Source organism: Acetobacter musti (assembly GCF_011516835.1).
Taxonomy (GTDB): Bacteria; Pseudomonadota; Alphaproteobacteria; order Acetobacterales; family Acetobacteraceae; genus Acetobacter; species Acetobacter musti.
Genome location: NZ_WOTB01000002.1, coordinates 115,343 through 294,073, shown reverse-complemented (window position 1 = coordinate 294,073; position 178,731 = coordinate 115,343). Strand labels below are relative to the sequence as shown.

Here is a 178,731-nt window from a genome sequence, read left to right as displayed (position 1 = left end):
CCTCAATCAGCGGTTCCCAGATCGCCCATGTCTCATCAGTGAAAGTGCCTGTTCCGTCTCCTTCTTCAATCCATACAATATAGGAAGTATTTTAAGATCTAACAGGCCCTAGTGTCGTCGAACATGCCGGCCGTGCCGTTCCGCGCGATTTCGGCGAGGATGCGGTCGCGTGTCTCGATATCCTTTTGCGTTCGGGGCAGAAAGAAAGCCCCGTTGCCATCGGTCGCTAGTGCCTGGTTCGCCTCGACAAAGGGCCGCGTGAGACGTTCATAGGCGGCAAACGCATCTTCCGGATTGTCATGGGTGGCCAGTTCGCCTGCCAGCACATACGCGCCCACAAGCGCCAGGCTGGTGCCCTGGCCTGACCGGAAAGACGGTGCGAACGCGGCATCGCCGACCAGCGCCACGCGCCCTTTCGACCAGCGCGGCATCCGGATCTGGCTGACGGAATCGAAATACAGATCGTCGGCCGTTGCCATCGCGTCGAGCAGGCGCTGAACCTCCCAGCCCATGCCGGCGAAGGCTTCCCGCGTGCGCAGGATGTGCTTCTCCGCGTCACGACTGGCGGAAACAGGCGCTTCGTCCGTCGCGAAAGCGAGGAAGCCGAAGACCTTCGGGCTGTCCTGGACCGCCCAGATGCCGGCGGTGCGTCCCGCTTCGGCATGAACGATCCCGCCGTGTGACAGGCCCCTGTCGTTTGGCATGGAAAAGAGACTGAAGCAGAAACCGAGGGAATGAGTGAACTGTTCCTCGGGGCCGAAGACCAGGTGACGAGTCCGCGAGTGCAGCCCGTCTGCGCCGATGACGATGTCGTATCGTTCCTGCCGGCCGCTGGCGAATCCGATATCGACGCCCGCGCCATCGTCATGGAGCGTGTCGATTGAATCGCTGAAACGGTAATCGACGCCGCTGTTTCGTGTCGCGTCATAAAGCAGAGTCGCCAGAGTGCCGCGTGGCAGTTCGACATCGCGGCCGGTCTCACTGCCGATCGCCTCGTAGATCGGGATGCTGCCGATGACCGCGCCTGCTCCGTCCACGAAGGTCATCGCGCGGGACGCGATATGGGCCGCGCGGACCGGGGGCAGCAGACCCATCCGTTCGACCACGTCGATGGCGGTGCCGCGAACGTCGATCGGGTATCCGCCGGTCCGGATGGTCGGCGCCCGCTCGACCACTGTGACGTCGAACCCGTGACGGTCGAGCCAGAAGGCGAGCGCCGGACCCGCGATGCTGGCGCCGGAGATGAAGACGGACCGGCGACGTGCTGGAAGCGCTGCTTTGCTCATGGTATTCATCCGGAGATAAGATTCATCGCGCATCTTACAGAGCGCAGGCCGGGAGGCAATAAGATTCGCCATGCATCTTAAAGTCGGGTTATGAGCGTTTCGGGACGAACGCGGCGGCGCGGGGCGGCGCTGGAAGAGGCGATTCTTGAGGCGGCCTGGGCCGAAATTACGGAGCGCGGCTATGAGGAGCTGACGCTGGAAAACGTTGCTCGCCGTGCGGGAACCAGCCGGCCTGTGCTGCACCGGCGCTGGCCTGGCCGCACGGCGCTCGCGACGGCGGCGCTCGCACGGCAGTTCGCGCGGGCGAATATCGTCATCCCGGATCTGGGCAGTCTGCGGGAAGAACTTTGTCTTCTTCTCCGCTGCATGTCGGATCGCGCCGGGTCGCGGGATCTGCAACTGTTCTTTGACATGCAGAAGGATCTTGTCGCCGAACGGTCGAGCTTCGCCGATATACGGGCGCGCATTGTGGACGGGAGCCAGTTTCATGCCGTCCTTGGACGGGCCATCGAACGGGGTGAGATCGATCCGGCCCGTCTCACGCCCCGGATCGCATCGCTTCCGCTCGATCTGGCCCGGCACGAGATGCTGATGACGTTCCGGCCTCTGCCGGAGGACGCCATCCGCGAGATCGTCGATGATATCTTCCTGCCGCTGGTATGCCGGAGAGAACCTTCTTCCGGAGCGTGACGATGTTTCATGTGCCGGTGGCTCTCGTTTTCAGGCACGGGGTCCGGTCCGGCGGATTTCTTCCGGCTGCCTGAGGACGTCGGGTGGCGTGGTTTCTGCGTGTCGGAAAACCCGGCGTCACGGGAGCAGGCGATCGTCGCAAGGGGGCGGAGTGGCGTCCCGATATTTTGCCCGGTAACGCGGGTTTTTCCGATGGCGGTTTCGTGGCCGGTATCCCCGGCGGATGTTCCCGCCCTGTGTTTTGGCGGAATGGAGGCTGCTTCAGATCATTTCGAGCGGGACGGCGCGGGTTGGCGGGGCGAAGGCGTGGTCGAGTCTGGCGAGGTCTTCGTCTGAAAGTCTGATTTCCTGAGCGGCGACGTTTTCGCGCAGATGTCTGACCGATGAAGCTTTCGGGATGGCGATGAGGTTCGGCTGGCGCAGGACCCAGGCGAGCGCGATCTGGGCGGGGGTTGCGCCTCCGAGCGAGGTTTTGTGACGTCTGGCGATAGCGGCGAGGGCTTCGTTGCGCAGCAGGCCGCCGCCCTGGCCGATCGGGGAGTAAGCCATTGTCACGACGTCGCGTTTCCGGTCCTCGCCGAGCAGGTCGAATTCGACGCCGCGATGTTCGAGGCTGTAGAGGATCTGGTTGACGAGGCACTGATCGCCGCCCGGTGTGCTGTCGAGTTCTTTCATGTCCTCGACATCGAAGTTCGAGACGCCCCAGTTTCTGATGAGTCCGTCTTCGCGCAGGTGTTCGAAGGCTTCGAAGGTTTCGGCCAGAGGGACGGAGCCGCACCAGTGGAGCAGGTAAAGATCGACGTAATCCGTCTTCAGCCGCGCGAGGGAGTTGCGGCAGGCCTGAAGGACGCCTTTGCGGGAGGCGTTGGATGGCAGAACCTTGGTGACGAGAAAGACTTTATCACGAATACCGCTGATCGCTTCGCCGACGACGTGTTCCGAGCGGCCGTTTCCATACATTTCGGCGGTGTCGATGACGCGAAGGCCGAGCTCGATTCCGGCGCGCAGGCTTTCGAGTTCCTCGCTGCGGCTGGCGGCGTTGTCGCCCATGTTCCAGGTGCCCATGCCGAGCGCCGGTACGGCGACGCCGTTTCTGAATTTTACTGTGCAGGACATAATACAGCCTCCTTTTCATGCACAGCGCACCGGGCCGGGATTCGTTCCCTTTAACGAGACGCATGGCAGCTGTTTCGCAGGGCCGGGGCGCGGTGCTGCCGTCCTGAACGACCCTGTTTCAGGGACACGGATCGCGGCGGCGGGGCTGTGTGCGGGGAAGCGGAGCGGGAGCGGGCTGTTTTCCCTTTGACGCGGGGAGGACGACATCCGGCTTGATTCAGGAAACAGCATTGTCCGGTCATGAATTTTCTTCATTCTCCGGCGAGATCGGGACTCAGCGGGCGCGGGTCCAGCCTTTTGCTTCCTGGCGCCAGTAGGCCAGGGTGTGTCCCTGGGCTTTGAGGGCGGTCCAGCGGAGGCGCGCGGAGGCGACGGCGGCTTCGTCGCGGCCGTCGAAGAGATCGAAAACGCGCTCGAACGGATCGGCCTGCGGGGGTTCGGTGGCGCCGAGCAGAAAGAGGAAGGTGGCGCTGTTGGGCACGTCTTCTCCGGCGGTGATCCAGATCGGCTGCCGCTCCGGGTATTTGCCGCCGGTGGCGGCGTGAGGAAGCCAGACAGGGTCTGACACTTTCCACAGGGCGTCATCGAGGGCGCGGGTATCGGCGGGTGTGGCGCAGCGGATGACGGCGCGCTTTCCGCTGTCGAGCGTGCGCCCGAGCAGGACCGGCAGGGCTTCGTGCGCGCCGGTGCGGGTCAGATGATAGAAGCCGATTTCCGCCATGTTTGCGACTTTTTCCGTGGTCTCAGCCTGTTCCGGTCGGGAAGCCCTGTCGGGCTGTTTCCTGGGGGGTGTTGTTTAGCCGGTTTCAGTCTGGCCAGCTCTGGTTTCGGCGTTTGTATACTTTGCAGATACAGACGGGAGGGCTTTTCAGGGCTTTGCCCCGGACCCCACAAAGGGACACAGTCCCTTTGATCCCGGTTTGTTACATTAAAATGGGTGAAGGGCAGAGCCCTGTTTTTCTGACTGTCCCGTTTTCCGGCAGCCTGTTTCCTGTCAGATCCTGGTTTCCGCCAGAGCTTTTCCCGTCAGCCTGCCTCGTACTGACGGACGAGGCGGTCGAGCAGGCGGACGCCGAAAGCGGTGGCGCCTTTCGGGCTGCCCGGTTTTGCTTTCGAGGCCCAGGTGACGCCGGCGATGTCGAGATGCGCCCAGGGGGTGTCTCCGACGAAGCGCTGGAGGAACTGCGCGGCGGTGATGGAGCCGGCCGGGCGGCCGCCGATGTTTTTCATGTCGGCGATATCTGATTTCAGGAGCTGGTCGTATTCCTCGGCCAGCGGCATGCGCCACAGTTTTTCGCCGCTGATCTGTCCGGCGGCGGTGAGGTTTGCGGCGAGCGTGTCGTCATTCGAGAACAGGCCGGCATATTCGTGACCAAGGCCGACGATGATGGCGCCGGTCAGGGTGGCGAGATCGACCATGAAACGGGGTCTGAAGGTTTCGCGGGCGTACCAGATGACGTCGGCGAGGACGAGGCGGCCTTCGGCGTCCGTGTTGAGGACCTCGATGGTCTGGCCGGAGGCGCTGCGGACGACGTCTCCGGGGCGCTGGGCGTTGCCGGAGACCATGTTCTCGACGAGACCGAGGAGACCGACGACATTCACCTTCGCCTTGCGGCGGGCGAGAGCGGAGAGCAGGCCGGTGACGACGCCGGCGCCGCCCATGTCCCATTTCATGTCTTCCATACCGGCGGCGGGTTTGATGGAGATGCCGCCGGAATCGAAGGTGACGCCTTTGCCGACGAAGGCGAGCGGGGCGGAGTCGTCCCCTGCCCCGTTCCAGCGCAGCACGACCATGCGGGGTTCGTTACTGCTGCCCTGGGCGACGCCGAGCAGGGCGCCGAAGCCGAGTTTTTCCATGGCCGGGCGGTCGAACACCTCGACGGTCAGGCCGAGGTCGCGAAGTTCTTCGGCGCGGTTCGCGAAGGCGACGGGGGTGAGGATGTTGGCGGGCTCGGTGACCAGATTGCGGGTCAGGGTGACGCCGCGGGCGACGGCTTCCCAGCTGGTCCAGGCGGTGCGGGCGGTTTCGGGATTGCTGCTCAGGATGGTGAGCGCGGCGAGTTTCGGGCCGTCCTCGCGGTCGGTCGTGCGGTAACGGTCGAACCGGTAGAGGCCGAGCGACGCGCCGAGGGCGATGAGCGGGACGAGGGCGGCGTCGATGCCGTCGGTGGAGATGGCGGCTTCGCTGTGCATGGCCATGGCGAGGGCGGCGACGCCGCCGGCCCGTTCGGCGAGTGCTTCGGTGAGATCGCCTTTATTGCCGAGGCCGACGAGGACGACGCGGTCGAGGCCTGCGCCGGGCGCCAGAATGGTGCAGCTTGTGCCGGACCGGAAGCTGAAGGAGGCGGCTTCCGCGGCGCGGGCGATGGCGCCGCCGGTGGCTTCGTTGACGGCACTGAAGAGTCCGGAGCGGTCCGAGTCGGCGAATTCAGGGAGCGCGAGTGCGCCGCCGGCGGGGAGCGCCAGGCCGGAGAAGCTGATCTCCGTCGCGGGATCTCTCTGACTGTCTTTCTGGAGGTCTTTCACAGGGGAGCGCCTTTGTTCTTATGCGTGATGGCGACGGTCGCGGCGCGGGAGCGCGGTCCCTGCCTCCGCCGGAATGACGGTGACAGGCGTAGCTGAGGGGCCGCGTGCATGGCAAGCGGGCTCGTGTGGCGGGCGGGATGATGGCGGGCGGGCTCGCGCCGGGATGGGGGCCAGACGGGTTGGGTGGCGGGTGCGTGCCAGGAGCGTGTGAGAACAGGGATGCGTGAAAAAAGACAGGCGTGTGTGAAAAGCGGTTCAGCAGGGCTGCAATATCAATTGCGCGTTCACTCATGTGGAGTAAGACATCATCATGATGTCCGATAAACCCCTCCCCTCCGATGCCGATCTTCTTGCACTTGCGCTTCGCCTGGCGCGGGAGGCCGGCACTGTCATCAACGCCATTCGCGAGAAAGGTTTTGTGACGAAGACGAAGTCCGACCGGTCTCCGGTGACGGAGGCGGATCAGGCGGCGGAGACGCACATTCTGGCGGGTCTGCGGGCTGCGACGCCGCATATTCCGGTGATCGCCGAAGAGGAAGTGGCCGCCGGCATTCATGTCGCGGCGGGGGATGTGTACTGGCTGGTCGATCCGCTGGACGGGACGCGGGAATTCGCGGCGGGGCGCGATGATTTCACCGTGAATATCGGGCTGGTCCGGGGAGACAGGGCGGTTCTGGGCGCGATGGCGCTGCCGGCTTACGGGCAGTTTTACGCGGGGGGCGTCGGGCTTGGCGCGAAGCGGTTCGACAGCGATGGCGAACATGACATTCATGTCCGGGAGGCGCCGGAGGAAGGGATTGCAGTTCTGGCGTCCCGGCATCATGGCGATGCGCCGGAGCTGAAGCGGTTTCTGGACGGGCGGGTCATCGCGTCGATCGGCAATATCGGCTCGGCGGTGAAGTTCGTGCGCGTGGCGGAGGGGGTGGCGGATTTCTATCCGCGGCTCGGGCCGACGATGGAATGGGACACGGCGGCGCCTCAGGCGATTGTCGAGGCGGCGGGCGGGAGCGTGACTCTGCTGGACGGGTCGCCGCTGCGTTACAGCAAGGCCGGCTGGAAAAATCCGTCCTTTGTCTGTACCGGCCTTCTGTCTCTCCCGGCATGATGGTGGCTGTATGACGGCTTCTGGCTGATGGTCGGGGTTTTATGACGACAGGGATTTTGCGGCTTCTTTCCGGAAGATTGCCGCAGGGGCGTCCGGACGGGGAAAACCGGCGGTTCCGGGCTGGCGCTGACGCCTGTGCGGATGGCCGTTCGGGGGGCCTGGGGAATACTGGCGAGCCGGCGCTTTTCTGTGTTATGCGGGCGGTCTTTCCAGCAGGATCAGAATGACCGAACGCCTTGATGCAGCCCCAGCCGGCCTGTCCCGTGCCGCCGAGATTCTTCGCTCGGGCGGTCTGGTGGCGTTCGGCACCGAGACGGTTTACGGGCTTGGCGGCGATGCGACCGATCCGCTGGCGGTGGCGCGGATTTTCGCCGCGAAGAACCGTCCGCGGTTCAATCCGCTGATCAGTCATTTTGCCGATGCGGACAGCGCTTTTGAGCATGTTGTGGCGGATGACCGGGCGCGGGCGCTGGCGGCGCGGTTCTGGCCGGGGCCACTGACGCTGGTTCTGCCGCGCCGGGCGGATGGGCGGATCTGCGATCTGGCGGCGGCGGGGCTGACCACGGCGGCGGTGCGGGTTCCGGCGCAGGAGGCGGCGCTGGCGCTGCTCCGGGCGACGGGGCGGCCGGTTGCGGCGCCTTCGGCGAACCGGTCCGGGGCGGTGAGTCCGTCGGATGCGGATCATGTGCTGGACGGTCTGGACGGGCGGATCGCGGCGGTTCTGGATACCGGTCCGTGCCGGATCGGGGTGGAGAGCACGGTGCTGGATCTGTCGGGTCCGGATGCGGTGCTGCTGCGTCCGGGCGGGGTGACAACGGAGGAGATCGCGGCGGTTATCGGGTCTGTCGTCCGTCACAGTGCGGAGGGTGAGCCGGATGCGCCGGCCGGGCCGGGTATGCTGACCTCGCATTATGCGCCGGGGCTGCCGGTGCGTCTGGATGCGACGACTGTGGCGGCGGATGAGGCGTTGCTGGCGTTTGGCCCTGCCCTGCCGGGTGCGGGGCTGGTGTGGAATCTCAGTGAGTCGGGGCGGACGGATGAGGCGGCGGCGCGTCTTTTTGCCGGGCTTCGGGTTCTGGATCGTGAGGGGACGGCGCTGGGGCTGCGGGGCATCGCGGTGCAGCCGGTGCCGGACGGGGGGCTGGGGACGGCCATCCGGGACCGGCTTTCGCGCGCGGCGGCGCCGCGTCCCGGCGCACGGCGGGGTTCGGAAGAGGCCGGTTCGGGTGGCTCCGGTTCAGATGACGGGTCAGATTTTTCGGGCGGGCGGCAGGGTTCGTCCCATCTTCGGCGGAATGTTGCATGAGCGAGACTTTTGATCCGAAAGAGCTGAAGGTTCTTTCAGACATCCTTGCTCTGGTGCTGGAAGATCAGCCCGGACAGTCGGCCACCGCGCTGGAGGCGATCCGGTCGCGGGCGCGGCGCAACAACATCACGGGCGGCGCGCTGAAGAATCTGTTTACCGCGATCGCGCCCAATCCGCCGAAGCGGGCGGCGTCCTCGACGCGGAGCCGGGCATCGAAAACGGCGTCCGGAGATGTGCAGCAGGAGCGGGCGCGGGTTCGCGAGCTGACGGAGAGTGTGACGCGGCTGGATATGGAGCTGCGGACGGCGCGGGCGAACAATGCGCAGTTAAAGGCTGAACTGTTTCTGACCCAGCAGGCGCGGGCGGAGACGCAGAGTCAGCTTGTGGCGGTTCAGTCGACCAGTCATACGCGGTTCGGGCTGGTGGGGCTGGCGGTGATTGTCGGCTGTATTGCGGGTGTTGCCGGGACGGAGCTGTTTCATTCGCTGCGGCCGGCGCCGGTGCATACGCCGAACGCGGTTTATCTGCACTAGCGGCTGCCCGTGAAATCTTCCCGTCAGTTATGAAGACGTTTCTGGCGGAGCTTTTTGGAAAGCTTCAGGAAACGACGCCTTTTTGGAAAAAGGCGGCACCCAAAAACTTCTGTTTTTATCAGGGGCCTGGTCTGAGGGGGTCTTTGAGGCCGTCCGGGATGGGAATTAACGGGAATTGATCGGCGCGTGAGGCGTGGAGGGTGGCGTTCGCGCTGTTTGCGTGACAAACGGCGGGGATCGGGTGTGTTTTGCTCCGCTGTCCATGCGGGGCAGCGTGTTCCGGTTTTTTTCATGTCTGAGACGGATGCCATGACCAGCCCCTCCCCTGCCGCCCTTCCGGATACTCTGATCAGCGCGCTTGAGAAGATTCTCGGGCCGGGCGGGCTGCTGACGCAGGCGTCGGACATGGCGGGGTTTCTGACCGACTGGCGCGGGATGTTTCATGGCAGGGCGTGTGCCGTGGCGCGTCCGGCGAGCACGGAGGCCTGTGCGGAGACGGTGCGGCTGTGTGCGGCGCATGGGATTCCGGTGGTGCCGCAGGGTGGCAACACGAGCATGGTTGGCGGGGCGACGCCGGATGCGAGCGGCCGGGAGCTGGTGATTCTGACGAGCCGGATGAACCGGGTGCGTGAGATCGACCGGATCGACAATACGATGAGCATCGACGCCGGCGTGACGCTGAAAGCGGCGCAGGATGCGGCTTTCGATGCGGGGCTGATGCTGCCGCTGTCGATTTCGTCGGAGGGTTCGGCGGAGATTGGCGGCGTGCTGGCGACGAATGCGGGCGGCAACAACACGGTGCGGTATGGCAATGCGCGGGAGCTGGTTCTCGGGCTTGAGGCGGTGCTGCCGGACGGGCGGGTGCTGAACCTGATGCGGCGGCTGCGCAAGGACAATACGGGCTACGCGTTGCGGCAGCTTTTCATTGGCTCCGAGGGCACGCTTGCGATCATTACGGGTGCGATTCTGCAGTTGCAGCCGAAGCCGAAATCCATTGAGACGGCGCTGTGTGCCGTGGCTGATCCGAAAGCGGCGCTGGCGCTGTTCGCGGCGTTCCGCAATGCCGAGCCGAGTGCGATTCAGGCGTTCGAGTTCATGTCCGGGCCGAGCATGAAGCTCGTCAACACGCTGATTCCCGATGCGCCGCTGCCGCTGGCTGAGCCGTCTCCGGCCTATGTGCTGGTGGAGCTGGCCAGTCCGCGTGGTGGCGACACGCTGCGGGGGCTGATGGAGGAGGTGCTGGGCAAGGCTCTGGAGGACGGTCTGGTCAGCGACGCGGTGCTGGCGGAGAGCGAGGCACAGCGGCTGGCGTTCTGGAAGCTGCGTGAAGAGCATTCGGAAGCGCAGAAACGGGCCGGAACATCGGTGAAGAACGATGTGTCGGTGCCGCTTTCGGCGATTCCGGAGTTTATCGACCGGGCGACGGCGGCGTGTGAGAAACTGGTTCCGGGCATTCGGGTGGCGCCGTTCGGGCATATCGGTGACGGCAACATTCACTTCAATCTGGTGCAGCCTGAAGGGGCTGACGGCGCGGCGTTTCTCGCGCGCGATCATGAGATCATGGATGCGGTGACGGCGATTGTCCGTGATCTTGGCGGATCGTTTTCGGCTGAGCACGGGGTCGGGCAGCTCAAGGCGTATATGATGCCGGAATGGCGCGGCGGGGCTGAGCTGGATGTCATGCGGCGGATCAAGGCTGCGATCGATCCGCAGGGGATCATGAATCCTGGCAAGATGCTGCCTGACGCGGGCTGAGGCGGGGGATTCGGGAAATTCGGGCGGGTTTCGGGACGGACCGTGGGCAGGACAGGGTGTTCCGGAACTGACCGGGCGGGAGTGAGGAGCGTTTCTGCCGGTTCTGTGCGGGCGTTCTGAAACATCTTCAAATGACTGGCAGGATTTTCTGTTTTCGGAAGTCCTGTTACGCCGGGTCGGCCCGGTGAGGGGGTTCAGAGGCGTCCTTGTCCTGAAAAGACTTTCCCGGTCATTGGTGTTCTGACCTGCGGGATTGCCGGGGGGCGTCAGGGAGACGGGCCTCCGATGGCGGGGTGCCTGTTTCAGAGCCTGCTCGTGAAACTTCAGGTAAATTATAAAGAAGTTCTTGGTGAAGCTTTTTGAAAAAGGCGGCACCCGAAAACTTTTATTTTTTATCAGGGGCTTATCGTGATGTCTTCTTTGAATCTGGCTCAGGCGAACAGACAGCATCATCGGTCTGTTATGAAATTATTGTGCATTTAAGGCTTTTGAAACAGCGATTTATGTCTGTTGCGGGTGGCGCATTCCGCTCATATCGTTACCTGCTCAGTATCATTACCGGCATGAAAGTCGGCATGAAAGAAAGAGTTATGGTGCGTCAGGGCTTTTCGTCATGAAAGGGTCCGTGTCCGGTGGCGGCGTGGTCCGCGCGGAGCGTTTTGCCATTCGGATCGGATATGGGGATTTCTGTTACCATGCCGGTCTGAAGGGTGCCGGGGCGACCGGCGCGGGGCGGGTGGCATGACCGGTCCTGATCCGCGGCCTGGGCATCTTTCACCGATGATGACGCTGGTTTTCGCCGTGGTCTGCGGCGTGACGGTGGCCAATATCTATTACGCGCAGTCGCTTGCCGGGCCGATCGCGCGGGATCTTCGGGTGCCGCCGCAATGGGCGGGCGCGATCGTTACGCTGACGCAGCTCGGATATGGAGCGGGTCTGTTTTTTCTTGTGTCTCTGGGGGACATTATTGAAAACCGGCGTCTGACCCTGATGCTGACGGCCGGGCTGGTGCTGAGTCTGGCCGGTGTGCTGACGAGCACGTCGCCAGGCGTTTTTCTGCTGTCCTCCTTTGCCGTTGGCGTGTGCTCCGTCGGGTCTCAGGTGCTGGTGCCGCTTGCGACCTGGCTGTCGCCGCCGGCGATGCGCGGGCGGGTGATCGGCAACATCATGGGCGGGCTGATTACGGGGATCATGCTGGCGCGTCCGCTTGCGAGCTTTCTGGCAGGGCATTTCGGCTGGCGGGCGGTGTTTGCGGTTTCTGACGGGCTGATGATCGCGACATTCGCGTTGCTGTGGCGGGTTCTGCCGGTGCGGCATCCGCATCCGCGAATGGGGTACGGGCCCCTGCTTGTCTCGACGTTGCGACTTCTGGTGGTGTCGCGCACCCTGCGACGGCGGATGACGTATCAGGGTGTGCTGTTCGGTGTGTTCAACATGTTCTGGACGGGTGTTCCGCTGATGCTGCACGACCGGTTCGGACTGAGTCAGCAGGCCATCGCGGCCTTTGCTCTGGCTGGCGCGGGCGGGGCGTTGTCGGCGCCTTTTGCGGGGCGGCTCGCGGATCGGGGGCACACGCGTCTGGTGACGGGGATGGCGATGTGCGTTGCGATGCTGTCCTGGGCGGTGTCGGGATGGGCGGCTTCCGCCGGGGCGATGGGTGTTCTGGTGATCGCCGCGATTACGCTGGACACGGCGGTGCAGGCGAATCAGGTCGTCAGTCAGCGGGTTGTCTACAGTCTCAGCGACGATGCGCGCGGGCGGCTGAACGCGGCCTATATGACTGTGATATTCATGGGGGGCGCGGCGGGATCGACTCTTGGCGCCTGGACGTATTTTCACGGCGGCTGGGGGCTGACGAGCCTGACCGGAGCCGGCCTGGTTCTTGTGAGTCTGCTTCTTTACATGACGGAGCTGCGATCGTCCGGCATGGAACAGCCGAAGCGGATCTGACGGGCTGCCAGTGGCGGGCTGCCAGTAGTGGGCCGACTGTGGCGGCCTGGCTGCGGCGGGGCGGGTTTTGGAAGAGGGCTGACGGGGTCGCGCCGGGAACGGAGCGTGGCCGGTTCGGGAGCGACGCCGCATGGACGCTTTCCCTGTGCCTCTGTTATACCGCCTGACCACACGGCCCCCGCCCGTGGCGCGGGCGCAGGCAGCAGAGATCGGTACAGGCATGACGGACAGCACGAGAACGAACAGTCTGCGAAACGGACCGGACGCATCGGGTCATTTCGGGGACGGGCTTGGCGGGCGGTTTGTCGCCGAGACGCTGATGCCGCTGATCCTGGAGCTGGAAGCGGCTTACGAAGCGGCGAAAGCGGACCCGGCGTTTCACAAAGAGCTGGCGTTTTATCTGAAGGATTATGTCGGGCGCCCTTCCCCGCTGTGGTTTGCGCGGCGTCTGACGGAGCATTGCGGTGGCGCGAAGCTCTACATGAAGCGCGAGGAGCTGAACCACACCGGCTCGCACAAGCTGAACAACGTGATGGGGCAGATCCTGCTGGCGCGCCGGATGGGGCGGAAGCGGATCGTGGCGGAGACCGGCGCGGGGCAGCATGGCGTGGCGACGGCGACGGTGTGTGCGCTGTTCGGGATGCAGTGCGTGATCTACATGGGCGCGACCGATGTGGTGCGGCAGCAGCCGAATGTGTTCCGGATGAAGCTGCTGGGCGCCGAGGTGATTCCGGTGACGGCGGGCGCGGGCACGCTGAAGGATGCGATGAACGAGGCGATGCGGGACTGGGTGGCGAATGTTCACGACACCTATTTTCTGGTCGGGACGGTGGCGGGGCCGCATCCCTATCCTGCGATGGTGCGCGATTTTCAGAGCGTGATCGGCGATGAGACGAAAGCGCAGATGCGGGAGAAGGAAGGGCGTCTGCCGGATGTGATTGTCGCGGCGATTGGCGGCGGTTCCAATGCGATGGGGATTTTCCATCCGTTTCTCGATGATCCTTCGGTTCGGCTGATTGGTGTCGAGGCGGCCGGGCATGGGCTGGACAGCGGCAAAACGGCGGCCTCGATCGAGCGCGGGTCGCGGGGTGTGCTGCATGGCAACCGGACCTATCTGCTGCAGGATGAGAACGGGCAGATCGACGAGGCGCATTCGATCAGCGCGGGGCTGGATTATCCGGGGGTCGGGCCGGAACATTCCTGGCTGCATGAGATCGGCCGGGCGGAGTATGTCGGTGCGACGGATGATGAGGCGCTGGAGGCGTTTCAGCTCTGCACGCGGACGGAGGGCATTATCCCCGCGCTGGAATCCGCTCATGCCATTGCGTACGCGACGAAGATCGCGCCGGCGCTGAGTCCGGAGACGCTGCTGGTCATCAATATTTCCGGTCGGGGTGACAAGGACATCAACACGGTTGCCGATCATCTGGGAGTGACGTTGTGAGCCGCATTGCACGCCGTTTTGCGGCACTGAAGGAAGCCGGGCGCGGGGCGCTGATTCCGTATCTTGAGGCCTGCGATCCGGATTTCGAGACCTCGCTTGAGCTGTTTCGGGCGATGCCGGAAGCGGGAGCGGATCTGATTGAGATCGGCATGCCGTTTTCGGACCCCTCGGCGGACGGGCCGGTCATTCAGCAGGCGGCGCGTCGCGGACTGAAGGCGGGGGCGACGCTGCCGCGTCTGTTTGAGATGGTGCGGGCGTTTCGCAAGAATGATTCCGATACGCCGGTGATTCTGATGGGGTATCTCAATCCCATCGAGGTCTACGGGATGCTGCGGTTTTGCGAGGATGCGTCGCGGGCCGGGATCGACGGGCTGATTATTGTCGATATGCCACCGGAGGAAGGCAGCGTGATGCGCGCCTGCGCGGCGGAGAACGGGCTGGACATTATCCGTCTGGTTGCGCCGACGACGGATGACGAGCGACTGAAGCTGGTGCTGAGCCATGCCTCCGGGTTTGTTTATTATGTGAGTATCACGGGGATTACCGGCACGCGTTCGGCGAGCGTCGCTGATCTTGAGGCGGCTCTGCCCCGGCTGCGGGCGGCGACGGAACTGCCGGTTGCGATTGGCTTTGGCATTCGCACACCGGAGCAGGCGGCTGAGGCGTCACGGATTGCGGACGGGGCTGTGGTGGCGTCGGCGCTGCTGGCGACGCTGGCCGGGACGCTGGATGCGGAGGGGCACGCGACGGCGGAGACGGTGCCGGCGGTGCTGGCGCAGTTGCGGGGGCTGGCGAAGGCGGTTCGGCAGGGGGGCTGAGACGGACCTGGTGCCGGGACCCTGTTTTGGCGTTTATGTGTTTTGCGAATGCAGGCGGGGGTAGCTTTTCGGGGCTTTGCCCCGAGCCCCACAAAGGGACGCAGTCCCTTTGATCCCGATTTGTTAAATTAAAGAAATGAAGGGCGGAGCCCTGCTTTGTCTCCTGCTGGCAAATACATAAATGCCTTTGTTTTCGATGAGACGGGAAGCAGAGAGTCTGCGTTTGTTTTAAGTATTGCCGGAACATCCTGAGATGCCTCCGTCATCGGCAGCCTTGGGAAGTCGATGAAGATCGGAGCACGGCTTACCGGATTACGGACGATCAGGCCGTCAGGTCCGTAAAGAAGGCGGGCAGTTGCTGGCCGGATTCGAGTGTCTGGTTGATCAGGTCACAGGCGCTCAGGGCTTCGGAGACCGTCACGTCCATATCGAGATAACGATAGGTTCCGAGACGGCCGAGAAACGAGACGCCGGCTGTGGCGCGGGCCATGGAGAGGTACTCACCGAGCATTTTCTTCTCGTCGACGAGCCGGATCGGATAGTACGGAATATCGTTCCGGCCTGAAAGACGGCTGAATTCTTTAAAACAGACGGTTCTGCCGGATGTTATGTTTTCCCATGGCGCGAAATGTCTGTGCTCGGAGATGCGTGTCCAGGGCGTTGTCTCGTCGCAGTAATTCATGACTGCCGTGCCCTGGTAATCGCCCTCCCCTTCGAATCGTTCGAAATCCAGCGTCCGGTATCCGAGTCTTCCGTTGCGGAACCCGAAGAAGCGGTCGAGCGGGCCAGTATAGAAGACGTGAGCGAAAGGTTCTTCGATATCCTCGAAACGGGCTCCCAGGCGGATTTCAAGACCGGGGACGGACAGGATATTCCGGATGACCGCCGTGTAGCCGGCCTCGGGGATGCCCTGCCAGGGGTGGGTGAAATAATTGTCGTCGTAGCTGAAGCGGACGGGGAGCCTTTTCAGGATCGAGGCCGGGAGTTCGGCGGGCTCGATGCCCCATTGCTTGCGGGTGTAGCCGTAAAAGAAAGCCCGGTAGAGATCGGGACCGATCATGGACAGGGCCTGTTCCTCGAAATTACGGGGTTCCGTAATCGTGCGGTCGGCTTTTCCGGCGATGAACCGGCGGGCTTCGGCGGGTCCCATGGTGGTGCCGAAGAACTGGTTGATCGTGAGAAGACTGATCGGGAGCGTGTAGATTTTTCCCTGTGAGACCGCTTTCACGCGATTGATGTAGGGATGGAATGTTCCGAAGCGTCTGACGTAATCCCAGGCGCGGCGATCGGCCGTGTGGAAAATATGTGGTCCGTAGCGGTGGACCATGACGCCGGTGGACGCATCGCGCTCAGTGTGACAGTTGCCGCCCGGATGGGCGCGTTCGTCGATCAGGAGGACCTGGCGACCTTTTTCAGCGAGATGGCGTGCGACGATGGCGCCGCTGAACCCTCCCCCGACAACGCAGTATCTCATAATGGCCCCGCACCGGATTGACGTGTTCCGGTCTGGTTACGGGGTCAGTGTGAATTTTTTGCTTATAGGGTTTGTGAGGGTGATGGCGGGGCTGGTCAGATCGCGACGTCGGATCTTGCTTTGGAACGTCTTCCGGGCGCGGAGGCGAATTTCGGGCGCCATTCGCTTGCGACCACGCCGGCGATGATGAAGGCGCCGCCGAGCAGGGCCAGCGAGGGCAGGCTGTCGCCGGCGAGGCGGCCGACGATGCCGCCCCAGACCGGTTCGCCGGCGTAGATGATCGTTGCCCGGGTCGGGGAGACGACTTTCTGTGCCCAGTTCATGGTGAGCTGGATGATGACGCTCGCGACGCCGAGACCGATGGCGCAGGCTGCCCAGACGGGGGTGCAGGATGGCACTGCCTCGCCGGTGAGCGGCATGAACAGCAGGGAGAACAGGCCGGCGCAGAGCAGCTGCACGACGGTGACGCGGCGACTGTCGACCTGGGTTGCGAAACGGCCGATCAGGATGATTTCGGCGGCCATTGCGACCGTGCCGAGCAGGGTTGCGATCTCGCCCCGGCCCGGGCCTATGTGATGGGCGCCGGGTCCGGCGAGCAGCATGAGTCCCATGAAGGCGAGGCCGATTCCGCCCCAGGTCATGACATGCGGGGCTTTGCGGAGCACGAACCACTGCATCAGCGGGACGATGGGCACGTAGAGCGCGGTCAGGAAGGCTGACTGGCTGCTGGTGATGGTCTGCAGCCCGTAGCTCTGGAGGCCGCAGCCGAGGCAGATCGACAGGCCGATCGCGGCGCCGGCGATCAGTTCGCGCCGGGTGACGTCGCGCATAGTCTTCAGGAACAGCGCGAGAGTGATGGCGCCGGCCGTGAGAAAACGGACGCCCACAAAGAACAGAGGTCCGCTATACTGCATCCCTGTCTGCGTGATGAGAAACGACGCTCCCCACAGCATGGTGATGCCCACCAGTGCCATTTCCTGGCGGGTCGGTCTGAAGCCGTACTGCTTGCGATCAGGGGATGTGTGCAACATAATGCGCGGTATATATGAGCACTATAATGCACAATCAACCCCAGGGAGAGGGTGTTCTCTCTCATCTTGGCTGGAATCTGCGGCGTCTTCGCAAAGATGCGGGCATGAGTCAGGACGCGCTCGCGAAAGCGTCGGGGCTGAGTCGCCGTACGATTGTCAGTCTCGAAGGGGGCGACACCAATATCAGCCTTGCCAGCCTGGACCGGCTGGCGGAGGCGCTGGGCACGAATTTCGTGCAGATGGTTTCCGATCCGCAGGCGGAACCGCGCCGGATCAGGGCGCTGGCCTGGCGAGGCAGGGTGGCAGGGAGCGAGGGCGTGCTGCTGGGCAGCGTAGCGGCCCGTCGTGAAGCGCAGCTCTGGTTATGGTCGCTGGGGCCGGGTGATTCCTATCATGCCGAGCCCGATCCGCCGGGATGGCAGGAGATGACTTATGTGACCGAAGGGACGCTTCGCATCGATCTGGGGCCGGAGACGCTGACGGTTGCCGCCGGGGATTTCGCGATTTACAGCAGCGCGCAGGCTTACAGCTACGTCAATATCGGCGAGGATCTGGTCCGGTTCGTGCGGACCACGGTGGAATGACCGGTCTGACTGCTGATATTAATTTTCCGCCATCAGGAACCGGTGCGACGCAGTCCGGTTATTACGCAAAAAAGGCTGCTGTCCTGCGGGACGGCAGCCTTTTTTGTACTGGTTTTCTCGTATCTTCTGTCTCGTATTTGCTGGCAGGCCGGGCATGATGCCCGGCCTGCCAGCATCATCGTCCTGATGCGGCGCCTACGCCGATCAGCACGAACACGAACAGAATGATGCAGATGGCGATGGCGATGAAGAACAGGATCTTCGCCATTCCCGCCGCCGCGCTGGAGATGCCGCCAAAGCCGAACAGACCTGCGATGATCGAGATCACCAGGAAAAATAAAGCGAGCTTGAGCATCGCATCCTCCCGTTAAGATGGCGAAATGCCGTCGCTTTTATAAACAGATTGCCGGGGCGCGGGTTGCACCGCGCGCCGGGTCCGGGCGGATTATTTCCTGTACCGGATCGACAGCGAAATACGCGACGGCTCTGTTCAGCGTCGGGCGAAGGCCGCGCCGGTGACAAATCCGGCCAGGGCGGCGACGCCGAGCGCGACGAGCGGAATGTCGGCTGTGATGTCCCGGACGATGTCGAGACCGTCGGCGACGCAGTCACTGCAGCGCACCCAGGACGAGGGGCCGGATGAGGCGGCGCTGTAACCGGACTCGTCCTGCAGCCGGCCTACGCCCTCCTCAAGGGTGTAAGCTTTTTTGTCGTCTGCGGTGTCTGCCATGACGGTCTCCTCTGGTGATGTCCGGTTCGGTTTCTGATGCTGAATTCTGGTTCTGATTTCCGGCGGCACTGTGTGTCGAATGCGGTGGCCGGGTCAACGCCTGGCCTGTGTGACGGGCGCTGCGTTGCTGGCGGATGGCTGGCAGGCCGCTCAGATTTCCGCCGACTGCCAGTAAGCGGCGCCGCCGGGATCGGGTTCGCCGGCGATGAGGGCGCGGAGTCGGTCGGCGAGAGCCCGCATGGCCGTTGAGGATGGATCGCGCGGGCGTGGTCCGACAGGAAGATCGCCGCGGACCGATGCCGGTTTGCCGGCCAGCACGACGATTCTGTCCGCGAGAAGAATCGCCTCGTCGATGTCATGCGTTACGAACAGCACGGTCTTGCGGGTTTTCTCCCGGATCGTCAGCAGTTCGGCTTGCAGACCGGCGCGGGTGATGGCGTCCAGCGCGCCGAACGGTTCGTCCATGAGCAGGAGGTCGGGATTGACGGTCAGGGCGCGGGCGACGCCGACGCGCTGTCGCTGGCCGCCTGAGAGCTGACGTGGCCAGCGGCTCGCTTCGGCTGAGAGTCCGACGAGACGGAGGCTTTCTTCGGCGCGGGCGTGGCGGTCATTGCGGCTCAGGCCGAGACCTTCCAGGCCGAGTTCGACATTCCGCCGCACGCTGCGCCACGGCATGAGCCGCGCGTCCTGAAACACGAGCGCGGTGCGGCGTGATCCGACCTGCTGCGCCGATGGTGAGGGCGCCAGCGTGACCTGACCTTCGGTGGGTGGGATCAGGCCCATGACGACGCGGAGAAGCGTCGATTTCCCGACGCCGGACGGGCCGAGGACGGCGACGAATTCGCCGGTTCGGATCGTCAGATCGACGTGACGGAAGATGAAGTGTTTTCCGTCATGGGAGAGGCCCGTGTTTTCGAGCCTGACCAGAGATGTCATAGGATTCAGCCCTGCCAGCGCAACAGACGGTCACGCAGGAAGCCGAAGAGAAAATCGGTCAGTGCGTAAAGTGCTGCCATGGTGATCATGTAAACCACGACGATATCGGTCGCGAGCAGGCTGGAAGCCTGCATCATCCGGGCGCCGATACCGGGGACGCCGAAGAGTTCCGCCGCTACGACGGACATCCAGCCCTGCCCGAGTCCGGCGCGGAATCCCGAGAGCAGACCGGGGCAGGATGCGGGAAGAATCACGTAGCGCATGCGGGCCAGAACGCCGCCATGACCGAAGGCGGCGGCGACTTCGTAAAGTTCCGGGTCGACAGATTTTACGGCGCCCCAGGCGGCGTAGAAATTGATCCAGAAGACCGAGATGGCGATCACGAAGGTGGCACCGGCATTGTTCAGGCCGAACCAGAGAATTGCGAAGGGGACCCAGGCGAGGCCGGGGATCGGGCGCAGAAGACGGACGATTCCACTGGTGAGCGCGTCGGCCAGCGGTGCGGCGCCGCAGACGAGTCCGAGCGCGGCGCCGAGAACCGAACCGATAGCGAGACCGGCGCAGTAATGACCGAGACTGTCGCGGACGGCCTGCTGCCAGTAGCCGCCGCTCAGTTCGCTCTGCCAGGCGGGCCAGAGTTCGGAGGGGGCGGGAAGCAGGCCGGGCGGTACGACGCGATACTGCACGCAGGCCTGCCAGACGGCGAGAAGAGCGACGAGCCCGGCGATGCTCAGGGCCGCGCGCGTCCCGGTTCCCGGGCGCAGGACGATCATGATATCGAAATTTCCGGCGGCTTATGGCGCGGCCTGATGCCAGGTCTGGAGATCGAACAGCGTAGCGACCGGAACCGCCTTGCGCAGGAGACCCTGCGACACCTCGAAATCCTGGAGAGTTCCGACGCTCGCAGTGATGCGGCCGGGATCGGCGACGAAATCGGCCGCCGAGGCCCGGAGAGCGCTTTCGATCAGTGCGGGCTTCATCAGTCCGCCGCCGAGAGCCGTGGCGACGTACGGCGCGGCTTCATCGGGATGGGCGGAGACGAGGGCCGTGGCTTTGACAAACAGGGCGGTCAGTTTTCCTTTCCACGCGGCGCGGTCGGGATCGTCCGGGCGCAGGACGGCGAAGACGGAGCCGGGCTGATCGGGCATCAGATCGTGGCCGGTGGCCAGAATACGCGCTTCGGGCACGCGGGCGCGGATGATCGTCAGGGCGGGTTCCCGCAGGATCGCGGCGTCGACCGCACCGGCGAGGAAAGCCTGCTGGGCGGCGTCGATGTCGATTCCGACGATGTCGATGGAGTCCGGCGCCACACCGGCTTCTTCTTTCAGCCAGTATCGCAGCACCGTGTCGGGCACCGAGCCCTGCGGCTGTGCAGCGATTTTCGGCTTCCGGCCGGTGGCTGTGGCGAAATGCGACAGGCGCTCCGTCAGGGCGTCCCGCGTCAGATTGCCGGGCTTTGCGGGGTCCAAGCCTGCGGCGAGAGGGCCACGGGCCACGACGGAAAGTTCTTCGATGGCACCGGTCGCGAGGACTTTCACGTCCACACCATGACCGCGGGCCTGAAGGAGAGGCAATACGCCGGCGACGTAGGCGTCGATGCGTCCCGCCACCAGGGCCTGGATAGCCTGAGGACCGGAGGTAAAGCGCACGAGCTCCAGGTCAAGCCCGGCGTCCTTTGCCCAGCCTTTGCCGTCGATGACGAACAGGGCGGACGATCCGAGAACCGGGATATAACCGACCCGCACCGGGGTTGCCGCGAGGGCGGCTCCTGTTCCGGTCAGGAAAGCAAGGCAGGCTGCGGCGATAACGCGCAGGACGGACGTGCGGAAAAATCTTTTCTTCATCAGCGACGAGTCCTGCGCTTATTACCACGAAACATGAACGTAATAATAAGCCGTTTAGTCGGGATACACAATATCGGCCGTCAGTTTGATAATTTTACATTCTGCAAACAGTGAGGTGTTTATGTATTCGCAAACGCCAGACAAAAAAAGCCGGCCATGAAGGCCGGCTTTTTCTCTTCCGCTGAGCTACACTCAGGCGGCGAGGTCGTCCTGGGTCTCGTGCACCGGACGCGGGCCGCTGTCCTGGCCCTTTGCGGACACGTCCCGGTCGATCAGCTCGATGACGGCCATGTCAGCGGCATCGCCATAGCGGACGCCGGCTTTCAGGACACGGGCGTAACCGCCGGTGCGTGTCTTGTAACGCTCGGCGACGACTGAGAACAGCTTGCTGACGACGGCATCGTCACGCAGCTGTGCATAAGCCTGACGACGGGCGTGCAGATCGCCGCGCTTGCCAAGCGAGATCAGCTTCTCGACGACCGGACGAAGTTCTTTCGCTTTCGGCAGGGTTGTCGTGATCTGCTCGTGCTTGATCAGGGCGACGGCCATGTTGCGGAACATCGCCGCGCGATGGGTGGAGGTTACGCCGAGCTTCCGACCGGCAACACCGTGACGCATTGTTAAGTCTCCTTGTTGCGGATCAGAAGGGCTCGTCGAGCCGCTTCGCCAGATCCTCGATATTCTCCGGCGGCCATGCCGGAACATTCATGCCAAGCGAAAGCCCCATGGTGGTCAGGACTTCCTTGATTTCGTTCAGCGACTTCCGGCCGAAATTCGGCGTGCGCAGCATTTCCTGCTCAGTCTTCTGAACGAGATCACCGATATAGATGATGTTGTCGTTCTTCAGGCAGTTCGCGGAACGCACCGAAAGCTCCAGCTCGTCCACTTTCCGCAGCAGATTGCGGTTGAACGGCAGATCGTCTTCCGGCTCGGCCGGAACGACCGGACGCGGCTCATCGAAGTTGATGAACAGCTGCAGCTGATCCTGAAGAATACGGGCAGCCAGAGCGACCGCGTCTTCGGGCGTGACGGAACCGTTGGTCTCGACCGTGAGCAGCAGGCGGTCGTAATCGGTGACCTGTCCGACGCGGGTCGGCTCGACCTTGTAGGACACACGCTTGACCGGCGAGTAGATCGCATCGATGGGGATGAGCCCGATCGGCGCGTCTTCCGGACGGTTGGCGGCGGCGGGGACGTAGCCCTTACCGATATTGACCGTGAATTCCATGCCGAGCTTCACGCCGTCATCAAGCGTGCAGATTACCAGGTCCGGGTTCATGATCTCGATGCCATGTCCGGTCTGGATCTGGCCTGCGCGGACCTCGCCCGGTCCGGTGGCCGTCAGCATCATACGCTTCGGGCCTTCGCCGTGCATGTTCAGCGCGAGCTGCTTGATGTTCAGCACGATGTCGGTGACGTCCTCGCGCACACCCGGCACGGAGGAGAATTCGTGCAGCACACCGTCGATCTGGATCGCGGTGATGGCTGCGCCCTGCAGGGAAGACAGCAGGATACGACGCAGCGCGTTACCGAGCGTCAAGCCAAAGCCGCGCTCAAGCGGCTCCGCGACCACCGTCGCGACATGCGACGGGACGGTTCCGGGCTCGACTTCCAGCTTTTCCGGCTTGATCAGGGATTGCCAGTTTTTCTGGAGCACCAAGGTGTCGGCCTTTCAAAAAGGGACGCCGTAAAAACGGCGGACAGCCCCGGTGCATGACCGGGGCAGGTTCATTTCACGTCTCATCAGCGATGCGGGCGGCTGACCATTCATTCGCCGCCGCCCGAACCGGGATCAGACGCGGCGACGCTTCCGGGGGCGGCAGCCGTTGTGCGGCACCGGGGTGAGGTCGCGGATTGAGGCGATCTGGAAACCGACGGCCTGCAGGGCGCGCAGAGCGCTCTCACGCCCCGACCCCGGACCGGAGACTTCGATGTCCAGCGTTTCCATACCATGCTCACGTGCCTTGCGGCCCGCATCCTCGGCAGCGACCTGCGCTGCGTAAGGGGTGGATTTACGTGAGCCCTTGAAACCCTGAGCACCGGCCGACGACCAGGCGATGGCGTTGCCCTGTGCATCAGAGATGGTGATCATGGTGTTGTTGAACGTGGACAGCACATGCGCCACGCCCGAAATAATGTTCTTGCGCTCTTTCTTCCGGATACGCGGAGTGGCGGCCTTGCCCATATCTGATAGCCCTGTTCTTTAACTGCTCCGACAGAATGATATCTGCCAGAACGCCCCGGCGGATACCGTCCGGGACGTGAAGAATTCCAATATTGCCCGCCAGGCGGGCAACAGCTCAGCGTGTGACTTTCTTCTTACCCGCGATCGCCACGGCCTTACCCTTGCGGGTGCGGGCATTCGTGTGCGTGCGCTGACCGTGAACCGGCAGGCCGCGACGGTGACGGAGACCGCGGTAGCAGCCGAGGTCCATCAGACGCTTGATGTTCATCGCGGTCTCACGGCGGAGGTCGCCCTCGACGCGATAACCATTATCGATGGTCTCGCGGAGTTTCGCGATCTCGTCGTCGCTGAGTTCGTTCACCCGCTTGGCGTCGGGAAGGTCGAGGGCTTTGCAGATCTGCTTCGCCTTCGTCTCACCGATTCCGTAGATATACTGAAGTCCGATTACGACCCGCTTGTTGGTCGGGATATTAACGCCGGCAATACGCGCCACGCTGCACACTCCTGGTATCCGCCCGGCTGCGCGCCCGAGCGTTCATATAAAGAATCTTTGCCTCTGCAGAGCCGCAGAAGCGGCCGCACGGTCCAGAGCGCGCGCAATAGACCGACCGGCCTCCGAGAGTCAATGAAAACTGATCACTTTTGCGTGATCTGTTCGACTTCCTGCATGATGGTATCGATCTGAGAGCTCACGTCCTCAATCGGTGCCATTCCGTCGATGAACGCCACTTTCACCTTTTTCTCGTAATAAGGCAGAAGCGGCATGGTTTCCTTGCGGTAGGACGCGAGGCGCGAGGCCACCGTTTCCCGGTTGTCGTCGGCGCGGCGCACGAAGTCATGCGAGCCGCACACGTCACAGGTGTCAGGCACCTTCGTGGGCTTCGACACATCATTATAACTTGCGCCGCATTTCGCGCAGGAGAAGCGTCCGGCGATTCGATCCGCCAGCGCGTCTTCATCGACCTGCAGGACGAGCACCACATCGATCTGGCTTTTCAGCCGCGCCAGAACTTCGTCGAGCGCCTCGGCCTGGCCGACCGTGCGCGGGAAGCCGTCGAGAATGAAGCCTTTCGCGCAGTCCGGCTGCTGAATACGCTTTTCAAGCATGCTGACGATCATGGAATCCGGCACGAGCCTGCCGGCGTCCATCAGCGTTTTCGCCTCCTGCCCGATTTCCGAGCCGGCTTTCACCTCGGCGCGAAGCATATCGCCCGTGGAGATCTGGGCGATGCCGTACCGGGCTTCGAGACGTTTGGACTGGGTGCCCTTTCCCGCGCCCGGCGGGCCCAGAAAGATGATGTTCATTTCCGAATGATCCTTCGATTCATTCCGCCGCGCCGGCTGCGCTGGATGAGACCCTGATACTGATGAGCGACGAGGTGTGACTGGATCTGCGTGACCGTATCGATCGTGACCGACACGATGATGATCAGACTCGTGCCGCCAAAATAGAACGGCACATTATACCGGCTGATCAGAATCTGCGGCAGCAGACAGACCACTACCAGATACAACGCACCGATCGTCGTCAGTCGCGTCAGAATCCGGTCAAAATACGCGGAGGTCGCAGCACCCGGCTTGATACCGGGAATAAAGCCGCTCTGCTTGCGCAGGTTGTCCGCGGTTTCATCCGGGTTGAAGGTTACCGCGGCGTAGAAATACGAGAAAAAGATGATCATCGCCGCATACATCAGCATGTAGAGCGGCTGCCCCTGGCCGAGCTGCTGTCCCAGGAAGGAGAGCCAGCCGGGCATTCCCTTCCCGGCCATGAAGCCGGAGATCGTGACGGGGATCAGCAGCACCGATGAGGCGAAGATCGGAGGGATGACGCCCGCCGTGTTCACTTTCAGCGGCATATGCGTCGACTCGCCGCCGAACATGCGGTTGCCCATCTGCCGTTTCGGATACTGGATGACCACGCGGCGCTGGGCCTGTTCCATGAACACGATAAAGGTGATCGTGATTGCGGCCAGCACGAGGAAGATCAGCACGAAGATCGGCGAGAGTGCGCCGGTGTAGCCGAGCTGGAACAGGGTTTCGAGCGCATGTGGCAGGTTGGCGACGATACCGGCGAAGATGATCAGGGAGATGCCGTTTCCGACACCACGGGACGTGATCTGCTCACCCAGCCACATCAGGAACATCGTGCCACCCACGAGGGTGAACACGCAGGAGACGAGGAAGAACATGCCGGGATTCACGACGGCCGAACCGGCGTCCGAACTCATCCGCTCCAGCCCGACGGCGATTCCGTAGGCCTGGAAGAAGGCGATTGCGACGGTCAGATAGCGCGTGTACTGATTCAGGCGCTTCCGTCCCTGCTCCCCTTCTTTCTTGAGCGCCTCAAGCGAGGGAAGTGCTGTCGACATCAGCTGAACGATGATCGATGCCGAAATGTAAGGCATGATGTTCAGGGCGAAAACGGTCATGCGTCCGAGCGCGCCGCCCGAGAACATGTCGAACATGCCGAGGATGCCGCCCTGGTGCTTTGCGAGCAGCTGCCCCATCACCGTCGCGTCGATGCCGGGCACGGGGATGTATGTTCCCAGCCGGTAGACGATCAGGGCGCCAAGCGTAAACCAGATCCGTTTTTTGAGCTCGGTCGCCTTGTTGAACGAGCTGAGATTGAAACTGGCTGCAAGCTGTTCAGCCGCCGAGGCCATACGCCTGTCCTTTCACGAAAAACAGCGCCGCCGCAAAGCGGGACGCTGTTATGGCAGACGCCGGGGTCTGCAAAGCCACAGGGGAAACCGGACCGGTGCTTACCACCCCGGTCCGCTCCCGGATGTCACGACGACGCAGCTTCGGCTGTCTGCTTCGGCGCGACCGTGGTCTTCACCGAGCCACCGGCCTTTTCAACAGCGGCGATCGCGGAGGCGGAGGCCCCGGCAACCTCGACATTGATCGCGCGGGAGATCTCGCCACGCGCCAGAAGGCGGATACCTGCCACCTTGCCCGTGCCGACGAGACCCGCCTTGCGAAGAGATTCCTCGTTCACCACAGCGGAGCCGTCGAGCTTGCCGTCGGCGATCGCCTTGTCGACGGCGCCGAGGTTAACCGGCGCGTAGACCTTGCGGAAGATGTTCTTGAAGCCACGCTTCGGCATACGCCGGTAGAGCGGCAGCTGACCACCTTCGAAGCCGTTCAGGGACACGCCTTCACGTGCCTTCTGACCCTTGACACCCTTACCGGATGTTTTGCCCTTGCCGGAGCCGATACCGCGGCCGAGGCGCTTCTTGCGATAACGGGAACCCTCGTTATCGCGCAGTTCGTTCAGGTTCATTTCAATCCTCCACCCTGATCAGGTGGGCTACTTTCCGCAGCATGCCACGCACGGACGGCGTGTCCTGCAGTTCACGCGTACGGCCGATCTTGTTGAGACCGAGACCGATCAGCGTAGCCTGCTGGCCCGGCTTGCGTCCGTTACCGGACGCAATCTGGGTGACGCGGACTGTTGTCTTTGCCTCAGACATCAGCACCCTCCGCTGCATGCTCGCGCTTGCCCAGAATGTCGGCAACCTTCTTACCACGGCGGCTGGCCACGGAACGGGGGCTTGCGCAACGCTCAAGAGCAGCAAACGTGGCTTTCACCATGTTATGCGGGTTACGGGTTCCGAGCGACTTGGCAACGACGTCGTTGATGCCAAGACTTTCGAACACCGCGCGCATCGGGCCGCCTGCGATGATACCCGTTCCGGCGTCAGCCGAACGCAGGACCACTTTACCGGCGCCGAAATGTCCGGCGACGTCGTGGTGAAGGGTGCGACCCTCCTTCATCGGGACGCGGATCATGCCGCGTTTAGCGCGCTCGGTTGCCTTGCGGATCGCTTCCGGCACTTCACGGGCCTTACCCGCTCCGTAGCCGACGCGGCCTTTCTGGTCACCGACCACGACCAGAGCAGCAAAAGCGAAACGACGTCCGCCCTTCACCACTTTCGCCACACGGTTGATCGTGACGAGTTTGTCGATCAGATCGTCGCCCTCGCGGTCGCGATCACGCTCACGGCCTCTGCCGCCTTCTCTCGGTTCACGTGCCATTACGTGACCTCCCTCAGAACGAGAGACCGCCCTCGCGGGCAGCCTCCGCCAGCGCACGGACGCGCCCATGATACAGATAAGCGCCGCGGTCGAAGACGACCTGCTTCACGCCGGCGGCGACCGCGCGTTCCGCGATCAGCTTTCCGACGGTGGATGCGGCGTCGCGATTCGTGCCCTTCGTGCCCTGAGACCGGAATCCCTGCTCGAGCGATGACGCGGCTGCCAGCGTACGGCCGCCGGCGTCGTCGATCACCTGAGCATAGATGTTCTTGCCTGAGCGGAACACCGACAGGCGCGGACGCCCGCCGGCCTTGCGGCGGAGCTGGAACCGGAGGCGCTTGCTCCGCCGGTCCCGCAATTCCTGTTGCGTGCTCATTACTTCTTCTTGCCTTCCTTACGACGAATGGTCTCGGTCTCGTAACGGACACCCTTACCTTTGTAAGGCTCAGGCTTACGGAAACTCCGGATATCCAGGGCGACCTGACCAACCCGCTGCTTGTCGATCCCCTCGACGACGACGGCGGTCGGACGCGGCGTGGTGATCTTGATTCCCTGTGGGATCGGATAGACCACGTCGTGCGAATAACCGAGGTTCATGACTAGGTTCGAGCCCTGAACCGCAGCACGGTAACCCGTTCCGGTGATTTCCAGCGTCTTCGAATAGCCTTCGGAGACACCCTTCACCATGGAGGCGACCAGAGCGCGGGTCGTGCCCCACATCATCCGGGCCTGAGCAACGGCACCGAGCGGCTTAACCGAGACCTTACCGTCATCGATTGTCGTCTCGACATGCGAGGACAGCGGCAGCTTCAGCTCTCCGAGCTTTCCTTTCGCCGTGAGGATACCGTCGACGATCGAAACCGTAACGCCGGACGGAACCTCAACGGGATATTTGCCTACGCGCGACATTTATCCCTCCTCAGAAGACGCGGCAGAGCACTTCGCCGCCAACATTGGCAGCGCGCGCTTCTGCGTCGGAAAGGACGCCACGGGGCGTGGACAGGATGGAGACACCCAGCCCGGCATAAACCCGCGGCAGTTCCTTGATCTTCGAATAGACACGACGGCCGGGACGGGAAACACGATGGATTTCCTTAATGACCGGATCGCCATCCGTGTATTTCAGCTCGATGCGGATCTGGGAGATACCCTTGCGGATCTCTTCCACCGCGAAGCCACGGATGTAGCCTTCCCGCTTTAGCGCCTCGAGCACGCTGGCACGCAGTTTGGATGCCGGAGCAACACAGGCGGCATGACGCGCGCGCTGAGCGTTCCGGATACGGGTGAGCATATCACCCAATGGATCAGAAAGTGACATCGCCCGCCCTTACCAGCTTGCCTTCACGACACCGGGGATATGGCCGTTGGAGGCCAGATCGCGGAGCGCGATACGACAGAGTCTGAACTTACGGTAGTTACCGCGCGAACGGCCGGTGAGCTCGCAGCGCAGGCGCACGCGAACGCGCGAACCATTACGCGGCAGCTCCGCCAGCTTCAGGGACGCGTCAAACCGATCTTCCATCGGCAGCGAGCGATCCATCACGATGTTTTTGAGCGCCATACGCTTCGCTTTGTCGCGCTGCGCCATCCGGGCGCGCTTAGCGTTGCGATTGACGGCGGAAATCTTGGCCATGCCTGATTTACCCTCCGGAACCTGCCGGACCATTCCAGCGGTTTTCCAAAACCTTCAGCTTCGCACCCGGTTCTGCACCAGGATCGTGAAGCATAACAATACCCTGCAGCGTCTTTGTCGCCGCAGGGAACGAACAGTAGCGGAACGATTACCCGACGAAGGGCAGATCGAACGCCTTCAGCAGCGCCTTCGCTTCGGCATCTGTCTTCGCGGTCGTCACGAAGATGATGTCCATACCACGAACCTGGTCGACCTTGTCATATTCGATCTCAGGGAAGATGATCTGTTCCTTGAGACCCATGGCAAAGTTGCCGCGTCCGTCGAAGCCCTTGTTCGCCGGCAGACCGCGGAAGTCGCGAATACGCGGCATCGCGATGGTCACCAGACGATCGAGGAACTCGAACATACGGGCCTTGCGCAACGTGACCTTACAACCGATCGGCAGACCTTCGCGGATCTTGAAGCCGGCGATGGCTTTTTTCGCGACCGTCTTAACCGGACGCTGACCGGCGATGAGCATCATGTCGTTCAGCGCGGCGTCCAGTTTCTTCTGGTCACCGGCGGCTTCACCCACACCCATGTTGAGAACGATCTTCTCAAGGCGGGGGATTTCCATGACATTCTTATAACCGAACTGCTCGCGGAGCTGTCCGGTGAGTTCCGTCCGGTAGCGCTGCTGGAGGCGAGGCAGAACACCTGCGTTTGTGTTATCCGACATTGTCTGCCCCTCAGCCTTCAATCACTTCGCCCGTGGCTTTCGCCACACGGACTTTGCGACCATCATCGAGCACGCGGAAACCGACCTTCGTCGGCTTGTCGCTCTTCGGATCGATGAGCGCGAGATTGGACAGATGGACCGGCGCTTCACGCGCGATGATCCCGCCTTCCTCGCCCATACGCGTCGGCTTTTTGTGCCGCTTCGCGATGGCCACGCCGCGAACGACCGCTTTGTTAGCAGTCGGATTCACGGAAAGAACCTCACCGCGCGTTCCCTTTGAGGAACCCGTGGTGACGACGACGGTGTCGCCTTTTTTGATGCGCGCGGCCATTACAGCACCTCCGGCGCCAGCGAGATGATCTTCATGAACTTGCGCGCACGCAGTTCGCGGACCACCGGGCCAAAGATACGGGTGCCGATCGGCTCCTGCTGCTTGTTGATCAGAACTGCAGCATTCCGGTCGAAACGGATCGCACTGCCGTCGGCACGACGCACCGAGTAAGAGGTGCGAACGATGACGGCCTGATGGACGTCACCTTTCTTCACCTTTCCACGGGGAATCGCTTCCTTAACGGAAACGACGATCACGTCGCCGACCGAGGCGGACTTCCGCTTGGAGCCGCCCAGCACCTTAATGCACTGCACCTGACGGGCGCCGGAATTGTCGGCGACCTCAAGGTTGGTCTCGGGATGGATCATTTACCTTATACCCCTGTTACGCAACAGCGCCGGACGGAGCTGCGGCCACGGCTTCACCGTTGCGCGCAATGACCGTCCAGGTCTTGCGTTTAGAGATCGGCGTGCATTCCTCAATGCGCACCGCGTCTCCAATCCTGCACTGATTCTGTTCATCATGCGCCGCATACTTCTTTGAGCGACGAATGAACTTCTTATAGAGCGGGTGCATAACACGACGATCGACAAGGACGGTGACCGTCTTGTCCATCTTGTCGCTCGTTACGCGTCCGCTCAGAATGCGCTTCGGCATTAACGGCTCCCTCAGGCTTTCGCGGCAGAGGCGCCGGCCCCTGCTGCATTCTTCTTCGCGGCTTCAGCCACGATCGTCTTGATGCGGGCGATATCGCGACGCACAACGCGAACCCGCGACACACCTTCATTCTGACCGGTCGCCTGCTGGAACCGAAGATTGAACTGCTCGCGCTTCAGATCGAGAAGAAGCGCCTGCAGCTCATCAACGGATTTCGCACGCAGATCAGCCGGCTTTGTTGCCTTGCTCATCTTACGCCTCTCCGATTCGGGTCACGAATTTCGTCTTGATCGGAAGCTTCGCGGCGCCGAGAGCCAGCGCTTCACGCGCGACTTCCGGCGGAACGCCTTCGATCTCGAACAGGATACGACCCGGTTTCACACGGGCCACCCAGTATTCCGGAGATCCCTTGCCGGAGCCCATACGCACTTCGGCGGGCTTTGTCGAGACCGGAAGATCCGGAAAGATACGAATCCACACGCGACCGGCACGTTTCATCGCACGTGTGATGGCGCGACGGGAGGCTTCGATCTGGCGCGCCGTGATGCGCTCCGGCTGGAGCGCCTTCAGGCCGAACGTACCGAAGTTCAGCTGAGTGGCGCTTTTTGCCAGACCGTGAATGCGGCCCTTATGAGCCTTGCGGAATTTAGTCCGCTTCGGAGAAAGCATTGTTCTCTATCCCTCAGCGCTGCGGCGCCTGCTCGGCAGCGCGGCGATCCTGAGCCAGCGGATCGTGCGCCAGGATCTCACCCTTGAAGATCCAGACTTTCACGCCGCACGTCCCGTAGGTCGTCTTCGCCGTTGCAGTTCCATAATCGATATCGGCGCGGAGCGTGTGCAGCGGCACACGGCCTTCACGATACCATTCGATACGGGCGATTTCAGCGCCGCCCAGACGGCCGGAGCAGTTGATCCGGATGCCCTGTGCGCCGAGACGCATCGCGGACTGAACCGCGCGCTTCATCGCACGGCGGAACGCCACGCGACGCTCGAGCTGCTGAGCGATGTTCTCGGCAACCAGGGTCGCGTCGATTTCCGGCTTGCGGATCTCGACGATGTTCAGCGACACCTCGACGCCGGCCATCTTCGTCAGCTCCTTGCGGAGCGCGTCGATGTCCTGGCCCTTCTTGCCGATCACCACGCCCGGACGCGCCGCGTAGATGGTGATGCGCGGCTTCTTGGCCGGGCGCTCGATCACAACGCGGGACACGCCTGCGCCGGACAGCTTGCGACGCAGGAACGCGCGCAGCTTCAGATCATCATGCAGCAGACGGGAATAATCCGCGCCGGCGTACCAGCGGCTGTCCCATGTGCGGTTGATGCCGAGCCGAAGCCCGATCGGGTTGACTTTATGTCCCATCGTCAGGCCGCCTTCTCTTCCGTCTTTGCCTCAGGCTCCGGTGTCCGCTCGGCGACGACGATCTTCAGGTGGCTGAAGAACTTCTCGACACGAGCGGAACGGCCGCGGCCACGTGCATGGAAACGCCGCATAACGATAGACTTGCCAACGTCAGCGGTCTTGACCACCAGCTGATCGACATCGAGCTGGTGATTGTTTTCCGCGTTTGCGATCGCGCTTTCCAGCGTCTTCTTAACCTGCTGGGCAATGCGACGCTTCGAGAACGTCAGCGTCGCCACGGCCTGTGACGCGGGTTTGTTGCGGATCAGACCAGCCACGAGAGCCAGCTTGCGCGGGCTGATGCGGATGTTCCGCGTGATCGCCTGCGCTTCGGTCTCAGCCAGTGTGCGGGGATGCTTCGGTTTGCTCATCTCAGCCCCGCTTCGACTTCTTGTCAGCGCCGTGCCCATGGAACGTGCGGGTTGGCGAGAACTCGCCGAACTTATGTCCGACCATGTTCTCGCTTACCTGCACGGGCAGGAACTTGTGACCATTATAAACACCGAAGGTCAGCCCGACGAACTGCGGCAGGATCGTGGAGCGACGTGACCAGATCTTGATCACCTCGTTACGACCCGAAGCGCGCGATGCGTCGGCTTTGTTCAGCAGATACCCGTCCACGAACGGGCCTTTCCAGACGGAACGTGCCATCTCTTTTGCCCCTTACTTGCCGGTCTTCCGGCGACGGATAATCAGACTGTCCGTACGCTTGTTGACCCTCGTCTTATAACCTTTGGTCGGCTTGCCCCATGGCGTGACCGGATGACGGCCACCGGAGGTACGACCTTCACCACCACCATGCGGGTGATCGACCGGGTTCATGACCACACCGCGGTTATGCGGGCGGCGACCCAGCCAGCGGGAACGACCCGCCTTACCCATATGCTGGTTCATGTTGTCCGGGTTCGAGACCGCGCCGACGGTGGCGAAGCATTCGCCGCGAACGATGCGAAGCTCACCCGACTGCAGCTTGACCTGCGCGTAACCGGAATCCTTGCCAACGAGCTGGGCATAGGTGCCTGCGGAGCGAGACAGCTTGCCGCCGGCTCCCTGCTTCAGCTCGATGTTATGGATGATCGTTCCCACCGGAATGGCGGAAAGCGGCATCGCATTGCCCGGCTTGATGTCGACGCGCGCGCCGGCGATGACCTGATCGCCTGCCTTCACGCGCTGCGGCGCCAGGATATAGGCCAGTTCACCGTCCTCGTACTTCACCAGAGCGATGAAGGCCGTGCGGTTCGGGTCATATTCCAGACGCTCGATCGTGCCGGTGACGTCGAGCTTGCGACGCTTGAAATCGACGTAACGGTAAGACTGCTTGTGTCCGCCGCCACGGAAGCGCGATGTCGTGCGTCCGTGGTTGTTGCGGCCACCGCTTTTGTTCTTACCCTCGGTCAGCTGCTTGACCGGCTTGCCCTTCCAGAGCTCCGACCGGTCCACCAGCACCGTGCCGCGAAGGCTCGGCGTGACGGGATTAAAGTGCTTCAGTGCCATGTGTCGGTACCCCGCGTCACGCCAGTTTCGCGGTCAGGTCGATGGACTGACCTTCCGCGAGCTGCACGAACGCTTTCTTGATGTCGGAGCGCTGGCCAGGACGGCCCTTGAAGCGCTTCGCCTTCCCTTTCTGCACGAGCGTGTTGACGCCAAGCACCTTGACGCCGAACAGAGTCTCGACAGCAACTTTGATCTCCGGCTTGGTGGCGGACAGCGCGACCTTGAAGACCATCTGGTTCTTCTCGGACAGGGCCGTCGCCTTTTCCGTGATCAGCGGCGCGCGAACGATGTCGAACATCGCCTCACGAGACAGCCGCTCCGCCTTTTTGCGGATCGCGAGCACGTTTGTCATGCCAGCCGCTCCTTCAGCTTCTCGACGCCTTCGCGGGTGATCGCGAGAACGTCGTGGTTCAGAATATCGTAAACATTCGCGCCGACTGTCGGCAGAACGTCGATCTTCGGCAGGTTGCGCGCCGCGCGGACGAAGCCTTCATCCACCGCGCCATCAACGATCAGCGCCGATTTCCAGCCGAGAGCCTTCAGCTTCGTGGCCAGCTCGGAGGTCTTCGTCACGCCGGAGGCGGTATCGAGAACGATCAGCTTGCCGTCCTTCGCCTTCTGCGAAAGGGCTGAGATCAGGCCGAGACGACGGACTTTCTTCGGCAGGTCGTACCCGTGATCGCGAACGACCGGGCCATGAACGGCGCCACCGGTGCGGAACTGCGGCGCGCGCAGCGAGCCCTGACGGGCCGAGCCTGTGCCCTTCTGCTTGTAGGGCTTCTTCGTCGTTCCGGAGACCTCGCCCATGCCCTTCACCTTGTGGGTGCCGGCACGGCGTTTTGCGAGCTGCCAGTGAACGACGCGGGCCATGATGTCGGCGCGCGGCGCGACCGCGAAAATCTCGTCCGGAAGCGTCTGGGTTCCCGCGCTGCCGTTATCGAGGGTCTTGATATCGAGTTCCATGATCCTCAGCCTTCCGCCGTCGCGAGCGCTGCCGGATACGGCGCCTCGGCATGACGGGCCTTTTTGATAGCGTCACGGACCATGACCAGTCCGTTTTTCGCGCCCGGGATGGAACCACGAATCATGATCAGGTTCTTGTCCGGATCGACCGCTGCCACTTCAAGGTTCAGCGTTGTCACCCGCTCGTCACCAAGATGGCCAGCCATCTTCTTGTTCTTGAAGGTCTTGCCGGGATCCTGACGGTTACCGGTCGAACCATGGGAACGGTGAGAGATCGAAACACCGTGCGATGCCTCGAGGCCAGCAAAGTTCCAGCGCTTCATCGCGCCCGCGAACCCTTTACCCTTGCTGGTGCCGGTCACGTCCACCTTCTGCCCCACAACGAAGTGAGAGGCGAGAATACGGGTTCCCGGCGCGAGCACGGCGTCGGCGGCGACGCGGAATTCGCGCACGACCTTCTTCGGCTCGACCTGGACCCGGGCGAAATGGCCGCGGTTCGGCTTTGTGACGTTCTTTACCTTGGCTTTGCCGAGGCCGAGCTGAACGGCGGTATAACCGTCACGTTCTTCCGTCTTCGACTCCACCACCTGCACGTCGTCGAGGTGCAGGACAGTGACGGGCACGTGTGTGCCGTCTTCCTTGAACAGCCGGGTCATACCCAGCTTTCTTGCGATCAATCCGGTGCGCATCGTCTGGACCTTAGAGTTTGATCTCGACATCCACGCCGGCGGCGAGGTCGAGTTTCATGAGGGCGTCCACGGTCTGCGGGGTCGGCTCGACAATGTCGAGCAGCCGGCGATGAGTCCGAATTTCGAACTGCTCGCGGCTTTTCTTATCCACGTGGGGTGAGCGGTTCACTGTGAACCGTTCGATATGCGTCGGCAGCGGGATAGGACCCCGAACCCGCGCACCCGTACGCTTCGCCGTGTTGACGATCTCCTTCGTGCTGTTGTCGAGCACGCGGTGATCGTACGCCTTCAGGCGAATGCGGATGTTCTGGTTGTCCATCGTTTTGTTCAGTCCAACTTTCTAACCCGGGTCAGCTTCTGTCCGGGATATTCCCACCACCAGGTAAGACCCCGGCCGGATCGCTCCGACCGGGGCCACTCAGTTCAGGGCCCGTCGGGGCTCCTGCCCCGTATTACTCGGTGATGGAAGCCACCACGCCGGCGCCAACGGTGCGGCCACCTTCGCGGATCGCGAAGCGGAGGCCTTCATCCATGGCGATCGGTGCGATCAGCTCGACATCCATGGCGACGTTATCGCCCGGCATGACCATTTCCGTGCCTTCCGGCAGGTGAACGACGCCGGTGACGTCGGTCGTGCGGAAATAGAACTGCGGACGGTAGTTCGTGAAGAACGGCGTGTGACGGCCACCCTCTTCCTTCGTGAGGATGTAGGCCTCGGCCTTGAACTTCTTGTGCGGGGTGATGGAGCCCGGCTTCGCCAGGACCTGACCACGCTCAACGTCTTCACGCTTCGTGCCACGCAGCAGAGCGCCGATGTTGTCGCCAGCCTCTCCGCGATCGAGCAGCTTGCGGAACATCTCAACGCCGGTCACGGTCGTCTTGACGGTCGGCTTCAGACCGACGATCTCGACTTCGTCACCTGTGTTGACAACGCCACGCTCGACGCGGCCCGTGACGACCGTTCCGCGACCGGAGATCGAGAACACGTCTTCGATCGGCATCAGGAACGGACGGTCAACCGGACGCTCAGGCTGCGGGATGTAGTCGTCGACCGCATCCATCAGATCTTTCACGCGGTTTTCGCCGATTTCCGGATCACCATCCTCGAGGGTCACGAGAGCCGAACCCTTGACGATGGGGATATCGTCGCCCGGGAACTGGTACGAGGACAGAAGCTCGCGCACTTCCATCTCGACGAGTTCGAGCAGCTCGGGATCGTCAACCTGATCGACCTTGTTCAGGAACACGACGAGCGCCGGCACACCGACCTGACGGGCGAGCAGGATGTGCTCACGGGTCTGCGGCATCGGGCCATCCGCAGCGGAAACCACGAGGATGGCGCCATCCATCTGGGCCGCACCGGTGATCATGTTCTTCACGTAGTCGGCGTGACCCGGGCAGTCGACGTGAGCGTAGTGGCGCTTCGCCGTCTCGTACTCGACGTGGGCCGTCGAGATGGTGATGCCACGGGCGCGCTCTTCCGGAGCCGCGTCGATCATGTCGTACGCCTTGAACTCGGCGCCGCCGGATTTCGCCAGCGTCTTCGTGATTGCGGCCGTCAGCGACGTCTTGCCATGGTCAACGTGACCGATGGTGCCGATGTTGCAGTGCGGCTTGTTCCGCTCAAATTTAGCCTTTGCCATCGTTTCTCTCCGTTATCCCGCGAAACGGGATGCGGTTGTTAGTCCTGTTGTGAACACCGGACGGAAAACCCTGTTCGCCGCCCGGACCGTTCGCCTCTGCCGCTTACCAGCGATAGTGGCTGAATGCCTTGTTGGCCTCAGCCATGCGATGCGTGTCTTCACGCTTCTTTACTGCCGAACCACGATTGTTCATCGCATCCATCAGCTCGTTCGACAGACGGTCCTGCATGGTGTTCTCACCGCGCTTGCGCGAGGCGTCGATCAGCCAGCGGATCGCCAGAGCCTGACGACGGTCGGCGCGGACCTCGACGGGCACCTGATAGGTGGCACCGCCGACGCGACGCGAACGGACCTCGACGGCCGGCTTCACGTTATCCAGCGCCGTGTGGAACATCATCACGGGGTCCGCAGATGCTCCGCCGCCGCGGCGCTGAAGGGACTCAAGCGCACCGTAGACGATGCCCTCGGCTGTGGATTTCTTACCATCATACATCAGCGCGTTCATGAAACGCGTAATGACGATGTCTCCAAATTTCGGATCCGGAAGGATCTCACGCTTTACAGCGCGGTGACGGCGACTCATGCCTCGATATTCCTCTTACTTCGGACGCTTGGCGCCATAGAGCGAACGACGCTGACGGCGCTTTGCGATACCCTGCGTATCGAGCACACCGCGCAGGATGTGGTAGCGGACACCGGGAAGATCCTTCACGCGGCCACCGCGGATCAGGACGACGCTATGTTCCTGGAGGTTATGCCCCTCACCCGGAATGTAGCTCACCACCTCGTAGCCGTTCGTCAGACGCACTTTGGCGACCTTTCGCAGCGCGGAGTTCGGCTTCTTCGGTGTGGTTGTATACACGCGAGTGCAAACGCCACGCTTCTGCGGGCAGCCCTGAAGAGCCGGCACCTTGTTGCGCTTGGCCGCGGGCTCGCGCCCTTTTGCGATCAGCTGGTTGATGGTCGGCATGCGCCTTTCCCGATCCTTACACAGTTCGGCCGGCGAACCCTCACTCCGGTTGCCGACTGTCATCCAAAACGAACCCCTCGGACGCCAAGCGCCCGGGAGCCTATCTTTACATCTGGCCTTGGCGTGTCTTCAGAGAGACACACGGCGCCACATGCTTTACCCTGCTGCTAACAGCAACCGCGTCCGAATAGCCGTCCGGCGTTGGGGGCAGCTGAGGGCGCGGAACCTACGGGGGGAAGATCGCGCAGTCAATAAAAGACGTGCGATTCGTCCCCGTTTTCCCCGCCGCGTATCTCAGACATGCATCCCGGTCGGGACACGCGGCTTCGTAACGCAACGAACTGGCGCGCTCTTAACCCGTAATGCATAGGAAGGCCAGAGGATTCGTCGGTGATTCGCAAGAAAACCCGGCAACAGGGCCTGATTCATGCCGGGCCGGGACGCGAGATCCGGATTCCGATCGGCCGGAAAAGAAAAAGCCGGACGCGAGGTCCGGCTTTTTCCGATCTTCCGCTGTCCGGAGCCGCTTATTCGGCGGCTTCGGTCTTTGGCGAGAGGCGCTGGCGATCCTGACGCGCGGCGACCGCACGCAGCTTGTTCATCACGCTGCCGGTTCCGGCCGGGATCAGGCGTCCGACGATCACGTTCTCCTTGAGACCGTTCAGCGAGTCGATCTTGCCGGCTGTGGCGGCTTCGGTCAGCACGCGTGTGGTCTCCTGGAAGGAGGCGGCCGAGATGAAGGACTGTGTCTGCAGCGAGGCCTTGGTGATGCCCTGAAGCACCGGCATGGCCACGGCAGGACGGTCCCCCGCATTGAGGCGCTTCGTGTTCTCTGTTTCGAACTCGATGCGGTCAATGGTCTCGCCGATCAGATAGGTCGTGTCGCCCGGCTCCAGAACCTCGACCTTCTGCAGCATCTGGCGAACGATCACCTCGATGTGCTTGTCGTTGATCTTCACGCCCTGCAGCCGGTACACATCCTGGATCTCGTTGACGAGATAGTCGGAGAGCGCCTCGACGCCCATGACCTTCAGAATGTCATGCGGAACGCGCGGACCGTCGACCAGCGGATCGCCCTTCTGGACGAAGTCGCCTTCCTGAACGGAAACGTGCTTGCCCTTCGGCACCAGATACTCAGTCTCTTCGCCGGTCTCGTCGTTCTTGACGATGATGCGGCGCTTCGACTTGTAATCCTTACCGAATTCGACGCGACCTTCGTTCTCGGCGATGATCGCGTGGTCTTTCGGACGACGGGCCTCGAACAGTTCGGCCACGCGCGGCAGACCACCCGTGATGTCACGGGTTTTCGAACCTTCACGCGGGATACGGGCGAGGACGTCACCGGCATGGACCGTTGCGCCGTTTTCGACCGACAGCAGCGAGTCAGGCGACAGGAAGTAACGGGCATCGTTGCCGTTATCCAGCTTGATGACCTCGCCTTTCTCATCCTTGAGCTGCAGACGCGGACGGAGATCGACGCCTTTGGACGCCTGCTTGTAATCCACGACCACTTTCGAGGTCAGGCCAGTGACTTCGTCCATCCGCTCGACGAGGGTGATGGAGTCGATCAGGTCGAGATATTCGACCGTTCCGGCTTTCTCGGTGATGATCGGCAGGGTGTACGGGTCCCACTCGGCCATCTTCTGGTTACGCTCGACGGCCTGTCCGTCATCGACCAGCAGACGTGAGCCGTAAGGCACGCGGTAGCGGGCGCGTTCGGTGCCGTTCTCGTCCGTCAGCACGATTTCGCAGTTACGCGACATGACGACAGGAACGTTCTGACTGTTCTGCACCACGTTGCGGTTGCGGATGGTCACCTTGCCGTCACGCGAGGCCTCCACCATCGACTGCTCCGCGCCACGCTGCGCGGCGCCGCCGATATGGAAGGTACGCATGGTCAGCTGCGTGCCGGGCTCACCGATGGACTGGGCGGCGATGACGCCGACCGCTTCGCCGATATTGACCGGGGTTCCGCGGGCGAGGTCACGGCCATAGCAGTGGCCGCAGACGCCGACGCGGCTGTCGCAGGTCAGCACGGAACGGATGAGCACCGTCTCGACGCCGGCCTTTTCCAGCTTCTCCGCGTCGGCCTCGTCGATCAGATGGTTGCGTCTGAACACAACCTCTCCGGTGGACGGGTTGACGACGTCGGCGGCCAGGGTCCGGCCGAGAACGCGCTCAGAGAGAGAGGAGACGACCTCGCCGCCATCCATGACGGCGCGAACCGTCAGGCCGCGCTCGGTTCCGCAATCGTCTTCGACGATGATGCAGTCCTGGGCCACGTCGACGAGACGACGGGTTAGGTAACCGGAGTTCGCGGTCTTCAGAGCGGTATCGGCCAGCCCCTTACGGGCGCCGTGGGTCGAGGTGAAGTAATCGAGAACCGACAGGCCTTCCTTGAAGTTGGCGATAATCGGCTGCTCGATGATCTCGCCCGACGGCTTGGCCATCAGACCGCGCATACCGGCGAGCTGCTTCATCTGAGCCGGCGACCCACGCGCACCGGAGTGGCTCATCATCCACACCGAGTTGATAGGCTTGCCGATCTCGGCGGTTGACAGTTCCCGGGTCATCGCGGCCTGGACTTCGTCCGTGCAGCGCGACCAGGCGTCGACCACTTTGTTATAGCGTTCGCCGGCGGTGATCAGGCCGTCCTGATACTGCTGCTCGAACTCCTTGACTTCGGCCGCTGTGTGATCGACCAGGGCTTTCTTCTCTTTCGGGATGATCATGTCATCCTTGCCGAAGGAGATGCCGGCCTTCGCCGCGTGACGGAAACCGAGGGTCATCATCCGATCGCAGAAAATGACCGCTTCTTTCTGACCGCAGTGACGATACACGGCGTCGATGACGTCCGAGACGTTCTTTTTCGTCAGCTGCCGGTTGATCAGCGAGAACGGAATTGCGGCGCTCTTCGGCAGGATCTGCGCGATGAGCACGCGGCCCGGTGTCGTGACGACGGTCTCGCGGACGGTTTTGCCTTCGGCGTCGACCATTTCGAGACGGGCGCGGATCTTGTCGTGCAGCTTCAGCGCGCCGGTGCTCAGGGCGTATTCGACGTCGTTGATCGAGCCGTAGGCCGGGGCGCCTTCTCTGATCAGCGCGCCGGTCTGCTCGTTATATTCGCTCTTATCCGGGGTCGCCGCGAATTCCGGCGTCTCCAGGCTGAGATAATACAGGCCGAGAACGATATCCTGCGACGGCACGATGATCGGCTTGCCGTTCGCCGGGCTGAGGATGTTATTGGTGGACATCATCAGCACGCGGGCTTCGAGCTGGGCTTCGAGCGACAGCGGCACGTGGACGGCCATCTGATCGCCGTCGAAGTCGGCGTTAAAGGCGGTGCAGACCAGCGGGTGAAGCTGGATGGCCTTGCCCTCGACGAGGATCGGCTCGAACGCCTGGATGCCCAGACGATGCAGCGTCGGCGCGCGGTTGAGCATGACCGGGTGTTCGCGGATCACCTCTTCGAGGATATCCCAGACTTCCGGACGCTCTTTTTCCACCATGCGCTTGGCGGCTTTGATGGTGGTGGCGTGGCCGTATTTCTCGAGCTTCGAGTAGATGAACGGCTTGAACAGCTCGAGCGCCATCTTCTTCGGCAGGCCGCACTGATGCAGCTTCAGCTCGGGACCGACGACGATGACCGAACGACCGGAATAGTCGACACGCTTGCCGAGCAGGTTCTGACGGAAGCGGCCCTGCTTGCCTTTCAGCATGTCGGACAGCGACTTCAGCGGACGCTTGTTGGCGCCGGTGATGGCGCGGCCGCGGCGGCCGTTGTCGAACAGGGCGTCGACGGCTTCCTGCAGCATGCGCTTTTCGTTGCGGACGATGATGTCCGGCGCGCGCAGCTCCATCAGCCGCTTCAGGCGGTTGTTACGGTTGATGACGCGACGGTACAGATCGTTCAGATCGGACGTGGCGAAGCGGCCGCCGTCGAGCGGAACGAGCGGGCGCAGTTCGGGCGGGATGACCGGCACGAGGTCGAGAATCATCCATTCCGGCTTGCAGCCGCTCTCGGCGAAAGCCTCGATCAGCTTCAGGCGCTTGACGAGCTTCTTGCGCTTGGCCTCGGAGGTCGTCTCCTTGAGGTCCTGGCGCAGCTTGACCTTCTCGGCGTCGCAGTCGATGCGCTCGAGAATCTTTTTGACGGCCTCAGCGCCGATGCCGACTTCAATGCCGTCCTCGGCATGTTCGTCCATGACATCGAGATACTGGTCTTCCGACAGCAGGCTGAACTGCTTGAACGGCGAGGTGCCGGGCTCAAGGACGACGTAGCTCTCGAAATACAGGACTTTTTCGAGATCTTTCAGCGTCATGTCGACCATCAGGCCGATGCGGCTCGGAAGCGACTTCAGGAACCAGATATGGGCGACCGGGCTGGCGAGCTGGATGTGGCCCATGCGCTCGCGGCGCACCTTCGCGAGAGTGACCTCGACGCCGCACTTCTCGCAGATGATGCCGCGGAACTTCATCCGCTTGTATTTGCCGCAGAGGCACTCGTAGTCCTTGATCGGCCCGAAGATACGCGCGCAGAACAGGCCGTCGCGCTCGGGCTTGAACGTACGATAGTTGATCGTCTCGGGCTTTTTGATCTCGCCGTACGACCATGACCGGATCTGCTCGCTGGACGCCAGCTGGATCCTGATCTGATCGAAGGTGGCAGCCTGGCCTGTCTGGCCAAGGATCTTCATGAGTTCATTCATGCGCCGAAAACCTCCAGAACGGAAATGGCGCGGTGTGCTGCCGCGCCGTGCGGGGCGTTATGTCCCGCACCCGAATTCATCGAAAATAAGCCGGCGCCGGGAAGACTGTTCTTCCCGGCGGAAACGAAAGCGTGTCTCGCCTCTTGCTCAGTCACCACTGTTTTCCAGATCGACGTTCAGGCCGAGCGACTTCAGTTCCTTGATAAGAACGTTGAAGCTCTCCGGGATGCCGGCCTCGAAATCGTCCTGCTCACGCACGATCGACTCATAGACCTTGGTGCGGCCCGACACGTCATCGGACTTCACTGTCAGCATTTCCTGCAGCGTGTAGGCGGCGCCGTAAGCCTCGAGCGCCCAGACCTCCATCTCACCGAAGCGCTGACCACCGAACTGCGCCTTACCACCCAGCGGCTGCTGCGTGACCAGCGAGTAAGGACCGATCGAGCGGGCGTGGATCTTGTCGTCCACGAGATGGTGCAGCTTCAGCATATAGATGTAGCCGACCGTCGTTTTGCGCTCGAACGGCTCGCCGGTGCGGCCGTCGATCAGCTGCGACTGTCCGGAGCGGTCGACCCCTGCCCTTTCGAGCATGTTCTCGATGTCCGGGATGGACGCGCCATCGAACACCGGGGTCGCGATGGGAACGCCCTTGCGCAGATTGTTCGCCAGCTCGACCAGCTGACCGTGCTCCATGTCGGCGATGTCGGCTTTGTAGACCTCCTCGCCATAGACGTCTTTCAGCTCGTCCAGCAGAGCCTGCTTCTTTTCGCCGTCGCGCTGGTACTGATCGACCATCGTGCCGATGCGTTTGCCGATATTGGCACACGCCCAGCCGAGATGGGTTTCGAGGATCTGACCGACATTCATACGCGATGGCACGCCGAGCGGGTTCAGCACGAGATCGACCGAGGTTCCGTCCTCCAGGAACGGCATGTCCTCGACCGGGACGACGCGGGAGACGACACCCTTGTTGCCGTGACGTCCGGCCATTTTGTCACCCGGCTGCAGCTTGCGCTTCACCGCGACGAACACCTTGACCATTTTCATCACGCCGGGCGGCAGTTCGTCGCCACGCTGCAGCTTCTCGACCTTGCTGTCGAAGCGGCCCTTGATCTTGCCGACCGCGACATCGAACTCGGCGCGCAGGGTCTCGAGTTCGGCCATCACGGCATCGGAAGCGACCGTGATGTTGCGCCATGCGCCGCGGGGGATCTCGGTGAGCACCTCCTCGGTGATCGGCGTGCCGGATTTGAGGCCCTTGAAGCCCGTTCCCGCCGTCTGGCCGAGCAGACGCTCGCGCAGACGATTGTAGAACGAACGTTCCTGGATGGCCTGCTCGTCATCACGGTCTTTCGCCAGACGTTCGATTTCGGCGCGCTCGATCGCCATGGCGCGCTCGTCCTTGTCGACGCCGCGACGGGAGAAGACGCGGACATCGACGATCGTGCCGGTGGTGCCGGGCGGCAGGCGCAGCGAGGTGTCGCGCACGTCGGAGGCTTTTTCACCGAAGATGGCGCGGAGGAGCTTTTCTTCCGGCGTCATCGGGCTTTCGCCCTTCGGCGTGACCTTGCCGACGAGGATATCGCCGGGGTTCACTTCGGCGCCGACATAAACGATGCCGGCCTCGTCGAGGCAGCGCAGGGCTTCTTCACCGACATTCGGGATGTCGCGGGTGATTTCTTCCTGACCCAGCTTCGTGTCGCGGGCCATGACCTCGAATTCCTCGATATGGATCGAGGTGAAGACGTCATCGCGGGCGATGCGCTCGGAGATGAGGATGGAATCCTCGAAGTTGTAACCGTTCCACGGCATGAACGCGACGAGCACGTTCCGGCCCAGAGCCAGTTCACCGAGCTCCGTCGACGGACCGTCGGCGATGATGTCTCCGGCCGCGACCTGGTCGCCAACACGAACCAGCGGGCGCTGGTTGATGCAGGTGGACTGGTTGGAGCGGGAGTATTTACGCAGACGATAGATGTCGACGCCCTGGGTCGCGCCCTTGTCGTCGGTCGTGCGCACCACGATGCGGGCGCCGTCGATCTGATCGACCACGCCGGGGCGGCGGGCGACGATCGTTGCGCCGGAATCGTGGGCGACGGCGGCTTCCATGCCGGTGCCGACCAGCGGTGCGTCGGAACGTACCAGCGGCACGGCCTGACGCTGCATGTTCGAGCCCATCAGCGCGCGGTTGGCGTCATCGTTCTCAAGGAACGGAATCAGCGCCGCGGCGACGGAGACGAGCTGTTTCGGCGAGACGTCGCAGGCGGTAACGTCGGTCGGCGGGACGAGGCGGAAGTCGCCGTTCCGGCGGACGGAGACCAGCTCGCCGGTCAGACGGCCGTCCGGACTCTGCTTCGCGTCGGCCTGGGCGACGACGAGACGCTCTTCCTCCATGGCGGAGAGGTATTTCCAGCCATCCTGGAAGACGCCGTCCTTCACCAGACGGTACGGGGTCTCGATGAAGCCGTATTTGTTGACCTTCGCATAGGTCGCCAGCGAGTTGATCAGACCGATGTTCGGACCTTCCGGCGTCTCGATCGGGCAGATCCGGCCGTAATGCGTCGGATGGACGTCACGCACCTCGAAGCCGGCGCGCTCGCGGGTCAGACCGCCCGGGCCGAGGGCCGAAAGACGACGCTTATGCGTGACTTCCGAAAGCGGGTTGGTCTGATCCATGAACTGCGACAACTGCGACGAGCCGAAGAACTCGCGCACGGCGGCGGCTGCCGGCTTCGCGTTGATCAGGTCGTGCGGCATGACGGTGTCGATATCGACGGAACCCATGCGCTCGCGGATGGCGCGCTCCATGCGGAGCAGGCCGACGCGGTACTGGTTCTCCATCAGCTCGCCGACGGAGCGGACGCGACGGTTGCCGAGATTGTCGATGTCGTCGATCTGACCGCGGCCGTCCTTCAGGTCGCACATGACCTTGATGGTGCGGAGGATGTCTTCCTTGCGCAGGACGCGAACGGTGTCCGGGCAGTCGACGCCGAGGCGCATGTTCATTTTCACGCGGCCGACGGATGACAGGTCGTAGCGGTCGGGATCGAAGAACAGGCTGCGGAACATCGCTTCCGCCGTTTCGGCGGTCGGCGGCTCGCCGGGACGCATGACGCGGTAGATGTCGATCAGTGCCTCGTCACGCGAGCTGTTCTTATCGACCGTCAGCGTGTTGCGAATCCACGGGCCGTTGGCCGGATCGATGGCGAGGGTCGGCAGTTCCGTCAGGCCGGCTTCTTCCAGCGCTGTGAGGCGGGCTTCGGTCAGTTCCTCGCCGGCCTCGCCATAGATCTCACCGGTCTGCATATTGACGATGTCATGGGCGATGAAGCGGCCGAGCAGATCGGCCTCGCCGACCAGAACTTCCTTTGTGGTCTCGGCGATCTTGCGGACCGTGCGGGCGGTCAGCTTGGAGTCGGCGGGAGCGACGACCTCACCTGTCTGCGCATCCACGAGATCGGACAGAAGCTTCTGCCCCCGGAATGCGTCAGGGTCGAACGGACGCGCCCAGCCCTTCGGGGTCTTCGCGAAGGTGACGGTGCCGTAGAAGCAGCCGAGAATCTCGTCCGGGTCCATGCCACGGATTTCGAGGGAATCGACGTCACCGCCCTCTTCCGCCTTGGCGCGGCGGGCAGCTTCGGAATGGGCGCCTTCGAGCGCGTAGAGCAGCGTGGTGACCGGCAGCTTACGCTTGCGGTCGATGCGGACATAGATCAGGTCCTTGGCATCGAACTCGAAGTCGAGCCAGGAGCCGCGATACGGGATGACGCGCGCGGAGAAGAGATATTTGCCCGAAGAGTGGGTCTTGCCCTTGTCGTGATCGAAGAAGACGCCCGGCGAGCGGTGCATCTGGCTGACGATCACGCGCTCGGTGCCGTTGATGATGAAGGTGCCGTTATCCGTCATCAGGGGCATGTCGCCCATGTAGACGGGCTGCTCCTTGATGTCGCGGATCGAGCGCGAACCGGTATCCTCGTCCACATCCCACACGATGAGACGCAGGATCACCTTCAGCGGCGCCGCGTATGTAAGACCACGCTGGATGCATTCCTCGACGTCATATTTCGGCTCTTCGAATTCGTACTGGACGAACTCCAGCCGACCACGACCCGCGAAGTCGTTGATCGGGAACACAGAGCGGAAAACTTCCTGGAGCCCCGTCTGCGTGCGGGCGTCAGGCGAGACATTCGCCTGCAGGAAGGCCTCATAGGAGGCGCGCTGAACATCGATAAGGTTAGGCATCGGCGCAACTTCGGGGATCCGTCCGAAGCTCTTGCGGATCCGCTTGCGTCCCGTGAACGATTTCGTAATGGCGTTCATACTGTATTGCCCCGTCCCTGCCGTCGGACCACCAGGCCTCCCGTGTCCGGTTTCCCGGAAAAACAGAGGGCCAGACGGTCCGGCTGAAATATCGCAGCGGATGCCGCCGTTACCGGCTGCCCCGCGCACCATGCCTTAATCGCCCGAGATGACAGACCTGAAAAACGATCCGTCACAGACGAACAGGCGGAGACCAGAACAGCGTCCGCCCGAAAACCGACTTCAAAAAACACAGCGGAGCAGAAGACGCTCCGCCGCGGGAACAGTGTCGTTATTTGATTTCGACAGATGCACCATTGTCCTCGAGAGTCTTCTTGATCTTCTCGGCCTCGTCCTTGTTGACGCCTTCCTTGACGGTCTTCGGCGCACCCTCGACGAGATCCTTCGCCTCTTTCAGGCCCAGACCGGTGATGGTGCGGATTTCCTTAATCACGTTAATCTTCTTGTCGCCAGCCTTGGCGAGGATGACCGTGAATTCGGTCTGCTCTTCAGCAGGCGCGGCAGCGGCAGCAGCCGGACCGGCCGCAACAGCGACAGGAGCAGCGGCGGACACGCCCCACTTCTCTTCAAGAAGCTTTGACAGCTCAGCAGCCTCAAGGACTGTAAGAGCGGACAGCTCGTCAACAAGCTTGTTCAGATCGGCCATGATATGGTCTTCCTAATATAGATACTGGTTACCGATGCACAACCCGATTCCCCAGGTTATGCGAATTTTATTGCCCCCGCGATGGGGACACGCGTCAGGCTGCGTCCGCCTCGCCCGTTTTGGCATAGGCCCCGAAGACCCGGGCAAGCTGTCCTGCCGGCGCCTGAAGAACGCCTGCGATACGCGTGGCCGGCGTGGAGATAAGCCCCACCAGCTGCGCGCGCAGTGTTTCCAGCGACGGCAGTTCTGCGAGAGCCTTGACACCTTCGACACTGAGCGTCTGGGTGCCGAGGGCTCCGCCGAGCAGAACCAGCTTGTCATTGGTCTTGGCGAACTCGACGACTGCCTTTGCCACCGCCACGGGGTCCTGCGACCACGCAAGCGCGGTCGGACCCTTCAGCAGGGGGGCGATGCCGTCGAACCGGGTCCCGTCCAGGGCGAGAGTGGCCAGCCGGTTCTTCGCGACTTTGTATGTCGCTCCCGCAGCGCGCACCCGGCGTCGCAGATCCGTCACCTGAGCGACTGTCAGCCCGTCATTACGGGTGACAACGACCATGGACGTCTCGGCGAATACGGCGGCGAGGGACGCGACAAATTCGCGCTTCTCCGTACGGTTCACTTCCCGTCTCCGTTTTGACCCCTCCGCGGAATGCGGAGCGGCCGGGTTGTCCGAGAACCAGCAGCCGGATGGCTGCGGGTCCGGTTCGCCTGTCCTTGTTACGGAACACACGGAGACGCAGGCAATGACGCCTGCATAACCAGTATCCTCGTCTTCCGGTCGTTTCTGCTCCGGTCACCCGAAGCAGGGATTAAGGCATCAGCCACGCCCGGTCTTGGACAGGATCGGATGACCCGAACGGGCCATCCTGGAAACCGGGCGACCGAAGTCTCCCGGGATCATCTTTATGACGTCAGGCCGCGAAGCCCGACACGTCGACGCGCACGCCGGGACCCATCGTGGAGGACAGCGCAATCTTTTTCAGATACGTGCCTTTCGCTCCGGTCGGGCGGGCTTTCTGGACGGCGTCCACAAATGCGCGAATGTTCTCGGCGAGCTTGCCGGCGTCGAAGGATGCCTTGCCGATGCCGGCGTGAACGATACCGGCCTTCTCGGCGCGATACTCGACCTGGCCGGACTTGGCGGCCGTGACGGCGCCTTTGACGTCCATCGTGACGGTGCCGAGTTTCGGGTTCGGCATCAGGCCGCGCGGACCGAGCACCTTACCGAGACGGCCGACGAGGCCCATCATGTCCGGGGTCGCGATGCAGCGGTCGAAATTGATTTCGCCGGCCTGCACCTTCTCCATCAGGTCTTCCGCACCGACGATGTCGGCGCCGGCGGCCTGAGCTTCCTCGGCTTTCGGGCCGCGGGCGAACACGGCGACGCGCAGAGTCTTGCCCGTGCCGTTCGGCAGGGAGAGCAGACCACGGACCATCTGGTCGGCGTGACGCGGGTCGATGCCGAGATTCATGGAGATTTCGACGGTCTCGTCGAACTTCGCCTTCGCGTTGCTCTTGACCAGGCCGATTGCCTCATCGAGGCCGTAAGCCTTCGTGCTGTCGATTGCGGCGCGGGCCGCTGTCAGACGCTTGTTCTTTGCCATGATCTCAGCCCTCCACAACCTGCAGGCCCATCGAGCGGGCTGAACCGATCAGCATCCGGACCGCGCCGTCGATATCGTTGGCGTTCATATCCGGGGTCTTCGTTTCGGCGATCTCGCGAAGCTGCGACATCGTCACCTTGCCGACGGTTGCGGCCTTACCGACTGTCTGGCTGCCCTTGGAGATCTTAGCGGCCTTGAGCAGGAAGTAGGTGTTCGGCGGCGTCTTGGTGATGAAGCTGAAGGTGCGGTCGGCATAGGCGGTGATGACGACCGGAACCGGCATTCCCGGCTCCATGCCCTGCGTTTTGGCGTTGAACGCCTTGCAGAATTCCATGATGTTCAGGCCGCGCTGACCGAGAGCGGGACCGACCGGCGGCGAAGGGTTGGCCTTGCCGGCGGGAATCTGCAGCTTGATGTAGCCAACGATCTTTTTGGCCATATCCGGGACTCCTTAGTGTTATGCCCGGACCGCGGTTCGAGCGACGCCGTCACGCTTATCAGGCGCGTCAGCAATTCTCCCGCGTTCCGTAGGAGGGGGCGCCTTACGCTGCATCTCCGGAGGAGTCAAGCGCCCGGGTATGGATGTGACTCCGGAGGGTGACGGGACCGTGCCGGGTCCGGATGAGGGAGCCGTGTCCGGTCTGGTCGCGGGGAGCGCCTGTGACAGCCGGCCGTGTGTTATGATAGGCTGATCAGGTTATGGCGACACGGTCTTCCGGCACGCCCCGCCCTGCGGGGCCTCCTCCCGATCAGGCGGCTCTGCGTGAGGCCGCGCTGGCGCATCTGGCGCGTTTCGCGACCACGGAACGCGGTCTGACGCAGGTTCTTGAACGCCGGATCGGCCGCTGGGCGCGCAGGGCGGCGGAGGATGGCGTGTCATCCGACGAGATTGCCGGCGTGACCGCGCGGCTGATGCCGCTCTGCGCCGTGGTTGCGGGAAAAATGGCGGAGCTGGGTGCGGTCGACGATTCGTCGTTCGCGCGGGCGCGGGCCGCTCGCCTTACCCGTTCGGGCCAGTCCCGCCGGTCGGTTGAGGCGCGGCTTGCGGCGAAGGGCGTCGCCACATCCACCGTAGCGGAGGTGCTGGACGAGACGCTGGGCGAGGACGAGCGGGCGCGCGATTCGGAGCTGGCGGCGGCGCTGGTTTTTGCCCGCAAGCGACGGGTGGGGCCGTTTGGCGGCGGGACGTCTGGCAGTGACGTATCTGACGATGGAGCGGCCGGGCTGGCGGATGAGGCAGAGAGGCAGGCAGCACAGAAACAGGATGCCCGGATTCTGGCCGCTTTTGCGCGGGCCGGGTTTACCCGCGACGTTGCCATGCGGGCGCTGGCCATGGATCGCGACGAGGCCGGGGAGCGGATTATTGCGATGAAGGATGCCCTGTGAGGGATGTGCGCGGTGAGGGGTATACCTCGTGAAAGATGTTCCGCGGCGACGGTAACGGGGGATTTTTTTGTGACAGCGGGTATTGTCGCGTCCGGCGGGGCGGAATGATGTGGAGGAAAGGTGGTCCGGGATGAGGATGTGCCGATCCGTTTTCTCTGAGGTCCTACGCATTCTTCCTGTCCGTCTGACCGCCCTGCTCCTCCCGTTTCTGCTCGCGGCTTGTGCCGGCGGCGGGGGGACGGGCCGGAGCTGGCATGGCCGGCTGCAATGCGCGCCCTGGGCGCGGGAACATTCGGCGATTGCGCTCAGGGGTTCTGCTTCGTCCTGGTGGGCGGGGGCACGCGGACTGTATCCGCGCGCGTCGCAGCCGCAATCCGGTTCCGTGCTGGTGTTCCGCTCCTCGTCGCGACTGCCGGACGGGCATGTCTCGGTGGTGAGGGCGGTGCGCGGACCGCGGGCCATTCTTGTGGATCAGGCGAACTGGAATCCGGGACGCGTCGATCATGCGGTGCCGGTGGTTGATGTGTCGCCGGCGAATGACTGGACGCGGGTGCGGGTATGGTGGTCCGCGACGGGGAGCATGGGGCGCACGGTGTATCCGACCTGGGGCTTTATTCTCCCCGCGCGGCGTGAGGGCTGGATTTCCTGATCCGGATTTTATGGCCCGGAATTTCTGGCGCAGACTTTCTGGCGGGGCTTTCTGACGGGCCTTTTCTGTCGGGGGCGTTTCCCTGTTCCGTGTTCTGGCTGCGTCTGTGCCCGATGGCGTTGTGATGCGTTGAGGTGTAATAGCGCGTATGGGACGCTTGCATCGTGGCTTCGGGGCAGCCATGTCCTGTGAGAGTTAACCAAGTAACATCAGATGCGCGTCTGGCCGGAACCAGCGGGCACGATGGAGACAACCAGGAGTCGAAGCAATGGGTAGCCTGAGTATCTGGCACTGGCTGATCGTGCTGGCCGTCGTGGTGGTCGTTTTCGGTGGCGGCGGCAAGATCAGCGGACTGATGGGCGATTTCGCCAAGGGGATTAAGTCGTTCAAGAAGAATCTTGAGGATGACGAATCCATGGAGCAGAGCGTGAAGTCCGACGGACGCATTTCGCCGCCGCCTCAGCCGGGCACGACGTTCACGGCGGACAGCACGACGGCGGCGCGGCCTTCCGGCAGCACGCATTCATCCTGACCGGCGGAATATCGGGACGATGAGCGGCAGCACCGGGAGCGATGGCGCCGGGGGTGATATGACCGGGAGTGCCCTCGCGGTGACGGTGCCGGCGGATCTCGCGCAGATTTCGCCGGCGGATGAGCGGGCAGCTGATCCGGCCTGGGATGACGCGGTGGCGGCGATCATCCGTGCCGGATGGCGGATGGATCAGCGTGGCTGGGTGCCCGCGACGGCGGGTAATCTCAGCGTGCGGCTGGCGGACGGGCGCATTGCGGTTACGCGTTCGGGTGGTCACAAGGGTTTTCTGACTCCGGATGGCGTGATCGAGGTGACTGCGGACGGGCGTCCTGTGGTGCCGGGCCAGCGTCCGAGCGCGGAGACGTTTCTGCATTGTCAGATTTACGAACATTTTCCCGATGCCGGGGCTGTTCTGCATGGTCATTCGGTGGCCTCGACGGTGCTGTCGATGATTGCGACCGATTCCGCCATCCACCTTGAAGATTATGAAGTGCTGAAGGTGTTTGAAGGCCAGACGACGCATAAGACGCGCCTGGCCGTGCCAATCTTCGCCAACGATCAGAATATTCCGCGTCTGTCGCGCAGTGTTGCGCTTTATCTGGATGAGATGAAGGCCGGCTACGTCATTCGCGGACATGGCGTCTATGTCTGGGGGCCTGACATGGATACGGCTCTTGCCCGGCTTGAGGGGCTGGAATTTCTGCTGTCCTGCGAGGCTGAGCGGCGCAGGCTCGTCTCCACCACTGCTTCGAGGGATGTGACGTGAGCAGTCTTGTCGTTTTCGATGATACCCGTCCGGAGCGGCCTGAGTTCGGCACGGATGATCCGGAGGCGATCGCGGCACGGCTGAAGACGATCGGGGTCCGGTTCGAGCGCTGGGACGGGGCGGAAGCGCCGCCGCGCGAGGCGGACGAGGCTGCTGTTCTGGAACGTTACCGTCCGTGGCTGGACAGGCTGATGGGAGAAACGGGCGCCGGGTCGGCCGATGTGATCCGCATTGACGTGAACACGCCCAATCGTGAGGCGTTGCGCGCGAAATTTCTGTCGGAGCATGTTCACACGGAAGATGAGGTCCGGTTTTTCGTGCATGGCGCGGGGCATTTCGTGCTGCATGTCGACGAGCACGTCTATGATGTGGGCTGCACGCAGGGCGATCTGATTTCGGTTCCGGCGGGCACACCGCACTGGTTCGATGCCGGTGAGACGCCGGACGTCGTGGCGTTGCGGATCTTCACGAACCGGGACGGATGGATCGCGGATTATACGGGAGACGATATCGCGCTCCGCTTTCCGGCGCGCGCGGCATGATATCTCGCACCGTGAATCCTGTCGTGACGACGCCGCCGAAGGTGATTCTGCTGGATATCGAGGGGACGACGACCCCGGTTTCCTTTGTTCACAAGGTTCTGTTTCCTTACGCACGAGCGGCTTTGCCGGCGCTGACGGAGCGTCGGGCGGCCGATTCTGTGGTGAAGGAGGCTCTGGCTGAAACGCGACGGATGGCGCCCGGTGTTGCTCCGGTGGAGCAACTGATGGCGTGGATGGACGCGGATGCCAAGATGGCGCCGCTGAAGGCGTTGCAGGGGCTGGCCTGGGCGGAAGGGTATGCCGACGGCACGCTGCAGGCGACGCTGTTTCCGGATGTGCCCCCTGCCCTTCGGGCCTGGCATGGGCGGGGGCTGACTCTCGCTGTTTATTCCTCCGGATCGGCGGCGGCGCAGAAGCTGATCTACGGGCACACCACGGACGGCGATCTGACGCCGTTATTTTCGGCGTTTCTCGATCTGGAGATGGGTGGAAAAAAAGAGGCGGCCAGCTACCGGACGATTCTCGCGACGCAGGGCTGGAAGGCGGATGAGGTTCTGTTTGTCTCGGATGTCGTCGCTGAACTGGACGCGGCGTCGGAGGCCGGGCTGCTGACCTGTCAGATGGTGCGGGCGGAGGACGGAACCGTTGCCGGAACGGCGCATCCGGTCGCGCATGACATGACGGACGTGGCGGCGCTGTTCGCGCTGCCGGCCCCTGCCGCTGACCGCTCATGAGCGCTGAGCTTTACACGGACTGGCGCGCCATCCCGGCGCAGGCGCGGGGTGCGGTTGCGGCGCTGGGCAATTTCGACGGGGTTCATCTCGGCCATGCGCATCTGTTGCGGACGCTGCATCAGGCGCGTCCGGACGAGGCTCTTGCGGTTGTGACGTTCGAGCCGCATCCGCGTGAGCTGTTCCGGCCGCAGGACCCGCCGTTCCGGCTGACCCTGGCGGAGGAGCGGTTTGCGGCGCTGGCGGCGCTTGGTGTGCGGCATGTGTTTCAGATCCGCTTCGACGAGGCGTTTTCGCAGATGAGCGCCGAACAGTTCGTTCAGGGTGTGCTGCATGACGCGCTCGGTCTGCGGCATATTGCATGCGGGCATGATTTTGCATTCGGGCACCGGCGTGGCGGCGACACGAATTTTCTGGCGGAGCGGGCTGCGGAACTGGATATGGGGTTTACGCTCGTTCCGGCGCTGACGGATGCGAACGGGCCTTATTCGTCGAGCCGGATCAGGCGTCTGCTTCAGGATGGCTATCCGGAACGGGCGGCGCATGAACTTGGTCGTCTGTGGTCGATCCGGGGCATTGTGCAGCATGGCGACAAGCGGGGGCGGCTGCTTGGCTTTCCGACGGCGAATGTGCCGCTGGGGCGTCATCTGGAGCCGGCGCGCGGTGTTTATGCCGCGACCGTCCGGCTTGAGGGCGGGCGGGTCTTTCGTGGCGTGGCCAATATCGGGCGCCGGCCGACGATCAATGACGGGCAGGAGAGCCGGCTCGAGGTCAATCTCTTCGACTTTGACGGGGATCTGTATGGCCAGCCGCTGTCGGTGGCGCTGCATACCCTGTTGCGGGCGGAAAAGCGGTTTGACGGGCTGGACGCGCTCAGGACGCAGATTGCGCTGGATGCGGAGCAGGCGCGGGCGATTCTGGACGGGGTGGTCTGATAGCGGGAGCCTGATATCGAGGGCTGGATGGCAGCTTGCGGGGGTGTTCCGGACGGGGCCTGGCTTTTCCTTCCCGAGGGCGACCTGTGAAGGCCCGCTGCGCAGAAAATCTGCCGTTAGATCGTGATGTGCAGAGTGTCATCGTTAAGGCGCGCGGCGCATGACGCTCTTTTCGTCATTTTATTTAACCGACCGGGATCAAAGGGACTGCGTCCCTTTGTGGGGCGCGGGGCAAAGCCCCGAAACCCGGTCCGGATGGCCCATGTGCCTCCGTCCTGCGTCTTCTGAGACCTGATGCGGGAAGCCGCGATACTCAGCCCTGATCGGGGACGCCGCCGAATTCGCGTTTCCATTTTACCTGTTTCTTTTTCGGCGGCGTCTGCTCGCAGGAGATCATGTAGACGCCGCAGACGAAGGCCAGATCGGCCAGGGCGTTGAACCACAGGCCCAGGCTGAACGGGGGCGGCATGGAGGTGCTCTGCCAGATTGCGTAGAGCAGGAAGGCGAAGGAGATCGGGCGAAAGCCGAGGAACATCGTGCGCAGCGGGTTCATGAAACCGGGGCGCACGAGGATGCGCATGCGGTTCACGCCGAGATAGAACGCCACCCACATGCCCCAGATCAGGATGTCGTAGATGGCGTTGACCGGGTCTTCGCCCAGCAGGATGATCATGGCGGCGATGGATGTCGCCAGCAGGAGCAGCGAACCCAGCAGCAGGCTCATCCCGGCTTCGTAGGCCGGGATGCGCTCGGGCAGACGGTCCGCGACGGGCTGGAACACCCTGTCGAGCAGCCAGAGATCGAATCGTGTGATGATATCGGACAGTGTCATGATGTCATGTGGCGGCCGGGCACGCTTTCCCTGACGGGAAGGCGGCCGGTTCCGAAGGTTTTCAGGCCGTTCCTTCCGGTGTTTTCTTGTCCACCGCGTCCGGCAGGAAATGCGCGAGGGCGGGAAGCAGGGTGTCAGCCGGCAGGCCGGTGCGGGCCACGAGAGTCTGCACTTCGGAGTTACCGAGGATCTGTCGGATTTCGTCCGGGGAGACGGGAAGATTGTCCCCCTTGCCGATCCATGAGCGGACCTTGTCGCCGAGCCCGGCCTCATCGGCTTTCGCCACGATCTGCTGGATGTTTGACGGATCAAGCATAGTGTGAAGCTGCTCGTTCAGTTTCGCATGCAGATCAATGCCGAGCGTGTTGCCGATCTTATCGACCAGATTGCCTATTAGACTCATGACCGTTTCCTCTGGTCCGTTGCTGCCGCCACCCCGGATGTCTGATGCGGGATATCCGGAGAGGATCATGGCACATTTCCCGACGGTTTGCGACCGGAGCGTTTGCCTGAGCCGGGCGGCAGTTACCGGCGGGCAATCAGCTATGGGGATGAGCGGGCGGCGATGAGCGGGGCGCCGGAAAACCGGCGGGTGGATGGGCGGGACGGTGCTCAGGCCGGGCATGGGTCCGTGCAGCGGAGACGATGCATGGGGCAAAGCATGGGCTGGGGCTGGGGCACGGATCGGGACATGGGTCGGGGCATCGGCTGATTCCGGGGGTGTTTTCCGTCTGTGATCAGCAGGAACCAGCCAGGCGCAATGCGCCGGAGGATGGCTGTTATGCGGCAGGCCCCACGCGCATGCTGCTCAAAACTCCGCTATTCATGGAACCGCCTCTTCACCCCATGACTCTGGCAGACCGTGCCCGCGCTTCCCGGAATACCCCTCTTTCTGATCAAGCGCCTCTCGTTCCTGCGTCATCTGAGACCGATCGGACGACCGGGCGAATCGCGGAACGACGCGCTGCGATGGCTTTACGCGCCGACGCCGGCGGCCCTCGGATTTGCCGTCCGCACGACGGCGGCCGCTCTTCTGGCGCTGGTCATCGCCATGTGGATGGAGCTCGACGATCCGCAATGGGCGGCGATGACCGTCTGGATCGTGGCGCAGGGGTCACGCGGCGAGAGCATGTCCAAGTCGCGCTGGCGTCTGGTGGGCACGGTGCTGGGCGTGATTTCGTCGATCACGCTGGTCTCGGCGTTTCCGCAGAAGCCCTGGCTGTTCTTTCCGGCTCTCGGGCTGTGGCTCGGGCTGTGCTGCATGTGCGCGACGCTCGTCCACAATTTCCGCTCCTATGCGCTCGTGCTGGCGGGGTACACCTCCGCGATCATCGCGCTGGGCGCGGTCAACAATCCTGACAACGTGTTCATGATCGCGATGTCGCGCGCGACCTATATCGTGCTGGGCATCACCTGCGAGGCGCTTCTTGCCGGGCTGTTCGCGCATAATCTGGCGGAGACGGCACGGCTCAACATCCGGCACAAGCTCGCCACGGCGCTGTCGAGCGTATCGGAGGCGATTGCCTCCCTGCTTGAAGGCAAGCAGGCGGCGCTTGTCCGTTCCCGCGCCCTGTTCGGTCCGCTGCTGTCGATCAACGACCAGATCGAGTTCAGTGAGGTCGAGATGGGGCCGCACGGGCATGAGGGGGATCATGCGCGCGCCGCGCTGGCCGCCGTGTCTGTGCTGCTGTCGCGCGGGCTGGGCATGGCCGTTCGTCTGCAGTCGCTCGAACACGCGCAGCCTGCGTTCGAGAACACGGCGGGGATGACCCGTACCTTTCTGCTGACGGTGCCGACGCGGCTTGGAACCGATGAAGAGATTGTCGCGGTGCGCCATGATCTGTCGCATCTCCGCGCGGAGTGCCGGCAGCAGATCGTCAACGCCCTGACGGAAGAGATTTCGCTGGGTCTGCCCTCGACGGATGACCGCGTCACGGCGCTGCTGGATGAACGCATTCTGCACAACGCGCTTGACGAGCTGCTGGGTGAGCTGGACGGCGCTCTCACCGAGTTCGATGCGAGTCATCACGAGATCAAGGGCGACCATTTCCGTTTCCGGCTGCAGGCGCACCGGGACTGGCGCGAGGCGGGCTACAACGGAATCCGCGCCACGATCGCCATGACCTCGGCGGGGCTGGTGTGGGAGACGACCGCGTGGCCGGCCGGGCTCGGGTTCATCACCTTTGTGGGCGTTGTCTGCGGTCTGTTCGCGACCCGGGAAAATCCGGTTCTGGCGACGACGAACTTTCTCAAGGGCAGTCTCTGGGCCGCCTTTATCTCGTTCTTCGTGGTGTTTCTCGTGGTGCCGCAGCTGACGGTCTGGGAGGAACTTGTCGCGGCGCTGGCGGTGCCGATGATCGCCGGCGGTCTGGCGTCCCGCAATTCCGCGACGGCGCTTCATGCCGCGGCCTACACGCTGCTTCTGCCGAATTTCGTGCATACGTGGAATCAGGGGCGCTGGAACGAGGTCGAGTGGCTCAACTCGACGAGCGCCATCGTTATGGGCGTTGCGTTCGCCGTGACGATTTTCCGGCTGGTTCTGCCGTTCGACGCTTCTTCCGAGCGCTGGCGGATGCGGCGGACGATGCTTCAGGATCTCCGCACGCTGGCGTCGGCCGAGCCGATTCCGCTGACGCAGGACTGGACGGGGCGCAACATCGATCGTTTCGCGCGGGTCATCCGTCATGCCGGTCCGACGCCCTCGCCGACGATCGAGGGGTATCTGCAGGGCACGCTGGCCGCGATGACGATCGGGCTGAACATCATCCGCATCCGGACGCTGCTGAAGCGGAACCAGATTCCGCATCAGGCCCGTCAGGCGCTGGAGATTACGATGTCCAGGATGAGCCAGTTCACGGGTCAGTACGGGCGGGCGTCGAGCACGGCGCGCCGGGCGACGGCTCTGCTGCGCCGGATCGAGGCGCGTGAGGCCAATATTTCGACCCGGATCGAGCTGACGCGGGCGATTGCCTATCTGATCGTCATTTCACATGAGCTGGATGCGAATCACGAATTCCTCGATGCATCGCAGCGTTTCAAGGTTCGGGACTGAGCGGCAGAACCTTTCGGGTGGATTGTCTCCGGAGACTGTCCCGGAAGTTTTCCTGTGAAATCACTTTATGAAGAAGTTTCTGGGGAAGTCTTTTCGGAAAGCTTCTGAAGACGCCGCCTTTTTGAAAAAAGGCGGCACCCAAAAACTTTTATTTTTTAAGCGGCTGAGTAAGGCGAGCAGATGAGCGGGACGCGAAAAACATGACGTCATCAGCTTGTTATGAACGGTTTTGTTCCTCTGAAACTTCTGAAACAGTCTCTTAGCCGCCCTGGTTCTGCAGTTTCCGGATTTCCGCGACCGCCGCTTTGATCTGCATCGTCACGCCGATCTCTCCGAGTTCGGCTGTGGAAGGGCGCGGGTCGCCTCCGTAGACGCCGTCCGCCGGTCCGGGTTTCGGGGCGGTCCTGAGGGCCTCGGTGCGGACCATTGACGGATCGACGGCCAGCATCAGGGAGGTGTCGCTCAGTTCCGCGTGGGTGCCGACATCGGCGGCGAGGCCCCGCGCGCGCAGGGCCTGATCGTAGGCGCCGCTGATGACGGTGTAGTAATCGTCGATACAGGCGGCGCGGGCGCCTGTCCGTGCCCAGGAGCGGTTGATGTCTTCCGCGGTCCTGCACATTTCGGCGCGGTATCCGCCGTGATCGCCGATGAAGGCGACGAGACGGAAGCCCTGCACGCGGAAGCTCTCGGCGACGGAATGCAGCAGGCCGGAGAACACGGCCGGCGTGACCGAAATTGTGCCGGGGAAGCGCATATGGGAGGTGCGCGGGGACGTGCCGCCCTCCGGGACGTAGGCGATCACCGGGGCGACGAGGGTGTTGCCGAGGGTGCGGGCGATCTGGTCGGCGAGGGCCTGGGCGCGGACGTTATGTTTGCCGACCGCGATATAGGGGCCGCTCTGTTCGGTGCCGCCGACCGGCACGATGATGGTGTCGTATCCGGCGTGGATCGCGTTCTGAATTTCCGTCCAGGTGAGGCGCTGGAATTCGACCTGCGGCGCGGCGCGGGCGGCGACGGGCGTCGTGCTGGCCAGGACGAGCGCGAGGGTGGCGGCCCTGCTTTTCGGACCGGGAAAAGGAAACATCGGGGCGCCCTCCTGCGATACTGAACGGGTTGCGGTATCCCGCGTCACGTCGCATCGCAAGAGGGCATATCGGCGGAAGGGCCGCTTCCGGGACGGGTCAGGCGGCGCTGTCCACCAGGACGAGTTCGGCGTCCTGATCCGCCGTGACGGTGATGCGGTCCTCGTCATGGATGGCCACGCCGTCCCGCGCATCGGCTTTCACGCCGTTGACCCGGATGGCGCCCTGTGCGGAGACGAGATAGAGCCAGCGATCCTTCGATGTCTCGTATGTCACGCTTTCTCTGGCCTTGACGGTCGCGCCGAGGACGCGGGCGTCGGCGCCGATCCATAATGCGTCGCCGTCCCCTTCCCGGCCCGAGGCGAGCGGCACGAACTGACCCGCGCGGTCGCCTTTCGGGAAAGGCCGCGCTCCCCAGCGCGGGGCGTGACCGCGGGCGTCCGGCATGATCCAGATCTGGAACAGGGTCGTCGGGCCGGCTTCGCGGTTATATTCCGCGTGGGTGATTCCGGTGCCGGCGGACATGACCTGAACATCGCCGGCTTCCGTGCGGCCTTTGTTTCCCAGACTGTCCTCATGGGTGATCGCGCCGCTGCGCACATAGGTGATGATTTCCATGTCGCGATGCGGGTGGGGGGGGAAGCCTGTGCCGGCTGCAATGGCGTCATCGTTCCACACCCGGAGCGCGCCCCAGTGCACGCGGTCGGGATCGTGGTAATTCGCGAACGAGAAGTGGTGATGCGCGTCCAGCCAGCCGTGGCGGGCGGCGCCGATACCGGCGAAAGGTCTCACTTCGATCATGATGGTTCCTCCCTGCCTGCTTCCGGAATGCCTGTTCTGGCGGTCTGTTCGTGCGGCCCGTTCGGGGCCTGTTTTCCGGTGAGCGGCTCTGATGCAGAGATGCGCCGTCGGAGCGCCGGTTTAAATCGAAATGGTGGAAACGGTATGTTTCCGTGGAGCGCCCTTGTGTGGCTATGGCTGCGGCTGCATCTGCTGCTGGGGGCTCTGGCTGCGGGGTGAGGCCGGTGGGTGATTATCAGGGTTTCAGGCTGCGCCAGGCGGCGAGCGCCCGTTCCCGCGCCTCGCGGTGATCGACGATCGGGGCGGGACAGGTTTCGCCCGGAATGACGCCGGCGTGGCGGAGCGTGTCCTCGCCGGCCTCCCACGGGGCATGGATCGCGCTGTCCGGCAGGGGCGCCAGTTCCGGCACCCAGCGCCGGATGTAGCTGCCGTCGGGATCGAATTTTCGGGATTGCAGGATCGGGTTCATCACCCGGAAGAATGGGGCGGCGTCGACGCCGGTGCCGGCGTTCCACTGCCAGTTCGTGGCGTTGCTTGCCGGGTCGTGATCGACCAGCGTGTCCGCGAACCAGCGTTCTCCTTCGCGCCAGTCGATCAGGAGATGTTTCACGAGAAACGACGCCACCACCATGCGGACCCGGTTGTGCATCCAGCCGGTGTGCCAGAGCTGGCGCATTCCGGCGTCGACCAGCGGGTAACCGGTGCGGCCCTGCTGCCAGGCTTTCAGGGCTTTTGGATCGTTGCGCCAGGGCATGGCGTCGAAAGCGGGACGCAGGTTGCGGGTGGCGAGATCGTCGTGGGTGAACAGGAGCGACCAGGCAAATTCGCGCCAGCCCAGCTCGGCGAGAAATTTAGCGGTATCTGTCTGGCTGGCGGTTCCGGCTTTTTCAGCGGTGGCATGCCAGATCTGACCGGGGGTGATGTGGCCGAAGCGGAGAAAGGGCGACAGGCGTGAGCTGGTGTTCCGGGCCGGGAAATCCCGCGAGGCGGCATAGGTCGCCAGATTCTCCGTCAGGAATGTTCCGAGCAGATCGTGGGCCGTTTCTTCTCCCGGTTCCCATTCGTCCCGCAGGCCCTGTGCCCAGTCGGGTTTTGCGGGGCGGAGCGCGTAGTCATCGGGGGTGAGGCCTGCGTGGGCGCAGGCCGGAGGCAGGTCAGCGAAGGTCAGGGCGGGCGGCTCCGGCAGAGGTGGCCGGGGATCGCCGAGGTCGCGGGCGCTGCGCCAGAACGCCGTGAAGACCTGGAACGGCGTTCCGGACCGGGTGCGGACGGTCCATGGCTCGTGCAGGAGGGCGCCGGCATGGCTTCGGACGGTGATCCCGGCCTCTTTCAGCTCCGTTTTGATGGCCGCGTCCGTTTCCCGGCCGTTCGGGTCGTAGCGGCGGTTCCAGAAGACGGAGCGGGCACCGGTCTGCCGGACGATCCGGGGCAGGACCTCGCGGGAGGGACCGCGAAAGACGTGGAGCCTGCCGCCCCGCGATTGCAGCTGCGTGTCGAGCGCGCGGATTGCGCCGTCCAGCCACCAGCGGGCGGCGGCTCCGGGCAGGCTGGCGTCGTCGAGAATGACGAGGCACAGCAGGGGCGCGCCGCTTTGGGCGGCATCGGTGAGGGCGGCGTTATCAGCGAGGCGGAAATCTTCGCGGAACCAGACAAGTGCGGGAGGCTTTGCGGACATGATCCGTCATAACGCCGGAAGCGCCATGACTGAAGCCTGATCGGGCCTGTATCGAGGGCCGGTGTCAGGCAGGGGTATCGGGTTTTGCGTCAGGCTGTGCCGGCTGGCGACGAAGGAGCGTATCCGGCGTTATGGCGTGTATCCGGCGGGAAGCGGGCAGGGCATGGATCGCGGAGACAGGTTTCACTCTGTCACATACGCGCCATGATGTACGCATGTTCAGGCGGGATCGTGATAGCGGAGAATGGAGATGTTTATGAAGAAAATCCTCACCTTAACGCTCGCTGCCGGACTGGCTTTGTCGGTATCGGCGTGTATGGGACCGCCTCATCATCATGACTGTGACAGATATGACAGAGGTCAGCGCGGTGGTCCGATGGGTGGCGGTCAGTCCGGATTCGGAAATGGTGGCGGAAATGGCGGTATGGGGATGGGACGTGGCCCCGGTGGTGGTGGCGGATACTGATTAAGGCGCGGTTTTCCGCCATCTGGTCCCGGCTTCGTGCCGGGATTTTTCTTTCCGGATCAGCCAAAAGCAGTCCTGCCGGGGATGTCTCTCGCCAGCCACACATCAGACGATGCGTGAGAGTTCTGCTTGTTCTGAAATTTCGGAAGAAGATGGTGGACAGGGTTGGATTCGAACCAACGTAGGCGTACGCCAGCGGATTTACAGTCCGCCCCCTTTAGCCACTCGGGCACCTGTCCGACGGAAGGAGGAATTACGGGGCTCTGGCGGTCGTGTCAACACTGTCCTTTCCCCTTCCTGTCATAACTTTTCCGCCTCTTCAGCCTTCTGGCGCCGGATGGTGACGGTGGCCTGAAAGGACGGGCGTCCATAACGGATGTGATGACGCGGCATCGGTGCCGTCGTATAGCAGGCGCATGCGCACATCCCGTCCCCCGAAATCCCGTCACTCATCCCCAAATCATTCTTCTGGTCATTCCCCCGGCCATCCCCCGGGCCATTCCTCGTCGGGGCGGCCGCAGGACGGTCAGCGTCACCGGCACGGAGGCGGCGATCGTCCGGCTCCGGAGGGTGCGGCCTCCCGTGAGGCGCATCGTTCGCCACGACGGCACGGGCGGTCATCCGGGCGCGGGGCCGGGCCTTACTGGATAGCCGGGATCCATGCGTCACAGGCGGTTCTGGAGAATCCGCACCGGACGGTGCATCGGATTCTGCTTTCCGCCGAGGCGCAGGAGGATTTTGTAAAGCGGCTCTCCGTTCCGCTGCCGGCAGTGGCTGAGCGGGCGGAGCGGGCGCAGTTTACCGCCCTGCTTGGCGCGGACACCGTGCATCAGGGGGTTGCGGTGCTGGTGGAGCCGCTGGAAGCGACTGATCTGGAGGATGCGCTGGAGCGTCCCGGGCCGGTTCTGGTGCTCGATCAGGTGACGGACCCGCGTAATGTCGGCGCCATTCTGCGTTCGGCGGCGGCGTTCGGAGCGGCCTGTGTGGTGATGCAGGACCGGCATGCGCCGGAGGAGAGCGCGGCGCTGGCGAAGGCGGCTTCCGGGGCTCTGGAGATTGTTCCGATGGTGCGTGTGGTGAATCTGGCGCGATGCATCGACACGCTGAAGCAGCATGACATCTGGACGATCGGTCTGGACGCCGGGGGTGGCCGGCTGGATGGCGGTTCTCTGGGGGGACGACGGGCGGCGCTGGTGCTCGGCTCCGAGGGCGACGGTCTGCGGCGTCTGACGCGCGAGGGCTGCGACGAGATTGCGGGGCTGTTCATGCCGGGCACGATGGAGAGTCTGAACGTGTCGGTGGCGGCGGCGATCGGGCTGTACGAACTGGTGCGCGCCGGCTGACCGGCGCTGCCCTTCGGCCGGTTTACTGAGCGAAACCGGCCGAAGGGGACTTTATGAAGCGTGGAGGCAAAATTCTGGAAAGCCTTGCCTCAGAGACGGATCAGCGCGACCGCATAAATCACCAGGGCCATCGCCAGCGTGAAGCCGACCAGGCTGAGCACACGGCCGCGCTGGCGGCGGGTCAGTTCGGCCTGTTCGGATGCTGAGGGCCCGGCCGGGCGCTCCGCCGCATTTTCCGTTGCGATCATGACAGCCACCAGGTCAGTCCGTGGTCCGCGAGCAGACCGCAGAACAGCAGGAACAGATAAGCCAGGGAGAACCGGAATGAGAGGCGCGCGGCCTTGTCGCCGTTCAGGCTGACGCCGCTGGCATCCTGTTTTTCGAGCAGCACCCGCACGGCGCAGGCCACGAAACCAAGCCCGAGCACCAGGGCCGTGACGGTGTAGAGCGTTCCGCAGAGATGCAGAAAGGACGGCACGAGCGACACGGCCAGAAGCAGCAATGTATAGACGAAGATGTTCCAGCGCGTATGCCGGGCGCCGCGCACGACGGGCAGCATCGGGATGCCGGCGCGACCGTAATCCTTGCAGGCGTAAAGCGACAGCGACCAGAAATGTGGCGGGGTCCACAGGAAGACGATCGCGAACATCACGACCGGCAGCACGGCGAGAGAGCCCGTCGCGGCGGCCCAGCCGATCATTGGCGGGAAGGCTCCTGCCGCGCCGCCGATGACGATGTTCTGCGGCGTCGAGCGCTTCAGCCACATCGTGTAGATGACGGCGTAGAAGAAGATCGAGAAGGCCAGAATGCCGGCGGCCAGTGTGCTTGTGGCCAGCCACATCAGCGCGACGGACAGCGCCGAGAGACCGAGGCCGTAGGCCAGCGCCTCGTCGGGCGGGATGCGTCCGCCGGGAATCGGGCGTGTGGCGGTGCGCTGCATGACGATGTCGATGTCGCGGTCGTACCACATGTTGATCGCGCCGGCGGCGCCGGAAGCGAGACAGATGCAGAGGATGCTGACCGCGGCGATGACCGGGCTGACCGGGCCGGGAGCCACGATCAGGCCGGCGGCGCCGGTGAACACCACCAGCGAGATAACGCGGGGTTTGAGAAGCTGGACCCAGTCGCCGGCACGGGTGCCGACGCGGGCCGTTTCGAATCGCTGGCGGGGAGCCCGCTCTGCAGCCGTCGCGCCGCTCATCGTGCGTCCGCCGTATGGGACAGGGCAGCATTTGACAGGGCAGAATCTGACAAAGCAGCGCCCTGCCCTGCGGTGTCATGGCCATACTGTCTTGTGGCGCCGGCCAGCACAATCATGAACACGGCCAGAGAAGCGGCCATGGCGATGTCACCTGCAATCTGGACAGGACCGTGAATGACGGGGCCGCCTGCGGCCGAGAGCACCGCTCCCGCAAAGAGGAGTCCGAACTGCAGCCGTGCGGCGCCGGCCGGGTAGCGTCCTTCGGACACGGTTTCCAGCCAGTTATAAAACGCGCCGAACAGCACGAAGACCGCGCCGCTCAGCACGGCGGCATGTAGGCCGCGGCCGCTGCTCATCTGCACGCCCCAGCCGGCGGCGAGAAAGACAAAGAAGCCCGAAACCCACAGCACCGGCACGCCGATGCGGTTCCGCATCGGGATGGTCTGGCGCCACAGGGCGCGAATCCAGAGGCCGGCGAAAGCGAGCGACGCCACGGCGGCGAGGCACGTTCCGGCCAGTGTGATTGTGGACTGAGACTGGTGGGTCAGAATACCGCGCGCCCAGAGCACGGCGCCGCCATCGGCGGTTACGCCGGCGAGGGCCGCTGTTGCCAGCCGACTCCGGGCTGTGAGCGGCGCCGCGCTGTCGAAAATCCGGGCGGCGAGGCCGAAGGCCGACACCAGGACGACCAGCGTGACCGGCATGGAGAAGGCTGAGAGCATGGCGCCGGCATCGCCGGAGTGGGCGAAGAGCACCCGTGTCGCGGAGGCCGCCATCACGGGGGCCGCGAACAGAAGCCCGGTGGCGGCGAAGAACTGTGTCCAGGCAAAGAGCGAAAGGGGAGCAGAGCGGACTGTTCCGGTCTGTCCGCGCGGTGCGACGCGGCCTGGGCCGGCGCGGCTGTCGAGGATGGTCGCGACGGTCGTTGTCGCAAGCAGAACCGCGCCGATGCTCCAGAGCAGCAGCCCGGCCGCCGCTGCCGGACCGGTACTTCCGCCGGCGATGAAGGCCAGCAGCGAGGCCGTCATCATGCCGATGGACAGCGCGTCCAGGACCGGGAGACGGGCCAGACCGCCATTTCTCTGCGTCGGATCAGCGAGATCGCGCGACAGGAAAAGTCGTCCGAAGCCACCAAGGAACGCAGGCACGGCGACGAAAAGAAGCATGGCGACCGGGTGGAACCGGGTGGCTTCCGATGTCAGCGCGTCGGGGAGAAGGTGTGCTTCCTGCAGGATACCTGTCACGCCGGCGATACTGCCCACGGCCACGGCGAGAGTGAGAGACGCGACGGAAACGGCCGGGACAGGCGCTGTGACCGGGGCTGGCCCGGCGGCGCCTGCCGTGCTGTTCAGTTTGTCCGAAACTTGCGTCTTACCAGGCATCGTCGCATGCGTCTTTCGTTTGACGGATCACCGGACCGGTCGGTGGCAGGACGGACGGCCATGAAGGCGCGGCCCGTTCTGAACAGTATCCCTGACCGAAGCCTTACCGGAATTTCACGAAAGTCAAAAGTCTGATGGGCGCGCGAGGCGACAGCCCTGCATTGCTTATGACGCGCCCCGGACATCGTTATTCTTATCTCAGGGTTATTCTTATCTCAGGCGACTTCTTCCTGCGGTACCGGGCTGACCGTGCCTGAAGCTGCATCGGGCTCCCGTGTCAGGGTGACGAGGGTAAACAGACCCACAGGCGGCACCGGCTCCACACAGGCGCGGGCCATGTCGGCGGGAGGCAGCAGGGCTTCCATGGCGAAATCCGGATGCCATCCCAGCGAGTGCGAGGCGCGCGCCATGCCGCGCTCGATTGCGCCGCGCACGCCGTTCGGTGCAAGAAAATGGTTGACGAACAGGATATGGCCGCCCGGTTTCACCACGCGCTTGAGTTCGGCCAGCAGGCGGCGCGGGTGCGGGACGACCGAAGCGACGAACATCGCCACCGCGATATCGAAGGAGGCGTCGGCGAAGCGGGTTTCTTCCGCGTCCATTTCGAGCAGGGCGTCGACATTGGTGAGCCTGTCACGGCGCACGCGTTCCCGGGCGCGCTCGAGCATGTCGGAGGACAGGTCGATTCCGGTGATGCGTTTGCTCGCCGTGTAATGCGGCAGGGCCAGCCCGGTTCCGACACCGACCTCCAGCACCCGGCTTCCCGGGAGGCGGTTAACGGCTGAAACCGCCCGTCTGCGTCCGAAAGCGGATATTCCGCCGAACACGGTGTCGTAGACACCGGCCCAGCGCCGGTAGGCTGCCTTTACGGCATCGGCATCAAGGGCGACACGCGGACCGTGCGACTCCTGAGAGGGGGACACGTCTTCCGCGGACTCATCGCGGACACCTTGCAAGACTTCGCTCATGCGTCCTATCTGCCCGGCGTAACCAGGTTCCACAAGGGGTTGAAAACTCAAGACACAGTCCGGAAGTCACCAAAACGGTTTTCCGCGCCACGCCGGGACCGGACATTGCCATACAGCATGCCGGGGACAAAGTCCTCATCCTGTTTTTCCTGATCCGTTCCGTCTTTTTTCATGGCTGGTGTTCCCCTACACTGAAAGCGCATGCAAAAATTCATGGCGCCAGGGAGCATTTAACCTCGTGAACTTACTCCCGACATGCAGGCCCCTGACAGGCGGCCCGGCGCATTCTGATGCGGGCAGGGGCGTTTTCCGGACGGGGCGTTCAGCCTGGTCCGGAAGTATGGCGAACGGGCATGACGGTAACGGATATGCCGGAGCGACGGACGGAGCCGGTTCCGGGCCGGCGGGAGCGATGGCGTGATTCTGTTTCTTGTTTTTTTCAGTATTGTCTCCTGGGCCAGTATTTTTGTTTTTTACTGGCGCTGGCAGATCCGCGACTGGATCGACTGCCGGTTCGATATTTTCGAGAGATTGCAGCAGCGGCGGGAGCGGGCGGAGCAGAAAAGGAAGGCCCGGCAGGACGGGTCCTGATTCAGGGTGCAGGACAGAGCCCGGCTTTGTCTCCTGTTTGCGAAACACATAAACGCTTTTTTTTGAACGCTTCTGTCCGCATTTTCCTTCACGGCCTACCCTTACGATGCGTGCTTCCGGTTGTTTTATGACGGGCCGGTGGCTCCGCCGGGGACGAAGCGGAGCCAGATGATATGCGGCGGGCGGCCTTTCAGTCCTGCCCGGCGGCGTGCAGGCGGGCTTCGATGCAGTCCCACAATATTCCGGCCGGGTTTGTCCCGTCGAAGCGGGCGAGTTCCTGAAGCCCGGTCGGGGATGTGACATTGATCTCGGTCAGCCAGTCTCCGATGACATCGATTCCCACAAAAATCAGGCCGCGCTCTTTCAGCATGGGTCCGATCGCTTCGCAGATTTCGCGGTCGCGCGGTGTCAGATCGACTTTTTTCGCCACGCCGCCGACATGCATGTTCGACCGGGCCTCTCCTTCAGCCGGCACACGATTGATCGCGCCGATGGGCGTGCCGTCCGCGAGGATGATGCGCTTGTCGCCTGCCCGGACGGCCGGTTCGTAACGCTGGATCATCAGCGGTTCGCGGGACCGGGCGAAGTGCATTTCGAGCAGGGCGTTCAGGTTCTGATCGTCCTCACGAATGCGGAACACGCCGCTGCCGCCGTTTCCGAACAGCGGTTTGACGATGATGTCTTTCCATTTCTTCCGGAAGGCGCGGATTTCATGCACGTCCCAGGTGACGAGGGTTGGCGGCATCAGCTCCGGGTAATGCGTGACGAGCAGTTTTTCGGGCGAGTCCCGCACGAAGCGCGGATCGTTGACCACGAGGGCTTTGCCCGGTCCGACACCGTGGACGTGTTCGAGCATGTGTGTCGCGGTGATGTAGGCCATGTCGAAGGGCGGGTCCTGACGCATCAGGATCACGTCCATCTCGCTGAGATTGCGACGGACGGGTTCGCCGAAGGTGGCGTGATTGCCCTTTTCGCGCCGGACGGTGACGGGGCGGACCAGGGCTGTGAGCCGGTTCGTATAACCCTTCCCTTCTTCCTGCCCGCCTTCGCTGAGGGCAAGCGTCTCCACGCCGTACACAAACAGACGGCTTCCGCGCGCCTGGGCCTCCAGCATCATCGCAAAGGAGGAATCTCCGTTGATGTCGATCCCTTCGAGAGGATCCATCTGAACTGCGACATCCAGCCCGGTGGTCATGATCTGCTCCATTTCTCGCTGATTCGTCTTAAAGCAAATCACGCCCGGGAGGAAAGGCGGTCTGTCGTGCTGTCCGTGCGCCGGCGCGGCGTCCGTCCGGAACCGGACTGTCTCGCAGGAACTGGCGGATCTCCGGGGTCTCCGGAATTATGACGCCGCAGGATAGGATATGCTCAGAATCTCGATCTGTTCCGGGCCGCGTGGCGTGCGGAGCGTAATCTCATCGCCCGCGCCATGACCGAGCAAAGCGCGGGCGACGGGGGCCAGCAGCGTGATTTCACCGCGTGTGGACACTGCCTCGTCGGCCCCGACGATGGTGACGGTGATTTCTCTGTCGCTCTCATCGGCGTAGACAACCGTGGCGCCGAAAAACACCTTGTCCCGGCGTGCCTGGGCGGCCGGATTGACTTCAATGGCGTTTTCGACCCGCTTTGTCAGGAAACGGATGCGCCGGTCGATCTCCCGAAGGCGTTTTTTGCCGTAAATATAATCGCCATTTTCGGAGCGGTCGCCATTCCCCGCTGCCCAGGACACGACCTCGACGACGGCCGGCCGGTCCTCGCGGAGCAGTCTGGACAGTTCCTGCCGCATGAGATGCAGTCCGGCCGGGGTGATGTAACGAGCCAGATCTCCGTTTGCGCCGTCCGCAGCCACTCTTTCTCCAGTCCTGTCGCCAGAGTTCTGATGTCAGAGTTCTGTCACCGGTCCTCAGCCGATGGCAAGCTCGCTGATCGCGGTATCGACCTCTTCGAAGCTGGGCATCAGGGGCACCGGAATATCTTTACGGCCGATCTCGACGCTGACCTGCGGCGCGTTGCCCTGAAGAAAGGCGACGAGCACGACCCGAATCAGATCATAATAGGCTGCGTCCTCTTCGACCACACTCTGTATGCGCGCAGCGAACGGACCGACCATGCCATAGGCGAGAAGAACGCCCAGAAAGGTTCCCGACAGCGCGCCTGCGATCATTTCTCCGAGCACTTCGGGGGGTTTGCTGATGGACCCCATAGTTTTGATGACACCGAGGACGGCGGCGACGATTCCGAGAGCCGGGAGCGCATCGGCGAGAGACTGCATGCCGTGTGCGACATGGGTGTCTTCCTTGAGGTTTTTGGCGAGTTCGCGGGTCATGACCTCATCGAACTGGAACGGATCGTCCATGTTCATGCTGATCATGCGCAGATAGTCGCAGATCAGATTCCGTACGCGGCTGTTGTCCCTGATTTTCGGATAATTCGCGAAAGCGGTACTCTCCGTCGGCGTTTCGATATGGGGTTCGAGCGCCATCACGCCGTGACTCTGCGCGAGCCTCGTGAAGAAAAACAGGAGGCCGAGCAGGTCGAGATAATCCTGACGTCCGAAAGCCGGCCCTTTCAGCGCCGCTTTGAAGGCGCCGGGAACGTGTTTCAGATCGCTCATGGAATTCGCCATGAGGAAGGTACCGATACCGGCGCCGAGGATCGTAATCAACTCGAAGGGCATGGAGACGACGAGCGGCACGATTGCGCCACCGGAAGCCACGAACGAGCCAAAAACGCAGAGCAGCAGGAAAACCAGCCCGCCGATTACCAACATTCAGTTTGTCCTCATCCCGGAGTGATGCGGTGTTGTGCCGCGGTAGTTCATGGTCATGACGGGTCGGTGGCGTGATCCGGAGAGCCTGACTTGGATGTATCTGGCGCGGGAGTGGCGTCCGGCAGGGTGATGTCGTGCTCACGGTGCAGCATCAGCACGACACGGCGATTTGCCGCGGCGCCCGGATCATCGGGCAGTGCGAGGTCCCGGTCAGCGCGGCCGGACACCTCGACCAGCCGGCTTTCCGGAAATCCGTCCTGGGTGAGGACACTCCGCGCGGAATCGGCGCGTGCTCCGGACAATGTCCAGTTGGACTGGCGGTTGTTTCTGAAGATCGCGCCGTCGGTGTAACCGTAGATCGACAGTTTCTGCGGCATGGCCGTCAGGTAAGGCGCGATGATGTTCAGGAGATGCATGGCGCGGGCGTTCAGGCGGGCCGAGCCGGAGTCGAACATCGGCTTCTGCTCGGTTTCGGAGAGTTGGATGCGCAGGCCCTGCGGCACGACGTCAATGGAAAGCTGCTGCGCCGCCTGGGCACCGGCGGGATCATTCGCCAGGGCTGCTTTCAGCTGCCGTGCGTCACGTTCCAGATCTTCCTGTTCCTGTTTCGCCGCGTCGGCGCCATCGCCCAGAGAGGTGCTGGCACCGTTTTTCGTGCCGCCTATGGGAACGATTCTGGCGAAATCCGGAGGGGCCAGCGCCACCATGCCGATGCTTCTGTCCGGGAAGGAGGGGTCCGGGGCGCGGATGGTACCACTCCGACGATGGTCGGTCCCTGATCCTGCGGTATTGCTTCCGGTCACGGCACCGACATCCGGACCGAAGCCGCCGGAGGGGGCCGGCACTCCGCCTTTTCCGGGCGCGATGCCACGGGGCGGCATGGCGGACTGCTCCTTTGACGGTGAACTGGCGCCCGACTTCGAATCGCTGCTGCTCGCGTTCTTTCCGTCCTGGACCTCTCCTGTGCTGGCGGATGGCGAAGTGCCCGGATCGGAGAGGGCCTGAGCCGAGGCCGATCCCTCCGAGGACATTGGATTGAAGAAATTTGCGATGCCGCGACGGCGCTGTTCCGTGGTGGCGTTGATCAGCCACATCACAAGAAAGAACGCCATCATGGCGGTCACGAAATCCGCATAGGCGATCTTCCATGCGCCGCCGTGATGGCCGCCACCGCCGCCACCGCCACGCCGAATGACGACGATCCTTGCCTTATTGTCCCCTTTTCTGGGCATCCGCCTCTCCGACCTGTGAGGCCATGCTGGCCGGAGCGGCTTAAAACAGACTTAACGAAAGCTCAGCGAATGGCAGGAAGTTGCCGCATATCCTGCAGAAGCGGACACCGGACGGTATAAAGGACGTAACGTTCCGCCTCGCGGCCATGCCGTGTGCGCGGAATCTCTGTTACCGGGGACACCAGACTCGGCCAGAGACTGCCGGCGGGAAAATCGCGGCGGGCGTTGCGGATCAGAATCCCCTGCCCGGCCGTGCAGCGGAAACCGGGCAGATCAAACAGCTGCCAGCGTGGCTCCGCTCCGAGGACCGGGATGCCCTTCAGCCGGAATGCGAGTTCGGAGGCCAGCCCGTAATCATCCGAGGCGATGAATGCTGCATTCTGAGTCCGCGCCCGCACCGCCCGCGCAAAGGCCGGCCAGCCACCGCCCTGGCGGAGCGTGATGTCGAGGTGACGGCTGAGCGGCAGCACGCCGGTTATGGCCTGGAAGAGGACCAGGGCGCCGAGCGTGAAGCCGAGAATCGCGGCGGGCCGCCACCAGCGCGGGCGTGAGAGTGCTGTGAGCACGACCAGCGGCGGGTAGATCAGGACCGGCCAGTTCGCCTGCACACGGTCTCCCAGCGCGTGCTGGAAAAAGACGAGAAGCGGGATGCCGGTCACGGTGAGCAGGAGCCGGTCGGTCGCCTCGTGGCTGCGGAGGGCCTTCCGGAACGCGATGACACAGAGGAGGAAGATGCCGGGTGTCAGCAGGCCGATCTGGCCTCCGGTCAGTTCGCCCAGGAACTGTGCTGCGCGCGCGGGTTTCCAGTCGCCGGCGCGGCCGCCCTGGCGGATGAAGCTTGCCCAGCCATGCGTGTCATTCCACCAGAGTACCGGTGTGGTCAGTATTCCTGAAAGAAGCAGAGCCGCCCACGGCCAGGGAGTTTTCAGCCATGCGCGGCCTGGCCGGGTGAGCAGACACCAGACACCGATGCCGGCTGCTGGCAGAAGCATTGTGTATTTGCTGTCGAAACCGAGTCCGGCGGCCATTCCGAGCAGCAGCCACCAGCGCCCGTTTCCTGTCGCGGCAAGGCGTCCGAGCGCCGCGAGAAAGAGGGCCATGAAGAACAGCAGCGGCGTATCAGGGGTCATCATGACCGCGCCCAGGCCGAGGGCGAGCGTGGCGTTGAGCAGCAGGCCGGCGATGACAGGGGGCGTCACGTCATCGGTCGCGCATCTGTCTGCGGTGGACCGGGCTGTCATGAAGTCACGGGTTGCGGCGGCGATGAGGAGTGTTCCGGCCGCGGCGGCGAGGGGGCCGGTGACCCGTATTCCGAAGCCGGTATTGCCGAACAGGATCGTACCGGCGCGTATCCAGAGGGCGACCATCGGCGGATGATCGAGATAGCTGGCCTGGAGGTGGCGGGACCAGGTCCAGTAATAGGCCTCGTCCGGGGTCACCGGCAGATACGCGGCGGCAAGGAGGCGAAGGAGCGTCACGCCGGCAAGGGCGGACACGGCGAGACACACTGAAGGAGCGGGATACGCTGAGCGGCTTCCGGTCATGAGGCCTGGTGTGGACGGTGGCGCCGGCTTTTCACCTCGGGCGCCAGATCAGTGTCGATGAGACGGCGTAATTCCACACCACGCCGATGACGGCTCCGGCGGCGCTTGCCTGCCCCCATCCCTGTCCGTCGGCCCGGAAAAGCTGTGCGATGCCGATATTGGCCCACGCTCCGACGGAGGAGACGAGGAGGAAGACGATCAGCCCGCCATAGAGCCGGGACCCGCGCAGACGGCGGTCGCGGTAGGTGAGCGTGTTATCGAGCCAGAAATTCACCAGGATCGCGATCAGGGTGCCGGTTGCCTGGGCTGTTTCGAATTCCGCGCCTGCGAGGCGCATGACGTTCATCACCGCGAGGTTCACGGCTACACCGACTGCGCCGACGGCGGCGAAGGCAAGGAAGCGGATGGGCAGCCAGCCCCGGAACAGCTTGTCGAGCATGAGCGCGGCGAACTGAAGCAGGACCAGCACGTCGAGCTTGCTTTCGCCGGCGACGCGGGGGCGGAATGTGCAGGGAATTTCCTCCACGCGCACCGGTCCGGGTGCGGAGAGGATCAGGTCCATCAGAATCTTGAAGCCCTGTCCGGAGAGCCGTGGCGCCGTGCGGGCGAAAAAATCCCGGCGCAGGGCGAAGAAGCCGCTCATCGGGTCGCCGACACGCACTGGCAGCATCATCTGGGCGAGCCGGATACCGCCATCCGAGAGGGCGTGGCGCCAGGCGTTGGCGAGGCCGCTGTTATCGCCACCCTCGACATGGCGGCTGCCGATGGCGATATCGCACCCTCCCCCGGCTACCGCGTCGATCAGGGCACCGAGCTGCGTTTCGTCATGCTGCAGATCGCCGTCCATGACCGCGATGTAACGAGCCGACGAAGAGAGGGCTCCCTCGATCACGGCGGAGGAAAGGCCGCGACGTCCGATCCGGCTGATGCCCCTGACCCGCCAGTTGATTTCGGCGAGCGCGCGGACCTGGTCGATGGTGCCGTCGGGAGAGTTATCGTCGACGAAGACGACTTCCCAGCTCCGGCCGGCGAGGGCTTTCGTCAGGGCGTCGACGAGGGGACGGACATTGGCGGCTTCCCTGTAACAGGGGACGACGACGGTGATTTCCGGGCTGCCCGTGCGCGTTTCCGTCTGGCTGCCGGGGGGCGAGGACGTGCCGGTGTCCGGTACGATGTCCTCTTTGCCGCACTGGTCGTCGGGAGCGGCCGGGATCGGGACCGGGGCGGCGATTACTGAACCCCGGGATTCTGTTATGGGCATAATGATATCTTATCGTTCTCGGCGTGCGGATCTGAAGACGGTGGCCGCGAGAGGCTGGTGCGGATCGTCTGCAGCGTCTGGACGCGCGCGACATGGGGCGCCTCGGTCAGGCGGCGGGTGAGCTGGTTTTCATGGGCGGTGTCGCGTGCGGCCAGTCGGACCAGGAAATCGCCGCCGCCGCGGATCATGTGGCATTCCAGCGCTTCCGGCCAGGCGGCGACCATGGTTTCGAATCCTGTGAGGACGGTTTCCTTCTGGCTGTCGAGGCCGATCAGCGCGAACAGCATGATGGACCAGCCCAGCGCGTGCAGATCCGTTTCGGCCTGGTAGCCGGTGATGATGCCGGTTTCTTCGAGCCGGCGGACACGCCGCAGGCAGGGCGGCGCGGAGATCCCGACGCGGCGGGCGAGTTCGACATTGGTCATGCGCCCGTCTGCCTGCAGTTCGGAAATGATTCGCCGATCGGTTATATCGAGTTCCGCTGCGGCCACCCCGCCTCTCCCTGCCCGGTCCGGCACCGATATAGGACGAAGCGGGATGGCTGTGCAAAGCCTGCTCCGGTGGTCATGATCCGGGCCGGCAAAGGCGCGGGAAACGGCGTGCGGGTTGCTCCTCTCTGGCCGTGACGCCATATCGGACCATTATCGGCGGTCCGATTCGGGCGTTACGACTTCGGGCGTTATGGCGCGCCGGCCGCATTCACGAATGGAGTCAGGGTGCCGTAATGGATTCTGGGAATAAGACGTTGACGACAGACCTTCTGATCATTGGCGCCGGACCGGCCGGGTATACGGCGGCGATTTATGCGGCCCGCGCAAATCTCAGCCCTGTTCTCGTCGCCGGGATGCAGCCTGGCGGTCAGCTGATGATCACCACCGATGTCGAGAACTATCCGGGCTTTGCTCAGGCTATCCAGGGGCCCTGGCTCATGGAGCAGATGGCGGCGCAGGCGGAGCATGTCGGCACCACGATTCTGCATGATCTGGTGACGGAGGTGGATTTCCGCCATGGCGCGCGGTTCCGGGTGACTCTGGATGGCGGCGATATTTATCACGCCCGGTCCGTCATCATTGCGACCGGCGCGCAGGCGCGGTGGCTAGGTCTGCCGAACGAGAAGCGGCTGCAGGGCGCGGGGGTCTCGGCCTGCGCGACCTGTGACGGTTTCTTCTTCCGGGGAAAGAAGGTTGCTGTTGTGGGTGGCGGCAACACGGCGGTGGAAGAGGCTCTCTATCTGACGCATCACGCGGCGCATGTGACGCTGATTCATCGTCGTGACTCCCTGCGGGCCGAGAAAATTCTGCAGGACCGGCTTCTCGCAAACCCGAAGGTCTCGGTGATCTGGAATTCAGTGGTGGCGGACATTCACAGCGCGGGCGTGCCTCCGACCGTGACCGGGGTTGAGCTGTGCAACACGCTGAACGAGACGATGAGCACGCTCGCGGTTGACGGGGTGTTTATTGCCATCGGTCATTCGCCGAATACCGGTCTGTTTCATGACCAGCTGATGCTGGATGCCGAGGGCTATGTGATGACGGAGGCCGGAACGACGCGGACCTCGGTTCCGGGGGTTTTTGCGGCCGGTGACGTGCAGGACAAAATATACCGGCAGGCGGTGACGGCGGCCGGAACGGGCTGCATGGCGGCGCTGGACGCGGAGCGCTGGCTTGGCGGAATTGTTACCGGCTGATGTCAGAATACTTGACCTGTCTCAACAATTCCTGCACCACACGCATGGGACGCCATACCGGATGGCGTGGCTCGCATGACCAGGGAGATTGGGATGGACTGGGACAAACTCAGGATATTCCACGCGGTTGCGGAAGCTGGTTCCTTCACCCATGCCGGTGATGTTCTGAACCTCAGCCAGTCAGCTGTATCGCGTCAGATTTCTGCGCTTGAAGATGTGCTTCAGGTGCCATTGTTTCACCGGCACGCCCGCGGTCTGATCCTGACCGAGCAGGGCGAGACCCTGAATCAGACCGTTCGTGAAGTTTTCTCGAAACTTGAAATGACGCAGACCCTGCTCACCGAGAGCAAGGAAAAGGCTGCCGGCCGTCTGCGTGTCACCACCACGACCGGGTTTGGCAGTTGCTGGCTGATGCCGCGTCTGCACCGGTTCATGGAACAGAATTCCGAGATCGCGATTACGCTTATCCTTGAGGATAACGATCTTGATCTCGGTATGCGCGAGGCGGATGTGGCTGTGCGGATGCACGCGCCGCGCCAGCCGGATCTGATTCAGCGTCATCTCGCGGATTTCCCGCTGCCGGTCTATGCGTCGCGGCGTTATATCGAGCAGTATGGCCAGCCGGCCACGCTGGACGATCTTTCCGCTCATAAGCTGGTGGCGTTTGGCGGCTATCATCCGCCGGTTCCGCACATCAACTGGCTTCTTGAGGCTGGGATGCCGGAAGGCAGCCGGCGTGGCGCACGGCTTGAGGTCAACAGCATGGTTGCGATGGCGGACGCCATTTCCGCCGGGCTGGGGATTGGGTCGGTTCCGGGTTACGCGGTGTCTGAGTATCCCGATCTGGTAAAGGTGCTGCCAGCGATTGAGCCGCCTCTTGTGGAAGCGTTCTTTGTCTATCCGGAAGAGCTACGCAGTTCCAAGCGTGTTGCGGTTTTCCGTGATTTCCTGACCAGCGAGCTTGGCCTGCGGGGCTGATTTTTCTTTCCGCTCTGATAACAGTTCCGAATGAATGCCTGTTATGTCCGTGACCGGATATAGCAGGCATTTTTCATTTTACTCTGGGAAAAGCACCGCCGGGTTCCGTATCCGGTGCGTGGCTTTTCGGGGCTTTGCCCCGAACCCCACATAGGGACGCGATCCCTTTGATCCCGGTTTGTTAAAATAAATGGGTGCAGGGCAGAGCCCTGCTGTGTCTCCTGTTTGCACAATCCATAACCGCCCGAATAAAACCGGGCGATCACTGGTCAGCTTCGGTTATACGTATCTTCGATGCGGACGATATCGTCTTCCCCAAGATAGGACCCGGTCTGCACTTCGATGAGAGTCAGAGGAATTTTGCCGGGGTTTTCCATCCGGTGGACGCATCCCAGCGGCAGATAGATACTTTCGTTTTCACGCACCAGCACCTTATCGTCGTCGCGGGTCACGAGAGCGACGCCCCCCACGACAACCCAGTGTTCCGCCCGGTGAAAATGCTTCTGCAGGGAAAGTTTTTCGCCTGGCTGGACGACGATCCGCTTCACCTGGAATCTGTCGTTCTGAATGAGGCTCTCGTAAAAGCCCCAGGGGCGGTAACAGCGGTTATGGGTCGCGGCCTCGGGTCGTTTTTCCTTCTTCAGGCGTTCGACGATCTTTTTGACGTCCTGCGCCCGGTCGCGATGCGTGACGAATACGGCATCGTCCGTTGCCACCACAACGAGATCCTCGACACCGGCGACGGCCGTCAGATATTTTTCCGAGCGCACGTAGCAGTTTTTCGTGTCTTCGATCAGGACATCCCCGATGGCGACATTACCGTCTGCGTCCTTGGGGCTGATGTCCCACAGGGCGTCCCAGCTGCCGACATCGGACCAGCCGAGATCGGCAGGAACCACGGCGACATTGCTGCTGCGCTCGGCTACGGCGTAGTCGATTGAAATATCGGGCACCTGGCGGAATTCTTCCGCACCGAGGCGCTCGAAGAACAGATCGCCGCGCCGGGCGGCATAGGCTTCGCGCACGCCGGCCATTACGTCCGGGGCATGCTCTTCCATCTCGCGAATCAGCGTATCGGCGCGGAACATGAACATGCCGGAGTTCCAGAGATAATCACCGGCTTTCAGGAATTCTTCCGCCTGTGCGGCGTCCGGTTTCTCACGGAAGGCTTTGACGCGGAACGCGCCTTCGACATCGGGCAGGGCCGCTCCGACCTCGATATAGCCGTACCCCGTTTCAGGCCGGGTTGGCTTCATTCCGAAGGTCACGACCATGCCGCGTTCGGCCCCGCCGACGGCGCTCTGTAACGCGGCGGACAGGGCATCGGGTTTCAGCATCGCCGCGTCGGCCGCCATCAGCCACAGAATTGCGCCAGGGTCCGTCTCGGCGACGAGCAGAGCCGCTGCCGCGATGGCGGGTGCGGAATTGCGGCCGACGGGCTCCAGCAGAATGCGCGGAGAAGCGACGCCCGCTTCGCGAAGCTGTTCCGCAATCAGGAACCGGTGTTCTTCATTGCAGACAATGACGGGAGCGGCCGTGGAGAATCTGCGCGCCCGGAGCGCCGTTTCCTGCAGCAGGGAGTTGTCGCTCAGTAATGGCCAGAGCTGTTTCGGATAGCTGGCGCGGGACATGGGCCATAACCGCGTTCCTGAACCACCCGAAAGGATGACCGGCACAATTGTGGCAGTTGTTCTTTCCGCCGGAGTGCGGGCTTTCTCCGCGTGATCCTGAGCAGTCATCGTATCCATATCGGTCCCTGTTCCACGCGGGGCCGTCAGCGTGACGGAACAACCCGCTGCCCAATGACGGTCTGTAAAATGCCGCCTTCCCGAATTCGCCCGCGATTCCGCTGAGGCTGAATCCCGTCAGGCAATTCAGTCTAGCAGAAAGTCAGGCCTTCGCGAGGGACCAGGTCAGGGGAAATGACACAAAACCAGGCAGAAAATATCAGCCGCGACGACGTGTATGTTTCCCCGGCATGCAGTAATGGCGCGCATCGGTGTAATAGACAGCGCGTCCGACGGGTGCGAGCAGCCTGCCCCGCCGCCCGATGGCGCGGAGTTTACGGCCGTGCGTGACGATGACCGGACCGGCGGACAGGCAGCCATGCAGCATGTAATGATGATGCGCTGGTGTTTTGCTGTGGTGTACCGTACGGGACAAACCGGTCTGGCTCTGAAGACAGAGACACGCTGCTGCGACGGCGAAAATGGCGGCTGGCCGGAACGGAGATGCGTTACAGCCTGCGTGCTCACGCAAAAAACGCAGGAGGCGGCTTTGTTCCGGACCACCGCTAATCAGGACTGTGTGTTGAATTGCCCGGGACGCCTTCCTGCAAATGGTCAGACCATTCAGAAACCGGTGTCATTTTAGACGGGCGGGCGACCTGCTTCAACAAAAACCGGTGTTTAGCGGGCGGAGGTGTTATTCGTCCTTTGGTTCGGCATGATTGACGCGCTCGCGCAGTTCCTTACCAGCCTTGAAAAACGGGACGACTTTTTCGTCCACGGCGACGGTTTCGCCGGTCCGGGGATTACGGCCGGCGCGGGCGTTCCGTTTCTTGACCGTAAATGCGCCGAAGCCGCGCAGTTCGATACGGTCACCGCGGGCCAGCGCCTGGGTGAGTTCTTCAAAAATAGTATGAACAATGAGTTCCACATCTTTGACAAGAAGATGTGGATTGGCGGCCGCAATTTCAGCCACAAGTTCGGATCTGGTCATTGCGCTCCCTCACCTGGAACTAAGGTTTCCAGATCGAAACAGCGCCGTCAAGACGTTCGGAATCCTGTGGCAGAAATTCGGCGGGATCAAGGCCGGTCAATGACATCACGGCGCCGCCGAACAGCCCGATCAGGCGACGGCGCAGGGAGAATCGCCGTGTGGCCTCCCCGATCGTCACGACGTCCGGCTCGCCACTCAGGCCGCAGGTTTTCGCCAGCCAGTTACGGGCGTCGTCACGGGTTCCCAGAGCGTCGATCAGACCGAGCGCGACGGCCTGCTGTCCTGTGTATGGACGCCCGTCGGCCAGGGACCGGACCTTGTCTTCGGGCATATGACGTCCGGTGACGACCATTGCGACGAACTGATCGAACAGATTGCCGACCACGCCCTGGAGCATGGCGCGCCCTTCCGGTGAGAGCGGTTTTACGACCGAAGGCTGTCCCTTGAGCGGTCCGGAGACGAGTTCATCGACGTTCACGCCGATCTTGCCGAGAAGACCCGAGACATCCGGGCTTTCCATGATGACGCCGATGGAGCCGGTCAGCGTGCTGCGTTCCGCGAAAATTCGTTTTGACGGAAGGGCGATCATGTACCCGGCGGACGCGCCAACGCCGCCCATGGTGGTGACGACGGGTTTGACTTTCGCAAAATGCTCGATGGCGTCGTGCAGTTCCTCGCCACCCGTGACCGAGCCGCCCGGGCTATCGACGTCGAGGATCAGCCCTTTGACGGCCGGGTTCTTCTCTGCTTTTGAAAGTGCCTTTGTCCATCGGGAGACATCGGCGCCGATAACACCGCTGATCCTGAGCCGGGCCAGATGAGGACCGGTTACGGCGGCTGGTTTCCAGCCTGTTGTTCTGTGGCCGAGCGCGCCTGCCGTCATGACCGCGACGACGAAGACCGCTGTGGCTCCGGCCCGCCAGCGGCGCAGCCTGCGCTTCAGTTCCGCCTCGGTGACGACGGCATCAACGCCAGAACTCATAGATGAATTACCTGTCTCTGCATCCGGCGAATGCACTCTGCTCTGTCTGACCCGAACGGAGATAGCGCGTCAGACAGAAATGTACGCATCGTTATTCTGCCGGGCTTCCGGCAGTCCGGTCAGGAGAACCTGACCGGATGTTTCCGCTTACGCCTGAGCTTTACGGCCACGACGACGGCCACCGGTGCTTTCCTCTTCGCCGGCAGGCGCCGCGGTCGCGCTGATCTTGCGGCCAAGGCCGATCTCACGCGCCAGTGTGGAGCGGCGTTCGGCGTAGTTCGGAGCGACCATCGGATAGTCGGAGGGCAGACCCCAGCGCTCACGATACTGCTCAGGCGTCATGCCATAGGCGCTCTGAAGATGACGCTTGAGCATCTTCAGTTTTTTTCCGTCTTCCAGACAGACAATATAGTCCGGGAATACAGAGCGCTTGATGGGAACGGCGGGCTGCAGCTTTTCCGGCTCCGGCGCGGCCTGACCGGCAGATTCCAGAGCAGCGTAGACATCGCGGATCAGCGCCGGAAGACCATCGGCCGCGAAAGAATTATTCGCCACGTGTGCAGAAACGATTTCCGCAGTCAGCTCAAGAAGCGGCGAAACGGGCTTGCTCTCACTCATGATAAACTCCGTTACATTTTAACGAGACAACGCAATCAATTGGCCACTTAAACTTTCCGGGCGTCGAGAATGCTGTGCGAGGACAAATAATCACTCGGTGCTTTTTGCGCAATACCTAGCGATGCTGTTTTCTGATAAAACTTCTTCAAAGATTTGAGAATTCATAACATCGCGCTCAAAAAAAGAGCTGTTTATCGTTAACAAATAAGATGCCGCGCCTGAAATTATAGCGATAAAAATATAGAAATCCATGAAAAATCGTGAATTTACGAACCTTTCCGGACTGTCATATTCAGACGTTCAAAGAACAGATTCGTGCCTGAAAATGAAACCGCTTCTCCTGGAAACAATGCTGAACAGCTCCGGGTAAAACAGGCGTTTTCTTTTCGTCCGCTTCACCGGCCTCCGGAAAAGCAGGAACTATTTCCGGAGATCCGCCGTGGTCTGCGCCAGGCAAAATTGTGTGTTTATTTAAGGTCGCAGACGGATCTTCCTGTTCTGTGGGTTCGATATTTTCATGCTCTGATCCGCAGGGCGGAAACACAGGAAGAGAAATAATCACCATTATATTAACGCGTGGTCAGGTGCTCCGCGTGACTGCCCGCGGCTGCGCTGTATTGCGGAACCGTTACATCCGATTAAATTTATTTCAGAAAGTTGCCCGATTTATCAGAAGAGCCGGAAAGCGTCCGGTGCTGTTCCTGCCTGCGGGGTCGGGAACCGGCGCGGGCAGGAGACATGCTTCAGGAAAGACTGACTATGCCGGTCAGGCTTTTCTGAATTTCTTCCACAGAAAACCCGCGATCCCGGCGAACACGACGAGACCGGCGATTTTCTTCAGGCTGCAGCAGCCTTTTTTCGGGGCGCAGCCACCTTCCGTGTTGCAGCAATCCTTGCTCATAACATCCGTCCTTATATTTTTCGGCACACCCTGACGCGGAGAACAGTCTCCGTCCGGGGTGGTCATCAATAGAAACATGGAACGGATCGCAAGACAAACCGGCGGCCGGGTTTGTCATCCTGATTATCCGCCAGTCTGTCTGTTCAGTAACCGGCCGGTATTATTCTGGTGCCTGTATACTTTCAGAATACAGGCACGGTGGTTTTTCAGGGCTTTGCTCCGAACCCCGCACAGGGCGCAGTCTCTGTGATCCCGGTTTGGTAAAATAAGGAATGCAGGCGACATCATGCGCAGCACGCTCTCGCGTGACGGCCCCTTCCGATGCAGGGGAAAGAGTTCTGCTCTGTCCCCTGTCTGCGGAATATATAAACGCCGTTATTATTTCAGGGATAAGTTACGCCTTACGGAAATGTACCGGACCGCGCATTGCCGGGTGGCGACAATACTGTCAGGTTCCGGCCTCGTTTACGGGTTGCCGTCGCATGCCGGTTTTTCTTGCCAGCCACCGTGCGAGGCGTGCCATCCGCTGGCTGGCCGCTTCCATGAACAGATAGACGACCGGGGTCGAATACAGGGTCAGGAGCTGACTCATCGCCAGACCGCCGACGACGGCGATGCCGAGAGGCCGGCGCAGTTCGGCGCCGTAACCGTTACCGATGACCAGAGGCACCGCGCCGAGGGCGGCTGCGAGCGTGGTCATCAGGATCGGGCGGAACCGCTTGAGGCACGCTTCGCGGATGGCTTCCTCCGGTGTCATTCCGCTCTCGCGTTCGGCGTGAAGAGCGAAGTCGATCATCAGAATGGCGTTTTTCTTGACGATCCCGACCAGAAGAATAACGCCGATCATTGCGATCAGTGAAAAGGACTGTCCGGAGATCCATAAGGCCAGCACCGCGCCGACGGCGGCCGAGGGCAGTGTGGAGAGAATGGTCAGCGGGTGGATATAGCTTTCGTACAGAATTCCGAGCGTCACATACATCGTGGCCAGAGCGGCAAGAAATACAAGCAGTTCGTTTATCAGCGCCTTGTTGAAATCGGCTGCCTTGCCGGAGAACCCGCCATGGAGAGTTCCCGGCACATGGATGGAGAACATGACGCGCCTGATTTCGGCCTCGGCGTCATTCAGGCCTTTGCCTGGCGGCAGGTTGAAGGAGATTGATCCGGAGACGAACCCGTTCTGATGACCTACGCTGAGCGGGGTTGGCTGATGGTCCAGATCCGCGACGGCGGGAAGCGGCACCATCGTTTCCGCGGACGAGGACACGGCGGACCCGTTCGACGCTCCGGCTCCGCCGGCCAGTCTGTTGGCGATCTGGTTACGGAAAGACTGCTGGCTCAGCGCCGCCGCCGTTGATTCCGTGGTCTCCGGCAGGGTGACGCGGATCGAATTCGAGATCGTGCCGCCGCCCGCCGAGCCGCCTGCTGTCGAAATCCACATCGAGTTCAGGACTTCGGGATTCTGCCGGTAGCGTTTCGCGGCTTCCATTACGACATAATAGGTGGTCTGTGACGTGGAGATACTGGAGGCGACGCGCTCGCCATAGGCATCGTTGAGGGCATTTCCGATCAGCTGCGGCGTGATCAGATACCGCGCTTCCGTGTCGCGCCGGATATCCACCTGCACGGCGTTGCCGCTGTTATGGACATTGGTGCTGACATCGCTCAGGACCGTGCTGTGTCGCAGGGCTTCTTCGAGACGTGGCACCCAGGTGTAGAGATCTTCCGCGTTATCGCTCTCGAAGACGTAGTTATAGTTTCCTTTATGCTGACGGCCGCCGCCACCGTTGACGTCACCTGAATTGGAAAAATGCGCGTCGAGACCGGCGATATTCGCGACGCGCTTCTGAACGCGCGCTGCGATGATTTCGGGTGTTTCGGACCTCGTCGCCTTATCCGTCAGCACGCCGAAAGCCTCGGCCTCGTTAGCGGCGTCATCGCCTGTGAACGCCACGACGGATGTGACCTGCCGGTCTTCCATCATTGCGTCGACGACTTTCTTTGTCTTGGCCGAAACTCCGTCGAACGAACTTGTCTGATCCGCGCTGATGAATCCTGACAGCAGCGCGATATCCTCGGCGGGAAGAATGGTCTTGGGCATGAAGAAGATGACGGCGACCGTCACCACGACACTGAGCGGCAGGGTGGCCAGCACCAGCCAGCGATGGCGCAATGTGTGGTCGAGCGAACGCATGTAAAAGCGCAGCATGGCGTTCAGCCCGCTTTCAATCGCGTCGAATCCTCTGTGTGCGAGACGGGTGAGACCGCTTCCCTCGTTGACCGGACCGCCGTGATGCACCTCGAGCAGATACGCGCACATCATCGGGGTCAGCGACATCGACAGCAGGAACGAGATCGTTACGGCTGTGGAGAGCGTCATCGCGAATTCGAAGAAGATCTTTCCTGCTGTGCCTGACAGCAGGAGCAGCGGCAGGAACACGGCGATCAGCGAAATGGTGATCGACAGGATGGTGAACGAGATTTCGCGTGATCCGTGAATGGCCGCTTCCATGCGGCTCATTCCGTCTTCCATGTGGCGGGCGACGTTCTCGACGACGACGATCGCGTCATCGACCACGAAACCGGTCGCGATGGTCAGCGCCATCAGCGAGAGTGTATCGAGCGAGAAGCCGAGCAGATACATGACGCCGAGGGAGCCGGCGAGTGAGACCGGGACGGTGATGGCGGGGATCAGCGTCGAGCGGAGAGATCTGAGGAAGGCCAGCACGACCAGCACGACGAGCACCAGAGAGATGACCAGCGTGAGCTGGGTGTCGGCCAGAGCGGCGCGGATGCTGAGCGACATGTCGGCGACGAGGGAGAGCTTTACATCGCCTGGCAGGACGTTTTGCAGACGCGGCTGATGCGCCTTGATTTCGTCCGTGACATTGATGACGTTCGCGCCCGGCTGCGGCCGGATGATCGCCAGGACCGCCTGTTTTCCGTTATACCAGGCGGCCTGGCGTTCGTTCTGCGGACCGTCCCTGACCTCCGCGACATCGATCAGACGCACGGGGCGGCTGTTGCGATATCCTACGATCAGGCCGCGATATTGCTCGGCGGTCCGGGCCTGATCGTTGGTTTCGAGCTGCATCCTCTGGCCGCCGCTGTCGATGAAGCCTTTGGGTGTGTTGGCGTTCGCGGAGGCGAGAGCCGAGCGGATATCCTCGTAGCCGATGCCGTATTTATAGAGCGCGAAGGGATTGATCTCGACGCGCACGGCGGGTTTCGCGGTCCCTTCGGGCTGAACCCAGCCGACGCCGCGTATTCCCGCGAGCTGAGGCAGCAGGCGGGTTTCGGCGAAGTCACGCAGGCTGACCAGCGGGCGGGTGTCGGATGTCAGCGCGGCGACGATGACGGGATTGTCGCTGGGATTGGCCTTGTAATATTGCGGGTTGTCGATCAGCGTGGTCGGCATGTCCTGCCGCGCGGCCTGCAGCGCCGCCTGGACGTCGCGGGCGGCGCCGTTGATGTCACGGTCATCGTCGAAGAACAGCAGGATGAAGGCCGATTTATCCGTGGAATCGGATGTCATCTGCGTCAGCCCGGCAATTGTTCCGAGATGCCGTTCCAGGGGGGTCGTGACCGAGCTGGCGACCTGCTGGGGCGAACTGCCCTGCTGATTGGCGATCACATAGATGACCGGCACCGAGATATTCGGGAGATCCGCCACCGGCATCAGCGGGTAGGACAAAATCCCCGCGAACACGAATGCGACGGCGAGCAGAATTGTTCCTACCGGCCTGAGAATGAACAGGCGACAAAGATTCACCCGTATTTCTCCCCGGTCATGCACTCATAACAGCCTGTCACTGAAGCGCCGTCTCTGTCCCTGGCTCTGGTGTGGCGGAACGGGCTGTCACCCGTTTCGGTCTCGGATTGTCCTAACATGGAAGCGCACGCGGTCACACAGGGGAAAGCGAAAGTACTGTTCATTGTTCCGCCGTATTTCGTGGCAGGATAGGGTGGTGTCGGGCCGGAAGCCGGTCTGATTCTTCAGAATAACGAGATACACGCATGACAGAATCCCTCAGCAAGACCCCGTCGGCGCAGCGGCGCTCCGGGCTGCGCGCTTTTCGTGTTCCGGCGCTGGTTGCGGCCGTTTCGGTCACGGCGCTGACCGCTCTTCCAGGCGATGCCGCGGCGCAGCGTCCGGGTTTCATTCCGCGAGGCGGTTACCTCTATTCCGGCCCCGGTGTAAACTATCCGCTTGTCGGCACGATGCCGCCGGGGATGCAGGTGGTGACCTGGGGTTGCCTCAGCGGCTGGGGCTGGTGCGATGTCTCTGCCGGTCCTCTGCGCGGCTGGGCACCCGGACCGGCGCTTCAGTTCGCCTATAACGGCATGATGGGATCGCCGGTGCAGTATGGCGCGATGCTTGGCCTCCCGCTGATTCCGTTTACTTTCGACTCATACTGGGGCCGGTATTACCGGCGCGAGCCTTGGTTCTCCAGCCGTGACAGATGGGGCGGCGGACCGGTACGGGGCGGTGATCGTGGCGGACCGGGGGAACGCGGCGGACGGGGACCCGGAGGCGGGCCTGGCCGGTAAGTATACTGGTAAATATGTATGGCCGTCGTTCTTGTCCGGGGTGATGAGGACGACGGTGGAATCCGGGGCGTCCGGGGCCTGAAAGACTGTTGCAGAAGTCTGCCTGTGAAGCCTCCTGTAAATTATCGGGACGTTTCTTTCTGAAGCTTTTTCAGAAGGCGTTTATATACTTTGTGAATACAGACGAGATGGCTTTTCAGGGCTTTGCCCCGAACCCCACAAAGGGACGGGGTCCCTTTGAGCCCGGTTTGTTAATTAAAAGGGATGAAGGGATCCCGACGCCTTTCAGAAAGCTTCGGAAGACGCCGTCTTTAAAAAAGGCGGCACCAGAAAACTTTTATTATTTTCTTTCAAATGCTTATCGTGAAATACCCTCTCAGAGTTTCGCAGCGTTACTTCGCCGGAAAGAGAACGGTTCGCGGCAGGGAAAACAGACCGGATGCGAACATGATGCGCTGGGGTTACGCGTCTGGTCACGCCGTGACGTATTGTCCTCAGCAGGCGCTGGGTGGAACGGCCTGTGAGAGCGGCCTGCTTTTACGTGTGATACTGGCCGATGCCGGTCAGAATGGGGGCTCCTCGCGGCGGCCTGTTCTGTGACTCCGGTTCTAACGGGCCGGAGCCACCTCCGGGTAGCTGGCGGGGATCGTGAAAAGCGCATCGTCCTGGGGGGTCCGCGTGACCGAGATGGCCTGGACCATCACCCTGCCCTGCTGTGTGACGCGCACCATGATGCCGTCATCTGTATAGCAGGCGTCGCTCTGGCGTCCGTCCTGGTCCGTTGTGCGCCAGTTCACGCAATACTGGCCGGCGACGAAATCTGTTCCGAGGCGCTGGAACGATCCTTCCGGCACCTGCCCCGGCAGGGTCAGCGCGGAGCCGGGCGCGGGCATCTGACTGCGCCGGTGTCTGAGCGTGTCCACGACTGTCAGCGTGTGGTCGCGCCAGGACGTCACCATATAGACAGTCGAATTTTCAGGATCGATACGCTGACGCAGAGAACTGACCTGCCAGTGCATTTCCTGATGTACCGGAGGGCCGCCATCCGGCGAGGCCATTTCGTAGCGCACGTCGACATCCGTGGAGGGCGTGACATGCGGGCCTGTGGCGGTGGCTGCCGGAGGCGTCTCCTCTGTCGCTGCCGTGGCACGGGAGATACCGGTCGCACATCCCAGCGAGGCCAGCAGAACCGTGCCCGCCAGACGCAGTTGTCGCGGACACAGTTTTGCCGGACGGAGTTTTCCGTAACTCATTTCGCAGGCGGTCTCAGGGAGTGGACGGCGTTGCGGCGGGAGCAGGTGCCGTCGCGCCTTCCGGTCCCAGGACCGGTCCTGCCGGTGCGTGGCCCTGGCTGACGCGATGATGCTGAACTTCCTGATATCCGGCGGGCGGATCGAATTCCGAGGACGGAATGGTCTCATAGCTGACGGAAAGTGCTGTCAGGCGGCCTTTGAGCCCGTCCGAATCGACGCCGTCCTCGCTGAGAATCAGTCCGTTATCGGTCACGCAGGCACTGGCCCGGCCTTTATCCGAGGTGACGGTCCAGCGCGTACAGTCGATCCCGGCGACCGTTTCGTGGCCGTTTTTCGTATACTGCATCGATACATCGAGCAGGAACGGATTACGGACGCCGCTGCGATCGGCGAGTTGAGTGAAGACGCGCTGTTTATGCAGGACGATGGTGACGCTCTGGGCTGTCCGGTTCAGAATGGTGGATGCTGCGCCATCGGGCGAGTCAATCCGCATCCGCGCACCTTCGGCAGCGAACCAGACTTTCACCTGTTCACTCTGCGGCGCTCCGTCCGGCTGCACGCTGTAGGTGACGACCGCGTCCCGTGTGGGCATCAGGGGGGGATGATCGCCTTCGGCGTATGCGGCCGGCGCGGCGGCTGTGATGACCACGCATGAAAGCAGACCGAAGGCATTTCGTCTGATGGCGGCGGGCGCCCCGGACAGCATGTTTCTGAACATCGGCGAGGCTCCCATCCCGGCTGCATTCCCTTTAATCGCTTTATCGTTAGAGCAGTTCCCGATGAGATGAAATGACCGGCGGGATAAAAACGACTGCGAAAACAAGGATCTGACGGCGGCCGGGCTTCCGGCGGGCGCGTCAGGCTTCGGGTGTCCGGCTCTCTTCGCGCATGCGGCGAATTTCGGTGGTGATCTCGTCACGGGAAAACGGTCCCCACTGCGCCGTCATTCTGATTGTGCGCGTCAGGGCGGCTTTGTATTCGGATGCCGATATCTCGATTCCGCCGAATCCTGCCAGATGGGACGTGCCGAACTGTGTGTCGAGCAGATGATAATGACCCAGACGCAGCCGGGCGACGAGATGCACGAGAGCCACCTTGGAGGCGTCCGTCTGCCGGCTGAACATGCTCTCTCCGAAGAAGGCGCTGCCCAGGGCGACGCCGTACAGGCCGCCGACCAGTCTGCCGTCGCGGCGCGTTTCCACGCTGTGGGCGAAACCGTCCTCGTGCAGGGCGCAGAAGAGGGAGATGATGTCTTCGGTGATCCAGGTTGTCTCACGGCCCGGCGCGGGGGCGGCGCAGGCACGCATCGTCTCTTCGAATGCGGTGTCCACCGTGATTTCGAACGTGTTGCCGAGCGCCGTACGGGCGAGACGCCGGTGCAGACGGAAACCGTAAAGCGGGATGACGCCGCGCGGGTCGGGATCGTACCAGTCGAGACGGCCCGGATGATCGCTGCTGCCCATCGGGAACAGCCCGACGGAATAAGCCCGCAGCATCACATCCGGTGTCAGCACCATATCGGCAGCCATCGGGTCCCCGTCATGAGTATGTTTTAATGTAACGTCGTGTTGTGCATTTTGCGACACCAGATTGCACGGTGTCCGCTTTTCCTGGAATCTGCTTCCTTCACGATGTCCGTTTTTGCAGATCGCCGTCCGGTCCGGGTCTTTCGTCACTTTCGCAACGACTGGCCTTCGGGATCGTTTGCGACGCTGATTGTCTGCTGCCTATGATGGCGGCAGGTTTTCCGATGTATTTGCCAGACCGGAGCTGTTCATGTCCGTAAATCGTCCCCGTATCGTTCGCAGCGTACGCCTGCCTCAGCCTGTTGAAGATCGGATCGCCAGCGCGTTCGACGCGCCGCCGGTGCCGGAGACGCCGCTTTCCACTGATGAGGTTTTCCGGCTGGCGGCGGAACGGAAGGCGGAAGGACTTCTGGTGACGCATCATGCGGCGATCAGGGGCGCGGATGTGGCGCGGATACCGGACAGCGTGCGCATCGTGGCCACTGTGAGCGTCGGCCTCGATCATCTGGATGTGAAGGCCATTCTGGATCGTGGCATTGCCGTGACCAACACGCCGGATGTGCTGACCGACTGCAATGCGGATCTGGCGATGATGCTGATCATCGCGGCAGCCCGCCGGGTGAAAGCCTATACTGAGATCATGCGGAATGGCTGGGGCCATACGCTCGCCATGGATGAGCTGCTCGGGGTCCGGGTGAGTGGCAAGACGCTGGGCATTATCGGGATGGGCCGGATCGGTCAGGCCGTGGCGAAGCGGGCGAAGGGCTTCGACATGAAGGTGCTGTATCATAACCGCCGTCGCCTTGATCCGCAGGATGAACACGGCGCCACCTGGTTCGCGGACCTTCGGGACATGCTCCCGCACTGCCAGATTCTGTCGCTGCATCTTCCCGGCAATCCGGAATCGGCCTCGCTGATCAATGCGGAGACGCTTGCGCTGCTTCCGAAGGGGGCGGTTTTCGTGAATGCCGCGCGGGGCGTTCTCGTCGATGAGGACGCGCTGATCGCGGCGCTGGACAGCGGCCATCTCTTCGGTGCGGGGCTCGATGTATGCCGCAATGAACCGAACCCGGACCCGCGCCTGCTGGCTGAGCCGAATGTGTTCATGACGCCGCATGTCGGCAGCGCCACGATCGAGACGCGCACCGCCATGGGGATGCTTGCGCTCGACAATGTCCTGGCCAGAGTTGAGAACAGGCCGCTGCTTACGCCTGTCACGGCGTGAGGGCTGCACAGGCCGCATAATCGCGTTACCGAAAGGAGTTTGTCCGGATGCACATGCTTGCGACATCGCTCACCGGCATTGCCGTGGCGGCGGTCATCGGTCTGGCGGCGCCGCATTATGCGCCGGCGGCATCTGTGGTGATGGTGATCTACACGATACTCGGGCTGTTTTCCGCATGGATCGCGGTGCGCGAGGCCTGATAGCAGCGAACCGGGTGACGGATGGCCGGGCAGCCGTATAAGCCGGTCATTCGGCGGGGCCGCAACTGAACACAGAGCCGGGCAATGTCGCGGCTGCGTCATTCTGTATCACATTGTCGTGCGTCACATCGTCGTATCGGGACGCGACCGGACATTTCGCTCCGGCGGACTGTGCTCTGATGTCAGTCGGGTCGTGCCCGGGCGACGGCCTCGTCCCGCAGCGCGACGGCTGTGTCGCGGACGACCGGGCCATGCTGGCGCTCAAGGCGGCGGATGGTGAAATGAGCCCGGGCAAGCGCCTGGTAATGAGCGAGGAAGGCGGCATTCAGCGATGCGCCGCACAGCGCTCCCGCGACCGGCATGAGTTGCAGTGAAAGCTTGTGTCCGAGTGCGAGTCCGTAATGGGAGGCGACTTCGGAGATCAGCATGACGACCGGGCGGCCGCGCAGCACGGTGCGGGCCGAGAAGTAACCGAGTTCGCTCTCGCGCCCTTCGCCGATATTCGGGAATGCTTTCAGCGCGAAGACTTCAAGACAGGCCCGCCGCGCATCGGGAGTTGAGAGATCCTCGCCTTCCTCGCGTGCGATACGGGCGATTTCGCGCATGATCGTCAGCGTGGTGAAACCGACATCGGGAGCGAGTCCGATGACGCCGGCGAAGCCGCCGACGGCTCCGGAGACCGCAACGGCGGCCTGCAATGCGCGGTCGCGGATTTTTCCCGGAACAATGTTGTCTTCCCCGGTTTCTGCCGGGCGCGGGGTGTCGGATGGCCCTGTGAGTCCCAGGACGGCCACGTCGAAAGCGCGTGTGATCGCGGTTTCGGCGATTCCACGCAGTTTGTCCTGAACGGCCGGTGTCATGCCGAGGCCGCGCATTCCGAGACGGGTTGCGTGGCCGACGGCGCCGCCCATCAGATCCGCCAGCCGGACCAGTACTCCGCGCCCTGCCTCGACCTGGTTCAGAGCGCGTTCGAGCTCCATGATCTGCCCGTCTGTCAGAGCCAGCGGAGCGAGCTGGCTTCCCGTAACTGGTGTCATTGTGCTTGTCGTCCTGTGTCACACTGGCGCTTATCCGGCGCTTATGATGAATAGCGCGCCAGACCATGACAGGTTCGCGGAAACACTCATTGACCGCAAGCGTTGCGCGTTCGACTCTGTTATGGAACGCTGAGGAGGGTCGCCATGTTCCACGCATCATCTGTTACGGCGCTCCCGGTTGCGGCGCGTTGCTCCACCAGCTTCCGGCGGGCGTTCCGGGAACCGGGTTCTTTTGTCTCCCTGATGAGTACAGCGGGTCGATCCATGAAAAAATCACTACCCGGCATTGCAGTCATTGCCGCACTGAGCGTCGGCACGACTGCCGGCGGTATGGCGTTTCCGGCTGCCGCGCGGGCGGCGGAGCCGGCTCTCCGGCCGACCGACACGTCCCTGTCGCAGAGTTCGGATCTTTCCGGAACACAGAAATCCGGACATACGCGCCGTTCCGGTCGATACGGTCGCAGCACAGCCGCTGCGGCACCGGCGGCACAGACGGATGCGCCCAAATCACTGGAGTCACAGGAAACGGCGCCGCCTCCGCCGCCGGGCTACGAGCCGGTGGAAGATTTCGATGTTACGCTTGCGGCGCATTCCGATGCCGTTCTGGCGGTCAGGCCCACGAGCAGCCGCACGATGGTCGATGCGCAGCAGATGCCGAGATCGGCCAGTTCAACGGCCCGGCAGTTCGATATTTTCGGTGTGCCTGTGCGGGTCGATACACCGGTTACGCCGCCGTATAACGGTTCGTTCACCTACGATACTTATGGTGGGCAGCCGGGAAAGGGACGTGACGCGACGGGTGCATGGGGTGCGGCGGGAGAGCCGTAAACCTTTAAGCCCGGTGCTCTGATTTCCTGCCCTGCAACAGATTTGAATCGACTTCCATTCATCCTGCGGTTTCGGCGTGCAGGACCAGTGCATGAAATAAACGGGCAATCAGAGCGGCATGTCAGAAATACAGAATCCGGGACCGGACACGGGACAGACGACCGGAGAGATTTCCTCCATCTCCGGCACAGACATTTCTGACACAGATATTTCCGGCGCGGGGTCCGGGGAAAACAGTTCTGGCGGAGCCGGAACGACGGAACCGCAGGCGGACGAGGCAAAGGCTGAAAAGGGTCCGTTTGTTCCGCCGGCACCGGTCCCGACCCAGTCCGGCCCTGCCGGTATCCGGTTTGATTTCAACCTTGGGTGCCGCGTGCAGCTGCCGGAAGGGGCCTGGACGATCAGGCTGCGCGATCTCGATACCGGCAATATTCTGTTCGAGACGAAAGCCGGCAAGGCGACGGTCAACAGTGCCAAGCGGTTTTATGTCCGCTTTGGCATTGAAGTGTACGACGCGGCCGGAAAGGTCTTTTCTCACGAGCTCGACTGCCGGGACCGGGACGTGCTGATCCAGGTTCCTGTCGGCACTCTGGGCGATACGATGGGCTGGTTTCCCTATGTCGCGCGCTTTGCTGACGTGCATGGCTGCCGGCTGACCTGCGCGATGTCGAAGCTGATCAGCCCGCTTTTCGAGAGCGCCTATCCGCATATCCGGTTCATGTCACCGGAAGAGGTCGAAAAAGAAGAGGTGCTGAAGACATTTTACGCCACCTATACGCTCGGCCTGTTTTTCGATGATGCCGCCGCGGTGTGGCAGCCGAGCGATTTCCGGCTGGTCGGTCTGCACCGGACGGCGGGATATATTCTCGGCGTCGATCCGACCGAGGAGCGTCCTGAGATGGCGGCGGACGACGATCCGTCCCGGCCGATTGAAGAGCCGTATGTGTGCATTGCGACGCAGAGCAGTTCCCAGTGCAAATACTGGAACAATCCGGACGGGTGGCGTCAGATCATCCGGTTTCTCAGGGACAGCGGCTACCGGGTTATCTGCATCGATCAGAAACCGGTTCATGGCGCGGGGATCGTATGGAATCAGATCCCGCATGGCGCCGAGGACCAGACGGGAGACCGGCCGCTTGCGGAGCGCGTCCGCTGGCTGCGTCACGCGGAGTTTTTCATCGGGCTTTCCAGTGGCCTGTCATGGCTGGCCTGGGCGGCGGGCTGCAGGGTTGTCATGATCTCGGGCTTCACGCATCCGACAAATGAATTCCATACGCCATGGCGGGTCGTGAACTGGCATTCCTGCAATTCCTGCTGGAACGATCCGGCCCATCGCTTCGATCACAAGGATTTTCTGTGGTGTCCGCGCCATGCGGGCACGCCGCGTCAGTTTGAATGTACCCGGCTCATCACGGTTGAGAATGTCATGCGGGTCATCCGTACGATTCCGGGTTTTCCTGTGAAGGAGCCTGTTCAGACATCCTCCGGGATCGTGGCTGATGAGGTTCCGAAATCCGGAAAGCGGGTCAGGGCGCCGGCGCGCCAGCCCGCATGAGGATGGCTGGCCGGGGTCCGGGATTCCGGAGCCCGGCCGGTTTTTCGCCGGGCCGGGCTGTTGTCTGAAACTTCCGGCGCGGGATACTCTGACGCGGAGATTTCTGGTCCGGAGATCTGTGACCCGGAGATTTCTGGCCGGGAAATCTCCGGATCAGCCGCGTCTGGCTCAGAAACCCGGAACTCAGAACGGAATTTCGTCGTCGAGGTCGCTGCCGCCCGGTGCGTCCCAGCCGCCGGGTGATGCGGGCGCTCCGCCGCGGGGTGCGCCAATCTGGCGCGGCGCTGAAGATCCGCCGCCATAGCCACCGCCGGACGGCGTGCCTCCGCCATATGATCCACCGCCGCTGTATCCGCCGCCCTCGCCGCCTTCCGATCCGCCACGGCCGTCGAGAAGCACCAGTTCGCCACGGAACCGGTCGAGCACGACTTCTGTTGTGTATCGCTCCTGACCGGACTGATCCGTCCATTTACGGGTCTGCAGCGTGCCTTCGAGGTAGACTTTCCGGCCTTTTTTCACGAAGCGCTCGACCACGTCCGCCAGCCGTTCGTTGAACACGACGACGCGATGCCATTCGGTGCGCTCGCGGCGCTCGCCCGATGCGCGGTCATTCCATGTGTCGCTGGTCGCGACGGAGAAGGAGGCGATTTTCTGTCCGTTCTGACTCGAACGGATTTCAGGGTCCTTGCCTAAATTTCCGACCAGAATGACTTTATTGACACTGCCTGCCATTGATGGCCCCCATTCCGATTCCAGTAATATTTACCCGTCCGGCTCTAAACGGTTCGCTCGACCAGGTCACGGCGAAACACCTTGGGCACGGATATTTCTGGCAGAAAATCTTTTCCTGATCCTGGTTGCGCGGTCGGGAGCGGGACAGATCGGTGCGTTGTTCACCGGAGACCGGGGCACTGTTCCGGCCCGGAGGGCGCCCTGCCGACTGGAAATTCCTCATCGCGCGTTGCGTGTCCCGTATGGCGCTGCCATATCCGGTCTGATGATTGAGGCGATACCCGGTCAGGCAATGCGCTCTGGTGGCGATATTGCGGTCCGGCTGCTCTCGCCACTGACGCAGGAACCAGGACCAGAAGCGGACTTTTATCGTCCGCCGGTGCGGACCGCATCCCCAGGAGAGCCAGACAGCCATGCCGCGGCGCCATGATACCCGTCACCTTATTTCTCAGGACCAGCTCGAAGGCGCGGCCCGGGCGTATTACGATTACTGCGATGCTTCCTGGGACGATCTCGACCCCAAGGCGCAGACGCATTACCGCACCCGGATGCAGCTCGCGCTGAATGCGTTCGTGGGCCATCTCTGGCGTCCGATCACATCCGTGCCACGGGACGGGAGTGCGGTTCTGCTGTTTCACCGCATGACGGGACGGGGCGATTATGTCTGGCTGGACAAATGGGATGTTCAGGACCGGCAGTGGCGGACCGCGCCACGCGCCACGCCGACGCACTGGATGCCTGTTCCGCCTCCCCCGCCCGGCTGATGATGTAGCGGTTTAAGATCCCGGGTATTGTAACAAACCGGGATCAAAGGGACCGTGTCCCTTTGTGGGGCTCGGGGCAAAGCCCCGAAACCGGCTCCGCCCACGGACTCAAACCCATGATGCTCTTAACAAACCGGAGATCTGAGGGACTGCAGCCGATCCCCGAAACGTCGCGCCGGACGGATCGGGAAACTATACGGGCTTTTGAAACTCAGAGACTGTTGCAAAAGCCTGATTGTGAAATTTCCTGTTATTTGTGGAGTATTGTTCAGGAAGATTCAGAAGACGCCGCCTTTTTGAAAAAAGGCGGCACCCAAAAACTTTTATTTTTCAAAGGTTTGTTGTGGGGTGCTTTTTGAATCCGGCTGAACTGCGCAGATGATTGGGATACAAAAAACGTAGCATTATCAGTTTTTTATGAAATTTTTCAGGCATTTAAGGCTTCAGAGAACCACTGACAGAATGGTCTGTCAGGTCTCTTCGGCTGGCGCCATCGACCGGATAAGGTCCAGCACGCGTTTGCGGACTCCGGTGTCCGGAATCCGGTAATAGGCCCGCACGAGATCGAGAGTCTCGCGCCGGTTCAGGACGCCGGCATCCAGAGAGGCCGATGACGGCGGGGCGGTCATGGGCGGACCGCCGAAGCTTTGCTGGGCCTCCGCGAATCCCGTTACGACGGCTGGCGACACCGGCGGGATCGCGGCGGGGTCGAGCGGCATGTCGTCGTAAAAGAAGCCGATCGGGACATCGAGCACCTTCGCGATGTCGAACAGGCGCGAGGCGCTGACGCGATTGGCGCCACGCTCGTATTTCTGAATCTGCTGGAACGTCAGGCCGATCGCCTCACCCAGTTTCTCCTGCGACATCCCGAGCATCGTGCGGCGCAGACGGATGCGGGCACCGACATGGGAGTCGAGATCACTGATGCGCGTCGCGCTCTCTTCCCCGGCCATATGATACTCCTGTCGCCCCTGTCAGACCGCCAGACAGGTAATCATTGGTTAACATACAACCAGAAGCTGAGTTTGTTAACCGAATATCGACTTTATGAGAATTGTCTGCGTCGGGTCAGGGCGACAACGATGGAAATCAGGCAAAGTCCTGCCGGAATCGCCTGTCCGAAGCGGGCGAACAGAGTCGGCGGCAAGGGGCGGGGCATTATCCGCACCAGCGTCCCTTCGGTGCCCCAGCCCAGCCGGCCCATATCATGTCCGCGTGCGTCATAGACGATTGTCACGCCGGTATTGGCCGCGCGCGCGACAGGAAGTCCTTCCTCGACGGCGCGCAGGCGGACGGCGGCGAGATGCTGGCGCGGGCCGGCGCTGTTGCCGTACCAGGCATCGTTGGTCACGTTGACCAGCCAGTCCGGACGGTCTTTCCGGTCCACGACATGTCCGGAAAAAATCACTTCATAACAGACCAGCGGGCCTGCGGTGGACAGACCGGGCAGATGCCAGCTTACCGGTCCCGGACCGGGTGTCATTCCGCCGCCCGGCACGACCTGAAGCGGGAGGAATGGCGGCTGATACTCGCCGAAGGGTACCAGCCGGGCCTTGTCGTAGCGGCCGAGAAAACGGCCCGCGCCGTCGATGGCCACAACGGAGTTCCGCCAGTGTCCGTCCGGTCCGGTGCCGAGGCTGCCGATCATGCCTTCGCTGGCTCCGGCGGCGGTCCGCGCGATCACGGTCCGGCTCAGTCCGTCTTCCTCCAGGATGCCGGGATAGGCCGTCTCGGGCCAGACATAGACCACGGGGGGCGCGGCGCCTGGTGCTTTTGCCGCCAGGGCGAGGCCGGTCGCGACGCCCTGCTGTGTCAGGCGCAGATAGCGGTCGAACACGTCCTGAATGTCGCTACGGCTGATCTTGTCCTTCTCGGCCACGTTTCCCTGGACCAGCACGACCACGGGCTGATCGCGGGTTGTGATTTCGTTACGGACCACTTCGTGGAAACGGATGGCGCCGGCGGTGATCCAGACGAGCAGCACCATACCGCAAAGCATGGCGAAGCGGCGGCCCAGAGGCAGGAGGACCGCGAGGAGCACAGTGAGCAGGGTGAGGCCATCGACGCCGATCCAGGCGGCGGGCTGGATCAGGATATCGCCCGGCAGACCGTGGAAAGCCCAGTCGCTGCCGAGCGGGTTCCACGTGAATCCACTGAACAGGAAGAGACGCGCCATGTCGCAGAGCGTCCAGAGGCCGGCGAACAGGGTGCCGCGTCGCCAGCCGGCCGGCGCCAGACGGCACAATGCGGCGGGGACAGCGGCGAAAGGGGCCAGAATCAGCGCGCAGCCCAGCGAAGGGAACGGGACGAACCACCAGAAGTCACTGGCCCGGATGAGGACCGCGTTGATCAGCCAGTACAGCCCGACGGCGTGCAGGCTGAGCCCGAAGGCGAAACCGGCGAGTGCTGCCTGTTTCATTGTGCGGGCCTGGCTGACGGACCGCATGAGGAGGAAGAACGCGACAGGCAGAACGGGGATGAGATGCAGCGGCGGGAAGCCGCATGCCGCCAGCGCGCCTGCGGCGAGAGGCCATCCGGCCGGTTTCAGCGCATCTGCGACGCGCCGCCACCAGACAGGACGGGGTCTCTCCTCGCGGGCAGCGTCATCGCCGGCGTCTTCCCGCCGGAGCACCGGAATGGTGGTCTCACTCATAGTCGGAAAAGATGGCGGCGCGCTCAGTCGAGGGCGTCGCGCAGACGGCGCTCGTAGTGGCGATAATATTTATCGGCCAGCAGTTCGCTTTTGACGAGAACGGCCACGTCGGTCGTGTTGAAACCGTAATCGACGACGGCGCCGTCCCCGACATAGCCGCCGAGCCGGAGATAGCCTTTGATCAGCGGCGGCAGGCGCGTCAGCACGCGGCGGCGGTCGAGGGTGAGCGGATCACAGCGCAGCATATCCACGCGCCGTTCCGGCAGCGCCCTGACGCGCAGGGCCGGCGGCGCGAGGTGGTTGTGGTAGAGATAGGTCAGTTCCTCGGCGACATCGTCCGGATTTGTTCCGGGCAGGCTTGCGCAGCCGAACAGCACGTCGATCTGGTAGAGGAAAATATAGGAGGCGATTCCGCGCCAGAGCAGTTGCATCGCGGCGCGGCCGCGATAGCGCGAATCCACACAGGAACGCCCGACCTCAAGCAGTTTTCCGGGGAATTCCTTCAGAGGCGAGAGATCGAATTCGCTTTCGCTGTAGAACCGGCCAAGCGTTTCGGCGGCCGAGCCCTGCATAAGCCGGTATGTGCCGACGACTCCTTCCGGGCCGGAGGAAATGGCGTGGTCGATGACCAGCAGATGGTCGGCGTAGTCATCGAATTCATCGACATCGCGTTTCAGACGCTGCGCCTGTTCGTCGGGATGGGCGCCCATCTCTTCGAAAAACACACGATAACGCAGCGCCTGCGCCGCCTCGATTTCCTCGGGCGTCGAGGCGATCCGGACGCCGAGATTGCCACCGCGCAGTTCCGGGAAGCCGTCACGCTGCAGCTCAAGCGTGGAAAGCGTTGCCCCTCGCGGTTTTTCGGCGCTCATTTTGCGCTTCCTCTGGACCGTTTCGCCTTTTTAGGCGCGGAAGCGGGAGGCGTTTCCTTCAGCTTGCGGCCGAAAAGCTCCAGGCGCATCGATACGAGCTCGAATCCCAGGCGTTCTGCGATCCGGCGCATGAGCGCCTCGTGCTCTTCGTCCTCGAATTCCGTCACCCTGCCGCTGTCGACGTCGATCAGGTGATAATGCCGTCCGTGTTCGCTGGCTTCGTAGCGGGCGCGGCCGCCGCCGAAATCCCGGCGTTCAAGGATTCCCTTTTCCTCGAGGAGACGGACCGTGCGGTACACCGTCGCCACCGAGATGCGCGGATCGAGCTCCGACGCCCGGCGATAGAGTTCTTCCACATCGGGGTGGTCTTCCGCATCCGACAGCACGCGGGCGATGACGCGCCGCTGTCCTGTCATTTTGAGACCGCGCTCCACACAAAGACGACCGATCCGGGATTCCGATGTGTCCGCCGCGTTCGCGGGGCGGGCAGAGCGGATCAGGGAGGCATTCTGAGGCGGAGTCACGGCATGCGTCCTGCTGCCTGTGTATTCACGAACATGCGCTTCCGCGTAGCTGATTGGGCCAGATGTTGTCCACTTGGCCGCCATTCAGCGACGCCGATCGACAACGGCGCGGCTGCCTGACAGGCAAAGCGTCGCCATTCTGCCCCATTCACGGCATAAAGGAAATATCAGTGCGCATTGTGGCTTCTGTTTCATGCATCGTCTGAGGCTGTGCGGCTGTGCGAAGGGTGACTGAGAGATCGGTTTGATGACCATGACATATGCAGCTTCGAAATGTGCGGTTTCGGCGGCGGACGGTGTGCCGGCACCCGCCAGGCGGCTCGACATTACCGGCGAAACCTGCCCGATGACGTTTGTGCGGACCCGCCTCGCGCTCGACGGGCTTTCGTCGGGCGATATGCTGCAGGTGACGCTGCGCGGCGCCGAGCCGCTGCGCAATGTCCGTCGTTCAGCGGAGGCTCTGGGCCATACGCTTCTGTCTCAGGATGAAATGGCGGACGGCACGGCGATCCTTCTGATTCGCAAGGCGTGACGGCGGCCGGATCTGTTCTGCGTTTTGCAGAGGGGCGCGGATACTGGTGTCGGGGTCCGGGAATGCTCTCCGTTTTGTGACGTCTGCCGGTCTCCGTTCGGGCGGTGATGCGCCTGCCCTCCGGTTCCTCCCGTTGTCCGGAGCGCGTGGCCGGTCAGGAGGCGCGCCTTCTGCTGGCGGAACGTGCCTGCGGGAAATTGCAATGCTGCGATCCGGAACCTCAACCGCGCGATGACTTGTGCGTAATGACCTCATATGGCGTGATGCTGAGCCTGTGACTGCCCCGGCGTCCTGTTCCAGAGGAGAGCTTGCCTTGCCGTCCCCTTTCCCGTCATCCGGGGCCTCCCCGCTTCTCCGGAGCCTGCGTCGCGCTGCGCTCACTGTTTTTCCCGGGCTCACTGTTTTTCCCAGGACGACTCTGAGCGGAGTTTCCGGAGCGGGAACGTCTCTGGCCGGAAGCGCCCTGGCTCTCGCTGTTTTTTTCGGAACGTCCGGGGCTGTGGTTCCGTATGCGCGGGCGGCGGATACGCTTCCCCCCATCGTCTCGCCTCCGGTCAGTTCCGTCCTGCCTGGCAAGATCGTTTACGCACAGCTGACGACGCCGGATCTTGCGCAGGCGAAGACGTTCTATGGCTCGCTGCTTGGCTGGACCTTCCGGGATGTCCGTGTCTCGCGCGGGCATTACGCTCAGGCGATGGCGGGCGGGCATAATGTCGCGGGGTTTGTGGAACAGCCGCTGCCGTCCGGAGATCGTCCGCGACATGAGCCGGTCTGGCTGCCCTTCATCTCGACTGCCGACACCGATGCTCTTGCCCGGGCGGCGCAGGGCTGGGGCGGGAAAATCCTGTTCAGTCCCAAAGATATTCCGGGGCTTGGCCGGGAGGCGATCATTGCCGATCCGCAGGGCGGCATCTTTGTCGCGATCCGTTCCGCCAGCGGCGATCCGGCTGATACGGATACACCCACCGTTCAGGGGGAATGGATCTGGAGCGCGCTGCTGACCGGCATTCCGGCGAATGCGGCCGGTTTCTATCAGAAGCTGTTCAGCTATCAGGTCGAAGGGGGCCAGGACGAGTCCGGTGAGAGCCGTTACGTTCTGGAATCGCAGAATTATGATCGTGCGACCGTCAATCCGCTGCCGCCCCGGCTTCCCGCATCCGCTCCGGCGCGATGGATGAACTTTGTCCAGGTCGACAGCGTCGGCGCCGCGGCGGAGAAGGTTTCGCAGCTTGGCGGGCGTGTGCTTGTCGAGCCGCACCTGGACCGGAACGACAGTATGATCGCCATTGTCGCCGATCCGGCCGGAGCGGTGTTCGGGATCATGGAATGGCATGTGCCAGCCGTTGCCGGAGAAGCACGATGAGCGTCTTTCATCCCCGAAAACTGCTTCTTGCCGCGGCCCTCGGCGTGACATGCCTTCTTTCAGGCTGCGCCTACGATGATGGCTACGGCTATGGTGGCTATGGCGGGTATTATGGCTATGACGGCGGCTGGAACGGCGGCTGGGGTGGCTGGGGACCCGGTTATGGCGTTGGTCCGTGGCGCGGCGGTCCCCGTGGTGGTGGTGGCTTCCGCGGTGGAGGTGGTGGCTTCCGTGGCGGCGGACCGGGTGGCCGGGGTGGTCCCGGTGGTATGGGCGGTCACGGCGGCGGGCCTGGCGGTGGTGGTCATGGCGGCCCCGGTGGCGGCGGGGGTCCTGGTGGCGGCCATGGCGGTGGGCCGGGTGGCGGTGGTGGCCACGGCGGCGGTGGCGGAGGTCATGGCGGCGGCGGCGGTCGTGGTGGCCACTGACGTGGCCTGGCGGCGGCTCGTTCCGGCGGCCTGAGGGATCCGTTCGCCGGGCTTATCTGCTGTATTGACCGGCAGAAGCCTGGCGACGGGATATCGGTCTGATGCGACGGGGGTGTTCAGCCGGCGACGAAGCCGTTCCGCTTCGCCGTCATACGGTTTCCGTGGCTTTCGCGGGGATTACGGGTGCGCGCTCCGTCTCGTCTTCCAGCAGCTTTTCGATCCGGCGACGTACGCGAATGGCGGCGGCGTCCGTCGTGAAGTTTGGTTCATTCCGTGCATCCACACCGTCGAGATGGGTTTCTATTGCTTCCAGAAGCCTGATGTCCTCATCGACGACGCGGGCGTTCCGCTCCGCCAGTTCTCTGGTGTAGTGCTGGTTTTCAAGCCCGAAATCCCGGGTGCCGCCGAGAAAATAATGGGTTGTGGTGTCGGTCTCCGGCGTAATGCCATGCAGAAAGTTCATCCGCCCCACCACCGCCAGGCTCCGGCCCTGATCGTCGCAGGAAACGCTTTCGGTTCCCACGGTATTGACCAGCCCGACGCCGAACAGCTCGACGCGGAAATCCACGCGCATGAAAGGACCGATGCCGGGAAACAGCGTCTGCATGACCTCGTCCGACGGGCGCAGCGGCGATGAATGACGGAAGGCCAGGTAACCGGGACGGTCGGTGATATCGACGGTCCGGGGCGGTCCTTCCGCCGCCGAGCGGGTGCCCAGGGAGGCGTGGTGGGTGAAGCTGATATGCGAATGATCGAACACGTTCTCAAGCACGATCTGCGACCGTGCCCGGACGTGGCGCAGTCCGCAGCCGAACAGTTCCCTGCCCTCACCTGACAGCCCGAGGGAAGCCGTATCAGGCAGCCGGCTGAGATCGGCACCGGCTGCGTCTCCGCCCCAGATCCAGATCAGAGGTCCCTGTTCGACGACGGCAAAGGACGTGAGATCCATTCCGCGCGGAACATGCGACTGAAACGGCAGCCGGGAACAATGCCCTGTCGTATCAAAGGCGGCGCCGTGATACGGGCAGATGATTTCGTCGTCGACGATCCGGGCGGTGGTCAGCGGCATCCGCCGGTGCGGGCACAGTCCGGATACGGCGACCGCGCGCCCGGCCGCGCTGCGATACAGGATCATGTCCTGGCCGAGGATTTTCCGCATCAGCGGCGCGGGGCCGAGTTCCCGGCTCCAGGCGGCGATGTACCATTGCTGTCGGGGATAAGGCCTGTCGCTCGCGGAAAATGGATATGGCGCCACGGTCCCGGCACTCCTCCTGCTGAACAGGCACAGTCATCGGATGTCCGGGTAAAGAAGGACTGAACCGGGCGGGCGGGAGAGAGGAGTTTCCTGCCGGAACCGGTCTTTTTTACAATTTGCAATGTCCCGATACTGTCGGAGCGCCGATGTGACACGGAACAGAGGGGAATATTCCGGAAGTGACCGGGCGGACTCACTTCCGGGAAGCGGTCATTCCGGACGGTTACAGGCGGGCCGCCAGGCGGGTGCCCTGATCAATGGCGCGCTTTGCATCGAGTTCCGCTGCCACGTCGGCGCCGCCGATCAGATGCACCATGCATCCGGCGTCGGTCAGAGGTTTCCAGAGATCCCGCAGCGGTTCCTGTCCCGCGCAGAGCACGACCGTATCCGCCGGGATCACGCGAGGCTGCCCGTCCTGGGTCACATGGAGGCCGGCCTCATCGATCCGGTGATATGTGACGCCGGACAGGGCGGCTACGCCGCGCGCCTTCAGCTCCGCCCGGTGAATCCATCCTGTCGTTCTGCCGAGCCCCTCGCCCGGTTTGCCCGGTTTCCGCTGGAGCAGCGTGATATGGCGTCCGGACGGTTCGACCCGGGCTTCACCGAGGCCGCCGGGGGCGCGATAATCCGGGTCGATGCCCCATTCTGCGTTGAACAGGGCCGGATTCAGGGTCGCGCTTTCTCCTGTCCGGGAGAGATATTCCGAGACATCGAAGCCGATCCCGCCCGCCCCGATCACCGCGACGCGGTCTCCGACCGGGCGTTCATCGCGGACGACATCGACATAGGTCAGCACCTTTTCCAGGCCGATGCCGTCGATATCGGGAATACGCGGAGTTACTCCGGTTGCGAGAACGATCTCGTCGAATGCCTCGCGCAGCAGCATTTTCGCATCGGTGCGGGTTCCGGATCTGAGGGTGACGCCGGTCAGTCCGATCTGCCGGTGGAAATACCGCAGCGTGCTGTGGAATTCTTCCTTGCCGGGGATCTTCTTCGCGATATTGAACTGGCCGCCGATATCCGGGCCGGCTTCATAGAGGGTGACGTCATGACCGCGTGCCGCCGCCGTGACGGCGCAGCTCAGCCCGGCGGGACCGGCGCCGACCACCGCGATCCGCCTGCGCCGCGTGGCCGGAGCGATCACCAGTTCCGTCTCGTGACAGGCGCGCGGATTGACGAGGCACGACGCGATCTTTCCGGCGAAGACATGGTCGAGGCAGGCCTGATTGCAGGCGATGCAGGTATTGATCTCGTCGGCGCGGTTGTCCTGCGTCTTCCGTACGAAGAGCGGGTCGGCGAGGAGGGGGCGGGCCATCGAGACGAGATCGCAATAGCCTTCGGCGAGAAGGCTCTCGGCCACGTCCGGCGCGTTGATGCGATTGGTCGCCACGACCGGGAGCGTGACGTGCTGCCGGAGCCGTTTCGTCACCCAGGCGAATGCCGCGCGCGGCACGCTGGTGGCGATTGTGGGGATACGCGCCTCATGCCAGCCGATTCCGGTATTGATGATGCTGGCCCCGGCCGCTTCGACGGCCTGCCCCAGGCGCACGACCTCATCAAATGTCGAGCCGCCGGGCACCAGATCGAGCATGGAAAGGCGATAGATCAGGATGAAGTCCGGACCGGTCGCTTCGCGCACGCGCCGGACGATTTCGACCGGAAAGCGCATTCTGTTGTCATAGAAGCCGCCCCATTCATCGGTGCGGTTACTGGTGCGGGACACGATGAACTCGTTGATCAGATACCCTTCCGAGCCCATGATTTCGACGCCGTCATATCCCGCGAGGCGGGCGAGCGTCGCGCAGCGGACGAAGGCTTCGACTGTCTGTTCCGTCTCTTCAGTGCTCAGCGCGTGCGGCATGAAGGGGCTGATCGGCGCCTGGATTGCGCCGGGAGCGACCAGGCCGGGGTGAGCAGCGTAGCGGCCGAAATGCAGGATCTGCAATGCGATCTTTCCGCCGCTGGCATGGACGGCATCGGTCACGACGCGATGGCGCAGCGCCTGCGCTTCCGTGGTCAGGGCCGCGCTGTGCGGGTCGGGCCGTCCGGCATCGTCGGGGGCGATACCGCCGGTGACGATCAGCCCGACGCCGCCTGCGGCGCGCTCGGCGTAAAACGCGGCGAGGCGTCCGAAGCCGTCCGGCGCGTCTTCCAGGCCGACATGCATCGATCCCATGATGATGCGGTTTTTAAGCGAGGTGAAACCGAGACTGAGAGGAGAAAGCAGGGCCGGATAGCGCGTCATGGCGCTCGTCCTTTATGCAGCGGTGACGTTGATTACTGATGTCGGGAGATGTTTTGCCGACACTTACGGGGCGGCTTTTCGGGGTTTTGTTACGCGTTTTGCAAGGATGCCGGTCCTTTGAGTCTGGTCTGTTAATCTGGAAACCGGTGCAGAGTTCTGCGGTCCCTTTCGGAAACGTGGCAGAACCCTGTTCTGTTTCCGAAAGATATAACTGTCAGGATGGTGCCGCGTCAGCCGTCACGCCATGTGCCGGTTGTGTATTCCGGGTGATGTGTAATGCCGGGTGTGGATCGCGGCGTTCTGCCGGACCGGTTTATCCGGGTTTCCGGGACGGATGCTGTTCTTTTCCGGCGATGGCCCTGTCCAGACAGACCGGACACAGACACCCGGTTTCCGTGCCTTCTTCCGGTACGGGCAGTACGGCGTCGCGCTTCATGCACCAGCACGCTTCGGAGCCGAGACATGGCATTGGCGCGTTACAGGAGGAGCAGCGTGTCTCCTCCTGCGCGGGGTTCATGCGCTGACGTGAAACGAGGAACAGGGACGGACATCCATCGTCGTCATTCCTGCGGCGCGGGCGGCTTTCAGTCCTTCGTCGCTGTCCTCGAACACCACGCACCGACCGGCGCTGACGTCCAGCTTCCTGGCCGCGAGCAGATAGATATCGGGCGCCGGCTTGGGGTGTTCCACATCCTCGATCGTCACGACGGCGGAAAACACATCGGAGAGACCGATTGCCGCGAGCGAGGCTTCGACCACCTCGCGCGATCCGCTGGAAGCCACGGCGAGCGGCAGACGGCCCGCCCATTCCCGGACGATGGTGATCACGGGAACGTTGCAGCGGACATCCGTGAGGGTTTCGCGGACACGCCGGCGGGTTTCGGCGATAACGGCCTTCCGGTCGACCGTCACGCCGAAGGATTTTTCGACCGCGCTCAGCAGCATCTGTTCCGAATAGCCGCCGCGTCCCCGGAACCAGTCCGCGTCAGCATCGATGCCGGCGACTTCCTGCAATGCCGCCTGCCATGCTTTCAGATAAAGCGGCAGCGTATCGACCAGCGTGCCGTCGCAGTCGAAAATCAGGGCTTCGGTGCCGGCCGGGATATCGATCATGGGAAGGCCGAGCGCTGATAACTGTTCCCGTCCACCATGTGCTGCAGAACGTCGAATTCCCTGCCACGGAAGGTCTCCGTGCGGACTTTCGAGCCGTCCGGTGTCTCCACGAACACGGTCTTGTTCCAGTCCGCGGCACTGATGCCTGTCCAGAGCGTCAGCACGATCGGATCGGGTTTGCCATCCTTTTCCGCCGTGAGCTCCATGCGGGCGTCACCGCTTGAAGGAGGCGTCGTGCTCAGCGGACCCCAGCCGCTCTGATGATTCTGCAGCCAGTCATTGAGGGTCGCGATTTCCTGCTGTGTCAGCGTCCGTTCGTGGCGCATCGGGCCGACGGCGATCTTTCCGCCTGTCACGTGAGGGAACGAGACGGCGACAAAGTTGGGCAGCGCGAACATCCAGATGACGAACGCCGTACCAAGGGTGAATGTCAGGAAGGCGAGAATGAACGCCGTTTCCTTTCTCATAGTCGTCAGATCCTTCAGCCTCGCACGGCGGCGATCACGCGGGCGACCTCCGCGTCGGTCAGTTCGGGGTGAATCGGGAGCGCCAGAATACGCTGTGACAGCGATTCCGAAACAGGCAGGGCCACGCCGTCATGATGGCTGCGATAGGCGGGCTGTTTATGCAGGGGCAGCGGGTAATAGATCGCTGACGGCACACCGGCGTCCTTCAGGCGGGCCTGGGTCGTGGCGCGCTCGTCAGAATCCTTCAGCAGGATCGAGTAGATCGCCCAGGCGCTCTGGCAGTCCTCTACATCCGCCGGGGCCACCACGATGTCTTCCAGCCCGGCCGTGTAGGCCTGTGCGATGTCATCGCGGCGGATCAGTTCTTCCTCGAAACCTTCCAGCTTTGCGAGCAGGACGGCCGCCTGCAGCGTGTCGAGACGGCCGTTGATGCCGGTGCGCAGGACTTCGTAACGGGTTTTGCCCTCACCGTGGCTGCGCAGCGAGCGGTAGAGCTCGGCCTTGTCGGCGTCATCGGTGAGAATCGCACCGCCGTCGCCATAGCCGCCCAGCGGTTTGGAAGGGAAAAAGGACAGGGTCGTCGCGGCGGCCTCGTGGCCGAGCTTGTGGCCCTGATAGGAGGCGCCGAAGGCCTGGGCGCAGTCATCCATCAGGAACAGTTCGTATTCCGCCGCGATCTGACGCAGCACTTCCCAGGGCGCGGGCAGGCCGAACAGGTCCACGCCCACGATGGCGCGCGGCTTCAGCTTTCCGTCCTTGCGAACCTTTTCGATCCGTTCCCGCAGGTTCACCGGATCGATCTGGTATGTTTCGGGGTCGACATCGACGAAGACCGGCGTCGCACCGAGAAGCAGCGGCACTTCCGCCGTGGCCGTGTAGGTGAAGGCCGGCAGGAAGACCGCATCGCCGGGGCCGATATTTTCCGCCATCATGACGATCTGGATGGCGTCCGTGCCGGAGGAGACGCCCACGCAGTGCGCCGCGCCGCCATAGGTTGCGAGTTTCTCTTCCAGCTCCGTGACTTCGGGACCGAGGACGAAGCGGCAATGCTGCATCACCGTGTCGACCCGCTGTTTCAGCTTCACGCCGAGCCGGCGCTGCTGGGCCGGGAGATCGAGGAAAGCGATGGGAGGTGCGCCGGACGTTATGGTCATGAAACAAGATTCTCCCTGTCCTGCGCCGCGTCGGCCACGGCGCTTCGTGCCTCCCCGGTCGCATTGTGATCGAATTCCGGCACGAGTGCCGTCAGCGCCGCAATAGCGCCGGCCGCATCCCCGGCATGCGCCAGAACGGCGATGCGGTCCACCGCCGCGCCGACTTCGGCCTGATCCACGACGCGCGGCGTTGCGATCAGCAGGCCGGGCGCGTCCGTGGGCACCGGCGCCTCGCGGCCGTGGAACAGTTCCTCGAACAGCTTCTCACCGGGGCGCAGTCCCGTAAACCGGATCGCGACATCTTCATCCGGACGCAGCCCGGCGAGACGGATCATCTGGCGGGCCAGATCGACGATCTTTACCGGCTTGCCCATGTCCAGCACGAAGATGCCGCCATCCCGCAACAACGCGTCGGTTCCGGCCGAGCGGCCGGCTTCCCGTTCCTGCGCGGCGCCGGAGGCGACGTCGTGCGCGAAACCGTTCGCGTCCGCGCCGCGCACGCTGGCCTGCAGGACCAGCCCCACCGCTTCCGGCACGGTCATGAAATAGCGCCGCATATCGGGATGGGTGACGGTCAGCGGGCCGCCGCGCTCAAGCTGGCGCCGGAACAGCGGCACGACGGAGCCGGTCGAACCGAGCACGTTGCCGAACCGCACCGTGACACAGCGCATGGCGTCGGCGCGGCCTGAGGCCCGGGCGGCGATATCCAGGGCCTGGCAGTACATCTCCGCCGCGCGTTTGCTCGCGCCCATCAGGCTCGACGGATTGACGGCCTTGTCGGTGGAGATCACGACCATTGCCCGTGCGGCATGCAGACGCGCCGCGTCGGCCACGATGCGCGTGCCGACGATGTTGGTCAGAAGGCCTTCGCAGGGATTCTGCTCGACGATCGGCACATGTTTGAGTGCGGCGGCATGGAACACGAGGGCGGGACGGTACTGCGCGAAGACGGCGTCGATGCGTTCCGCGTCACGGATATCGGCCACGACCACGCTGCGCGGTATATCCGGTGTCAGTTCACCGAGTTCGACATCGATCTGCCACAGGGCGAATTCACCGTGATCGAGCAGGACCAGATGTTTCGGGGCGAAGCCGGCGATCTGCCGCGCCAGTTCCGAGCCGATCGTGCCGCCGGCGCCGGTCACGAGCACCACCTGGTCGCGGATCAGGCGTTCCATGCCGGCTTTGTCCAGCGGCACCTGGGGGCGGTTCAGCAGATCCTCGATCGCCACGGGGCGCAGTTCGACGCGCGCCGCCGGAGTCAGCGTGGTCAGGACCGGGGCGCGCATCACCGCGATGCCATGGGCTTCGGCGGCGGACAGCACCCGTGCGAGACCCTCGCCGCGAAAATTCGGATCGGTGATCACGAGGCTTTCCGGCAGGGCATTCCGTCGCGCCATGCCGTCCAGCAGCGCCGCGATGTCGGTGACGTGGCCCAGGATCGGCACGTTGTGAATCCGGCGGCCGGCCTGGTGTGTTCCCTGTCCGATCAGGCCGGTGACCCGTACGCCGGACGCCGGATTGCGGTCGATGGCCCGCAGGAAAATATCCGCGACCTGATCGGCGCCCACCAGCACGACCCTGCGCTGTGTCAGGCCGCGCCGTCTGAGGCCGCTGGTCAGGCGATAGGCGGTGCGCAGGCCGCCGAGCATGACAATGAGTGTCGCCGCGTAAATGATCGGGAAGGTCGGGCTTGGCAGAGGAAAGCCGGTTATCAGCAGGCCGGCAGTGAAAAGCGCGGCGCTGGCGACGGAAGCGCCGGCGATGCCGAGCAGGTCGGAGATGCCTGAGAACCGCCAGTATTGCTGCGGCATCCGGAACGGCACACCGCTGACGATCAGCGTGATCGCGCCGCCGGCGAGAAACCAGAGCGGATGGAGCAGTCCGTCGCGCGGGGCGGCGAGCCAGCGTGCCAGCGGCGCCGCAAGGGCCGCGACGCTGCCGTCGAGCAGGACGTTGACCAGAATGCGGTTGAGGGGCCGCAGCCGGGAGCTTCCCGGTGCGACGTCCGGGCGTTGCGGGACCATCACGCTGGTCCTATAGCCCAGCTATGCGCCGGCCAGAAGAAGCCATTACCGGTTTCTTCATCCCGTTCGGGACGAGCCGTCTTTCATTCTCCGGATGTCCGGCTTTCCGCCGGGCGCCCGCTTACCGCTGCGGCCAGCCTGCCCGTTATGTTTCACCTGTATCTTCCTCTGCTTGTTCTGTTCGCCGCGTATGGAACGTCCTCCCTGCTCATCCGGCGGATGATCGCTGTCGCGGTCATCGATATCCCCGGGCATCGCAGTGCGCATGCCAGTCCGACGCCAAAGGGCGGCGGTGTGGGCGTCGTCGTCGCGTTCCTGCTGTTTCTTGTGCCGCTGCGCGGGCTTTGCGGCCTGCCGCCTCTGACGATGGAGGTCGGCGGTCTGTGGAGCGCGGTGACGCTTCTGGCGATCGTCTCCTGGCTCGACGATGTGTATCAGTGGTCGCCGCTGATCAAACTCGCGGCCCAGATTCTCGCGGCCGTTATCGTAACCCTGACCGCGCTGCCTGTGGATGGTTTCACGGGTATCACCGCTCTGTGTGTCGCGGCGGTTCTGTCTGTGGGCTGGCTCGTTTTTGTCGCCAATACCGTCAATTTCATGGACGGGCTGAACGGGCTTGTCTCCGGGGTGCTCTGCCTGTCCTTTCTTGCTCTCGCACTGCCTTTCTGGCCGGGTGACAGTCAGGATCTGCGCGTGGCGTCCGCCCTGACCGCTTTCGGGCTGCTGGCGTTCCTGCCTTTCAATTTCCCGAATGCCCGGATTTTCCTCGGCGATGTCGGCAGTCAGAGCGGCGGTCTGCTCATCGGCGCCGCGGCGCTTTCGCTTGCGACTCATGGCCCGATGGCGCTTCCGCCCGATCTGCGTGCCGCGCTGCTTGTGCCGTGTCTGACCGGCGGCCTGCTCTACGATGTGACGATCACTCTGATCCGGCGCGCGCTTGCCGGCGAAAAAATTCTCGAGGCGCATCGTGGTCATCTCTACCAGGTCGCTTACCGTTCCGGCGTGCCGAAGACAGCCGTTTCCCTGGTTCACTGGGGATTCGTCATCTGGGGCGGCTGTGCGTTTGCGATGACGGCCATGCCCGGCTTTCGCCCGTCCGAAGGGATCGGAGGCGTGGCGATTACTCTCGCTCTGGTGGCGCTGCCTCAGTTGCTGTGGACCGCTTTCGTTCTCTGGCGGGTGAAGCGGCATCCTGTCGGTCGCTGGTGACCGCGTGCGGACGGATGGCGTACAGACAGGCGGGCCGGAAGCATCGCTGCCTCCGGCCCTCTGGCGCTGTCAGATGGAAGACAGTTATTTCGGCGTGAATGTCAGACCCTGACCGCCGGCGGAAAGACGGGCGCCTTTCGCGGTGCTTTCGATTTTGATCCGGACGCCGTTCTTGTTTTCCAGCACGGCGCCGCCGAGACCGTTGCCAAGGGTGGCTTCACCATTCGCCGCGGCGAAGGTGCCGGCGAAATCGGAGGCCCTGTGCAGGTTGTAGACCGTGCCTTTGCTTGTGACTTCCGAAAAGCCGACGGCGGCGATCTGCGCACCGCTCACCGAGAAGTGGTATGTCTTGTGATTGAAGACCAGCGACGCGTCACCCCAGGTGTAGCCGACACCCAGATCGGCTGACTTTGCCGTCATCACCAGGGTTCCCGAAGGCGTCCCCATCGTCGCCTCCGCCGCCATGACAGGCGCGGCGAATGCGGCCATTGAGAACGCGGCAGCCGCCGCGAAAGGTACGAAACGCATAGTAGAATTCCTTGTCTCTCACAAAGCGCAGAAAGACCATGATTCTGAGAAACCATGCCTCTGAAACATGACTCTGGCGGAGGTCTTTCTGCACCGTCGGTATCTGAAACGCCCTGCTCTGTGTCACAGTTCCCATGCATTCCCGGAAAGGCGCATTGCATGGCGCACGCATATTCTGCCGGAAAAGATGAGAAGAGATGACCTGTTCCGGCGGATCTGCCCTGTGAGAGGCCCGCTTTAACGGCTTCACCCTGACAGGACCGGGTTTTGGCAGGGATGGACTTTTACCGGCCGGGAGAGCGTATCCTGGACATCACGTTCGCTGCATTGCGGCTGCGGCCTGCCGGTCCGGCCGGGACCATCGTTCCGCTGACGTTCGGGAGCGCTGGCGTTCGCAGAGATGTGGCGCTGCGGCTTCGGCCTTATCTGTAACGGATGTACAAAACGACAACGCCCGCCTGGATTTCCGGGCGGGCGTCTGTTTCTGTGACGCGACTTTACAGAGCCGGCATCAGTTCAGTTGGCGGAATATCAGTTACCTGAATTCTGGCCGTTTTCACCGTTCTGTTCACCATGCGAACGATGATGTCCGCCATGCTCGCCACGGCTGTTATCTTCACCGCCGCGCTCGCCACGGGACCCGTTGTCGCCCTGATCCTGACCGCCCCGTTCGCCGTTGCCACGCTCGCCGCCCTGCTGACCGCGCTCACCGTGACGGTGATGGCGTCCGGAAGACGAATCAGAAGATGAGCCGGACGTGTCATCAGCATGTGCGATGACAGGAGCGGAGACGGAAAGCGCCGCGAGCATAAGAAAAACTTTTTTCATAATCAGAACTCCACAAACTAAACTCAGTAAAAAACTAAACCCGGACAATCGATGACTGCAATTGAGCATGGGAACATGGAAGCCATGCTGTAATTTAACGTTACAGAACGTCTCGGTGAATCTCGATCCACTTCATTACAATATCAAAAAGAAACAATTCACTCACGTGCTTATGTATTTTATTGCTGTTCTGTATATTTCTGAAAATCTTATCCCGCTTTTATGCCGTCATGACGGGAATGTGGTTTAAAATACCGGAACTCTAAAGCGCCAGACTTCCCTGCGCCGCCGAAGACGTTTCTTTTTCCTCACGCTCCAGCCAGGCGCAGATAACGGCCACGACGTAGCTCTGCTGCTTTCCGGTCATCGTCACGCCTTTCGGAAAACCGTGCCATTTATCGAGGCAGAAACGACAGCAGGTGCCGGTTGCATGCTGAGCCACGAAAACCGGGTGCCCGCGCCAGGGGGTCTGTCGTCCGTCCCGTTCGGGATTTGCCGGAGCGAGACGGGTTTCGACGAAATCCGCGGCGTGGGCGGCGATTGTCGGCAGGCCGCGTGTTTCGAGGTAAGCGCGATCCTTCGCGTTCAGATGAAATTTCGAACGGAACGAGGATCGTGTCAGTCTGCTCCAGAGGGTCGCGGGAATCCCGGCCGTGCCGGATATCGGCGCGTCGCATATCGGCGTGTCACTTTCTGACCTGTCATTTTCTGGCCTGTCACTCATTCCGGCCTGTCTCCTGTCAGCGCGAATGAAAGCAGTCTGATCACCACGAAATTATAGCGCGTGGCCCGGTCCCGTCATGGCCGCCGGTCAGATGTCGGATGTGCGCGTCGCGCCTGCCTTGCCGGCGTCAGGTCTATTCGGCCGGTGTCGCCTCTGTGCCGATAAAGGTAATATCCGCCCTGCAACGTCAGAGCGGCGGCGTATCCGGCGGCATATCCCCACCAGATGCCTTCCAGCCCGAGGCGATGCTCCAGCCGGAACGCCACCGGCACTTCGACGCCGATAATGGCGGCAATTGCGAGAACCGTCGGGATAAGCACGACTTTGTCCGCACGGAGCGCGCCGCTGAAAACCATACCGAGACCAAAAGGCAGCAGACTCCACAGCACGATATACAGCAGATGCGTCGCCGTGGCTCTTACAGCCGGGTCGGTCAGGAACACGCGCAGGACGACCGGGCCGGCCAGATACGCGCAGGCGATCGTGCTGCCTGTAATCAGGAGATTCAGAAACAGACCGGTTCGCACCACGTCACGGACTCTGCCCTTCTGTCCGGCACCGATGAGGTGGGATGCGAAAATCGTTGTCGTGATACCGATGGATAGTGAGGGAAACTGAATCCACGACAGGATCTGGTTTACGGCGCCGTAAGCAGCGAGAGCGCTGGCGCCATGCTGGTTGACCAGTGACAGCAGCGCCATTTCCGCCAGCGCCATCGCGATCATCTGTCCTGCTGTCGGCAGACCGATCGCGAGCACAGAGCGCCACAATGAAAAATCCAGTCTGAAGTGACGCGGGTGAGACGGGGCAAGGGCATGATTTTTCCTGCGCCAGAACCAGACAAGCCAGAGCGGTGCTGCGACACAGGCGAGGTCGGAGCCGAAAGCCGCGGCGCCGACGCCGATATGCGGCAGTCCGAGCCGCCAGGATTCGAGCAGCAGAGGTGTTACCGAAAGAGAGATGCCGGCCGCGACGGCGAGGGTGCGCAGCGGCGACACCGCGTCTCCCACCGCCCGCGAAATCATTGTGACGTACCAGAGCACGAACAGCGCCGGCATCCCTGCCATCAGAATACGCGTGTAAGTAATGGCATTCCCCATGAGTGCGTCCGGGACTTTCAGGACGCGCAGCAGAACCGGAGTCGACAGAACGGCGAGCATGCTGACGAAGGTTCCGAGACAGGCTGTCAGAATCAGTGCATTTGCCGCGACGGCGCGCATCCTGTCTCTGTCCCGCGCTCCCCAGGCCTGTCCGATCAGAACGCTCGCGCCGCTTCCGATGCCGATCACCACAGGAAACATCAGCAGGATCAGCGGAAAGACCGAAGACACGACTGCCACGGCCTGAACGCCGAGAATCTGTCCGACCCAGATGGTATTGATCGTGCCTGACGCGGCCTGCAGGATATTGGTGAGGATCATCGGTCCCAGCATGGTCAGGAATCGTCGCCGGAGACCGGGTTCGGCCGAAATGGTCATCGGGAAACGGTTTCCGGATTCGTGCTTTGCCGGGACAGGGCGCGGGCGATGAAGATGCGGACACAGTCCTGAACGTCTCCGGGCCATGCCGCGATGATCTGTTCGAGCCGTGGCATATCGGAGGCGTAGAGCGCGCGGACGGCATCCTCATAATGCGTTGCGTCACCGGCAAGTGTCGTCATGACGCGAAACGCAGCGTCCATGGCGAGACGGCGACCGGTCCGGTCTGTATCCTCTTTGCGGGCCGCGTCGGTCAGTCTCCGCAATGTCTGCGATGCGCCGCCGGGCTGAGCCGTCAGCCACTCCCAGTGCCGGGGGAGCAGAGTGACCTCACGCGCGACGACACCCAGTTTCGGGCGGCCGCGGCGTGGTCTGTCGTCGCCGGCTGATCCGGTGTTTTCATGGCCGGGGAGATCGGTAACAGGAAGATCGGTGACCTGGCCGGTATAATCGTCAATGACGATGACGGAGCCGTCCGGATACGCGCGAACGGCCTTGCGAATGACATCCACACTGCCTTTCGCGATCAGGACCGAACCTGAAAATACGTAATAACCCCGATTCATCTGGATAATCTGGCGTCTTTTCGGTACCGGGTCAATTATACCCGGGTGAAATTTGAGAGCTACGATCTGAACAGTCGGAAGACTGCCGGAGTTCCGATTCGTTGCCTGTCACATCTGCCGGTTTTCGAACGGTTCATATTCTGCCCGGTCGTGTGATGTATTACCGGATTCTGTGAGGCCGGCGCGAAGCGACGGGACCGTATCCGGACAGTTATGGAAATCGGAATCTGTTCTGAAATTCGTTACGATTTTCAGAACAAAGGAAGCGTTGGTCTGTTTTGCAGATGAAGACAGGGCAGGACTCTGTTCTGCGGTCCGGAGAGGGTCGTCACGCGAAGACATGCTGGGCAACGCTCTCCGCCACTTCGTTTATTTTAACAAAACAGGGATCAGAGGGGACGTGTGCCTTTGCGGGTCCGGGGCAAAGTCCCGAAACATCCGCGCCACTCGTATTTGAGAAATATAGACAGACACCAAAGAAAAAAGGGGCCGCACCGGAACGATGCGACCCCTTTTCCGAACGCTGACTGACGGTCAGGTTCAGGCGGCGCGGCGACCTGCGCGAGTCTCTTTCTCAGCCTTCTTCGGTGCGCTGGCTTCGCCCATGATGGAACGAATCTCGCGGAGATAGGCTGCACCTTTCAGCGTACGCTGAACGAGCACCGAGCGGCGATCCAGCGGATCGACCTTACGACGTGCGAGGTCCAGTTCGCCGAGACGATCCAGCGCACGGGTAATCGCGGGTTTCGACACGTTCAGCTCGGCGGCGAGACCGCGGACTGTGTGGCCTTCTTCCTGCAGATAGCAGGTCAGGAAAACAGCGAGCTGGCGGGAAGACAGATCGGGACCGTCACGACGGACGAGCGAAACGACCGTGTCGCGCAGGACGGTCACCAGTTCGTCCGCAACTGTGCCGGACTGGGTTTTTGCGGAAGCAGCTTTTCCGGCTGCCGTTCTGATCGATGTTGTTCTGGCCTGTGCCATGGGTTCAGTATCCTTTGTTCCGAGCACGGAACCGGGAGTCCCGTGAAGAGCCGGTCAGCAAGCCGGCGTTGATCGTTGGGAGGTCATATAGACCGTCTCTGAGCGATTTAAACCCGCAGCAAATGAATAGTTGCCTTCCAACATCGTTATTCTCACGAATTTAATAAATCAGTCAGACGGAGAGCCTGGGGCAGGGATGCAAAAATCGCTCTTAAGCCGGGGATTTCCCCGCCTTCCGGCCGTCCGGGGCGTGTCTGATCGTTCCAGGCATAGCTGTCGATATGAGCCCAGCGCACCCCAGAGCTGACGAACCGGTCAAGAAACAAAGCCGCTGTTATTGCGCCTGCAAATGGTCTGGATGAGATATTATTAACATCCGCGACAGAACTCCGCATCCATTCACGGTATCCGTCCCACAGCGGCAGGCGCCATAAAGGATCGGAAACGGCGGTTCCGGCGCTGATCATTGCTGCGGCGACATCATCATCATTGCACATCAGGGCCGGAATGTCCGGCCCCAGGGCCACGCGGGCGGCGCCCGTCAGGGTCGCGACATCCAGCAGCAGGGACGGTTTCGCCTCGCTTGCCTCGGTCAGCAGATCGGCCATTACCAGCCTCCCCTCCGCATCCGTGTTGCCGATCTCCACTGTCAGGCCATTTCGCGCCGTTACGACATCGAGCGGACGCATGGCGTGGCCTGATACGGAATTTTCAACGCAGCCCAGTCTCATTTCCAGTCTGACGGGCAGATCCCGCGCCATGATCAGGCGCGCGAGGGCGAGCACGGTCGCCGCTCCGCCCATATCCTTTTTCATGCGTAACATGCCCGATGCGGGCTTGAGATCGTATCCGCCGGAATCGAAACAGACCCCTTTTCCCACGAGGGAGAGCAGCGGGGCGTCCTTTGTGGCTTTCGATCCGGCCCAGCTGACCAGCACAACGCGTGGTTTGCGGTCCGATCCGTTTCCGACATGAGCCAGTAACGGATAGGCTTTTTCGAGAGCCGCTCCCTTGATCACTTTCGTCTTCGCACCGAACGGCTCCACGGCCGCGACGGCGTGATCCGTCAGTTCGGAGGGACCGAGCAGGTTCGCCGGCAGGTTGATCAGATCGCGGCCGAGCCAGATCGAACGCGCTGTCTCCACGGCCAGCGGATCGGGGGACTCGTCGTAAAGAGTCGCTGATGCCGCTCCCTCCTTACCGAGGGTGAAACGATAGGCGCCGAGCGCGAAACCAAGTGTCGCCTGTCCGGCGTTTACATCGGGTGGCAGGGCGAACCGCCATGTTCCTTCCGGCAGCGCCCGCGCCAGGGCGCCGAAGACGAACGGGTCGGCCGTTCCGGCCGGTGGCAAGCCGAGCAGGGCTGCGATGCCGCCATCCGCGGCCGGCACGATCGCGTGTTCCCCCGGTTTCGCCATGAAGCCCGTTTTTACCGCGAAACGGGCGCCCGCCGCGCCGACCAGACCCGAGAGCGCTTTCTCGCCGGCGGTCCGCACGCCGTGAATCACACTGACAGCGCCTTTCCGTCGTCCCGTCGCGATGCATTTCAGCCCTTTCACGGCCATCGTCCTCTTCTCCGCTGCTGCCTCTGTCTGTCTCAGATGCAAGGCTGCGCCTGAACAGTTCGCAAGGCAACGGTCCCGTAACCATTCCGCACCAGAAGCTGACTTGCATTTAGCGGCAGGCCATCCGACCATACGGTCATGACAGGGTCTCATGCCCGCGCGAACCCGTTCCGCCTGCAGGCGGGGACAGGGAGTGCTCACGCCCCGGCCAGCCGGGATGCGGACGATCATCTCCACGCGGTGCTGGGGCCGACGAATACCGGCAAGACGCATTACGCCATTGAGCGCATGCTCGCGCATCCGTCCGGAATCATCGGTTTCCCGCTCCGGCTGCTCGCGCGCGAAAATTACGAGCGCATGGTGGCTCAGAAAGGCGCCGCCCGCGTCGGACTGATTACCGGCGAAGAGAAGATTGTCCCGCCTGACGCCCGGTGGTTTTCCTGCACTGTCGAGGCGATGCCGGCTGACCGGGATGTGGCTTTTCTCGCCGTTGATGAGATCCAGCTCTGCGCCGATCCGGAGCGCGGGCATATTTTCACGTCCCGCCTGCTGCATGCCAGAGGGCGGGAGGAGACGCTGTTTCTCGGCGCCGAGACCATGGCGCCTCTGCTGCGACGTCTGCTTCCCGGCATCACCATCGATACGCGCCCCCGCCTCTCCGCGCTGACCGCGACGGGCGCCATCCGGCTGGAAAAGCTCCCGCCGCGATCCGCCATCGTGGCCTTTTCCGCTGCTGAGCTCTATGCCATCGCCGAGCTGATCCGGACCCGGCGGGGTGGCTGCGCTGTGGTGATGGGGCAGATGTCGCCGCGAACGCGCAATGCTCAGGTGGCGCTTTATCAGGACCGGGAGGTCGATTATCTCGTCGCCACCGACGCCATTGGCATGGGTCTGAACATGGACATTGCCCATGTCGCATTCGCCGGGCTCTCAAAATTCGATGGGATGCGGCGCCGTTCCCTCACCGCGGCTGAGATTGCCCAGATTGCCGGACGCGCCGGACGTGGCGCGCGTGACGGGACGTTTGGCACGACGGGCCGCTGTCCGCCGATTCCGGAGCAGATCATCGAAGCGGTCGAGACGCATCAGTTCGACCCTGTCGAACGTCTCATCTGGCGCAATGACGCTCTGGATTTCACCTCTCCCCGCGCCCTGCTGGCCAGTCTTTCGGTGCCCCCTCCCCTGCGTGGTCTTCAGGCGAGCGACCCCGCCAGCGACGCGCTGACCCTGGGGGCGCTGATCGATGAGCCGCAGGTCAGGATGTTCGCCATCGGCCGTGCCCGCACCCGTCAGCTCTGGGATGTCTGTCAGATTCCGGACTTCCGCAAGATCGGAGAGCGAAGTCATGCACAGCTCTGTGCGCGCGTTTTCACACTTCTGGTCGAACAGCGTCGCCTGCCGGCACAGTGGCTGGAGGAACAGCTCCGTCATCTCGACCGGGCGGACGGCGATGTGGATACGCTGATGCAGCGTCTCGCCGGCATCCGCATCTGGTCCTATATCGCCAATCGCGAAAACTGGGTCAGCAACGCGCCGCTCTGGCAGGAACGGACGCGCGCCGTCGAGGACAAGGTTTCCGACGCGCTGCATGAACGCCTGACCGCCCGTTTTGTCGACCGGAGATCGGCTCATCTCATCAGGCTGCTGGAAAACGAGGACAGTACCCCTCTCCTGTCCGCGGTGCAGCATAATGGCGAAGTGATTGTCGAAGGCCATCCTGTCGGGCGGATGCAGGGTTTTACGCTCCATATGGATACGACTCTGCCGCAGTCCGATCGTGTCACCCTGGCCCGCGCGGCCCGCCGCGCCATGCGGACGGAAATCCCGTTTCGCGTCGCGGCGTGCTGTGATGCACCCGACACCGCGTTCCGGTTCGATTACGGAACCGGCGAGGTGTACTGGCAGGAGGCGATGATCGCACGGCTCCGGCCGGGTCGCGACATTCTGCGTCCGGCGATCGAGACACGCGGCGACGAACTGCTCGACACGAAGCAGCGGGAGCGTGTCAGAGCACGTCTGACTTCCGCGTTCCGGCATCTGGTCGAACGTGAACTGGCGCCGCTTTTTCGCGCCGAAGCCGGGGCGGCGGTCGACCGCGCGGCCCGGGGGCCTGTGCACCAGCTCATGGAGGGGGCGGGGCAGACTCCACAGGGCGCCACTTCTCCGAGCCGCCTTCTCGCACGGCTCGGTGTGCGGATCGCCCTTGGGCAACTCTTTCTTCCGGCCTTGCTGAAGCCCCGGCCAGCCAGAATGCGGGCGCTTCTGCTTGCTGTTGCAGAGGATATCCGTCCGCCGGATCTTCCCCCGCCGGGAGCTGTTTCCGTCCCGGCTGAGCAGTACCCGTCATCACTGCTTTCCCGGCTTGGCTGGATGCCGTGCGGGCCGGTCCGTCTGAGGATTGATATGGCGGAGCGGCTTTGTGCGGAGCTGACGGCGCGTGGCATGCAGTCCGATACGGCCCTGCGTGCCGATTTCGCTCCATGGCTCGGGGTTCCGCGAAAGGAGCTTCCAGCGATTCTGAAAGCTCTCGGCTTCCGGCTTACATCGCCGACGCCTCTGCCAGCCGGTGTTTACGGGCCTTCTCCTGTATGGATGCTTGCGCGTGTGAGGCCGGCGAAGCCGCGCCATAATCGGGGGGCGTCCCGACGGGCGAGACACAGCCCGGATAATGCGTTCGCGGCACTCGCGACTCTTTTCCCTGGTGGTCCTGCTTAATCAGCCTGTGCGGATCGTTGTTTCCGACATGAAGAACAGGCAATCCGGCGCGCATTCCCTTGCATTGCGACGTCTTTCGGCGCCAGCATCGGTGGCGCGTGAAGCACGACGGATACGTTTATCAGAACTTCCGCCGTGATGACTTGCTTCATTAAGAAAACGCCCGCATATCTGCGCGCCTGCACACGCGCACAGGGTCGGTCGATCCGCGCATTTTCAATATCGACGCCCTGTCGAACATCTGATGATCGGAGATGCCGATGACCTACGTGGTCACTGAAAACTGCATTCGCTGCAAGTTCATGGATTGCGTGGAAGTCTGCCCGGTGGACTGCTTCTACGCTGGCGAGAATTTCCTCGTCATTAATCCTGATGAGTGCATCGACTGTGGTGTCTGTGAGCCGGAATGCCCTGCCGAGGCAATCTTTCCGGACAGCGATGACCGTGCCACTGCGTGGGCGGAAATCAACGCGAAATATTCGACGTCCTGGCCGAACATTACCCGCAAGGGAACGCCGCCGGCTGATGCGGAAGAGTGGAAAGACAAGCCGGGCAAGAAAGAGCTGCTTTCCAGCGAACCGCAGAAAGACTGATCCGGCTGCCTCATAGCGCTGGCGTAATCTGAAAAGCCCCTGTTCCTGCCTCCTGGTGGCGGGAACAGGGGCTTTTCTTTGGCGGTTTTTACAAACAAAAGACAGAGCAGGGCGTTCCTGCACCCGTAAGGGCTCTGGCCGCCTTCACCCTTTTAATTTCATAGACCGGGATCAAAGGGACTGCGTCCCTTTGTAGGGTTCGGGGCAAAGCCCCGAGAAGCCATCCCGCCTGTGTATTTACAAAATACATCAACGCCTTGCTTTTGCACAAAGAAGACCGGGTATCCGGACGGATAGCTGTCTGCGGCAGATCCGGGTGACGATCTTTCCGGCCAGAACAGAAAAACCCCGCTCTGGCTTTCGCCGGAGCGGGGTTTTTCTGTGTCAGACGGACCGCCGGAGCGGTCCTGCGGACTGTCAGATCAACGCGACATCATGTGCGCGGCCGTGTTGTCCATGATGAACAGCGTGCCAACAATGAAGATCGCAACGAACATGAGGGTGAAGAGGAACACATTGTTGTTCCACTTCGCCTCTGCCGTCGTGTTCATGTGCAGGAAGAAAATCAGATGGACGACCACCTGAATTGCCGCCAGCACGGAGATTGCCATAAGTGTCGCGGAGGGGGACAGGCTGTGCCCCATGACGACCATGAATGACGCGATCGTCAGGACTACGGCAAGGCCGAACCCGATAGCATAGGCACCTGCCCCGCCATGTCCGGACTCAGAATGGGCTGAATGGTCAGTACTCATCAGATCATGCTCGCCAGATAGACATAGGTGAACACGCAGATCCACACGATGTCGAGGAAGTGCCAGAACAGGCTCAGCATTGTGAGCTTGTTCATCATGCGCTCGGAGATCGCCGTTGTGCCGGCGAGCTGAACGATCAGCGTGACGATCCAGATCAGACCGCAGCTGACATGCAGACCGTGTGTCGACACCAGCGTGAAGAAGGCCGAGAGGAAGGCACTGCGGTCAGGTCCCGCGCCCTCGGCGATCATGTGGGCGAATTCCTTCACTTCAAGGAAGACGAACCCGAGACCGAGAAGGAAGGTTACGGCCAGCCACATCATAACCGATTTGATCTCGCCCTTATGGGCGGCGATCATACCGAAACCGTAGGTGATGCTCGAGATCAGGAGGAGCGCTGTTTCCAGCGCGAGCCCCGAAATCTCAAAAAGTTCCTTACCGGTCGGTCCTCCGTCAAACTGATTGTGGAGGACCGCGAAGACGGCGAACAGCGATCCGAAGATGATGCAGTCCGTCATCAGATACACCCAGAACCCGAACACCGTGGGTAATTCGTGGTGTCCGTGATCTGCGTGCGCGTCAGCAGTTGTTGTATCGTGCGCCATTACTCAGCCGCCTGTGCCATAAGTTTGCGGGAGTGCTCGTTCTCGATGCGCGCAACTTCCTCGGCGGGGATGTAGTAATCGACGTCGTGGTTCGCACTGCGTGCGATCACGGTTGCGAAAACTCCCACCAGTCCGATCGCGGCCAGCCACCAGATGTACCAGATCATGGCAAATCCGAAGACGAAGCTGAACGCACCGACAAAGAAGCCGGCAGCCGTATTCTTCGGCATGTGGATCGGCTCGTAAGGGCCGCCCGCATGGCGCGTGTCGATACCATTCTCTTTGTCATGCATGAACGCATCGAGTTCATGAATGTGCGGGATGATCGCGAAGTTGTACGGCGGCGGCGGTGACGAGGTCGACCATTCGAGCGAACGGGCGTTCCACGGATCACCTGTCACATCGATGTTCTCAGGCAGATTACGGTCACGGATCGAGACGTAGATCTGGGTAACCTGACACACGATACCGAACAGGATCAGAACCGCACCGAATTCGGCCACCAGGAGCCACGGATACCAGTTCGGATTGTCATAGTGGTTCAGACGACGGGTCATACCGTCGAAGCCGAGCACGTAGAGCGGCATGAAGGCGAAGTAGAAGCCGACAAACCAGAACCAGAAAGCGCGCTTACCCCATGCTTCGTTGAATTTGAAGCCCAGAGCTTTCGGAGCCCAGAAGTTCAGGCCGCAGACATAACCGAAATAAACACCGCCGATGATGACGTTGTGGAAGTGAGCGATCAGGAAGAGAGAGTTGTGGAGAACAAAGTCAGCCGCAGGGATCGCCATCATCACGCCAGTCATACCGCCGATCGAGAAGGTGATCATGAAGCCGATGGCCCAGTACATCGTGGCGTGGAACTCGACCCGCCCTTTGTACATGGTGAACATCCAGTTGAAGAGTTTCACACCCGTCGGGATCGAGATGATCATCGTCATGATACCGAAGAAGGCATTGACGTCGGCACCCGCACCCATCGTGAAGAAGTGGTGCACCCAGACAAGGAATGACAGCACCATGATCGCGCAGGTTGCGTAGACCATCGTGGCGTAACCGAAGAGCGGCTTTTCAGAGAAGGTCGGAACGACTTCAGAGAACACGCCGAACGCCGGAATGATGAGGATGTAGACTTCCGGATGTCCCCAGGCCCAGATCAGGTCGAGGTAGAGCATCTGGTTGCCGCCACCATCATTGGTGAAGAAGTGCATCCCAAAATAACGGTCGAGACCAAGAAGCGCGACGGCGACGGTCAGAACCGGGAAGGCCACCATGATGAGCACGCAGGCGCAGAGAGCGGTCCAGCAGAACACCGGCAGTTTCATCCAGGTCATGCCAGGAGCGCGCATCTTAACGATGGTGACGAAGAAGTTCACACCTGTCAGCAACGTTCCGACACCGGAAATCTGAACTGCCATGATGTAGTAATCGACACCGACGCCAGGGCTGAACTGAGCTTCGGACAGAGGCGGATAGGCCAGCCAGCCGCACTGCGAGAACTCACCGATGAACAGGGAGACGTTGATCAGCGCGAACGCGACCGTGGTCATCCAGAAGCTCAGGTTGTTCAGGAACGGGAAGGCAACGTCACGCGCACCGATCTGAAGCGGCACGATGAGGTTGAACAGCGCCGTCATGATCACCATCGCCATGAAGAAGATCATGATCGTTCCGTGAGCGGAGAAGATCTGATCGTAATGGTGAGGTGGCAGATAACCGGGGTTGCCTGCGTAGGCCAGCGCAAGCTGGGTACGCATCATGATCGCGTCGGCGAAGCCGCGCACGAGAGCAAGCAGACCGACGACGACGTACATGATCGCCAGACGCTTATGATCGACAGACGTGAACCACTCTTTCCAGAGATAGCCCCATTTGCCGTAATAGGTGATCAGGCCGAGGACCGTGATACCAACAATCGCTACCCCGAGGAATGTACCGACAAGGATCGGCACATCCACAGGAATATCTGCGAATGATAATCTCCCTAGCATTAGATCCTACTCCTTCATGTTCATGTCGGACATTGCAGCCTGAACAGACTTTTTCTGGCCCGTTGCTGTGTCCATGACCATGCCATTGTTGTACTTCGCGACAATGGTGTCGAAGAGGTTGCCTTCAACGTGCGAGAAGTATTTCACGGGGTCGGCCTCGCTCGGAGCAGCAAGCCTGGCGTAGTTCTGACCATCAAGCTGATCAGAAGAGGCACGGACCTTCTCAACCCACGCATCGTACTGATCACGGGGCATTGCAAGCGTGCGGAACTTCATGTCCGAGAAACCGCGACCACTGTAATTTGCTGATTCACCGGCATAATCACCAGCCTGGCTGGCCATCAGGTGAAGCTGCGTCTGCATGCCGGCCATGGCGTAGATCATCGAGCCAAGACGCGGAATGAAGAATGAGTTCATGACGGAATCAGACGTGATCACGAAATGAACAGGCTGATTGACCGGAATGGCGAGCTGATTGACCGTCGCAATGCCTTCATCCGGGTAGATGAACAGCCATTTCCAGTCCAGCGCCACCACTTCGACATTCAGCGGCTTTGTCTGAGCTTCCTCATCGAGCGGACGATACGGATCCAGAGAATGGCAGGTCTGATAAGTGATGACAGCTAGGAACGCGATGATAATCGTGGGAATACCCCAGATCGCCACCTCGATCTTATTTGAGTGACTCCATTTCGGAAGATATTCGGCTTCCGTGTTGGAGGCCCGGTATTTCCAGGCAAAGGCACACACCAGGATGATTGTCGGAACAACCACAATGAGCATGGCGATCGTTGATTCAACGATCAGATGTTTGAGTTGGTCTCCCACCGGCCCTTTCGGGTCCAGGGTGTCAAGTTCACACCCTGCCAGTGGAAGCACCGAAGCAAGACCAGCCAGTCTGGCCGCCCCCTTCAGGTACTTATTTCTCATCGTACGTCCCTCGGTTCTGACATACTCAAAAGCCTCGCTAAAACAGGCCCCGCTCTCACAATACGCTCGGTCCCGCCATCCGGGCTGCCGTTCAGGCAAAATCCATCAGGCGTGACAAACGCACTGCATTACGGCGATTCAATAATCCCACAAGCTTGTTATCACAATCCGCGAAACAAAGCTTGATCACCCGATCTCTTCTTATCCGCCCGCCGCGAAGTCCGGGACAAGTGTTCACGGATTATTTCTTATTATTTCAAACTGACGGCGCGCCATGCGTTCGCACACGTAATCGTGGGGTTTTTATGACCTTTGGAAGATCACGCGGAGGTTATATTGCGCCATCCCGATATTGAATAAGTCTTATTTTCTGGCATTGCCATGCGTTGCACGCGATGGCGGCACGCGTAATTCTGACGCGGTGATATGCCGTTCTTCGCCTCCGGTCATAAAAAAAGCCCGGCCCCGTTTCCGGGACCGGGCTCAGAGTCGGAAGAAACCGACTCCTGTCCTTACGACTATCCAGAAGACTTATCTGTTGTCGTTGCGGGCTCCCATGAACTGCAGGAGAAACTGGAAGAGGTTAATGAAATTGAGATACAGACTCAGCGCGTCATAGACGGAGCGCTTCGCGGCCTGATCCGGACCTTCATAATAGGCGAACTGCGGATACGTTGCGCGGATGCGCTGCGTATCGAACGCTGTCAGTCCCGTGAACAGCAGCACCCCGACGACACTGTAAACAAAATACAGAGCCGGGCTGTGCAGGAATATGTTGACCAGTCCGGCGACGACGAGCCCGATCAGCCCCATCGTCAGGAATGACTGGAAGCGCATGAGGTTCGCGCCGGTCGTGTAGGCCCACAGAGACGTTCCGCCGAAGGTGATGGCTGTCACCAGAAATACACGCGCCACTGAAACTCCTGTGTAGAGCATCAGGATGCTTGCCAGGCTGGCTCCCATTACGCCGCAGAACAGCCAGAACAGTCCCTGCACGGCCGAACGCGACAGTCTGTTCACGCCGAATGACATAACCATGACGAACCCGAGCGGCGCGACCATTGCGATCCAGCCGAGGCCGGTCGGCGCCACGCCACGTTCGGTCATCTGAAAGAACAGTGCGCTGACGGAGGTGTTGGCGATGACGTAGGCGACCAGTGCTGTCAGCAGAAGGCCGGACGCCATCCAGTTATAGACACGGAGCATGTACGTCCGAAGACCTGCATCCAGATCGGCGGACTGAACGCCGGCGGCAGAAGGCGACGAACGGAAGTCGCTGAATGACATGATTCTTCCTCTTGTTTTCCGGCAGAACCGGCATGCTCACCTATATGCGCATGGCAGACAAGCATTTCAAGTCATCCCTCTCTAACCCGTTTTCACCTCCGCACATAGTTAAAGGTGAGTCATCAGGCCGCTGTCCCGACTCCCGCGAGGCGTCGGAAAGGGATTCCCCGCCTGTGGTCGCTGGTCGCGGGAGATCACCTTTCTGTGAGCACGAGCCGGAATGATGCCTGGGAGCCGTCCCATATTCAGCTGTGGCAGCAGTCATTGCCGCTCTCTCAGAAACTGTACGCCATGACCGGTGAATATCCCGTCGACTGTCTGGAGGTATTCGCGTCCGCACGCAGCCGAAGGCGAAACACACGCCGGAAACATGCTCACCGGACACCTTAATTATTACGGCCTGACATCACCTTCTTACTGTCTGCTGCCGGCCCGGAAACGGTGACGACCAGCGGGACCGGAAGAAAAGCCCCCCCGGCTGACGCATAGGCCTCTTCCACATGACACGATTGACATGATCAGTTCATGTGGGCTGACTGACGCACAACGGTAATTCCGCATTGATTTGCCGATTGAAGCTGCAATCAGTGATTTGTCGAGGACGTAAGACATGATCCGCCCCGCATCCGCCAAGAGGACTTCCCTGCTTGGCATTCTCGCGGCAGGAACTTTCCTTGCTGCAGCCCTGGGCCAGCCTTCCGGCCCGGCTCGCGCCGCGGACCCCCAGGGGTCTACCGGTGAAGCGATCATCCACGCGGACGATCATCCCGAAAACTGGCTCACTTATGGCCGCACCTATTCAGAGCAGCGTTACAGCCCGCTCGATCAGATCAACCGCGAGAATGTCGGTAATCTGAAACTCGCCTGGTATTACGATCTGGACACCAACCGTGGTCAGGAAGGCACGCCTCTGATCGTTGATGGCGTCATGTATGCCTCCACCAACTGGTCGAAGATCAAGGCGCTGAAGGCCGATACCGGAGAGCTGCTCTGGGCGTTCGATCCCAAAGTTCCCGGCAATATCGCCGACAAGGGCTGCTGTGACACGGTTAACCGCGGCATCGCGTACTGGAACGGCAAGATCTATATCGGCACCTTTGACGGCCGTCTGATTGCGCTCGACGCCAAGACCGGCAGGCAGGTGTGGAGCGTTAACACGATCCCGAAAGATGCCGCACTTGGTCACCAGCGTTCCTATACGGTGGATGGCGCTCCGCGTATCGCCAAGGGTCGCGTGCTGATTGGTAACGGCGGCTCCGAATTCGGCGCCCGTGGCTTCATTTCGGCCTTTGACGCAGAGACCGGCAAGCTCGACTGGCGCTTCTACACGGTGCCGAACAACAAGAACGAGCCGGATCACGCTGCATCCGACAACGTTCTGATGAACAAGGCCTACAAGACCTGGGGCTCGAATGGCGCCTGGGTTCAGCAGGGTGGCGGCGGCACCGTCTGGGATTCACTGGTTTACGATCCGGTGACGGATCTCGTCTACATCGCGGTCGGTAACGGTTCCCCCTGGAACTACAAATACCGTTCAGAAGGCAAAGGGGACGATCTGTTCCTGGGCAGCATTGTCGCTGTAAAGCCGGAGACGGGCGAGTATGTCTGGCATTTCCAGGCAACGCCGATGGACGAGTGGGATTACACGTCTGTTCAGCAGATCATGACGCTTGACCTGCCGATCAACGGTGAAACCCGTCACGTCATTGTTCATGCACCGAAAAATGGCTTCTTCTACGTCCTCGACGCGAAGACCGGTCAGTTCATTCAGGGCACGAACTACACCTTCGAGAACTGGGCTTATGGCCTGGACCCGAAGACCGGACGTCCGATCATCAACCCGGAAGCGCTCTACACGCTGAACGGTAAGGAATGGTATGCCATCCCGGGTCCGCTGGGCGCGCATAACTTCATGTCCATGGCGTACAGCCCGAAGACCGGACTGGTTTACATCCCCGTGCACCAGATTCCGTTCATGTATAAAAACCAGGCTGGCGGCTTCAAGGCGCATCCTGATTCGTGGAATGTCGGTCTCGACATGGTCAAGACCGGCCTGCCTGATACACCTGAGGCCCGGACTGCTTACCTGAAGGATCTGAAGGGCTGGATCGCGGCCTGGGATCCGGTGAAGATGAAGACGGTCTGGAAGATCGACCATAAAGGCCCATGGAATGGCGGTATCCTCGCCACAGGCGGTGATCTGCTGTTCCAGGGACTGGCGACGGGCGAATTCCATGCCTATGACGCCACCAACGGTAACGACCTGTTCCGTTTCAACGCTCAGAGCGGAATCATTGCGCCGCCGGTGACCTACTCGGTCAATGGCAAGCAGTTTGTTGCGGTCGAAGTGGGCTGGGGTGGCATCTATCCGTTCTCCGCCGGTGGCATGTCACGTGCATCCGGCTGGACGGTCAATCACTCCTACATCGCGGCTTTCTCGCTCGACGGAAAAGCGAAGCTTCCGCCGATGAATGATCTTGGCTTCCTGCCGGTCAAACCGCCTGCGCAGTATGACAAGAACGTCGTCGACAAGGGCTACTTCGAATATGAGACCTACTGTCAGGTCTGCCACGGCGACGGCGCAGAAGGTGGCGGTGTTCTTCCTGACCTTCGCTGGTCCGGTTCCATCCGTCATCCGGATGCGTTCTACAATGTCGTAGGCCGCGGCGCCCTGACGGCATATGGCATGGACCGCTTCGACACCTCCATGAAGCCTGATGAAATTGAATCCATCCGGCAGTTCATCATCAAGCGCGCCAACGAAACCTATGAGCGCGAGGTTGAGGCCCGGAAGAACGCCAGCGGAATTCCGGAGAATCCGACACTCGGCATTACTCAGTGAGCGGCTTGTCCCAGGTGATGACCTCATTTGAACAAAAGCGACGTGGTGGTGAAACAATGATCAAGGGACTTAAGGCTGCGATCGGCGCAGCCGTAGTCGGACTTCTCGCGGGGACGTCGCTTGGCGCGGCCCCGGGTCTGGCTCAGGATGCAGACGGTGATCTGGTTGCCAAAGGCGCGTATATCGCGCGCCTTGGTGACTGCGTGGCCTGCCATACGGCACTGCACGGGAAGGTTTATGCCGGCGGACTTGAGATCAAGACGCCGATCGGCAAGATCTACTCGACCAACATTACGCCGGACCCCACGCATGGTATCGGCGGCTATACGCTGAAAGAGTTCGACGACGCGGTTCGTCGCGGCGTGCGCAAGGACGGATCACCTCTGTATCCGGCCATGCCTTATCCGTCTTTCGCCCGGATGACGGATGACGATATCAAGGCGCTGTATGCGTATTTCATGCATGGCGTGAAGCCTCAGGTGCAGGCGAACAGGCCGACTGACATCAGCTGGCCGCTGTCCATGCGCTGGCCGCTCGGTTTCTGGGCGAAGATGTTCGCTCCGGCTCCGAAGGGCTTTACTCCGGCTCCCGGAACCGATCCGGTTGTCGCCCGTGGCGAATACATCGTGACGGGACCGGGTCACTGCGGTGCGTGTCATACGCCGCGTGGTCTGACGATGCAAGAAAAGGCCTACGACGCGGCTGGCGGAGCGGACTTCCTTGCCGGCGGTGCGCCGATCGACAACTGGATCGCGCCGAGCCTGCGTAATGATCCGGTTCTCGGTATCGGTCGCTGGTCGGAAGAGGATCTCTTCCAGTTCCTGAAATCGGGACGTATCGACCATTCCGCCGTGTTTGGTGGTATGGCTGACGTTGTCGCATGGAGCACCCAGTACTTCACAGATGACGATCTTCGCGCCATGGCGAAATATCTGAAGAGCCTGCCGCCGGTTCCGGCCGCGAAGGGCGATTACACGTATGACGACACAGCGACGAAGATGCTTGATTCCGGGAATACCGCCGGGAAGGCCGGTGCAGACATTTATCTGCAGCAGTGCGCTATCTGTCACCGTAACGATGGCGGCGGTGTGGCCCGTATGTTCCCACCGGTCGCCGGCAACCCGATTGTTGTTTCTGATGATCCGACCTCGGTTGCTCATATCGTGGCCGCAGGCGGTATCCTGCCTCTTACGAACTGGGCGCCTTCCACGGTCGCCATGCCGGGCTATCAGCATATCCTGAACGATCAGCAGATCGCGGATGTGGTGAACTTCATCCGGTCGTCCTGGGGCAACAAGGCTTCCTCGAACGTGTCGGCAAGCGATATCGAGAAACTCCGCACGAGCGGCACGCCCATCACCAGTGCTCAGGCCTGGCTGTCCGGGTCGAGCACGACTTCGAACTGGGGCTTCTCCATTCCGCAGCCTTACGGCTCTGGCTGGACATTCGCGCCTGCCACGCATACGGGCGTCGACGCGGCTCAGTAAGTCTTCTTCAGCGTGGTTCCATTCTCCTTCGGGAGGATGGAACACAAAAAAGCCACGGGCTATTTCCCGTGGCTTTTTTTATGGCGTTTGTGTATTTGCGGACCCGATGCACCGCAGGCTTTCGGGGCTTTGCCCCGAACCCTACAAAGGGACGCAGTCCCTTTGATCCCGGTCTGTTAAACTTAAAAGAGCGAAGAAGTCCGCGATCCTTTCCGGATGCGGAGCAAAGCCCTGCTCGGAACCCTGTTTGCAGGCCATATAAACAAAAGCCCGGAACCATGATGGCTCCGGGCTTTTTTATTACGTCTGGTCTGGCGGGCCGAGATCAGGCGGGGTTGTAGTCCTCGTTTTCGTCACGCCGGATCATGGTCCCTGATCCGGCCTCCGTGAACAGCTCCAGAAGGCAGGCATGAGGCACGCGCCCGTCAACGATGACAGCGGCTTTCGCGCCTTTGCGGACCGCCTCCAGGCATGTTTCGACCTTGGGGATCATCCCGCCTGAGATCATCCCCGATTCAATGCCCTTTCGCGCCTGCGCGGCTGTCAGTTCCGGGATCAGCTTTCCGTCCGCATCCAGAACGCCGGGAACATCTGTCAGCATCAGCAGGCGGGTGGCGTGGACAGCGCCGGCTACCGCGCCGGCGATTGTGTCGGCATTGACGTTATACGTCTCGCCTGCATAACCGGCTGCGATCGGTGCGATAACCGGGATCAGTCCTGAGCCTGACAGCGCATAAAGCACCTGGGGATCGACTCTGTCGGGTTCTCCGACGAAACCGAGATCCAGCGTCTGTTCGATGCCGCTGGCAGGATCTTTCACCTTGCGGACCAGCTTGCGTGCCTTGATCAGGCCACCATCCTTGCCCGAGATTCCCACTGCCAGCGCGCCGGCCCGGTTGATCAGGCCCGCGACCTGCTTGTTTACGGAGCCGCACAGCACCATTTCGATGATGTCGATGGCGGATTCATCCGTCACCCGCAGGCCGTCCACGAAATGTGAGCGCACCTGGAGCCGTTCCAGCATGCTGTTGATCTGCGGCCCGCCACCGTGAACGACGATCGGGTTAATTCCGATCAGTTTCAGCAGCCCGATATCGCTGCCAAAGCCTTTCGCCAGCTCCGCATTGCCCATTGCGTGGCCGCCATACTTCACGACGATCGTATCGCCGGCATAACGGCGCAGATAAGGCAGCGCCCCTGCAAGGGTCGCGGCCTGCTGCATAGCGTCACCCACCGGAGAAAGGCCCTTATCCGTCATATCACCTCGTCCTGTTCAGGATACTTTCCGGTCCTGATCCGGTCGTTACGCATGTAGCACTGAAGCACGGTTATGGCTGCGCAAATCCGGCCAGTTCCGCCCGCAGTTCCGGAATACCACGTCCGGTCTCACTGCTCGTTGCGATCACGACAGGATGCGCGGCCGGATGTCTGGCGACCTCTTCAAGCACGCCGCGATACCGCGCCTCCTCGGCCCGCGGCTTCACGCTGTCGCATTTGGTCAGCACAACCTGGAAATTGATCGCTGCCCGGTCGAACAGGTCCATAACCTCCCGATCCGAGGCTTTGGTTTCGATCCGTGAGTCGAGCAGGAGAATGACCCGGCGCAGGCTGGGGCGGCCGCGGAGATAGGAGAACATCATCTCCTGCCAGTCTTCTTTCACTGCCTTCGCTGCCTTGGCGAAGCCGTAGCCTGGCATATCGACGAGGATCAGCCGGCCCGCGAGGTTGAAGAAGTTGAGCTGCTTGGTCCGCCCCGGCTCCGAGGAAGCCCGCGCCAGGCTTTTTCGGCCTGTTATGGCGTTGATGAGACTTGATTTTCCGACATTTGACCGTCCCGCAAACGCGACTTCCGGTTCTCCGGGGGGCGGCAGCTGATCCAGCTGCTGTGCACCGTGAAAGAAGTCACACGGGCCGGCGAAAAGCAGACGGCCGGCCTCGATCTGCTCGGGAGACAGGGTCAGAGAGTTTTCAAACGCCTTCGGTCCCGTGTCGCTTCCGGCCATCTGACTCAGCCCTTCCGCCGGACCGGCGGCAGGATGGTCGTCTTCGGTTTCTTTTTTCCGTTCTCATGCACACGCTTGATCACGAATTGCTGGCCGATTGTCAGCAGGTTGTTCCAGCAATAGTAGATCACCAGCCCGACCGGCTGCCGCGCCATGAACAGCGTGAAGATGACAGGCATCATCATGAAGACCTGCTTCTGCACCGGATCGGTCGCGGCAGGATTGCTCCGCTGCATCAGCCAGATGGTCACTCCGTAGACGATCGGCCACGCACCGAGCCACAGCATGGTCGAGAGGTGGGTCGGATCGAAGGGAATCAGACCGAAGAGATTGAAGATATTGGTCGGGTCCGGCGCGGACAGATCATGAATCCAGCCGACGAACGGAGCGTGGCGCATCTCGATCGTGACGTAGAGATCCTTGTACAGACACCAGAACACAGGAGCCTGAATCAGCAGCGGGAGGCACCCGCTCGCCGGGCTCACACCTTCTTCGCGGTACAGCGCCATGACTTTCTGGTTCATCTCAACCGGATTGTCTTTATAGCGCTCGCGGATCGCCTGAATTTTCGGGGCCACTTCACGCATCGCCGCTGCCGCGCGGAAGCCTTTTGAGGCCAGCGGGAAAAACAGCGTCTTGACAATCAGCGTGAATGCCAGAAGGGCGAGGGCAAAACTGCCGAGATGCTGATAGAGCCAGTCGAGCACGAAGAAGACCGGACGGGTGAGGAACGCGAACCAGCCGAAATCCACGGCTTTCCAGAAATCCGGGATATTCAGTTCGTGCTCATAACGTTCCAGCAGACGGACTTCCTTCGCTCCGGCAAAGACATGTCCCGCCGTCTCGCCCGTACCGTTCGGAGCCACGACAAGCGGCTGCTGCCGGGTGAAGCCGACCTGGTAGGCTCCGTCAGGCGTATCAAACCCGTATGTGCCGGTGACGTCCGCTGCCTGATCCGGGATGACCGCGGCCAGCCAGTATTTATCGGTAATACCGGCCCAGCCGCCCTTGTCGGATTTCGTCCACGACACGTAATTCGGTGCCGTCGAGCCTTCACGAAGAGATTTATAGGATTCCTCGGCCAGCCGGCCGCCGATCACGGAGATCGGTCCTTCATGCACCAGCATGCCGCCGGTCTCGACAGGGGTGTAGCCACGGACCACACGCGAATACGGCACCAGCGACACCGTCTCGCCCGTCGCGTTGTGAACCCGCTGCGTGACCGCGAACATATAGTCACGGTCGACGGACAGTACGAGTTCGAAAGTCAGCCCGGCGCCATTGTCCCAGCTCAGCGTTACCGGGGCATTCGAGTCCAGCTTCGGGGCGTTTGTCTTCCAGAGAGAATGGGCGTCCGGCAGACGGGTTGTCTGTCCGGGCGCGCCGTACCAGCCGAACTCAATATAATTCGGTTCCTTGCCGCCCCGCTCTTCCAGCACACGCACCAGCGGGCTGTCGGGCTTCACTGTCTCATGATACTCGCGAAGAACGAGATCATCGAGACGCGCGCCCCGGAGATTGACCGACCCGCTGACGTCCACTGCCTCAATCGGCAGACGGGCCGGTGCGGTGCTGTCATCGTTCTCCGCCGCGGAAGCAGAAGGAGGCGTCAGCGCCTGCTGTGGCGGCGTCACCGACGAGACGGTCTGCTGCGCACCGGGCTTTCCCTGGATTGCGGCCGGTGTCTTGCTCTGAGGCATGAAGTAGTCGAAACCCAGCAGGACCAGCGCCGACAGGATGGTCGCTAATATAACGCGTTTGATATCCATACCGACCGGCTGGCCTCTCTCACCTGGAGTAACGCCGCGACGACTGCGCGCGGCTCATCTTCAATCGGGGTCTCTCATAGCGAAGTTACGCCCGATTTCCAGCCGTTCCTTCATCGGAGACATGACTTTTCCCGGTTTCCGCGTGAGGCGGAACCGGATCATAGCCGCCTGCCGACCATGGGTTGCAGCGCAGAATCCGCTTCATCGTGAGCCATCCGCCCCGCAGGCTGCCGTGCTGACTCACCGCTTCGATGCCGTAGCAGCTGCAGGTCGGATGGAACCGGCAGTTCGGACCTGTCATGGGACTCAGAGCGATCCGCCAGAAATGCATGATACCGATCAGCAGACCCGATGCGATCCGGCCGGCTGGTCCCGGAGCCGATCCCGTTTCCGGGCAATTGCCGCTCATGATACGGCTCCCGTTTTCCGCAAAGCCCGACGAAGATCCTCGACGAGATCGGTGAAACCACGCCGGCCGGTCCCGTCTCGTCCGATCAGCACAAGATCGAGGCCGCTGAGGAGGGTATCCTGTTCGACCACACGCAGTGCTTCGCGAAGCCGGCGCCTGGCCCGGTTTCGCGTGACGGAATTTCCGACTTTTTTTGTAACGGTAAATCCGACCCGCGCGGCGTCTCCATCGTCACGACGGAGGGCCTGGAGCACAAGACCGGGCATAGGCGCCTTACGGGCGCCTGCGGCGACAGTCAGAAACTGTGACCGCTTTTTCAGACGGGCCGAGCGTGGGAACATGGGTGCTCCTGTCTCCTGCCCTTCTTTCAGACTGGACTGCCCGGACAGACGACTCCGGACAGGGGATTCAGGCGGACAGACGCTTGCGGCCCTTGGAGCGGCGGTTTGCGATCACTTTACGGCCACCAACGGTCGCCATGCGCGCACGGAAACCGTGACGATGCTTACGGACCAGCTTGGAGGGTTGATACGTGCGCTTCACGGCGGCACTCCTCGGTTACAACTCAGATTAATATGGCAGCAGAGACCAGACACCTTCCGGCGCCTTGCTCAGATCGCGGGCTTATAGTCATCTGTCCCAGACACGTCAACGCCGCAGTCCGTTTTCACCTGTGCGGACATCTCAATTTCGACAGGAGCACGGATCTTGCACCGCTTTCTTCCACCTGTTGCCGTCTTTCTCGTTTTTCTTGTCTGCGCCCTGATCAGCCGCCTGATCCCGCTTCCGGCGTGGATCGCCACAGGCACTGATCTTGCGGGGGCCGCGATTTCCGCCCTGGTCACGGCTCTTGCGCTGCGCCGGCCGGAGATTTTACCGCACGCTGCCGCATCTGAGGCTGCGAAACCTGCAACGGAGTCGGCCACCGCTGAGATTTCCCCGAAACTTCGCCATGATCTGCGCGGGATCATCTCTCCGGCGGTGCTTTGTGCAGATCAGTTATCCATGCATCAGGACGAACTGGTCCGGAACCGGGCGGAACAGATTCTTGAGGCGCTTGACCGCGCCACGGACAGACTGAAGGCGACGAACGGCTGATCCGGGCACGGAAGACCCGGATCGCGGAGCCGATACTTTCAGGCCCCGATTCGGGTGGTCTCAGCGGCGCTCGATCAGTTCGGTTTTGTAACCGTCCGGGTCCTCGACGAACGCGATCACCGTCGTGCCGAATTTCACCGGGCCTGCCTCGCGCGTCACTTTGCCGCCGGCCGCCCGCACCTTCTCCACGGTCGCGGCCACGTCGGGTACGCCCACGGCCAGATGTCCGAAACCGGTGCCGATATCGTAACCGGAATCCTCGCCCCAGTTATAGGTCAGTTCAAGTTCGGCCTGTCCTTCGGCATTACTGGCAAAGCCCATGAAAACCAGCGTGTATTTTCCCTCCGGAACTTCCCGGCGCCGCAGTTCGTGCATTCCCAGAAGCCGGTAAAACGCGATGCTCGCGTCGAGATTCTTCGTTCGCAGCATCGTATGCAGAAAAGCGGGCATCAATGATCTCCCTGTCCGTTAATTAGCGCTGTGCGGTTACAATACGGAGCAGTCTGTCCCGTGGTTCCGTTACTGTCTGTATTTCAGCCGGGTTCAGCGGCCTCGATCCCGCACAGAAATATTCCCGCCCGGTCCGCCGCCTCTATGCAGGACGGCATGTCCGTGAAGAGCGTGCCGCCTGCCTCGAAGGCGATTCCGGCCAGTTCCGCGCTTACCACATTTCCGATCGTGCGCGGACCGATGGTCGGCATGTCCGCGCGACGCTCCTGTCCCGGTTTGCACAGCTTTACGAGGACGCCTCCCGGTCCCGGCTGACGACAGGCTCCGGCACGCGCCAGCATCGCGTCGGTGCCTTCCATTGCCTCGACAGCGAGCACAACGCCATTCTGCACGACACAGCCCTGACCGATATCCAGCCGTCCCAGAGTCCGCACGACCGTGAGGCCGCGCACGATGTCGCTTTTCGCCATCTCGTCGGGCACGACACGTCCAAGCGGTCCGACGCCTCCGACTGCATGGGACAGAAACTCGTGAGCGCCGCGGACGCTGAACCCTTCCTCGCCAAGAACCCGGACCAGGGCACCAAGCAGACCGTCATCGCCTGCGAACAGCGCGCGTCCAAGCCGGGCCAGAATTCGCGCGCCTTCCGCGTCCGGCCTCAGATCGCGCAGAGAAGGACGGCGGACGGGACCGATGAGGACGATATCGCGACAGCCATGCGCCCGCAGTTCCGAAAGAATTTTTCCTGCTGCTGCAAGCCTTACCCAGGCGTGCGGCCAGGGCTCCACCACGGCGGGCTCGGCAAAATCCTGAAATGCCACGATGAAAACATCGCGCCCCTGCCCGGCGACGGCCTGTGCGACCTGCCCCGGCAGAGGGCCGCCACCTGCAAGAATCCCGACGCAGCCGTGACCGTCAGAGGTCGGTCCGCTCATGCGCCGGTCCACCCCCGCGCGGCAGCCATCTCAGCCTGCCTCTGTCTCGCTCGCGGAGAAATCACCCGAAGCGACCCTGACGAGACCGCGACGACTCGGTGCTTCGATAAAGGCGAGAATTTCGGCGATCTTCGGGTCGTCACCGAATTCCCTGCGCACAAGGTCGATCCGCTGCGCGAAGACGCCGCCCTCACCATTGCGCGGATAGAGCGTCCGGAACGCCTGACGCATCCGGTGCATCTCCCCTGAGGAGACGCCGTTCCGGCGCAGCCAGATCCAGTGCAGCCCGACAAGTCGCGCCCGGTTTCCGAGCACGCTGCCGTACGGAATGACGTCCGCTTCCACGCCTGCGACGCCGCCGACGAGCGCCGCCCGTCCAATGCGGACGAACTGATGGATCGCTGCAGCGCCCATGACCCGCGCATCGTCGGCGATAAAGACGTGGCCACCCATAACGACGTTGTTCACGATGATCACGCGGTCACCGAGCGTGCAGTCATGCGCGACATGTGCGTTCGCCATAATCAGGCAATTCGCTCCGACCTTTGTCAGGCCGGTTCCGGTCGCCGTTCCCCGGTGAATCGTGACATGCTCGCGCACCACTGTCCGCGCGCCGATTTCACATCGGGTCGGCTCACCCCGATATTTGAGGTCCTGGGGTGCCAGTCCGACTGTTGTGAAGGGGAAATACCGTGATCCTTCACCGAGCGTGGTGTGCCCGTCCACGATCACGCTGGCGATCATCTCCACGCCGTCGCCGACCACTACATCCGGCCCGATGCTGCACCACGGGCCGATCTTCACACCGGCTCCGAGCCTGGCTCCCGGGGAGACAATCGCCGTCGGATGCACATCGGCAGAAGCCGGTTGCCGATCCCGGGTAACACCGCGCCCTGCCGCCTTTATCGCCTCACCCAGAACAGCCTCCATTACCGCCTCAAACCCAGTTCACCATCTGCCTTGCAGCAATTCATGACGCTCCGCAACCGGGATATCCTGTCCTGCCCGTGACGGTGTGCCCGGTCACCATGCGGCGTCATCGCGCTGGCCCCATGGCGCAAATACCCAACCGCAGCAGATATCAGTCCATGATCATCGCGCTGAATGTGGCCTCCGCGACCGATACATCGTCGATACGGGCCACACCGCGGAACTTCCAGACATTCGCGCGCTGGCGTTCCTTCACGACGTGAATTCGGAGCTGATCACCAGGCCCGACCGGCCGGCGGAATTTCGCGTTTTCGATCGTCATGAAATAGACCAGCTTGCCCTCGAAAGCCGCGCCGAGCGTCAGCACCACGAGCGTTGCCGCTGTCTGGGCCATCGCTTCGATGATCAGCACGCCGGGCATGACCGGACGGGCGGGGAAATGACCCTGAAAAAATGGCTCATTGACGGAGACATTCTTGACCCCGACCGCAGACTCGCCGAGTTCGACATCGACCATGCGGTCGATCAGCAGAAACGGATAGCGATGAGGGATCGCCTCCATGATCCGCATGATGTCTACGGCATCGATATGTGTCCGTTCAGCTACCGGACTCTGCGTGTCACGTTCCTGATCCACTGTTCTCAAACCATCCCAGCTGCGCGCGGCGCGCGACGCTCCATTATTTCTCTTCCGCGCCGGCTTCCCCGGCATTTCCGCTTTCCGGCTTCTTCGACAGCCGGCGAAGCGTGGCGACATTACGGAAGAATTCGCGGAATGGCATGGCCGGGCTGCCGATCACGTCAGCTCCTGCCTCCACGTCCGACATCACGCCGCACTGCGCGCCAATACGCGCTTTCGTACCGATCTTAATATGCCCGATCAGTCCCGCCTGGGCGGCGACCGTCACATAGTCTCCCAGTTCCGTTGACCCCGAGATACCTGCCTGGGACACGACGATACAACATTTCCCGAGCCGGGTGTTGTGGCCAATCTGGACGAGATTGTCGAGACGTGATCCGGCGCCGATCACTGTGTCCTGCACCGAACCGCGATCAATCGTCGAATTGGCGCCAATCTCGACATCGTGTTCGAGGACCACGTGCCCGAGCTGGGGCACGCTTTCGAACCCGGCTGGCCCGACTGCGAAACCGAAGCCGTCCTGGCCGATTTTCGCTCCGGGAAACAGGATCACCCGATCTCCCAGCGTCGCATGAGAAACAACGACCTGCGCGCCGATCCGGCAGTCCTGGCCGATCCTTACCCCGTCGCCGATCACGGCGTGAGAGCCGATGATCGTGCCGGCTCCGATTTCCACACCGTCGCCAATGACCGCGAACGGTCCGATTTCACAGGACGGATCGATTACACTGTCCGCGCCGATCACTGCCATCGTATGGATTCCCGGTCGTGCGTTGCGTGCGGGATGGAACATCCGGGCGACGCGCGACCAGGCGAGATAGGGCGTTGGTGAAACGATCGCTGCGGACCCGGGGGGTACCCGCTTCGCAAAGGCGGGCGCGACAATCACCAGACCGGCTTTTGTCGCGTCCAGCAGGGCGGCGTAGCGCCGGTTATCGAGGAAGCTCACCTCGGACGGAGCCGCGGATTGCAGCGGGCCGATACCGGAATAGGTTCTCCCATCCGCGTGTCCTTCACGCGCCGGGACAAATTCTCCGCCTGCGGCTTCCGCCAGCTGCTCGCCGGAAAACGGTCCATGGCGGGTAAAGAACCGCGTATCCGCTACGGTGTCCGCCCGCCCGGCCTGAGCGGCCGGCCCCTGTCCGCGTGCCATAACCTGCCTGCCCCGTCAGTGAGCGGGAGCCGAGGCAACCGGGCTGGCCGATGCGTCACCCGGAGAGGCTGTTGTCGGCATCTTTCCTGATTTCGCCAGCACTTCAGGGTCCTCATTCGCCGCTGGAATGTAGACTTTGGGCAGAATCACGTTCAGCTGCTTTGCCACCTCGTTGGTGATGTCCTGGCCGTCCACATGCAGCGCGACCTGCTCACTGTGCAGAACCAGGTTCATGCCATGGCTGGACGCCACGTGCTGAATCACCTGCACCAGTTCGCGTTCGATCTGTCCGAGCGCCACCTGCGCCGCTTCCTGGATGATGCGGTTCCGGTCACGGAACTGACGCTGTGCCGTCATGACTTTCGACTGCAGGCTGCGCTCCTGGGACTGGATCTGCTCCGCGGTCATGCTCTTTGCGGAGGCCTGGAGTTTCTGCTGCTCGTCACGCCAGCCGGCCTGGGCGCGCTGTGCGTCACGCGCTAGGGCATCACGGCGACCACCGAGTTCACGCTCGACCTGCTGTCCGGCGAGGGACTGCCGCATGACGTCGGCAACGCTGATGATCCCCATGACGACAGCCGGAGGCGGGGCTGCTTTCGGCAGTTCGGGGGCGGGCGGAATCGCTGGCTGGGGCAGGACCGGCGGCGGACGGGACGAGTTCTCGCCGTTGTCGTCACCGCCATCGGACATCTGCTCCGGCGCGGGCGCGGGGCGGGCGGTATGGGGAGCCGCGTGTACGGGGGGCTGCGCCGTCTTCGGAACGAACCATCCGGCCCCTCCGCCTGAGGTCTGAGCGCAGGCGACGGAAGACGCGAGACCACTTCCCGCGAACAGGAGGGAGGCGGTCAGCACCGCGCTCCGGGAAAAGCGAAACATTATCACCTCAGAATTGCTGGCCGAAGCCAAACCGCAGAAGCTGCGTCCGGTCATTGCGGCTGCGAATGATCGGAATACCACAGTCGATATTCAGCAGTCCAAACGGACTCTGCCATGAGAAACCGGCACCGGCGCTGACACGCGGGGTCAGCGTATCGCCTGAAATGGCCGTGTATTTGTAACCGTCTGTCGCCGGGTTCGTATAAAGATGCTTCACACGCACGCCGGCGAGACTGCCCGTATCGACGAAGCCACGTCCCCGGATACCCATTCCTGAGGCAAACGGCATCGGGAAGTTGACCGTCGCGGAGCCGGTATAGATGAACCGGCCTCCGAGCAGATCTTCCTGCGAGTGGATTGCCTGACCGGGGAAGTAATCCGCCGATGTCTGCCCGACACTTCGCGGACCCGCGCCACCGTCGAGGAAGCCGCGCAGGTTGGAACCGCCGAGATAGAAGTTATCGATGACGTCGTGACGCCCGCCGCCCCAGTCCGCCAGATAGCCGGTGCCGGCCTTGAACTCGACGGTCCAGTCATGGTTGCCCATCAGATCGTCGAGCGGCAGATAATAGGCGGCGTCGAACTTGCCGCGCACATATTTCTCGTCGCCGCCGATGCCGGCGAAATCGCCGCCAGCCCGGATCACGTAGCCTTTATGCGGCATCATGCGACGGTCGCGGGTGTCGTACATCAGTGTCGTGCCGAGCTGCGACAGCGTGGACGAACCGGCCTGATCGAGAATGTACCAGGAAGTCTCACTCCACGATCCGCCGATGTGCCGGTGTGTCAGAGTGTAGTTCCAGGACTGCGACAGGTGATTGGTGTAGGAGTAACCCATCCGCAGTGTGATGCCGTAACGGCCTTCGGAGTAGTTCTGATACGTCTGATACCGGTTTTCGATGTAGAAGAGATCCACACCGGCGACCAGGTTTCTGTTCAGGAAGAACGGGTCCGTCACCGACAGATCGGCCTGACGCTCATAATAGGCCATCGTGCCGGACAGGCCGGCGTCGATGCCGGTTCCAAGCAGGTTGTGCTGCTTCAGACCCATATTACCGATGATACCGACGTCCGTCGAATAACCGCCACCCAGTGAAAATTCACCCGTGGGTTTTTCGACGACATTGGCCGAGACGTTGACCTTATCCGGCGCCGATCCCTGACTCTGGTCGACAGAGACGGTCTTGAAATAACCCAGATCCTGCAGCGCCTGCTTGGCGTATTTCTTGTACATAGGTGTGTACGGGTCGCCTTCCGTCATCGGAAGCTGACGACGGATCACGCCGTCCTGCGTGATCGTATTTCCGTTGATATCCAGCCGCTCGACATACATACGCGGCCCCTCGCTGACATCGAACAGGAGGTTGACGATCCGCTTTTCCGGATTACGCGCGATGGAGGGGCGGACAACCGCGAAGGGATGCCCCTCTCCCTGCAGCGTTTCCTCCATATCGGTCGCATTGTGCTGGATGGCGTTACCGTCGTACCACTGGTTCGGGAACAGCTCGATATATTTACGCAGGGACGCCGCCGTGACATGGCGGAGGCTGGAGCGGATATCGAGTTTGCCGATGCGGTAGCGTGGCCCTTCCTTGAGCGTGAAGGTCACGTAGAAGGATTTGCGGTCCGGTGACATCTCGCCCGTTGCGTTGATCATCTCGAAGTCAACGAAACCATTGGCCAGATAGAAACGGCGCAGGAGTTCGGCGTCATAGCGCAGACGCTCGGGGTTGTATTCGTCCGACGAGGAGAAGAACCGGTACCATGCCGTCTCTTTTGACGAGATCACGCTGGCCAGACGGGATTCGCTGAAGAACCTGTTTCCGACGAACGAAATCTTCTTGATCAGCGTCTGCGGCCCTTCGGTAATCTGGAAGACCACATCGACGCGGTTATGCGCCAGCCGGACGATCTGCGGCGTTACATCCGCACCATACCGGGCTTTCTGCGCGTAGACCTCAAGGATTTTCTGCCTGTCCGCCATCGTTGTCTCGGAGGAGAAAACCGCACGCGGACGCAGGGAGATGACCTTGCGCAGATCTTCGTCCTTCGCCGCATGATTGCCTTCGAAGACGATGCGGTTGACGATCGGGTTCTCCACGACCTTCACCTGGAGAATATCGCCGGACCGGTGAAGCGTGACATCCTTGAAGAGCCCCGTGGCGTACAGGGTCTTCAGAGAGCGGTCGAGATCGTCCTGATTGAACGGATCGCCGGTGCGCACCACCATGTACGACAGAACGGTGCTGGTTTCGATACGGTCATTGCCATGGACCTCGATCGTGCTGATCCGCTGTCCTTTTGGTCCCCAGTCCTCGGCGGCGACCTGTCGCGCGATTCCGGCGGAATTATGCCGCTTCGGATCGAACTGGGCTGACACCTTGCTGGCAAGCAGAACCGGCAGCATGCAGACCGATGCAAGCAGAGCCGTACGTTTACTCTTCAACCCCAGCACCCTTTCCGACCGGGAGCATTGCTCCCAAAACCATTATGCATTTTTCCGTCCCGGATTCGCTTCAGCCCGGAACGACACGCCGCCTTATCCGGACGAACCGCATCTGCGCGACAGGCGCAGAGCGGCCACATCCACAACGCCATGCAGACAGCAGCACCCGGACCCTTCGGGAACTATCCGAAATCGACATACCCCCGCAAGGAGTCACCGTCCCTTTTTTCCCTGACAGGTAACGAATTTTTCGTCCCTACCCCGCCAGAGAGGCGACCCATCTGAACAGTCCGAAACTCGACAGGTCGTTGAAGGTGGAGAACAGAAAGAGGCCGGCGATCAGGGCAAATCCGGCCTGGAAGCCCACTTCCTGGATTTTCTTCGGCACGGGGCGGCCGCGGATCGCTTCCGCCAGATAGAAAACCAGCCGTCCGCCATCGAGAATCGGTACCGGAAACAGGTTGATCAGTCCGAGATTGACCGAGAGCAGCGCCATGAAGGAAAGCAGGCTGACAAAGCCGTACTGCGCCACCTGTCCCGAAAGCTGCGCGATCCGGAGCGGGCCGCCGAGATCCCGTGCTGTATGACGGCCACTGATGATCTGCCACAGACCGTCCAGCGTCTGCACTGTCGTGGACCATGTCGCATTTGCGCCGTCCACAACCGCCACCGGCAGCGAAACCGGCTGACCGGCTTCGGTCACGAAGGTCACACCGAGCTGACCCGATGGCTTCGCGGCTCCGGAATCCGGCGCTGTGCCGATCGTCACAGGCAGCGTGACATCCTGCCCGTTCCGTTTCACATGCAGCACAGTCGCGAGATTCGGGTCACCCGCGATCGCCTGTTGCACCGACGTGGCGCTGGGGGTCGCCTGCGTGCCGACCGCCGTGATTGTGTCACCGGGCTTCAGCCCCGCCGTCGCGGCGGCGCTGCCCGCCATGACCGCACCGATCTCGTTCTTCACCTGTGGCTGTCCACAGGTTGCGAAAAGAATGGTGAACAGCACGAAAGCCAGCAGGAAATTGAATACAGGGCCGGCAAGAATGATGATGGCCCGTGAGAGAACCGGCTTGTCATGGAATGTCCGGCCAGGCTCCCAGGCGGCCTGCTGCTCGGGTGTCGCCTCGTCTGGTCCCTCGAAGCCGTGCGGCTTGACGAATCCGCCCAGCGGAATCGGCCCTACGCGCCATTCCGTGCCGGCCCGGTCCTGCCATTTCAGCAGCGGCGGTCCGAAGCCGATAGAGAATGTCTCGACCTTCACGCCGCGCCAGCGTGCCGCGAGATAATGTCCCAGTTCATGGATAAAGACGAGGACACCCAGCACAACGACGAAGGCGAGGAGTGTCCGGATCAGGTCATGCATAACTCATACTCCTTCGTGCCGGCCGCGCATTGCCGGCGGAACGCTCATCGGCCACGTGTCCGGTATGGCCAGCGCCGCCCCGGCCGGTCGCTCCCGCAAACAGCGATATTGTGCATCGCACCTCAGGCTGCCTGCTTCGCGATATAGCCCTGCGCCGCGATGCGGGCCTCATTGTCCCAGTGCAGAACGGCTTCGAGCGTGTCGATCGGAGGGGCGCCGAGCCGGTCCATGACGGCCTCGACCAGACGGGGAATATCCAGAAATCCGATCTGACCGCCGAGAAAAGCCTCGACGGCGATTTCGTTTGCCGCCGAGAGCACCGTCGATGCCGCCCCGCCTTCACGCAGCGCCTGACGGGCCAGACGCAAAGCCGGGAAACGCACCGGGTCCGGCGCCTCGAACACCAGTGTTCCGAATGTTGCGAGGTCGAGCTGCGGCGATGTCGTTGCCATTCGCTGGGGCCATGCCAGGCAATGCGCGATCGGAATCCGCATATCGGCCGATCCCATCTGCGCGATCAGGCTGCCATCGGTATACTGCACCATTCCGTGCACAACCGACTGCGGATGGACCAGCACGTCGATCCGGTCTTCCGGCAGACCGAAAATCCGCGCCGCCTCAATCACTTCGAGGCCTTTGTTGAACATCGAAGCCGAATCGATGCTGATCTTGGCCCCCATGGACCAGGTCGGGTGCTTCAGGGCCTGAGCCGGGGTGGCCGCTTCCATCTCCGCGGTCGTTGCCGTGCGGAACGGGCCACCGGAGGCCGTCAGGATAATTTTCCCGACCTGATTTTCCTGCCGGTCCGCCATCGCCTGAAACACGGCGTTATGTTCTGAGTCGACCGGCAGCAATGTGGCGCCCGCTTCTTTCACGGCCCGCAGCATCACATCGCCCGCGCAGACCAGCGCTTCCTTGTTGGCCAGCGCGATCGCCCGCCCGTTCCGGACCGCCGCCAGAGTCGGCTCCAGACCGGCTGCTCCGGTAATCGCCGCCATGGTCCAGTCTGCCGGCACGCCGGCTGCCTCGATCACGGCGCTGCGCCCGGCGCTCACAGCTATGCCTGTTCCGGCGAGCAGGGCCTTCAGCTCCGGCAGGGCCTGCTCATCGGCGATCACGGCCATTTCGGCCCGCAGCGCCTTCGCCTGTTCGGCGAGGAGCGCGACATTCCGTCCGCCCACCAGCGCTTTGACCGAGACGCCCTCACCTGCCTGATGCAGAAGATCGACCGTCGAACACCCGATGCTGCCCGTGCAGCCAAGAACAGTAACCGTTTTCATCGCAGTTCCATCTTAACCGGATTCGTTCTCAGGAACGAGCCCTCATCCCGCCGCCAGAAACCGACGACACCCTATTGTCCCGTAAGCCGCAGGACAGCGGCCCACATATCCTCTGGTCCAACAGACCAGAATCCCTGTCCGGGACGTGCTGCGAGGGACAGTGCCGCCGCCACGGGCGCTACCGCCAGCAGCGCATCGAACCGGTCCAGCAGGCCACCATGCCCGGGGAGCAGTCTGCCGGAATCCTTCACTCCCAGAGCCCGCTTCATCGCGCTTTCCGCGAGGTCACCCGCCTGCGCGACGATGCCGAGCACGACGGCCCAGACCGCGCTGCGCAGCATAACATCGTCATCTGCCGGGCCGGACAGAGCGGCGACGACAATCCCTGCCATCAGCGCTCCGGCCAGACCACCCATTGCGCCGGACCGTGTTTTTCCTGGAGAAATCCGGGGAGCCAGCTTTGGACCGCCCACGAGCCGGCCTGTGATATAGGCCGTGGAGTCACTGAATACGACCACGCCGATGGCGAACAGCACCGACCAGGCGCCAGGTGGCGTGCATAGCCTCAGCCAGAGCAGCGCCGTTCCGGCCGCGGCAATGACCGCGCTTCCCGCCCAGAGAGGAGGGCCGAAAATGAACGCGCTCATGACGAAAGCGGGAACCGCATTCCAGTGCCCGTATAAGGCGGCTATCCCGGCGCATCCCATCCACGCGATGTAGAGCACACCGCGCCAGCTCCGCACGGAGGTTCCGAACAGCGTTGCCAGCTCGGAGGCCATTCCGCACATGGCGACAATAATCAGTGCGCCGTAAAAGAGGCCGCCTGCCTGGATGGCCGCTCCCGCAATGATGATGAGGACGGCTGCGGAAATCAGACGGGGCCGGAGGTCGCTCCAGGTTGCATTCCCGCGGCGCGGTGTCTCCGGGACCGGCAAAGAACTCACGCCGGACGAGCACCGAAACGACGCTCCCGGCGACCGTAAATATTGAGTACGCGCGTGAAGCACGCCTCGTCGAAATCCGGCCACAGCGTATCGAGGAAGACCAGTTCGGCATAAGCGCTCTGCCAGAGCAGAAAGTTGGAGAGACGATGTTCGCCGCTTGTCCGCACGATGACATCCGGGTCCGGCACGCCCGCGGTCAGCAGATACCCGGACACCATATCCTCATCGATTGCCGCCGGGTCCAGCGCGCCACACTTAGCCGCCCGCGCCAGCGCCCGCGCCGCCTGAACGATATCGCTTCTGCCGCCGTAGGAAAGCGCCAGCAGCAGGGTCAGTCCGGTGTTCCCGGCGGTCAGTTCTTCCGCGCGCGTCATTTCCGAACAGAGTTCGGGTCCGAAACGTCCGACTTCCCCGACAAACCGGATTTTTACCTGCTCCCGATGAAGCTCAGCCACCTTATGCCGGAGGTAGAATTTCAGGAGACCGGTAAGGTCCGCGACCTCGCTCGGCTCCCGGCGCCAGTTCTCCGACGAGAATGCATAAAGCGTGAGATAATCCACCCCGTTTGCCCGTGCCGCCCGCAGGCAGCGCGTGACGGCTTCGGCTCCGGCCTTGTGCCCGGCAGCGCGCGGTAAGCCGCGTGACGCCGCCCAGCGACCGTTTCCGTCCATGATGATCGCAACGTGGGAGGGAACCGAACCACCCGAAGATGCTCCGGTCGGGAGCGCGCCCGCCGGGGCGACTCCCACAAGAGGTGGCATGATGCGTCTCAGACCTGCTTAATTTCGCGTTCCTTGTCCGCGAGAATTTCTTCGACTTTTTTCACGTACTGGTCAGTCAGTTTCTGGATCGCATCCGACCAGGACTTGACTTCGTCCTGACCGATTTCATTCTTTTTCTCGAGTGTTTTCGTCTGGTCCATGCCGTCGCGACGCACACCGCGAACGGCGATTTTCGCGCCTTCGGCATATCGCCCGGCGGCTTTGGCCAGTTCGTTACGACGCTCTTCTGTCAGCTGCGGAATCGGCACGCGGATCGTCTGCCCCTCGCCGGCGGGGTTTAGCCCCAGACCTGAATCACGGATCGCCTTTTCGACAACCCCTGCCAGCGAACGGTCCCAGACCTGAACCGTGAGCATCCGGGCTTCGGGCGCGGCGATCGTCGCTACCTGCGACAGCGGCACTTCACCGCCATAGGCTTCGACCCGGACCGGCTCCAGCAGGGCCGCATTTGCCCGCCCCGACCGGAGCCCGGCCAGATCGCGCCGCAGGCTTTCAAGCGCACCTTCCATGCGGCGCGTCAGATCCTCTGTAAGCGTGCTCAGTTCAGCCACGGCGGCTCTCCCAACAAAACCGGGGTCGTTCTCTGTCCCCGGGCAAAAACAAAATCCGTCAGCGCACGTCCATGCGCTGTATCAATTCGCTTCCTCGATCCGGGTGAATTTGCCTTCACCACGAACCGCCTGCTCAAAGGCACCGGCCTCGTGAATATTGAACACCACGATGGGCAGCCGGTTCTCGCGCGCAAGACTGATGGCGGCTGCGTCCATGACGTTCAGATCACGGGACAGCACGTCCATATAGGTCAGCGTTTCATAACGCGTCGCCGTTGCGTCCTTGCGCGGATCGGCGCTGTACACGCCGTCGACCTGGGTGCCCTTCAGCAGCAGGTCGCAATCCATTTCCGCCGCCCGCAGGGCAGCGGCCGTATCGGTCGTAAAGAACGGATTTCCCGTGCCTGCGGCGAAAATCACCACACGCCCTTTCTCCATGTGACGGACGGCCCGCCTGCGGATATAGGGCTCGGCGATCGAAGACATATGGATCGCCGACATGACCCGCGTTGCAACCCCTTCGCGCTCCAGGGCGTTCTGGACCATGAGCGCGTTGATCACGGTTGCCAGCATGCCGGCGTAATCACCCTGCGCGCGATCCATGCCACGGGCTGCCGCGGTCAGACCGCGAAAGATGTTGCCGCCACCGACCACAAGGCAGACCTCGATACCGCTGCGGGAAACGGTTGCGACATCGGCGGCGATCCGGTCGACGGTGTGGGCGTCGACACCGAACTGGCCGGAGCCCATCAGTGCTTCGCCGGAGATTTTGAGAAGCGCACGGCGCGGAGCGACAAAACTGTCGTTGATGGTATTCATTGGACCTCAATGCGCGGACAACCGGGACGTGCCCGCGATACAAACCCGTTCAGATCCTGCACGCGGGGTCCATGCACGTCATATCGCCCGCCGCCCTGTGCCACAAGGCTCGATGGCGGCCTTTTCGTGCTGCTCGCTGAAGCATGACCGGAGCCGGGCCATCCTGCCCGGATTTTTCAGACACTGTCATCCAGACCGATGGCGCGCAGCCGTGCCCGTTCCTCGTCCCATCCCGACCGTTCCTTCACATTCAGGAAAAGATGGCAGGGCCGTTCGAGCAGATTCGCAAGCTGCAGCCGGGCACGCTGTCCGATTTCGCGGATGCGGCGCCCGCGCTCTCCGATCAGGATCGCCTTGTGACTCGCCCTTGCGACATAGATCGTCACGTCGATCCGGACCGATCCGTCCGGTCGGTCCGCGAAGCTTTCCGTCTCGACCGTCGCGCCGTAGGGCACTTCCTCATGCGTCTGCAGAAAGATCTGCTCGCGGACCAGTTCCGCCGCCAGCAGGCGATCCGGCAGATCCGTCAGATCATCTTCGGGGTAGAGGTAAGGTCCGGGCGGCAGGCTTTCCGCCAGCCGGTCCAGCAGATCGTCCACACCGCTTCCCGACCGGGCGCTGATCATAAAGACATGCTCAACCTGGATCAGGTCTGAGATCTGCGCTGTCAGTGGCAGCAGCGCCTGTGGTGTGACCAGATCGGTCTTGTTCAGAACCAGCCAGACCCGCCTTCTGGCCGCGGCCAGCCGTTCGATAATCGCCCGCGCACTGTCATCAAGGCCTGCTTTTGAATCGATCAGCAGGAGTGTGACATCCGCGTCTTCCGATCCGGCCCAGGCGGCCGCGACCATGGCCCGGTCCAGTTTACGCCGTGGCTGGAAAATACCCGGCGTGTCGACCAGAAGAATCTGTGTCTCGCCGCGCATCAGAATACCGAGCACGCGGAAGCGCGTGGTCTGCGCCTTCGGACTGACGATCGACAGCTTCGCACCCGCCATGCGGTTCAGCAGGGTTGATTTCCCTGCGTTCGGTGCCCCGACCAGCGCCGCAAAACCGCATCGTGTTTCCTGCTTCATTTCATCCCCGATCCGGACACTGTTCCAGGTCCCGCTCCAAACTGCGCCAGCAGACTGGCGGCCGCAGCACTTTCGGCCGCCCGCTTATTTCCCGCCTCACCCTCGCCGGAGGCACCGGCCGCGTGCACCGCGATGACAAATCGCGGAGCATGTGACGGGCCGTCAGCGCTGACAATCTCATAAACCGGAAGCGAAAGCCCGCGCGCCAGCACCCATTCCTGAAGCGCCGTCTTCGGGTCCTTCGGCGGCTGTGCCTGCGCCGTTATCGCGCCGGACCAGTAACGCCGCACAAGCCCCCTCGCCGCCTCCAGTCCGCCATCAAGATAAAGCGCTCCGAGAATCGCCTCCAGCGCGTCCGCCAGCACGTTTGCTGTCTCGCGAATCCCGATCCGTTCCTCATGCAGCGCGACATCGAGCGCCTCCGGCAGATCCAGCGCGTGCGCGACCTCGGCCAGCGCCGTGCGCGAGACGAGATGCGCATGCCGCGAACCCAGCGCCCCTTCCTGCTCGCCCGGATACCGTTCCAGCAGCCATTCCGCCATCAGCAGGCCAAGGACACGATCGCCGATGAACTCCAGCCGTTCGTTCGACCCGGCTCCCTTCACCACACGCCGCCCGCTCCGCCCGACCGAGCGCTGGTGGGCGGCAGACCGGTGGGTCAGCGCTTTCCGAAGCAGCGCGGCATCTGCAAAGCGGTACCCGATCCGGTCCTGAAGCCGGTCCAGCACATTCCCGTCCACCACGCTGCTCCTTTCCTTCCGTCATGAGACGAGGGACGCGCACCACAGATTTATGTTCCGTGGCGGGTCCCGCATCTGTCAGTGACGCCTTCAGATCAGTGAATCATCGTGAAGAGTCGCGACCACCGGACTTCCATCGGCCATTCCCAGAATTGCCAGACCGGATAAGCGGCATCCACGGAAAAGAACACCATGCCGGCATGACCCACGAGGTTCTCCACCGGAACGAAGCCGAGATCCTCTTTGCCGTCTCCCATAAAACGACTGTCCGCGCTGTCGTCGCGATTATCGCCCATCGCGAAAAAATATCCCGGCGGCACGACATAATCCGGCGTATCGTTCTGCATTCCCTCGTTGGTGAGCCGCAGAACATCGTGGCTCACCGGACCTGCTCCCGCGCTGCCCGGCAGCGTCTCATGACACAGTTCACCTTCCATCCGGGTCCGGCGTTCGTCCACTGCCGCATATTCGCCGCGAGGCGCGCAGGGCACCGCCGTTCCGTTGAGATAAAGCTGGCCGGCTCTTACCTGCACATGATCGCCCGGAAGCCCGATAATGCGCTTCACGTAATCAATCGATGTGTCTTTCGTGAAGCGGAACACCGCCACATCCCCCCGATGCGGCATGCGATCGGGAATCCGGCCTTCGAAGAGATTCAGTGAAAAGGGAAATGAGTAGCGGGAATATCCGTAGCTGTATTTCGAGACCCAGAGGTAATCCCCGACCTGAAGTGTCGGAATCATCGAGCCGGACGGAATGTTGAACGGTTCCCACAGAAATGTGCGCACTCCCACGACGACCAGGATCACGCCGGCAAGAGTGCGGATCGTCTCAATCAGGCTCTCTTTGCCCGACTGTTTCCTGTCCTGCGGTGTCGACGCCATCTCGTCCGTCTGCTCCATTCCGACCATCTCTCGCTGCTGAGGCAGAAGGCTCCGCGAAATCCCGGTTTCGCCGCCAGCGCACTCCCGCCCCGGCCTGCCCGGAACGCCGGCGGATCAAGCCGACCGCTCCGCCCTGTGTCAAGCTCGGAAACCCTGCGCCATATCACTGCATAAGCACAGGAGTGATCATCCTCCGTCACGAAACGGGCGGGGATTACGGCTCTTTCGGTTCAGACTTTCATCGGAACAGAATGGTCTGGCGGGTCCGGAATGGCGGAGCGGGATACAGGCGGGCGTTACAGCGCGACGTCGGATTATGATTTTCAGCCCGAACGATCCGCTGTGTCTGCGGGAAGCGCTTCGATCATCACCTGAGCCAGCGCATATGGCGCGTCGTCGGTCATGGTCAGATGCATCCGTACGACCGTTCCTGCCGGCGTCAGCTCTGCGAGTCGTGCCGCCGAGCCACCCGTGAGCGTGAGAACCGGCTGTCCGGACGGGAGATTCCCGACCCCGATCGTGCTGTGAAATACGCCCGCGGCAAATCCGGTGCCCAGCGCCTTTGCGCAGGCTTCTTTCGCTGCCCAGCGCTTCGCATAGGTGCCGATGCGCGCCTCGCCGCTGCGTCGTTCCGCCCGCGCCCGCTCGGCATCCGTGAACACGCGCTGCAGGAACCGGTCTCCGAAGCGTTCGATCGCCCGTCCGATCCGCCGCGTGTCCGTCAGGTCCATACCGACACCGATGATCATGCAGAATATCCCGTCAGATCCGGCTCTTTGTCATAACCACACATCATGACCGTGCGCGCTCGACCTGGGAAATGCCCTCACAGGAGCGCAATCCGCCGATCACACCTGACAGATGCCGCAGATCGCGCACCTCGACATCGACGAGGATTTCCATGAAATCAAGCTGACGGTTGATGATCTTCAGATTCACGATCGCTCCGTCCTGCCGCGACACGGCATTCGTCACGGTGGCCAGCGTTCCGGGATCGTTCGCAGCGATCACCGTCACCCGGCCAACGAAAGGCTCGCCGCCCGGACCGGCTTTGCCGATTGCGCTGTAATCCCAGTCCACGTCGAGGAAGCGTTCCGGCGTCGCGGCGAAGGCCTCCAGTGTCTGACAGTTCGCCGTGTGCACCGTAACGCCCTTTCCGTTGGCGACGACGCCCACGATCCGGTCGCCTGGCAGCGGATGGCAGCAACCGGCGAAATGTACCGCAATTCCGGCGCCAAGCCCGACCAGCGGCGTGCTGCTGCTGCCGGCTTTCGGACGTGTCGCCGGAGGCCGCGCCGCAAAACCCGGAATCATCCGGGGGCCGCGCGGCGCACGTCTCAGTTCGGGATAGGCGGCGTGAACAACATCCCGCGGGCCGATATTGCCGGTCGCGACCGCGACATACAGATCCTCGACGGATGCCTGCTTCAGATCTTTAAGAAGACTCTCCAGAACCTTCTCGGACCCGTCGACGCCCTCCTGACGGAATGCTTTCGCCAGCGCAGCCTTGCCGGAATCCAGCGAAGCCTGTCTCTGCTGCGCCGCCACATAACGCCGGATCCGCGCCCGCGCTTTGCCCGTGACGACGAACCGCTCCCATGACGGCGACGGCGTTCCGCCGCGTGCCGTCATGATCTCGACCTGGTCGCCGTTCTGGAGTTCGTACCGTAATGGCACCAGCCGCCCGTTGACCTTCGCGCCGACACAGGCATCGCCGACCTGGCTGTGAACCGCGTAGGCGAAATCCACCGGCGTCGCGCCGCGTGGCAGCGGGATCAGCTGGCCTTTCGGCGTGAAGCAGAAGACCTGATCCTGGTAGAGTTCCAGTTTGGTGTTTTCGAGAAATTCGTCCGGCGCAGCGGAATCTTCAAGGATTTCAAGAAGATCCTGCACCCAGCGCGGCCGTTTCATTGTCCGCGCTGCATTCTCTCCGCTGGCCTGCGGGAGCTGCTTGTACGCCCAGTGTGCCGCCACGCCGTTCTCGGCGATGTCGTGCATTTCTTCGGTACGGATCTGAACTTCGATTTTCTGGTTACGCGGATGGCGCAGCGTCACACCGGTGTGCAGGCTCTGATAGCCGTTGGCTTTCGGTGTCGAGATATAATCCTTGAACCGGCCGGCGATCATCGGAAATGCCGCGTGGATCGCACCCAGCGCGGCGTAACATTCCTCACGGGTATCCACGATGATCCGGAACGCCATGATATCCGAGAGCTGCTCGAACGCCACGTTCCGGCGCTGCATCTTCTCCCAGATCGAATAGGGGGACTTCTCACGTCCCGAAACCTCGACATGGACGATCCCGGCCTCATGGCATAACCGCGCCAGTTCAGCCTTGACTTCGTCGATGACGTCCGCGCCCTGTCCCCGCAGATAGTTCAGACGCGCCCGGATTGTCGTGTCCGCTTCCGGTTCAAGCTGCGCGAAGGCAAGATTCTGCAGCTCGGTCTTGACCCGATCCATACCGATGCGCCCGGCCAGAGGCGCATAGATATCCATCGTCTCCCGCGCGATCCGGCGTCTGCGATCTTCCCGCTGCACGAAATGCAGCGTTCGCATATTGTGCAGGCGATCCGCGAGTTTGACGATCAGCACGCGGATGTCGCGCGACATCGCCAGAACCAGCTTCCGGAAATTCTCCGCCTGCTTCGTCCGGTCCGACTGCAGCTCCAGTCGGGTCAGCTTGGTGACGCCGTCCACCAGTTCCGCAACTGTCGGCCCGAATTCCTGTCGCAGCGTCTCCGCCGTGACACCGGTATCCTCGATTGTGTCATGAAGCAGGGCCGTGGCGATTGACGGAACGTCCAGGTGGAATCCGGCGAGAATCATCGCCACGGCCAGCGGGTGGGTGATGTAGGGATCACCGGCGTCCCGCAACTGACCTTCATGGGCATTCCGCGCAACGTCGAAGGCGCGCCTGATCAGCGTTACATCGGCATCCGGATTGTACTGGAGAACACGGTGAATCAGCTTATCGGGAGAGATGACCGGAGCAGGCCCCGGCACGGAAGAATGCTTCGCGCGGGATGTCACCAGGTCAGCCTGAACCGGGAGCTCACTGTCCGGCCCGCCGCTCATGCCTGCCTCGGGGACAGGACAAAAAGGATCGGCTGGTCGGTCAGTGGCAGTCTCACGGATTCTGTCAGCTCTCCGGACAGCGGTATAAACAGAGTCTGGCCCTGCTTCCGCGCAGGACCAGCAGCCGGCAGATCAGCGCTTGCGACCGCTCATCTCAGCTTCGAACGCGGCCTTCATCTCTTCGGGAGAGAGGTCTGTGACCTCTTCCTCAGCCGAACTCTCCTGCAGACCGAAGATGTTCTGCTCGGTCGGGATAAGGTCGAGAACTTCTTCATCGGCCGGTTCCGGCTCCGGTGCGCGGGCCAGCGAGCGCACCAGATCATGACGAAGCGACTCCAGAGGCACGGTCTGCTCGGCAATCTCGCGAAGCGCCACAACTGGGTTCTTGTCGTTGTCGCGGTCGATCGTCATTTCTTCACCGCGCGACAGGTTACGCGCCCGCTGTGCGGCGAGCAGAACCAGTTCGAATCGGTTGGATACCTTGTCGACGCAATCCTCGACTGTGACGCGCGCCATAGGGCATGCCTCCGGAAATTTTGTTAAAGATAATTCTTTAGCATCGCAGGCGGTTCAGGGGAAGAGAGAGTTTCCCTCCTCTGACCGGACGCTGCGTGGCGGCGGCGGTGAGGGCCGCCCGCCTGCACTGACCTGTCAGTCAGCGTATGGCTTTTGCGATCATGGCGTGAGGCGACGAATGATCTGTGGACCCAGCGCTCCGATCAGCGCGTCGACCGGCTGCTTCAGAACCGGATGGACCCAGTCCGCGCACACGTCACGCAGCGGCAGCAGAACGAACGCCCGCTCATGCGCCCGCGGATGCGGCAGCAGGGGGGCGCCTTCCGTTTGCACCAGACCGTCGGCGTCGATCAGGTCGAGATCGAGAGTCCGGGCCGCGTTCGGCACGCTGCGAACGCGGCCGAAGCGTGTTTCGATGTCATGCAATGCTGACAGAAGCGCCTCCGGACCGAGTTGGCTCTTGCCGAGCACGACCCCATTTATGTAGGGAGGCTGACCGGAAGGAGGAATCGCCTCGCTTTCGTACCACGGAGAGATCGCCTCAACGGCCAGGCCGGGCACACCCCGCAGCGCATCCACCGCCGCCTCACAGGTCGCGGCGGGAGATGCCTCCTCTCCCGATACAGGATCAGCACAGACGAGATTGGCACCAACAGCGATCAGAACAGACACCACTTTCCCTTCCATACTCATTCCTGAGACGAGCGCCCTCTCTACCCTGCAATTCAGAGATCACAATAACCGAACCTTAACTCGTCCCCAGATAAGCTCCGCGATATTCAAGGAAGAACGACATATATGATTATTCACAACACAGAACGGACCTGTCTTTTTATTGATGGATCAAGTCTTTATTCGGCGTCTCGGGGCCTGAACTTCGATGTTGACTACCGCAAGATGCTCGATTTTTTTTCGAAGCGCTGCCATCTCCTGCGGGCTTATTATTACGCTGCCATTCTCGATACCGAAGAATATTCTCCGATCAAGCCGCTGACGGACTGGCTGTCCTATAACGGATACTTTCTTGTTACAAAAACCGCCCGGGAATACACCGATCAGAACGGTCGCCGGCGTGTGAAAGGCAATATGGACATCGAGATCGCGGTGGACATGATGGAGGCCGCGCCGCGCATCGATCATGCCATCCTGTTCACCGGCGATTCCGATTTCCGGCGGGTTGTCGAAGCCGTACAGAGGCAGGGCGTCCGCGTCTCTGTCGTCTCGTCGATGCGCTCCTCTCCCCCTCTGATCGGTGATGACCTCCGCCGGCAGGCCGATCAGTTCGTGGAACTGGCGGATATTGCCGAAGAATTCACCCGCCGTCAGGCCGAGCCCCGTCCCCGTCCAGCCGCACCGGTCCGTCACCCGGCGGATCAGTTCAGCGAACCTGATGAAACTTTTACCTGATTATGCTGACCGGCGGCTGCTCTAACGAATCTCATTTGCGTCACGTTCCGGAGCCCATGAAGAAGAACGTCATCTGCCTGTTCCGGAAACCGGGCCAGTGAGTACTGGCTACGCGCCTATCATCGAGGCGGCCCACGCCCGTGAACCTGCAGCGGACTGTGCACTCTGTCCGCGTCTCGTCGCTCATCGGGAAGCTGACTGCACGCCGGACTCCGCCGGACGAGATGGTCCTGTCCCGTCTGTCGGGTCGCGCAATGCGCCATTGCTGATCGTCAGTCTCGCACCGGGCCGGCAGGCTGCCCGGGACGCCTTCCGGCCATTCGCCGACGAACATGCAGCGTCACTGCTCTATGAAGCCCTGCATACAGCCGGTCTCGCCGAAACCCCGGCTCCTCCGGCGGTACATGATTTTCCGGAACAGACTCTCTACCGCATTGTCTGCACCACGCGATGCAGGTCGCCTGAGAATCTGCCCCAGCCATCAGAAATTGTCGCCTGCAATCAGTTTCTGAAATCCGAACTTCAGACAATGCCGAATCTGCGCGTTGTTCTGGCTCTCGGGGTACTGGCGCATAACGCCACCGTTGCTGCCTGCGGCATTCCTTTCTCTCGGACCGGATTTCATCCCGGTGAGATTACCAGCCTGCCCGACGGACTGCGCATTGCTGACAGCCACCATCTGTCACGGCACAACATCGAAAGCGGCATCGTCACCAGGAAAACATTTCGGCATCTGGTCAGCAAAATCAGCGAAGAAATCCGATAAAGCGGACAGCTGACGAACTTTTCTCAGGCCTGTCTGTGCTTTCCACCGAACCGCGCCGCAAGCAGCCCAAGTGTCAGAGCCGCGTAAAGCACCGGTTCCGTCCGGATGCCGTCGAAAAACAGTAAATAATGAACCGCGACAAGACATGCCGCGATATAAATACCTCTGTGCAGCACACGCCATTTTCGTCCGAGCACCCGCATGGAGGCTCGCGATGATGTCGCCGCGAGGGCCATGAGAATAAGAAATGCCATAATTCCGAAAGGAAGAAAATATTTCGTCAGAACGGCATGAAGGACGACGTTCATCGCGAGCTTTTTGTCGATCACGATAAAAACGAACACATGGAAAAACGCGTAGGTAAAAGCCAGAAGTCCGAGGACGCGACGCCATCTTACCAGATTGATCCGGCCGTAACGACGCAGGGGGGTGATGGCGAGTGTCATCAGCAGGAAGCGAAAAGCCCATAGCCCGAGATCCGCTTCCACCTGTTTAACCGGATTATCACCCGGCGTGCCGTTCGGCAGCATCCATAACTCTGATGCCAGCGGCACCAGCAGAAAGCAGTAGAGCAAAAACTCACGTGCCAGCGGTGAGGCTGCCCGGACGGGACGCGGACGCAGCGGCGGCGGGCGTTCCGGCATATTCATGCTTCTTTCCGCGATGTGAGACACCTGTTTTTCAGATTCTGCGTTATGCAGATAGTCATCACACACTCCCCTGACGTTCCGCATGACGGAAAGGCAGTGTCCCTCTGTCGCAAAGCCGCCTCACCGGTTTCTCAGAACAAAATCTCATTTCCATGCGTTAGACTACAATACAGCAGGTGACCGTGTATTCCATTTCAGGGATTACGTTCCGACAGCTTTCATGAGTCCGTCCCCTGGACATGCGGAAGGGGCGGGCCGTAACGGAGAACAGATATGTCCCAGCTTCTACCGGAAAACGCCCCGAATATCGGTTTTATCGGCTATGGCGCCATGGCCAGCCGGATGGGTGCTCACCTGCAGAAAGCCGGTTTTACGGTGACGGCCTACACGCCGTCCGGGAAAAGCTCGAATCCCTCCGTCAGAATGTTTCCCTCTCCGCGTGAGCTTGCGGGACATGCCGATACAGTCATTGTCTGTGTTCCGGATGACGAAGCTCTCGCAGCCTCCATGTATGGGGAAAACGGGACTCTGGCAGGCCTGAAATCCGGCGCGATGCTCATCAACACTTCATCCGTTTCGCCTGAAGCGACTGCGCAGCTGGCTGAAGCAGGACATAAGGCCGGCATCACTGTGCTGGACGCTCCTGTGTCAGGAAGCACTCCGGAGGCCGATTCCGGCAATCTGGTTGTTCTCGTCGGTGGTTCCGCGCCGGACGTTGCAAAAGCGCAGCCGATTTTCGATGCAATAGGCAAGGTGACCGTTCATGCCGGGCCGTCGGGCAGCGGGACCAGGCTGAAGCTGGTGATCAATGGCATTATGGGAGCTGGTCTGAGCGCCCTGGCAGAAGCGGTTGGTTACGGTCTCGCTGCGGGTCTCGACCGTACCATGCTGTTCGACGCGCTCGATCAGGTCGCCGTTATTTCCCCGCACCACAAACGCAAGCTGAAAGCTGCGAAAGAGGGCAATTTTGCGCCGCAATTTCCGGGGCGTCTGATGCAGAAAGACATGCGTCTTCTGCTGGATGCAGCTGCCCGTGAGGCCGTGCCGGTGCCGACGCTGGCTGCGACGACACAGATGCTTTCTCTCGGACGTCGCAGGCATCCGGATGAGGATTATTCGGCCCTGATCGGGGTCATGGAGAAAATCGTCGCGAACGACGCGTAACCACAAAATTTCCGTGTGAGAGTTGGGGTGATGGAGCTGTCAGCCATTATGACGGAACTGCTTTTCGACTGCTGACGGGGCTTTGCCCCGCACCCCACAAAGTGACGCAGTCCCTTTGATCCCGGTTTGTTAAGAGACTGCTTCAAAGCCTCAACGGGACAAAAACTTTCATAACGAACGGATGATGTTATGTTTTTGAGTCCTGATCATCTGTTTGCCTCAGCCATGCTCAAAGAGCACTTCACGATGAATTTTTACAAAAAATAATAAAAGTTTTTGGGTGCCGCCTTTTTTCAAAAAGGCGGCTTCTTTGAAGCTTTTTGAAAAAAGCTTCACCAAAAATTTCTTTATGATTTACGGGAGGTTTCACGATCAGGTCCGACGCCCCATATCTGATTTTGTAATCCTATTTTAAATTCAGGCGGCTTCCGTTTCCTGCATTCGGAAGCGTGCGGTCGTTTCGTCGCACAGATAGCGCGTCACCATCGGGTATGGATTACGAGCCAGATCGTCTACCGCGCCGATGATCTTTGCGGCTTTTTCGTCACTCAGCAGCACGCTCAGACTGAGCCGTACCCAGCCCGGTTTGAGAATTTCCTCTCCCGCCAGAATCGCATCCCGCAACAGGGCCGAGTCCTCCTCGCTAATTCCGAGCAGACGATGCGCGTAGGGGCCTGCGCATGCACAGCCACCCCGCGCCTGAATCCCGTAACAGTCGGACAACATCCGCGTGAAAAGCTGCTGATGAATCCAGCCTCCTTTCACAGGGTCCTGGACCCGGAACGAAAATACCGGCAAAGCGCGCCTGGCGTCGGGATTTCCGAGAATGCTGATATTTGGATTTTCCGACCAGCGTTCCAGGGCCTGCAACCGCAATGCCTCATGACGACGGTCCATCAGTTCCTGTCCGATTGCGTCCTTTATCAGAAAGACCAGCGCCGAACGGATATCTCCGGTCACATTCGGGGTTCCGGCCTCCTCCCGCGACACCAGATCGCCACTGTATTCATGATCCCAGGGCGACACGAACCGCACTGTCCCGCCGCCCGGAAAGACCGGGCGGGACAGGCTGACCGCGTCTTTCCGTACGATCAGCACGCCGGAAGCTCCCGGACCGCCGATAAATTTATGTGGCGAGATCACCACGGCATCTTTCTGGAAGGGCGTTCCGGCCCGCATGTCGATCGGCAGGTAGGGTCCGCCTCCGGCATAATCCCACACAACGGCGGCCTCGTATCGTCGCAGCAAAGCGCTGACGGGATCAGGCTCCGTCACAATTCCGGTGACATTTGATGCCGCCGAGAAAGCGCCGGTTTTCATCCGGTCAGGGCCGGCGTCCAGCAATGCCTGTTCCAGAGCCGCCAGATCCGGACCACCCTCGGGCGCCTCCGGTATCTCCACGACTTCCGCTCCACTTTCGCGCCATGGCAGAATATTCGAATGATGCTCATAAGGCCCGATAAACACGACCGGTCGTGCGCAAAGGCCGGCCGCAGCGCGCCGTGCTGTCTCATCGACGCCGAGAAGACCGACGAGCCGGTTCAGTCCTGCCGTCGCGCCTGATCCGGCGAAAATCGTCGCATACGCGTCGGTCGCGCCACAGAGTTGCGAGATAATCCGCCGCCCGGCCTCCCGTGTCCGCCCTGAATACCGCCCGCAGAAGGAGGCCTCGGTATGGGTGTTGGCATAGTACGGCAGCACATGCGCCTGCACGAAATCCTCGACCTGCCGCACAGCCCGCCCGGAGGCCACGTAATCCGCGTAGATGAGGGCCTTCGGTCCGAAAGGTCCCGGCACCGGCGCTCCTTCACCAATGACCCCGGCTGCGAGCCGCATCATCCGGTCGTCGCCCTGCAGAGATGCCGCGAATTCCGCGAAAGATGCCTGATCTGAACCCATATCCTGCTGTCCCTGATGCTGACGAGGAGACGATCATCCTCCTGTGAACAGCGAAAAACTTCCTCTGTTTTTTCCTTCGTTTGTCAGTTTTTGTGTCATATGATCGCTTCTTATGAAGGTTATCGATCATATTGATCGCGCAATACTCCGGACCCTGCAGCGCGATGCTTCTCTCTCGCAGCGCGCTCTGGCGGAAGCCGTGGGCCTGTCGCAGAACGCCTGCTGGAAACGCCTCAGCGCGCTGAAGAAAAATGGCCTTCTCGGCCAGCACACGCTTCGTCTTGATCCGGCGGCTCTCGGGCTTGGTTTTACTGCCTTCGTCATGGTCCGTACCCGTCATCACGATCACGACTGGCTCACCCGCTTCCGCAAGCTCGTCCTTGCGATTCCGAATATCACCGACTTCCACCGCATTGCCGGAGAGTATGATTATCTTCTGAAAGTGATTGCTCATGACATGAAAGATTTTGATTCTGTGTATCGTCGTCTGATTGAAAAAATCGATCTCGATACGGTGACGTCCCACATCGTCATGGAAGCTATTGCCGATAATCGCGAACTGCCGCTCTGAGCGGACCGATTGTCCGCCGTATCCCGTGCCGGCGGGACCGCTGCGGGTATCGCGGGCACGTTCCCGCAGATAATCACAGGGCGGCGGAACCGGCATTACAGGATCACTTCAAAATCTTCCGGCTGCCGCCTATGGTCCGTAAGGAAGCGGGCAGAAGGCGCGCCGGAGCGGCAACTGCATAACAGACGGACAGCACCATGTATTCTGAGGCGCGCGAGGTCAGCAGAGACACATTGCCGGTCATTCCGGTCGGCGGTCTCTGCTCGTCGAATCCGTCGGAACGACAGGCTGTCGGGGATGCGTTACGCGCTGCCTGCTCGGAAACGGGCTTTTTCTACTGCGTCGATCATGGGGTACCCCAGGGCCTGATCGAGGCCGTTCTTGCTGAAAGCCGCGCCTTCTTTTCGCTTCCCGCCGACGCGAAAGCCGCGCTGGACAAGGCCCGCTCACCCTGCAATCGCGGCTATGAACCGCTGCGCAATCAGACCCTGGAAGCCGGAGCGCCGCCCGACCTCAAGGAGGGATTTTATATCGGAGCGGAACAACGGGAAGAAGACGCCGTGCATTTCAATCAGGGTCCCAACCAGTGGCCCCGGGACATGACCGGTTTTCGCCCTGCCATGATGGCGTATTTCTCCGCGCTCACGATCGTCGCCGAACGGCTGATGCGCGGTATCGCCCTGTCTCTCGGTCTGGAAGAGTCGTTCTTCGATCTTTTCTGTCGTGATCCTCAGGCTACGCTGCGTCTTCTGCATTATCCGCCTCAGCCTCCGGATCCGCAGCCGGGTGAAAAAGGCTGCGGGGCACATACCGATTTCGGTGGCCTCACATTGCTGCTACAGGACGAAAACGGTGGCCTGCAGGTACGTGGCCCGGATGACGCCTGGATTCATGCAACGCCTGTTCCTGGCAGTTTCGTTGTCAATCTCGGCGACATGATCGCCCGCTGGACCAATGACCGTTACCGGTCGACTCTGCACCGTGTCGTGAACATCTCCGGAAAAGATCGCTATTCCGTGCCGTTTTTCCATAGCGGGAATCCGGACTATGTCATTTCCTGCCTTCCCGGCTGTCTTGCTCCCGGTGAGAGCCCCCGCTATCCCGTTGTTACTGTACAGGAACATCTGCGCGAAATGTACCAGCGGACCTACGGCCGATGAGTTCACCTGATCCCCTCCTCCTGATTCACGATGCGTGGCAGGGCGCATGGGTCTGGGACGCTTTTCTGGACGCTCTGTCACGACGCGACGGAGGCAGGCGGGAAGCGATCGCCGTCGATCTTCCCGGCAATGGTGCTGACGGCACACCGCCGGGGTCCGCCTCCCTGACGGCCTATCTTGACCACCTCGACAGGGTTATCGCCGATCTCGGCCGTCCGTTCAGCATTGTTGCTCATTCCGGTGGCGGCGTGGTTGCTTCGGCGCTGGCCGAACGGCACCCTGATCTTGTGAGACGCCTCGTTTATGTGGCGGGCATGATGCTTCCATCGGAGACGGGATTCACCGAAATCGTGGGACACCTTCTTCCCGCCGATCCTGCGGCCGCCGGAATCACCCCGTGGCTGGACTGGCCGGCGAAGGGCGAGATTTCCGTGGTGCCACCCGAGGTTGCGGTCGCTTTTTTCCTGCAGGATTATCCGGCCGCCCTCGCCGTTCCGGCTTCGCGCCGGTTTACACCTCAGGGCGAGCAGGGCCGCGCCCTTACCGCACGGCTGACTCCGGAGAGATTCGGTCGTATCCCGCGTCTCTATGTCCAGGCGACGCAGGACCGGTCCGTGACATTGCCGCTTCAGAAGCTCATGTGCGAGTTGCTTCCAGGTGCTGTCATCCGGTCCGTCGACACGGGCCATGCCCCGCATATCGTCGCTCCGGAAGTTCTGCTCGACGCGATTCTGCCTTTCCTCGACGCGGGCTGATGGCGGAGCACCGCCGGCGCACCGGCCACGGCGTGGCGCGTCGGAACCTGCTGCGTCTTGCGGCTGCTGGCCTGCTGCCTTCGGCACTGTCCGTGCCGGAGGCCGGAGCCGCTGAGACCGGCTCCTCTTCTTCCACGACAGACGGGGCACTGGCGAAACTGGCCGCTCCCTGGACAACGCCGCCACTGTTGCCGGCCATCCGGGAAGAGGATGCTCTTCTGGCCATTGCCCATGTCAGTCCGGTCAGCGACGGCGGATGGAGTACGGTCCACAACGAAGCTATCCAGGCTGTGCGTACGGCGTTTCCCCGTCTCCGCGTGGTCTGGGTAGAAAATGTTCCTTTCTCCGCCGACGCGACACGCATTTTCCGCCAGTTCGTGGCTGAGGGCGCGAATATGATTCTTGCCGGCGCGGATTACGGGGATTTCCTGATGGATGTCGCCCGCCATGCGCCCGAGGTCGCCTTCGTGCAATGCGACAGCACCCTGCTGGCCCGCAATGTCAGCTGGTATTATCTCGCGCACTGGTATGTCTCTTATGTGATCGGCGTCGCGGCTGGGCTGCTGACCCGGAGCGGTCAGATCGGGTTTATTGCGTCCTTTCCTCTGCCGGCCGTCTATGCCAGCGCCAACGCGCTGCTGCTCGGCGCCCGATCCGTCAGGCCAGACGCCACTGTGCGTGTCGTTTCCATCAATGCCTGGTTCGACCCGCAGGGCGCGCTCGGTGCCGCCACGGCTCTGGCGGATACGGGCTGTGACGTGCTCGCGGGAATCATGGACGAGCCAGGTTATCTCCGGCTTGCTCAGGCCCGCGGTATCTGGGCCATCATGTCAAACAACGACGAGCGTACTGCCGGTCCGGACGCCTATCTGACTTCCGTCGTCTTCGATTTTCGTCAGTATTATGTCAGTCAGGTGCGGGCGCGGCTCGCAGGACGCTGGACCCCGCTGCCGGCGTTCCTTCCGCCCGGCGCCGGAGTCGATCGTGATGCGTGGGGCGCCCGCGTGCCTGACAATGTCCGTCGCCAGGCCGATGCCGTCCGCTCCCGCATTCTGACGGGATGGTCACCCTTCATCGGCCCGATCCGGGACGCGCATGGTCAGGTACGCGTCGCTTCCGGCCAGCGCATGGACGACCTTACTTTGTATCACTGGAACTGGCCTGTCGAAGGTGTGCTCGGGCTGGACTGACGACACCGGCGCAGTGATCGTCTTATGCCCGTCCGTTCATCAGTCCGGCCGCCGCAACGGCCAGCCGGTCACCGATTCCACGCACCGCCCCCGCCATCATGGGACCGCGCCGCAGATCGCGCGCGGCCAGGACGCCGGGTAACATCGCCAGCCGCGCGCTTCGCGATCGTACGGCTCCCGGAACCGGCAGGAGCGACTGTCCTTCCTGCCTCAGCCGTGCGGTCACACGCTCCGGGCGGTCCCCTTCAGACAGAGCGGACGGTTCCGCATCCGGGTCCAGACCGACAGCGGTCAGCATCTCCTGCGGCAGTGGCATCCGCCCGCTCCGGAGCACTTCCGGCAGATGACGCAGGAGACCGCCGGCGGCAAATGCCGCTCCGGCCTGCGCCACGGCGTCCAGGGCCGGCCCATCGTCCTCGCCGAGCATCTGTGCCACCATTCGCTGCATCATGCCCGGGCCGTCCAGCATCATCTGCCGCCACGCTGCCCAGTCCGGCACGCGGCACAGTTCCGTCTCCCGTGCATCGACCACCGACAGCAGCGATTCCGCCGCGACTCGTCCATCCCGGAGCAGGGCCGCCACCGCCGTCGCAACATCGTGACGCGCCTGCGTCGCGCGGTCCGGAGCGGTGATGATATCCCGCCACCACTGCAGCCGGATCAGACCGGCCATCGGCCCTGTCACCGGGGCCGAGACGGGCAGCACGGTGGCGCGCGATAACTCGTAATTGAAGGCGATCAGCACGAAGGCGGCGGCCCGCACCTCCGGTGGCAGAAACATCGCGCATAAATGACGATCCGGATCACGCTGTCGCGCGATCTCCGCGCAGGTGGCCCGCGCGACCGCGGATGCATCCCCTTCCGTGCTCACGGCGTTGACCTCTTTATGAAGCACTTGTCCTCCTCGTCACCGTCTCTTCCCTTGACGGTCCACGAGGCGGCACATAGCTCTTGCGGGCGGCGTTTATCCGCCCTCTTATCGTGACCGCCAACAAAGGAGCACGTCATGGCTTTCGAACTGCCAGCCCTCCCCTTCTCCTACAACGCACTTGCGAACAAGAACATGTGCCAGGAGACCCTTGAGCTTCATCACGACAAGCACCATCAGGCCTACGTGACGGCTCTTAATGGTTTCGTCGAGGCGAAGCCTGAACTGCAGGGCAAGTCGCTCGACGAGATCATTCTCGCGGTCAAAGGCGATGCCGCGCAGGCCCCTGTCTTCAACAATGCGGGCCAGCACTGGAACCACATCCTGTTCTGGAACAATCTGTCGCCGACCGGTGGCACGATCCCGACCTCGCTTGAGACGAAGATCAAAGAAGATTTCGGCAGCGTCGAGAAATTCAAGGAAGAGTTCAAAAAAGCCGCGACCACGCAGTTTGGTTCAGGCTGGGCGTGGCTCGTTCTTGCGCCGACGGGGAAGCTCGCCGTCACTAAGACCGCCAACGGCTCCAACCCGCTGGCCGAAGGTCAGGGCAAGGCGCTGCTGGGTCTCGATGTGTGGGAGCACTCCTACTACCTCGATTTCCGCAATCGTCGCCCGGACTACATCACCAACTATCTCGACAAGCTCGCCAACTACGAGTTCGCCGAAGCGCAGCTGAAAGCCGCCTGATTCAGGCTTTCCGGCGAAAAGGCCCGGTTCCTCATCAGGGGACCGGGCCTTTTTGCGTTTGTATCCTTTGCAGACGCATTCGGAGACGGTTTTTCGGGACTCTGTCCCGGGCCCCACAAGGGGACGCGGTCCCTGTGGTCCCGGTTTGTTGCCGTGAAGCCGGGAGGCTGAACTGTCCGTGCAGTTCAGGGCCGATTCATCATGTATTTCAGGTGTTACGGGTTTCAGGCATCGCGACCAGAAACAGCGTGAACGCCAGAAGGCCGCTTCCGGCGAGCATCAGGAATGCCGCGTTGAATCCGTAATGCGTCGCCACCAGTCCGCTGCCGAAATTCGAGAGCAGCGCTCCGATTGTTCCGACCGCCAGGCCGGTGCCGATCAGCAGGTTACGCCGGCCACCGGCTGACGCCAGATCGGATAATACCGCGTAAAACAGGACCAGAATAACGCCGGAAGACAGCCCGTCGAGAACCTCAGCCACGCACATCGCCGGCCAGCGGGCACTCCACATGATCAGAAGGTCACGGACCGGCTGTAATGCCAGTGCGAGAAGGAGCGGCAGACGGCGCGGCCAGTGTTTTGCCGCTCTCCCCACGATCCAGGCCACAGGGACCATGGTCGCCTGCGCCACGATGATGCAGAGCGCCGTCATCGACGACGGACTTCCGAAATGAAATACCGCGTGCCGCTCGATCATCAGCGGGACTGTCGCGCCATTCGCAATATTGAACAGGAGATAACAGGACAGGAAAACCAGCAGTCGGGGGTCTGTGAGCGGATGCCTGACCGGCACGCTCTCCGTAGTGCCGTGTCCGGATGCTCCGGACATCACTTCCGGCGCGTCCGCGCCCCGCGTCATCAGTCCGACGAGCAGCAGACTGATCCCGGCCAGTCCGCTGATGGCCCATAGCGGTGCGGTCGGTCCCACCGCACTGCCTGCGGCGCTCATCACACAGGCGACGATCGCATTTCCTGAATGATTGAAGGCTTCGTTGCGCCCCATCCGCGCCATGTAGCCGTCATCGCCAGCCGTCTTCCGGCTGATGGCGGCCAGCAGCGGTGAGAACAGCGCCCCGGCGCCTCCGGCGAGAAAATGTACGCAGACAATCTGCCAGAAGCCGGGAAACGCGGCTGCTGTCGCGATCGACACTGCCGTGACGGCGCAACAGGCCGCCAGCAATGCCCGTCGGGAGGATAACCGGTCCAGAGCCCAGCCGCCTGCGAGCCGGGCTGTTACCGCTCCGACGCCTCCGGACGCAATCGTCATGCCGATATCGGAAGCCGTCCATCCATATGCTGCGAGCAGAGCTGTCAGGAATGCGCCGAGATTATCCTGCACGTCAGCAAGCAGAAAACTGAGACCATCCAGTGCGACCGTGTCGCGAAACTCCGGTCCTGCGGTATCCGGGGCCGGTCTGCCGTCGGTTTTGCTTCCGGCCGGGCGGGTTTTTAGAGTCGTCACTGTCATGATCGCAGTGTCAGGCGATTATCCCCCTTCTCCGGATATTCGCAGGATCTTTCAGCTTCGGCGTGAGCCTCTCTGGTGCCTGTCTCAGATTTCATGATCTCGCTTTCGTGCGCTCCGATGCGGAGCAATGCCGCCTTTCCGGATTCCTGGATGCAGAGGACGACCGGAAAAGCGTACGGTCAGACCCGGAACAGGAAGCAACAGAGAATGCTCCGATATGCTCACGGCACATCCGGAATGGAGCGCGTGGGTTTCCCGTCTTCAGGTCACATCACGCGATGTTCCGCGTCATAAAACTGAACGTCCTGGCTCTGCGTCGGTTCATCCGTCCCCTCTTCAGGCCAGAACCAGAATACAGACACGCCATGCCTCTGCTCCGGAAACGCCTGTCAGGAACGGGACACAGTGAGAGAGTTTTTCTGTCGCCGTGCAAAGGAGCATGGTTTTCCGGAACCGTTGAATTGTGAAAAACGGAGCAAAGGAAAATGTTCTCTCTGTTCATAGAAGCTGTAACTGTTAAAACGCCGGGCGGCCGGTTTATTTCATTGTCAGAGATATCTTCCGGGACAGAATGGATCGGCTATCGTCTGCTCTCTGAAGGAAGTTTCTTTTTTCTCTTTCATCATCTCTGCCAGAGATGATGACCATGACGAGTCAGAAAACAGATGTCCGGAACAGGAATTAAGAAAAAATATTTTTCAGGAAACAGACTTTTCATTCTTAGAAAATTAAAAATATTCATTCGAATTTGTTTTGAAATCCTTCCTCTGAAGTCTCCTTTAAATTATCAGGAAGTTTTTGGTGAAGCTTTTTTCAAAAAGCTTCAGAAGACGCCGCTTTTTTGGAAAAGGCGGCACCAGGAACATTTTTATTGTTTTTTATCAATGATTTATCGCTAAGCTCTTTTTGATCCTGACTGACGGACAGGTGACCGGGACTCAAAAAATCATAACATCATCAGTTTGCTATGAGCTTTTTGTCTCTTTGAGGCTTTTGAAACAGCTTCTTACAGAGGCGGATATTCCAAATATTTTTCCTACCCCGTCCGGCTTTCCACGCAACCGGAATAGTCAGTCCCGTGCTGCCCAGCCTGCGATCAGGTTGACCACGGCCTGCGACGACATCTGCCGGGCCGAGCCCAGATCTTTCGACCCGTCAGTATTCAGCGCTTTACCTTCCGGTGTCACGATCAGCACTGTCGGGACCGACGTCACCGTCACGCCGTATTTCTGAGCAATATCCATGTTGGTTTTGAAGCGCATGACATTCACATTCACGACCTCGAAATTCTGCTTCAGCCAGGCATCCATGACCGGCAAGGCGAAGATTCCGGCGAGAATCCTGCAGTCCGGGCACCAGTTGCCACCGAAGTCGAGCAGAACAGACTTGTGTTCGGTCTTCGCCTTCTCAAACGCCGCGGCGACAGCCACCGGAGCCGCTTCGGGCGGTCCATAGGGGGCTGCAACGGGTGTGACCGTGGCGTCTCCGACCTGCGGCGTCTCCGTAATGGCGCGGGCGGAGGCTTCATGCGGACCGGACATCGACAGAACACCCAGAAGAGGCAAGGCAAACAATGCAGCAGCGCGACGGCGCATGACAGTCTCCTTCATATCGCAGTTTCGAATGTGTGTCGTGGAACCGGGCAGCACAACTCCCGGATACGAAAATCCGGGAAGTGGCAGGTTTCAGGATGGCGACCAGAAAAACGTCACTTCATGCTTGTTATGAAACAGGTGTGCCAGCCTTCCGCCCGGGATGGCCGCGAAGGCGTCCATGATGTCAAAATCCGTCGCGCCCTGAAATTTCACGCTCATCACGATCCGGCCGGCGCGCTCCGCTTCGATCCATCGCTTTGCCAGTGTCAGCAGCCGCGCCGGATAGGCGATCACGTCGGAAAACAGCCAGTCCACCCGTGCTTCGTGACGTGGCTCCAGCCCGAACGCGCTCTCCTGCCGGAATGTTACACCCGGCATCGCCGCGACCGACGGCGCCAGCGGAGCCCGGTCTGCCGCTGTCACCCGGGCGCCGAGTTTTGCAATGGCCCAGGTCCATCCGCCCGGTGTCGCTCCCAGATCAAGGCATGTTTCTCCGGGGACCGGCCAGTGTCCGAGCCGGGTGCATGCTTCCCAGAGTTTCAGATAGGCGCGGGATGGTGGTCCTTCCCGGTCCTCGACAAATCGAGGCTCTCCGGCCGGAAACGGACTGGTCTTCGTCTGCGAAAACAGCAGCCGGTCGGGGGCCGGCAGAGTCCAGGCGCCCAGCGGGCTTGATGGTGCGGCCTGCGGGAAGACCAGTGGCGCGGCCTTCACCGGTGGCAGGCGCTCCTCAATCAGCGCTGCCCGACGGAAATGGCCTGTCGGCACGAGAGACCAGTTCCGCTGCCGGCTCTTCAGCAGCTTCGCCGCCTCGCCGATCGACGCGATGCTGTGCATTTCGGGCGCCGTCCAGATATCCAGTGCCCGGACGCTCGCCACCGGAGGCCCGCTGCACAGCGCCAGACGCCCCAGCCATTCGTCCGGCGGTGATCCGAGCCGGTCCAGTTCAGCCTGCAACACAGCCTCGAACCCTGGCGGGGCCACATATACACTGCCGATCACCGTTTCACTCATGGCACAGAAACGAAAATCCGAGCAGACACCAGGATGCGATCAGGATCGATCCTCCGGTCGGAGCGACTGATCCCAGGTGATGCCCCAAAAACGCCGTGATGTACAGCGCGCCGCAAAACAGCAGTATCCCTGCTATGAAGCCGCATCCGGCCAGGGCAGCAAGCCGCGATGGCCGGGACAGCCCCAGACCGAGCGCCAGAAGCGCCAGCGCATGCCACATCTGCATCTGTACCGCGCTCTGCAGGATCCTCCGCCCTTCGGGCAGTCCGAACCGGTCGTCCGGCAGATGCGCCGCGACTGCTCCCATTGCCACTGCGACGGCGCCGGCGAATGCCCCGGCACTTCGCCACCACCGCGTTATTCCGCCCGTCATCACGTCCAGCTCCGGATCCGATTATCAGTCACCGCCTCCTTCACAGGCTCATCGATACATCGCGCAATCCGCCGCCTGTGCCGGTGATGCGGACGTCCCGATGAGCCCCGCGATTGTGCAGGCAATAATCGTCGTGTTAACCGCATCACAGGGAACCGGCAAACAAGCGCTCCGCTTCCGCCAGACAGCGTTCCGTCAGAACATTCCAGAACCGGAGTGAGATTCATGAATGTTACCAGCAAGATCACCACGCTCGCGGCGCTTTCCGTGCTTGCCGCCTGTTCCAGCATCACCGGCCCGGGAGCGCCGCCGGCTCCTCCCCCGCCATCCGCTCTGAACGCCACGGACAGCAGCTTCGTTCAGAAGGCGTCCGAAATGAATCTCATGGAGATCGCTCTCGGCAGTGCGGCGGCGACAAATGCGTCCGCCAGCGGAGTCAAATCCTTCGCGGCAACACTCGTTACCGACCATACGGCCCAGCAGAACCGCCTGTCCGCTATCGCAACGGGCCACGGGGTGACCCTCGCGACCGATCCGTCCGCGGATGATAAAAAGACAGTCACCACGATTTCGGCCCTGAAAGGCAGCGCTTTCGATCAGGCGTTTCTCAGCCAGGTCGTCACCGATCATAAAGCGGCTCTGCCTGTCATGACCGCGGAACACACCGCATCGACGGATATCGATCTGAAGTCTTATGCGGAAGACAACAGCGCGAACATACAGAAGCATCTCAGCGCTGCCGAAGCCCTCACCGGTTCCGGTCATAGCGGCAAAAGTCATCGCCACACGCGCAGACGCTGAAAGGTATGGTCATCAGGGCACAGGCCCTGATGACCTTTCCGGGCTGGTCAGTCCGGTTCGGTCAGGCTGGCGAAAACCGTCAGGGCAGCGTTTTATTAACACTCCCAAAAGCCACACCAATATACATGCCGCGAATTCCGGTGGTGTGGTCATCTTTAAAGTGATGATCTTCCGCCTGTGCAGGTAATCACCGCCATGTTACCGCTTCAGCGGGAACCGGTACATAGGCGCAGGGCTTCTGCCGATCGTTCCCTTCGGAACAGTCCGGAACCGGAGTAAGGTCATGAAAACAGTCAATAAGATTGCCACACTCGCGGCGCTGGCCACACTGGCCGCCTGTGCCACCCCGACGCCTCCCGCACCGCCACCGCCACCGCCACCGGCGGCATTTGCGGCCTCTGACGCCACATTCGTGCAGAAAGCATCCGAAATTAATCTCGTCGAGATCGCTCTCGGCAAGACCGCCGCGACAAATGCGAAAAGCGCGGATGTGAAGTCCTATGCGAGCACGCTGGTTACCGATCACACGACGGCTCAGAGCCGCCTGTCCGACATTGCGACCAGTCATGGCGTAACGCTGCCGACCGAGCCGGATGCCGATGATCAGAAGGCCATCACCACGATGGCAGCGCTGAAGGGCGGCCGGTTCGACCATGCCTATATCAGCAAGATGATCGAGGGCCATAAGGCTGCCCTGGGTGTCATGACCGATGAATCGTCCGCGACGACTGATTCTGATCTCAAATCCTATGCGGATGATACAGCCACATCCGTACAGAAGCACCTCAGCGCCGCCGAGGCTCTGCAGAAGCCCGGGCATCATGGCCATATGCATGGACATCACCACTGACATCATCCGAGTCAGGCCGGCTTATCCTGTGAGGACGTCTGATCGCAAAGTATCAGTGAATAAAACTACATTTCGATGTTCTTAATATAGTCTGATGCCTTCCCCGACCGGTCGGATCTCCTTTCTGACCGGCCGGGTATTTCTGGCACAGGACGCGCCCGTCAGGGACAAAGACGATCAGATACTTCGCGGACAGAAGCGTCGCCGGGACCTGGCCCTCTGATCCGGTGGTTATCAGCAAATAAAACAAACATCAGAATACATGCGAAATGGTTGACCGCATTGCGGCATGTGGATTATCGGCGGCCTGCGAAACAGGGTCTGGCGAATGTCATAGCCATGAAGCCGGGTCATCAGGCTGGCTCCGCCATCCGAAATCAGAAAACGGAGACTGCCGGAATGGTTGTCAGAATAGATCGCGTTGTGACGCGTGGTGGCGACAGAGGACAAACCTCGCTCGGTGATGGCAGCCGGGTCAGCAAATCCTCCCGTCATATTGAAGCCATCGGTATGCTTGATGAGGCGAACGCCGTGGTCGGTCTGCTGCGTGCGCATGTCGCCGTCAGCGATATGGATCTGGCCGGGCGTCTCGCCGGTATTCAGAATCTTATCTTCGATATAGGCAGTGATCTTTGCCAGCCGGAAGGCAGCAGGCATGCCAAACGTCTCGATGACAGTCTGACGAATGTTATCGAGAAAGAAGTCGAACGTCTGCGTGCCGCACAGCTTCCGCTGACCAGCTTTGTTCTTCCCGGTGGCAGTATCGCCGCGGGCTGGGCACATCTTGCCCGCACAACTATTCGCAGAACGGAACGCAGCGTTGTGGCGCTCGCAGAAGAGACGTCCATCAATCCTGCTCTGACGCCAATACTTAACAGATTGTCAGATTATTTCTTCGTACTGAGCCGTCATCTCAATGAAGACGGACGGCTGGATATCGTCTGGGAGCCGGGAAAGCCGCTTTTCTCCTGAAATGAGTTAAGAAATCTCCAGACAGAATAAAGATATTTCTTCTTCCATAAATACTGCATCATGTCTGTCATCTATTTTCACGACCGTTCTTGAACTGTGGTAACCTCCGTGCTATTTATCCTGACATCATCCGAATGACAGCGTGATCTCCCGACAGGGTCCGGGGCCTTTTCCGGAAATCCGGGGTGCAGGATTGGCGATTCTGCCACCTGAAATGTTGACTCCGTCGGACTCACACTTCATCCGGCTGCTTTCATTCCAGAAAGACCGGATGATAATAAATAAATATTTATGAAAGAAATGTAGTGAATACCGGATTTCTGAAAACCCGACATCCTCTCTCAACAGATACCCAGGAAGATCTCCTGGAGCCAGGCGCCGAAGAGGCCGCTCTTCGCGCACTGAACCGTATGGGTTCCCACAAGGCAGGTAAGCCCGCCAGCCGCCCGGTGCAGTCCGGACGTTCCTCCGACGATTCCTCACGTCTCACACTGCGCAGCCCGCAGGATACAAATCAGGTTCGCAAGCGCCGCTTTGTTCGCGACGGAGATATCCCTGTCGAGCATCATTCCCTGTCGCGCTCCCAGGCACGCGCTGCGCCGGCGGTGAGCACGGAAGCCACAGCGCCGCAGAATAACAGAGCACTGGAAGCCGAAAGACGCGCCCGGGCCGATGCGGAACGCCAGATTCACGATCTCGAAGTGGCGCAGCGCTCGCTGGAGACACGTCTGGGCCACGCCGAAATGCTCCTCACCGAACTGAAGCAGACGCTTGCAACCCGTGATATGGAACTTGCCGACCGCAATCATGAACTGGCCGCAGAACGTGCTGCCGGCAGGGCGGCGCAGCAGGATATAAAATCGCTTCGCCAGCAGCTTAAAACCACAAGCCCGAAAGAAGACCGTGCCGAGGCCAGTGCGAACGATGAGCCTCAGCCCGTTAAATGGTGGAAAGACTGACTCTCTTCCATCGGGAATCTGAAGCGCTGTCGCCGCGACATGCCGGTGCATCGCGGGCCGTTGTGGCGGTCTCCTGCGCCTGCACTATTGCTGCCCTGTTCGTGCCGGATCTCATTGCTGGTTTTCTCAGTCTGCTGAGAAGCACGCTGGAGGCTCTGTTCCTGCCATTCCGCCTGCTCTTTGATCTCGCCGTCTGGATGACGACCGGTCAGTCGATCAGCTCGGCGGTGGAGAGCGTAGGCAATGCCTCCGGGCGGGCAGGACACGGGCAGGCCGTGCTTCACTGCTATATTCCGGCAGCTCTGGTGGCCATGGGATTTCTGTTGTCGCTGACGGATCCCGGCAGACATTCAGCGTCGCGTCTCTGGAGCAGTCTCGCTCTTCTCTGCGCAGCCTCCGTGCTCATTGGCATCCCGACGGCCGCGCTGCTCGTTCCGGCTCTTCTTGCCCTGATTTTCACGCTTTCCGCGGCATATTCCAGAAGTCAGCGGGGTACCGCCTGAAACTGAAATTGCCGCTTACGGGATTTCGCGCAGCCGGGGAGACCAGCATTCCCCGTGAGCGAACCGCGATCGAATCCACACTGATCATCAGCCTGCTGATCCGTTGGTCGTTTCGGGACGTATGCAAACGTACTGGTGGGATTCCACCGTCCGGACAGTGTGCCAGCGTTGCCACTCAGAACCGGAAGATTATCAAACTGTCTGGCTGCGTAAGGCATGGTCGGGACCGCGTTCAGTCCGCTGACGTCTTCTCCTGAAGATTTCCCTTTGTCGCATCTGCGATCGGGCCGGGCGGTTCATCCGGTCAGGCCCGTCGTCAGATGGCCGGCTTGCGGTTCAGCCTGACTATCTATGCCGGCGGCTGTCCGGTCAGAATCCGGCTGATATCCTCATCCGAAACGTCGCTGCCGAAATAGGTCCGGTAAAACGCCTTCATTTCGCCTTTCAGATCGTAATGTCCGAAAAGATCAGGATGCAGCTGCATCCCGGCCCAGCGTAGCTGCAGCAAAAACTCGGAACCATATCGGTCCCATGGAAATGCGCCGGCAGGATTTGCGAGTACACGCCCCTGACGCACGGCGCGCAGGCCACTCCATCCCGCGGGTGCGGTCTCCGGACGAGGAAGGGGCAGACCGCCCTGAACGATGATCACGTCCGGGTCCCAGGCCTGAATCTGCTCCATTGTAACGGGTTTTTTGCCGCCACTCACACTCGCCGCCGCGTTTCGGCCGCCGGCATAACGAATCCACTGATCGATGATCGTGTCCGCGCCGTCGATCATCAGAGGTGAAAGGCTCATGACGTGCAGGACACGCGGCTTCTGATCTTCCTTTAATGATGAAAGCGTTTTCCGGAAACAATCCAGTTCCGCCTCAAGTTCGGACCTGTATTCAGCCGCGCGCTCCCGCGCAACCGGGTCATTGAGAACGTCCGCTGTCAGCGCAACAGATTTCAGAAGTCCCTGGACATCCTGGAATGTCATATCGAGGACGGAAAGCCCTGCCGCACGCAGCGGGCCGGCCTGGGTCAGCCCGGCGGAGACAAACACGAGATCGACGCCGTCAGCCAGCAGCGCCTCGGGGCTGGCCGATCCGGGCATGACGAACCGCGCTTTTGAGAGCGCCGGGTTCAGCCGGAAGAGCCAGGGCTGGCCGGAAGGCCGGTCGGCAGTCACCACGATCCGGTTCGCCGCGCCGAGCATTGCGAGAACTTCATTATGGGCAAACCAGAGATCGGCAATCCGCTCAGGGTGCGCCGGAACCGTTGCCTCAGCGCCGGTCATGTCCCGCACAACCCGCTTCTCCTCCGCCCGCGCCGCAACCGTTCCGGCCACGCAGATACTCAGGCAGGATAAGAAAAACAGACGACGCCCGGAAAGCATCTGACGACCGAACCAGTCTTTCACCATCCGCTCACATTATCTATATTCACATGACTATAGATACCCTGCTGCAAGCAATTGCAAGAGGCGGCGGAATGAAATTCCAGCCCCGTTTCCTGACCGGCACAGGGCAAACATTCCGCTCATCGGCACCGGATCAGAAAGATTTCAGAGAGGCCCACGGCCGGAGACGCGCCTGCCTCAGACCGTCACCCACAACTGTTACCCCTGCTTCTGCTTTACATCGGCGTTCGGCGTACCGGGACGGGAGGCGCCTTTTGTATCGGGCAGCGGTTTCACGTCGCGGATGGTGTATCGGGTAATCATTTCCTCGACTGCGCCGGCTGCTTCCTCCGCCGCGGCTGTCGCCACGTCGCCCCACATACCGTCGAGCGAGTGGGAGGGGATGTCATGAAGCTGTGTCGCGATACCGACTTCCCTGTTTGCCTTGTCTGTCACGCGCCAGTTGATTTCGATATTCTGCTGCGGGTTGTTTCGCGATCCTGCCGGACCTTCCGTCAGTTTCACGACGGCCGCAACCGTGAAATCCGCGTCCTCCTGAGACGTCTGGATCGAATCTTTCATGCCACGAAACGACACCACGAAGGCCTGCGCCAGAGAGACGTTACCGTCTCCGGGCGCGCCCGTTACGCCCATGAACCTGATCCTTGCTCCCCGATGCTTCAGGCTGTGCGGGTCTTCCTCCATCTGCTCAGCCTGAATGCCGTTCAGAACGGAGATGACCTGCGTCGC

Annotated in this window: 190 protein-coding genes and 1 tRNA gene (1 of these 191 running past the window's edge); 56 read left to right on the top strand and 135 right to left on the bottom strand. The window is 61.9% G+C overall.

Annotated elements, in window-relative coordinates; translation table 11 throughout:
* Positions 1 to 98 precede the first annotated feature (98 nt).
* Positions 99 to 1,286, bottom strand: a complete 1,188-nt coding sequence (locus GOB93_RS02810; RefSeq protein ID WP_242010481.1) for an FAD-dependent monooxygenase — start codon at positions 1,284 to 1,286, stop codon at positions 99 to 101.
* Positions 1,287 to 1,376: 90 nt separating this feature from the next.
* Here GOB93_RS02810 and GOB93_RS02805 point away from each other — a divergent pair, with 90 nt between their 5' ends.
* Positions 1,377 to 1,976, top strand: a complete 600-nt coding sequence (locus tag GOB93_RS02805) for a TetR/AcrR family transcriptional regulator (RefSeq protein WP_173581987.1) — start codon at positions 1,377 to 1,379, stop codon at positions 1,974 to 1,976.
* A gap of 261 nt (positions 1,977 to 2,237) precedes the next feature.
* Here GOB93_RS02805 and GOB93_RS02800 read toward each other — a convergent pair whose 3' ends face one another.
* From GOB93_RS02800 to GOB93_RS02790, 3 genes are all read right to left on the bottom strand, one after another.
* Complete coding sequence (locus GOB93_RS02800; RefSeq protein WP_173581986.1) at positions 2,238 to 3,092, bottom strand: aldo/keto reductase; 855 nt, start codon at positions 3,090 to 3,092, stop codon at positions 2,238 to 2,240.
* A 274-nt stretch (positions 3,093 to 3,366) separates the two neighbouring features.
* Positions 3,367 to 3,813 (bottom strand): DNA polymerase III subunit chi, encoded by a 447-nt coding sequence (locus GOB93_RS02795; RefSeq protein ID WP_173581985.1) that lies wholly within the window; start codon positions 3,811 to 3,813, stop codon positions 3,367 to 3,369.
* 305 nt (positions 3,814 to 4,118) lie between these two features.
* Positions 4,119 to 5,618, bottom strand: coding sequence for a leucyl aminopeptidase (locus GOB93_RS02790; protein WP_173581984.1), 1,500 nt, complete (start codon positions 5,616 to 5,618; stop codon positions 4,119 to 4,121).
* A gap of 310 nt (positions 5,619 to 5,928) precedes the next feature.
* Between GOB93_RS02790 and cysQ the strand changes: the two genes are divergently transcribed.
* The 9 genes from cysQ to trpA all read left to right on the top strand — a co-directional run bounded on the left by cysQ (position 5,929) and on the right by trpA (position 14,529).
* A complete protein-coding gene (gene cysQ, locus GOB93_RS02785) occupies positions 5,929 to 6,723 on the top strand; it encodes a 3'(2'),5'-bisphosphate nucleotidase CysQ (RefSeq protein WP_408742332.1) in 795 nt (264 codons plus the stop codon).
* A 223-nt stretch (positions 6,724 to 6,946) separates the two neighbouring features.
* Positions 6,947 to 8,029 carry an L-threonylcarbamoyladenylate synthase gene (locus tag GOB93_RS02780; protein ID WP_173581983.1) on the top strand — a complete coding sequence of 361 codons (1,083 nt, stop codon included), beginning with the start codon at positions 6,947 to 6,949 and terminating at the stop codon, positions 8,027 to 8,029.
* A complete protein-coding gene (locus GOB93_RS02775) occupies positions 8,026 to 8,562 on the top strand; it encodes a hypothetical protein (RefSeq protein ID WP_173581982.1) in 537 nt (178 codons plus the stop codon). The genes GOB93_RS02780 and GOB93_RS02775 overlap by 4 nt, the downstream gene beginning before the upstream one ends.
* Before the next feature lie 309 nt (positions 8,563 to 8,871).
* A complete protein-coding gene (locus tag GOB93_RS02770; protein ID WP_173581981.1) occupies positions 8,872 to 10,317 on the top strand; it encodes an FAD-binding oxidoreductase in 1,446 nt (481 codons plus the stop codon).
* Positions 10,318 to 10,676: 359 nt separating this feature from the next.
* Positions 10,677 to 10,934, top strand: coding sequence for a hypothetical protein (locus GOB93_RS02765; RefSeq protein WP_173581980.1), 258 nt, complete (start codon positions 10,677 to 10,679; stop codon positions 10,932 to 10,934).
* Positions 10,931 to 11,062, top strand: a complete 132-nt coding sequence (locus tag GOB93_RS21915) for a hypothetical protein (protein WP_277877198.1) — start codon at positions 10,931 to 10,933, stop codon at positions 11,060 to 11,062. Before GOB93_RS02765 ends, GOB93_RS21915 begins: the two co-directional genes overlap by 4 nt.
* Positions 11,063 to 11,097: 35 nt before the next feature.
* Complete coding sequence (locus tag GOB93_RS02760; RefSeq protein ID WP_242010480.1) at positions 11,098 to 12,267, top strand: MFS transporter; 1,170 nt, start codon at positions 11,098 to 11,100, stop codon at positions 12,265 to 12,267.
* Positions 12,268 to 12,487: 220 nt separating this feature from the next.
* Positions 12,488 to 13,711 (top strand): tryptophan synthase subunit beta, encoded by a 1,224-nt coding sequence (trpB, locus tag GOB93_RS02755; RefSeq protein ID WP_173582020.1) that lies wholly within the window; start codon positions 12,488 to 12,490, stop codon positions 13,709 to 13,711.
* Positions 13,708 to 14,529, top strand: coding sequence for a tryptophan synthase subunit alpha (trpA, locus tag GOB93_RS02750; RefSeq protein ID WP_173581978.1), 822 nt, complete (start codon positions 13,708 to 13,710; stop codon positions 14,527 to 14,529). The genes trpB and trpA overlap by 4 nt, the downstream gene beginning before the upstream one ends.
* Before the next feature lie 322 nt (positions 14,530 to 14,851).
* On the opposite strand, the gene GOB93_RS02745 is transcribed toward trpA, so the two are convergent.
* Together GOB93_RS02745 and GOB93_RS02740 are read right to left on the bottom strand one after the other, a co-directional pair.
* A complete protein-coding gene (locus tag GOB93_RS02745) occupies positions 14,852 to 16,003 on the bottom strand; it encodes a UDP-galactopyranose/dTDP-fucopyranose mutase family protein (protein ID WP_173581977.1) in 1,152 nt (383 codons plus the stop codon).
* Between the two features lie 95 nt (positions 16,004 to 16,098).
* Positions 16,099 to 16,977: a DMT family transporter gene (locus GOB93_RS02740; protein ID WP_242010498.1), complete on the bottom strand. Its 879-nt coding sequence runs from the start codon at positions 16,975 to 16,977 to the stop codon at positions 16,099 to 16,101.
* A gap of 83 nt (positions 16,978 to 17,060) precedes the next feature.
* On the opposite strand from GOB93_RS02740, the gene GOB93_RS02735 reads away from it, so the two are divergent.
* Entirely contained in the window at positions 17,061 to 17,618 is a 558-nt protein-coding gene (locus GOB93_RS02735; RefSeq protein ID WP_198912660.1) for a helix-turn-helix domain-containing protein, read from the top strand.
* A 175-nt stretch (positions 17,619 to 17,793) separates the two neighbouring features.
* On the opposite strand, the gene GOB93_RS02730 is transcribed toward GOB93_RS02735, so the two are convergent.
* The 41 genes from GOB93_RS02730 to rplK all read right to left on the bottom strand — a co-directional run bounded on the left by GOB93_RS02730 (position 17,794) and on the right by rplK (position 49,566).
* The gene (locus tag GOB93_RS02730) at positions 17,794 to 17,973 is read right to left on the bottom strand and encodes a DUF1328 domain-containing protein (RefSeq protein ID WP_173581974.1); all 180 of its coding nucleotides are present in this window, start codon (positions 17,971 to 17,973) and stop codon (positions 17,794 to 17,796) included.
* 135 nt (positions 17,974 to 18,108) lie between these two features.
* The gene (locus GOB93_RS02725; protein WP_173581973.1) at positions 18,109 to 18,348 is read right to left on the bottom strand and encodes a hypothetical protein; all 240 of its coding nucleotides are present in this window, start codon (positions 18,346 to 18,348) and stop codon (positions 18,109 to 18,111) included.
* 150 nt (positions 18,349 to 18,498) lie between these two features.
* Positions 18,499 to 19,284: an ABC transporter ATP-binding protein gene (locus GOB93_RS02720; RefSeq protein ID WP_173581972.1), complete on the bottom strand. Its 786-nt coding sequence runs from the start codon at positions 19,282 to 19,284 to the stop codon at positions 18,499 to 18,501.
* 5 nt (positions 19,285 to 19,289) lie between these two features.
* Positions 19,290 to 20,057, bottom strand: a complete 768-nt coding sequence (locus GOB93_RS02715) for an ABC transporter permease (protein WP_173581971.1) — start codon at positions 20,055 to 20,057, stop codon at positions 19,290 to 19,292.
* 21 nt (positions 20,058 to 20,078) lie between these two features.
* Positions 20,079 to 21,128: an ABC transporter substrate-binding protein gene (locus tag GOB93_RS02710; RefSeq protein ID WP_173581970.1), complete on the bottom strand. Its 1,050-nt coding sequence runs from the start codon at positions 21,126 to 21,128 to the stop codon at positions 20,079 to 20,081.
* Between the two features lie 192 nt (positions 21,129 to 21,320).
* Positions 21,321 to 21,746, bottom strand: a complete 426-nt coding sequence (gene rplQ, locus GOB93_RS02705) for a 50S ribosomal protein L17 (RefSeq protein WP_173581969.1) — start codon at positions 21,744 to 21,746, stop codon at positions 21,321 to 21,323.
* Between the two features lie 22 nt (positions 21,747 to 21,768).
* Positions 21,769 to 22,788 carry a DNA-directed RNA polymerase subunit alpha gene (locus GOB93_RS02700; RefSeq protein ID WP_173581968.1) on the bottom strand — a complete coding sequence of 340 codons (1,020 nt, stop codon included), beginning with the start codon at positions 22,786 to 22,788 and terminating at the stop codon, positions 21,769 to 21,771.
* A gap of 132 nt (positions 22,789 to 22,920) precedes the next feature.
* Positions 22,921 to 23,313: a 30S ribosomal protein S11 gene (gene rpsK / locus GOB93_RS02695; RefSeq protein WP_173577791.1), complete on the bottom strand. Its 393-nt coding sequence runs from the start codon at positions 23,311 to 23,313 to the stop codon at positions 22,921 to 22,923.
* A 115-nt stretch (positions 23,314 to 23,428) separates the two neighbouring features.
* A complete protein-coding gene (gene rpsM / locus GOB93_RS02690; protein ID WP_146885085.1) occupies positions 23,429 to 23,806 on the bottom strand; it encodes a 30S ribosomal protein S13 in 378 nt (125 codons plus the stop codon).
* 143 nt (positions 23,807 to 23,949) lie between these two features.
* Positions 23,950 to 24,618 carry an adenylate kinase gene (locus tag GOB93_RS02685; RefSeq protein WP_173581967.1) on the bottom strand — a complete coding sequence of 223 codons (669 nt, stop codon included), beginning with the start codon at positions 24,616 to 24,618 and terminating at the stop codon, positions 23,950 to 23,952.
* Positions 24,615 to 25,976: a preprotein translocase subunit SecY gene (gene secY, locus GOB93_RS02680; protein ID WP_173581966.1), complete on the bottom strand. Its 1,362-nt coding sequence runs from the start codon at positions 25,974 to 25,976 to the stop codon at positions 24,615 to 24,617. Before secY ends, GOB93_RS02685 begins: the two co-directional genes overlap by 4 nt.
* A gap of 125 nt (positions 25,977 to 26,101) precedes the next feature.
* A complete protein-coding gene (rplO, locus tag GOB93_RS02675; protein ID WP_173581965.1) occupies positions 26,102 to 26,596 on the bottom strand; it encodes a 50S ribosomal protein L15 in 495 nt (164 codons plus the stop codon).
* Position 26,597: 1 nt separating this feature from the next.
* Positions 26,598 to 26,786 (bottom strand): 50S ribosomal protein L30, encoded by a 189-nt coding sequence (gene rpmD / locus GOB93_RS02670; RefSeq protein WP_173581964.1) that lies wholly within the window; start codon positions 26,784 to 26,786, stop codon positions 26,598 to 26,600.
* Positions 26,779 to 27,351 carry a 30S ribosomal protein S5 gene (gene rpsE / locus GOB93_RS02665; RefSeq protein WP_173581963.1) on the bottom strand — a complete coding sequence of 191 codons (573 nt, stop codon included), beginning with the start codon at positions 27,349 to 27,351 and terminating at the stop codon, positions 26,779 to 26,781. The genes rpmD and rpsE overlap by 8 nt, the downstream gene beginning before the upstream one ends.
* 13 nt (positions 27,352 to 27,364) lie before the next feature.
* Positions 27,365 to 27,727, bottom strand: a complete 363-nt coding sequence (gene rplR / locus GOB93_RS02660) for a 50S ribosomal protein L18 (protein ID WP_173581962.1) — start codon at positions 27,725 to 27,727, stop codon at positions 27,365 to 27,367.
* Positions 27,727 to 28,260, bottom strand: a complete 534-nt coding sequence (gene rplF, locus GOB93_RS02655; RefSeq protein ID WP_173581961.1) for a 50S ribosomal protein L6 — start codon at positions 28,258 to 28,260, stop codon at positions 27,727 to 27,729. Before rplF ends, rplR begins: the two co-directional genes overlap by 1 nt.
* Before the next feature lie 10 nt (positions 28,261 to 28,270).
* Positions 28,271 to 28,669, bottom strand: a complete 399-nt coding sequence (rpsH, locus tag GOB93_RS02650; protein WP_173581960.1) for a 30S ribosomal protein S8 — start codon at positions 28,667 to 28,669, stop codon at positions 28,271 to 28,273.
* Positions 28,670 to 28,678: 9 nt separating this feature from the next.
* Positions 28,679 to 28,984: a 30S ribosomal protein S14 gene (gene rpsN / locus GOB93_RS02645; RefSeq protein ID WP_173581959.1), complete on the bottom strand. Its 306-nt coding sequence runs from the start codon at positions 28,982 to 28,984 to the stop codon at positions 28,679 to 28,681.
* Positions 28,985 to 29,132: 148 nt separating this feature from the next.
* Complete coding sequence (gene rplE / locus GOB93_RS02640) at positions 29,133 to 29,702, bottom strand: 50S ribosomal protein L5 (RefSeq protein WP_173581958.1); 570 nt, start codon at positions 29,700 to 29,702, stop codon at positions 29,133 to 29,135.
* Positions 29,703 to 29,712: 10 nt separating this feature from the next.
* Entirely contained in the window at positions 29,713 to 30,033 is a 321-nt protein-coding gene (rplX, locus tag GOB93_RS02635) for a 50S ribosomal protein L24 (protein WP_173581957.1), read from the bottom strand.
* Positions 30,033 to 30,401 (bottom strand): 50S ribosomal protein L14, encoded by a 369-nt coding sequence (rplN, locus tag GOB93_RS02630; protein ID WP_173581956.1) that lies wholly within the window; start codon positions 30,399 to 30,401, stop codon positions 30,033 to 30,035. Before rplN ends, rplX begins: the two co-directional genes overlap by 1 nt.
* 16 nt (positions 30,402 to 30,417) lie before the next feature.
* Positions 30,418 to 30,690: a 30S ribosomal protein S17 gene (rpsQ, locus tag GOB93_RS02625; protein WP_173581955.1), complete on the bottom strand. Its 273-nt coding sequence runs from the start codon at positions 30,688 to 30,690 to the stop codon at positions 30,418 to 30,420.
* An 11-nt stretch (positions 30,691 to 30,701) separates the two neighbouring features.
* A complete protein-coding gene (gene rpmC, locus GOB93_RS02620) occupies positions 30,702 to 30,941 on the bottom strand; it encodes a 50S ribosomal protein L29 (protein ID WP_173581954.1) in 240 nt (79 codons plus the stop codon).
* Between the two features lies 1 nt (position 30,942).
* A complete protein-coding gene (gene rplP / locus GOB93_RS02615) occupies positions 30,943 to 31,359 on the bottom strand; it encodes a 50S ribosomal protein L16 (RefSeq protein WP_173581953.1) in 417 nt (138 codons plus the stop codon).
* A gap of 13 nt (positions 31,360 to 31,372) precedes the next feature.
* Positions 31,373 to 32,050, bottom strand: coding sequence for a 30S ribosomal protein S3 (rpsC, locus tag GOB93_RS02610; protein WP_173581952.1), 678 nt, complete (start codon positions 32,048 to 32,050; stop codon positions 31,373 to 31,375).
* 2 nt (positions 32,051 to 32,052) lie between these two features.
* Positions 32,053 to 32,460, bottom strand: a complete 408-nt coding sequence (gene rplV, locus GOB93_RS02605; RefSeq protein WP_173581951.1) for a 50S ribosomal protein L22 — start codon at positions 32,458 to 32,460, stop codon at positions 32,053 to 32,055.
* Between the two features lies 1 nt (position 32,461).
* The gene (gene rpsS, locus GOB93_RS02600; protein ID WP_146884853.1) at positions 32,462 to 32,740 is read right to left on the bottom strand and encodes a 30S ribosomal protein S19; all 279 of its coding nucleotides are present in this window, start codon (positions 32,738 to 32,740) and stop codon (positions 32,462 to 32,464) included.
* 12 nt (positions 32,741 to 32,752) lie between these two features.
* Positions 32,753 to 33,583, bottom strand: a complete 831-nt coding sequence (gene rplB / locus GOB93_RS02595; protein WP_173581950.1) for a 50S ribosomal protein L2 — start codon at positions 33,581 to 33,583, stop codon at positions 32,753 to 32,755.
* A 16-nt stretch (positions 33,584 to 33,599) separates the two neighbouring features.
* On the bottom strand, positions 33,600 to 33,896 hold the full coding sequence (locus GOB93_RS02590) for a 50S ribosomal protein L23 (RefSeq protein WP_173582019.1): 297 nt from the start codon (positions 33,894 to 33,896) through the stop codon (positions 33,600 to 33,602).
* Between the two features lie 35 nt (positions 33,897 to 33,931).
* A complete protein-coding gene (rplD, locus tag GOB93_RS02585; protein ID WP_173581949.1) occupies positions 33,932 to 34,546 on the bottom strand; it encodes a 50S ribosomal protein L4 in 615 nt (204 codons plus the stop codon).
* A gap of 5 nt (positions 34,547 to 34,551) precedes the next feature.
* Positions 34,552 to 35,235: a 50S ribosomal protein L3 gene (rplC, locus tag GOB93_RS02580; protein WP_173581948.1), complete on the bottom strand. Its 684-nt coding sequence runs from the start codon at positions 35,233 to 35,235 to the stop codon at positions 34,552 to 34,554.
* 10 nt (positions 35,236 to 35,245) lie between these two features.
* Positions 35,246 to 35,554, bottom strand: a complete 309-nt coding sequence (rpsJ, locus tag GOB93_RS02575) for a 30S ribosomal protein S10 (RefSeq protein ID WP_007282720.1) — start codon at positions 35,552 to 35,554, stop codon at positions 35,246 to 35,248.
* A 133-nt stretch (positions 35,555 to 35,687) separates the two neighbouring features.
* Complete coding sequence (gene tuf, locus GOB93_RS02570) at positions 35,688 to 36,878, bottom strand: elongation factor Tu (RefSeq protein WP_173581947.1); 1,191 nt, start codon at positions 36,876 to 36,878, stop codon at positions 35,688 to 35,690.
* A 103-nt stretch (positions 36,879 to 36,981) separates the two neighbouring features.
* Positions 36,982 to 37,461 (bottom strand): 30S ribosomal protein S7, encoded by a 480-nt coding sequence (rpsG, locus tag GOB93_RS02565; protein WP_173581946.1) that lies wholly within the window; start codon positions 37,459 to 37,461, stop codon positions 36,982 to 36,984.
* A gap of 15 nt (positions 37,462 to 37,476) precedes the next feature.
* Positions 37,477 to 37,848 carry a 30S ribosomal protein S12 gene (rpsL, locus tag GOB93_RS02560; RefSeq protein WP_003621118.1) on the bottom strand — a complete coding sequence of 124 codons (372 nt, stop codon included), beginning with the start codon at positions 37,846 to 37,848 and terminating at the stop codon, positions 37,477 to 37,479.
* Positions 37,849 to 38,375: 527 nt separating this feature from the next.
* Positions 38,376 to 42,557 carry a DNA-directed RNA polymerase subunit beta' gene (gene rpoC / locus GOB93_RS02555; protein WP_173581945.1) on the bottom strand — a complete coding sequence of 1,394 codons (4,182 nt, stop codon included), beginning with the start codon at positions 42,555 to 42,557 and terminating at the stop codon, positions 38,376 to 38,378.
* Between the two features lie 147 nt (positions 42,558 to 42,704).
* Positions 42,705 to 46,877, bottom strand: a complete 4,173-nt coding sequence (rpoB, locus tag GOB93_RS02550) for a DNA-directed RNA polymerase subunit beta (RefSeq protein ID WP_173581944.1) — start codon at positions 46,875 to 46,877, stop codon at positions 42,705 to 42,707.
* A gap of 271 nt (positions 46,878 to 47,148) precedes the next feature.
* Positions 47,149 to 47,523 carry a 50S ribosomal protein L7/L12 gene (gene rplL, locus GOB93_RS02545; RefSeq protein ID WP_173581943.1) on the bottom strand — a complete coding sequence of 125 codons (375 nt, stop codon included), beginning with the start codon at positions 47,521 to 47,523 and terminating at the stop codon, positions 47,149 to 47,151.
* 94 nt (positions 47,524 to 47,617) lie between these two features.
* Positions 47,618 to 48,142, bottom strand: coding sequence for a 50S ribosomal protein L10 (gene rplJ / locus GOB93_RS02540; protein ID WP_173581942.1), 525 nt, complete (start codon positions 48,140 to 48,142; stop codon positions 47,618 to 47,620).
* A gap of 292 nt (positions 48,143 to 48,434) precedes the next feature.
* The gene (gene rplA / locus GOB93_RS02535) at positions 48,435 to 49,127 is read right to left on the bottom strand and encodes a 50S ribosomal protein L1 (protein ID WP_173581941.1); all 693 of its coding nucleotides are present in this window, start codon (positions 49,125 to 49,127) and stop codon (positions 48,435 to 48,437) included.
* 4 nt (positions 49,128 to 49,131) lie between these two features.
* On the bottom strand, positions 49,132 to 49,566 hold the full coding sequence (gene rplK, locus GOB93_RS02530) for a 50S ribosomal protein L11 (protein ID WP_173581940.1): 435 nt from the start codon (positions 49,564 to 49,566) through the stop codon (positions 49,132 to 49,134).
* A gap of 260 nt (positions 49,567 to 49,826) precedes the next feature.
* On the opposite strand from rplK, the gene GOB93_RS02525 reads away from it, so the two are divergent.
* From GOB93_RS02525 to GOB93_RS02495, 7 genes are all read left to right on the top strand, one after another.
* Complete coding sequence (locus GOB93_RS02525) at positions 49,827 to 50,513, top strand: regulatory protein RecX (RefSeq protein ID WP_173581939.1); 687 nt, start codon at positions 49,827 to 49,829, stop codon at positions 50,511 to 50,513.
* A gap of 136 nt (positions 50,514 to 50,649) precedes the next feature.
* Positions 50,650 to 51,162, top strand: coding sequence for a CHAP domain-containing protein (locus GOB93_RS02520; RefSeq protein ID WP_173581938.1), 513 nt, complete (start codon positions 50,650 to 50,652; stop codon positions 51,160 to 51,162).
* Between the two features lie 268 nt (positions 51,163 to 51,430).
* A complete protein-coding gene (locus tag GOB93_RS02515) occupies positions 51,431 to 51,694 on the top strand; it encodes a twin-arginine translocase TatA/TatE family subunit (RefSeq protein ID WP_173581937.1) in 264 nt (87 codons plus the stop codon).
* Between the two features lie 19 nt (positions 51,695 to 51,713).
* Positions 51,714 to 52,460, top strand: coding sequence for a methylthioribulose 1-phosphate dehydratase (locus tag GOB93_RS02510; RefSeq protein ID WP_242010479.1), 747 nt, complete (start codon positions 51,714 to 51,716; stop codon positions 52,458 to 52,460).
* Positions 52,457 to 53,002, top strand: coding sequence for a cupin domain-containing protein (locus GOB93_RS02505; RefSeq protein WP_173581936.1), 546 nt, complete (start codon positions 52,457 to 52,459; stop codon positions 53,000 to 53,002). The genes GOB93_RS02510 and GOB93_RS02505 overlap by 4 nt, the downstream gene beginning before the upstream one ends.
* Complete coding sequence (gene mtnC, locus GOB93_RS02500; RefSeq protein ID WP_173581935.1) at positions 52,999 to 53,736, top strand: acireductone synthase; 738 nt, start codon at positions 52,999 to 53,001, stop codon at positions 53,734 to 53,736. Before GOB93_RS02505 ends, mtnC begins: the two co-directional genes overlap by 4 nt.
* Entirely contained in the window at positions 53,733 to 54,668 is a 936-nt protein-coding gene (locus GOB93_RS02495; RefSeq protein ID WP_173581934.1) for a bifunctional riboflavin kinase/FAD synthetase, read from the top strand. The genes mtnC and GOB93_RS02495 overlap by 4 nt, the downstream gene beginning before the upstream one ends.
* 313 nt (positions 54,669 to 54,981) lie before the next feature.
* Here the strand turns inward: GOB93_RS02495 and GOB93_RS02490 are convergent, their stop codons facing one another.
* A complete protein-coding gene (locus GOB93_RS02490; RefSeq protein ID WP_173581933.1) occupies positions 54,982 to 55,500 on the bottom strand; it encodes a hypothetical protein in 519 nt (172 codons plus the stop codon).
* Between the two features lie 61 nt (positions 55,501 to 55,561).
* On the bottom strand, positions 55,562 to 55,903 hold the full coding sequence (locus GOB93_RS02485; RefSeq protein WP_173582017.1) for a YidB family protein: 342 nt from the start codon (positions 55,901 to 55,903) through the stop codon (positions 55,562 to 55,564).
* A 102-nt stretch (positions 55,904 to 56,005) separates the two neighbouring features.
* Here GOB93_RS02485 and GOB93_RS02480 point away from each other — a divergent pair, with 102 nt between their 5' ends.
* Both GOB93_RS02480 and GOB93_RS02475 read left to right on the top strand, forming a co-directional pair.
* Complete coding sequence (locus GOB93_RS02480; RefSeq protein WP_173581932.1) at positions 56,006 to 56,212, top strand: hypothetical protein; 207 nt, start codon at positions 56,006 to 56,008, stop codon at positions 56,210 to 56,212.
* Between the two features lie 150 nt (positions 56,213 to 56,362).
* Positions 56,363 to 58,552, top strand: coding sequence for an FUSC family protein (locus tag GOB93_RS02475; protein ID WP_173581931.1), 2,190 nt, complete (start codon positions 56,363 to 56,365; stop codon positions 58,550 to 58,552).
* 259 nt (positions 58,553 to 58,811) lie between these two features.
* On the opposite strand, the gene GOB93_RS02470 is transcribed toward GOB93_RS02475, so the two are convergent.
* The 3 genes from GOB93_RS02470 to GOB93_RS02460 all read right to left on the bottom strand — a co-directional run bounded on the left by GOB93_RS02470 (position 58,812) and on the right by GOB93_RS02460 (position 62,110).
* Positions 58,812 to 59,636 carry a creatininase family protein gene (locus GOB93_RS02470; protein WP_173581930.1) on the bottom strand — a complete coding sequence of 275 codons (825 nt, stop codon included), beginning with the start codon at positions 59,634 to 59,636 and terminating at the stop codon, positions 58,812 to 58,814.
* 97 nt (positions 59,637 to 59,733) lie between these two features.
* The gene (locus GOB93_RS02465) at positions 59,734 to 60,435 is read right to left on the bottom strand and encodes a pirin family protein (RefSeq protein WP_173581929.1); all 702 of its coding nucleotides are present in this window, start codon (positions 60,433 to 60,435) and stop codon (positions 59,734 to 59,736) included.
* Between the two features lie 235 nt (positions 60,436 to 60,670).
* Positions 60,671 to 62,110 (bottom strand): cryptochrome/photolyase family protein, encoded by a 1,440-nt coding sequence (locus GOB93_RS02460; protein ID WP_173581928.1) that lies wholly within the window; start codon positions 62,108 to 62,110, stop codon positions 60,671 to 60,673.
* Positions 62,111 to 62,445: 335 nt separating this feature from the next.
* Between GOB93_RS02460 and GOB93_RS21910 the strand changes: the two genes are divergently transcribed.
* On the top strand, positions 62,446 to 62,580 hold the full coding sequence (locus GOB93_RS21910; RefSeq protein WP_277877195.1) for a hypothetical protein: 135 nt from the start codon (positions 62,446 to 62,448) through the stop codon (positions 62,578 to 62,580).
* A 149-nt stretch (positions 62,581 to 62,729) separates the two neighbouring features.
* Here GOB93_RS21910 and GOB93_RS02455 read toward each other — a convergent pair.
* A tRNA-Tyr gene (locus GOB93_RS02455) sits at positions 62,730 to 62,815 on the bottom strand.
* 177 nt (positions 62,816 to 62,992) lie between these two features.
* On the opposite strand from GOB93_RS02455, the gene rlmB reads away from it, so the two are divergent.
* A complete protein-coding gene (rlmB, locus tag GOB93_RS02450; protein WP_194299947.1) occupies positions 62,993 to 63,919 on the top strand; it encodes a 23S rRNA (guanosine(2251)-2'-O)-methyltransferase RlmB in 927 nt (308 codons plus the stop codon).
* Positions 63,920 to 64,008: 89 nt separating this feature from the next.
* Here the strand turns inward: rlmB and GOB93_RS02445 are convergent, their stop codons facing one another.
* From GOB93_RS02445 to GOB93_RS21905, 5 genes are all read right to left on the bottom strand, one after another.
* Positions 64,009 to 64,176, bottom strand: coding sequence for a hypothetical protein (locus tag GOB93_RS02445; protein WP_173581748.1), 168 nt, complete (start codon positions 64,174 to 64,176; stop codon positions 64,009 to 64,011).
* Positions 64,164 to 65,120, bottom strand: coding sequence for a heme o synthase (locus GOB93_RS02440; RefSeq protein WP_173581927.1), 957 nt, complete (start codon positions 65,118 to 65,120; stop codon positions 64,164 to 64,166). Before GOB93_RS02440 ends, GOB93_RS02445 begins: the two co-directional genes overlap by 13 nt.
* Complete coding sequence (locus GOB93_RS02435; protein ID WP_173581926.1) at positions 65,117 to 66,502, bottom strand: heme-copper oxidase family protein; 1,386 nt, start codon at positions 66,500 to 66,502, stop codon at positions 65,117 to 65,119. Before GOB93_RS02435 ends, GOB93_RS02440 begins: the two co-directional genes overlap by 4 nt.
* 215 nt (positions 66,503 to 66,717) lie before the next feature.
* On the bottom strand, positions 66,718 to 67,470 hold the full coding sequence (locus GOB93_RS02430) for a class I SAM-dependent methyltransferase (RefSeq protein ID WP_173581925.1): 753 nt from the start codon (positions 67,468 to 67,470) through the stop codon (positions 66,718 to 66,720).
* 47 nt (positions 67,471 to 67,517) lie between these two features.
* Positions 67,518 to 67,643 (bottom strand): hypothetical protein, encoded by a 126-nt coding sequence (locus GOB93_RS21905; RefSeq protein WP_277877194.1) that lies wholly within the window; start codon positions 67,641 to 67,643, stop codon positions 67,518 to 67,520.
* Positions 67,644 to 67,887: 244 nt separating this feature from the next.
* Here GOB93_RS21905 and GOB93_RS02425 point away from each other — a divergent pair, with 244 nt between their 5' ends.
* Positions 67,888 to 68,061 carry a hypothetical protein gene (locus tag GOB93_RS02425; RefSeq protein WP_173581924.1) on the top strand — a complete coding sequence of 58 codons (174 nt, stop codon included), beginning with the start codon at positions 67,888 to 67,890 and terminating at the stop codon, positions 68,059 to 68,061.
* A 190-nt stretch (positions 68,062 to 68,251) separates the two neighbouring features.
* On the opposite strand, the gene gshB is transcribed toward GOB93_RS02425, so the two are convergent.
* From gshB to GOB93_RS02390, 7 genes are all read right to left on the bottom strand, one after another.
* Complete coding sequence (gshB, locus tag GOB93_RS02420) at positions 68,252 to 69,256, bottom strand: glutathione synthase (protein ID WP_173581923.1); 1,005 nt, start codon at positions 69,254 to 69,256, stop codon at positions 68,252 to 68,254.
* A gap of 147 nt (positions 69,257 to 69,403) precedes the next feature.
* Entirely contained in the window at positions 69,404 to 69,910 is a 507-nt protein-coding gene (greB, locus tag GOB93_RS02415; protein WP_173581922.1) for a transcription elongation factor GreB, read from the bottom strand.
* A 54-nt stretch (positions 69,911 to 69,964) separates the two neighbouring features.
* Positions 69,965 to 70,831, bottom strand: a complete 867-nt coding sequence (motA, locus tag GOB93_RS02410; RefSeq protein WP_173581921.1) for a flagellar motor stator protein MotA — start codon at positions 70,829 to 70,831, stop codon at positions 69,965 to 69,967.
* Between the two features lie 53 nt (positions 70,832 to 70,884).
* Complete coding sequence (locus GOB93_RS02405; RefSeq protein ID WP_173581920.1) at positions 70,885 to 72,063, bottom strand: flagellar motor protein MotB; 1,179 nt, start codon at positions 72,061 to 72,063, stop codon at positions 70,885 to 70,887.
* 62 nt (positions 72,064 to 72,125) lie between these two features.
* Positions 72,126 to 73,559 carry a glycosyltransferase family 39 protein gene (locus tag GOB93_RS02400; RefSeq protein WP_338422276.1) on the bottom strand — a complete coding sequence of 478 codons (1,434 nt, stop codon included), beginning with the start codon at positions 73,557 to 73,559 and terminating at the stop codon, positions 72,126 to 72,128.
* Positions 73,560 to 73,638: 79 nt separating this feature from the next.
* Positions 73,639 to 74,868 (bottom strand): glycosyltransferase family 2 protein, encoded by a 1,230-nt coding sequence (locus GOB93_RS02395; RefSeq protein WP_173581918.1) that lies wholly within the window; start codon positions 74,866 to 74,868, stop codon positions 73,639 to 73,641.
* Positions 74,859 to 75,359, bottom strand: a complete 501-nt coding sequence (locus GOB93_RS02390) for an Lrp/AsnC family transcriptional regulator (RefSeq protein ID WP_338422275.1) — start codon at positions 75,357 to 75,359, stop codon at positions 74,859 to 74,861. Before GOB93_RS02390 ends, GOB93_RS02395 begins: the two co-directional genes overlap by 10 nt.
* 233 nt (positions 75,360 to 75,592) lie before the next feature.
* On the opposite strand from GOB93_RS02390, the gene trxB reads away from it, so the two are divergent.
* Both trxB and GOB93_RS02380 read left to right on the top strand, forming a co-directional pair.
* Positions 75,593 to 76,555: a thioredoxin-disulfide reductase gene (gene trxB / locus GOB93_RS02385; RefSeq protein ID WP_173581916.1), complete on the top strand. Its 963-nt coding sequence runs from the start codon at positions 75,593 to 75,595 to the stop codon at positions 76,553 to 76,555.
* 93 nt (positions 76,556 to 76,648) lie between these two features.
* Positions 76,649 to 77,533, top strand: a complete 885-nt coding sequence (locus tag GOB93_RS02380; protein WP_173582015.1) for a LysR family transcriptional regulator — start codon at positions 76,649 to 76,651, stop codon at positions 77,531 to 77,533.
* A gap of 269 nt (positions 77,534 to 77,802) precedes the next feature.
* Here the strand turns inward: GOB93_RS02380 and GOB93_RS02375 are convergent, their stop codons facing one another.
* From GOB93_RS02375 to GOB93_RS02340, 8 genes are all read right to left on the bottom strand, one after another.
* Entirely contained in the window at positions 77,803 to 79,272 is a 1,470-nt protein-coding gene (locus GOB93_RS02375) for a mannose-1-phosphate guanylyltransferase/mannose-6-phosphate isomerase (protein WP_173582014.1), read from the bottom strand.
* 208 nt (positions 79,273 to 79,480) lie between these two features.
* Positions 79,481 to 79,696: a hypothetical protein gene (locus GOB93_RS02370; protein ID WP_173581915.1), complete on the bottom strand. Its 216-nt coding sequence runs from the start codon at positions 79,694 to 79,696 to the stop codon at positions 79,481 to 79,483.
* 261 nt (positions 79,697 to 79,957) lie between these two features.
* Positions 79,958 to 80,254, bottom strand: coding sequence for an integration host factor subunit beta (gene ihfB, locus GOB93_RS02365; protein WP_173581914.1), 297 nt, complete (start codon positions 80,252 to 80,254; stop codon positions 79,958 to 79,960).
* Positions 80,255 to 80,273: 19 nt separating this feature from the next.
* Positions 80,274 to 81,236 carry a signal peptide peptidase SppA gene (gene sppA / locus GOB93_RS02360; RefSeq protein ID WP_173581913.1) on the bottom strand — a complete coding sequence of 321 codons (963 nt, stop codon included), beginning with the start codon at positions 81,234 to 81,236 and terminating at the stop codon, positions 80,274 to 80,276.
* A 147-nt stretch (positions 81,237 to 81,383) separates the two neighbouring features.
* Positions 81,384 to 81,854 carry a MucR family transcriptional regulator gene (locus GOB93_RS02355; protein ID WP_173581912.1) on the bottom strand — a complete coding sequence of 157 codons (471 nt, stop codon included), beginning with the start codon at positions 81,852 to 81,854 and terminating at the stop codon, positions 81,384 to 81,386.
* A gap of 292 nt (positions 81,855 to 82,146) precedes the next feature.
* The gene (locus GOB93_RS02350) at positions 82,147 to 82,419 is read right to left on the bottom strand and encodes a hypothetical protein (RefSeq protein WP_173581911.1); all 273 of its coding nucleotides are present in this window, start codon (positions 82,417 to 82,419) and stop codon (positions 82,147 to 82,149) included.
* A 178-nt stretch (positions 82,420 to 82,597) separates the two neighbouring features.
* Positions 82,598 to 82,873: a hypothetical protein gene (locus tag GOB93_RS02345; RefSeq protein ID WP_173581910.1), complete on the bottom strand. Its 276-nt coding sequence runs from the start codon at positions 82,871 to 82,873 to the stop codon at positions 82,598 to 82,600.
* Positions 82,874 to 83,203: 330 nt separating this feature from the next.
* Complete coding sequence (locus GOB93_RS02340; RefSeq protein WP_173581909.1) at positions 83,204 to 86,524, bottom strand: efflux RND transporter permease subunit; 3,321 nt, start codon at positions 86,522 to 86,524, stop codon at positions 83,204 to 83,206.
* 245 nt (positions 86,525 to 86,769) lie between these two features.
* Here GOB93_RS02340 and GOB93_RS02335 point away from each other — a divergent pair, with 245 nt between their 5' ends.
* Both GOB93_RS02335 and GOB93_RS02330 read left to right on the top strand, forming a co-directional pair.
* Positions 86,770 to 87,303 carry an SH3 domain-containing protein gene (locus GOB93_RS02335; RefSeq protein ID WP_173581908.1) on the top strand — a complete coding sequence of 178 codons (534 nt, stop codon included), beginning with the start codon at positions 86,770 to 86,772 and terminating at the stop codon, positions 87,301 to 87,303.
* Between the two features lie 89 nt (positions 87,304 to 87,392).
* Positions 87,393 to 87,827 carry a hypothetical protein gene (locus tag GOB93_RS02330; RefSeq protein WP_173581907.1) on the top strand — a complete coding sequence of 145 codons (435 nt, stop codon included), beginning with the start codon at positions 87,393 to 87,395 and terminating at the stop codon, positions 87,825 to 87,827.
* Between the two features lie 84 nt (positions 87,828 to 87,911).
* On the opposite strand, the gene GOB93_RS02325 is transcribed toward GOB93_RS02330, so the two are convergent.
* The 3 genes from GOB93_RS02325 to aat all read right to left on the bottom strand — a co-directional run bounded on the left by GOB93_RS02325 (position 87,912) and on the right by aat (position 90,085).
* Positions 87,912 to 88,556 (bottom strand): hypothetical protein, encoded by a 645-nt coding sequence (locus GOB93_RS02325; protein ID WP_173581906.1) that lies wholly within the window; start codon positions 88,554 to 88,556, stop codon positions 87,912 to 87,914.
* Positions 88,557 to 88,569: 13 nt separating this feature from the next.
* On the bottom strand, positions 88,570 to 89,274 hold the full coding sequence (locus tag GOB93_RS02320; protein ID WP_173581905.1) for a DUF4412 domain-containing protein: 705 nt from the start codon (positions 89,272 to 89,274) through the stop codon (positions 88,570 to 88,572).
* A gap of 139 nt (positions 89,275 to 89,413) precedes the next feature.
* A complete protein-coding gene (aat, locus tag GOB93_RS02315) occupies positions 89,414 to 90,085 on the bottom strand; it encodes a leucyl/phenylalanyl-tRNA--protein transferase (RefSeq protein WP_173581904.1) in 672 nt (223 codons plus the stop codon).
* A 247-nt stretch (positions 90,086 to 90,332) separates the two neighbouring features.
* Between aat and GOB93_RS02310 the strand changes: the two genes are divergently transcribed.
* Together GOB93_RS02310 and GOB93_RS02305 are read left to right on the top strand one after the other, a co-directional pair.
* The gene (locus GOB93_RS02310; protein WP_173581903.1) at positions 90,333 to 91,307 is read left to right on the top strand and encodes a 2-hydroxyacid dehydrogenase; all 975 of its coding nucleotides are present in this window, start codon (positions 90,333 to 90,335) and stop codon (positions 91,305 to 91,307) included.
* A 47-nt stretch (positions 91,308 to 91,354) separates the two neighbouring features.
* Complete coding sequence (locus tag GOB93_RS02305; protein WP_173581902.1) at positions 91,355 to 91,507, top strand: hypothetical protein; 153 nt, start codon at positions 91,355 to 91,357, stop codon at positions 91,505 to 91,507.
* Between the two features lie 182 nt (positions 91,508 to 91,689).
* On the opposite strand, the gene GOB93_RS02300 is transcribed toward GOB93_RS02305, so the two are convergent.
* Positions 91,690 to 92,544, bottom strand: coding sequence for an EcsC family protein (locus GOB93_RS02300; RefSeq protein WP_173581901.1), 855 nt, complete (start codon positions 92,542 to 92,544; stop codon positions 91,690 to 91,692).
* A gap of 144 nt (positions 92,545 to 92,688) precedes the next feature.
* Here GOB93_RS02300 and GOB93_RS02295 point away from each other — a divergent pair, with 144 nt between their 5' ends.
* Together GOB93_RS02295 and GOB93_RS02290 are read left to right on the top strand one after the other, a co-directional pair.
* The gene (locus GOB93_RS02295) at positions 92,689 to 93,372 is read left to right on the top strand and encodes a hypothetical protein (protein ID WP_173581900.1); all 684 of its coding nucleotides are present in this window, start codon (positions 92,689 to 92,691) and stop codon (positions 93,370 to 93,372) included.
* Between the two features lie 118 nt (positions 93,373 to 93,490).
* Complete coding sequence (locus GOB93_RS02290) at positions 93,491 to 94,927, top strand: autotransporter strand-loop-strand O-heptosyltransferase (protein ID WP_173581899.1); 1,437 nt, start codon at positions 93,491 to 93,493, stop codon at positions 94,925 to 94,927.
* A gap of 183 nt (positions 94,928 to 95,110) precedes the next feature.
* Here the strand turns inward: GOB93_RS02290 and ssb are convergent, their stop codons facing one another.
* Positions 95,111 to 95,659, bottom strand: a complete 549-nt coding sequence (gene ssb, locus GOB93_RS02285; protein WP_173581898.1) for a single-stranded DNA-binding protein — start codon at positions 95,657 to 95,659, stop codon at positions 95,111 to 95,113.
* 413 nt (positions 95,660 to 96,072) lie between these two features.
* On the opposite strand from ssb, the gene GOB93_RS02280 reads away from it, so the two are divergent.
* Positions 96,073 to 96,423 carry a hypothetical protein gene (locus GOB93_RS02280; RefSeq protein WP_173581897.1) on the top strand — a complete coding sequence of 117 codons (351 nt, stop codon included), beginning with the start codon at positions 96,073 to 96,075 and terminating at the stop codon, positions 96,421 to 96,423.
* 116 nt (positions 96,424 to 96,539) lie between these two features.
* Entirely contained in the window at positions 96,540 to 96,782 is a 243-nt protein-coding gene (locus GOB93_RS02275) for a hypothetical protein (protein WP_173581896.1), read from the top strand.
* A 111-nt stretch (positions 96,783 to 96,893) separates the two neighbouring features.
* On the opposite strand, the gene GOB93_RS02270 is transcribed toward GOB93_RS02275, so the two are convergent.
* The 4 genes from GOB93_RS02270 to GOB93_RS02255 form a co-directional block, all read right to left on the bottom strand.
* Positions 96,894 to 97,376, bottom strand: coding sequence for a helix-turn-helix domain-containing protein (locus GOB93_RS02270; RefSeq protein WP_173581895.1), 483 nt, complete (start codon positions 97,374 to 97,376; stop codon positions 96,894 to 96,896).
* A 92-nt stretch (positions 97,377 to 97,468) separates the two neighbouring features.
* Positions 97,469 to 99,076 (bottom strand): apolipoprotein N-acyltransferase, encoded by a 1,608-nt coding sequence (lnt, locus tag GOB93_RS02265; RefSeq protein WP_173581894.1) that lies wholly within the window; start codon positions 99,074 to 99,076, stop codon positions 97,469 to 97,471.
* 23 nt (positions 99,077 to 99,099) lie between these two features.
* Positions 99,100 to 99,948: a GNAT family N-acetyltransferase gene (locus GOB93_RS02260; protein ID WP_173581893.1), complete on the bottom strand. Its 849-nt coding sequence runs from the start codon at positions 99,946 to 99,948 to the stop codon at positions 99,100 to 99,102.
* Positions 99,945 to 100,445: a Fur family transcriptional regulator gene (locus GOB93_RS02255; RefSeq protein WP_338422279.1), complete on the bottom strand. Its 501-nt coding sequence runs from the start codon at positions 100,443 to 100,445 to the stop codon at positions 99,945 to 99,947. The genes GOB93_RS02260 and GOB93_RS02255 overlap by 4 nt, the downstream gene beginning before the upstream one ends.
* A 280-nt stretch (positions 100,446 to 100,725) precedes the next feature.
* On the opposite strand from GOB93_RS02255, the gene GOB93_RS02250 reads away from it, so the two are divergent.
* The 3 genes from GOB93_RS02250 to GOB93_RS02240 all read left to right on the top strand — a co-directional run bounded on the left by GOB93_RS02250 (position 100,726) and on the right by GOB93_RS02240 (position 102,795).
* Positions 100,726 to 101,004 carry a sulfurtransferase TusA family protein gene (locus tag GOB93_RS02250; RefSeq protein ID WP_173582013.1) on the top strand — a complete coding sequence of 93 codons (279 nt, stop codon included), beginning with the start codon at positions 100,726 to 100,728 and terminating at the stop codon, positions 101,002 to 101,004.
* Between the two features lie 313 nt (positions 101,005 to 101,317).
* Positions 101,318 to 102,367, top strand: a complete 1,050-nt coding sequence (locus tag GOB93_RS02245; protein ID WP_242010478.1) for a VOC family protein — start codon at positions 101,318 to 101,320, stop codon at positions 102,365 to 102,367.
* The gene (locus tag GOB93_RS02240; RefSeq protein ID WP_173581891.1) at positions 102,364 to 102,795 is read left to right on the top strand and encodes a hypothetical protein; all 432 of its coding nucleotides are present in this window, start codon (positions 102,364 to 102,366) and stop codon (positions 102,793 to 102,795) included. Before GOB93_RS02245 ends, GOB93_RS02240 begins: the two co-directional genes overlap by 4 nt.
* A gap of 148 nt (positions 102,796 to 102,943) precedes the next feature.
* Here the strand turns inward: GOB93_RS02240 and GOB93_RS02235 are convergent, their stop codons facing one another.
* From GOB93_RS02235 to GOB93_RS02210, 6 genes are all read right to left on the bottom strand, one after another.
* Positions 102,944 to 104,050 (bottom strand): Rieske 2Fe-2S domain-containing protein, encoded by a 1,107-nt coding sequence (locus tag GOB93_RS02235; protein ID WP_173581890.1) that lies wholly within the window; start codon positions 104,048 to 104,050, stop codon positions 102,944 to 102,946.
* Positions 104,051 to 104,273: 223 nt separating this feature from the next.
* A complete protein-coding gene (locus GOB93_RS02230; protein ID WP_173581889.1) occupies positions 104,274 to 106,295 on the bottom strand; it encodes an FAD-dependent oxidoreductase in 2,022 nt (673 codons plus the stop codon).
* A gap of 513 nt (positions 106,296 to 106,808) precedes the next feature.
* Positions 106,809 to 107,408: an HAD family hydrolase gene (locus GOB93_RS02225; RefSeq protein ID WP_173581888.1), complete on the bottom strand. Its 600-nt coding sequence runs from the start codon at positions 107,406 to 107,408 to the stop codon at positions 106,809 to 106,811.
* On the bottom strand, positions 107,405 to 107,875 hold the full coding sequence (locus GOB93_RS02220) for a hypothetical protein (RefSeq protein WP_173581887.1): 471 nt from the start codon (positions 107,873 to 107,875) through the stop codon (positions 107,405 to 107,407). The genes GOB93_RS02225 and GOB93_RS02220 overlap by 4 nt, the downstream gene beginning before the upstream one ends.
* 14 nt (positions 107,876 to 107,889) lie before the next feature.
* Positions 107,890 to 109,029 (bottom strand): DegT/DnrJ/EryC1/StrS family aminotransferase, encoded by a 1,140-nt coding sequence (locus tag GOB93_RS02215; RefSeq protein ID WP_173581886.1) that lies wholly within the window; start codon positions 109,027 to 109,029, stop codon positions 107,890 to 107,892.
* Positions 109,026 to 111,056 (bottom strand): polysaccharide biosynthesis protein, encoded by a 2,031-nt coding sequence (locus GOB93_RS02210; RefSeq protein WP_173581885.1) that lies wholly within the window; start codon positions 111,054 to 111,056, stop codon positions 109,026 to 109,028. The genes GOB93_RS02215 and GOB93_RS02210 overlap by 4 nt, the downstream gene beginning before the upstream one ends.
* A 147-nt stretch (positions 111,057 to 111,203) precedes the next feature.
* On the opposite strand from GOB93_RS02210, the gene GOB93_RS02205 reads away from it, so the two are divergent.
* On the top strand, positions 111,204 to 112,265 hold the full coding sequence (locus tag GOB93_RS02205) for a glycosyltransferase family 4 protein (protein WP_173581884.1): 1,062 nt from the start codon (positions 111,204 to 111,206) through the stop codon (positions 112,263 to 112,265).
* An 84-nt stretch (positions 112,266 to 112,349) separates the two neighbouring features.
* Here GOB93_RS02205 and GOB93_RS02200 read toward each other — a convergent pair whose 3' ends face one another.
* On the bottom strand, positions 112,350 to 112,793 hold the full coding sequence (locus GOB93_RS02200) for a hypothetical protein (protein ID WP_173581883.1): 444 nt from the start codon (positions 112,791 to 112,793) through the stop codon (positions 112,350 to 112,352).
* Positions 112,794 to 113,060: 267 nt separating this feature from the next.
* Between GOB93_RS02200 and GOB93_RS02195 the strand changes: the two genes are divergently transcribed.
* A complete protein-coding gene (locus GOB93_RS02195) occupies positions 113,061 to 113,225 on the top strand; it encodes a hypothetical protein (protein ID WP_173581882.1) in 165 nt (54 codons plus the stop codon).
* A gap of 99 nt (positions 113,226 to 113,324) precedes the next feature.
* On the opposite strand, the gene GOB93_RS02190 is transcribed toward GOB93_RS02195, so the two are convergent.
* From GOB93_RS02190 to GOB93_RS02165, 6 genes are all read right to left on the bottom strand, one after another.
* Positions 113,325 to 113,621: a hypothetical protein gene (locus tag GOB93_RS02190; RefSeq protein WP_173581881.1), complete on the bottom strand. Its 297-nt coding sequence runs from the start codon at positions 113,619 to 113,621 to the stop codon at positions 113,325 to 113,327.
* Between the two features lie 262 nt (positions 113,622 to 113,883).
* Positions 113,884 to 114,345 carry a DUF4186 domain-containing protein gene (locus GOB93_RS02185; protein WP_173581880.1) on the bottom strand — a complete coding sequence of 154 codons (462 nt, stop codon included), beginning with the start codon at positions 114,343 to 114,345 and terminating at the stop codon, positions 113,884 to 113,886.
* Between the two features lie 74 nt (positions 114,346 to 114,419).
* Positions 114,420 to 115,823 carry an MATE family efflux transporter gene (locus GOB93_RS02180; protein WP_173581879.1) on the bottom strand — a complete coding sequence of 468 codons (1,404 nt, stop codon included), beginning with the start codon at positions 115,821 to 115,823 and terminating at the stop codon, positions 114,420 to 114,422.
* Complete coding sequence (locus GOB93_RS02175) at positions 115,820 to 116,389, bottom strand: DUF2239 family protein (RefSeq protein ID WP_173581878.1); 570 nt, start codon at positions 116,387 to 116,389, stop codon at positions 115,820 to 115,822. The genes GOB93_RS02180 and GOB93_RS02175 overlap by 4 nt, the downstream gene beginning before the upstream one ends.
* A gap of 540 nt (positions 116,390 to 116,929) precedes the next feature.
* Positions 116,930 to 117,373 carry a MarR family transcriptional regulator gene (locus GOB93_RS02170; protein ID WP_173581877.1) on the bottom strand — a complete coding sequence of 148 codons (444 nt, stop codon included), beginning with the start codon at positions 117,371 to 117,373 and terminating at the stop codon, positions 116,930 to 116,932.
* A gap of 152 nt (positions 117,374 to 117,525) precedes the next feature.
* Positions 117,526 to 118,938, bottom strand: coding sequence for a leucyl aminopeptidase family protein (locus GOB93_RS02165; RefSeq protein ID WP_173581876.1), 1,413 nt, complete (start codon positions 118,936 to 118,938; stop codon positions 117,526 to 117,528).
* 138 nt (positions 118,939 to 119,076) lie between these two features.
* On the opposite strand from GOB93_RS02165, the gene GOB93_RS02160 reads away from it, so the two are divergent.
* Together GOB93_RS02160 and fdxA are read left to right on the top strand one after the other, a co-directional pair.
* Complete coding sequence (locus tag GOB93_RS02160) at positions 119,077 to 121,653, top strand: helicase-related protein (protein ID WP_173581875.1); 2,577 nt, start codon at positions 119,077 to 119,079, stop codon at positions 121,651 to 121,653.
* Positions 121,654 to 121,913: 260 nt separating this feature from the next.
* A complete protein-coding gene (gene fdxA, locus GOB93_RS02155) occupies positions 121,914 to 122,246 on the top strand; it encodes a ferredoxin FdxA (RefSeq protein WP_173581874.1) in 333 nt (110 codons plus the stop codon).
* A 422-nt stretch (positions 122,247 to 122,668) separates the two neighbouring features.
* Here fdxA and cyoD read toward each other — a convergent pair whose 3' ends face one another.
* From cyoD to GOB93_RS02130, 5 genes are all read right to left on the bottom strand, one after another.
* Complete coding sequence (cyoD, locus tag GOB93_RS02150) at positions 122,669 to 123,001, bottom strand: cytochrome o ubiquinol oxidase subunit IV (protein ID WP_173581873.1); 333 nt, start codon at positions 122,999 to 123,001, stop codon at positions 122,669 to 122,671.
* Positions 123,001 to 123,606, bottom strand: a complete 606-nt coding sequence (gene cyoC, locus GOB93_RS02145) for a cytochrome o ubiquinol oxidase subunit III (protein WP_173581872.1) — start codon at positions 123,604 to 123,606, stop codon at positions 123,001 to 123,003. Before cyoC ends, cyoD begins: the two co-directional genes overlap by 1 nt.
* Positions 123,606 to 125,597 (bottom strand): cytochrome o ubiquinol oxidase subunit I, encoded by a 1,992-nt coding sequence (cyoB, locus tag GOB93_RS02140; protein ID WP_173581871.1) that lies wholly within the window; start codon positions 125,595 to 125,597, stop codon positions 123,606 to 123,608. The genes cyoC and cyoB overlap by 1 nt, the downstream gene beginning before the upstream one ends.
* 6 nt (positions 125,598 to 125,603) lie before the next feature.
* On the bottom strand, positions 125,604 to 126,527 hold the full coding sequence (gene cyoA / locus GOB93_RS02135; RefSeq protein WP_173581870.1) for a ubiquinol oxidase subunit II: 924 nt from the start codon (positions 126,525 to 126,527) through the stop codon (positions 125,604 to 125,606).
* Between the two features lie 531 nt (positions 126,528 to 127,058).
* A complete protein-coding gene (locus tag GOB93_RS02130) occupies positions 127,059 to 127,814 on the bottom strand; it encodes a Bax inhibitor-1/YccA family protein (protein ID WP_173581869.1) in 756 nt (251 codons plus the stop codon).
* A 610-nt stretch (positions 127,815 to 128,424) separates the two neighbouring features.
* On the opposite strand from GOB93_RS02130, the gene GOB93_RS02125 reads away from it, so the two are divergent.
* Positions 128,425 to 130,656 carry a PQQ-dependent dehydrogenase, methanol/ethanol family gene (locus tag GOB93_RS02125; RefSeq protein WP_173581868.1) on the top strand — a complete coding sequence of 744 codons (2,232 nt, stop codon included), beginning with the start codon at positions 128,425 to 128,427 and terminating at the stop codon, positions 130,654 to 130,656.
* Between the two features lie 56 nt (positions 130,657 to 130,712).
* Positions 130,713 to 132,143 (top strand): c-type cytochrome, encoded by a 1,431-nt coding sequence (locus GOB93_RS02120; protein ID WP_173581867.1) that lies wholly within the window; start codon positions 130,713 to 130,715, stop codon positions 132,141 to 132,143.
* A 325-nt stretch (positions 132,144 to 132,468) separates the two neighbouring features.
* Here GOB93_RS02120 and argB read toward each other — a convergent pair whose 3' ends face one another.
* The 6 genes from argB to rpmH form a co-directional block, all read right to left on the bottom strand.
* The gene (argB, locus tag GOB93_RS02115; RefSeq protein ID WP_173581866.1) at positions 132,469 to 133,401 is read right to left on the bottom strand and encodes an acetylglutamate kinase; all 933 of its coding nucleotides are present in this window, start codon (positions 133,399 to 133,401) and stop codon (positions 132,469 to 132,471) included.
* Between the two features lie 70 nt (positions 133,402 to 133,471).
* Complete coding sequence (gene yihA / locus GOB93_RS02110; protein ID WP_173581865.1) at positions 133,472 to 134,146, bottom strand: ribosome biogenesis GTP-binding protein YihA/YsxC; 675 nt, start codon at positions 134,144 to 134,146, stop codon at positions 133,472 to 133,474.
* Between the two features lie 5 nt (positions 134,147 to 134,151).
* Positions 134,152 to 135,915 carry a membrane protein insertase YidC gene (yidC, locus tag GOB93_RS02105; RefSeq protein WP_173581864.1) on the bottom strand — a complete coding sequence of 588 codons (1,764 nt, stop codon included), beginning with the start codon at positions 135,913 to 135,915 and terminating at the stop codon, positions 134,152 to 134,154.
* An 85-nt stretch (positions 135,916 to 136,000) separates the two neighbouring features.
* Positions 136,001 to 136,324, bottom strand: coding sequence for a membrane protein insertion efficiency factor YidD (gene yidD / locus GOB93_RS02100; protein WP_173581863.1), 324 nt, complete (start codon positions 136,322 to 136,324; stop codon positions 136,001 to 136,003).
* Positions 136,321 to 136,665, bottom strand: coding sequence for a ribonuclease P protein component (rnpA, locus tag GOB93_RS02095; protein WP_173581862.1), 345 nt, complete (start codon positions 136,663 to 136,665; stop codon positions 136,321 to 136,323). The genes yidD and rnpA overlap by 4 nt, the downstream gene beginning before the upstream one ends.
* A 67-nt stretch (positions 136,666 to 136,732) precedes the next feature.
* The gene (rpmH, locus tag GOB93_RS02090) at positions 136,733 to 136,867 is read right to left on the bottom strand and encodes a 50S ribosomal protein L34 (protein WP_146885014.1); all 135 of its coding nucleotides are present in this window, start codon (positions 136,865 to 136,867) and stop codon (positions 136,733 to 136,735) included.
* Between the two features lie 165 nt (positions 136,868 to 137,032).
* Here rpmH and GOB93_RS02085 point away from each other — a divergent pair, with 165 nt between their 5' ends.
* Positions 137,033 to 137,422 (top strand): hypothetical protein, encoded by a 390-nt coding sequence (locus GOB93_RS02085; RefSeq protein WP_173581861.1) that lies wholly within the window; start codon positions 137,033 to 137,035, stop codon positions 137,420 to 137,422.
* 60 nt (positions 137,423 to 137,482) lie between these two features.
* On the opposite strand, the gene gloA is transcribed toward GOB93_RS02085, so the two are convergent.
* From gloA to folK, 20 genes are all read right to left on the bottom strand, one after another.
* Complete coding sequence (gloA, locus tag GOB93_RS02080) at positions 137,483 to 137,872, bottom strand: lactoylglutathione lyase (RefSeq protein WP_173581860.1); 390 nt, start codon at positions 137,870 to 137,872, stop codon at positions 137,483 to 137,485.
* An 83-nt stretch (positions 137,873 to 137,955) separates the two neighbouring features.
* The gene (locus GOB93_RS02075) at positions 137,956 to 138,807 is read right to left on the bottom strand and encodes an LpxI family protein (RefSeq protein WP_173581859.1); all 852 of its coding nucleotides are present in this window, start codon (positions 138,805 to 138,807) and stop codon (positions 137,956 to 137,958) included.
* A 30-nt stretch (positions 138,808 to 138,837) separates the two neighbouring features.
* A complete protein-coding gene (gene lpxA, locus GOB93_RS02070; RefSeq protein ID WP_173581858.1) occupies positions 138,838 to 139,737 on the bottom strand; it encodes an acyl-ACP--UDP-N-acetylglucosamine O-acyltransferase in 900 nt (299 codons plus the stop codon).
* Positions 139,738 to 139,888: 151 nt separating this feature from the next.
* Positions 139,889 to 140,308 carry a 3-hydroxyacyl-ACP dehydratase FabZ gene (gene fabZ / locus GOB93_RS02065; protein ID WP_242010492.1) on the bottom strand — a complete coding sequence of 140 codons (420 nt, stop codon included), beginning with the start codon at positions 140,306 to 140,308 and terminating at the stop codon, positions 139,889 to 139,891.
* Between the two features lie 109 nt (positions 140,309 to 140,417).
* Positions 140,418 to 141,530 (bottom strand): UDP-3-O-(3-hydroxymyristoyl)glucosamine N-acyltransferase, encoded by a 1,113-nt coding sequence (lpxD, locus tag GOB93_RS02060; RefSeq protein ID WP_173581856.1) that lies wholly within the window; start codon positions 141,528 to 141,530, stop codon positions 140,418 to 140,420.
* Positions 141,531 to 141,545: 15 nt separating this feature from the next.
* Positions 141,546 to 142,406 (bottom strand): OmpH family outer membrane protein, encoded by an 861-nt coding sequence (locus GOB93_RS02055; protein ID WP_173581855.1) that lies wholly within the window; start codon positions 142,404 to 142,406, stop codon positions 141,546 to 141,548.
* 7 nt (positions 142,407 to 142,413) lie between these two features.
* Entirely contained in the window at positions 142,414 to 144,861 is a 2,448-nt protein-coding gene (gene bamA, locus GOB93_RS02050; RefSeq protein WP_408742328.1) for an outer membrane protein assembly factor BamA, read from the bottom strand.
* A gap of 247 nt (positions 144,862 to 145,108) precedes the next feature.
* Positions 145,109 to 146,215: an RIP metalloprotease RseP gene (gene rseP, locus GOB93_RS02045; protein WP_173581854.1), complete on the bottom strand. Its 1,107-nt coding sequence runs from the start codon at positions 146,213 to 146,215 to the stop codon at positions 145,109 to 145,111.
* 122 nt (positions 146,216 to 146,337) lie between these two features.
* The gene (dxr, locus tag GOB93_RS02040; RefSeq protein ID WP_173581853.1) at positions 146,338 to 147,495 is read right to left on the bottom strand and encodes a 1-deoxy-D-xylulose-5-phosphate reductoisomerase; all 1,158 of its coding nucleotides are present in this window, start codon (positions 147,493 to 147,495) and stop codon (positions 146,338 to 146,340) included.
* 71 nt (positions 147,496 to 147,566) lie between these two features.
* Positions 147,567 to 148,439, bottom strand: coding sequence for a phosphatidate cytidylyltransferase (locus tag GOB93_RS02035; RefSeq protein WP_338422274.1), 873 nt, complete (start codon positions 148,437 to 148,439; stop codon positions 147,567 to 147,569).
* The gene (uppS, locus tag GOB93_RS02030; protein ID WP_173581852.1) at positions 148,436 to 149,200 is read right to left on the bottom strand and encodes a polyprenyl diphosphate synthase; all 765 of its coding nucleotides are present in this window, start codon (positions 149,198 to 149,200) and stop codon (positions 148,436 to 148,438) included. The genes GOB93_RS02035 and uppS overlap by 4 nt, the downstream gene beginning before the upstream one ends.
* Positions 149,201 to 149,208: 8 nt before the next feature.
* Positions 149,209 to 149,730, bottom strand: a complete 522-nt coding sequence (gene frr / locus GOB93_RS02025; protein WP_194299949.1) for a ribosome recycling factor — start codon at positions 149,728 to 149,730, stop codon at positions 149,209 to 149,211.
* 123 nt (positions 149,731 to 149,853) lie between these two features.
* The gene (pyrH, locus tag GOB93_RS02020) at positions 149,854 to 150,591 is read right to left on the bottom strand and encodes a UMP kinase (RefSeq protein ID WP_173581850.1); all 738 of its coding nucleotides are present in this window, start codon (positions 150,589 to 150,591) and stop codon (positions 149,854 to 149,856) included.
* 176 nt (positions 150,592 to 150,767) lie between these two features.
* Positions 150,768 to 151,667, bottom strand: a complete 900-nt coding sequence (era, locus tag GOB93_RS02015; protein WP_173581849.1) for a GTPase Era — start codon at positions 151,665 to 151,667, stop codon at positions 150,768 to 150,770.
* Positions 151,664 to 152,407 carry a ribonuclease III gene (rnc, locus tag GOB93_RS02010; protein WP_173582009.1) on the bottom strand — a complete coding sequence of 248 codons (744 nt, stop codon included), beginning with the start codon at positions 152,405 to 152,407 and terminating at the stop codon, positions 151,664 to 151,666. The genes era and rnc overlap by 4 nt, the downstream gene beginning before the upstream one ends.
* A 95-nt stretch (positions 152,408 to 152,502) precedes the next feature.
* Complete coding sequence (gene lepB, locus GOB93_RS02005) at positions 152,503 to 153,309, bottom strand: signal peptidase I (protein WP_173581848.1); 807 nt, start codon at positions 153,307 to 153,309, stop codon at positions 152,503 to 152,505.
* Between the two features lie 305 nt (positions 153,310 to 153,614).
* A complete protein-coding gene (acpS, locus tag GOB93_RS02000; RefSeq protein WP_173581847.1) occupies positions 153,615 to 154,040 on the bottom strand; it encodes a holo-ACP synthase in 426 nt (141 codons plus the stop codon).
* Positions 154,041 to 154,083: 43 nt separating this feature from the next.
* Entirely contained in the window at positions 154,084 to 156,369 is a 2,286-nt protein-coding gene (locus GOB93_RS01995; protein ID WP_173581846.1) for a RelA/SpoT family protein, read from the bottom strand.
* A 132-nt stretch (positions 156,370 to 156,501) separates the two neighbouring features.
* Positions 156,502 to 156,885 carry a DNA-directed RNA polymerase subunit omega gene (gene rpoZ / locus GOB93_RS01990; RefSeq protein ID WP_173581845.1) on the bottom strand — a complete coding sequence of 128 codons (384 nt, stop codon included), beginning with the start codon at positions 156,883 to 156,885 and terminating at the stop codon, positions 156,502 to 156,504.
* 159 nt (positions 156,886 to 157,044) lie between these two features.
* Complete coding sequence (folK, locus tag GOB93_RS01985) at positions 157,045 to 157,572, bottom strand: 2-amino-4-hydroxy-6-hydroxymethyldihydropteridine diphosphokinase (protein WP_173581844.1); 528 nt, start codon at positions 157,570 to 157,572, stop codon at positions 157,045 to 157,047.
* Positions 157,573 to 157,683: 111 nt separating this feature from the next.
* Between folK and GOB93_RS01980 the strand changes: the two genes are divergently transcribed.
* Together GOB93_RS01980 and GOB93_RS01975 are read left to right on the top strand one after the other, a co-directional pair.
* Positions 157,684 to 158,292 carry a LabA-like NYN domain-containing protein gene (locus GOB93_RS01980; protein ID WP_173581843.1) on the top strand — a complete coding sequence of 203 codons (609 nt, stop codon included), beginning with the start codon at positions 157,684 to 157,686 and terminating at the stop codon, positions 158,290 to 158,292.
* Positions 158,293 to 158,389: 97 nt separating this feature from the next.
* A complete protein-coding gene (locus GOB93_RS01975) occupies positions 158,390 to 159,058 on the top strand; it encodes a uracil-DNA glycosylase family protein (RefSeq protein ID WP_173581842.1) in 669 nt (222 codons plus the stop codon).
* A gap of 23 nt (positions 159,059 to 159,081) precedes the next feature.
* Here the strand turns inward: GOB93_RS01975 and GOB93_RS01970 are convergent, their stop codons facing one another.
* Positions 159,082 to 159,708, bottom strand: a complete 627-nt coding sequence (locus GOB93_RS01970) for a protein-methionine-sulfoxide reductase heme-binding subunit MsrQ (protein ID WP_173581841.1) — start codon at positions 159,706 to 159,708, stop codon at positions 159,082 to 159,084.
* A 273-nt stretch (positions 159,709 to 159,981) separates the two neighbouring features.
* Here GOB93_RS01970 and GOB93_RS01965 point away from each other — a divergent pair, with 273 nt between their 5' ends.
* On the top strand, positions 159,982 to 160,872 hold the full coding sequence (locus GOB93_RS01965; protein WP_173581840.1) for an NAD(P)-dependent oxidoreductase: 891 nt from the start codon (positions 159,982 to 159,984) through the stop codon (positions 160,870 to 160,872).
* Between the two features lie 417 nt (positions 160,873 to 161,289).
* Here the strand turns inward: GOB93_RS01965 and GOB93_RS01960 are convergent, their stop codons facing one another.
* Positions 161,290 to 162,771: an aminotransferase class V-fold PLP-dependent enzyme gene (locus tag GOB93_RS01960; protein ID WP_173581839.1), complete on the bottom strand. Its 1,482-nt coding sequence runs from the start codon at positions 162,769 to 162,771 to the stop codon at positions 161,290 to 161,292.
* A gap of 112 nt (positions 162,772 to 162,883) precedes the next feature.
* Between GOB93_RS01960 and GOB93_RS01955 the strand changes: the two genes are divergently transcribed.
* From GOB93_RS01955 to GOB93_RS01940, 4 genes are all read left to right on the top strand, one after another.
* Positions 162,884 to 163,342, top strand: coding sequence for an Lrp/AsnC family transcriptional regulator (locus GOB93_RS01955; RefSeq protein WP_173581838.1), 459 nt, complete (start codon positions 162,884 to 162,886; stop codon positions 163,340 to 163,342).
* A gap of 197 nt (positions 163,343 to 163,539) precedes the next feature.
* Positions 163,540 to 164,502 carry an isopenicillin N synthase family dioxygenase gene (locus GOB93_RS01950; protein ID WP_173581837.1) on the top strand — a complete coding sequence of 321 codons (963 nt, stop codon included), beginning with the start codon at positions 163,540 to 163,542 and terminating at the stop codon, positions 164,500 to 164,502.
* Entirely contained in the window at positions 164,499 to 165,257 is a 759-nt protein-coding gene (locus GOB93_RS01945) for an alpha/beta fold hydrolase (RefSeq protein ID WP_173581836.1), read from the top strand. The genes GOB93_RS01950 and GOB93_RS01945 overlap by 4 nt, the downstream gene beginning before the upstream one ends.
* The gene (locus GOB93_RS01940) at positions 165,257 to 166,447 is read left to right on the top strand and encodes a BMP family ABC transporter substrate-binding protein (RefSeq protein ID WP_173581835.1); all 1,191 of its coding nucleotides are present in this window, start codon (positions 165,257 to 165,259) and stop codon (positions 166,445 to 166,447) included. The genes GOB93_RS01945 and GOB93_RS01940 overlap by 1 nt, the downstream gene beginning before the upstream one ends.
* A gap of 22 nt (positions 166,448 to 166,469) precedes the next feature.
* On the opposite strand, the gene GOB93_RS01935 is transcribed toward GOB93_RS01940, so the two are convergent.
* Positions 166,470 to 167,342 (bottom strand): squalene/phytoene synthase family protein, encoded by an 873-nt coding sequence (locus tag GOB93_RS01935; RefSeq protein ID WP_338422273.1) that lies wholly within the window; start codon positions 167,340 to 167,342, stop codon positions 166,470 to 166,472.
* 111 nt (positions 167,343 to 167,453) lie between these two features.
* Between GOB93_RS01935 and GOB93_RS01930 the strand changes: the two genes are divergently transcribed.
* Positions 167,454 to 168,062 carry a superoxide dismutase gene (locus tag GOB93_RS01930; RefSeq protein WP_173581834.1) on the top strand — a complete coding sequence of 203 codons (609 nt, stop codon included), beginning with the start codon at positions 167,454 to 167,456 and terminating at the stop codon, positions 168,060 to 168,062.
* A 208-nt stretch (positions 168,063 to 168,270) separates the two neighbouring features.
* Here GOB93_RS01930 and GOB93_RS01925 read toward each other — a convergent pair whose 3' ends face one another.
* From GOB93_RS01925 to GOB93_RS01910, 4 genes are all read right to left on the bottom strand, one after another.
* Complete coding sequence (locus GOB93_RS01925; protein ID WP_173581833.1) at positions 168,271 to 169,530, bottom strand: MFS transporter; 1,260 nt, start codon at positions 169,528 to 169,530, stop codon at positions 168,271 to 168,273.
* Positions 169,531 to 170,600: 1,070 nt separating this feature from the next.
* The gene (locus GOB93_RS01920; RefSeq protein ID WP_173581832.1) at positions 170,601 to 171,125 is read right to left on the bottom strand and encodes a thioredoxin family protein; all 525 of its coding nucleotides are present in this window, start codon (positions 171,123 to 171,125) and stop codon (positions 170,601 to 170,603) included.
* A gap of 90 nt (positions 171,126 to 171,215) precedes the next feature.
* Positions 171,216 to 172,139, bottom strand: a complete 924-nt coding sequence (locus GOB93_RS01915) for an SAM-dependent methyltransferase (RefSeq protein WP_173581831.1) — start codon at positions 172,137 to 172,139, stop codon at positions 171,216 to 171,218.
* Positions 172,132 to 172,512, bottom strand: a complete 381-nt coding sequence (locus GOB93_RS01910; RefSeq protein WP_173581830.1) for a DUF423 domain-containing protein — start codon at positions 172,510 to 172,512, stop codon at positions 172,132 to 172,134. The genes GOB93_RS01915 and GOB93_RS01910 overlap by 8 nt, the downstream gene beginning before the upstream one ends.
* A gap of 225 nt (positions 172,513 to 172,737) precedes the next feature.
* On the opposite strand from GOB93_RS01910, the gene GOB93_RS01905 reads away from it, so the two are divergent.
* The 5 genes from GOB93_RS01905 to GOB93_RS01885 all read left to right on the top strand — a co-directional run bounded on the left by GOB93_RS01905 (position 172,738) and on the right by GOB93_RS01885 (position 176,597).
* Positions 172,738 to 173,313, top strand: a complete 576-nt coding sequence (locus tag GOB93_RS01905) for a DUF4142 domain-containing protein (protein ID WP_173581829.1) — start codon at positions 172,738 to 172,740, stop codon at positions 173,311 to 173,313.
* A 283-nt stretch (positions 173,314 to 173,596) separates the two neighbouring features.
* Positions 173,597 to 174,163 carry a DUF4142 domain-containing protein gene (locus tag GOB93_RS01900; RefSeq protein WP_173581828.1) on the top strand — a complete coding sequence of 189 codons (567 nt, stop codon included), beginning with the start codon at positions 173,597 to 173,599 and terminating at the stop codon, positions 174,161 to 174,163.
* Between the two features lie 399 nt (positions 174,164 to 174,562).
* Positions 174,563 to 175,135: a cob(I)yrinic acid a,c-diamide adenosyltransferase gene (locus GOB93_RS01895; protein WP_173581827.1), complete on the top strand. Its 573-nt coding sequence runs from the start codon at positions 174,563 to 174,565 to the stop codon at positions 175,133 to 175,135.
* 305 nt (positions 175,136 to 175,440) lie between these two features.
* Positions 175,441 to 176,094 (top strand): hypothetical protein, encoded by a 654-nt coding sequence (locus GOB93_RS01890; RefSeq protein ID WP_338422272.1) that lies wholly within the window; start codon positions 175,441 to 175,443, stop codon positions 176,092 to 176,094.
* Positions 176,079 to 176,597, top strand: coding sequence for a hypothetical protein (locus GOB93_RS01885; protein WP_242010477.1), 519 nt, complete (start codon positions 176,079 to 176,081; stop codon positions 176,595 to 176,597). The genes GOB93_RS01890 and GOB93_RS01885 overlap by 16 nt, the downstream gene beginning before the upstream one ends.
* A 349-nt stretch (positions 176,598 to 176,946) precedes the next feature.
* On the opposite strand, the gene GOB93_RS01880 is transcribed toward GOB93_RS01885, so the two are convergent.
* Both GOB93_RS01880 and GOB93_RS01875 read right to left on the bottom strand, forming a co-directional pair.
* Entirely contained in the window at positions 176,947 to 177,930 is a 984-nt protein-coding gene (locus GOB93_RS01880) for an ABC transporter substrate-binding protein (RefSeq protein ID WP_338422271.1), read from the bottom strand.
* Positions 177,931 to 178,200: 270 nt separating this feature from the next.
* On the bottom strand, positions 178,201 to 178,731 hold the 3' portion of the coding sequence (locus GOB93_RS01875) for a hypothetical protein (RefSeq protein WP_173581826.1). The gene runs 432 nt beyond the window's last position; 531 of the gene's 963 nt are visible here — the last part of the coding sequence; the start codon falls outside the window, past its right edge; it ends in the stop codon at positions 178,201 to 178,203.

What these genes read in the sequence shown, in the direction of transcription:
- GOB93_RS02810 (WP_242010481.1), bottom strand. Translation starts at nt 1,286, where the DNA reads ATGAGCAAAGCAGCGCTTCCAGCACGTCGCCGGTCCGTCTTCATCTCC.
- GOB93_RS02805 (WP_173581987.1), top strand. Translation starts at nt 1,377, where the DNA reads ATGAGCGTTTCGGGACGAACGCGGCGGCGCGGGGCGGCGCTGGAAGAG.
- GOB93_RS02800 (WP_173581986.1), bottom strand. Translation starts at nt 3,092, where the DNA reads ATGTCCTGCACAGTAAAATTCAGAAACGGCGTCGCCGTACCGGCGCTC.
- GOB93_RS02795 (WP_173581985.1), bottom strand. Translation starts at nt 3,813, where the DNA reads ATGGCGGAAATCGGCTTCTATCATCTGACCCGCACCGGCGCGCACGAA.
- cysQ (WP_408742332.1), top strand. Translation starts at nt 5,929, where the DNA reads ATGATGTCCGATAAACCCCTCCCCTCCGATGCCGATCTTCTTGCACTT.
- GOB93_RS02780 (WP_173581983.1), top strand. Translation starts at nt 6,947, where the DNA reads ATGACCGAACGCCTTGATGCAGCCCCAGCCGGCCTGTCCCGTGCCGCC.
- GOB93_RS02775 (WP_173581982.1), top strand. Translation starts at nt 8,026, where the DNA reads ATGAGCGAGACTTTTGATCCGAAAGAGCTGAAGGTTCTTTCAGACATC.
- GOB93_RS02770 (WP_173581981.1), top strand. Translation starts at nt 8,872, where the DNA reads ATGACCAGCCCCTCCCCTGCCGCCCTTCCGGATACTCTGATCAGCGCG.
- GOB93_RS21915 (WP_277877198.1), top strand. Translation starts at nt 10,931, where the DNA reads ATGAAAGGGTCCGTGTCCGGTGGCGGCGTGGTCCGCGCGGAGCGTTTT.
- GOB93_RS02760 (WP_242010480.1), top strand. Translation starts at nt 11,098, where the DNA reads ATGATGACGCTGGTTTTCGCCGTGGTCTGCGGCGTGACGGTGGCCAAT.
- trpB (WP_173582020.1), top strand. Translation starts at nt 12,488, where the DNA reads ATGACGGACAGCACGAGAACGAACAGTCTGCGAAACGGACCGGACGCA.
- GOB93_RS02745 (WP_173581977.1), bottom strand. Translation starts at nt 16,003, where the DNA reads ATGAGATACTGCGTTGTCGGGGGAGGGTTCAGCGGCGCCATCGTCGCA.
- GOB93_RS02740 (WP_242010498.1), bottom strand. Translation starts at nt 16,977, where the DNA reads ATGGCACTGGTGGGCATCACCATGCTGTGGGGAGCGTCGTTTCTCATC.
- GOB93_RS02735 (WP_198912660.1), top strand. Translation starts at nt 17,061, where the DNA reads ATGCACAATCAACCCCAGGGAGAGGGTGTTCTCTCTCATCTTGGCTGG.
- GOB93_RS02730 (WP_173581974.1), bottom strand. Translation starts at nt 17,973, where the DNA reads ATGCTCAAGCTCGCTTTATTTTTCCTGGTGATCTCGATCATCGCAGGT.
- GOB93_RS02725 (WP_173581973.1), bottom strand. Translation starts at nt 18,348, where the DNA reads ATGGCAGACACCGCAGACGACAAAAAAGCTTACACCCTTGAGGAGGGC.
- GOB93_RS02720 (WP_173581972.1), bottom strand. Translation starts at nt 19,284, where the DNA reads ATGACATCTCTGGTCAGGCTCGAAAACACGGGCCTCTCCCATGACGGA.
- GOB93_RS02715 (WP_173581971.1), bottom strand. Translation starts at nt 20,057, where the DNA reads ATGATCGTCCTGCGCCCGGGAACCGGGACGCGCGCGGCCCTGAGCATC.
- GOB93_RS02710 (WP_173581970.1), bottom strand. Translation starts at nt 21,128, where the DNA reads ATGAAGAAAAGATTTTTCCGCACGTCCGTCCTGCGCGTTATCGCCGCA.
- rplQ (WP_173581969.1), bottom strand. Translation starts at nt 21,746, where the DNA reads ATGCGTCACGGTGTTGCCGGTCGGAAGCTCGGCGTAACCTCCACCCAT.
- rpsK (WP_173577791.1), bottom strand. Translation starts at nt 23,313, where the DNA reads ATGGGCAAGGCCGCCACTCCGCGTATCCGGAAGAAAGAGCGCAAGAAC.
- GOB93_RS02685 (WP_173581967.1), bottom strand. Translation starts at nt 24,618, where the DNA reads ATGAACATCATCTTTCTGGGCCCGCCGGGCGCGGGAAAGGGCACCCAG.
- secY (WP_173581966.1), bottom strand. Translation starts at nt 25,976, where the DNA reads ATGGCCTCGGCGGCTGAACAGCTTGCAGCCAGTTTCAATCTCAGCTCG.
- rplO (WP_173581965.1), bottom strand. Translation starts at nt 26,596, where the DNA reads ATGAACCTGAACGAACTGCGCGATAACGAGGGTTCCCGTTATCGCAAG.
- rpmD (WP_173581964.1), bottom strand. Translation starts at nt 26,786, where the DNA reads ATGTCTGAGGCAAAGACAACAGTCCGCGTCACCCAGATTGCGTCCGGT.
- rpsE (WP_173581963.1), bottom strand. Translation starts at nt 27,351, where the DNA reads ATGGCACGTGAACCGAGAGAAGGCGGCAGAGGCCGTGAGCGTGATCGC.
- rplR (WP_173581962.1), bottom strand. Translation starts at nt 27,727, where the DNA reads ATGAGCACGCAACAGGAATTGCGGGACCGGCGGAGCAAGCGCCTCCGG.
- rplF (WP_173581961.1), bottom strand. Translation starts at nt 28,260, where the DNA reads ATGTCGCGCGTAGGCAAATATCCCGTTGAGGTTCCGTCCGGCGTTACG.
- rpsH (WP_173581960.1), bottom strand. Translation starts at nt 28,669, where the DNA reads ATGTCACTTTCTGATCCATTGGGTGATATGCTCACCCGTATCCGGAAC.
- rpsN (WP_173581959.1), bottom strand. Translation starts at nt 28,984, where the DNA reads ATGGCCAAGATTTCCGCCGTCAATCGCAACGCTAAGCGCGCCCGGATG.
- rplE (WP_173581958.1), bottom strand. Translation starts at nt 29,702, where the DNA reads ATGTCGGATAACACAAACGCAGGTGTTCTGCCTCGCCTCCAGCAGCGC.
- rplX (WP_173581957.1), bottom strand. Translation starts at nt 30,033, where the DNA reads ATGGCCGCGCGCATCAAAAAAGGCGACACCGTCGTCGTCACCACGGGT.
- rplN (WP_173581956.1), bottom strand. Translation starts at nt 30,401, where the DNA reads ATGATCCATCCCGAGACCAACCTTGAGGTCGCCGACAATTCCGGCGCC.
- rpsQ (WP_173581955.1), bottom strand. Translation starts at nt 30,690, where the DNA reads ATGCCGAAGCGCATTCTGAGCGGACGCGTAACGAGCGACAAGATGGAC.
- rpmC (WP_173581954.1), bottom strand. Translation starts at nt 30,941, where the DNA reads ATGAGCAAGGCAACAAAGCCGGCTGATCTGCGTGCGAAATCCGTTGAT.
- rplP (WP_173581953.1), bottom strand. Translation starts at nt 31,359, where the DNA reads ATGCTTTCTCCGAAGCGGACTAAATTCCGCAAGGCTCATAAGGGCCGC.
- rpsC (WP_173581952.1), bottom strand. Translation starts at nt 32,050, where the DNA reads ATGGGACATAAAGTCAACCCGATCGGGCTTCGGCTCGGCATCAACCGC.
- rplV (WP_173581951.1), bottom strand. Translation starts at nt 32,460, where the DNA reads ATGAGCAAACCGAAGCATCCCCGCACACTGGCTGAGACCGAAGCGCAG.
- rpsS (WP_146884853.1), bottom strand. Translation starts at nt 32,740, where the DNA reads ATGGCACGTTCCGTCTGGAAAGGCCCGTTCGTGGACGGGTATCTGCTG.
- rplB (WP_173581950.1), bottom strand. Translation starts at nt 33,583, where the DNA reads ATGGCACTGAAGCACTTTAATCCCGTCACGCCGAGCCTTCGCGGCACG.
- rplD (WP_173581949.1), bottom strand. Translation starts at nt 34,546, where the DNA reads ATGGAACTCGATATCAAGACCCTCGATAACGGCAGCGCGGGAACCCAG.
- rplC (WP_173581948.1), bottom strand. Translation starts at nt 35,235, where the DNA reads ATGCGCACCGGATTGATCGCAAGAAAGCTGGGTATGACCCGGCTGTTC.
- rpsJ (WP_007282720.1), bottom strand. Translation starts at nt 35,554, where the DNA reads ATGGACAACCAGAACATCCGCATTCGCCTGAAGGCGTACGATCACCGC.
- tuf (WP_173581947.1), bottom strand. Translation starts at nt 36,878, where the DNA reads ATGGCAAAGGCTAAATTTGAGCGGAACAAGCCGCACTGCAACATCGGC.
- rpsG (WP_173581946.1), bottom strand. Translation starts at nt 37,461, where the DNA reads ATGAGTCGCCGTCACCGCGCTGTAAAGCGTGAGATCCTTCCGGATCCG.
- rpsL (WP_003621118.1), bottom strand. Translation starts at nt 37,848, where the DNA reads ATGCCGACCATCAACCAGCTGATCGCAAAAGGGCGCGAGCCCGCGGCC.
- rpoC (WP_173581945.1), bottom strand. Translation starts at nt 42,557, where the DNA reads ATGAATGAACTCATGAAGATCCTTGGCCAGACAGGCCAGGCTGCCACC.
- rpoB (WP_173581944.1), bottom strand. Translation starts at nt 46,877, where the DNA reads ATGAACGCCATTACGAAATCGTTCACGGGACGCAAGCGGATCCGCAAG.
- rplL (WP_173581943.1), bottom strand. Translation starts at nt 47,523, where the DNA reads ATGGCCGATCTGAACAAGCTTGTTGACGAGCTGTCCGCTCTTACAGTC.
- rplA (WP_173581941.1), bottom strand. Translation starts at nt 49,127, where the DNA reads ATGGCAAAGAACAAGCGTCTGACAGCGGCCCGCGCCGCAATCGACAGC.
- rplK (WP_173581940.1), bottom strand. Translation starts at nt 49,566, where the DNA reads ATGGCCAAAAAGATCGTTGGCTACATCAAGCTGCAGATTCCCGCCGGC.
- GOB93_RS02525 (WP_173581939.1), top strand. Translation starts at nt 49,827, where the DNA reads ATGGCGACACGGTCTTCCGGCACGCCCCGCCCTGCGGGGCCTCCTCCC.
- GOB93_RS02520 (WP_173581938.1), top strand. Translation starts at nt 50,650, where the DNA reads ATGTGCCGATCCGTTTTCTCTGAGGTCCTACGCATTCTTCCTGTCCGT.
- GOB93_RS02515 (WP_173581937.1), top strand. Translation starts at nt 51,431, where the DNA reads ATGGGTAGCCTGAGTATCTGGCACTGGCTGATCGTGCTGGCCGTCGTG.
- GOB93_RS02510 (WP_242010479.1), top strand. Translation starts at nt 51,714, where the DNA reads ATGAGCGGCAGCACCGGGAGCGATGGCGCCGGGGGTGATATGACCGGG.
- mtnC (WP_173581935.1), top strand. Translation starts at nt 52,999, where the DNA reads ATGATATCTCGCACCGTGAATCCTGTCGTGACGACGCCGCCGAAGGTG.
- GOB93_RS02495 (WP_173581934.1), top strand. Translation starts at nt 53,733, where the DNA reads ATGAGCGCTGAGCTTTACACGGACTGGCGCGCCATCCCGGCGCAGGCG.
- GOB93_RS02490 (WP_173581933.1), bottom strand. Translation starts at nt 55,500, where the DNA reads ATGACACTGTCCGATATCATCACACGATTCGATCTCTGGCTGCTCGAC.
- GOB93_RS02485 (WP_173582017.1), bottom strand. Translation starts at nt 55,903, where the DNA reads ATGAGTCTAATAGGCAATCTGGTCGATAAGATCGGCAACACGCTCGGC.
- GOB93_RS02470 (WP_173581930.1), bottom strand. Translation starts at nt 59,636, where the DNA reads ATGTTTCCTTTTCCCGGTCCGAAAAGCAGGGCCGCCACCCTCGCGCTC.
- GOB93_RS02465 (WP_173581929.1), bottom strand. Translation starts at nt 60,435, where the DNA reads ATGATCGAAGTGAGACCTTTCGCCGGTATCGGCGCCGCCCGCCACGGC.
- GOB93_RS02460 (WP_173581928.1), bottom strand. Translation starts at nt 62,110, where the DNA reads ATGTCCGCAAAGCCTCCCGCACTTGTCTGGTTCCGCGAAGATTTCCGC.
- GOB93_RS21910 (WP_277877195.1), top strand. Translation starts at nt 62,446, where the DNA reads ATGACTGTGACAGATATGACAGAGGTCAGCGCGGTGGTCCGATGGGTG.
- rlmB (WP_194299947.1), top strand. Translation starts at nt 62,993, where the DNA reads ATGCGCACATCCCGTCCCCCGAAATCCCGTCACTCATCCCCAAATCAT.
- GOB93_RS02440 (WP_173581927.1), bottom strand. Translation starts at nt 65,120, where the DNA reads ATGAGCGGCGCGACGGCTGCAGAGCGGGCTCCCCGCCAGCGATTCGAA.
- GOB93_RS02435 (WP_173581926.1), bottom strand. Translation starts at nt 66,502, where the DNA reads ATGCCTGGTAAGACGCAAGTTTCGGACAAACTGAACAGCACGGCAGGC.
- GOB93_RS02430 (WP_173581925.1), bottom strand. Translation starts at nt 67,470, where the DNA reads ATGAGCGAAGTCTTGCAAGGTGTCCGCGATGAGTCCGCGGAAGACGTG.
- GOB93_RS21905 (WP_277877194.1), bottom strand. Translation starts at nt 67,643, where the DNA reads ATGAAAAAAGACGGAACGGATCAGGAAAAACAGGATGAGGACTTTGTC.
- gshB (WP_173581923.1), bottom strand. Translation starts at nt 69,256, where the DNA reads ATGACCACCGGGCTGGATGTCGCAGTTCAGATGGATCCTCTCGAAGGG.
- motA (WP_173581921.1), bottom strand. Translation starts at nt 70,831, where the DNA reads ATGTTGGTAATCGGCGGGCTGGTTTTCCTGCTGCTCTGCGTTTTTGGC.
- GOB93_RS02405 (WP_173581920.1), bottom strand. Translation starts at nt 72,063, where the DNA reads ATGCCCAGAAAAGGGGACAATAAGGCAAGGATCGTCGTCATTCGGCGT.
- GOB93_RS02395 (WP_173581918.1), bottom strand. Translation starts at nt 74,868, where the DNA reads ATGCCCATAACAGAATCCCGGGGTTCAGTAATCGCCGCCCCGGTCCCG.
- trxB (WP_173581916.1), top strand. Translation starts at nt 75,593, where the DNA reads ATGGATTCTGGGAATAAGACGTTGACGACAGACCTTCTGATCATTGGC.
- GOB93_RS02380 (WP_173582015.1), top strand. Translation starts at nt 76,649, where the DNA reads ATGGACTGGGACAAACTCAGGATATTCCACGCGGTTGCGGAAGCTGGT.
- GOB93_RS02375 (WP_173582014.1), bottom strand. Translation starts at nt 79,272, where the DNA reads ATGACTGCTCAGGATCACGCGGAGAAAGCCCGCACTCCGGCGGAAAGA.
- ihfB (WP_173581914.1), bottom strand. Translation starts at nt 80,254, where the DNA reads ATGACCAGATCCGAACTTGTGGCTGAAATTGCGGCCGCCAATCCACAT.
- sppA (WP_173581913.1), bottom strand. Translation starts at nt 81,236, where the DNA reads ATGAGTTCTGGCGTTGATGCCGTCGTCACCGAGGCGGAACTGAAGCGC.
- GOB93_RS02355 (WP_173581912.1), bottom strand. Translation starts at nt 81,854, where the DNA reads ATGAGTGAGAGCAAGCCCGTTTCGCCGCTTCTTGAGCTGACTGCGGAA.
- GOB93_RS02350 (WP_173581911.1), bottom strand. Translation starts at nt 82,419, where the DNA reads ATGGTGATTATTTCTCTTCCTGTGTTTCCGCCCTGCGGATCAGAGCAT.
- GOB93_RS02345 (WP_173581910.1), bottom strand. Translation starts at nt 82,873, where the DNA reads ATGACAAACCCGGCCGCCGGTTTGTCTTGCGATCCGTTCCATGTTTCT.
- GOB93_RS02335 (WP_173581908.1), top strand. Translation starts at nt 86,770, where the DNA reads ATGACAGAATCCCTCAGCAAGACCCCGTCGGCGCAGCGGCGCTCCGGG.
- GOB93_RS02325 (WP_173581906.1), bottom strand. Translation starts at nt 88,556, where the DNA reads ATGAGTTACGGAAAACTCCGTCCGGCAAAACTGTGTCCGCGACAACTG.
- GOB93_RS02320 (WP_173581905.1), bottom strand. Translation starts at nt 89,274, where the DNA reads ATGTTCAGAAACATGCTGTCCGGGGCGCCCGCCGCCATCAGACGAAAT.
- aat (WP_173581904.1), bottom strand. Translation starts at nt 90,085, where the DNA reads ATGGCTGCCGATATGGTGCTGACACCGGATGTGATGCTGCGGGCTTAT.
- GOB93_RS02310 (WP_173581903.1), top strand. Translation starts at nt 90,333, where the DNA reads ATGTCCGTAAATCGTCCCCGTATCGTTCGCAGCGTACGCCTGCCTCAG.
- GOB93_RS02305 (WP_173581902.1), top strand. Translation starts at nt 91,355, where the DNA reads ATGCACATGCTTGCGACATCGCTCACCGGCATTGCCGTGGCGGCGGTC.
- GOB93_RS02300 (WP_173581901.1), bottom strand. Translation starts at nt 92,544, where the DNA reads ATGACACCAGTTACGGGAAGCCAGCTCGCTCCGCTGGCTCTGACAGAC.
- GOB93_RS02295 (WP_173581900.1), top strand. Translation starts at nt 92,689, where the DNA reads ATGTTCCACGCATCATCTGTTACGGCGCTCCCGGTTGCGGCGCGTTGC.
- GOB93_RS02290 (WP_173581899.1), top strand. Translation starts at nt 93,491, where the DNA reads ATGTCAGAAATACAGAATCCGGGACCGGACACGGGACAGACGACCGGA.
- ssb (WP_173581898.1), bottom strand. Translation starts at nt 95,659, where the DNA reads ATGGCAGGCAGTGTCAATAAAGTCATTCTGGTCGGAAATTTAGGCAAG.
- GOB93_RS02280 (WP_173581897.1), top strand. Translation starts at nt 96,073, where the DNA reads ATGCCGCGGCGCCATGATACCCGTCACCTTATTTCTCAGGACCAGCTC.
- GOB93_RS02275 (WP_173581896.1), top strand. Translation starts at nt 96,540, where the DNA reads ATGATGCTCTTAACAAACCGGAGATCTGAGGGACTGCAGCCGATCCCC.
- GOB93_RS02270 (WP_173581895.1), bottom strand. Translation starts at nt 97,376, where the DNA reads ATGGCCGGGGAAGAGAGCGCGACGCGCATCAGTGATCTCGACTCCCAT.
- lnt (WP_173581894.1), bottom strand. Translation starts at nt 99,076, where the DNA reads ATGAGTGAGACCACCATTCCGGTGCTCCGGCGGGAAGACGCCGGCGAT.
- GOB93_RS02260 (WP_173581893.1), bottom strand. Translation starts at nt 99,948, where the DNA reads ATGAGCGCCGAAAAACCGCGAGGGGCAACGCTTTCCACGCTTGAGCTG.
- GOB93_RS02250 (WP_173582013.1), top strand. Translation starts at nt 100,726, where the DNA reads ATGACATATGCAGCTTCGAAATGTGCGGTTTCGGCGGCGGACGGTGTG.
- GOB93_RS02240 (WP_173581891.1), top strand. Translation starts at nt 102,364, where the DNA reads ATGAGCGTCTTTCATCCCCGAAAACTGCTTCTTGCCGCGGCCCTCGGC.
- GOB93_RS02230 (WP_173581889.1), bottom strand. Translation starts at nt 106,295, where the DNA reads ATGACGCGCTATCCGGCCCTGCTTTCTCCTCTCAGTCTCGGTTTCACC.
- GOB93_RS02225 (WP_173581888.1), bottom strand. Translation starts at nt 107,408, where the DNA reads ATGATCGATATCCCGGCCGGCACCGAAGCCCTGATTTTCGACTGCGAC.
- GOB93_RS02220 (WP_173581887.1), bottom strand. Translation starts at nt 107,875, where the DNA reads ATGAGAAAGGAAACGGCGTTCATTCTCGCCTTCCTGACATTCACCCTT.
- GOB93_RS02215 (WP_173581886.1), bottom strand. Translation starts at nt 109,029, where the DNA reads ATGACCATAACGTCCGGCGCACCTCCCATCGCTTTCCTCGATCTCCCG.
- GOB93_RS02210 (WP_173581885.1), bottom strand. Translation starts at nt 111,056, where the DNA reads ATGGTCCCGCAACGCCCGGACGTCGCACCGGGAAGCTCCCGGCTGCGG.
- GOB93_RS02205 (WP_173581884.1), top strand. Translation starts at nt 111,204, where the DNA reads ATGTTTCACCTGTATCTTCCTCTGCTTGTTCTGTTCGCCGCGTATGGA.
- GOB93_RS02200 (WP_173581883.1), bottom strand. Translation starts at nt 112,793, where the DNA reads ATGCGTTTCGTACCTTTCGCGGCGGCTGCCGCGTTCTCAATGGCCGCA.
- GOB93_RS02190 (WP_173581881.1), bottom strand. Translation starts at nt 113,621, where the DNA reads ATGAAAAAAGTTTTTCTTATGCTCGCGGCGCTTTCCGTCTCCGCTCCT.
- GOB93_RS02185 (WP_173581880.1), bottom strand. Translation starts at nt 114,345, where the DNA reads ATGAGTGACAGGCCAGAAAATGACAGGTCAGAAAGTGACACGCCGATA.
- GOB93_RS02180 (WP_173581879.1), bottom strand. Translation starts at nt 115,823, where the DNA reads ATGACCATTTCGGCCGAACCCGGTCTCCGGCGACGATTCCTGACCATG.
- GOB93_RS02175 (WP_173581878.1), bottom strand. Translation starts at nt 116,389, where the DNA reads ATGAATCGGGGTTATTACGTATTTTCAGGTTCGGTCCTGATCGCGAAA.
- GOB93_RS02170 (WP_173581877.1), bottom strand. Translation starts at nt 117,373, where the DNA reads ATGGCACAGGCCAGAACAACATCGATCAGAACGGCAGCCGGAAAAGCT.
- GOB93_RS02165 (WP_173581876.1), bottom strand. Translation starts at nt 118,938, where the DNA reads ATGGCCGTGAAAGGGCTGAAATGCATCGCGACGGGACGACGGAAAGGC.
- GOB93_RS02160 (WP_173581875.1), top strand. Translation starts at nt 119,077, where the DNA reads ATGACAGGGTCTCATGCCCGCGCGAACCCGTTCCGCCTGCAGGCGGGG.
- fdxA (WP_173581874.1), top strand. Translation starts at nt 121,914, where the DNA reads ATGACCTACGTGGTCACTGAAAACTGCATTCGCTGCAAGTTCATGGAT.
- cyoD (WP_173581873.1), bottom strand. Translation starts at nt 123,001, where the DNA reads ATGAGTACTGACCATTCAGCCCATTCTGAGTCCGGACATGGCGGGGCA.
- cyoC (WP_173581872.1), bottom strand. Translation starts at nt 123,606, where the DNA reads ATGGCGCACGATACAACAACTGCTGACGCGCACGCAGATCACGGACAC.
- cyoB (WP_173581871.1), bottom strand. Translation starts at nt 125,597, where the DNA reads ATGCTAGGGAGATTATCATTCGCAGATATTCCTGTGGATGTGCCGATC.
- cyoA (WP_173581870.1), bottom strand. Translation starts at nt 126,527, where the DNA reads ATGAGAAATAAGTACCTGAAGGGGGCGGCCAGACTGGCTGGTCTTGCT.
- GOB93_RS02130 (WP_173581869.1), bottom strand. Translation starts at nt 127,814, where the DNA reads ATGTCATTCAGCGACTTCCGTTCGTCGCCTTCTGCCGCCGGCGTTCAG.
- GOB93_RS02125 (WP_173581868.1), top strand. Translation starts at nt 128,425, where the DNA reads ATGATCCGCCCCGCATCCGCCAAGAGGACTTCCCTGCTTGGCATTCTC.
- GOB93_RS02120 (WP_173581867.1), top strand. Translation starts at nt 130,713, where the DNA reads ATGATCAAGGGACTTAAGGCTGCGATCGGCGCAGCCGTAGTCGGACTT.
- argB (WP_173581866.1), bottom strand. Translation starts at nt 133,401, where the DNA reads ATGACGGATAAGGGCCTTTCTCCGGTGGGTGACGCTATGCAGCAGGCC.
- yihA (WP_173581865.1), bottom strand. Translation starts at nt 134,146, where the DNA reads ATGGCCGGAAGCGACACGGGACCGAAGGCGTTTGAAAACTCTCTGACC.
- yidC (WP_173581864.1), bottom strand. Translation starts at nt 135,915, where the DNA reads ATGGATATCAAACGCGTTATATTAGCGACCATCCTGTCGGCGCTGGTC.
- yidD (WP_173581863.1), bottom strand. Translation starts at nt 136,324, where the DNA reads ATGAGCGGCAATTGCCCGGAAACGGGATCGGCTCCGGGACCAGCCGGC.
- rnpA (WP_173581862.1), bottom strand. Translation starts at nt 136,665, where the DNA reads ATGTTCCCACGCTCGGCCCGTCTGAAAAAGCGGTCACAGTTTCTGACT.
- gloA (WP_173581860.1), bottom strand. Translation starts at nt 137,872, where the DNA reads ATGCCCGCTTTTCTGCATACGATGCTGCGAACGAAGAATCTCGACGCG.
- GOB93_RS02075 (WP_173581859.1), bottom strand. Translation starts at nt 138,807, where the DNA reads ATGAGCGGACCGACCTCTGACGGTCACGGCTGCGTCGGGATTCTTGCA.
- lpxA (WP_173581858.1), bottom strand. Translation starts at nt 139,737, where the DNA reads ATGGAGGCTGTTCTGGGTGAGGCGATAAAGGCGGCAGGGCGCGGTGTT.
- fabZ (WP_242010492.1), bottom strand. Translation starts at nt 140,308, where the DNA reads ATGCGGATCATGGAGGCGATCCCTCATCGCTATCCGTTTCTGCTGATC.
- lpxD (WP_173581856.1), bottom strand. Translation starts at nt 141,530, where the DNA reads ATGGCACGCGGACAGGGGCCGGCCGCTCAGGCCGGGCGGGCGGACACC.
- GOB93_RS02055 (WP_173581855.1), bottom strand. Translation starts at nt 142,406, where the DNA reads ATGTTTCGCTTTTCCCGGAGCGCGGTGCTGACCGCCTCCCTCCTGTTC.
- rseP (WP_173581854.1), bottom strand. Translation starts at nt 146,215, where the DNA reads ATGCATGACCTGATCCGGACACTCCTCGCCTTCGTCGTTGTGCTGGGT.
- dxr (WP_173581853.1), bottom strand. Translation starts at nt 147,495, where the DNA reads ATGAAAACGGTTACTGTTCTTGGCTGCACGGGCAGCATCGGGTGTTCG.
- uppS (WP_173581852.1), bottom strand. Translation starts at nt 149,200, where the DNA reads ATGCCACCTCTTGTGGGAGTCGCCCCGGCGGGCGCGCTCCCGACCGGA.
- frr (WP_194299949.1), bottom strand. Translation starts at nt 149,730, where the DNA reads ATGGAAGGTGCGCTTGAAAGCCTGCGGCGCGATCTGGCCGGGCTCCGG.
- pyrH (WP_173581850.1), bottom strand. Translation starts at nt 150,591, where the DNA reads ATGAATACCATCAACGACAGTTTTGTCGCTCCGCGCCGTGCGCTTCTC.
- era (WP_173581849.1), bottom strand. Translation starts at nt 151,667, where the DNA reads ATGAAGCAGGAAACACGATGCGGTTTTGCGGCGCTGGTCGGGGCACCG.
- lepB (WP_173581848.1), bottom strand. Translation starts at nt 153,309, where the DNA reads ATGGAGCAGACGGACGAGATGGCGTCGACACCGCAGGACAGGAAACAG.
- acpS (WP_173581847.1), bottom strand. Translation starts at nt 154,040, where the DNA reads ATGATCATCGGTGTCGGTATGGACCTGACGGACACGCGGCGGATCGGA.
- GOB93_RS01995 (WP_173581846.1), bottom strand. Translation starts at nt 156,369, where the DNA reads ATGAGCGGCGGGCCGGACAGTGAGCTCCCGGTTCAGGCTGACCTGGTG.
- rpoZ (WP_173581845.1), bottom strand. Translation starts at nt 156,885, where the DNA reads ATGGCGCGCGTCACAGTCGAGGATTGCGTCGACAAGGTATCCAACCGA.
- folK (WP_173581844.1), bottom strand. Translation starts at nt 157,572, where the DNA reads ATGGAAGGGAAAGTGGTGTCTGTTCTGATCGCTGTTGGTGCCAATCTC.
- GOB93_RS01980 (WP_173581843.1), top strand. Translation starts at nt 157,684, where the DNA reads ATGATTATTCACAACACAGAACGGACCTGTCTTTTTATTGATGGATCA.
- GOB93_RS01970 (WP_173581841.1), bottom strand. Translation starts at nt 159,708, where the DNA reads ATGAATATGCCGGAACGCCCGCCGCCGCTGCGTCCGCGTCCCGTCCGG.
- GOB93_RS01965 (WP_173581840.1), top strand. Translation starts at nt 159,982, where the DNA reads ATGTCCCAGCTTCTACCGGAAAACGCCCCGAATATCGGTTTTATCGGC.
- GOB93_RS01960 (WP_173581839.1), bottom strand. Translation starts at nt 162,771, where the DNA reads ATGGGTTCAGATCAGGCATCTTTCGCGGAATTCGCGGCATCTCTGCAG.
- GOB93_RS01955 (WP_173581838.1), top strand. Translation starts at nt 162,884, where the DNA reads ATGAAGGTTATCGATCATATTGATCGCGCAATACTCCGGACCCTGCAG.
- GOB93_RS01950 (WP_173581837.1), top strand. Translation starts at nt 163,540, where the DNA reads ATGTATTCTGAGGCGCGCGAGGTCAGCAGAGACACATTGCCGGTCATT.
- GOB93_RS01945 (WP_173581836.1), top strand. Translation starts at nt 164,499, where the DNA reads ATGAGTTCACCTGATCCCCTCCTCCTGATTCACGATGCGTGGCAGGGC.
- GOB93_RS01940 (WP_173581835.1), top strand. Translation starts at nt 165,257, where the DNA reads ATGGCGGAGCACCGCCGGCGCACCGGCCACGGCGTGGCGCGTCGGAAC.
- GOB93_RS01930 (WP_173581834.1), top strand. Translation starts at nt 167,454, where the DNA reads ATGGCTTTCGAACTGCCAGCCCTCCCCTTCTCCTACAACGCACTTGCG.
- GOB93_RS01925 (WP_173581833.1), bottom strand. Translation starts at nt 169,530, where the DNA reads ATGACAGTGACGACTCTAAAAACCCGCCCGGCCGGAAGCAAAACCGAC.
- GOB93_RS01920 (WP_173581832.1), bottom strand. Translation starts at nt 171,125, where the DNA reads ATGCGCCGTCGCGCTGCTGCATTGTTTGCCTTGCCTCTTCTGGGTGTT.
- GOB93_RS01915 (WP_173581831.1), bottom strand. Translation starts at nt 172,139, where the DNA reads ATGAGTGAAACGGTGATCGGCAGTGTATATGTGGCCCCGCCAGGGTTC.
- GOB93_RS01910 (WP_173581830.1), bottom strand. Translation starts at nt 172,512, where the DNA reads ATGACGGGCGGAATAACGCGGTGGTGGCGAAGTGCCGGGGCATTCGCC.
- GOB93_RS01905 (WP_173581829.1), top strand. Translation starts at nt 172,738, where the DNA reads ATGAATGTTACCAGCAAGATCACCACGCTCGCGGCGCTTTCCGTGCTT.
- GOB93_RS01900 (WP_173581828.1), top strand. Translation starts at nt 173,597, where the DNA reads ATGAAAACAGTCAATAAGATTGCCACACTCGCGGCGCTGGCCACACTG.
- GOB93_RS01895 (WP_173581827.1), top strand. Translation starts at nt 174,563, where the DNA reads ATGGTTGTCAGAATAGATCGCGTTGTGACGCGTGGTGGCGACAGAGGA.
- GOB93_RS01885 (WP_242010477.1), top strand. Translation starts at nt 176,079, where the DNA reads ATGGTGGAAAGACTGACTCTCTTCCATCGGGAATCTGAAGCGCTGTCG.